This is a genomic window from Ruegeria sp. BE3, from assembly GCF_056538865.1.
Genome location: NZ_JBQFTW010000003.1, coordinates 113007 through 343692, shown reverse-complemented (window position 1 = coordinate 343692; position 230686 = coordinate 113007). Strand labels below are relative to the sequence as shown.

Below are 230686 nucleotides of genomic sequence, written 5' to 3'. Positions count from 1 at the left end.
TGATGCATCGTCAGGCAGCTTGACGACTATGGGCCGTTTGGCATCGGATTCATGTCGCGAGTATGCGTTCTGGCTGGATCGGAACAAGGCCTTACCCTTTGAGGGGTTCGCGCCACATTTGACGGCAGAGTACTTTCGCGATCGCAACGTGATGGAGATTGGCTCGGGGATGGGGGCCAACCTGTTGTCTCTGTCGGCTGTTGGCGCTGGGGCATTCGGGATCGAACCGGTTGCGGCCTATCGCCAGATGGGTGCGATTTTCTCGGAACGCGAAGGTCTGCCCATAGCCACAGTTCATGATGGTCAGGCAGAGCAAATACCGTTCGCCGACGACCACGCAGATTTGGTTCTGTGCGTTTCGACGCATCAATATTTTGATATTCACCCTGCTCTGAGTGAGATCAAGCGTGTCCTGCGGCCAGGAGGTGAATTGATCATCATTGGGGGAACGCTTGGTGTATATTGCCAAGAAAACCTACCGGACCTTCTGCGCGGCATGGGTCAGGCAAAGGCTTATGTTATCACCGTGGTGAATACACTTAATTACATGACTATGGGAAAGCGCCTCCTTGTACCGCGCGGCGAATTCTCGACCTCGCGACCGATTTATCCCAGTCGCCGGGCGATGCAGCGATGGCTGTCGTCAGTCGGATTGAAGGAGGCATCACCATCATGCAGGGTGGAGGGTGAGACCTGTTTTCATTACATTTCGGAGCAATAAATTCAGCAACAGTGATGGTGTAATCTCCACAGTGTTGCAAAAAGAAGATCAGTTTTTACGCAGCCGGTTAATTTCTTGAGGCTGTCATGTGTTAATCCTAAGGTAGAATTGTTTTAGTGAGTAGTCATGGTCATGCAGGTACTTAGCCACAGGGGTTATTGGAAATCACCGGAAGAGAAAAACCTACCGGTTGCTTTCAGGCGTTCATTTGAACTGGGTTTCGGGACAGAGACGGATTTTCGTGATCTTGCCGGGGCTCTGGTGGTGTCTCATGATCCTCCAGTTGATGGTTGTATGCTCGCCTCTGATATGGCCGAAATCTATCGCGATCTGGGGCCCAATTTGACGTTAGCACTAAACATAAAGGCCGACGGTCTGACCGACATGGTGCGCGATTTTCTGGACGCTTATTCCATTCGCGATGCCTTTGTCTTTGACATGTCCGTCCCAGACGCCTTGCGCTGGCTAGACTCGGGTATCCCCGTTTTTACGCGGCATAGCGACGAAGAAATGGACCCCAGTTTTTATGATCGCGCGGAAGGGGTTTGGCTGGATGCGTTCCGCTCGGACTGGTGGGATACAGCTATCATCGCACGCCACTTGGATGCGGGAAAGCGGGTCTGCATCGTGTCGCCTGAACTGCATGGTCGTGATCATCGCCCGGTATGGGAGATGCTGCGCGGCTCGGATGTGCTGGGTCATGAAAATGCCCTGATTTGCACCGATTATCCTGAACAAGCCAGAGAGTTTTTCAATGACGATTGAAGCCGTAGTATTTGACATGGACGGCGTGCTGATTGACGCTAAAGAGTGGCATTTCCACGCTCTGAACCGAGCGCTGGAGCACTTTGGATATGAGATTTCGCGCGCCGACCATCTATCCACTTTTGACGGGCTGCCAACGCGTGTGAAGCTGGAGATGTTGTCGAAAGAGCGCGGTTTGCCGCGTGAATTGCATGGGTTTCTGAACACGTTGAAGCAGAAGTTTACGATCGATCAGGTACATCTGAACTGTAATCCGATCTTCGTGCATGAATATGCCCTCTCCAACCTCAAGGCGCGTGGTTACAAGCTGGGCCTAGCCTCGAATGCGGTGCGCAGTAGTGTCGAGCTGATGATGGATCAGGCTGCGCTGTCCAAGTACCTCGATGTGATGCTCAGCAATGAGGATGTGAAGAAGGCGAAGCCGCATCCCGAGATTTACCTGACCGCCGCCGAGAAGCTGGGTTTGAAGCCTGAGCAGTGCTTGGTGGTCGAAGACAATCCGAACGGGATCAAAGCTGCGGAAGAAGCAGGATGCCCCTTGCTAGTCGTTCAGACCGTATTTGATGTGCAATTGGATCGTATTCTTGATGCCATTGCTCAGGTAGAGGAGCGCGCCGCATGAAAATTGTGATTCCCATGGCAGGCGGAGATGATCTGTTCCGCAAACATGGCTTTCCTTTTGCAAAGCCGATTATCGAGATCGACGGCCGTCCTTTGATTGATCATACGACCGAGCCGTTGACCAGTATCGCCGGGGTCGAGTTTGTATTTATCGTGCGCAAGGAAGATGACCTTCGGTTTCACCTTGGAGATGTCCTGCGTTTGCTGATCCCAGGATGCTCAGTCGTGCGCGCGGATGGCAAGACGGCAGGTGCAGCTTGCACTGCGCTTTTAGCCGTTGCGCATATGGACAATGACGAAGAGCTATTGATTACCAATTCCGATCAGGTTTTGGCCTTTGATGTTGGCTCGGTAATCGACGAATTTCGCGCGCGTGATCTGGACGCAGGAACGGTTGTCTTTGACAGCGTTCACCCACGCTGGTCTTTCGTCAAGACCGACAAAGACGGGCTGGTGATCGAAGCCGCCGAAAAACGCCCGATCAGCCGCGACGCGACTGCAGGGATTTACTATTTCCGAAAGGGTGCGGACTTTGTCGAAGCGGCGAAAACCATGATCCTGAAAGGGGCTGATGTGAATGGCGGGTTTTTTGTTTGTCCGTCCTTCAATGAGATGATCTTGTCGCAGAAACAGATCGGGATTCATCGGATTGATCGTGACCAGTATATTTCATTGGCCACACCGCAGGCGGTTGAAGAATATGAGCAAGAGCTGGTGGCGCGCCGAAAGGCGGTGCGGCAATGAAAACCTTCCGCCTGAATGACATGACTAAAGGTTGGTTTGTCGGAGATTTCGACCCGGCTGTGCTGCGGACTGAAGCCGCGGAGGTCGCTGTGAAAAGCTATGATGCAGGCACTCTCGAACCACGCCACATGCACAAGATTGCACCCGAAGTGACATTGATTGTTTCGGGCCGCGTGCGGATGAATGATCAGGAATATTCGGATGGCGATATCATTCTGATTGAACCAGGTGAAGCCACTGATTTTGAAGCTCTGACCGATACCACGACCGTTGTCGTGAAACTACCCAGCATAGCAGGGGACAAATATCTATGTTGAACATCGTTGTGCCGATGGCGGGTCGTGGCAGCCGGTTTGCGACTGCTGGTTATGATTTGCCCAAACCACTGATCCCGGTTCACGGGTTCCCGATGATCCAAGTGGTGATCAAAAATCTGACACCGAGCACTCCGCATCGTTTTACGTTTTTGATCTTGCGAGACCACGATACCGAGTATGGTCTAGCTGACAAACTGCAAAGCTGGGCACCAGGCTGTGGTATCATCTATGTGGATGAAGTGACCGAGGGCGCGGCGTGCACCGTGTTGCTGGCACGCGAGGTGATTGATAATGATAACCCGCTGATGATTGCCAACTGCGATCAGTACATTGATGCAAGTATTGATGCATATCTGTCTGATATTGGCGATGCTGATGGGTTGATCATGACGATGTGGGCCGATGACGATAAATGGTCCTTCGTGCGCCGGGACGATAGCGGGCGCGTGGTCGAAGTGATCGAAAAGGTTGTCGTCTCAGACGAGGCGACCGTGGGCATCTACAACTTTGCGAAAGGTTCGGATTTCGTTGCGGCGGCGGATCGCATGATAGCGGAGGATATCCGGGTGAATGGCGAGTTTTATGTGGCTCCCGTTTATACCGCCATGGCGGATGCCGGTGCGCAAATCGTATGTCATACGATCGGTAAGGTCGGCGCTGGAATGCACGGGATCGGTGTGCCGGTTGATCTGGATGCGTTCCTCACATCTCCGGTGTCGCAGAAGGCCATCAAGGGGTTGGTTGATGAATAACGACCCACAATCTGATAACAGCCTGTTTTTTAAGGTTTGTCGACGGATTTTGATGTGGACGTTGCGCCAAATGAATCATCGTGGACAGGCCTTTTTGACCTATACAAGTCGCCCGAAATTCAGCGCTCAGATCGCGCCGATGGCCGAGCCTGAAAAAGATCTTGGGCCGATGGCGATTGTTATGCAGGGACCTATTGCCGAAGACGATGATGTCACGCTGGAAACAATGCGCATTTATAGGCGGACAATGCCTCAGGTCCGGCTTTATCTGTCGACATGGGATGACACCCCTGAACGTTTGCTAAACGCGCTGCGGCAGGAAGGGGTCAAGATTGTCCTGTCGGCCAAACCTGATATGCCGGGTTTTTCCAATGTGAACATGCAACTGGTCAGCGCCGGAGCGGGGGTTCGCAAAGCGCATGAGGACGGGGCGGAGTGGATTCTGAAAACGCGCACGGACCAGAGACTGTATCGTCACAACGTGATGGGTTTTTTGGCCAGCATGGCGCTGACTTTTCCTCCCAGCGGGGGCTTTGATCAGAAGCACCGCATAATTGGCGTCGGACATGGCACGCTGAAATACGCACCCTATCATTGGGGCGATCAGACTGTTTTCGGCCATGCTGAGGATATGCTGAAATACTGGACACCGGACTTGGTCAGTGCTCCACCGCCAGACCACTTCCCCGAGGCGGTCTCTGACATGTGGGATGAGATCCCAATTGTAGAGATGTGCAAACACGCGGTTGCGGAAAGCTATATCGCGTCAAGCTTTCTGACGCGGATCGGACGAAAGCTGGACTGGAGCGTCGAGGATAGCTGGGCTGCCTATCGCGATTGTTTCGCGGTCGCCGATTACGGTACAACTGATTTCTTCTGGTCGAAGGTACAGACAGGTACCTTGCGGGAATTTGTTAACCGCTATGATCTGCGCTGGATTCGGAATGAACTGACATTTTCAGACTGGATGATGCTTTACGCCGGGGCTGTGACGTCCGCGGACGCACGGAAATATGAAAAGGCGCTGTCTTTGAAGTTTATGGACGTCATTGAGCTGGAGACGACAACCTGAACTTGATCGCTGAATATTCCTGTTTGTGAAACAATGCTTGGATTTATTCAGATCAAGTAATGGTGCAGGTTCAAATGAGCGGAATTTGGTTCATATTAACTCCGCTTCCAATCATTATAGGACCGCTTGGGTTTGGCCGGGACTAGAATTGTATATGAATAGGCTCAGGGCTCATAACCAATAACTGACGAGAGCCGCGAGCGCGATGGCTGACAGGAAGTCCTTCGGGCATCTGTTGCCACACGCCTCCAGTCTTTGAGCCTACCAAACATGTTCTCCATCCGGTTGCGGCGTTTGTATCGGCGCTTGTCATACTTCACCGCTTTCTTTCGCTGTTTCCGGCGAGGGATACGGGCACGTATCCCTTTGTCTTTCAACGCTTCCCGGAGCCAATTGGCGCCATACCTGCAGTCTCCGAGTAACCATTCGACATCCGGAAGGTAAGCCCAAATGCCTTGCGTGCGCTTCAGGAAGAGGGTGATGTATTCGATTATGTCCTTGCCAGCGACATCCAGTATATCGCGGATTGGAGCGGGATAGCTGACTGGCCGGTGGCTGAGGATGATCGCGACAAGCCATTTGCGAGCGTCTTCGAGGTTTTGGTGAAAGACGAAGCGGCTAATCTGGGTGTTTTGAAACGCAATTCAGCCCCGTCATCCAGATGGGGCCTCAATACCCGATAAATCGAAGGCGCATACGGGCGAGGCTGTCATAACGTCCCACCAGCACGCGCGGGATCGCATAAGGGTTAACCTGCAGAGGATCGCATAGCTCTGATCCGAGCGCTGTTGCCGATGTGAAACCGGCCTGTTTCACCGCGTCTTGCAGCGCTGGGCTGTGGTTGCCGTTTGGATACGCAAAATGGTTGATGGGTTGTTCCGTCCACTTCTGCAACAGCTTCCGGGAGTCTTGTATACTTTGCATGGCTTCATCCAGCGGAATTTGGTCCAACAGGTTGTGGCAGTGACTGTGCGCACCGATGGTCACGTATGGCGATTGCGCCAACTCTCGCAGCTGCTCGCGCGTAAGCGGCGCAAGAGGTGTGACATCGACCTGAGATGGTCCGGCCTGTTGCAGAATTTCAAGGGTCAAAGCTTCGCGCAAGTCCGGGGCGACAGTTTTTAGCGTCTCTAGGATATCCGAGATCACCATCCATCTTGTAGCACCTGTTTCAGGGCCGATCTGCCAAGTTTTTGGCCCGTCGGCTTCGACGCGGATGGTCGTGACCCCTGGGTTTTGCAAGGCGTTCATGATCCGGTCAAACCAGTAGGGTTGTCGGCTTTCGATTTGCGCGGTCGCAATATAGAGCGTGACGGGCAGCGCCTCGGCTTCGACAATTGGCAACAGATGAGTGAACAGCCCCACATCTCCATCATCGAAGGTGATTACCACCCGGGGGCGCGATGCCGGGGCAGCTGGATCAAGCGCTTGATCGAGGCTGACAATATCGAAGTACTGACGCAAGAAAGCGATCTGCTGCTGAAAGTCCCGTGCGCGCGCAACGGTCCACGCATCCATCACCTCGGTATCCAAGCCAAGCGTGTGATAGCACAAAACCAGTGTTGGATTGGTGCGCAGGGCATGTGAACGCATTAATGTATAGGCTGGTCCGGTGCTAAGGACTGACAGTGCCGTTTGTTTCAACACTCCCATCGATCAGACCTGACCCTGATACAAGGCGCGCAGTTTTTCGACCTCGTGGGTAATGCTGTGACGCGCCGTGACCCGATCTAGCGCATCTTGGCCTATTCGCTTTCGGTCTTCCGCCGAAACGGACAGGGTGTTGCACATGGCTTCTACCAGAGAGCCAACATCTCCGGCCGGTACCAGCCATCCGGTCTTTTCTGGCTGAACCAGTTCGGGTATGCCGCCAACATAGGTTGATATGACGGGTCGGGCTTGTGCCATCGCTTCCATGATGACCACGGGAAGCCCTTCGATCAGGCTGGGCTGCACCAGAGTGTGGCAGTTTAGAATCTCGTCCCGAACCTGCTCTGAAGAGATCCAGCCCGTGATCCGCACCGCGTCTCCAAGACCCAGTGCTGCGATTTTATGTTCGATGGGCGCGCGAAGTTCACCATCCCCAGCCAATACCAGCCGCGCCTGAGGATGCAGTTTCAGAACTTTAGCGAAGGCATCAAGCAAAATCAGATGGGCTTTCTCGGGGCTGAGACGGCCAATGCACAACAGGACAGGATCGTCGACCACTTTGATCAAGGCAGGATCGGCAAAGGCGTCAGATTCCAATCCGCAATGAACAACTTTGAGTTTTGACCAGTCTTCGGACGCGACATGGCGCATCAACTGGCTGCGGCTGAAGGCGCTGATCGCAACGGTAAAACGTGCATTTGCGACCTTGCGGTCAAAGGCCAGTTTAGGTGCGTTGTCCGCTTCATCCATGCCGTGGATGGTAAAGCTGTACTCGGGGCCGCCTAATTGGCGGATCAGCAAGGCGACCTCTGCAGGGTTTGTGCCGAAATGTGCATGCAGGTGCGAGACCGGGTTTTCGTCCAGCCAGAGTTTGATCTGGCAGGCATGGGCGAGATAGATCAGGTGATAAGGCCAAGGGCGCATCGCGTTGCGCGACATGGACAGCGCAGATTTCAAAGCACGCCAGAATGGCCGGGGATTGCGTTGGGCATACTTGATTGCGGTCAGCAGCAACCTGCCTGCGCCATTTCCTAACGTATAGCGCGTTTTATGGCGCTCGGTTTCGTCCTGAGGGTCGGCGACTTCGGCATCCCAGCCGCGAAAGGCAAAACGCTCGACCTCAACGCCCTGCTTTTCAAGTTCGTTAATTTCACGCCGAATGAAGGTGTGACTTACTTTTGGATATTGGTTTGTCAGATAGGCCACACGCATTTGAAACACCTTAACACTAACTCTTCAAAGCCGCTGCTCGGGACCGAGGGAATAGGATCGAGTTCAGATCATCATTCTGTGGCGGCATAAGGGCAGAATGCTGAATTTTGAGATATGATCCAGATTTCAACGTATCGAAATATGCTATTTGTATTCGATAATCCCCGCTGGTTTCCCGCGCCATTGCCTGAGTTGGTATTCCAGAACGCCCATGGCCTCGGGGAAATTGCCTAGCACGAGAAAGAACGCATATTCCCACGCGGTTCTGTTTCCAGGGTTCTGGCGCAAGGCGATACGCAATACCTGAAGGGGAAAGAGCCCAAATCCCAGAAGTGCCCAGGGCGATATCAAAGCAGCCGCCAGCAATAATGTCAGGGGGAGCATTACGCCCCAGGCCAGAATGCGTTTGACCGCTCGGACGCTGTGGCGCTCCGGAGGGGCGCCATGCAGTGCGGCGCCTTCGGCAAAGGCATGGCCACTGCGTCGGGCCCGTTTCCACCATTGGCTCAGCCGGGTCATATCTGCATCGTGCAGCGTCATCTCTTCATCCAATCGCCAGACTCGCCATCCTTCGGCCCGCAATCGCACGCAAAGCTCTGGCTCTTCTCCAGCAATCATGGTGTCGCGGTAGCCACCGACCTGGCTCAGGGCCTCTACACGCATCATCGCGTCCCCGCCGCAGGCATCGGATTGGCCCACTGGGGTGTCCCATTCCATATCGCAAAGCCGATTATACACCGTGCCATCAGGAAACCGCTCGCGCCGTCGACCGCAGACCACGGCGGTTTTGGGATTTTCTGACAGAAATTGCGCGGCGGATTGGAACCACCCTGGCTGAACGACACAATCTCCATCGACGAACTGAACGAAATGGATGTTCTTATCAGCGATTAATGTGCGAAACCCGGTGTTACGCGCGCGCGCAGCTGTAAAGGGCTGATCCAGATCGAGCTCAACCACCTCAGCACCAGCTTTTTGTGCGTTTGCGAGGCTGTCATCGGTCGATCCCGAATCAACATAGACGATTTTTCCGATATTTGCGGGAATCGAATCTAGGCAGGACACCAATCTGCTGCCTTCATTTCGCCCGATTACGACGGCACCAATGCCTGAAATCTCATCCATAGCGTCTCCGGACGTAGGGAAAATCAAATAAAATCGGCGTGTTTGTGCCCATATGGCAAAAAATTGCGCTGCAAATTGCTTGTCGTCAACGTTGTGCCGATCCTTAACTTGCACTGTCAAGCAAATTGAAACAGTTCAGGGTTAAGGATTGCGGTTGTACCGCAGTATGATGGGCGAGCAGTAACTATGTGGAATCATTGGGGCATTAGCGCCATGCAGCGGCTTGAGTGCGCGCGTGGAATATTGTGCCTGAATGGTCGTCCAGAAGGCCTGAAAAAGGGCTTCAAACACAGTACGCATGTTGTTCCTAGTATGTGGGCGAAGACCGCGGCAGCTGTCGCCCGACATAGTTTTGCCGCACTTGAGCCTCGCTGAGGCCAGCAAGTGGAAACAATCATCCCGAAACATCGGGATTTGAGCAAACGGGCGTAGCTATGAGTCTGAACGCAGAATATTTCACCCTGAACTCGGGATATACCGGGCTGGCGGATGTCGATTTTGATGCAGAGCCAACGGCGACATCGACGGTCGATGCCTTGGACATCCAGCGGATGCGCGGAGCATTCTGGGAGGGTGGTGCGAAGAACTACTTCGCGGCGCGCTATTTCGGTGATCTCAACGTGATCGAAGCTGGCCGGTACACGTTTTATCTGAAATCCGACAGCAACGCGATGCTCTATATCAACGGTGAGTTGGTTGCTGAAAACGCCGGTGGACGGGGTGGTCGCAACAGTGAGATTACCTTGGATCTGGATGCTGGCGCTCATGACATCGAGATTCGGTACTTCGATGGCCGCGGTCGGTCGACCCTGCAGCTGGAATGGGAAGGCCCTGACAGCGATGGGAAGCGCGAGACCATCACCGGTGATGCACTGTCGAAGGGCGAGAAACCCGTAGACGTGGATCAGACCGATGGCGATGCGGGCGACAATGGTGACACAGATAGTGGCGACCAAGGTGCGGGTGACGACACGGGCGACCAGGATACCGGCACTGATACCGGCGACCAAGACGCAGGCGATGATACGGATACCGATACCGGTGACCAAGGCGCAGGCGACGACACGGGTACCGACACCGGTGACCAAGATGCGGGCGACGACACGGACACTGATGCCGGCGACCAAGACGCAGGTGACGATACGGGCACTGATACCGGCGATCAGGGCGCAGGTGACGATACGGGTACCGACACCGGTGACCAAGGCGCGGGCGACGACGCAGACACCGATAACGGCGACCACGATACTGGCGATGATGGCCACACTGGCGACGGTGATCAAGATACAGATACCGGAACCCAGACGGGGCGTCAGGGGCTGCGGGGCGAATACTTTATTTTGCCCGACTTCATCAGCAACCTGAACGAAGTTGATTTTGATGCAACGCCCGACGGAGAAGGATCCGTCGAAAGCCTGAGTTTCATGGGAGGGCAGGACCCGTTCTGGGAAGGCGGCCCAAACGATTTGTTTGCGGCGCGATATGCAGGCCAACTCAACGTGCAAGAGGCCGGGACGTATACGATCTATCTGACATCGGATGACGGTTCGGTTCTGTATATCGATGGCGAGCCTGTAATCGACAATGATGGATTGCATGGGACGCTTGAGCAGCGCGTGTCGCTGGACCTGTCGGCCGGTGTGCACGACATCGAAATCCGCTATTTCGAAGCCTATGGTGAAGCGACACTCCAACTGGAATGGGTCGGTCCGGACAGCGATGGCCAGCGCGAAGTGATTGGTGGCGAAGCGCTGGGTTACCCTGAAAGCACCAGCGATGACGGAGATTCCGACAGCGGTGACCACGGCGCAGGTGATGATGACGACGCTGACAGTGGTGACCAAGATGCGGGTGATGATGACCACACTGGTGATGGTGACCACAGCACGGGCGATGACGATTCCGATTCTAGCGATGGCACGGGCGCAGGTCGTCAGGGCTTGCTGGGCCACTATTTCCTACTTTCAAAGTCGGTAGATAGCATTCAAGAGATCGATTTTGAGGCGACACCTTATGGAACGGGTGCGGTGGAAAACCTGAGCTTCATGAATGGTCAAGAGCCGTTTTGGGAAGGCGGTCCGGGCGACTTGTTTGCAGTACGTTACTCGGGCAACCTGAATGTGCAGAAGGCGGGGACCTATACGTTCTACCTGAACTCGGATGATGGCTCAGCGCTTTATATCAATGGTGAGCCTGTAATCGACAATGACGGCTTGCATGCAACACGTGAACAGCGCGTGACACTGGAGTTGTCGGCGGGTTCGCATGACATAGAAATCCGTTATTTTGAAGCTTATGGCGATGCGACACTTCAGTTGGAGTGGGCTGGTCCAGATAGCGATGGTCGCCGCGAAGTGATCGGTGGCGACTCGTTGAGCTATTCCGAAAGCACGAGTGATGGTAGTCACACGGGTGGAGATCATGACACGGATGCTGGTGATCACACTGGCGGTGATGACCAAAGTTCAGGCGATGACGGCCACACCGGCGGCGATCATGGTACGGATGATGGCGACCACACTGGCGGTGATGATCAAAGCTCAGGCGATGACGGCCACACCGGCGGAGATCATGGCACTGATGATGGCGATCACACCGGCGGTGATGACCAAAGCTCGGGCGATGACGGCCACACCGGCGGCGATCATGGTACGGATGATGGTGATCACACTGGCGGTGATGACCAAAGCTCGGGCGATGACGGCCACACCGGCGGCGATCATGGTACGGATGATGGCGACCACACTGGTGGCGACGACCAAAGCTCGGGTGATGACAGTCACACCGGCGGTGGCTCGCATGGTGGTCATAGTGACGGATACATTCCACCACCTACAAGCCCTGATGAGGTTGACGACTACGTAGCCGCAGTGATGGCACAGCCCGACGCGCATCCACATGGCGGGGATGAAAGCCGTGCGGTTGAGCACGTGGCGCTCATGGATCTCGTACCGCGTTCAGAGGCTACCCATGTCGCGATTAGCGACGGTGACTGGTTCGACCCGAATACATGGCATGAAGGCCGGATTCCGGATGCGGGTGCTCAGGTACTGATCCCCGAAGGTATCTCGGTCGTTTATGCCGGCGAAAGTGACGAGTCCCTTTTCACCGTACGTGTGGATGGCGAGCTTTCCTTTGCGCATGACGCAGACTCGAAGATCCTGGTGGACACCATGGTTGTTTCCGGGACGGGTCGTCTGGAGATCGGAACCGAAGAAAATCCGATTGCCGACGATGTGGATGTTGAGATCGTGATTGCCAACAATGGTGATATCGATGTCGGCTGGGATCCGATGCTGTTGTCCCGTGGCGTAATCTCGCACGGACAGGTCGAGATTCATGGCGCTGAAAAAACCAGCTTCCTGACGGTTGATGATGCGCCGATGGCTGGCGACACTGAAATCACGCTGAGTGATATTCCCGAAGGCTGGCAGGTTGGCGATAGCATCGTTTTGACGGGTACACACAAGGAAGGCTGGTACTGGGATCAGGCGGCTGGATCGGTAATTCATCACGAAAGCCAAGATGAAGAAGTCGTTATCACTGGCATCAGTGGAAATACGATCACTATTGATCGCCCGTTGGAACACGACCACGATACGCCGCGTGACGATCTTTCCGCTTATGTTGCGAACACTTCGCGCAATATCACGTTCTCCAGTGAGGATGGCGAAGATACTGCTGTTCACCACCGCGGGCATACGATGTTCATGCACTCGGATGATGTGGATGTACGCTATGCCGCCTTTGACGATCTGGGACGGACCGATAAGTCGGAGCCGGCGTTCAGTATCGACTCGATTGGCACTGTACAGCCAGATTCGAACGTTCAGGGCCGCTACTCTTTCCACTTCCATCGGACCGGGATCGAAGATCGGGATGATCCCGCGATTGCGATTGGTAACTCGGTCAGCGGATCTCCGGGTTGGGGATTTGTGCATCACGATAGCAATGCGACCTTCACGGACAATGTGGCTTGGGATATCTTTGGTGCCGCCTTTGTTGCAGAGGATGGTAATGAGACAGGTGTCTGGTCACGCAATATCGCAATCAGGACCGAAGGCGTGTCCTACGGCGAATCCCAGGTAAAGCTGCAAAGCGATGTTGAGCGGCATGACAATGGGCGGACCGGCGAAGGCTTCTTCTTCGCTGGGCGTCTGGTTGAAGCCTCAGATAACGTGGCTGCAAATACCACGCATGGATTTGTCTGGATGACTCGCGGCCAGCTACGTGACCCGCTCGGTGAAAACCTGGATCAACCTGAACTTGCCTATGGCAACGAGTATTTGCGCCTTGACCAAGCACCGATCCAAGGGTTCGAGAACAACGAGGCCTTCGGCACTGAAGTTGGCCTGATCGTGATCAAAAATGGTCCGGATCAGAGTCATGATGTCCGATCGGTTATGGATGGTTTCACGAATTGGGAAACTACTCGTGGCGTCGACTTGTCTTATAGCTCCCACTACACGTTGATCGATTTTGACCTCTTGGCCACTCAACAACCTGGTCAATATCCTGAAATCGGCTTCCAATTGGGCGGAAACGCATTCGATATCGTCTCTAACGGTATGACTATTGACGGCTTTGCAACTGGAGCGAACCTGGATCAACCCTTCCATTTCGGTTCGAATGGCGAAGACTACGACGATGTGTTTATCGATCTGGTCATGGCAAACAACGGGACCAACTTTGTCGGGTACAACGAGGATCGCCATTCGATCCTGAGTTCAGATGATCTGGTTGAAGGCCGGCTTGGCTTTGTTCTGGAAACGGATACCGTAATCTCTGAAGGCGAGAACCTCCATCTCAGCGGTACAAAAACAGATTCGATCGGTAGCCGGGATCGTGACTTCGAGGGTGATCAGCATATTCTATGGTGGCACTGGGATATCGCTCAGTTCATTGCAACCGAGGGGTACTACAAGACTGAATCGGGCGAGAATGTTCTGTTGCTAGAAGACTTCGTATCAGATCGTGCGACCGGTGAGCTTCATAAGATGACCCACGTCATCACGCTCGATATGACGGATCAGCAGATCGCGAATTCCTGGTCCATCAATGATTGGGGCGGCGCGCAGTATAACGGCGTCGTGTCGTTCGACAATGTGAACCCCACTGCACAGGATGACTCGGCGTCAACGAATGCTGGTATGGCGGTTTTGATCGACGTTCTGTCGAATGACTCGCATGCTGGTGGCGATGACCTGCGCGTCGATGGCCTGTCCACGACACCGAACGGCAATGTTTATGTTCAGGATGACGGGCAGTTGCTTTACGTCCCGAACCCGGATTTTGTCGGAGTTGATACATTCGACTATTGGGCCGGCGATGATGATGGGGACTTTACCCGCGCGACCGTTACGGTCGAGGTCTTCGATATGTAATTGAAGAAGAGCCCGGTACATGATTTCGACCGGGCTTTTCAAAACTTGCATCAGACAAAATAATAGCGGGCTCTGGTTTCTCAGGGCCCGCTTTTTTATGGTTCAACGTTTGTATTGAGGTTTTTCTGTTCTCGAGGCAGAGGCTATACGGGGTGAAACTGCAATTCTTGGTCGCAAAACTCGAATGGCGGCGATGGCAAGAAATACAACTATTCCGGTAGCAGAATAGATCACCAAAGCGACCCACACACCAAAGCCCATCGCTAGTGCGGTGATACCCGCCAGCAAAGCAAAGCAAATGGCAATTCCCAGTGCCCCAACCACGTAGTAACCTGCGCTCCGGCCTTTGAAACATGTCTATCTTGAGTAGATGCACCTACCTTGACCACGAACAGAGTCAAGTTAGATGGGACTTCATACGCGCAATGAACCGCCGGTGAGCGGCGAGTCTTTGCCGTTCCTGTCCTTGTTCAGCTCCGCCTACACTTTGTCAAAAGACTGAGGCGATGATCAACGTAAAGTAGAAGTTCAACTTCTCCCTCAGTTCGAGCAAACAACCCCTTGTGATCTATACATCAACGATACGGCACGAGATTGAATTCGGGCTTTGCCTTGGTTTGAACCAGATTATCTATTACCAGCGTTTGAAAGCTGCCGTCGCTTTTGCAACATGACTGGTTTTTTGGGTTCAATATGTTCTGAATTGTTCGATTTATCAGTAACATCGCAACAAGAGTGTTTTGTATTTGTTTATCTCACCGAAGGGAATTTCCGGCCTCGACGCCGCCGCCATCGGATCATTGAGAAAGGGTTGAATAATGAAGGTGGAATTGACGCCGCTGGCCGGGCTTGTGATCCTGACGCCTGATCGCTTTGCCGATGAGCGCGGGTTCTTCAGCGAAAGCTGGAATTCTGCGCGGTTGCGCGAACACGGGATCAATGTGGATTTTGTGCAGGATAATCACTCACTGTCGCGCCAGTCGGGTACGGTGCGCGGCCTTCATTTTCAATCACCTCCTCATGCACAGGACAAGCTGGTTCGGTGCAGCCGGGGAAGGTTGTTCGATGTTGCCGTCGATATCCGAAAGGGAAGCCCGACATATGGTCAGTGGTTCGGTGCCGAGCTGAGTGCAGAAAACGGGCGCCAGATGCTGGTGCCACAGGGATTCCTGCATGGGTTTGCCACATGCGAACCGGATACGGAAATCTGTTACAAGTGCAGTGACTACTATGCGCCTGAGTGCGATGGTACGGTTCGGTTTGATGACCCCGAGATCGGGATCGATTGGAACCTCGGTGGACCTGCGATCTTGTCGGCGAAGGACGAAAGTGCGCAGCGTTTTGCGGAGTTCAAAAGCCCCTTCGCGTGGGAAGGATAAGTTATGAAGTTGTTGGTTACTGGTGGGGCCGGATTCATCGGGTCTGCAGTGGTGCGGTTGGCCATAGCGCGTGGGCACGAGGTGGTGAACATAGACGCTCTGACCTACGCGGCATGTCTGGAGAATGTGGCCAGCGTTGCCGATGACCCCAGGTACAGTTTCGTTCACGCCGATATCCGGGATCGCAGTGCTATGGATAAAGCGCTTGAAACGCACCAGCCTGACGTAATCATGCATCTCGCGGCGGAAAGCCATGTGGACCGATCCATCGATGGCCCCGGAAATTTCATCGATTCCAATATTTCCGGGACTTACACGTTGTTGGAAGCTGCTCGGAAGAACTGGATCGCTCGTGGCAAACCTGAAGGGTTCCGGTTTCACCATATCTCGACGGATGAGGTGTTTGGCAGTCTTGGTCCGCACGGGTTGTTCACGGAAGATACTCCTTATGATCCCCGCAGTCCCTATTCTGCCTCCAAAGCGGCGTCGGACCATCTGGTGCGTGCTTGGCATGAGACATATGGCTTGCCTATCGTGCTGACGAATTGCAGCAACAATTACGGGCCTTATCATTTTCCTGAGAAACTAATCCCGGTGGTGATCCTGAACGCCTTGGCGGGTAAAGCGCTACCAATCTATGGCACTGGCTCGAATGTGCGTGACTGGCTCTATGTCGAAGATCACGCGGATGCGTTGCTGCTGGTGGCCGACAGGGGGCAGAACGGTCGATCCTACAATATTGGCGGCAACAACGAACGCTCTAATCTTGAGCTGGTGCGTGGCCTGTGCGCCATCCTGGATGAGTTGCGTCCAAAACCGCAGGGCAGCTATGCCGAGCAGATTACATTTGTGCCTGACCGGCCCGGTCATGATGCGCGTTATGCAATCGATGCGTCTCGGATCTGCGATGAGTTGGGCTGGAGCCCGTCCGTAACGCTTGAAGAAGGGCTGCGCCGAACGGTCGAGTGGTATCTTGCCAACGAAGAATGGTGGCAGGCGCTGCTGGACCGGCACAATGTCAGCGGCAGGTTGGGGGTCGCGACGTGATTTTGGTCTTTGGCAGCTCTGGTCAGCTGGCGTGCGAACTGGCGCCGTTGTCAGAGGTCGAATGTGTGTCGCGGTCTGATGCCGATCTGACGGATCCCGATGCATGTTCTGGAATCATCGCAAACAGAAATCCCACCGCGGTGATCAACGCGGCCGCATATACAGCCGTGGACCGGGCAGAAGAGGAAGAAGAACTTGCCACCACAATCAACGCCGCCGCGCCAGGGGCGATGGCAGGTGCATGCGCTGTGCTGGGCATTCCTTTTGTCACGATCTCGACGGACTATGTTTTTGACGGCAGCGGGCAAAAACCCTGGAACCCGGCTGATCCAGTCAATCCTCTTGCGGCCTATGGGCGATCTAAGCTGGCCGGTGAGCGGGCGGTCGCTGCAACAAACGCTCAGGCCACAGTTTTACGTACGTCCTGGGTGGTGTCATCGCATGGGAACAACTTCGTCAAGACCATGCTGCGCTTGGGAGAGGCGCGCGACCACTTGGCGGTGGTTGCAGATCAGATCGGTGGTCCAACTCCGGCACGGGATCTGGCACAGGCTTGCCACCAGATCGCATGTCAAATGCGTGCAGATCCTCAAAAGCGTGGCCTTTATCACTACGCAGGATATCCCTCCGTCAGTTGGGCTGATTTTGCGCGCGAGATTTTTGATCAGGCGCAACTCGATTGTGATGTGATTGATATCCCTAGCTCTGATTACCCCACACCGGCGCGCCGCCCCTTGAATTCGCGATTGGACTGTGCGGATACTGAGCGGGTTTTTTTCATCAGCCCTCCAGATTGGCGATACGGGCTGGCCGATATTTTGAGTGACCTGAAGGGATAGTACCAGTGACGGAACGCAAAGGGATCATCTTGGCCGGAGGATCGGGCACGCGCCTTTATCCAATCACCGAAGGTGTGTCGAAGCAGCTTTTGCCAATATATGATAAACCGATGGTCTATTATCCGCTCAGCGTTTTGATGTTGGCGGATATCCGTGAGATCTGCATCATCACGACGCCTCAGGATCAAGAGCAGTTTCAGCGCGCGCTGGGTGACGGCAGCCAATGGGGCATATCGCTCAGCTATGTTGTGCAACCCAGCCCGGACGGGTTGGCACAAGCCTATATTTTGGCAGATACGTTCCTAAGCGGTGCCCCAAGTGCAATGGTGCTGGGTGATAACATCTTCTTTGGTCACGGTTTGCCCGAGTTGTTGCTGAAGGCCGATCAGTCTGCGTCCGGCGCAACGGTGTTCGGGTATCACGTGAATGATCCGCAGCGTTATGGTGTGGTCGATTTCGATGATCAGGACCGCGTGCGTGCGATCATCGAAAAGCCTGAGTCTCCGCCATCGAATTATGCCGTGACGGGGCTTTACTTCCTGGATGGATCAGCGCCCGAACGTGCACGGAAGGTGGTGCCGTCTGGTCGGGGTGAATTGGAGATCACCAGCCTTCTGGAACAATACCTGCTTGAGGATCAACTCGAACTCATCCGCATGGGTCGTGGATATGCCTGGCTTGATACTGGAACACATGGCAGCCTGCTGGACGCAGGAAATTTCGTTCGCACGCTGCAGGAACGGCAGGGGTTGCAGACCGGATGCCCCGAGGAGATTAGCTATCAAAAAGGCTGGATTACGCGCGAACATTTGGCCGAACGGGCCGAAGCGCTCGCGAAAAATGGTTACGGTCAGTATCTTGCCAATCTGATCGCGGGTTGAGCCTGCCCGGCCTTATCCTTGTGGAACGCCGGTTGGGGCATAGTTGGTGACAACATCCCAGACGATTTCCTGCATCAGGAGCGCGACTTCAGGCCCGGGGTCATCCGCGTCGCTTCCGTCAGCCCGTTTCAATTGATGCGGCAGTCCCACAGGTGATTTCTGGTAGAGCACCGCGTAGTGGGTCAAGGCCACCAGATAAGCCCCAAGATCGTTGTAGTGGATGCTATCCTGCGTACCGTCATCGTTTTTGGCAAAAAGGTCCTCGCGGCGCTGGATCGGGCCGACGCCGCCCCGATCTTCGACCTCACGTACGAAACGGGCAAAGACCTGACCGGCCGGGATCACATAGATCGGGTTGGGCATGTCGTCATAGGCCATTGCGCGCTGTAGGATTTCCGTCTCCCAATAGCGGTCAAGGTCCAGATCCAATCGTTCGAGCCAACCTTCCTGATCGTCCAACGGATGCCAGGTCTCGTAAAGATAAACGCGCGTATCGGGATTGGCTTTCCAACCGGCCTGTGCCCAGCGATGCAGATAATCGCCGCTGTCCATGTATTTGATTGCATCGCGAATTTCGACCATCTCGGTCAAAACCAGCGCGTCATAATCACCTGTCGCGACGGCCTCATGCGCATCGCGGTACCGAGGATGGTCGTTTTCGACATCGAACCCGTTGATCACCTCATCAGGTTCCCAATGCGCCTTGAGCGCTGTGCCCCAGCCCAACTGACTGTTATAGCTGTGACCTTCATCAGCAAGCTGTTCGAGCATGAACGGCATGTTGCGAGCAACGAGGCTGTGACCGATGTGGAATACCGCCTGAGGCCCGGGCGAAACATGAACGGGGGTTTGGTAGAGTTCGTTGAATTCTGATTTCTCGATGGGTTTGGGGCTGCCGCATTTGCCAAGGCTGCCGCAGGCGGCAAGCGTCAACAGAAGGCCGGGGGACATAAACCGTTTGAAACTCTTAAACATCACATACCCTAATTTAGAAGTATCGAGCCTGTATTACTTTTCGGATATAGGTTTGCTCGCTGATCCTGACAAAACTATTTTTTTGACATGGGCGCGGTAATAAATGTGCTGCAATTAAATTGAAACGCCCCTGGTGACGCAAAGCGAGAAAGTCGCCAGAGGGGCTCTAATCGTTGGCTAAAACGTGGCATTCGCCAAAGACTACACCCCGAAACGCGAAGGTGTGATCTTGATAACGCTCAATGATATGAGCACTTTGCTTGTAATTGTTCGGGTTCTTGATCATGACCCACCGATTTCTGTGATCAAATCCGAAAAAGTATTCCGTCACCAGGTAGCCCGACGGAATACTTGATCACTGGTTCTTGGGGGGGCGTGTCAGTAGCCCGTTGCCCGTACGACAACACCAACGGTTGCGTAGAGAATACCAATGTCGGTTTTTAGGGTCAGGTCTTCGGCATACGACGTATCGAAGTCGGCACGGCTGGCGAAGGTGCTCGCATTGCGTTCGGATACCTGCCACGAGCCGGTCAAACCCGGGCGTAGCGAGAAATAGGCTTTGCCCGGATACAGAGCACGCTGCTCCGGCATCATCGGGCGCGGACCCACTAAGCTCATCTCACCGATGAGTATGTTCCACAATTGCGGCAGCTCATCGAGGGATGTTTTGCGCAGAATATGACCAAACGACGTGATCCGAGGATCATCCTTGAGCTTCTGAGTCTGTTCCCATTCCAGCCGCGCCAAGGTGTTCTTGGCCAGGTAATCTTCCAGAAGAGCATGTGCATTCGGGACCATGCTGCGCAGCTTCCACATGGTGAAGATACGCCCATTCTTGCCAACACGGCGTTGCCCATAGAACGGGTTGGCGCCATCCGTCGCGACGATTGCTGCAAGCACCAGAACGATGGGCAGCACAATCGGCATTGCGAGCAGCACGATTGCCACATCAAGGACGCGCTTGAACAGGTTTTTGTAAATTCGCGTGGGGTTGGTCGAATTCCGACCCGTCTGTTGAACAACTTTCCGGTGACCACGCTTACCGGGAATACTCGTATCCTGAATAGTCATTTTTTTAACTTTCAAACCAAAGCCGAAATATGGCCTCACCTACCTGACACACACCAAGCCATTCAAAACAACGTGACCCAGCAACACTTACACATATATGAGCATTCGTATCCGGATCAAGCCAGCATGATTGCTCACGATTCATGTTTACACTATCTTAACGAACTCTACAAATGTGCATTGCCACAAAAAAGGTGAATTCTTGTCTTCATAGGTAGTAAGTTTTGTCCGAACTGCCGCATTGTTTCCAGATAGATGGCTTGCCTCGTGTTATGGTTGATCCAAGCATGCTGGAAACCCGTGCTTTATTCCTCTTGGTGGGCCTGAAATCGCCATAAAGCTGATGGGCACAAAGATTCGGTTGCGCGGTATCGCATGTCAAAGTTCTTGGTTCATTCTTATCTCAGACGCGTTTCTTACGGATGTTGAGCGGATATTGCGACGCGGCGTGCTGTGAGGCGATATCTGCTGTGTCAGCAACCTGCTCAGTCTGAAATTGCCTGCTGGTAACGTATCCGGTCAAAGAACCGGCTATCAGCCACGTAATAGGCGTAAGGCCTGAGTTCGGAATAAGATCAACGAGGTTTGCAGCCAACGCAAGGCTCAGACCCGCAGTGGCATAAGGTATCGGCCTTGGAAGTCCTTTTGACATCCAGAAGAACAAGGGGAATGTTAACAATCCGAAGCGAGTTATGTAACCAAGCCAGCCAAAATGCCCGAAAAACGCCACCCATATACCGTCAATTATGACGATGTTTCGACCAGTCTCGGGATCAAATAACGCGTTTCGGTCATAGCCGCCCCATCCGAGAAGCGGTTTTTCTTGTGCGCGATCTAAGAGGAGATTTTCGTTTGCGATGCGAAAATCAAAAGAGGCTGCACGTTCGGGATCAATAGTGTTTGCGAGCTCTGATATATGCTCGATGGGTATCCAACCCAGACTGCGCAGCATTGGGAAAATCAACACAATGACTCCGATAGTGGTTGCCACTCGCATCATGGTGCGGCTGCTTGCCAACAGAACAAACGGTAGCAACACCAGTGTAATCATCAGCGCACCCAAGGATTTCACAAAAAACAACGTAATCAACATCCAGACCAATGCCAGAGACCAGATGAGCGAGTTGGACGCAGTAAGTTTTGAACGCCTCAACATTGCCGCACAGGCAATGGTGGCCACAGAGAAATATATGCCCAAAACCAATCCATGGGTAAGAAAGACAAGTGGGCGAAACCCTCCGGCTCTAATGTGTTGGTCAAAGGCATGTGGGAAGAAGCCGTAGATCCATACATTCAATTGCGGGCTCATACGAACTTCAAAAAGTGATGGCAGTGAGTAGAGCAGCCCGGCAAACGCCAGCAGACCAAGCAGCAACCGATGATCTGTTGCTGATCTAAGATATCTCCAACCCAATACATAAGGTATAACCATCGTCAGTGAGCTTAGGATGATCGAAAACGCATCATAGATGCGTAGTGCAGGTAAGAATATTGGCCCGATTTGCACAGGCGCTTGATTGGTCAGAACGGTGCCGAACGCAGCTAAACACATAACGATTATCAGGGCTAGGACGGTGTTCGTGCCAAACTTAGATGTCGAATGCGCAACATATTTGTCATCGGCAGTGATTGTTGCACCAGAAGAATTGGTTGGCCTGTCTTTCAGAACGACAGACAAAACAAGAGCGGTCAGCGCAGGCAGAAGCGATTTGTCGATCACGGGCAAAAGCGGCAGGTCCAACTCAACCTCGTTCGGCAGGAATAGGTAACCGGCAATGATGGTCAGGATGATGGCTTTGTTTCGTTCCAAATTCAGGAACAAGATCAAAGCCACAACTGGGAACGAGTACAGAACAAAATGTGCGAATAGATTTGGCATTGGAGTTCTGTCTTTCGCGAGCTGATACGCTGCTAGGGCTGTTGGGCGGCTAGTGAGGTGCCGGATTTAGATGCACATCTTCTTGACAATAGTTCGGGAATGCAACGTATCACGGTCATGACCAGCGCCCAAATGGGTTTCACATAAATCACGTTCTTGCGTTTTGCGGTCGCGCGGACGATGGCCGAGGTTAAGCACATCGAAATCGTGCAGAGTGACTTGAACTTGATACCTGATCTCAAGGTCTTCTTTGGCGGTGATCAGGGATTCCGAATTACGGGCGGCCAGTTGAATGGGATGTCCAAGCGCCGCGTAGCTGTGGGCAGTCGCAAGGGCGATATCGGAGCGCGCGCCAAGGATTAGGACCGGAACATTGCTCATAGTTTCAGCCTTTCTGATTGTACCGAGGCAAAGCCTTTGCGCCCATATATCCGGTTCCAATCCATGATCGAGTCCAGCGGGTAAAAGTAGCTGTTCCAGTTCACATAGCTGGTCGCGCTGCCACGTTGACCGTTCCAGTAATAAAGCGCGTTAAACGCCCGGACAGAATACTTGTTCAAACAAAAGCCCGGGAAGTTGAATGGAACCCTCAGTTTTTGGGCGGCAACGGAAGGGAAGGGGTTCGTGCTGTGCTTGCCGGGTAATTCATCCCACGTTGCACGTTTCCCCAGCATAACCAGAGACCGCCCCAAAGCGTCGCCAGTGCTTAGGCAATCGATCCATGCGACCGAATAGGTGGCATCGAGAGATCCCTCGAAAAGATCAATCGCCGCATCGAGGTTCTGCGCGACGTGGGTTGTTTGCCGGATCCAGCCGGTCTCCACGGGTCGCAGCCGCAATGCGACGCGTAGGATCACGCCTGTCAGGCCCATCCCGCCAATCGTCCACTCGAACAGCTCGGAATTCTCGTTGCGGGAACATCGCGTCACCGTACCATCGGCGATCATCACGTCGAGCCAGTCAATACAGTTCCCGAATGATCCATAGATATGGTGGTTCTTACCGTGCACATCGGCAGCCACCATCCCGCCCAAACTTACGAAACGGGTGCCCGGTGTCACCGCCGGAAACCAACCGCGGGGCAAGAAAGCTGCGATGATATCGGACAGCAAGACACCAGCTTCGGCAATCAACTGGCCGCTCTTGGGATCGAATGACAGCATGTGATTGAGCTTGCGCATTTCGATCGTATTGGTGCGGCTTAGCGCGCTGTCGCCATATGCGCGTCCGTTTCCTCTGGCGATGGCGTTTGATGCCATCACGGCCTGTCGCACCTCGTCTTCGTTGCCGGGTTTACTGATATCGCAGTCGACCACCGTGTAGTTTCCCCATCCAGAAAGCTTCATCTGGAAGCTCCGATCGAAAGCGAAGAATCGGTGAAGACAAACCGACGATCCAGATTGAATTTCACAACGTACCCAATCGCCAAACCCAGAACGGCCCCAAGCTCTCGCATGAGGTCGGTTTGCCAGATCAACCAGAATGCCGTTTCCATACCCCAGAAGATTGCGGTGGTGACAATCCCCATCGCGGTATAGGCCGAAAACTTCTTGCTGTGGTCGGACACGCCTGCACCCAGGTCGTAGAAGATCCAACGCTTGTCCAGAACGTACTTCAGCACTGGCCCTACTGCGGTTCCAACCAGAATCGCGGGGATCAACGCGTTATCGCCGATAGTGGCGAAAACGACCCGTTGTGCTCCAAGGTTGGCGAGCGTCGCGAGGACAGCAAAGAAGGAATAACGTAGAATGAGCGTTCGCAAACTCACAATACGGTGCCTCCTAACGCCAGCGCGGCAATCAACAGAAAGCGGATCTGCCTGTCGTTTGACAGCCGCCAGAGAGAAAAAGAGAAAGATCAAAATGCGAGCAGCAACATCGACAATACGGTTCCAATAGCAACCCCGCCTGCGACGATCCGTACGGTATAGAGACCGGCAAGCATACAAACACCAACAATAAGTTTGCGTTTCAGCGTGATGGAATATGCGGTGGTGATCCCGAAATAGATCAGCATCACCCCGAAGAACGCCAGATTGGTCAAGGCGGCCAGAAAAAAACCACCAAACAACAAGCCATCCAAAGCCCATGCGAAACCGGGATTGCACCCGACGCAAAGGGGCGATTGCGCTTTCGGGGATGCGCGCGATCGGCCTTGAGGTCCAGTAGATCATTTACGACATAGACGCTCGAAGCGATCAGACAAAAGGACATAAAGGCGAGCAGGCTGTCGCCGATTATCTCGGGCGCAAAATTATGCGCGGCGATCATCGGCAGAAACACTAGGATACTCTTGAGCCATTGATGCGAGCGTAGCGCTTTGAGATGGGCCCTGCGTGAAACGGTACCGGTTATCAGATGTTCAATGGTGCAGCCTAGACGAGCCACTTTGCCACCTGCCGCATCCGAGGCGTTTACTGTGGCCGCCAGATCGGCGCTGCTGTCGCCAATATAGGCAAAGCCGTTCGCCCCATATTTTTTGTTGAAGAAAGCTGGCCTTGTTGCAGCCCTTCAGACTTACTTCCCCTTCCGAGCCGTAAACCTAATCTAACAGGCCGATAGGGGTCGCAATCTGGTCTGCGATGCGCTAGTCCGAGGCGGTCACCAATGCCACCTTCTTTCCCGCGTCGCGCCAGGATTTGATATAGTCCATGACTTCTCGATCGTAGGGCAAAGCATCGACCTGAACCTGACCTTTGTCTTGCAGAGCCGCTTTCAATGCGGCCTGACCTTTGATCAATGCAAGGGGCCTGCGAACAATGTGCTCGAGTCCTGCGAGAGTGCAGACCAGAAAGTTTCGTGCAGCATATCTGATGCGATCAGGGTTCCATCCAGATCGACAACCCGAACCGGATCGACAGACTAGGTTCCTTCGCTGTTCGAGAGAGCCGCCTGACTTGTCATCTAATCCGCCTCCGTCAAAAAGCGCCAATTGCCGGTGCACATATCTTCGAGATCAAGTTGTGCTTTGAAGCCAAGGATTGCCTTGGCTCGTTCGATTGCGGCGCAGGAGATCGCAGGATCACCATCGCGACGTTCCGTGATTTGATAAGCAATAGGGCGGCCAGACACCTGTTCATAGGTCTTGACGACATCCAACACACTGTAACCCATACCTGTCCCCAGATTGACACAGTGATTGCCAGTTTCACCGAACAATGCGTCAAGCGACAGAACATGACCCCGCGCCAGATCGAGGACGTGTATGTAATCGCGGATTCCTGTGCCGTCAGGGGTCGGGTAATCGCCGCCAAAGATCTTGAGCTCGATCATCTGTCCTAGCGCGACCTGCGCGATGACCGGCACCAGGTTGGTTGGCGGCTGGCTTGGGTCTTCGCCGATCAAGCCCGATGGATGTGCACCTACTGGGTTGAAATAGCGCAGGATGCCAATCCGCAGTTCGGGCGATGCATTGGCAAGGCTTGTTAGAAACTCCTCACCCACACATTTTGTCTGCGCATAGACGCTCTGAGGTGAGGCTGGAGTTTCCTCGGCGATGGGCATCGTTTCCGGGTTGCCGTAAATCGCTGCGCTGGATGAGAACACTATGTGCTTAACGTTATGCGCCTTCATTGCAGACGCAATGTTGTAGAGACCGATGCAATTCGTCTCAAAATAGCCCATCGGGTTGCTTTGACTCTCAGGTACGCTTTTGAGAGCGGCGAAATGTACGACCGCATCGAACCTACCGGCTGCAAATACCTGCGTTACCTCGGCGGCGTTTCGAATATCACAATCAAAAACGCGCGTGGGGTTTTCGGTGATCTTCGCCAGCCTGTCGGGTACGTCCCTGCGCGCATTTGCGAAGTTGTCCAGAATCCAGACGTCATAGCCAGCCTCGTTTAGGGCCACATAAGTGTGCGACCCGATGAAGCCTGCACCACCAGTCAACAGAACACGTTTTTTGTTGGCTTCAGTCATCGTCCACGGGTCCATTCCATAGTGCTGGGTCCCATGCGAACAAAGATTTGTAACGTCAAATAGACCATAAAGCTAATAGGCGCTTCGAATATCAAACGCAGAAGTTCCGCTATGGTCAGTGGTTGTTTGGTGTCATTGCGCATGAGTTCGGGGTATAGGCGGCGGATTTCTTCCACACCTGCATCCTGTCGGCGTCGGACACGGATAAGGTTGCGAAAGCCTTCGACCATGGGCCAGTGATATTTGGCAGGCACTTCGACCCGTTGGTCGGGTGAAAAGCTCAGCCGTACAAACGTATCATCCGAAATTATGTCAGGGAATTGCCCCCAACATTTCCTGCCTTCCGCGTTTACCGAGAAGACGCCGGCCCCAACGGCCCCCCCGCGCACGAATGGCAGACGAACCCAGAAATCTGAATATCGACGCGTGACCCATGTTGTCGGCGGGGCTACCTGCAAAGTGCCCGTCGCGTAGAGCGGTCGCGGCTGATCCAGAACCGCGCGCAACTGTCCCAATAACTCCGGATCGCAGCGCACATCGGCATCCAGATAGATTGTCGAGCAACCTGTCTTGACCATGTCACCCTGATTGAATGCGTTGGGCTTGCCCGGCTCGTCGATTTTGAGCAGCACCAGCCGCCAGTTGCGATCCTCGAAACGTGCTCCATAGTTCGAGACAATCTCGACAGTCCGGTCAGTGCAGGCGTTTGCGGCGACTATGACCTCAACACGCCCAGCGGTTTGATCCTGTTGCAACAGAGCGTTCAGGCAGTCGCCGATATACCCCTCTTCATTATGGGCAGCGATATTGACGCTCAGGATGGCGTCTGGGTCAGTCGTGCTCCAATCCTCGCCGGACAATATGATTTGCTCGGAAGGCATCGCTACTTGTCGCCAAAAGGATCACGATAGACCCCGAGTTTTTGTTTGAGCAGTGCCCACAACACAGGTGGTTCGTGCACGACATACCGATGCCAACGCTGCCGTGGTTCTTTGACTAGACGATAGAGCCATTCGAATCCCCATTCGGTGATCCATGATGGTGGGCGCTGGAAGGTGCCCGCCTCATAGTCAATGGTTCCGCCCAACGGCAAAAACAGCCGTATGTTGGGCATTCGGTCGCGGTATTTCATGATAAACTTTTCCTGACGCCCACCGCCAAGGCCCACCAATAGAACACTCGCGCCGGAGTCGTTGATCCGTTCGATCATTCGATCGATTTCGGCGGGGTCGTTTTCATAATCAAAGGGCGGGGCATCTGTTCCCACAACAAACTGACGCCCTGTCTTGGCGTTTATGCGTTCGGCCGCGATGTCAGCGATCCCTGGCTTGCCGCCGCACAGGAACACGGTCACGTCCGGGTTGTCCTTGTGGTGCATATAGAATTTTGGAAAATAGTCTGACCCCGAGACCCGCTCAGACACCGGGGTTCCAAGAAATTTGGTTGCGAAATACAGAATCTGGCTGTCGCAAGTGATTACGTCGAACTTGTCGAAAATCTCAAGAAACTCGCGATCCTTTTGCAGCTTCATGATCATGTCGACGTGCAAGGTCAGGATCGTGCCTTCGTTGAAGTTCTTGACGAGATCGTCCATGGAAATGTCATGGACGTAGACATTCAGCACGTCGACCCGAGGATAATCGTGGCCAGTGGCCCCTTCGGTCATACCGATCGATGTTCCGTCAGCCATCACTCGACCTCTCCCATGTAATGATCCACCAACTGTTTCGTATGGCGGATGTTACCTGCGCTGGACGCTCCAAAAACCAGCGCTTCAACCCCCGGAAGGCCCGCGATCCACTCAATCGCTTCTTCGGCAGGGATGGCCCCAGACGCATAGACAGACATGGCGATGGCCCGGACCCGGCCTGATTTGAGCGCTTCGAGATAGGCATCATAACCGCCCGACATGCGAAAGCCGATCTTGTTGATGTTCGAACATATGATCGGGCGCTTGATACCTTCAGATTCCAGGGCCTGAAGCAACATCGGCATGTTCATCGTTATATAGGCGGGTTCGGCCCCGTGTTTTTCACGGATGTGATCGTCGAAAATGCGCAAGGCGCGGGTAAATCCCATCCCCAGCAGCAGATCAGTGAAAACGTTTTGAACGAAGATGACCGGGGTTTTTAGCCCGGCAAACATCTTCATCTCCATGTCGATCAGAACCTTTGCCATTCCATCGACTTCTTTTGTGGCCAGCGCTTTACCTCCGGCCAGTGCAGTCGAAAACAATCCGTCATCGGGCATAAACTGCCGCAAAGCGCCGATCATACCATGTTCGGTGACAGCATTTGCGTATTTGTGCGCATATGGCATGCATGGATAAAACGTGAAATCCGAGTATCGGGAGGGATTGGCCCGAACACGATCTGCAATCTCAGAGATCCTGTCGTGAGTGGTGCACATGAAGGTGCGCACGCCCGCATCATATGCGATATCCAGAACGTCCATGATCGCGTCGGTTTTCTGAAACCGCATTGCTTGGGCGCGGGCTTTTTCTTCGGACATGTGGTTGATGCCGAAGAACTGATTGTCGCCGAACAGCAGTTTATCCATGATCACGCTCCCGTCCGACGGAACCAGCCGCGCTTGGCCGGTTCGGCGGCGCGTGGTTTGGGAGGCTCGCCCACGGACGCACCGGTTTCGTTGTTGTGAATGATCATTGCCATAGTTCGGTCGGTTTCGACGCCAGACTGAAAGTCATTCTCGTGGGTTTTAGGAGCACCGTCCCGAATAGCGCTGATGAAAGCATCCAGTTGCGCCGAATATTCTTCACCTCGCAGGTAGAACCAGACCTCATCGGTCAACCCGGTGGTATAGCGAACGGTCCAACCAGCCTCGTACTCGGGTAATGCATCGACCGGTTGGCGCAGGTAAAGCTGGCATTCCTGACGATCCGCATTCACGCGCCCGTTGGTACCTATGACGCTGATTTTGGTCGACATCTTGCGATGACTTTCATCGCACCAGTTTACTGATAGCTGAGCTGTCGGTCCATCTGTCCAGCGCAGCGTACTAAATACCTCATCATCTACATCGGTCGAAAAGACTGAATTCATTGCCGAGCCGCTGACTGTGTCGGGGACACCGAAACACCAGTTCAACAGATTGATTGGATGTGCCGCATAGTCATAAAGGCATCCGCCACCCTCAGATTTTTTGGTGCGCCAGGTTTGACGTTTCGGACGTAACACGACAGGGCCGTAGGCTTCGGCCAACACATGCGTGACCGTTCCAAGGGCGCCACTTTGCAGAATACGATGCAGTTCCCGAAAGGCACCGACATAGCGATAATGATAGCCGACCTGGTTGATCAAGCCCTTTGCGCGTGCCACATCGGACAGCTGTTGCCCTTCTTCCCAGTCCAGGCAGAAGGGTTTTTCGCAGAAGACGTGTAAGCCTTTATCAAGTGCTGCCCGTACCATCGGCCCATGGGCGCGAGAGGGCGTGGCGATTACGACGGCGTCCAGCGCTTCGTCTGACAGCAATCTGTCATAATCCTTGTAGATTTTTGCGGTGGTGTTTTTGCTGAGAACATCCACCATGAATCCGCTGGCGTCACATGCAATGGTTTCTGTGTCAGGATGGGCGTTGACGAGCGCATAATGGGAAAGGCCCATCTTACCCAGGCCAACAACGGCAATTTTCAGATTCCTGTCCATGTATACATGGCCTTTTCAATCGGGAACAAAATACGAAGTACTAGATCGGTGCCAAACGAATAATTTGTGGCTACATTGCGCACCGACTGAACAAACGCCGAGATCGGCGAACATTTTCTATGATCTCCTACCTATAAAACTTAAATCAAACTTACTCTGAACATATCCATGGACCTTAAACAATTTCCCCGTAACTTCTTCAAGGCTGTTGGGTGAAGGGCCGTCCAATATTTGTCCAATCCTGACGTTAACCCTCTATTGTTTCCCCCTTAAATTGGCTCCAGAGGTCGCGTTATCAAAAAAATATTCAGGTCTATTGGACCGATATTAAGTCCCTTGACCGAATTCTGGCTATCTACCGATCCGGTTGTGCGATGGGTAGCGCGCGTTCCGGATCCGAATTGCCATGGGCTTTGGTCGCAAGGATCATCGCGCCGGTCAAAACGCAAAGGGCCCCAAATCCGCTATAGATCAAAAAAGCGGTCCAAATGGGCATGCCGCTAATAAGACCGATAAATCCGGCCAATGCACCGAGCAGAATTCCAGAGAAGATCAGTCCTGCACTCATCGAAGCGTCAACCTCTTTTCGGATATAGCGAGTCAGTCAAGTGACGATTTCTGACACTCAACACAGGAAAAGAGGCAAAATTATGCCTCAAGCAGAACATCGTGGCTTGCCCTGGGGTCAAGTGTTGCCTTTTTGGAAGTAGTAGCGGGGGAAAGTGACCATTTTCTTAATCGAATTGTAGCGTTTGACTCGAATCACGTGCAATGTGGCATTGCCACAGGGGTAAGGTCCGTCCAGCTCGTCAGACACATGGCGTCGAGGGAACGTGTGCGCAGGAATAGTATTAGGGAGAACTTGGCTTATGAGGCCCGTATTTACGCTGCTTTTTTCATTTATCGCCGGTGCATTGGTTGCCGTACCCGCACTCGCGCAAAGCAGCTATCGTATTCAGCCCGGAGATGTCCTCAGTATTAACGTATTGGAAGACTCAAGCCTGAACGATGAAGTGCTTGTTCTTCCTGATGGTCGGATAAACTTGCCCCTTGCCGGTCAGCTTGCAGTTGCCGGACGAAGCGTTGGTCAGGTCGAAGATTCTCTGGCCACCCAGCTTGAGCCAAATTTTGCATCGCGGCCCACTGTGACGGTGTCGATCGCTACCATCGGCGAAGCCGAAGATCCCGATCCGATTCTGGTTTACGCGGTGGGCGAAGCGGGTTCGCCTGGGCGCTACGAAGTGCCACCCGGTACGACACTGTTGCAGTTTTTTGCTGAAATGGGCGGATTCTCACGCTTTGCCGCGACCAAGCGCGTCATGTTGCGGCGTACCGATAAAGCAGGCAACGAACGGGTTTTCCGGTTCAACTACGATGCCATCTTGGACGGTACCGGACAGGGTGCGTCGACACGTCTGGTGGATGGTGATGTGGTCGTCGTACCGCAACGACGCTTGTTTGAATAATACGCGAAAGTTGGGGCAGTGACTAAAGACGAAAGGATCCACCGGTCAGGTGCGGTTGTCATAATTGCAGCGTCCTTGACCGCGAGCGGAGTACAAGGTCAGGAAATTCCGGTTGAGCCAGGTGGCCTGGAGCTGCGTTTTGGCATCGCCGAACGCTTTGAATATGGCCGCAACCTTGCGCTTGATGTACCTGATCCGGGAAACGGCTTCATTGCGTCAACGATACTGTCCTTTGGTCTCTCCAGCGAAACGCGCTCTCAAACGATTGAGCTGGATGCAGTCACCGGCCTGCGCTTGCAGGATCTGCCAGACAGGGAAGACAGTTTCGATATAGGCGATGCGCGTCTGGGTTTTGGATATACTCGCGAGGCTGCAAATGCTGGCTTGGAATTGGAAGCCGACTACTTGCGGTTTGACATCGGATTGCTGCGGTCATTGTCCGATTTCGAGGATGAGGATGGTTTTATTGTATTGCCTTCAGATTTCTCGGATCTGACGGGCGAAGGGACGCGCAGCGAATATTCCTATGGCTTTTCGTTCGATGGCGGGCGGCAGAATCTGGTAGGGTACAGCTTCGGTTTGGCCGGTTCAGGCCTACGATATACGGATGCGACAGATGCTGGGCTTGTGGATAACGACCAGATTGGTGGTGATGTTGGGTTGTCCCTCGCGTTATCGCCGGTCACAACGGTCAGTGTTGATTATGCGATCGAACGGTTTGAAGAAGATGACGATGAAGAGACCGAGCGCGATACCGATGCAGTGTCTTTGGGTCTGCGTCATGAATTTTCAGCTCTCACCCGACTTGAGGCCTCGATCGGATACACGGATATTGACGAACGACAGGTGATTTCTGGCGACTCCAGCGAATCCGGCCTAATCGGTAGCGTTGGAGTGGTACATGATGTTGCCAACGGCTCTGCATCTGCGCTTCTTGATACCAGCCGAACAATTTCCGGCCGTCTCGATCGATTCCTTCTGGGTCGTAGTTTTGCGGTGCCAGACGGGGACTTTGCTGCGACTTTAGGCGCGGCGCGGCGCCCCAGTGGCACGATTGATGCAATTGGTTCGCTCGCCTTTGACAGGGAGTATGGCCCAAACACTCTGCGTGTCCGTTTGAGTCGCGAAATCTTGTCTGATGACGAAGATGAATACTTCGCTGCGACGGTGATCGATGTGGGCTATATCTGGGGTCTGACACCATTTTCGCAGTTTTCGCTGCGTGCCCTCTATGCTGTTTCGGAAGCGACGGATTCATCGACTGGGGTAGAGTTTTCGGCGATCAGTGCGGTTTACAGTCATGATATTGGTCAGGATTGGAGCCTGAATACGGGTATCGACTATCGCGTACGCGATGAAGACGGCCTTGATCGCGCAACCAGCCCGCTGGTTTTCTTCGGTATCGGAAAGAGCTTTGTCTGGCGTCCATGATCTCTTCGTCGATAGATCGAGAGTGATGGAATCGATACACTAGGCTCAGTTGTAAACGACTAATTTATCAATTCTGTATCGTGAACAGTGGGCGCAGAGATGTTGGATTGTATTTTAATCGTGCACTCTGAATGTGAACAATCACACGTTGTGTCGATTTTGTGAAGTTTTTTGGTCACGCTGTTCGTTTTACATGTTATCAAACGTTATGTTGATTTTGGCGTGTGCGTCAAAAACTCTATGCTTCTCTGAAGCTGGTTCTGATGAGCCTAAGTATACTATGGAGTAGGATAACCAGTCGTCCGGATGCCAAAAGATGCCAACATTCAAGCGGATCAGAAACTGGCAGAAGATAGGACGCTAAGGTTCAATGTGCCTGCTTTGGCAGGCAGGGAATTTGACTATCTTCAAACGGTTCTGGCAAATGGGCATCTTGCAGGTGGTGATCAATTCACGGTTGCATGCGAAGCGCGTCTGCGTGAACTGACCGGCTCTCTCGAGGCATTCTTGGTTCACTCCTGTACCGGCGCGCTGGAGATGGCTGCAATTCTGTGCGATCTCGTGCCCGGGGACGAGGTCATTATGCCATCGTTCACTTTTGTATCCACGGCCAATGCAGTGGTGTTGCGTGGGGCAGTTCCGGTATTCGTTGATGTCGACCCTCGGACGCTCAATCTTGATCCCAGTGCCGTTGCTGCTGCTGTCACCAAACGCACCAAAGCAATTTTCGCCGTGCATTACGCGGGTGTGCCAGCAGATATGGTGTCGCTGGCCGAGATTGCGCGTAGCCACGGGTTAATTCTGGTCGAAGATGCGGCGCAAGCGCTGGGGTCGTCTTATTATGGACGTCCTTGTGGCAGCCTTGCTGACTTGGCAACTTTCAGTTTTCACGAAACAAAGAATATCACCTCGGGAGAGGGCGGTGCATTGACCGTCAATCGACCTGATCTTGTCGAGCGGGCTGATATCATTCGCGACAAAGGTACAAATCGCGCCCGGTTCCTCGAAGGCGCTGTCGATAAATATACCTGGGTCGATATCGGATCGTCATACACACCCTCCGAGCTTGTTGCCGCCATGCTATTCGCGCAGCTTGAGCAGGTTGAACGGGTGAGCGCAGATCGACTTACTACTTGCGACCGTTATCGCGCAGGGTTTGCCGATCTCGAGCGCATCGGACGGATTGAATTGCCAACCGTTCCCGAACATTGTCGCGGCAATGGGCATCTGTTCTTCTTGCTGCTCCGGGATGCTCAGGACCAGAAAGCCTTCATTGCTCATATGCGGGGACACGGAATAGAAACACCATTTCATTACGTCCCGCTTCATTCCACACCTGCTGGACGGCTTCATGGGCGCGTTTCGGGTAGCTTGGCGGTGACCGTTTCCGCATCGTCAAGATTGGTACGCCTACCACTGTATTTCGGAATGAATGTCGAAGTTGACCGAGTGATCGATGTGGCACGCCAATATCTGACAAACGGCGTAACTGCTCGGTTCAGTGCTCAGAATATTCGCTGTCTGCCTGAAAAGCTGGGTTGAAGCTCGAGTTCACTAAGCCGCGTGTTTCATCTTGCGCTTGGCTCGTTTACAGAGCCTATTGATTTCAAACATTTATATAGTCTGGAATTTCGATGGTTCAGGTGTCTTGCGTCGCAAATTATGACAGCAGCGAATGAAATTTTGTTATTCTCCAGCTAAAAAGCGCAGCGCGCGCCGGATGGTGGGCTGATTATGACGCAGAAGTATCCGGAAGGTGCACAGTGTTTTGCTAATCACTAGCCGGCTTCGGTTTGCGGGCTGGTTGATCTTTACGAGACGCCTACAGACGATATGGACCGCGTTGTGGTGCAGCCCGAGAGAATGGCTTTACCCTTGGAGTTCACCCGCAAGGGAAAGCAGCATTAGAAACACGTCTGAGGACGGCAGCTGTGGCGTTGGGTTTTTTGTCCAGTTGGCATGTCACGATTGCGGATGCCTGTTCGGCGGTGGGTGTGCCTTTTGTTTGCACCACGGAATATTCGTCAAAAACGGAGCGACAAGTCGCTGCGCCTGAACTGACCGGTGCACCGTTTCGCCATGCCCGGCGTTTATTGTGGCTCCGCGGTGAAGAACGTCGCCGACAGCAGCTGTTACGTCGATTGGCCGGTTTGCAATGCAGCGGGGCGCCGACTTATGACCTTTATGCGCAACACGTCCCATCGGCGGTTTTGTTCTTTGATAATCGTGTTCTGTCCAAAGATGTGATTTCGGTTGACGAGGTGACGGCGCGTTCAGCTGCATTACTCTCGGGCCGCCCAATTCGATTGGCGTTTGGCGGGCGGCTGATCCCGATGAAAGGCGCTGCCGGGCTGCCTGAAGTTGCCGCTGAGCTGCGTCGGCAGAACGTGCCTTTTGAGATGAGTATCGTCGGCAGCGGACCGCAGGAGGCAGAAATCGCCCGTGACATCCAGCGGTTGGGGCTACAGGACAAAGTGTCTCTGTTACCGCCGATGGATTTCCGTCACGGTTGGATTCCGTTCCTGCGTGAAAACGTGGATCTGTTTTTGTGCACCCATGTTCAGGGCGATCCTTCAAGCACTTACCCAGAGGTGATGTCTTGCGGGATTCCCATCGTCGGATACGATAACGAGGCGTTTTCAGGGGTGCTGACGCGCTCTGACGGCGGCTGGTCTGTGCCGGTGGGCAAGCCAGACAAGATGGCTGAGGTCGTTGCCGGTCTGCACGAAAATCGCGAAGACATTCTGAGCAAAGCCTGCAATGCGGCGCGCTTTGCAGCCGAGCATTCGTTTGAAAAGACCTTCCTGCGGCGCGTCGAACATCTGCGCGAGGTTAGTCGCCTTCCGTGACCCCAGGGCAGTGCCTGCCTCAATCAGTCGCCGGCGCCCACACCCACATAACTGTCAAAGCCTGCATTCAGGACCATAGCTGACGAGTAGATGTTGCGCAGATCGACCATTCGGGCGGATTTCATCGTCTCGGCCAATTCGCTCAGGTTGAGGGCGCGGAATTCGTTCCATTCGGTCAGTAGAACCACCGCATCTGCGTCTTTAGCGGCTTCATATGGATCGTCCATCCAGCTGACGCCGGGCAGCAACGCCTCCCCCTCTGACCGGCCCTGAGGGTCGACCACGCGTACACGCGCACCACCGCCGATCAAAGCAGGAACGATGGTCAGCGAAGGTGCATCGCGCATGTCATCAGTATTGGGTTTGAAAGTAACGCCGAGAACTGCAACGGTCTTGCCGTTGAAGCTGTCGTCGCAGACGTCACGGATTTTGTCGACCATCCGCTTTTTCACTTCATCGTTCACACGCATGACAGTTTCGGTAATCTGCATCGGATAAGCGTGATCCTGACCAATCCGAGCCAAAGCGGCGGTGTCTTTCGGGAAGCACGATCCGCCGTAGCCCGGACCGGCGTGCAGAAACTTGTTGCCGATGCGCCCATCCAGACCAATCCCGCGTGCGACCTCTTTGACGTCGCCTCCGGCGCGTTCACAGAGGCCCGCGATCTCATTGATGAAGGTGATCTTGGTCGCGAGAAAGGCGTTGGCTGCGTATTTGATCATCTCGGCACTTTCCAGATCGGTCGTCAGGATCGGGAAGTCACGCAGGTAGAGAGGGCGATAGATCTCAGCCATCACCTCGGCGGCGCGTTCGCTTTCGACGCCGACAACCACCCGGTCCGGACGCATGAAATCATCAATCGCAGCGCCTTCACGCAGGAATTCGGGGTTCGAGGCGACGTCGAACTCGGCTTTCGGGTTGGCTGCGGCAACCACCGAATGCACCTTGCGGTTAGTGCCAACTGGGACGGTCGATTTGGTGACGACGACGGTGTAGTCGGTAATGGCTTGCGCGATTTCTTCCGCCGCAGCCATGACATAGGTCAGGTCCGCGTGCCCGTCACCTCGCCGTGTCGGAGTGCCTACGGCGATGAAAACCGCATCGGCACCATCGACAGCGCTGACCAGATCTGTGGTGAAACTCAAACGTCCGGCAGCCACGTTTTTGGCCATCAACACATCAAGGCCGGGCTCGTAGATCGGCACCTCTCCGGACTGCAGCATCTCGATCTTGCGTTCGGATTTGTCAACGCAGATCACATCATGGCCAAAATCGGAAAAGCACACACCTGAAACCAGACCGACATAGCCGGTGCCAATCATTGCAATACGCATTCTTCAAATCCCTTTCCTTGACGAGCTGCCGCCCGGCACATCCTATCGTGTTCGCGAACCCGACGGATATTCAAAACCGTTCTTTCGTTGAGACCGAATAAGCGCTTAGCGGGGCGGTATTCAAGGTGATATTGCCTTGGCCATCGACGATTGCGCCAACTGTCGCCAAAAATGGCGAAGGATGGCTGATGGGTTTACCGGCGTATGAGGTGGACGAGCGTAAGACCCTAACCAGCCAATAGGGCTGGATTGGATTTCTGATCACTCGGTGACAGCCCGAACTTGCGCGAATACTCGCGGCTGAACTGCGTCGGGCTTTCGTATCCTACTTCATACGCCGCTGAAGCGACCGAAGTGTTTCCCGATTGAAGCAACCGCCGCGCCTCAAGCAGGCGCAGGTCCTTTTGATACTGCAACGGTGTCGTCGAGGTTACGGTTTTGAAATGTTCATGAAAGGCCGACAAGCTCATCCCGGATTCAAGCGCCAGATCAGCGACCGGGATGCTGGTTTTGTAGTTGCGTCGGATCAGAGCGATCGTCTTTGAGATGCGGCTGGCAGGGCTTTCATGCCGCAACAGCTGGCGCAGCATCCCTCCGTGGCGGGCGCGCAGCAAGCGGAAATGTATCTCCTTCAGAACCAGCGGTGCCAGGGCGTGGGCTTCAACCGGGTCGTGTGAAAGGCGGTAAAGGCGTGCGACCGCATCAATCAACGCCTGATCTGAGGCGGCGACATTCAGCGTTTGAACGTCTCCATCTTCGAAGTCTCCGATCTCATCCACCAGGCTACGGACGAGGGCGAGATCCAACTTCAAAGCCAGCGCGGCATAGGGTTCATCGGCGCTGGCCTTGATGACGGCGGCTTCGACGGGTACGGCATGGCTGACGATCAGCGTATCGCCTGCACTGTAACGGATCACACGTCCGCCAATATATGCCTCTTTCGCACCTTGCAGGACCAGGCACATGATCGGTTCGTAGAATCCGGCGGCGCATTCGGTGGTTTCGTGATTGCAGAACGCAAACAACCCTTCAACGCCTGTCTTGCACCCGACGCCCATTGCGCCTTTCGAACGCACTTGTTCGAATACGTCTGCCACCAGACTTTTTGATACCATCGAGAACCCTCCTGTCCTTTGGAAATATAGAGGTTTCACACGGCCTGAAAACAATCTTCCACCGCTTGTCGGAGGAATAGGCAGATCATTCGGAGGATAAGGCAGCGCAATCGCCTCTCAGCACACTACCCTTATGCAAGGCCAAAGGCAGGAGGGTGGCATGTACAATCAGGCGATTGAGAAAGGTGGCCTTGCCGTTGTGACCGGTGCTGCCAGCGGCGTTGGTCTTGCAGCGGCTGAACGTTTTGCGCAATCGGGCCTCAGCGTCTTGCTTGCGGATCTGCCCGGAGAGGCGTTGGAGCAGGCAACATCGCAGCTCGAAGCTATCGCGACAGGTGGCGCGCAAGTGCAAGCGGTTCCAACGGATGTAAGTGATGTGGATGCCGTTCAAAATCTGGCCGATGCTGCTTTTGCATCCGGCGAGGTGGCAGTGTTGATGAACAACGCCGGTATCGCTCGACCCAGTGGCAGTTGGGATCACCCTGATGCCTGGCGCAAGCTGATCGAAGTTAATCTGTTTGGCGTCATCAACGGGGTTCAGGCTTTTCTGCCGAGTATGATCGAAGCTGGACGCCCGGCCGTTGTGATCAACACCGGATCGAAACAGGGCATCACCACACCGCCCGGCAACCCGGCCTATAATGTTTCAAAGGCCGGGGTTAAGGTTTTGACCGAGATGTTGGCGCACGATCTGCGCGAGGTCAACGCACCCATCTCGGCTCATCTCTTTGTACCGGGTTTCACTTATACTGGCATGATCGCGCGGCATATCCCCGAGAAGCCTGCCGCGGCTTGGACCTCGGAGCAAACCATAGATCATCTTATCGCGCGCGTGTCCGAAGGGGATTTCTACATCCTGTGCCCGGACAATGACGTCTCGTCCGAGCGGGACAAGCGCCGGGTGTCCTGGGCTTTGGGCGATATCCTTGAGAACCGTCCTGCCTTGTCACGCTGGCACCCGGATTATGCGGATGCCTTCTCAGAATACGAACAATCAAACTAACCACTTGCCAAAAGGGAGACCTTGAAGCCATGGCAATCGAACTGAAATTGAATGGCCAAACGCATAGCGTCGAGGCCGAACCGGGCACCCCGCTCCTGTGGGTGATCCGGGATGAGTTGAAGCTGACCGGCACCAAATTCGGCTGTGGTGTCGCGTCCTGTGGGGCGTGCACCGTGCATATGAATGGTGAACCGGTCCGGTCTTGCCAGACCTATATCGAAGATGTCGAAGACGCAGAAATCACCACCATCGAGGTGATGGAGCAGGACAAGATTGGTGCTGCCGTGCAGCAGGCGTGGCTTGAGCTGGACGTGGTCCAGTGCGGTTATTGCCAGTCCGGACAGATCATGAATGCAGTGGGTCTGCTGCGCGAGAATGCCAAGCCCACGGCTGAAGAGGTCGATGATTACATGCACGGTAACGCCTGCCGCTGTGCCACCTATCAACGCATCCGCGCCGGTGTTCTGCGCGCATCCGAGATTCTGGAGGCCTGAGTCCATGACAGCTAAACTTTCCCGCCGCGGATTCCTTAAAACAGCCGCTGCAGCCGGTGCAGTTCTGTATGTTGGTGCAAACGCAGATGGTGCCATGGCAGCATCCGGTCAGGCCGACGCGATGCTGAATCCCTTCGTCAAGATCGATAGCAATGGCAATGTCATTGCGATCGTGAAGCATTTTGAAAAAGGGCAGGGGCCCGCCACCGGCCTGACCTCGTTGATTGCCGAGGAACTGGGCGTCACCATGGATCAGATCGACTATGAGTTCGCTCCGTCTGATCCGACCGTCTACAACAACACTCTGTTTGGTCCGTTCCAAGGCACGGGCGGATCCACTGCGATCGCGAACTCCTGGGTGCAATACCGCACTGCCGGTGCGAATGCGCGTGAGATGCTGATCAAAGCCGCAGCCGAGACCTGGGGTGTCGAGCCATCGTCCTTGGATATTCAGGAGGGTTTGATCACCGGGGCAGGCAAATCCGCGCCTTTGGGTGACTTCGTTGCTGCCGCTGCTGCTATCGCACCGTCCGAGACGCCGCGTTTGCGTGATCCGTCCGAATGGAAGATCATCGGCAATGCTGAGACCCGCCGAAAGGACAGTCCGATCAAGGTCAACGGCACCGCGAAATTCGCGATGGACGTGCATTTGGACAACCAGATGGTTGTGATGGTCAAGCGCACACCTCAACGCGGGGGCATTGTCGCCGGTTTTGATGACAACGCGGCCAAAGAGGTCAAAGGCTTTATCATGGCCCAGACCCTGCCCACAAAGCATGGCGTCGCTGTCTATGCAGAAAACACGTGGGCTGCCATGCAGGCACGTGAAGCGCTAGAGGTCGATTGGGATCTATCCGCTGCCGAAAACCGCTCGTCGCAGGAAATCCGCGATGAGATCATGGCCGCGCTGGATGCCGCTCCGACCTACAATGTCAACAAGGCCGATCAGGCTGCGGTCGCAGCTGCTGTGGATGGGGCCACCACTGTAGTGGAGAAGACCTTCTACTTCCCGCTGCTCGCGCATGCCCCGATGGAACCTTTGAATTGCACGATTGAGCAGACCGCTGACGGTGACATCGTGCTGCATGATGGTGCGCAGATGCCGACAGGGCCGCACATGGCCTATCAGCAGATTTTCGAGCTGCCCGCAGAGAAAATTCACATCAACACCATGCTGGCCGGTGGCTCATTCGGGCGCCGCGCGACGCCCGATGCAGATTACCAGGTCGAGGCCGCGCTGGCCTTTGTGCTGACCGACCGGTCACGCCCGGTCAAATTGGTCTGGGACCGCGAAGACGATATCCGGGGCGGCTACTACCGACCGGCCTTTGGGCATAAAGTGCGAGTGGGTCTGGACGAAACCGGCGCCATAGTAGGTTGGTTGCATCAGGTTGCCGGTCAGCCCGTTGTGAAGGGTACTCCGTTTGAGGCCGCTTTGGTGCATGACGGAATTGACCACTCAAGCATCGAGGGTCTTGCGGACAGCCCGTATGCCATCCCCGGTATGGCGGTGGGTCTGTCCGATACGGAAAAAGCAACCTCGGTTCTGTGGTGGCGCTCGGTCGGGCATACTCACACTGGCTATGTCATGGAGGTCATGATGGACATGGCAGCCAAGGCCGTTGGGCAAGACCCGGTCGCATTCCGACTGGCCTATCTGAACGGTGATGACAAGGACCAGGTGCGCAAAGCGGGTGTTCTGAAACTGGCGGCCGAGAAAGGCAATTGGGGCAACCCGGAACCGGGCAATGTTCAGGGTGTTGCTGTGCACAAATCGTTCGGGTCTTACGTGGCCGAGGTGGTCGAGATCTCTGGCAACCTTGAAGACGGTATTCGAATTGAAAAGATCACTGCTGCGGTTGATTGTGGTATCGCGGTCAATCCGGATGTGGTCAGGGCCCAGATCGAAGGCGGTATCGGCTACGGCATCGGTCACGCGATGCGGGATCAAATCACTCTGGATGGTGGCGCAGTCGAGCAGTCCAACTTCCCGGACTACGAGCCCTTGAGGATCTCGGATATCCAGTCGATCGAGACCCATATCGTCCCGTCAGCCGAGGCCCCGACGGGTGTCGGAGAACCCGGAACGCCCCCTGCTGCTCCGGCCCTAGCAAATGCTATCGCTGAACTGGATCTGCGAGTCGCAGAGCTGCCGATGAACGAAAATGGGGTCGCGTTCGTTTAATCAAAGACAGCTGTATCGTGGGGGTCGGCCTGCGGTACAGCTTATCTAGCGGCTTTCATATCTCTTTGTTTGGCCTTCCGAATCCGTTGATTGATCACTGTTTCTTACTGCGCCGGATGGTTATATTCCGTTTGTAGAAGCGCTTTTGTTAACACGTGCCTAACACTTGCGTGAGATTTTGGCGTTGCAGCAAAGTAACCTTTGCGCTGTTGACCGTCTCACTCCAATACTGCACTACCTGTCGTCATTTGCGGAGCTTTCATGCGGATTAGCGTTGGCGTTGCTGTTTCAATGCTGGTTGCCGTGTCCATCGGAGTATCGACGTTCCTCGTCCACTCCCTTTGGTGGAAGACGGCGCGTGATAACAGCCGTATGCTCGCAGCGGAGATCAACAGCCAAATCGCGAATACGGTCCGCATCGAGGTCGGTGTGACCCTCCAATCGGCCGAGGCCGCCTGGGCTGCCGTACGGACGATCTTCGTTCAAAACGTCATCGAGACTCGGCAGGCGGACAAGCGCGAGTTCGTCTTTCTGTCGCAATTGCAGGCGCAGCCCAACATATCGTGGATCTTCTTCGGGTGGCCTGACGGGAATTTCTTCGCATCGCACCGTCTTGGCGACGGCGGGCTTGAGATGATCGAGATCGACAAGAACATCCGGGACCGGATGTTGCGAAAGGATCGCTATATATTCATTCCCGGCGACATCCAGTTCGAAGAGCGGAGCTTTGCCGAGACAACTTATGACCCGCGCAATCATGCCTGGTTCGGAAACTTCATAGGTCTGCAATCGCAAGGCTGGATCGAAGCGCGTGACCTGCCGGGCAGTGAAAAGACCGTTTATGCCTTTGCGGGCCCGATCGACGTCAACCGGAGGCGGCAGGGTGTTCTGGCCGTCGCGATCGAGACAGACCGGCTGTCGCGCTTTCTGGCGACGCTCCATCCCGGGGAGTTTGGGGCGGCCTTCATCCTCGATGCCGATGGCAAGGTGATTGCCATTCCCGACGCAGAAGCGGATGAGACAACCCCGGCGCGTATGGGCGAAGGGGAATTGTACGAAGTCGCCATGATCTCGGGCGAGAAACTGCTGGGCGACCCGGATGAAAACACACCGGGCAGCCAGACAACGCGGGTCGTGATCGATGGCGTGCCCTACGCGGTGGCTCTGACGCCGCTGGGGTTCTATGGCTGGCGCGTGGCAACCGTTATTCCGGAAGCGGCCTTCCTGTCGGGAATCGATAAAACCCTGATCAACCTGATCTATATCCTGATCGGCGTTGTGGTTGTTGCAACCGGGCTGGCAATCTGGCTGGTCCGAAGGGTTGTCGCAAACCCATTAGCACGTATTGCCGAGGACTTGAGTAAGATCGAGCGGTTTGATGTCGAACGTATCTCGCGCAGACCCTCCAGACTGTCCGAGTTGGCAAACCTGTCCGCAGCCACGGCCAGCATGGCGGCGGGTCTGTCGGCTTTCAGAAAATATGTGCCCACTGATCTGGTTCGGATGCTGGTTGCTGAAGGTATCAAGACCGAGCCCGGGGGTGACATCAAACCCATCTCGGTTCTGTTCTGTGACGTTACCGGATTTACCGGCCTGTCCGAGAAACTCGGCCCTCAGATCGTTGAGTTGATGGAGCCCTTTTTCAGCGCAGCCTCGGCAGCGATTGCGCGCCATGATGGCACCATTGACAAGTTCATGGGTGATGCCGTGATGGCGTTCTGGGGCGCACCCCGCAAGGATGCCTGCCATGCCGAAAATGCCTGCTGCGCGGCGCTGGATCTTGTCGCCAAAGTCGAGGCGGCGGGCATCAAGGATGAGGCGGGTAACCCTCTGCGGGTTCGGATTGGATTGAATAGCGGTGAGGCGCTGGTCGGAAACATCGGGTCCGAGCAGCGGCTGAACTACACCGCGATTGGCGATGTGGTGAATGTCGCCAGTCGTTTGGAGGGAGCGAACAAGGAATACGGCACCATGATCCTGATTGGCCCCGAGACCCGGCGCGAGGCTGGCGATACAATCATCGTGCGCGAGCTGGATACGCTGACGGTGTTTGGGCGCAGTGAAGAACTTGTGGTTTATGAGCTGATCGCAATGTCCGATGATTTTGACGGATCATTGGCGTGGATCGAAGCCTATGAACAGGGACTGGAAGATTACCGGGCACGGCGGTTTGAGCAGGCCGTTGAAGCATTTGAAACCGCCGACCGGGCGCGAAACGGAGACCCGGCCTCGGTCGCGATGGGCGCGCGTGCCAAAGCCTTGTTGGATTCCCCCCCCGCACAGGACTGGCGTCCTGTTACCAACACGGAAAAGAACTGAAGCAAACGATGTCGGCAGGATTATCTCAGTACCTGCACCGATCTGAGTCGGTTCTTGGCAAAATCTATGAAGGCGCGGGTCTTTGCGGGGGCTCGTCGCCCCTCGACATGGACCAGATGGACGGGCAGTGGGGACGGTTCGTAGGCATCCAGCACCGATTGCAACGTGCCGGCCTCAAGGTCCGGTCCGATCTGGTAGGATAACACCCGACAGAGGCCCCATCCCTGACGCGCCACCGAAATCGCTGCTGCGACACTGCTCACCATGAGCCGGGGTTTGATGCGCACTGTCTCTTGCAGATCAGCGCCGAACCGCCAATCGGTCACCGGGCTAACGCCGGCAGCAGACACGATCTGGTGTGATTGCAGATCGGATGGGGTTTTCGGGGAGCCGTGCGCCTGGAAATAGGAAGGTGCACCGCAAATGACCCGGCGCACATGACCGACCCGGACGGCGGTTAATCCAGAGGGTGGCAGCTCACCAATCCGTACAGCCAGATCGATGCCCTCTTCGACCAGATCCACCACGCGATCAAGCATCAGGACATCAGCGGTCATACCTGGATGCTGATCAAGAAAATCTGTCAGAATGGGTGCTACATGAATGCGCCCGAATTCATTCGGGCAGGTGATGCGCAGTTGGCCCACCGGGTTTGAAGCGGCACCTCGGGCGGCGTCGTCGGCGGCCTGCAACTGCGCCAGAATGTGCCTTGCGTCTTCCAGATAGGCTTGCCCGACCTCAGTCAGGCGCACGCGGCGGGTTGTGCGGGTGAACAGACGTGCGCCCAGCCGTTCTTCAAGCGCGTTGACCCCGCGGGTGGCCGAGGGCGCACTGAGTCCCAATTTGCGCGCGCCGCCTGCAAAGCTTTCAGCATCGGCAACAGCGATGAACATCTCTAGGGTTTGAATGCGGTCCATTGCTATCAAATTTCAAAATAATGACTTTCCAAAGCAGTATATTCCTTTGATTGGCGACGTAAACTAGCTATTTGGCCACCCGTTCACACCAAAATGGATTGGATCATGAGCACAGAACCCCCACGCCAACCCGTCCCGCCCTTTACCGAGGAAACCGCCAGGCAGAAGGTTCGCTTGGCCGAGGATGGCTGGAATGGTCGTGACCCGGCCAAGGTTGCGCTGGCCTATACGCCGGACACCGTTTGGCGCAACCGCGCAGAATTCCCGAAGGGGCGCGAACAGGTTCAGGAGTTTCTGACCCGCAAGTGGAACAAGGAACTGGATTACCGCCTGATCAAAGAGCTGTGGGCTTATTCGGGTAACAGGATCGCGGTGCGCTATGCCTATGAATACCACGATGACAGCGGCAACTGGTTCCGTGCCTATGGGAACGAGAATTGGGAGTTCGACGCCAATGGTTACATGGCTCATCGCCATGCATCGATCAACGAGCTTCCCATCGCCGAAGAAGACCGCAAATTCCGCTGGCCTCTGGGTCGTCGCCCCGACGATCACCCGGGTCTCAGCGACCTTGGACTTTAACTATAACAGGATACTATGATGACACCTATCAAACTCTACCGTAATCCCAAATCAGGCCATTGCCACCGGGTTGAACTGATGCTGGCGCTGTTGGACCTGCCTTATGAAACCATTGATCTCGACATGGCCAATGGTGCGCATAAAGCGCCGGACTATCTGAAGATCAGCCCGTTTGGCCTGGTGCCTGCGATTGACGATGGCGGCTATACCCTGGCGGATTCCAACGCGATCCTTGTGTATCTGGTTCAAGCATATGCGGCGGACTCGCATTGGATGCCGGCGGATGCAAAAACCGCGGCCGAGGTTCAGCGTTGGCTGTCCGTTGCAGCGGACAATGTCTATTCCGGCCCTTGCGCCGCACGTCTTGTCAAGGTGTTCGGGGCGCCGCTGGATCACGACGCGGCGGTGGCCAAGGCCCATACTCTGTTCAAAGTGATGGAGGCACATTTGGCGGGTCGTGACTGGCTGGCTGCCGATACGATCACCATCGCGGATGTAGCGGGCTACAGCTATATCGCGCATGCCCCCGAAGGCGGTGTGGATCTGGCGCCTTATCCTAACATTCGCAGTTGGCTGGCCCGGATTGAATCGCAGCCCGGTTTCGTCGGCATGGCGACCTCGCCCATCCCTGAACTTGCTTGACGCGCTGAGGCCGGTGCCAAGGCACTGGCCTCTTATTTCCGGAGGACCGGTGAAATGAACCAGAAAGCCGCAGACACTCCCTTTCATGCAGGAGAACGCGCCGCGCAAGAGCGTGCAGGCGTTGGTGATATCTCGAAATGGGCTGGTGGGTTCATCCGGGATTACATGCCCGAACAACATCGGGAATTCTACGCCTCGCTGCCGTTTCTGGTCTTGTCCGGCCAGGATTTGACCGGCTCGACATGGGTTACCCTGATTGATGGGCCCGAGGGTTTCATCCGCTCGCCAGACCCACAAGGTCTGACCTTGGGCACCATAGCCCAAGCGCAAGATCCTCTGTTCAGTGCCTTTGCGGCAGGAACGGATGTGGGACTTATCGGGATCGAACTCTCCGACCGTCGGCGCAATCGGCTCAGCGGTCACCTGCGCCGATCCGATGGCGGCTATGCTATCGATATCCGGCAGACCTTCGGCAATTGCCCGCAATATATCCACGAGCGCGTCTGGCGGCGCGTCGAAAACCAACCGGGCGAAGCCCGGCATTCAGAAATATTGACCCCGGATCAGATCGCCCTGATTGCCAGGTCCGAAACGATGTTTATCGGGTCCGGACATCAGCAAGGGGTGGACAAGCCTTCGCGTGGCTTTGATGCATCGCACCGTGGTGGTGCGCCAGGGTTTGTTCAGGTCAAAGACCCACAGCGCCTGCGGATACCGGATTACGCGGGGAACAATTTCTTCAATACGATTGGCAATCTAATCGCCGATCCGCGGATCGGGCTGGTCTTTGTCGATTTCGAAACCGGCAGCTTGCTGCATATTACCGGTCGCGCAAGTATCGATTGGCACCCGACCGACGCCAATGATGATGACGCATGGCGGATGATCGACGTCACAGTCAAGGCCGTCATCGAGCGCCCGAATGCATTGGCTCTGCGTTGGTCGAAGCAAGATCAGACCCGCCGGTTCACGGTCACACGACGTGTTCCCGAGGCTCAGGGCATCACGTCTTTCCACCTGAGCCCGTCTGACGGCAAACCGGTCTGGCCGTTCGTCGCTGGGCAGCATCTGCCCATATCCGTCGAAATCCCCGGCCAGCCTGAGGCGGTGAAGCGCAGCTATTCATTATCCGGCGATCCGAGTGCCGCGGACAGTTATCGACTGACGATCAAACGAGAGCCCAAAGGCTTGGTTTCGCGTTTCTTGCACGATGATTTGGCCGAGGGGGCCGAGATCATCGCGTCCGAACCTTCTGGTGATTTCATCGCTCCCTCAGGTGATCAGCCATTGGTTTTGGTCAGTGCAGGGGTTGGGATGACGCCAATGATGGCAATGCTACACGGAGATTTTGCCGACGGGCATGATCGACCGTTGTGGTTTGTGCATGGTGCCAGAAATAGTTCTGAACATGCGCTGCGAAAAGAGACCGGGCAACTGGTTGATCAATTGCCGAATGCGCAGGCGCTGATCTTCTATAGTCAGCCAGATGCGACCGACATTCTCGGTAGTGACTATCAGGTTCATGGACGTATCACGCCGCAAACGCTTGTGGATCTGAACGCCGGGCCGGATGCGCTCTATCTGCTGTGCGGACCGGGGCCGTTCCTGTCGGAGATCAAGACCGGGTTGGAGGCGCTGGGCATTCCAGCGCAGAACATCCAGTTCGAAGTATTCGGGCCAACAGGGCAAAGCACGTAACCTTGTCGGCTACGTCCTTTGGCGTTGGGTCAGCTCCAGTTTCTTGCGCAGCGGGCTGCTGTTTTTCACGATAACGGCATCAACTTTCCCTGCCAGACCCTTGATCGTGATCCCCCCGGTCTGACCTAGCATGTTGGGGATGCCTAGGCCGCACAGCTCATGCACGTATATCGAATATACGATAACGGCCTCCGAGGTGCGGGTAATGGTCTCGAATGCATCGGCGACCAGTGAAACGGTCCCAATCGCGGTGACCGGGCTGGGCGCAATCTGGTCCGAGCTTTTGCCCACGCGCCCAATCACGGCGCGCCCGGAATGGATGCCGATGCCGATCTTCAGCGGTGCAGAGAGGTTCCTGGGGAGCTTGCCTTCGGTGCCCTCAACCAATTCCTGACATCGCGCGGCAGCGTAAAGCGCGGATCGTGCAGCTTCGGCTTTATGGGTCTCAAGCCCGAAAACTGCCGTCAGCCCATCATTGGTAAACTTGTCGATATGTCCGTTCTGGGCCTCGATCTGCTCAACCATCAGATCAAGCAACTGGTTGAGCACGAAAACGACGTCATAGGGCAGAGTCTTGTCCACGAATGGGCGGAAGTCTTTGATCTTGAGTTGCAATACACAGACTTCACGCTCGATGCCCCAGCCGAAGGGGTCCGTTTGCAGCGGGGTCGAGACGGCGCGTCGAGGTTGAATGATTGGACGGATACTGACATCGCCAACCACGCGGGCCTGACAAGCCAGCCGCATGTTCGGCTCGGCATTGATCTTGTCCAGCAGCTTGCGCTCGGCTGGACCTACGGGGCTGAGCCCGCCCTGATCGGACATCACAACGACCCTGCAGGTCGAGCAGCGCGCACGTCCGCCGCAGACCGACATATGGGTGATGCGATTGTCCCGACTAACATCCAGCAGGGTTTTGCCGGGGGCCGTATTCACGGTCAGTCCGTTTCCATAGGTGACCTGCACCTGACGGCGGGTACTTTGTACGATGTACAGGATCACAAAGAATATCAGCAAGCAGCTGAGGATAATGGCAACCCAACCCTGTGCGATGGCCTGATACTCTGACACCGCGTCACGCACTGTAGCCACCCGCGCGGCCAAATCGACGGCTTCGGGTCCTTCAGGTGTCAGGCTCAGCCGCAATGCCTCGCGTTTGGCGGCGGTCATCCATCCGGCCACGGCGACGATAGGTACGGCGATGGCGAAGGGCAGAAGGATTAACAGCCCGTCCTTGTACCAAGGTTTCGGTCGCAACCAGAAATGAATACCGATAAGGCCATGAACCCAGACCAGCAGCAAAAGTGCGTTCTGTTTGATGGCGGAGACAGGCCAGAGCAGCGATAGCTCTTGCAGATAGGTCACCGGGACACCTGTCACCAGTTCAGAGCCGCGCGTGACGATGATGTGGCTGACCAGCCAGTATGGGATGGCCAGCCCCAGCGCGATCTGGAACCAGCGCCAGAACGGCATTTTCAGACTGCGGATGCTCAAAATACTCCACGCGCCCAGCAAGATATGAACCGCGAACGCTCCATAGAGCAGGATTGTTCCGGGGAACGAGCTCCAGATCGCGGACATGACGGACAGCATGCTGTCCATCCAGCGCAATGAGACCAGCCCAAGCCCGTGATTGATGAAATGGCCGGTTGCATAGACCAGCAAAATCAGACCGGACCAAAGCCGTACCTGCTGCGACACGCTCCCCCGACCGTTGGCTTTGATATCCCTGCGATTGATCGCCATCTGCCGCGCCCGTCCTCTGATTCAGCGGTTTTCGATCGCCGCTGAAGTAAACACGTGTGGCGACAGATGTATTCTGGTCGAGCGCTCCTCTTGGTTCACGTTCGGGTGTAGTGTGTGCGTGTGTTGCGTCGATCTGAGATCAGGTTGGATCGTCGCCCGGCTGGGGGTCCTTATAGCGATTGAGATCCAGTATTCCCGCCTGAACCGCATCCTGCCGAACCATAGCATCTTGTACCTGATCGCTCAGCGCCCAAAAATCGGGGCTCGTTCGGCGTATGCCGAAGGTTTCAATCAGTTGCATCCAATCGGCGTCGGATTTCACAGCCAGCAGGGTGTCGACAAAACTGTCGATCTGAGCCAGTTCGACGTTGAAAAAGAAGTTCGGATAGCTGCCGATTAATCCCGGCAGGATTGTCAGCCGATCGGATTGCGGATCGCGCCGGTGTGCCTCGTTAAACAGAAACGCCACGTTGTCATGCGCTTTGTCGTGGATCAGCGAGAAAACCTGTGGTGTGTCCGCGCCATCTTCGACTAACAAAATCGAAAGATCGGGCAGGAATTGCACCCAGTTCCCCGACTGATCGGCAAGCGGACGCAGGTGGCGTTCCAGATCCGAGGCGCTTTCCGAAGGCGCGCAGTTCGGGCTATCGCATCTATTGATCGGGTCGGTCAGGGGCCAAAGCCCGGCACCGCGATCAAGCAACGCCAGAAGAAATTCTTGCTTTGGGCTTTCCGTGTCAAAGGTGATCCCCGTCGGAAAACTGCCGTCGACATGGCGGCGGTGCCAATAGGTATGAATCTCACTGAACGCGCCCTTATACCAGCTTCGGTGTATCCGGGGCCGTACAGCTCTTGGCAGGAAAGTCAGGAAAGTGTCCTCGCTCTCCATACGCAGTTCATCCATATAAAGCCGCGTTGTCAGCTGATGCTCGACACGGCCGAAGACATCGTAGCCAGCCACCAGATTGTAGTAGATACGCTCAAAAATCGGATAGTCGATCACCCACGCAGTCTCGGGGATTGAGCCATGAAGTCCGGTCATTGCCGAGGCGTTGTCGAAATGGCGGAATACGGTGATCAGGGCGTTCGGATTGGTGCCGCCGCCGTCCCAGATCGCATCATAACCCAAGCCGGTTCTGTGCGCCTCACTTTGCCCATAGAGTGCGTCGCGGAACTTGAGGTATTGCACCTGATTTTTGTGCGAGACCCCCTGCAACTGATCCAGTGTTCCACCTTCACTGGTTGAGACAGGCAATTCGAGATATCCGGCACCATCCGCAAGATAGCTTGGGTCCGTAACAGACAGGTCTGCATCAGGGTCCAGAAAGCTGACCCAGAAACGATCTTCAATGACATCGACCGCCGTTTCGCCGTGACAGACCGGGCCGCGAATGAAGCTGCGTACAAAAAACAGCGCGTCGTCGAGCAGGAACTGATAGCGACTGCGCGGTGGAATATCGGCAAATGTGGTGAATGGATTCCCGCCCTCGCTTTCGCCGTATCCGGGCAGGCCCGAGGGTGCCCAGTCGGGCTGAAGGAACAAGCTTTGGTATCGCGTCATGCGCGCCGGGCTCAGGGGGTAGACCAGGTGCTCTTTGTGCACGATCGTTTCCGTAATGGGCTGAAGCCGGTAATAGAAGGTCGCAGTACCAGGATCATCGAACGGGCGGCGGGTCGCGATCACGTCAATCTCGTCACCTGTGGGCGTGCGCGAGCGTACGAGCTGGAAAAACCTGCTTGCGCTGTCCCCTTCAAAGTGCAGTCGAGCCAGAAAGAGGTGCTCGTATATATACCGGCTCATCAATTGACTGCGCAGATCGGGACCGTTCAGAAAGCCCTCCCATTCGGTGACTTGCCCTTGAATGTCGTGGGGGATGTTCTCGGGGATCGCGGTCGCTGGTGCGCCGACGCGTATCCATGATGTCAGCAGGGCGTAGTCTTGGTCACTCAACGGGGCGGTTGCATACGGCATTCCAGCCAGCGGGTGGGCCTTGCGGAAATCATCGAACTCGTCTGGTGTCGGACAAACAAGGGGCCGGTCCAACGCGAGGCCGAGCGCATCCGGGACCGGTTCGTTTGGCGACAGGCTGCTGTTGCGCCCGAGATCGAGATACCGTTCAAGCAATCCGGGCGTGACCGGGTGAAACCCGAGCCCGCGCCATTCCGAAGCGGACTGCGCATCTATCCCCAGCCGCGTGGGCTGCGCATCCGAGAGGCGTTCGGTGTGATAAACCGCCTGTTTGCTGCCGCCACGCAACAGACCTTCATCCGAGGTTAGTTTCAGCTGACAAGGCGCGTCATAGCAGCTGTGACAAACCACACAGCGTCGATCCAGAACAGTGCGTACATCGGTCCAATCGTTGGTGGCCTGTGTTTGGGCGCGGGCTTCTGATCCGGGATGAGACCACAACGAAAAAATGGCGACCAACCCCATCAGAATCGTCCATCTCCGCAGCGCTTTAGACATCAGTGCGTTATCCCATAGAATTGGTTCTCAATACCTCCGTAAGATGGCGTGTAGACTGCGCGCCTGTCGAGTCTGTAGATCACAAGCTTTTTGCTTTCGACACCGCGCACCACGCATGCAAAGAGCTAAAATTCAGATCGTCTGGCAAAGGCGGATCATGGGCGTAACTTAGTGAAAGAAGACTGCCTGGTCGGATGGGAGGTCCATGAAATCTTGGGACAAGATTAAGTGCTTGTCGCGGGTGGTGAATCCCGGGCTGCTCGACACTGCTATCGACCCGCATCTTATGATTTACCAATGGGCACGGCGGAACGTGTTGGTGTTCTGGCCCTGGAGGATGAACATGATCGCTTGGGAGCCCAGCCGTCGATACGATCTAGGCGCAGCTTTGGCGGCACCTGAAATCCCGGATCAAATTAAGGCTTAGGTGAAGCTAAAAGCCACTCAGCATTCGACGTTCGTTATGGTGCAAGGTCGCATGGTCGACCTCGCACCTCTGGCGGATGCTGCACTTGTTGGAGGGATCTTGTTTGCCTTTGATCAGTCTGCCCTGACGGCGGCCTGAGTGAAAAGCGCCCGGCGAATTAACCGGGCACCAAATGCAATCAGAGACCCCATTTCTTGCGGTTTTCTTCGAAGAATCCCTGCGCCTCCTTCACCTCGATCCAGTTGTTAACGTAGTTGATCCAAACCTGATCAGCCTGCGGAAGGATCATCGCGATGGGCGACGGAGAGCGGGGACCGGCGTTCTTGACGCGCACGACAGGGAACTTTTGTTCCAGCGTCGACCCTTCGATGTTCGAAGTGATGAACACATCCGCGCGCCCGGCGATCACTTCCTGAAAACCGCGGGCCGGGGCTTCGACCACTTTGATCTCGGCATTCGGGAACCACTCGCGCACCCGTTTCTCGAAGGTGGTACCCAAGGTTGTGGCAACGGTCACACCTGGTTGGTTGATCGACTCGTAGCCATCAAACTTGTCCGCCTTGTCTTTGGTCGTATAGGGGAACAACTCCACCGCGATGTAGCTGTCTGAGAAACCGGCGACCTTCATCCGCGGCGGTGAGATCGAGGCCGAGCCGGTCAGGTGATATTTCCCCGCCACCACACCATTCACCAGTGTTTTCCAGTCGGTGGGTACATATTCGACCTCAACACCCAGATCAGCCGCGAGCTCGTTCATGATGTCGATGTCGTAACCTTTGTAGCTGTTGGTCGCCGGGTCACGCAGTGACATCGGGTTCCAGTCGCCAGTTGTGCCGACCTTCAGAACGCCGGAATCCAGAACCTCGTTCAGAGCTGATTGTGCCTGTGCTGCGCCGGACAATACCAGTCCAAGCGCGGCTGCTGCCGCAGCTTTCAAAAAAGTGTTCATCAATCTCTCCTGTTGGTGGCGTTTCGGCCTTGATGCCGTGTTCTTTGTTGATTTAAGCGCAAAGAGAAAGATAACCTCAAGAAAATATTCAACTAAGACTGAAATAGGGGCAGGCCAGCCAATGCCAGACGCCGCCATCGAACTTGTGAACGTGAACAAATGGTTCGACACCTTTCATGTTCTCAAGGATATCAACCTGACGGTCGGAAGCGGCGAAAAGGTGGTGATCTGCGGACCCTCCGGATCGGGTAAGTCGACCGTTGTCCGTTGTATCAACCAATTGGAAAAGCATCAGAAAGGCACGATCCGGGTTGATGGCGTCGAGCTGACGAATGACCCCAAGTCGGTTGCTGCGATCAGTTCCGAAGTCGGAATGGTCTTTCAGCAATTCAACCTTTTTCCGCACCTGAGCGTGCTGGAGAACTTGACGCTGGGACCGATCAAGGCCCGGGGGTTAAGCCGGAAAGAGGCGGAAGAAAAAGCCCGCCATTACCTTGAGCGGGTGCATATTCCAGATCAGGCAGACAAGCGGCCCATTCAATTGTCGGGCGGCCAGCAGCAGCGTGTCGCCATAGCACGCTCGTTGTGCATGGAACCCCGTGTGCTGCTGTTTGATGAACCGACTTCGGCACTTGACCCCGAGATGATCTCGGAGGTTCTGGATGTGATGGTCGAACTGGCGCAGGAAGGTATGACCATGGTCGTCGTCACCCATGAGATGGGCTTCGCCCGGAAGGTGGCCGACAAGATGATCTTCATGGATGCGGGCGAGATTGTAGAGGAAGGGCACCCCGAGCACTTCTTTACCAATCCGCAATCCGAGCGGTGCCGTAAATTCCTCAGTCAAATTCTGCAGCATTAGGTGGGGCCGATGAGAAAACTATTTCTGATATCGCCGCTGCTGTTGCTGGCAGGCTGCTCATCTTCCCAGACCTGGGGCTGGTATGTCATCAATCCGACAACGGACTCGGGCTGGACGAATGTCAAATTCCTGATTTCCGGGATGGGCTCGACGATCCTGATCTCGTTGATCGCCGCCGTCCTTTCAATCGTGATTGGCCTGTTGGTAGCTTTGCCAGGGTTGTCCGAGAAACGGGGTTGGCGGCTGGTCAACCGGGTCTATGTCGAGTTCATTCGCGCCATTCCCCTGCTGCCGATGTTGTTCTGGGTGTTTTATGGTTTGCCCATCGTGTTCCAGTCGATGGGGATGAACGTGCCCATCGATCCGTTCTGGGGCGCGATTATCACTCTGGCGATCTCTGACAGTGCCTTCACGGCCGAGATTTATCGCGCAGGTATCCAATCCATCGCCCGCGGACAGCGCGAGGCGGCGCAGACCGTCGGGCTGAACTATGTGCAGACCATGCGCTATGTGATCCTGCCGCAGGCGATCCGGCGTATCCTGCCACCGCTGGCGAACCAGTTTATTTACATTGTGAAGATGAGTGCCTTTGCCAGCGTCATCGGAATGCAGGAACTGACCCGACGAGCGAACGAGCTGGTGGTGACGGAATACCGCCCGCTGGAAATCTATACACTGCTGATCTTTGAATACCTGGTCCTGGTTCTGATCATCAGTGCAGGCGTGCGCTGGTTGGAACGCCGCATGGGCGCGGATGAGCGCGGATAAGGAGTAAGTGATGAACTGGAAAGATTTCATGGCCGAGACCGAGGCCAATATAGGGGCTTTCTCGAAAGAGGTACCCGAAACCGTGCGCGGATTCGGCATCATGGGCAAGGCGGCCAAGACCGATGGTGCGCTGAGCGAAAAGACCAAGGAGTTCATGGCGCTTGGCATCGCGATCGCCACTCGCTGCGACAGTTGCATCGGGTTTCATGTTAAATCGCTGGTCCGGCTGGGCGCGACGCGTGACGAGCTGTGCGAGGCGCTGGCGATGGCGACTTATATGGGCGGAGGGCCGTCCTATGCCTACAGCGCCAAGGCGCTAAAGGCCTATGACGTGTTTTCGGAGTAAGCCTAATGCCTCCTGATCTGGCCGGTGCTGAGGGGATTATCCGAGACAGCAGGTACGTCGCTGGCCGGTCTGAGGACTTTGGCCGCGAACTCAGCGCTGTGCGGATATTCGACGATGAGATCGTGATCTATCGCGACGCTGAGGGCATGGCTATTACGCTCAAGGATGCCTGCTCGCACCATAAGCTGCCTTTGTCTCGCGGGACCATTACAGAAGCGGCAGGCTGATCAGGACACGCTGAGCCTGCCATGGGAACCCTGTCCCATAGTCCGCGCCGTTGCATCAAAAACCGTTTTGACGCCGGGGTATGTCTCTGGATCTGGGCGCCACCCGGGATGCATTCTGGATTCAGCCCCCATATCACGATCCCTTCAACGCGGATGGTTGGGTCCAGAATGTTCAGCGAAATCTCACCCAGCGCGTAATGCCCGCGGGTGTGGAAGTGCAGTGGTCGCGGGTTGCCAAAGGTCGAGCCGCTCCACTTATCGAAATTCTGATGCGTGGAGGCAGAATAGGCACGGCTCGGATGAATCCCGGCATGCCAAGAATGCATGGTCAGCGGGTCGAGCTCGAACATCTTACCGATTTTTTGCATAATGCATCTCGGCGCTATGCACATCCATCGGGTGGCCCGGGAAACCCAGCGGGCGGCTGCTTTCGAACTGAACTGCCAAGGGCTCGCGCAGCTCCCACCCATAGAGTTCGTAGAATTTCGAGCTGGTTCCAAGCAAAAATCCGTCCTGCATGACCATGCCCGATACCCCTACGTTTGCACCGGTGCAAAGACGGATATCGAGGACCCTCGAAGTCAATCAGGTCTGTGCTTATTTCAACTACTCAAACCGTTTGTTGAACGGCCTAGGGGCAACAACAGAAAACGATGTGATCGGGTATTACAAAGGCGACGAATGAGGGTTCGCGCGTGTCGGGCCCCGGTTTTATCCGGTTGTTTCCGAATGCTTTTCATCCTGAACGCGTCGGACGAAGTCCATGAACGCGCGGATGACCTTCACCTCGTGGCGCTGGGTCATATAGATCATGCTTTCGCCCATTTGCAGATCGACATCTGCCAGTTCGATCTGGCGCAATCGGTCATCGCGCCCGAACTCCGCGCGTGAGACAAAGCCGATGCCCGCCCCCGAGGCCACCAGTTCGCGGACTGCTTCGCGCCCTTCGGCGACGATGGCGGGTTTCAGGGTGACTTTTCTGCGGCGCGCCTCTTCCTCAAGTTTCTGACGGGTTTTGGAACCTTGTTCGCGAAAGATAAGTGGCAGTTTCTTGAGCTCTTTGAACGACAGTGATGTTTTTGAAAGTGGCAGCACTCCGTGCCCGGCAAAGGCGACGATGTTGGTGGCACCCAGATTGAGCATCGTCATGTCGCTGCCCGGTGAAGGGCTGCCCACAATACCGATTTCGGCATTGTAAGCTCGCAGCTCTTCCAGGATTTCATTCGTATTTCCGGATCGAACCATGATCGTGATGTTGGGGTACATCGCACGAAATGGGCCCAGGTAATCCGTCAGGTGATGGGCCGAGTCAGCGATGATCCGTAATTCGCCGTCGATCGATGCTTTCGATTCCGACAGGTAGTCCTCGATCTGACTTTCGATTTCAAAGTATTGCTTGGTAAAGCGAAACAACTTCTCGCCCTCAGGTGTCAAAGAAACGCGTCTGCGTTCGCGCTGAAACAGCAGCAGATCGTGATCCTGTTCCAGCTTTCGCACTTGCTCTGAGACTGCAGGTTGGGTCAGAAACAACGCTTCGGCCGCAGTCGAGAACCCACCATGGAGCGCAACATTGTGGAAGGCTTTGAGCTGACTGTGGCGCATTGGATCCTCGTGGGTATAGCTATAAGAATTTCTTATGTTTTGCTTGATATTGGAGATTTTACATATGGGAGACTGGCTTGCAAATGGTTGATTTGAGCTGAGTATGGCAGAGATGCGCGGGCCGTTTTGGAACAACAGCGGCCCGGTTTCATCAATCGACGATACAGCGTGAGTGCAGCGCCTGATGTTCAGCCGCAATGGCTACTTGGATTTCAGCGCATCCCGAAGTGCGTCGCCAAAGGCGCTGTTTTGCGTGCTGTGGTCTGGCTTTCCACTCCGAACGCTCTTGGGTTTGCCATGAGGCGCGGGTTTGCGCGGCCCGCGCGCGGCTTTATCTTCGCGCGCCGAGGCACCACCATCCTTGCGCATCGTCAACCCGATGCGTTTGCGGGGTACGTCCACCTCAACCACTCGTACTTTGACGACCTGACCGGTCTTGACCACTTCATGCGGGTCTTTGACGAAACGGTCGGCCAACTGACTAACGTGTACCAATCCGTCCTGATGCACGCCGATATCTACGAATGCGCCGAAGGCAGCGACGTTTGTGACGGTGCCTTCAAGAACCATGCCGGGTTTCAAATCAGTGATTTCCTCGACCCCGTCCGTGAACGAAGCGGTCTTGAAGCTGGGCCGCGGATCCCGGCCCGGTTTTTCCAGCTCGGCAAAGATATCGCGCACGGTCGGCAGGCCGAATGTATCATCAACAAACTGTTCGGCCCGCAGCCCTTTCAGGGCTCCATCATGGCCCATGATCTGTCGAATATCGCGCCCACATGCGGCGACAACGCGGCGGGCGACGTCATAAGCCTCGGGGTGGACGGATGAGGCGTCCAGCGGTTCCGCCCCTTCGCGGATACGCAAGAAGCCTGCGCATTGCTCAAAGGCACGGGGGCCAAGTCGCGCCACCTTCAGCAGGTCTTTGCGCGCGGTGAAGGCCCCGTTGATGTCGCGATGGGTCACGATGGCTTCGGCCAAACCGGGCCCGAGGCCCGAAACGTGCGACAGCAGGGGCGCTGAGGCGGTGTTCAGATCGACGCCCACTGCGTTCACGACGTCTTCGATCACCGACTCCAGCGATTGAGACAGGCGGTGCTGGTCCACATCGTGCTGGTATTGGCCTACACCGATGCTTTTGGGTTCGATCTTCACCAGCTCGGCGAGTGGGTCTTGCAGACGGCGGGCAATCGAGACCGCGCCGCGCAGCGAGACATCGAGATCCGGGAACTCACGTGCCGCCAGTTCCGAGGCCGAATAGACCGAGGCCCCGGCTTCGGACACGACAACTTTGGTGGGTGCCTTGACCGTTTTGGGCAGCAGCGCGAGTGTGTCAGCCACCATCCGCTCGGTCTCGCGGCTGGCGGTGCCGTTGCCGATGGCGATCAGCTCGATCTTGTGGGCGGCAATCAGGTTTAGGATGGCGGCTTGGGCTCCGCGCAGGTCGTTCTTGGGTTGGAACGGATAAAGCGTATCAGTTGCCACGACCTTTCCAGTTTCATCCACAACAGCGGCCTTGACGCCGGTGCGAATGCCCGGGTCCAGACCCAGCGTCGCGCGCGCGCCTGCAGGGGCGGCAAACAGCAAATCCTTAAGATTGCGCGAAAACACCTGAATCGCCTCATCCTGCGCGCGGCTGCGCAGATCGGCCATCAGTTCGACCATCATCGAAAGCGACAGTTTCACGCGCCAGGTCCAGCCGGCAACTTTGCGCAACCATTTGTCACCGGGGCCATCACCGCTTGTATGCAGATGGGCAGCGACCATCGCCTCAGCCCGCGCGGCACCGGCTTCGGGCTCGGGCGCGATATCCAGCGTTACAATCCCCTCTTTCGAGGCGCGCAGCATCGCCAGCGCCCGATGCGAAGGGGTTTTGGCCCAAAGCTCGGTATGATCGAAATAGTCGCTGAACTTCGCGCCTTCCTGTTCTTTCCCTTCGATCACCTTGGCGGTCAACAATGCCTCGCGCTGCATGAAATTGCGCAGCTCTCCCAAAAGTGCAGCATTCTCGGTCAGCCGCTCGGTGATGATGTCGCGTGCTCCGTTCAGGGCGTCCCTGGTGTTCGGGACGGCGTCGCCCAAATACCCTTCGGCCAATGCTTCGGGATCTGCCGAGCGCTCTGCCAGAATGGCATCGGCAAGCGGTTCAAGGCCATTTTCACGGGCGATCATAGCTTTGGTTCGACGTTTGGGCTTGTAAGGCAGGTAGATGTCTTCCAGCTGCGCCTTGGTCTCGGCCTGCGCGATGGATTTGATCAGATCATCGGTCAGCTTTCCTTGATCCTTGATCGAGTTCACAATCGCTTCGCGCCGGGCCTCAAGCTCGCGCAGATAGGTCAGCCGGTCGGACAGGGTACGCAACTGTGTGTCATCCAACCCGCCGGTCGCCTCTTTGCGGTAGCGCGCGACAAAGGGCACCGTTGCCCCCTCATCCAGCAATTTGACCGCGGCCCCTACCTGTTCCGGGCGGGCATTGATCTCGGTGGCGATGGTGCGGGCGATGCGGTCCAAAGGGGCCTCCTGACAGACGGTTGGGGGACCGTCTTAGCCAGAGGGGCAGGCGAGGGGAAGGGGGTTTCAGTCATAAACCCCGCTCTGCACGAAAACTGCACGAGTGCTGCGCGGCGATCTGCACCTAAGGCCACCAGACAAAGGCTGCACCATAACAAAAAGGAGCAGTGATATGGGACAGTTCATCGTGCGCGGAGTTCCCGCGTCGGTTTTGCAGGACAGCTGGTGGTTTGATGCGCCCGAGCAGAAAGGCAACAGGAGCGACGGCAGCTTGGGGCCGGGCAAACGCCACGCGGTCGGAGGATTGGCAGTTCTTGTTGCGCTAGCGGATGTATTGTTTCTGGATTATGCGCCGGGGGTGTCGCTGGCCGTATTCGCGCTGGCTGTGGCGGGCGTCATATGGGTGCTTCTGGGCAGGCGCACCGGGTTGACCGGGCCTGCGGTTTTGTTGGTCCTGAGCGTTCTGCCGGTCGTGGAATATGTGCAGGCCCTATCGGTTGCTTTCCTGTTGGGCGGTTCGACTGTTGCGTTGTGTTGGGCTGTTTTGGGCCAATGGAGTGGCGCGTCTTATCGAAGATTTCTGTCGCAAGTCCCGTTTCTCGCCATCCGCCAGGCAATTGAAGCGATCCGGCATAGTCAGACGGTATCGCGTGCTGACGGAGCGATTTTGAGATTGCTGCGGGCTTGGGGTTTCCCGGTTGGCGGAGCTTTGATCCTGATCTCTCTCATGGTCTCGGCAAATCCGGTATTGTCAGATTGGCTTGATAGGCTGTGGCGCTTCGACCTCCGGTTTGACCGGGTTCTGTTCTGGCTCGGGGCTTCGATGGTGATCTGGCCGTTTCTGGCCGTGGCAATACAGCCCGGCTTGCTGGCCCCGCGTGTTGGACCTCAACGCAGCCGGTCTCTGCCCGGGTTTGGTTTGAATGCCGGGTCCGTGGCCAATGCGCTGATAACATTCAATCTGCTGCTGGCAGTTCAAACGATCATGGATGTGGCGTTTCTTTGGGGAAATGCAGAGCTTCCCGAGGGGATGGGCCACGCAGAATATGCCCATCGCGGCGCTTATCCTCTGCTGGCGACCGCATTGTTGGCTGGGGCCTTCGCATTGGCTGCCCGCCCGTTTCTGGCTGAGCGGCAGGGTCTGACCCGTTGGATGATGCTGTGGTTAGGTCAGAACGTGTTGCTGGTGATCTCGTCCCTCATGCGCTTGTCTCTATATGTCGAGGCTTACGGGCTTACCTATCTGCGGGTACATGCAGCGATCTGGATGGCATTGGTGGCCGCCGGGCTGTGTTTGACTGGATGGCAAATCTTGCGGGGCAAATCGAACCGGTGGCTGCTGGTGCGATCTGCCGGGTTGGGGTTCGGTGTGCTCTATGCCTGCTGTTTCGTGAACTTTGCAGCGCTGATCGCGCGCGAGAACCTGAACCATCCGCAGCGTTACGACGCATATTATGTCTGTCGGCTTGGCCCAATGGCCGCCGCAGAGCTCGCGCGCTCTCCGCGCCCAACAGGCTGTTCCGCATGGACCCCACAGATCACCAATTGGCGGGAATGGGGGTTTCGCGCGGATCGAGTGATCCGTAATCTGACCACCGAAGCGAAGCCGGAGGCATCTGATGAAAATCCTCGTCGTGGATGACGACCCGCGCCTGCGCGAGCTGGTCTCGATTACGCTGGAACGCGCGGGCTATCAGGTTGTCACCGCCCGCGACGGGCAAATGGCGCTGACCCATGCCATGCGCGAAGCCCCCGATCTGGTGGTGCTGGATGTCGGGTTGCCCGAGTTGGATGGCCTTGAGGTCTGTCGCAAGCTACGCGCGCGCTCAGAAGTGCCGATCCTGTTCCTGACGGCTCGCGATGATGAGGTTGATCGGATTCTGGGTCTCGAGCTTGGGGCGGATGACTACGTCACCAAACCCTTTAGTCCGCGCGAATTGGTGGCGCGGATCAAGGCGATCCTGAAACGCAGCACGACCCGAGGTGTGATGGCCATTCTGCGCCATGGTCCGGTCGAACTGGATGCTTCAGGTCATTCCGCCAAGCTCGATGGGGCACCGCTGACCCTGACCGCGACCGAGCTATCGATCCTGCGCCGCCTGATGCAAACGCCCGAGGCAATCGTCTCGCGCCCGCAATTGATTGATGCGATCTACGGTGCGGGCAGCGCGATTGCGGACCGAACGCTGGATAGCCATCTGCGCAACTTGCGCCGCAAACTGGGCGAAAACGGTTGGGCCAGCGCCATCGAAACCGTGCATGGCATCGGCCTACGGATGGGCGCATGGCCGAGCTGAGGCGCAAGTGGCGCCCATCGTTGGGCTTTGTGCTTGGCGGCGCACTGGCGGGAACGCTGGTTCTGTCGTTGCTGGGCCTCATCGCGTTGCGCTATCTTGGCCCCGAGGTCGGCTTTCGCAACGCGGCAGTCTTGTTGGCGGGCCTGATTGGACTGGCCACCGGCGTACTGGGATATCTGTTGGTGCGCTTGTTGCTTCGGCCGATTTCGGCATTAGCCGCCTATTCCGGGGCGGTCGAGCGTGGTCAACGCACGGACCCGCCTCGGCACTATGGCACGCAGGAACTGTCCCGTCTGGCCGGCTCGGTTCTCGGTATGGCTCAAACTCTGCAACGACGTGAAACCTCGATCCGCAGTTTCGCCGACCATGTCACGCATGAGCTGAAAACACCGGTAACCTCGATCCGCGCAGCGGCGGAGTTGCTGGAGGAGGCCAAGGGGCTAGCGGATCAAGACCGTGCGTTGCTGCAACAGATTCTGGGTGCCAGCGATCAGATGCAAACCCAGCTCAGCGCCCTCAACCGTGTCGCTGCCGCACGGGCACCAGAGCATCACGGAACATGTACGCTGGCAGAGCTTGCAGAAGATCTGCGTGCACGTTTCCCGGACCTGCCCCTTCGGTTTGAAAGCGTTGACGAACGTCTGCCGCTGGCCGCATCAGGCCTGCAAGTGGTTTTACAGCAATTGTTGGACAATGCCTGCCGCCACGGGGCGGGTCAGGTGGTGCTCAGCGCGGCGCCGGGACAATTGATCGTACAGGATGATGGTCCGGGGATCTCCGAGGGCAACCGGGACCGGATTTTTGCGCCTTTCTTCACGACGGCTCGCGAACAAGGGGGCACAGGCATGGGTCTGGCAATCGCGGAAAATCTTCTGAGGGCACATGGCGCGCAGATCTCGTTGATACCTTCAGAGAGCGGAGCACGGTTTGAGATCGTGTTCGCGATGTCGTGAACAGAGATTTCGCGGCACGTATCGTACATAGCCCCGCAACCAGTTGTTATAGGTTGGGAATCTAGTGATCACACCTCTGCCGGTGACACAGCCCGCTGATAGAGATGCCATGTGGTGTGGCCGAGGATTGGCAGGGTGAAGATCAGGCCAAGAAATGCCGGAACCAACGACAACAGCATGGTGACCGAGATGATCGCCGCCCAGCTCAGCATGACCACGGGGCTCTCGGTGACGACGCGGATGGAAGTTAACATGGCGGATACGAAATTGGTTTCCCGGTCGAGCAGCATGGGCATGGCAACAACGGTCACCGAGAACAGGACAGCCGACAGAAAGGCACCGACACAGGTGCCGATCGCCAGAAAGGTCCAGCCCTGCGGTGTGAAGAATACGATGTTCAAAAACCCTTCAAAATCCGAGAAGGATGATTTCTGCAGGGTGATCGCCAGCCAAAGGCGGATCTGGTAGGTCCATACCCAGAAAATGAACAGCGTGACAAAGGCCATCCAGCCCATTTCACGCTTGCGTTGATTGGCCATGACAGTGAGGATTTCGGACCAGCCGAAACTCTCACCCTTCTGCAACCGACGGGACATTTCATAAAGCCCGGCGGCAGCGAATGGTGCCACCAGCGGAAAGCCTACCGCTGCAGGAATGATCATCCAGATCTTTCCGAGCCAGACCAGACACCACACAAACAGGATGCCGAAAACCGCATAGAACAGGCCGAAAAAACCACTCATCAAGGGGCGCGCGAGGAAGTCAGAAAAGCCATCCTTCAGCGATGCGGTGATATCATCCACCGTCAGCCTGTTGACTTCAGGCATGGCTTGCTGCTGCGGCGACAGATTGTCGGGTGGCGTGGGACCCGCGGTCTTGGATGTCATGATAGAGTCCTCCCAAAGCATGAAACCGTGCTGGGCTGTTCACGAGTAGGCGCAGCGGTGAAACAGGCATTCCTCCTCTACGTAAAAGTCTGCATCAGGTGAAACGCGAGGGCAAGGGAGGAGTATGGCAGCCAAGCGACGCTATCGCGGGGAGTGCGTGCTCGCTTGGGCGTCTCAACTATACGAAATGGGTTGATACGGTCTGGAGCATGGCGAACAGCGTTTATTCCAGGCCAAACCCCGGTCGATGATGGTTCGCGGGACAAGTTCCCGTAAATCTACAGGCTAGACCTGGTAGCCTATTCTGCCCGATAGCGAGAATTTTGTCGCTTGCAGGCCGCTTTGTCGCAAACTCGCTAGTAGCCAACGCGTCAGCACGCATTATGCCTGCATGACTTGTCAGATCATCCCCAGCTGCTTGGGCCGCCGTGCAACCGGTTGTGACCTTGTGCCGATGTGTTGGTAACCACCCGCAAGGGTGCTTTTGTTGCTTACACTCACAAGAACACGGGATGATACATGACGACTGCGCTGCGCCTGGCCATTGATATTGGCGGCACATTTACCGACACAGTTCTGGTTTCCGGTAACGAGACCATGTTGGCCTCGACCAAGACCCTGACTACTCATCAAAACCCTGCTGAAGGCGCTATGGAGGGCGCACTTCGTGTCATGGCGCAATCTGGCCGGTCTCTGGCTGAGGTGACTGGGTTCATCCATGGAACCACCCTGGCAACCAACGCGCTGATCGAACGGCGCGGGGCCGTTGTGGCGACCATCTGCACCGAAGGTTTTCGCGATATCCTCGATATCGGGTACGAGCGGCGGTATTCCCAATACGATATCAACTTGGAAAAACCGGACCTGCTGGTCCCGCGGGAACGATCCCTGACCATAAGTGAACGGATGTCTGTCGAGGGTGAGGTGCTGATCCCCCTTGATGAAACGCAGGTCGATGGCCTGCTTGCCGAGATTGATGCAAGCGGGGCCGAGGCCATCGCCATCTGTTTGATGCATGCTTATGCCAACCCTGCTCACGAACGGCGATTGCGAGAAATCCTGAGCGAGCATCGCCCCAATCTGACGATTTCGATTTCTTCTGATGTCAGTCCGGAAGCGCGCGAATTTGACAGGCTCTGCACCACCGTGGCCAACGCTTATATTCAGCCGTTGATGGAGAGTTATCTGGCCCGTTTTGTCGACCAGTTCGAGGCCGAAGGGATCACCTGTCCGATCCTGATGATGACTGCAGGTGGTGGCATGTGCACGGTCGAGACGGCTGCCCGGTTTCCCATCCGTTTGGTCGAATCCGGTCCGGCGGGTGGGGCCATTCTGGCCGCGCGCATCGCCGCACGGGCTGGTTTGGACGAGGTTCTGTCCTTTGATGTGGGGGGCACCACGGCGAAGCTCTGCCTGATCGACAACGCACGCCCGCAAACCTCGCGGTCATTCGAAATCGCGCGTGCCGCAAGGTTTATCAAGGGGTCGGGCATGCCCGTGCGCATCCCGGTGATCGAGATGATCGAGATCGGCGCTGGCGGTGGCTCGATCGCGGGTGTGGATCGCTTGGGCCGCCTGACCGTTGGCCCGAAATCGGCCGGGTCTGAACCGGGGCCAGTGGCGTTCATGCGCGGAGGCACCGATCCCACCGTGACCGATAGCGACATCACCCTCGGGTACATTGTGCCAGATACCTTCGCCGAGGGGCATATCCAACTCGATCCCGAAGGGTCCAAGGCTGCACTGACCCGTGTGATTGGTGAAAAGCTGAACCTTGATGCTGTGGGCTCCGCCGACGGAGTCAGCCGTATCGTGGACGAGAGCATGGCCAGCGCCGGGCGGATGCATGCAGTGGAAAGCGGCAAGGACCTTGGACCGCGCACGATGATCGCTTTTGGCGGCAACGGCCCTCTGCATGCCAGTCGGGTGGCACGCTCTGCCGGTGTGTCGCGCATCGTGGTCCCACCTAATCCGGGCGTCGGGTCTGCGGTGGGCTTCCTGTTTGCGCCGGTTTCGTTCGAGATCGTCCGCTCGCGCTATTCACTGCTGGACAGTATGGATATGGACGGCGTGAACCGTCTGTTCGACGTTATGATTGCGGAGGCAAAGGAAGTCGTGGCCCAAGGCGCAGGCGATGCGCCGACCGAGATCCAACGCACCGCCTTCATGCGTTACAACGGGCAGGGGCACGAGATCGAGATCACCCTCCCTGATCGGGCACTGTCGGTCGAGGATATCACCCCTCTGACCGCTGCATTCGAGAAAGAGTATCGCAAACAATTCTCGCGCCCCGTGCCGGGGATGAAGATTGAGATTCTGAACTGGGCGGTGCGCGTCGCCACCCCCGATAGCGCAGTGCCGCCGGTGCCGGGAACGCCTGATAGGTCGGTGTTCGTCGTGACTGAAACACGCCCCATCACTTGTGATGTCGATGGTAAAGCAAAAGACGCGGCTTTTGTGGCTCGTGCTGATCTGAAACCCGGCGATCACGTCTCGGGCCCTGCATTGATCCACGAACCACAAACCACCACGCTCGTATCCGCCGATTTCTCGGCACATATGGATGCCATCGGCAACCTTGTCCTTGTTCAAGACCAGAAAGGAGGCGCATGATGACTGCCGAACTTTCCACCGCCCGCCTGCAAGTGATGTGGAACCGCCTGTTGGCGGTGGTCGAAGAACAGGGTCAGACCCTGATCCGCGCTGCTTTCTCGCCCATCGTACGCGAATGCGGTGACATCTCTGCCGGGATATTTGACGTCAACGGCCGGATGTTGGCTCAGGCCGTGACTGGTACACCGGGCCATATCAATACGATGGCCGAAGCCGTGCTGCATCTGCGCGCGCGCTTTGCATTGCAGGACATGAAACCCGGCGACATCTATATGACCAATGACCCCTGGTTGGCGTCGGGGCATCTGAATGACTTCCTGCTGATGATGCCTGCCTTCAAGGATGGCAAAGTGGTTGGCTTCACCTCCTGCACCTCGCATCTGGTGGATTTGGGCGGTCTTGGTATGGGTCCCGAAGGTTCGGATATATACGATGAAGGGTTGTTGATCCCGCCGTGCAAGCTGGTCGAAGAAGGGACGCCCAATGCGCTGCTGATGGATATCATCCGCGCCAACTCGCGTGAGCCGATCGCCAACGAGGGTGATATCTACGCCCTGATCGCTTGTTGCGAGGCCGGGGTGACTCGTCTGGTTGCGATGATGGACGAGTTCGGGATCGATGATCTGGACACGCTGGGCAACTACATTGTCGGCACGTCGCGTAAGGGCGCGTTGGAGGCCATCGCCGAGGTGCCCGAGGGCGTTTACAAGAACGTACTTCGCATGGATGGTTACGAGAACGAGTTGGAATTGCACGCCACTCTGACCGTCACCAAGGACGGGATGCATGTGGATTTCACCGGCACGTCGGGCTGTTCGAAAAAGGGCATCAACGTGCCGCTGAACTATGCCACGGCTTATACGGTCTTTGCCCTGCGCTGCATCGTCGGGCCGGATATTCCCAACAATGCGGGTTCGTTGGAGCCATTTACTGTCGATGGCCCCAAGGGTTGCATCCTGAATGCGCAGCGCCCGGTGCCGGTGGCGATGCGTCATACGCTGGGGCAGGTGACCCCCGATCTGGTGTTAGGCTGTTTGCATCAGGCACTGCCGGATCAAGTTCCTGCCGAAGGTGCCTCGTGCATGTTCGACCTGCCCATGCGCCACGCGCCCGAAGTCGCGGCAAATGGTGGGCGCGAGTTTGCAATTGAACCTGTGCACAACGGTGGCACTGGCGCGCGGCCCCATGCGGACGGGTTGTCGGCGACTGCTTATCCATCGGGGGTCTTCGGTTCTCAGGTCGAGATCACCGAAAGTGTGGCCCCTGTGATCATGTGGCGGCGGGAGCTGCTGCCTGATTCCGGTGGTGCCGGTCAGTATCGCGGTGGATTGGGCCAGAGGATTGAGATGACTTCGTCCAACAATGCCCCGTTCATTGTGTTCCTTTCTGTCGAACGTCTGAAATTCCCGGCCCTTGGTCGCATGGGCGGACAACCCGGTGCGCCGGGGCGGATCCGGTTCCGCGATGGTAATAGCGACATCCCAGGCAAGGGCGAACTGCGCGTGGAAGGTGATGACTATCTGATCTTCGACACGCCCGGCGGCGGCGGATTCGGCGATCCAGTCAAGAGAGATCCAGAGGCTCTGGCGCTGGATCTTAAACGCGGATTGGTCACGGATGAAGGCGCGAAGGTCTATGGGGGTGCGTCATGATCAGGGCAGTTGATCATGTCCGGCAGATGGCTGCCTACGCCTTGGCTGATCTGGGCGGTCCGGACACCGTTTCTCTGGCCCAGAACGAAAGTGCCTTTCCGGTAAGCCCGGCAGCAATTGCGGCAGGGCAGACGACACTGCAGCAGATGCCGCTCTATCCCGATCCCGACTGGCCCGAGCTTCGCGCTGCGATTGCCGAAACGCATGGTGTGACGGCTGAGCATATCCTGTGCGGGGCCGGGTCGATGGAACTGATCGGCTGCCTTATCCGCGCTTTTGCCGGGCCGGGTGACCGCGTGTTGGGCACGGATTACGGTTACGCCTATGTGGCCTCGGCGACGGCGCAGGTACGGGCGGACTATGTGAAAGCGCACGAGGTGGCTCTGACCGTTTCGGTCGATGACATTCTGGCGACTGTTGTGCCAGAGACGCGGATCGTCTTCGTTTGCAACCCGGGAAATCCAACCGGTACTCTGATCCCGAATGCAGACATTATCCGTCTGCGCGATGCCCTGCCGGAAGATGTTTTGCTGGTGGTCGACCAAGCCTATGCCGAGTTCGCCGATCACTCTCAAGATCCCGCCGAGATATTCGCGTTGGTGGATCGTGGAGATACTGTGGTCATGCGCACCTTCTCCAAGGCTTATGGGCTGGCAGGCGCGCGCGTGGGTTGGGGTCTGTTCCCACCTGCGGTTGCGGATGAAGTGCGCAAGTTGCTGAATCCCAACAATGTCTCGATCCCCTCGCAAGCCATGGCCGCGGCGGCGATGCGCGATCAGGCACATATGCGCGAAACGGTGGCGAAAACTGCTGCCATTCGGGATCGCTTTGCCGATGGGTGCCGGGCGCTGGGGCTGTCTGTTGCACCCAGCCATACCAATTTCGTATTGATCCGATTTGCAGATATTGAAACCGCGCATAGGGCGGACGCTGCCTTGCGGGCCGAGGGGCTGCTGATGCGCGGCATGGGAGGCTATGGTCTGGGTGATTGTCTGCGCGCCACGATATGCGAGCAGGACATCATGGACCGCTGTCTGGCCGTTCTGAAAGAGGTGACGTCATGACTCATGAGACCCGCACACGGGCTAAGATCGGCGTATTGGTGCCCTTCACCAACACCAATCTCGAAGCGGATATGATGCTGATGCGCTGCCCGGATACAACGGTGCATTTCCAGCGCATGGGTGGATATGACGTGGATGAGATTCCCGGCTCGGATCAGATGGCTGGTCTTGGGGCATCGGATATCAGCCATGACCTGAAGATGATCTCAGGCGTGCGACCCGATGTGGTGCTGTATGGTTGTACCTCTGCGACGCTGACCCATGGTCCGTCGTTTGACGAGCAACTGGCACAAGACATCAAGGCCGGATCGGGTGCGCTGTCGTTCACGGCGGCTGGGGCTTTGGTGGGCGCCATCAAGACGCTGGGTGTGACCAAGGTTGGCTTTTCTTCGCCTTATCTTGGCGAGATAAACATGCAAGCGGTGGACTTTCTGGCTCAAAACCAGATCACAACGGTTAAATGCGCCGATATTGGCCGCGAGCTGGGAAACTATGGTCAGGGTGAGCTGACCCCTGACGAGGTGTTCGATCTGGCCTGTCAGGCCGACCACCCCGAGGCCGAGGCCATTGTACTCAGTTGCACCGATATGCGTGCCGTCGAAGCCGTCGACCGGATTGAGGCGACATTGAACAAACCGGTTGTGACCTCGAACCAAGCGATGATGTTTGCGTTGATGCGAGCCTTGGAATTGCCTCGGCAAGGCAATGTGCCGGGGCGGTTGCTCGACCTTCTGTAAGCAAAGGTCGGGCTGATGACCCGGCCTTTTTTGTGCCTACGGTTCGTCCCCGCCAATCTCTTCTTTGCGCCTGGCGATATAGGCGTCCAACTCCTCGCGGATCGCGGGGTCCATCACGGGTTCTACATACTCCCGCAACGCTTGTTGCCAGATTTCGGTTGCCCGGTTCAGTGCAGTTTTCGATCCTGCGGCCTCCCACGCGCCGTGGTTTTGCCAGTCGGACAGCATCGGAGCGTAGAACGCGGTTTCGTAACGCTCCATCGTGTGTTCGGTGCCGAAGAAATGGCCGCCAGTGGGCACGTCTTTGATCGCATCAAATCCAAGTTCGCTTTCATCGAATTTCAGCGGCTTCAGATACTCGATCATGTTCTGCAGGATTTCCACATCCATAACGAGTTTCTCATAGGATGCGGTCAGCCCGCCTTCGAGCCATCCGGCCGCGTGATAGACCAGATTTGCCCCGCCCAGAACGGCGCCCCATGTGGCCATCATCGTCTCATAGGCAGCTTGCAGATCGACCACGTTCGAGGCGTTGGCGTTTGAGGTCCGGTACGGAATGCCATATCGCCGCGTTAGCTGGCCGCTGATCATGTTGGCCTTGGTGTTTTCCGGTGTGCCAAACGCAGGCGCACCCGAGCGCATGTCCACATTCGAGGTAAAGGCCCCGTACATCACCGGCGTGCCGGGATTGACCAGCTGGGTCAGGGTGACGCCAAACAGCGCCTCGGCATTCTGTTGCGCCAGCGCGGCGGGAAGGGTGACCGGGGTCATTGCCCCCATCAAAGTGAACGGTGTGATCGTAACCGGTTGGCCATGCTCGGCCATGGCGATCAAACCGTCACCCATCGCGTCGTCGAACAGGCGCGGAGAGTTGACCGAGATGATCGTAATGAGTCCCGGATCGGTACGCATCTCTTCCAGCGTCATGCCGCGTGCTATCGCCATCATGTTGATGCCGTCAATTGCACGGCCCCGTCCAATCGCCGTGGAGTGAAAGCTGAGGTCGCTATAGCTCAGGTTGGCGTTATAAGTGTCCAGATGCCGGTTATTGGCGGGCATCTCAAGCGGTGCAGTCACCTGATTGCCGATCAGGTGGATGGCGTTGAAGTGATGGGCCAGTCTGATGAAGTTGCAGTAGTCTTCATAGTTGCCCGGTCGCCGGCCGTTGATGCAGTCATGTACATTCGGCGGGCCCGCGACGAGGCCGAAATTGACATGGTTGCCCCCCATCGTGATCCGCTTATCCGGGTTACGACCCGTCAGCGTAAAGGTCCTGGGGACGGATTTCAGCGCCGCGGTAACGATGCTTTCGTCAATGCGGATGGTCTTGGTATCGCGGTCCACCAATGCTCCGGCCCTCTCGAACAGGTCCATCACATTGTCGCCCATGACGCGAATTCCGGCCTCGGACAGGATACGCATTGAGGTCGCGTGCAGCTGATCCAACTGCTCTTCGCTCAGCAGTTCCATTTTGGGGGATGTGTTGATTACATCCTGCCAGGGCAGCTGCTGGATGCTTGCACTGCTGCGATCACTTTTGCCCCGCCGACCACCGCCACGGGCGCTGCGTCTTTCTCGTGCCATGTCAGTATCCTCGTTGCGGGTTGACGATATTTGTCAGCGCTTCGCCCTTGCGATAGCGCCAGAGGTTGTCCGAAAACATCTCAACGGATTTGAGATCCCAGCCCTCGTAAACCGATGAGCAATGCGGGGTAATGATCACGTTGCTGAACCCCCACAGCACATGCACTGCAGGCAGAGGTTCGATGGCGAAGACATCCAGAGCGGCCCCTTTCAAGGTGCCGGTCTCCAACGCGTGTACCAGTGGAGCCTCGTCAATCACGCCCCCGCGTGAGACGTCAATGATCACCGCACCGGGCTTCATCCTGGCGAATGCGCAGGCGTTGACCAGACCCTTAGTGCTGTCCAGTAATGGCACGCAGGCAACGATAAAGTCGGCCCGCGGCCAGAGGTTGGGCAGGGCGTCCATGCCATGCACCTCGTCAACATTCAGAGTATCTTTGGGACGCGCACGCACGCCAATCGTGGACAAACCCATCGCTTTGCACCGGGCTGCGACGGCCATACCGGTTTGACCAAGGCCCAGGATCAACACGGTCTTACCGTCGATCGGTTCGACCTTGCCCGGGATCCAGTCCCGCCGTGCTTGAGCGTCTCGGAACCCGGGAAGATCCAGCGAGAAATGGAGCATCGCCCCCAACGCATATTGCGCCATCATATCCGCTGCGACGCCTGCGGCGTTGGTCAAGGTGAACGTCTCTGTATCCCACGGGTTCATATGATCCGTTCCTGATCCACCCACCGAGACCCATCTTACGCTGGGGGCATCTATCAACGCCTGACGGGGGAAGCCGGGCGTGCCCGCGAAGCGGACAGAATAGACCACCTCGGCTTGCGTATCCGCGATCATTTGGGGCAGAGCCTCGTAGCTGTCGCAGGTGTGGATTTCAAGATCCGGATGCTGTTGGGTGAGCACAGCCTTTGAGGCCTCGGGGTTGTCTGTGTGTAGAATGGTAACGGGGGATTTCACAGCGCGACCTCTTTGTTGAATTCCTGAGCAGCGGTTTCAATCATCTGGGTGAAAAGCGGTGCTTGAGATGTCGGCGAAGACGCAGAACCTGTCCTGCCCCTGATGCTCAGAGCGCCATGTGGTCGCTTCAATACGGCCGACGCGGATCTGGGCGATCTGGCTTTGGGCATAGGCCAGATTGTGGATGCCACCACTGTTGATCAAGGCATCATGGCTGGGTTTCAGATTGAGCGTGGCCGGGATATCTTCGGTCTCTGGGTACGTGTCCGACAGCGTGTATTTCAACAGACTCAAAGGCATTGCATTGGTTCCGCTTACGCCCTGTCAGGCGCGTCGTAGATCAATGCGCCCAGATCCGAGAACTTTGAGGTCGGAGCGGTCAGCCCCAGCACCGCGTCGCGAATGGCGGCAGCCCGGGCCTCGCCCAGCGATGGCGCGGCAAATTCCATGAACTTGCCGATAACCTCGTCTCGATCCATCGGAGCTTCGGGACCGCCGCGGGCATGTACATCGCCCGAGTCCAGATGACGTCCGTCTTTCAGCACGATGCTGACATCGGCGCAGCGGCTTTTGGGAAAACGATCCGAATGGCGCGCCGCCTCGGCTACGGAAATGCGCTCGACAATCGAGGCCACCAGCGGATCCGCGAGACCGGCCCCGGTGATATGTTCGACCCCGATACGCCCGTGGGCGACCATCGTGGCGACCGCAAAGGGTAGGGAATATTGTGCTTTTGAGGTGTCGTCGGGCATGCCCTGGAACAGACAGGCGCTTTCATGGAACGTGTTGACCTGAATGGACGCGATGTCGTGGTGGCTCAGGTCGTGTTCGCGCATCAATGCGCGCGTTGCATCAATGGCAGCATGTGCCCAGCGACAGATCGGATAGGGTTTTACGTACTGACGCTCCATCTGCCAGAACTGACCAAGGTCCTGCCAATGCGGGGCGACATCGTCAGCTTCGATGGTGATTGCAGGCGCTCCGGTGAAACCTTTCTCGGCCAAAATGGCCGAAGATACGCCCACCAGCGCGCCCCAGCCTGAGCCATCATGCAGCATGGTTGGATTGGCGATCTCGCGCATCATCTGGCTGCGGGGGCCGTGATATTCTGCAATGCCCATTGCTTGACGCATCTGATTTGCATCAAGGCCGCGCATCCGTGCGGCAAGCGCAACAACCCCCAAGGCGTTCCACGCTCCCGAAGTATGATAATCGCTTACAGTATCGTGCAGAGCGATGCCCGCACGTCCGGCGATTTCATAGCCGATGGTGACTGCGGCCAGTGCTTCGGGACCCGAGAAATCATCGACCGTCTCGGCAAGCGCCATCAGAGCGGGGACGATCACAACGCCGATATGCCCCTTGGTAGGATTGTACCCGTCATGCCCATCCAGATTGTCTGTCTGGGTGGCCGCGGCATAGGCTGCACCGGCCACGCTGACACGGCGGCCGTCGAAAACCATTCGCGCGCCAAGTGCGTCTTCGCCCGCACCATAGAGTGCCCGAGCCGTATCCCGGGCAATTGTTCCGGCGGCCATGGGACCAGACCCGATTGTGATGCCCAGCGTGTCCAGCAGCATGAGCGCTGCCGCTTGCAGTGTTGTATCGGGGAAATCCTCGACCTTGCTGGCAAGGGTAAAACTTGCAACCTTATCAAAAGTGTCCGTCACGGCTTGCCTGCATGCGTTGAGGTTTGGAATTCGGATGTCTCTGGCCAATTTAGACCTCTTTTCGGTATGCGGCACGAAAACAAACTGCGGGCTATGGCACCGGATTTTTTGTGACTATCGAACAGTCGTGTCGCGAACGAACCAGTTCTGAGGTCGCAAATGGGCGAAATGCTTCGGATTATGCGGCCTAATTGGCCTGATACCTGTCTCGGATGTGCCCGCTATGATGACTCTGCCTCACCTCTCCTTCTTGCGCTCATTCGAGGCTGCCGCGCGGCATTTGAGTTTCACCAGTGCGGCTGAAGAGTTGAACTGTACCCAGTCAGCCGTAAGCAATCATGTGCGTTCGTTGGAAGAGTTCATAAAACGCCCGCTATTCGTGAGGCATCCGCGGTCACTGTCGCTGACGGATGTGGGGAAAGCCTATTTGCCATCGGTGCGTCATGCGCTGCAGGAGATCGATGCAGCGACGCAGTCGATTGTCCAGCGCTCGCACAATCGAACCGTGGTCGTTTCATGCCCGGTCAGTCTGGCAGAGAACTGGCTGCCTGACGTCATTCAAGGGTTCGCAGAGGTCCACCCTGATATCGCTTTGACCGTACATGGCACGATCTGGACTGATGTCGAACCAAATGTCTCGGACTTATCCATCACGCTCAATCATGTTGATGACGTGGCAGACGGATTGACGCGATTGTGGTTGGACAAGTTGACCGTAGTCTGTGCGCCCGGTTTCGAGGTGAGGGGCAGCGCGCTCACCGAGCCGCAGCAATTGCAGGATGCGCGTTTGATCCACATTCTGGGCAGGCCCGCATATTGGGAAAAGATCGCGGCAGAGTTTGGACTTCAGGATCTCAATCAGAAAGAGGGCCCTCGGACCAATGCCTCCAATCTCGCGATGGAACTCGCCGCCAAATCGCTGGGCTGCGTGGCCTTGCCTAAATCACTTGTGCGACCCTACCTGGAGCGTGGGTTGCTGATCGAGCCCCTGGAATTTGATCTGGATAGCCCTTGGGCCTACTACGTCAAGCTCAGGGGAAAATCCGTAACACCCCCAGTTCGCCTGTTTCAGGATTGGCTGGTGAAGGCTGCTTCGGAGACCAATGCCCGACATGGATGATCAGCATATTCCGGCGCCAGAACGAACACGAAATCCAATGGTGCGCTGGCGCGGTTCAGTCGCCGGACCTGCTTTGTTCACTTTGAAGGACAAGCCAAATGTAAAGCCACGTTTGAAAGGTGCATCGGAATTGTCGAAGCTCTTGCACAGAGTTTTCGGATGCATTGGCCTGTATTATTTTGCAAGTCTTAGGTCGCGAACCACACTAAGTTTGGCGAAAGCAACACCACATCCACCACGCACGGGCACAACTACATGAGCCAATTTTCTGAAAGCCTGCAGGAACAGGTCCGTAACCGTTTCGCTCAGATCGATCATTGTCCCGAACAGGGTGAGCGGGTTTTCTTCGAAAACGCCGGAGGGGCGCTGACGTTGAATTCCGTGCTGGATAGTTCTGTTCGTTATGCCGCGATCCCGGACAATCAGGGGCGTGACAACCCGGGGTCTCATGCGCTGGTTGCAACGATCAATGCAGCCAAGGCGGATATGCGGGATTTCATGAACGCGCCCGGCGGGCAGTTTTTTGTAGGCGAAAGCGGAACCGAACTGTTGTTTCGGTTGATCATGAACGCCTGCCTGGGAACTGATTCCGGTATTGTGCTGGGATCGACTCTGGAGCATCCGGCGACGCGGTCGGCTTGTGACCGCTGGGCCCGTATTGCAGGGCAGGAACATGTACTGATACGCCATGATGACGCCACGGGCACCATAACCGCCGAGGCTTATGCCACTGCTGTGACGCCGGATACCAAGGTGGCTACGATTTTACACACCTCGCCCGTAACGGGAATGGGGGTGGATGTGGCTGCTGTATCGCAGGCCATTCGCGCTGTCGCGCCGGACTGCTTCATCATCGTGGATGGTATTCAGCATGCAGCTCATGGTCGGATTGATCTGACTGCCTACGATATCGATGGATACGTGATCTCTCCGTACAAAGTCTTTTCTCGCCATGGATACGGCGTGGCGTGGATTTCTGACCGTCTGACCCAACTCGAGCACAATGCTTTGCTGGATGGTCCCGCAGGCAATTGGGAAATGGGCACGCGCGACACCGGAGCTTATGCCACCATGTCCGACGTCGTGTCCTATTTCGAATGGCTGGGCAGTCAGGTGAGCGATGCCACCGATCGGCGCGGCAAGTTTCTGGCGGCAGGCGATGCCATTCACGCTCAGGAAAAGGCGCTGACCGATGCCATGATCCACGGCACCGGGAACCTTAGTGGTCTGGCCGAGATGGAAAAGGTCACCATTCTGGGGGGTGTCGACAATCCAGCGCGCGAGGGTCTGGTATCGCTGCGCGTTGAAGGTGTGGACTCGGCTGAGGTTGTTAAAAAGCTGAACGAACAAGGGATCCGCACGCATCTGCGCAAGGCGGACCATTACTCCGGCAACATCCTGACGCCGCTGGGCTTTGACGCCTGTGTGCGCGTTTCGATGTGCCACTACAACTCGATCGGTGAAGTCGCCAAGTTCCTAGCTGTCATGAAAGAGATCGCCGCTTGAGCAGCGGTGTGCCAAAGGACAAACACTCATGAAAACTCATGCACAAGCTGTTGTTATCGGTGGCGGGCTGGCCGGCTGCTCGATCCTGTACCATCTGGCCAAGCTCGGCTGGACCGATGTTGTGTTGTTGGAGCGCGACGAACTGACATCCGGTTCGACCTGGCACGCGGCGGCGAATATCCACGGGTTACACGACAACAACAACATTACGCGCATTCAGCACTATACGATGAACTTGTATAAAGAGCTGGAGAAGGAAACCGGTCAAAGCTGCGGCGTGTTCCAGCCCGGATCGCTTTATCTTGCTCAGACCGAAGAACGGGAACACCAGCTGCGTCTTCAGGAGGCCAAGGCGCGTTTCTATGGCCTGAATTTCCATGAGGTCAGCCGTGAAGAGGCGAAGGAACTTCACCCGCTGGCGCAGTTCGATGACATTCGTTGCATCATGTACGAACCAGATGGCGGCAACGTGGACCCGTCAGGCGTGCCTCATGCCTATGCCGCCGGAGCTCGGGCCATGGGTGCGACCATTGAACGGTTTTGCCCGGTGATCGCGACCGAACAACAACCTGATGGTAGCTGGATCGTGCGCACGCCCAAGGGCGACATTCACACTCAATGGGTGGTCAATGCTGCCGGTCTCTGGGGTCGAGAGGTAGCGGCTCTGGCGGGGCTGACGTTGCCGCTGCAACCGACTGAGCACCAGTATTTTGTGACCGAAACCATCGACGAGGTGGCCAATCTGGGCCGTCGTCTGCCCTCAATCGCCGACCGGGATGGCGAGTATTACTTCCGTCAGGAAGGCAACGGGCTGCTGATCGGTGCCTATGAGAAAAACATGAAGTTTTGGGCGGAAGAGGGCACGCCGTTGGACTTCGCTCATGATTTGTTCCCCGATGATCTGGACCGGATCATGGAGAATGTCATTCGCGCCACCGAACGTGTGCCGGTTGCTGCAACGGCAGGGGTCAAACGGGTGATCAACGGGCCCATGATCTGGTCGCCAGATGCCAATATGCTGTGGGGGCCGGTGCCCGAGCTGAAGAATTACTTCCTGTGCGGGGGGCTGATCCCTGGCTTCTCACAATCGGGGGGGCTGGGCCTGCTGGCCGCGCAATGGATGACCGAAGGCGAGCCTCAATACGACATGTTCGCCTGGGATCTCGCCCGCTTTGGTGACTGGGCTGACAAGAAGTTCACCAAGGCACGGGTCGAGGACGCCTATACCCACCGTTTCAAGATCCATTTCCCGAACGAGGAGCGCAGCGCTGGTCGCCCGGCCCGTGTGCGCCCGGCCTATGAAATGCAGAAGGAAATGGGCTGCGTCTTTGGCCTGAACTGCGGCTGGGAACATCCGCTTTGGTTTGCTGATGAACCTGGCACAGAAGAGACTAACGGCTTTACGCGCCAGAATTGGTTTGATCCGGTTGGATGCGAGGTGCGGATGCTACGCGAAAATGTAGGTGTCATCGACATCTCGAACTTCGCAAATTACGTCATCAAGGGGCCGGGCGCCTATGATTGGCTGGACCGTCTCGTGGCCAATCGCGTGCCTACCGAAGTGGGGCGCAGCTGCCTGACGCCGCTGATCTCGGTACGCGGCGGCGTTGCGGGCGACTTTACGATCACCAAACTGGATGATGATGAATACATGATGATCGGTTCTGGTATGGCCGAGCGTTATCATCAACGTTTCTTCAACATGGTGCCGCTGCCCGAAGGCACCACGCTCGAAATCGCGACCGATCGTATCGCGGGCTTCAACATTGCAGGACCCAAATCGCGCGAGGGGCTGGCGCGCCTGACCAATGCCGATCTGTCCAACGAGGCGTTTCGCTTCATGAGGTCCCGGAAAATAGCCGTTGCTGGAGTGGACTGTGTGGCCATCCGGGTCAGCTTTACCGGTGATCTGGGGTGGGAGCTGCATTGCGCGCAAGAGGATCAGGTCGCCCTCTACACCGCCCTTCTCGAAGTGGCAAAAGACTGTGGCGGCGGGCCGGTTGGCGGTCGCGCGCTGGGATCGCTGCGCATTGAAAAAGGTTATGGCTCCTGGGGCAGGGAGTATTCTCAGGAATACTGGCCACAAGAGGTCGGTTTGGCCAGCCTGATCAAGTTGGACAAGGGGTTCCTGCATAAGGAGGCCTATCTGGCGGTCAAAGACAACGCCCCGCGCGAACTCCTGTCACTGTTCGAGCTAGATGTGAGCGAGGATGCGGACGCGACCGGAGGTGAGCCGATCTTCTCGTCAGATGGTAAGCCAGTTGGCCGGGTGACTTCGGGTGCCTATGGCTATTCCGTTGGTAAGTCATTGGCGATCGGTTATGCCGACCCGAATGTCGCGCAACCCGGGGATGAGGTGGTGATCCAGGTTCTGGGTAAACCGCATACTGCACGTATATTGAAGGATGCGCCTTTCGATCCCGAAGGTAAGCGTTTGCGCTCCTAAGCAGTCCCGATGATTGCAGTTTGAGTGTTCGGCCACATGTCTGAACGCTCAAACATGTTGCGATTAACGGCCATACATTCGCTATTGGCCTGATGATTGTCCCTGGCGTTGACGTCAGGTCAGGCTTTCGCCGGTGAGAACCGTTTTCGGTACTCTCCCGGCGACAGCCCTACAATCTTGTGGAACATGCGGCGGAAGGCCGAGATATCCATGTAACCCACCGCCCGTGCAATGGTTTCGATGCTGGCCTGCGACAGCTCCAACCGTTCGCGGGCTTTGGCGACACGCAGCTGCTGAAGGTATTCCGATGGGCTGAGCCCGGTCGCGGATTGAAACCGACGTCCGAAAGTGCGCGGTTCAAGGCGCGCGGTACGGGCCATTTCGGACACGGTAACCGAACTTGCATATCGCATCTGAAGCCAATGTTGCACGCGAAGTATGGCATCGTCCCCATGGGTCAGGTTGGGCGAGAATGAGCTGTAGAAGCTTTGGGCTCGTTCGCCCGGGTCGATCAGGAAGAACCGTGCGACCTGCAGCATCACAGCAGGTCCCATAAAGCGTGCGATCAGACGCAGGCCCAGATCGGTCCAGGCCATCAAGCCTCCGGCGGTGATGATATCGCCATCGTCGATCAGCAGCCGGTCTGCCTGCAGCTGCACTTGAGGGTATTGATTGGCAAAGTCTGTCGCCAGTGCCCAGTGGGTTGTTGCCTGCCGTCCGTCCAACAGGCCGGTGGCTGCCAGCGGGAATGCGCCAGCGCAAATCGAACAGATCAATGTACCCCGGCGATGATGGCGCTGAATCCAGTTAACCAGGGCTTGTTCTTTCGCACCGCTGATGCGCTGGCCCAGAGCAGGAGGCAGGATCAATGCCTCTAACCGGCTGTCATCCCTGTTGAAATTTCGAATGACTTGCGTTTCCACAAGGCGTGGCCGTACGGAATGGTTCTGCTGGAACCGGTTGGCCACGGCAAACAGGTCCTGCAACCCGTGAATCGCGGCGTTTTGAGCCTCGGGATAGGCGGCAAGGCCGATGGTCAGAGCGGGTTGTGTCATTTGTCAGATTTAACGCGTTTTATGTCCAATGCGCCAGTCAACTTACGGCGACCGGTGCCTTAAATCAGCGCTGGATACAGACCGAGAAACGGAGACCAAGATGACTAGATCCGCATTGATCCTGATCGACATTCAGAACGACTATTTTCCGGGCGGCAAATGGGAGCTGCACAAGATCGAAGACAGCGCTGCCAACGCCGCTCGGTTGCTGCAGCAGGCCCGCGATGCCGGGCAGATGGTCGTGCATGTGCATCACGAGTTCCAGATCGACAACCCACCCTTCTTCGCGCCGAACACACCGGGCGCCGAAATCCACAGCTCGGTCACCCCGCAGGAGGGGGAACACAAGGTGCTAAAGCACTACGTCAACGCCTTTCGCGATACCAATCTGCAGGCACTGTTGGCAGAACATGAGGTGAGCGATGTGACCATCGCTGGCGACATGAGCCACATGTGCATCGACGCCGCCGCCCGTAACGCCGCCGATATCGGCCTGAACGTCACGGTGGTCGAGGATGCCTGCTCTTCCCGCGATCTGGAGTTCAATGGCGAAGTGATCCCGGCGGAACAGGTGCACAAGGCGTATATGTCTGCGCTGTCCTTTGCCTATGCCAAAGTTGTGACCACCGCCGACTATCTGGCTGCGGCATAAGCGGCAGTACGTAACGGAGATTACCATGACCACCCTCTACCACGCCCCCCTCACCTGTTCTCTGGCCGCACGTTTTGCTGCGGCCGAGGGCGGGGTCGATCTGGATATTGCCCCCCTCAATCTGGCCACCAAGGAATTGGCAGCCGGCGGATCGCTGTATGATATCAACCCGCTGGGTCAGGTCTCGGTTCTGGAACTGGAAGACGGCACCAGGCTGACTGAAACCTCGACCGTGATTGCCTGGATTCAGGCGCAATCACAGAACACGGATTTCCGCGTCGACCCGACCAGCCCCGAGTATTTCCAGATGCTGCGCTGGCTGGCTTTCTGCGCCACCGAGCTGCACAAAGGCCTGTTCCGTGTCGTGTTCTATCAGGAGGCCACCGACGAGGTAAAAGACCGCGTGCGCGCGCTTGCTCCGCTTCGGTTCGAGGTACTGGAAAACCACCTGAACGGGCGCGCTTATCTGCTGGGTGAGAGATTTTCGGCAGCGGACGCCTATCTGACCTGGTTCTTTGTGCTGTCCGGCTATGCGCAAGTGGATCACACCACTTATCCGAATATCGAGGCCTACCGTCAGCGCGTTCTGTCCCGCCCGGCGATCAAGGCATTGATCGAAAACGATACGCAACTGGATCAGGATCTGAAGCAAAATCTGTTTGCGGCCTGATCCATATCTCATCGTGACCGCGCCTGCGCGCGGTCACTGCGCCACTGATCCGAGCTTACTCTCTGAACGCCCGCACGAAGTAGTCCGCCATCGGCTTGATCAGATAAGACAACGGCGTTCGCGCATCCGTTTCGATGAACGCTTCAACGGGCATTCCAGGGAGCAACACCTGACCGTTCAATCGTTCTGTTTGACCGGTTTCGGGGATAAGCTCTGCGCGATAGAAGCTGAAACCGGTCGCTTCATCCGTAAAAACATCTGCCGATATGTTGATCACCTGTCCTTGCAGCTCCGGCGTTTCGCGTTGATTGAAAGCCGGAAATCGCAACGTCGCATTCTGCCCTTTGTGCACTTGATCAACGTGGATTGCGTCGACCTGTGCAGCCACCAGCAAAGGGGTATCCTGCGGTACGATGTACATCATGGGCTCTCCGGCCTGAATAACGGACTGGTTTGCAAACACGATGCTGCTGTGGATGGCCCCGGTTACTGGAGCGCGAATGTCCATGCGCAACAATTGCTCGCTCAGAACGATCCTCCGTTCCGACAGCTCAGCAATTTCAGCTTTCAACTCACGGATCTCGCTGATCGCTTCTTCACGGCGCATTGCCCGCAACTCAACGATCTGAATCTCGGTCGATGCGATCTGCCCGCGCAGACGAGCGATTGTTGCCTCCAATCGGCCAATTTCACCAGTCAGGCCAGCATCTTCCCGTTCCAGTGCGGATACGCGGCTGGCAGGCGTCAAACCCCTGTCAAACAGGCTTTTTTGGTCTTGCAACTCATTGGCAATCAATACCAGCTGCTTCTTCAGAGCGAACAGCTGAGCTTGCGTTCTTTCAATTTCAGCTTCGATCTGAATTCGCTGTTTGATCAGTTGCTCAATTTGTTGTGCCTGAGTTTCGGCGCGCGCGGCAAACAGGTCCAACTGACCGGATATGAGGCCTCCCGCGATCGCTTCCGTCTGCTGCAAGCTTTGCAATTGCTCCGCCAATTGCGCTGCGTCCGAGCCATCACGCTCAGCCTCCAGCCGGGCTGTCCGCACCAGGGCCTCGAACAACTGACCTTCAACGATCGTATGTTCCGAAGCGAGTATCGTGTCATCCAACCGCACCAGAACGTCGCCCTGTTGCACGCGGTCACCGTCTCGCGCAAGAATCTCGCCTACAACGCCGCCATCGGGATGCTCCACCACCTGCCGGTTGGATTGCACTTCAATCACGCCACTAGAAACGATGGCGCCTGCCAATTGGGTCCGGGTTCCCCACACGCCGAGACTAATCACCAAGATGGCCACTGCCGCAAATCCGACCGAGGCGGGCAGGGTGATATACCACGCTGGCCTTTTCAATTTGTTCATGTTGATCCACCAACCGAGCTGAGTTGCCGCTTGAGCAGGTTTGCGTTCTCGACCACTCCGCCAAGAATTTCGTCTCGGGGCCCGGCCCGGACTACGTGACCCTGCTCCATAACGATCAGTGCGTCGCATTCCGCGATGGCCTGAGGGCGATGCGTCATGATCAGAGCGGATTTACCTGCAGATTTAAGCGCACGCACGGCCCCGTTCAGCGCCTGGGTACCTTCGCCATCAAGCGCCGAATTGGGCTCGTCCAATACTAACAGAACCGGATCGCCATATAGCGCCCGCGCTAAGCCGATGCGCTGTTTCTGCCCCCCTGACAGAAGGCTGTCGTTGCCGTCAAGCATGGTGTCGTAACCGTCTGGCAGCCCCAGTATCATTTCGTGAGCATTGGCCTTTTAAGATGCGGCAACCACCGCATCGGGATCAGGGTCCAGTGACAGGCGCGAGATGTTTTCGGCTACGGTGCCTTGGAAGAGCGTCACTTGCTGCGGCAGATAACCAAGATACTGGCCCAATTCGACAGGGTCATACTGATCCAGCGTTGCACCGCCCAACCGGATCTCACCAGCGGTGGGTGGCAGCAGGCCCAGCAATGCCTTGGCCAATGTCGTCTTGCCCGAACCACTCTTGCCAATCACACCAATGCACACCAATGGCGGTGCCGGGCTCCAGCCGGAAGGATATATTGCGCAATGTCGCCTGTGCCGCTCCGGGAGGGATAAGGTTCAGAGACTTCACGTCCAATCTGGCCTAGGGTTCAGGCAGTTTGGTTCGCTTGGCCAGCGGCGGAGTTGTCTGAAGAAATCGGTCCAGAGAGTGCCAGGCTGTACGCGCCCGTTGAATCATGGACCATTGGCCGATTGATTGCTCCACCGGTGCCAAGGCCCGCCCCAGCAGGATCGAACCTGCGATCATTGCCCCCGGCGACATTTCATTGCGCAACACCAGCAATGCACCAAGGGCCAGCATCGCCGATTGCAGGAACAGACGAAGCGATTTGGTGAGCGATGAAAAGCTACCGCTCCAATCACTTGCCCGGATCGAATCCGTCAACGCAACCGAGCGTTGCCGCAACCAGCGTTCGGTCACGTTATGCTGCATGCCCTGTGCGCAAACGATTTCTGCCGCTTGCCTTGCGTGTTCAGAAAATGATGCTGCGTGCGCCGCTTGGGATTGCGCTGCCAGCAGTTTGCGCCGAGTCATGACTTCGTTCAGCACGGCGATGCCGATCAGCACCAATCCGCCCCCGAGCGCCAACCAACCCAGCCACGGATGGAACAGAAAAATCGCCGCCAGAAATAACGGGGTCCATGGGATATCCATCAACGCCAACAGAATGGGTGAGGCGCAAAGACCCTGTATCGTATCAAGATCTCGCAATGCCGAGGCTGGTGTGCCGCGCATCTTCGGGTTCAGCGCCCTGCGCAATGTCGCGGCAAATACGCGTTCTTCAAGCTGTGTTTGCAGCTGTGCTCCGAACCGCGCTACAATACGGCCGCGTGAAAAATCAAGCATTGCCATTAAGCCGTAGAGAAGTGCGACCAGCAGAAACAACGCCGTCAAGGTTTCGATTGCACGCGAACTCAGCACCCGGTCGTAGACCTGCAGCATGAACAGCGGGCCGGTCAACATCAGCAGATCTACTAAAACACTGAAGAAAAAAGCGATGCCCAAGAATGTCGTGCCGCTGTCGCGCGCTGAACGGAGTTCGCCTTTTCCGGGTGATGCAGAACGGCTTTCGGTCTTCACTTCAACATCCTTTCCACAAGGGCTTGGCGTCGAAAAATAGAGTGAATAAACATGATGCGCCCCCGGTAGACCGGAGGCGCTTGTGCCTTAAGGCTGGGTTCAGCCTATCTGGAACAGGTCCTCGGTCAGCTCTGGAATGCCGTCGATATTACCGATCTGGATGGTTGCATTGTCAAAATACAGCTCGACAAAGGTGCCGTCTGCTCCGGCGAACACATTGTCGTCGCCCTCGCCGAGAACGCCGTCGCCATTGGTGTCGAGATCAGCGAAGGAGGCATCAGACCCCAAACCGGTCAGGTTGATGAGATCATCGGCAGAGAAGTCTCCGATGACAGTCAGATTGTTCACGCCGCCGGTTGGCGCAAAAAAGTCTTCGGTGAACTCGAACACGTCGTTGCCTGCGCCGCCCAGAACGATGTCGACGCCAGTGCCTGCATTGATCGTGTCGTTGCCCGCACCTGCATCAATGAAATCACGACCAGAGCCTGCGTTGATTGTTTCATCCGCGTTCAGGAAGCTGCGGATCGTGTCGTTACCAGCGCCGGTATCGATGGTGCCTTCGCCTGTGAGCAGCGAGGTGACAAAGTCATCGCCATCGGTGCCGGTGATGTTGTTGGAAAAGGGGGAAAAGGTGAAAAGGTTGGCATATTGCTTCCTCTTGGGTAGGTTGAGCTTCAGATAGTCTTGTTTAAGTAGTCCGTGTGGACAGTTCTGCGTCGCTCAAAAAGCCATATGCATCCAATCAACGTTGCTATCGTTTTTTTGATAACCCGTGGATTGAATTGTTCGAGGAGGAAGCAATGAGGAAGTGTGCGATTGCGTCCTTAGGATTTGATGTAAGTTACTAATATATAAATATAAACAATAGGATATGGTGCGATTTTAACTAGCAAGGCACGTTGATGTAGAGGATGCCAACACCCAACGTTCGAGTTCTCATTGCGCGCTAGATGCAAATAGTTAGCATATTGAAAACGTGGGTTTTTGTTGCGCTTGCGCGCAATCGAGGTGGTTGCCCGATAAATCTCAGGCGCACCGAGAAAACAACTATGAGTAGATAATTTTTAGGGACATCTCATCACTGTCTAGCTAGCAAAAGATCGTAGCGATGGAGGTCGGCAATGAAGTCGGCGCGCGAAGAGAGCCCCTCGCACGCCGGGGTCAGGTTGTCAGGGTTGGTGGGCGCCCCTTAGTTGTAACCACCGACCAAGCCGAGGGCATCGAAATCGCGATGCAGGGTATTTGCAGCCAAGGTCAGGGCTTCGCCGTGACGTTCGATCAGTTCTGCCCGGCGGGCGGGGTCGCGCGTCGCTTCGATGGCGCCCCAGATCGCTGCCAGTGTCTCAGTGATATCGCGCAGGCGCATCAGCGTCTCGGCATCATCGGCAGCCGCAGCAATGACTGAGGGGGAAACCTTACCCACGCCCGGCACTGTCTGTGCGCCGCCGCTTGCGTACCCCTCAGGCAGATCGCCCTTGCAGTTGATCACTTTGCGATAGCGGATCGCGGACAGGATCTGATCCACCGCCTGTTTCGCGCCTTCAACACGCGAGGTGTGCTCGGTGTCGGCAGCGGCGTGGGGCAGCAACTCCAGACGATCGGGATAAGCCTCGATCAGCGGACGGTAGGGTACCATCGGGCCGAACAGGCTGCCGTCATCGGCGATGAAAAGATCGGCGTCAATGGCAGCATAGGCCACCTTGCCCGAGGCCATCGCGTCATTCAGAGCATCGGCATCGACAACTTCTCCGCGGTCGTAATTCACCAGAACCGCGCCGTCGTTTAACGCGTTCAGTACTGATGCTCCCACAAGACCCGCGTTGGCAAAAACACCATCTGCGCCCTTGGCGCCAAGACCTGTATGGGGCGAAAGCACATCGGCTCCTGTCGCGGCTTCTTCCGGAGTTGCGGCATAGATGAAGCCCTCGCTTTCAATCCACTTCCGATGAGGTTCACGGGCATAGATTGCGACCGTCATACCGAAGGCCTTACCCAGTTTGGCGACTTCTCGACCGATATTGCCATAGCCGATGACTCCCAGGCGTTTCCCTTCCAGCTTCTCGGTCGGGTAGTCTCGCAGGTGTTTGCCAGTGTCGAAATCGCCTGCAACGACACGCTCATGCATCTCGTCGACTTTGAGGTCCGGCAGAACACGCAGCAAAGCCTTCATCGCAGTCTGCGCGGTGGCGCGGCTGTTGAAGCTGGGGGTATTCATCAGCGGGGCACCACCACCTGCGCCGTCGCCGCCGCCCCAGCAGGCGCAGGCCATATTGCCGGTGCCAGCGCCGATGCGCACGCCGCCTTCGGGGAAGGTTGCATCTTCCGGAAAGAAGGTCGCCGCCGCGATCACCGCGTCATATTGGTTATCACAGCAGGCCGCTGTCAGTTCCTCGTGAGTGGACAGGTCTGGCAGATAGAAGAAATGTTGTCCTGCAGGCAGTTCAGAACCATCCCAGCCACCATAGGTGAATGTCGCGCCTTGTTCTTCCACATAGGCTTTGACAGCTGATGCGTCCGGTTGACCGTCGGAGCCGAATTTCAGGCCGACGAGGTCGGCGATCAGGATGCGATAGGCGCGGCTCGGATCGTCTTTGCGCACGTCCGATCCACCTGCAGCCGAGGCTTCGAAGGTCGTGCCTTGGGCGGCAAGCTCTTCCTCCAGCACGACCACCTTGGCGCGGTGATAGGCGTAAGAGATGTTTTCCAGCAGGCGCACGATATCCTCGGGCTCGCGAATGCCGCCGATCCAGGCGCGGTAGTCGCCCGGCGTGCCGGGGAAGGCGTTTACATAGCGCGCAGCGTCCAGGCCGGGGTCATAATCGCCATTCGGATGTGTCAGACCTTCATAGCCCAGCAGTTGTTTCGAGCGGGCGATGATACGCCCGTGAATGGCCGGATCGGTGATGCCGGGGTCATTCACCGCCAGTAGTGTTACGGCAGCGCCGCGTTTTTGCGCGTCGCTTACACCCGCGACCAGAAGATTCTGCCCGGCCAGCCACGCGTCGATCTTTGCCCGGTTGGCTGCCGAGCGTTGATTCATCACCTCGACCGAGCCGAACATCTTTTCGACGCGCAAAAGGCCATAGGTGGTTTCGGCAAAGGCCAGTGACGAGAAGGTATTGATCACGCCTCCGATCATCTTGTCGGCCGCGGCGTCGTAGAAGGGGCCAAGCCCAACGGTCTTTTCGCCGGTCAGCGGTTTTTTGGCGTCCGTCGGAACCACTAGCTTCAACTGGCGCGCGATGGCCCAGGCCGGGTTCTTTTGGTTGTCTTCGATCAGCTGCATGGCCGCTGGAGTGAAAGAGGCCAGGAAATACCCCGAGATACCGCCGATTGCCTTCTGAAACGGAGTGAAAATGTTGCACTTCGCCATGAAGGCTTCGACCACGTCTTGCGGCCAGGGCATGCCGCCGAGCATCGAGGTGGCGTCGATCATCGCGTGGCGGTTTGCTGGATCACGGTCCAGCCATTCCAGCAGCGACTTCACTTCTTCCGTGGTGTAAGTGGTGGCGCCGGTCGTCTCGTGCCCAACGCCGACAAACAGGGTGATGCCCATCGTCTCCAGTTCATCAGCGGACGGGATAGTGCCTTCCGATCCCGAGAACACGACCTTGTCTTCGTGGCCGTTGGCTGCGAATTGCTGCAATTCCAGGATCTGGGCGCCCCAGCTTTGACGGAAGAATCCGCCCTTGGTCGCTTCCTCGGATTCCGGACGCGGGGTGTCGACGAACAGTTTCTGGCCGTCCAGGTTTGGGTTCATCAGATGCATGATGGCGACGGTGAAACCGCTGTGGCCGCCGCCCAAGCCCACGGCCATCGGATTTTCCTTGGGGAATCCGAAATAGCGGTGAATGTGAAACATCATGTCACGCAGGATCGCGTCCGCCGGATAACCGCGGTGCATCGAACGCCCGATTTCAGCCGTGGTGAACGGGCCGAGGTCGTTACCTTTGTCATCTACCTTGCGATAGGTGCCCTCCAGCCAGCGGTCAAATTCGAAGCGGTTCTTGCGCCCGTCAGCTTCGTCCTGAATTACGTCAGTGATCGGGCCTACGCCAAAGAACGGGTTGATGGTCCGGGGTGGTGGTCCGTTATGTGTCGCTTCGATCGAGAGTTTGCGCTGCGCTTCAAGGTCACTCATAGTCCACCTGCTTGGTTGCGTTAGAATCCGGTCTGAGCGCATCGTAAACTCCGGTTCACTATCGGAAACATCAGTTTGCGAACTTTTCACGCAATCAAGCGTCAAAATCCTGCAAAATAGACAGGGTGCTGTTTGTGGAAGGACGTTGAGCGTAGTGATGGATTTCAACGCTCAGCACCTCGAGTGCTGCGATATCAACAGAAGCTAAGACTGGACTGCTGTCGAAGAATTGAGTTGTAGTTTTCAAATTTATCGATACTTAATCCTCCTAAATCGAGATTATAGGATTATTATCGATAAAATGACAGCCATCGGCATCTCTTGGACCCGCGAGGCCGCTCAAGCCTTATATGACCTACCTTTGATGGATCTGCTCTATCGCGCGCAGACGCAGCATCGCGCGCATTTTGACCCCAACAAAATTCAAACCTCGAAGCTGCTTTCGATCAAAACGGGCGGTTGTGCCGAGGATTGTGCCTATTGCTCGCAATCGGCCCGCAATGGTTCCAAGCTGTCGGCCTCGAAACTGATCGAGGTCGAGCGAGTCCTGAAGCAGGCGCGCAAGGCCCGAGATGGTGGTGCGACCCGTTTTTGCATGGGGGCCGCATGGCGAGAGCCTAAGGACCGGGATATGGATGCGCTTGTCGCCATGGTCGAAGGCGTCCGGGGTCTTGGTATGGAAACCTGCATGACGCTTGGGATGCTGGACGACAACCAGATCGTGCGCCTGCGTGATGCCGGGCTGGATTACTACAACCACAATATCGATACCTCGGAACGCTATTACCCCGAGGTCATCACGACCCGCACATTCTCGGATCGGATCGATACACTGACCCGCGTGCAAGAGGCGGGGATCAAGGTGTGTTCGGGTGGTATCCTCGGGATGGGTGAAGGTGTGCAGGACCGGCTCGATATGTTGGTGACGTTGGCCAATCTGGACCCGGCGCCAGAATCCGTTCCGGTCAACATGCTGATGCCTCAGCAGGATACACCTCTGGCGGACGCTGAGCCGGTCGACCCGATTGATTTCGTCCGCGTCATCGCCTGCGCGCGGATCATGATGCCACAATCCTATGTACGCCTTTCTGCAGGACGTAGCGATATGAGCGATGCGGTTCAGGCCCTGTGTTTTCTGGCCGGAGCGAATTCAATCTTCGTGGGTGAGACCCTTCTGACCGCCGAAAACCCCGAAGAAGACGTCGACGCAATGCTTTTTGCCAAACTTGGCATGCAAGCCGAACGCGTACAGGAGCCGGCTTGCAAGGACGTGGCTGAATGAAGGCATTGGATCGCCTGACCTCGATGCTCGAAGTTCTGGACACACGCCATCGGCGGCGGTCGTTGTCCCTGGCGGGGGGGCTGGATTTTGCATCGAATGATTATCTGGGTCTGGCCGGGTCCCCGATGCTGGAACAGGCGGCGCGCAGTGCGCTGGATCGCGGCGTGCCTGTGGGCGCGGGCGGGTCGCGCCTACTGCGCGGCAACCACGAGGAACATGAAGCGTTGGAGCAGGAAGCGGCTGTTTTCTTCGGCGCTGAGGCCGCTTTGTTTATGGGCGGCGGTTTTCAAGCCAATCAGGCGATTTTTTCCGCGTTACCTGCTGCAGAGGACCTCGTTCTGCATGATGAACTGGTTCACGCGAGTGCGCATGAAGGCATGCGCATGGGTCGTGCCGAAACGCGCGCATTCGCTCATAATGACGTGGATGACGCGCGTCGGATCATTGCTGCATGGCAAGCGAATAGCGGGTTGGGTCAGATCTGGATCGCAGTCGAAAGTGTCTATTCCATGGAAGGCGACACTGCTCCTCTGAAGGCGCTGTCTGACCTTGCGATCACGCACGAGGCAGTGCTGATTGTTGACGAAGCCCATGCCACCGGAGTTTTTGGCCCTCAAGGACGAGGTTTGGCCCACGCGTCAGAAGCCCAGTTGCTGACAGTGCACACCTGCGGCAAAGCTCTGGGAGTTTCGGGCGGGTTGGTTTGTGGTCCACGGGTGATGATTGATGCACTGATTAATCGGGCGCGTCCTTTCATATTCACAACTGCTCCGGCTCCGCTGACCGCAGCGCTTGTGCGGGTGGCGTTGCAGGTTTTGCAACGCGACACTGACCTGATCCAAGCGGCCCGAGCGCGTCTCAATCACGCCCATTCCGAAGCGGAGCGCAATGGTGTGGCTGAGGCTGCTCTTAGCAGTCAGATCATCCCGATCCTGCTAGGGGATGAGGCCCGGACCATGGCCATGGCCGCCGCTTTGCAGGGGCAGGGATTTGACGTCCGGGGCATCCGCCCGCCAACAGTTCCACGCGGCACATCGCGGCTGCGCATATCCATCACCGGCAATGTCAGCCACGCGGATATCAGCGCTCTGTTTGACACAATCGCATATCACCAAAGGATTGCCGCATGAGTGCTTTGATCGTCACCGGCACGGATACCGGCGTCGGCAAGTCCATCTTTGCTGCGGGGTTGGTTGGTGCTCTTGGGGCCCGCTATTGGAAACCCGTGCAATCCGGTCTTGATGACATCACCGATACGGAAACGATCAGATCCTTATCTGATGCTGAGGTTCTGCCCGAGATCTATCGGCTCAGGATGCCCGCCTCACCCCACCTGTCTGCCGAAGATATGGGCGTTGAGATCGCGTTGGATCGTCTGAGCCTGCCCGATATCACCGGGCCGCTCGTGGTCGAAGGCGCGGGCGGTATCATGGTGCCGCTGAACCGTGAGCATTTCTTCCTCGATCTGTTTGCGAGATGGCAGGCCCCCATCATTCTCGTGGCGCGTACAGCGCTTGGAACGATCAATCACACGCTCCTGTCGCTGCGGGCTTTGAGAGAGGCTGGGTGTCCGGTGGTCGGTGTCGCCTTCGTTGGCGATGCAGAGCCGGATGTGGAGCAGACGATAGTCGAGATGGGCAATGTTCGGCATTTGGGTCGGCTTCCGCACCTCGCGGATCTGTCGCAGGAGACCCTTTCCAAGGCCTTTGCCGCAATCGATACCGATACGATCCGGAGTTTTCTGTGACACCGCTGGAGTTTGATGCACGCCATCTGTGGCACCCCTATACCAACATCCTCGATCCGGGACCGATGCATTTTATCACCCAATCCGAAGGGGTATGGCTCACGCGGGATGACGGCGTCCAAATGATTGATGCGATGTCATCGTGGTGGTGTGCTGTGCACGGGCATCGTCACCCGGCCATCACGGCTGCCATGCGGCAGCAACTGGACCGGATGCCCCATGTCATGTTCGGCGGGATAACCCATGAGCCCGCGATCGAACTGGGCCGCAGGCTTGTGGATCTTCTGCCCGACGGGCTTGATCGTATTTTCTACAGTGACAGCGGCTCGGTTGCGGTCGAGGTGGCGCTGAAAATGGCCGTGCAATATCAGATGGCCAACGGCCGGTCGGAACGCTCGGAATTTGCAACCATCCGCGGCGGCTATCACGGGGATACATGGAAAGCGATGAGTGTCTGCGACCCCGTTACCGGCATGCATGGGTTGTTCCGCGGTGCCCTATCGATCCAGCATTTTCTACCGCGACCTCCCATAGGGTTCGATCAGGAGTGGAGTGACGACCCGGACCTGAATGGGTTGGGCGCGCTGGAAGTATTGCTGAAATATAAGGGCGACCGGATTGCCGCGCTGATCCTTGAGCCGGTGGTGCAAGGGGCGGGTGGAATGTACTTCTATCACCCCACTTGGTTGCAGCGCGCTCGCGCTTTGTGTGATGCGCATGGGATCTTGCTGATCCTTGATGAGATCGCCACCGGATTCGGGCGGACGGGCGAGCTGTTTGCGATGCATCACGCGGATATTGTGCCGGATATCCTATGCCTCGGTAAGGCGCTGACCGGGGGTCATATTACGATGGCTGCCACCGTTGCCTCGGAACCGGTTGCGGCTGGCATCGGTGCAAGCGAGGCCGGCGTTATGATGCATGGGCCGACTTATATGGCCAACCCGCTGGCCTGCGCCGCAGCCATTGCAAGCCTTGATCAGCTTTCACAACGCGACTGGCGCACCGAGGTCAAAGATATCGCCAGTCAGTTGGAACACGAACTCGCTCCGGCGCGAAGACTTCCCGGCGTTGCCGATGTCCGGGTTCTGGGAGCCATCGGCGTGATTGAAATGGAAGGCCGCGTCGATCCCGCGATTGCGCATCGTCGGGCGCCGGAAACCGGTGTGTGGCTGCGCCCCTTCACCCGCAACATATATTGCATGCCGCCCTATATCATCTCTTCGAATGAACTGAGCCGTGTAACGGCTGCCATGATTTCGCTGGTCGAGGACATCAGATGAAACGTCAATGGTTGTCGCGCTCAGAGACGGCGTTGCTCACCCTTGTGTTCGGCGGTTGGGCGGTCGGGGCGGCTGCTTTCGATGGATTAAGAGGAGACCATTCTGTCCTGTTGGTTCAGGATTACACGCGGCTGGACGACCCTCTACCGGAACTTGAACAGTTCGATGATGTCAATCTTGTCGCCTTTTCGTTCGGCGTCGCCTCTGCCGCGCATTGGATGTCGAGGGTCGGATATCAGCCCGCGCGACGGGTTGCCGTCGCAGGAACGTTGTTTCCGGCGGATAAGGAGAGGGGGATAGCGCCAGACCTTATCCGCGCGACCGCAGACAATCTCTCGGATGACAGTTTTGCGCGGTTTTGCCGACGGGCTGGCCTGAAAAGTGCAGCGCCAGACATCGATATGGCCGCCGCTCGGGCCGAATTGCACGCCATCATCCGGCGCGGACCTGCGCCGGATACCCGGTTTGATCGTATCTGGATACCGCAGCGCGATCGGGTCATTCCCGCGGCAGCGCAAGAGCGCGCATGGAGCGCGCAGCGCCACGCCATCCGGTCCGTGCCAAGGCCGCATATTCCTTTTGAAACAGGGCAAAGCTGGGCTGGATGGACCGTGTCATGATACAGCTTGCAGAGCGGGTACAACGCAGTTTCAGCCGGAGCTTTGAAAGCTACCATGCCGCATCTGGCCAACAGGCCCATATCGCCGATCTACTGGTTCAAGACCTCTGCCAGAGCGGAGCGCCCCGGTATTTCGCATCGGCGTTGGAGTTGGGTTGTGGAACTGGTCATCTGACTCAGCGGCTATGCGCCAGGTTTGACTTTGAGGCTCTGACCCTCAACGATCTTTCGCCGGAAGCACAGCGGACAGCGGATGCGGCCAATGCCGTGTTCTTGGGTGGTGACGCTGCGAATATCGATTGGCCGGAAAGCCTCGACCTCATCACCTCGACCTCGATGATCCAATGGCTGTATGACCCCGCCAGTTTTCTGCGCAGGGCGGCAACTGCGCTTGCGCCCGGCGGCTGGTTGGCCGTGTCAGGATTTGGCCCCCAGCAATATCGGGAATTGACGCAGATTGGATCAGCGGCGAAGGCCCCCAGTCTTTGCAATGCTCGCGAACTGGCGTCTTTCGTTGAAGATGACCTTGAAGTCGTGAAGACAGGAAACTCCATACGGCAAGCGCGTTTCGCATCTGCGCGTGATGTCCTCGACCATTTGCGCAAGACGGGTGTGAATGGTCGGGCACAAGCCCCTTGGACCCGATCCCGTCTGACGCAATTCATCGACGATTATACGCGCTTTTTCGAAAGCCCTCTTGGCCTGCCTTTGACCTATCATGCGGTTTGGATCATTGCCCGAAAACCGGGGTGATCCTAGGACATCCGGGTCAGATGGCGCTGCATGATCGTGCGTGCACGCTCAGCATCGCGGTCTTTGATTGCTGCCAGGATGGCCGCATGGTCCGGGTTCTCGCCCTGCCGCCAGCGGACAGTTTGGCGCGTATTGAAATGCCATGAATACAAAAGTTGAAGGTTGTTGATCGCGGCAATCATGCGCGGCATTCTGCAGGCAGCTATGACCGCCATATGGAATGCGCGGTTTGCTTCTTCCCAATCTGCAGAAGTTTCTGCAGCGTTGCACTTTGTGTGTGCCTTTTCGATCTCTGCAATTTGTGCGGGCGTCAGATTAGGAACTGAGCGGTACAGAGCGACAGGTTCAAGTGCACATCGCATTGTGTGCAGTTCGTCGATCGCGCTCTGATCCATGGGGGCCACACACATGCCCCGGCGCGGCATGCTGATCGCCAATCCCTGCGAAGCAAGGTTGAGCAAAGCCTCTCGAACCGTGACCTGACTCACCCCGAACTCGCGCGCGATCAGATCCTGTCGCAGCTTTTCTCCGGGCTGAAACTCGCCCCGAACAATCCTGGCCGACAGTTTTTCTGCCAAATCATCCGATTTCTTGATCTGCTGATGCGCCACCGGGCCTCCGTCGATTTCGCGCTTAATTCGGCGCATCGTCAGGCACTTATAATCATGTGTGGGGTTGAACAACAGGCCAACCTCGACCCGTCGGCTCGAGGGTATCCCGGTTGGACACGGATGCCAAAATGATGGGCGTCGATGCGGGCAAAGCAATAGCCCAAAACGACTACGACTCTAAACGCGCAGGGCCTCAGTGTGAACTTCAGTGATGAGCCGAAAAGAAAGGGGCTGGCTGAGGGGGTAAGAGCCAGCCCCATTCTGTGCCGGAGGGCGTAAGTGGTAGTTACGATCCGATGACTCCAAGGTGCCAGAAAAGCCGCGCGCCAGAAATTGGGGAAACCCCGTAGCACCGGAGGATTTCGCGAAACGCTTTGTTTCCGCGATGTAAACAGTAAGTTTCAAAGCAAATAGTGGACACATTTTCGCCACAATGCGATGCTTGCGCAGTGGGCGGTACGTGTTGATTTTAGCATGTTCTGGTTTTCAAGCTGGATTTGAGGGGGTTACTTAGTGCGACGTGCCGCCCCACGAGCTAATCGAAAATGAGTATACCTAATGCGTTGATGGCTGATCTGTGGATTAGCAGCGTTGCCTATCTGGCAAGTCAATGATCTCACTCTGCGCAGCTTCTGCATCAGCCAGATCGTGTGTAACCAACAAGACGGGCAGACTAGCGGCCCGGGCGCGTTGAAAAACCAGATCGCGCATTTTCGCACGTAAGCTGACGTCGAGGCGTGAGAAGGGCTCATCCAGCAGCAGGGCGTCTGGTTCCGCCAAAAGCATGCGCATCAGCGCGACGCGTGCGCGCTGCCCGCCTGATAGCGTTTCCGGATCACGCTCGGAAAACCCTTCAAGTCCGATCTCGGCTAAGGCGCTCTGTATTCTGCCTTGCCGGTCGGACGTACGTCGCGGCAATCCGAACCCGATGTTCTGACCAACGGACAGGTGGGGGAACAAAAGGTGGTTCTGAAACAGGATGCCGACACGCCGTTTTTGCGGTGGCAGAGCATTGAGGGTACGTCCGTTGAGCGTGATACGTCCCTGCAATCTAAATGCAGGTGGAAGTGTGCCGGTAATCGCCGCCAGAACCGTTGATTTACCAACGCCTGAAGGCCCCATCAGGCTGAGCACCTCGCCCGGCGCTATTGAGGCAGACAGATGTGTTAGTGGTCTGCCATCGGCATGCGATATCGATAGCTGGTCAAGAACCAAACCCGTTTCAGCCATGGCACAGACCAATCCTGTTGCGGAACACGATTCTGGGGATAATCAGGGCCAGAAAGAACGGCAGCCATGCGGTTGCAGCCAAGGCGATAGTCCAGACGCCTATTGCGCGGCGATCACCGCCGGAAAACAAGGCCAGAGCTTCGGTGGTAAGCGTGTTGACCCGCCCGCCCGAGGTCAGCAGGGTCGCCATATATTGCCCGACCGACACTGCCATGCCCACAGCAAGCGCTGTCAAAATCGGTGCCAGCAGCATCGGCAAACGGATGCGCCACAGAATGCCGACCGCGCCCAGCCCCATGGCGGCGCCAATGGTGGCATAGCGGTTGTCCAATGCGCGATATGGTCCGGCGAGGGCCAGGAACACATAGGGCAGGACGAACACCAGATGGGCAAGGATCACGGGTGCGACCCCTTGGGCCGCCCCAATCTGGATCATCAGGATTTGCAGGCCGGGCAGAAAAGTTATCTGAGGCAGGATCAGGGGCAGATACAGGATCACCAATCCCGTTTTGTTCATCTCACGCCCTTGACGGGTTTCGGAGTTCAGACAGCCGATCACTAGGCTCAGTGCGATTAACGCAGTAACGAGCGCCAGCCCGAAGGTGACCAGGGTGACCTCTGCCGCCGCCGGTCCATGTCGGGTCCACGACATCAGGCTGAACCCCTGCGGCAGCGCATCCGGGAACCGCCATCGTCCTGCGAATGACCAGATCAACTGACTGAGCAGACCTCCAAAGACCGCCAGCGCGGCCAAACTGGCAACCGTCACGCCCACCGCGCGCAAAATGTAATCGCGCAGACCAGCGTGGCGCTCGCCACTTTCGACGGCCCGATTGATGAGCGTGGCAAAAAGTTTCTCTGCACCGCGCCAGATCAGGATTGCGGTCACCACCATTCCCAGCTGCACCAATGCCGCGGCCGCCGCCGGTGAGCGTAACGCCAGATCGGGGTCGGTCATCCAGCGTAGAATGAATATCGACAGAGGTGGTGGACGGGACGGACCCAGTACCATGGCTACATCAACATTCGACATCGCATAAGCGAGAACCGCATACACCGGCAGGCGAATTTGGGCGTAGAGCGATGGCATTACCGCCATAAACCACCCCCGTACCTTGCCGTAGCCCAACGCCTGTGTGACCTTCATTCGCTCAGCCGATCTGATCTGCGGCAATGCGGCAAGCGACATCAATAGCAAAAAGGGCAGTTCTTTGATCATCAGACCGGTAATCAACGACCAGCCGCCCGGATCTTGAATGATCAGCAGATCGGGTGGACGAGCCCAGCCGGTGATCTCGGGCGAAATCAGGCGGGCGATCCATCCGGATGGCGCGATCAGAAAGGCCAGACCAAGCGCGGCAGCTGCATGGGGAACTGACAGCAGCGGAGACAGAGCACTTTCTACGCGGTTAAAGACCCGCGTGCCATACCAACCCGCGATGAGCAAAAAGCACCCGAGCAATGCTCCGAAGGTCGACAGCACTCCGGTTTTGAACGACAGCCATATGGCTTGCAGTACACCCGGCTCGGCCCAAAGCCGAAGCCATGGGTCGAATGACAGGGCGCTCTCACCACCGGGGCGTAACCCGCCGAAGGCTGGAACGATGGTTCCGACCAAACCGGCGGCGATGGGACCCAACAGCAATCCGATGGTCAGCGTGGGTGCCAGACCCCAACGGGTGACCGGTTTGAGATCAGTTGCCAACGCCGTATCGCTCGGCCCAGTCCGCTTCGATCCGGGTCATCCAGCTGGGATGCGGTTCTGGTAATGCCGGGCCCAGCTCGGCCGGGGACAGGGTCGCAACGCCCAGTTCCAGCGCATCGAAGGCAGCTTGGTCGGCTTTCGGCAAAGCATCCATATCCAGCACGGTGCCATAACCCAACACTTCGGGGTCTTGCGCGCGCAGCTGTGCTTCGGGACTGATCAGAAAGTTGGCGACTACCATGGCACCAGCCTTGGCAGACGCATTATAGGGAACGGCCACGAAGCTGGCATTGCCCAGCGTACCGCCATCCAGCACAAAGGTACGTGCGCTTTCTGGCAATTGCTGATTGGCGATGGCTGCGGTGGCCTCACCCGGAGAGAAGCTGATCGCCATATCCACTTCGCCATCGTTGATCAGCTGCAACTGACTGGGACCAGTCTGCGGGTAGGCTCGGCCAGATCGCCAGAGGTCGGGCGTAACCCGCTCCAACCAGTTCCAGAGCGGGCCGGTTACTTCGGCATAGTTGTCGCCGGCTGCCTGTTGCAGAACCGCCGGATCCTCGACCAATTCGATCAGCATCTGCTTCAGGAAGGTGGTGCCCAGAAAGTCCGGCGGCTGCGGAAAGGTGAAACGGCCGGGGTTTTCGGTCACCCAGTCGCGAATGGCTTCGGCCGATTTGGGTGGATCGGGCAGGACCTCGCTGTCATAGATGAATACGACCTGTGCCATGGCCCACGGGCTTTCGAATCCGTCGGTCGGGACCGTAAAATCGGTGGTTACGGTTTTGCCTTCGACATCCACGAAGCGCCAGTTGGGCAAGGCCTCCGCGAAGGGTCCGAACAACAGATCGGCCTCTTTCATGGCACTGAAGTTGGCCCCGTTGATCCAGATGAGATCAATCGCACCATCAGTATCCTTGCCACTGGATTTCTCGGCGATCACGCGGCTGACGGCATCAGCCGTGTCGGCAAGCTTTACGTGTTCCAACGTAACGCCATGCTCTTGCTTGACCCGAGTGCCGACCCATTCGATGAAGTCATTTGTCGTCGTTGATCCGCCCCAGGCATTCCAATACACGGTCTGACCATCAGCTTCGTTCAGAACGTCGTCCCAGTTCGCCGGGTCGGGCTCGGCCCATGCCGCTCCTGCAAGGGCTGCGCATGCGGCGGCGATGAGATACTTCATGGGTTTTCCTTATCTTCCATGGGGGCAAAAACCTGTCGCGCAAGCAGAATGCGCGAGAGGGCCGTGATAAAGCAAACTGCGCCGAAACCCCACGCCATTGGTGTAAACCAGGCGGGCAGCAGGCAGATTGCAATGAAGAACGCAATTGTTTCGGTCCCCTCCAGCAGGCCTCCGGTGAAGTAGAGCGATTTTGCGCCGTGTTTTTGGGCTTTCAGTCCATGTTTCTCAGCCAAGATGGCATATCCCAGGAACGTCGCGCCGTTGAAATAGAAGCTCACCAACAGCCACGCTCCGGCCAACGCGTTTCCGGCTGGATCGGTCCATATGAATGCCATCGGGATCAAGCCATAGAACATGAAATCGCAGGTGATATCGAGGTATCCCCCGAAGTCAGTCTTTCGCCGGGCGCGGGCAATTGCCCCATCCAGCCCGTCCGCAAGGCGCGACAAGAGGATCAGTGCTATCGCCATCCACAGGTGGTCGACAATGATCGCTACTGTGGCCAGAACTCCGAAGCCCAATCCAATCAAGGTGACCGTGTTGGCTGACACCCCACGCGCGGCAAGTCCCCGCCCAATTGCATTAAGAGGCGGGTCGATCAGTGGTCGGATATGGGCGTCAAGCATGCGTGGTCGTGGGTTTCTGGTCGTTGGCGTAAGCGGCCTGTATTAAATCTTGCAGAATCCAGACAAGCAACTCGGTTAACGACTAGCGAACACTCGCGCGAAAGGAAAATGGGTAGGGGTCTGTTCACGACGTTGTGTGTTCCGCTACCCGCTACGCAAGTCCGGACCGTTCCCCGTCTGTATCTGACAACTATATCGCGATGGAGCAAAGTCCAGCGACGTACCGACAACTAAATTTGATCAGGTTGGTAGAGCCGCCCCAAGCAACGTTGGAGCGCTCAGCCGTAAACGTAACCCGCTCGGCCATTTTAGCAAACCAATGAACGCCTGTTAGGCAGCGCGGAATCCAGCCTCCAGCGCCGACAGGATTGTATCTGCTTCCTGTTCAGACAAAACCAGCGGTGGCGACAGGATCAGGTTGGGCCCGGACACCCGGATCATGGCGCCTGAGTCATACGCGACTTCCTGCACCTTGCTGGCCGTTGCCGCGTCGATCGGTTTTTTGGTTCCCCGGTCGCTTACCATTTCAATGGCTGTCATCAGACCATGCCCGCCGCGTACGTCTCCAATTAAGTCATACTTCTGCTGCAGCGCTTTGCAGCCTTCATACAATTGGGTGCCGCGCGCGGCTGCGTTTTCGGTGACGTTCAGGCGCTTTGTTTCGGCAAGACAGGCCAGCGCGGCCGCGGCACCTACCGGGTGACCGGAATAGGTATATCCGTGGCCGATCTTGGCATTTGGATTGCCTTCGAACACATCGACCAACTTGTCACCAAGCATGACGGCGCCAAACGGGAAGAACCCGTTGGTGATCGCTTTCGCCGTGCACATGATGTCGGGCTGAATGCCCCAAAGGCGCGCGCCAGACCAGGCTCCGGTACGACCATAAGCGGTGATGACCTCATCGGTGATCAGCAGGATGCCGTGACGATCGCAGATCTCCCGCACCATCGGTGCGAAGGACTTGTGCGGAGGGATCACCCCGCCCGCGCCCAGAATAGGCTCCATAATCATCGCGGCGATGGTGCTCGCGCCCTGAAATGCGATCTCATCCTCCAGGGCTGCGGCGCAAAGCTGGGCCAGTTTCTCGGGGTCGCTTTCGTTGAACGGGTTGCGATATGTATAGGGCGCTGGAATATGGTAGCAGCCGGGCAGCAGCGGCTCGTAAGCGGTGCGGAAATTGGCATTGCCGTTTACACTCGCCCCGCCCATATGGGTGCCGTGATACCCTTTCTTCAGGCTTAGGAACTTGATGCGTCCCGGCTCGCCCCGCAGCTTATGATACTGACGCGACAGGCGCAGAGCGGTTTCGACTGAATCTGATCCGCCGGACGTGAAAAACGCCCGTGCCATCCCGTCTGGTGCAAAAAACTCGGACAGTTCATAGGACAGCTCGATCGCGGCATCGTTCGAGGCCCCGCGGAAGGTCGAATAATAGGGCAGTTTCTGCAGCTGCGCCGCAATTGCGTCTTTCACCGTTTGGCAGGAGTAGCCCAGATTGACGTTCCACAGGCCGCCGACCGCGTCGACGACGGTGTGACCGTCTATGTCGGTAATCGAAACCCCCTCGGACCCGGTGATGATCTTGGGCGGCGTGTCGATACTGTCCTGCGGCGAGGTCATCGGATGCCACATCAGGCGGCCGTTATGTTCCTTGAGAAAATTCGAGTCTTTCATCGGGTGGGTTCCAATTCCTGAAGGTCTCGTGAGGGGTCGCGGCCTGTCGACCAGGCCTGCTCGATTTGAATTGGGACGGCGCCGCCCCAATTATGTGTGATAGTCCGGCTGGCGGTGATCAGATGCGTTTGAATCTGATGTTCAAGCTCGGGCGTGAAACGTGTGGCGACGCTTGCAGCGGAAACGGCACCCGCAAATTGCCCTGCCTGATCGAAGAGCGGCGCGGCGAGGCTGTGGACATCCGCCTCAAGGCTGCCCTCGGATTTACCAAAGCCACAGGCGCGAGTTTTCTGAATGGCAGCGTGCAGCGCGTCGGGATCCGTCATGGTGGCAGACGTGAATGCGGCCAAGTCGGCATTGGCCACCTCCAGCAAGTCCTCGGGTCCGAAGGCCAGCGCGCACAGGCCTGAGGCTGTCGCATGCAGTGGAAAGGTTTGGATGTCGATGATGACACGAATGCTGTGGCGGGGCGATTCGTGCGCCATGAGCTTATAGAGCGTTTTGCCTGACAGGACCGAGACATGTGAGGTTTCTCCGGTCGCGTCCGCAAGCGCGCGCAGCGGGGCCTCGACCCCGGCCTTGCGAGGTACGGTCAACTCTCTGGTCTGCGCCAGTTGCAGCAAAGCAGGTCCAAGACGGTATTGTTTGGTGCCGGGATTTTGCTCAATAAATCCAACCTCTTCCAGAGCCTGAAGATATCGATAGGTCGTAGCCTTGTCGCGCCCTGCCAATCTGCAGAGTTGCGACAGCCCGATCTCAGGCCGGTCAGGAGAGAAGTGTTCCAGCAATTGCAGGGTTTTTGAGGCAGAGGACATTTGGGCCTGTTCTTGGTTGCTTCCAAAAAAGTTTGACAGATTGCGATTAACATGGCAACCTTTTTTGAAACAACGGTTCAAAATATGAACCACAATAACCACACCAGGGAGACGTTCATGTCAAAGATTGCAAAAACACTGTCCGCGACGGCGCTGGCCATGGCCGCCGTCACAGGGGCTGCGCTGGCCGAATATCCGGAAAAGCCCGTCGAGTTTGTGGTTCCGTGGCCTCCGGGCGATCTTGAAGATGTCCTGACGCGCATGATCGCCGAGGACTTTCAGGCCGAATACGGTGTGCCTGCGGCGGTTGTGAACAAGCCGGGCGGTGGTGGCGGTCCATTCCCCGGAGCGATCGAAGTCGCGAATGCGCCCGCCGATGGCTACACGGTTGGATCATTCCTGATTGCGATCCCGGTCGTCGGTCCGCAGATCGGCATTCCCGAACTGAACCCCGATCCGTTCGTGCCGCTGGGCAACTTTCTGACCTATCCCTTCGTAATCGCCACATCGGGTGATGCGCCCTATGACGATATGGCGGGTCTGGCGGAATATGCTGGCGGCAACGACGTGGTGCTTGGCCATTTCGGCGCGCCGCTGGTGCCAACGCAGGTAACACTGGGGCTGGCGAAAGAGATGGGCTTTTCTTACGCCTCCGACGCCGCCTTTGATGCGCTGGATTGCAACACGCTGGCCTCGGGCGATGTGGATGTGATCAACACCACGCTGCAACTGATCCTTCCCTGCCTCGACAGTGTTAAAGTGCTGGCTTCGATCGGGTCAGAGCGTATTCCGCTGACACCGGACACTCCGACCGTAGCCGAACTGGCCCCTGATCTGGCTGTATCGCTGTGGAATGGTTTGTTTGTCCACAAGGACACGCCACAGGAGGCACGCGATAAGATCATCGCCGTGGCCGAAAAGACCATGCAGTCTGAACGCGCCCAAAAGCTGGCCGCCGAAACCGGAGCCGCCGTTTACTGGCAGCCAGCCGATGATGTGGTGGGCCAGATCCAGTCCGACATCGAGACCATGGCGCGCATCGAAGGTATGCTGAGCGGTAACTGATCGCACAGCCAGTGGGCCGGGTTGAACGCCCGGCCTGAAGCTTCCCAAACGGACGAGGGCGAGGATGTCCCGGGTCAGAACTCTTCAAGCATTGTTCAAGCGTTATCGCCGTCCCGGTGATATCGTATTTGCATGGCTCGCGCTGGCCGTTTCGGTGTTTCTGCTGACGCAGCTGTGGGATCAAACCGCATGGCGCGGCGGGCAGAAACTGGCTGCGCAACCTCGGTTCTGGCCCGCAGTTTCTCTGATCGGGATGGTCGGTTTCGCGGCTCTGCACCTTCTGGGTTCAGCCTTATCGGAACGGATTGGCGACCGTTGGCGCGAGGTATGGCTATGGTTCTGCGCCTTGGAATATGCGGGATGGTTCGTGGTCTATGCGATGGCCGTACCGATTTTGGGATACCTGCCGACAACCATAGTCTTCTCGATCCTGTTGGTGCTGCGCGTCGGATATCGTAGCACGGCTGCGATTGGAGCCGCCGTTGCCAGCGCGGTTGTCATCGTCGTTTCGTTCAAATCCTTCCTGCAGGTGAAAATCCCCGCGGGCAGGATTTATGAGGCCCTGCCGGATGGGCTGCGTCAGATCATGCTGACCTATTTCTAATCGGAGCCGCGAATGGAAAACCTGCTTGCCGGGGCCGAAATGCTGGCCCGATGGGATGTGATCCTGGCCCTGTTCGTCGGCTCGATCGGCGGCGTGATCATCGGTGCTATCCCCGGTGTTGGCCCTGCGGTGGCCATTGCGATACTGCTGCCCGCGACCTTCTCGCTGGACCCGATTGTGGGCCTGACGATGCTGTTGGGGATCTATGGCTCATCCATGTATGGGGGTGCGATCCCGGCAGTTCTGATCAACACGCCGGGGACGGCCGTCAACGCGCTGACCTCCTACGACGGTTATCCGATGACGCGGGATGGGCAGGCGCATCGTGCCGTTTCGCTGGCCTACAGCGCATCGTTCTGGGGGGGCATCTTTGGTATCCTGTGCCTCATCCTGCTGTCGCCTGTATTGGCCCTTGTTGCACCGATGTTTGGCAGCCGCGAGATCTTTCTGGCTGCGCTGTTGGGTATCATTCTGGTTATCCTGGCCCATCGTGGCCAGATATTTGCCGCCGGAATGCTCGCGATGTTCGGGATATTTCTGCAGACCGTTGGGCTGGATTCGGTTACCTATACTCAGCGCTACACGTTCGGATTCAGCTTCCTCAGTTCGGGCGTCAATCTGATCGTTGTGGTTCTGGGGCTGTTCGCCCTCAGTCAGGCGTTCTTCCTGCTGACCGCCCCGGACAATAGCCCAGACGCCAAACCGATCACCGGTCGCATGACCGCCGGGATCAAAGAGTTGTTGGGTCACAAGCGTGTCGCTACGGTCGCCTCAGGCTTTGGCGTCGTTCTGGGGATGATCCCCGGCACCGGAGAGTTCACCGCCCAATTCATGAGCTACACCTACGCGCAGAAAACCTCAAAAGACCCGGATGCGTTCGGCAAAGGCTCACCCGAAGGTCTGATCGCCTCGGAGGCGGCTAATAACGCCGTTCCGGCAGCGGCGATGATCCCCTTGTTGGCGCTGGGTATTCCGGGTGAGGCGCTGACGGCGATGATGCTGTCGGTCTTCTATGTCCATAACGTGATCCCCGGACCGCAGCTGTTCCAGAACAACATCGATCTGGTCTACGGGCTCTACCTCGCGCTGATCCTGCTCAACGTGATCGTCATGGTGTTTCTGCTGTTTTCGACCAATCTGTTGACCAAGATTATCCGCGTACCAACCCGGTTTCTGGGTGTGATGATCCTGCTATTGTCCTTCGTCGGCGTTTATTCACTGCGCAATTCGCTGAGTGATTGCATGATCGCTGCCGGATTTGGCGTGCTGGGCCTGGTCCTCAAACGGCTCAACCTGCCGATTGTTCCGATCATTCTGGGCATGGTTCTGGGCGGCATTATGGAGGTCAAGTTGCGTTCGGCCCTGCCTCGCCTCAAGACGCCTCTGGATATGATCGACCGGCCGATTTCTTTCATTCTGTTTGTCATCATCGTGCTTGTTCTGGCGATCCACGTGCGGACCCTGGTCAAGGAATACCGCGCGCATTTGCCGGATGAGGACCATGATCTGCATGACAGCCAACAACGGTAGAAAATGATGGACCAATCCTCGATCGACGCCCTGCGCACACAACCGGTTCCGGCGTTCACTCACCTGATCAATGGCGAGCATGTCGCAGCTTCGGGCGGCGCGGTGATGGACGTGATCTCACCGCTCAACGGGCAGGTTCTGACCACTGTCGCGAAGGGTACCCGGCAGGATATGGAGACCGCTATCGCTGCGGCACGAGCATCGTTTGAGGATGGGCGATGGGCCGGTCAGCCCCCAGCAGCACGCAAGAAGGTACTGCTGAAATGGGCGGATCTGATCGAGGCGAACGCGCTGGAGCTTGCTGTGCTGGGGGTGCGTGACAACGGCACTGAGATCGGAATGGCCCTGAAGGCTGAGCCGGGCTCGGCTGCCGGTACGATACGGTATTATGCCGAAGCGCTCGACAAGATTTACGGCGAAGTGGCCCCGACACCGGGCGATATTCTGGGTCTGATCCACAAGGAACCGGTGGGCGTAGTTGGTGCGATCATCCCGTGGAACTTCCCGCTGATGATTGGCGCGTGGAAGCTGGGCCCTGCTTTGGCCATGGGCAATTCAGTTGTTCTGAAACCGGCCGAGACGGCCTCATTGTCGTTGATGCGTATGGTGGAGCTGGCGCATGAGGCCGGTTTGCCGCCGGGTGTGTTGAATGCGGTGACCGGCGAAGGTGCGGTTGTGGGTGAGGCGATGGGCCTGTCGATGGATGTCGATGCGCTTGTCTTCACCGGTTCGGGCGCGACAGGTCGCCGACTGATGGAATATGCCGCGCGGTCCAACATGAAACGGGTCTATTTGGAGCTCGGCGGCAAATCTCCCAACATCGTTTTTGCGGATGCGCCCGATCTGGATCAGGCCGCCAAGGTCGCGGCGGCGGGTATCTTCCGCAATGCCGGTCAGGTTTGTGTGGCGGGCTCGCGTCTTTTGGTTGAGGCCAGCATCCATGATGAATTCGTGGCTGCAGTTTCCAAAGCAGCACAAGCGATGCGCGTCGGGGACCCGTTGTCGTTAGAGACAGCCATTGGGGCGGTGAATTCTGAAACTCAACTGGCGCAGAATCTTGGCTTCGTCGAAACCGCTCGTGCTGAAGGTGGTGAGGTGATCACCGGCGGCGACCGCATTTTGCAGGAGACAGGCGGCTATTTTATGGCCCCCACCGTTGTTGCCGGGGTGAGGCCTGAGGCGACGCTGGCCCAAAAAGAAGTCTTTGGCCCGGTGTTGGGTGTGACATCCTTTAAGTCAGAAGAAGACGCAGTGCGGATGGCGAATTCAACGGTCTACGGGCTTGCGGGTGCGGTCTGGACCGCAAATCTGTCGCGTGCGCACAAGATGGTGCGCTCCGTGCGTACCGGTGTGATGCATGTGAATACCTATGGAGGTGCGGACGGGACCGTGCCGCTGGGTGGCATCGGACAGTCGGGCAATGGGCACGACAAGTCCCTGCACGCCATCGAGAAATACATCAACCTCAAGACAGCGTGGATCAAGCTGTAAACCATTGCGGAAGGAGTGCGCCATGGCGGACAAAACCATTCTCGTAGTCGGCACGTTCGACACCAAGGATGATGAGTTGGGTTTTCTGTCCGGTGTGATCCGCGATCAGGGTGGTCGCGTGCTGACGATGGATGTCTCGGTTCTGGGCGATCCTTCTGAACCGACGGATTACTCCAAGCACGATGTGGCCGAAGAAGGTGGCAGCTCGATCGACGCCGCCATTGCCTCCGGCGATGAAAACCATGCGATGCAAATCATGGCGAACGGCGCGGCGTTGCTGACCGCGCGCTTGTACCAAGAGGGCAAATTTGACGGCGTAATCGTGCTGGGTGGTACGATGGGAACAGATTTGGCGCTGGATGTGTGCGCCGCAGTGCCTTTGGGAGTGCCTAAATATATCGTGTCCACGGTGTCGTTCTCGCCGTTGATCCCGGCAGATCGGCTGGCTGCAGATACGCAGATGATCCTATGGGCCGGGGGACTTTATGGGCTGAACTCGGTCTGCAAGGCGTCGCTCAGCCAGGCGGCCGGTGCGGTTCTGGGCGCTGCGCGAGCCGTGGTGCCGCCGGATCGGCAGAAACCGCTGATCGGGATGACCTCGCTCGGGAAATCCGCGCTGAAATACATGGTGCCGCTGAAACCTGCGCTTGAGGCGCGGGGCTATGAAGTGGCCGTTTTCCACGCAACCGGGATGGGCGGTCGCGCGTTTGAAAGCCTCGCACAACAGGGAGCGTTCGCGTGCGTTTTCGACTTTTGCACGCAAGAGCTGGGCAATCACATCAACGGATCGAATATCTCGGCGGGTGAGGGGCGATTGACCCACGCGGGGCTGAACGGGACGCCGCAAATCGTGGCACCTGGCTGCTATGACCTGGTTGATATCGTGGGCTGGCAACCGATGCCCGAGAAATGGGCGGATCACCCGCATCATGCTCATAACCGGTTGCTGACTTCTGTCGTGTTGGACACAAAAGAACGTCGAGAAGTCGCACGGGCGCATGCACGCCAAATGGCCACGGCAACCGGCCCGGTCGCGCTGATGCTGCCGATGTTGGGACTGGGTGAATGGGACAGGGAAGGGGCAGATCTGCATGACAAGGCAGGTCTCGACAGCTTCTTATCGGAGCTTGCGACCGCAGCCCCGTCCAATGTCGATTTGTATAAGATCGAAGCGCATATAAACGACGTGAGTTTTGCCGAGGAAGCCTTGCGCATATTCGACAACTGGTGCGCGCAAGGGGTGGTGGCCACCCCTTAGGTGAAACGGATATCAACGCCGCCGAAGGGACCGAAATCAGCGTGAATTTCGGAGCCGGAAGGGCATTCGACTGGCCGAATGAAACTGCCAGACAGAATGACCTGACCGGGTTCGATACTCTGCCCATATTGCGCCATGCGCTGCGCCAGCCAGACGACGCTTTCGACCGGATCGTTTAGCACACCTGCGCCAAGACCCGTCTCTTCGATCTCGCTATTGCGGAAGGTCAGCGCTCCGACCCAGCGGAGGTCAAATGCATCAACTGCGTGCCGTTCAGCACCCAAAACGATGCCTGCATTGGCTGCATTGTCGCTAATCGTGTCAAATACAGTGCGCGCTTTACCGGTTTCCGGGTCCACGCGCTGAATTCGAGTATCGAGGATTTCAAGCGATGGGGCCACATAATCCGTTGCCGCTAGAACCTGTTCGCGGGTGACATCTGCTCCACCAATGGCATCCCTCATCACAAAAGCGATCTCAGCTTCGATACGGGGCTGGATGAACCGCCCCTTTGGAATGGTCGCGCCATTCTCAAACAGCATGTCATCGAACAGGATACCGCTGTCAGGAATGTCGATATTCAGCGCATATTGCATCGCTTTCGAGGTCAGCCCGATCTTCCAGCCGATCACCGTGCGACCCTCGGCCAGCTTGGCACGATAGATCGCGTTCTGCACCGCATAGGCATCATCCATCGCCATCTCAGGGTGACGCAGGCTAAGCAATCCGATCTGCTGGCCGTTGCGCTCTGCTGCGAGCAGATCAGCGGCGGCTTCGGCGTGGTCCTGAGGGGTCATACTGTCTCGTCCTCGATGCCGTTGCGCAGCAGGCCGATGCCTTCAACCTCGACCTCGACCACATCTCCGGGCTTCAGGAAGCGCGGGGGGTCGAACCGCGCACCAGCACCCGAAGGGGTACCGGTGACGATGATGTCGCCCGGCTGCAGGGTCATGAAAGTCGAGATGTATTCGATCTCGCGTCGGATGGGGAACATCATGCGCGACAGGCAATCATCCTGACGTACCTCTCCGTTCACACGGGTGATGATGCGCGCGTCGTCCAACTGGGCGGGATCGGTGAAAGGCACCAGCCATGGGCCCATCGCGCCGGACCGGTCCCAGTTCTTGCCTTGGGTGACATTGAACTTGGCATGCCGTACCCAATCCCGGATGGTGCCCTCGTTGCACAGGGTCAGAGCGGCGATGTGATCATAAGCCTGAGCCTGAGGAATGCGGCGGCCACCTTTGCCAATGACGATCGCCACTTCGCCTTCATAGTCCAGTTGGTGGCTTTCCGGCGGGCGGATCAGCGGGCGATCATGGCCGGTGAAGCCACTGGCAAAGCGCGGGAACAGAGACATGTTCTGTGGCTGGGCACTACCATCTTTGTACTCTGCATTCCGATCCGGGAAATTGACGCCAACACACAGGATGCGTCGAGCGTCAGGCAGAACCATGTCATAGGTGAAATCTGTGTGCGTGACCGCAGAGCTTTCGGCAGCGCGCCCGAGATCGCCTAGCCCCCCGGCGCAGACCGCATCGAACAGGGTCGGCCACTCAGGGAAAGCTGCGTTCAGAGCGATGGCTCCGGCATCCGTGATGGCGCCATAGAACTGCTCGTCTTGCGCAGAGAAGCTGGCAAATCGCATTGGTGTCTCCATTTCAGGGCGCAATGATTGGGGTGGCGTTCAGGTCGGGGTCCTGAACCGATGTGCCGACAAACTCGGTTCCATGCTCGAACCAGCTGCGCGGGGCAGGGGCACCCCAAAGTGTTTGCCGCTGTGGGTCTTTGAGGTCCCATTTCAGCGGTTCGTGATCCGGGTCGACGGTTTGGTAATCCGAGCTGTAAATCTCGATCCGATGGCCGTCGGGGTCGAGGATATAGAGGAAAAAGGCGTTAGAGATCCCGTGCCGGCCAGGACCACGTTCGATGCTGTCCACATAGCCGGTGGTCGACATCACATCGAGCAGATCGATGATATGCAGCGGGTTTGCGACCCAGAATGCGACGTGATGCATCCGTGGACCCTTGCCGTTTGTGAAGGCCATGTCATGCACGCCGCCCTTGCGGTGCAACCACGCCGCCCACAGGCGCTTGCTGTCCTCATCTTCGGTATATTCGGTGACGCGAAAGCCCATTTCGCTGTAGAACGCCACACTGTCATCTACATTCGGGCTGAAACAGTTGAAATGATCGATCCGCAGGGGCCGGACGCCATGATAGCGGGCATATTCCTGATGGATCGGAGGCAGGCGGTCCATCTTGTGATAGAACTCCAGCGGAATGCCGATATGATCCGAGGTGAGTAGGGTTCGGCCCTGATGCGGACGTTCGATCCATTGAGTCGGACGACCTTTGGCCTGAAACCATGCTTCGGCTCGGTCCAGATCCGCCTCATCAAAGACCTTGAAACCCATAACCTCGACCGTGCCGGGTTGGTTGGATTTCTGCAAAATAACCGAATGGTGCCCTCGCTCTTCGAGCGCGCGCAGGTAGATGTGGCTGTCGGCCTCTTCGCTGACTTGCAGGCCGAACATATCGACATAAAAGGCCCGAGAGGCCACCAGATCGCTGACATTCAGGCAAACATGGCTCAGGCGGATGGTGTTGAAATCGGGATAGAGATTAGGGGCAGGAACGGGCATCGCGGCCTCCTATTGAACGGGGAAAATGACGTTGGTCTGGCCTGTGCCCGAAGACGGGAAATACTCGGTCACCACCTCGCATTTGCCGGTGTATTGATCCCAGCCCAACGCGCCGTAGAGCATCGCTGTGTCGTGCATCGACCCCTCGCCGCAGCAGAAATTGGCATAATCGCCCAACATCTTCAGGAAGGTTGCGTGATCGCCGCTCTTCCACATCTCAAGGACATGCAGGTCAACTTGACGGTTGAACTCGGAACTGATGGTGAAGGTGCCGTTGTTGGCAGCGTAGTCCTTATTGGCCCAGATTTTATGGCTGAGTGATCCGCTGGCAACCAGAAGAACCTTTTCGTCTGACGCCTCAACTGCTTCCCGAATGGCCTCTCCGATCACGCGGCTTTCGTCATGATCGTGGACAGTGGCCCATGCTGCGACCGAGACTACCTTCATTTCATGTTCGCGGCTCATGAAACGCATCGGGACCAGCGTGCCGTATTCCAGTTCCAGACTGTCGAGGTGATGCGCCAGGGTATATACGCCTTTGTCCGATGCGATCTTTGCAATCGCATCACCCATCTCGGGGTTGCCGTTGTATGCATAAGGCAGGTTCTGGATGAACTGTGGGAATTCGTTCGAGGTGAACAGCCCCTCGAAACGTGCATTTGCATTGATATGGAAGCCGGCATTAATCACCCAATGTGTGTCGCAGATGATCACGGTGGTGGCGCCCAAAGCCTTGGCGCGGCGCGCGATTTCCCGGTGACCATCGATGGCGGCCTGACGTTTGCCTTTGATCGGGCCTTCCTGTTCCGACATCAACAGGGTCGGGACGTGGGTCATCTTGGCGGCAAGAACGATCTCTCCCATCAGCTTGTCCCCAACCGGGTGATCTTGTGCTGACCGGTGGCGAAGCCGATGTGTTTCTGCTCCATATAGAACTCGAACGACCAGTCGCCGCCATCGCGCCCGATGCCGCTGGCTTTGACGCCACCAAACGGGGTCGGCAGGTGCCGCACGTTTTCGGAGTTCACCCAAATCATCCCCGCTTCGAGCCTGTCAGTAAACCGCAGTGCACGGGTCAGGTCGTTGGTCCAGACATAGCCGGTCAGACCATAGGGCGTATCATTGGCGATGTTCAGCGCCTCCTCTTCGGTCGAGAAGGGGATCGAGGTCAGGACAGGGCCAAAGATCTCTTCCCGCGCGATGCGCATCTGGTTGGTTGCATCGGTGAAAAGGGTAGGTCGCACGAAATAGCCTGCATCTCCGACCACCTCACCGCCGGCGGCCACGGTCGCGCCGTCCTGTCTGGCGATATCGAAATATGAGGTGACTTTGTTGAAGTGCTCTTCGGTCACCAGCGGACCGATCTCGGTCGCGGGGTCCAGTGGGTGTCCAACGCGAATGTTATTTACACGTTCGACCAGCTTGGCCTCAAAGTCTGCGCGGATTGTGTCCTGAACCAGAAGACGCGACGAGGATGTGCAGCGCTCGCCATTGATCGAGTAGATCATAAAGATCACCGCATCCAATGCGCGTTCCAGATCGGCGTCTTCAAAGACGATCACGGGGTTCTTGCCGCCAAGCTCCAGATGGTTGCGTTTGAGCGTATCTGCCCCTTGCTTGGTGATCAGGCTACCGGTCCGGCTTTCGCCGACAAAGGCGATGGCACGGATCTTGGGATGTTCGCACAGCGCCTTGCCCGCGTCCTCACCAAATCCGTTGACGGTGTTCAGAACACCTTTGGGCAACCCGGCCTCTTCGGCTATTTCAACCAGTAGACGGGCGGTCAGGGGGCTCGCCTCGGCGGGTTTGTGGACGACCGTACAGCCCGCGGCCAGTGCCGGAGCGATCTTCCAGGTCGACAACATAAATGGTGTGTTCCAGGGTGTGATGACACCCACCGGACCAATTGGAACGCGGGTCGTGACATTCATCAGGGTCGGGGATTTCAGGTGCTGCCCGTCACGCGCCTGAACGACCTGATCGGCGAAATACCGAAAGTTCTCAGCCCCGCGCAGAGCGGCCTTGGACATGAACTTATATGCTTGCCCGGTATCCCAGCACTCGCACAGAGCAATTTCTTCGGCGCGCGCCTCGATGGCGTCGGCGATGTTCAGCAGAATACGCCGCCGCTGGGGTGCGGGCATGTCGCGCCATTCCGGGAAGGCGTCTGCGGCTGCGCAGGCTGCGGCGTCGACATCCTGCGCATTGCCGCGCGCGACATCACAGATCACCGATTTATCTACGGGGGAGGTCGTCTGGAAAACGCCGCCCGATCCGTCCCGATCCTCACCCGCGACGCGGTTCTTGACGCCATCTGCTTGGAACCGGGCCAAAAACTCGTTCAGCTTCTCAATATTCTGGCTCAGTGCTGTCATTCTGCACTCCTCAGGTGATCTCGGGTTGTGCCTGTTTTAGGCGACAGTTCGGGGTCGATATCGCGCATCTCAAGCGACACGGCGATCGAGTGGCCTTTCATGGCCGGGGCCAAAAATTCCGTCACGGCGTCAAACAGAGCCTTGGTCGCCGCTCGCTTTACGTCATCTGCACGACCTGCGCGCAGGCGGACCGAGATGTCGATGAACCCGTGCTGCGGATCGCCATCGGCAATGGCATAGTGATCGACCCGTATGGCCCGCACGCGGATACCGGCCATCGGGAAGGTCTCAATTCCGGTAGCGGTGGCGCGAATACATTCACACAGACCGGTCATATCGACGATCTTTTCAAGATTTCCCGAATAATCGATCTGAAAGTGCGGCACATGTTTTCCTTGTCATGTTAATAATTCACACGATAAATAAATGACATCCCTCGAGTCAAGCTCTTTTATTAACATGATAACAATGTTAAGCAGGGCCATGCGCAAAAAAGCTTACTCCAAGGCACATGAGTTGCCACCCACTACGCGGTCTCTGCCGATTTCCCTGATCCGAGCGCGGGAATCTGTAATGGCCCCGATCCGCGCCATGTTGCAAGATTCCGGGCTGACCGAGCAGCAATGGCGCATCCTCCGCGTGCTGGATGAATGGGGGCCAGTTGATGCCACCGCACTGGCCGGGCGCGCGGGACTGTTAGCGCCAAGTGTTACGCGCATTCTGCAGTCCATGTCCGAGAAAGAGTATATCCTGCGTCAATCCGATCCGGATGATCGAAGACGGCAGATCATCTCACTTCTGCCCAAGGGGCAGGCCATCATTGACGACAATATTGAAGAAGGTGCCCGTATCGCCGCCCAGTTCCGGGAAACCCTTGGCGACGAAGATTACGAACAGCTGCTGGACCTGTTAGAAAGACTGATCCAGGCTTAGAGTTTTTGACATACGATCACAGCTATTCATGCGTCGGACGCCATTTGTCCAAAGCTTCGAGGAATTTCTCATGCTCGCCGTCCAGCATGCCGATATTGGTCGCCGGATATGGAAAGTGACCCGCAGTGACTTCGTTGTGAAATTCGGACAATGCAGCAACGCGCTCCTGATGAATTTGTTTATGCAACCGCCCGACATTGCCAAACGCATGCGCATGTTTTGGAGGGGTCTCCTCTTCGCTGGATTCGCCACAGATATCTGCGACAAATGAGAATACCGCATCTCCGGCGTTCCCCGAGCCCAGAGAGAACGTTACAACCGTTGTCTTGGTGTTAACGGCTGACAGGACTTCTTCTGCAATGCACTCGGCCTCGACAGCAAATACGCCTACGTCCTCCATGCGTTTCAGCGTTTGGAAGATTTTTATGGCTTCGTCGGCCTTTCGACCCCAGCCACGCAACCCGCCGCAGTGATGGCTGAATGTCGGGATCAGACCGATATGGCTTTGCACAGGAATGCCATCGGTGGCCATGCGCTCCATGACGTCGAAAGACCGTAGAGTATAATACATGTCGGCACCATTGCGCATGGTCTCGTAGGCATGCGCAATGATTTCGTCATCTGAGCCAAACTGCGCCCATGACGAACCCGCGCCAGTAAAATGAGTTGGCGCGATACGACGCACGTCTTCCATCTGGTCCGCGCCGACGACGAACAAGTCAATGCCCGCGTCGACACAGGCTTGCAGTTCGTCGTTGTTGGCCGGGTTCGCCATCGACAACGTGCGGCCCGACCCCTTGAGCGCTTTTAGATCGGCGACCGTGAAGTTTCGTTCAGCCGGATTGCGACTGAAATCGTAGATACGTTTCATGCTGTGTATCTCTTATTTCCCGCCAAGCTGTTCGGGCAGGTTGGTGATCTCTCCCTCGCGGATCACGGCAGGGTCATAGGCCGTGCGGCCGAACACTTCACGCACCATGGGTTCGAAAAACTCCAGCGACTCCATGGGGTAATCGGGATCGAAGCTTGATTGATCCCAATGCTCGCAGAAGGCGGCACAGGTGTTGAACAACGGGTGATCGCGATACCGATCACGGGCGTTACGATCCCAGCCATAATGGTGCCCGTAATAGAGCGTCTGGAAGATGCCGTGATGTTCGATAGTCCACGAGACCTCCCACCGAACGAAGGGGCGGATTACCTCGGCAGACATGCGGTCATGGTTCTGCGGGGCCAGACCGTCGCCGATATCATGCAGCAGTGCGCCCACGACCCAATCGATATCAACGCCATCGCGAAGGGCACGGGTTCCTGACTGCAAACCGTGCTGCAGACGTGTGATCGGATAGCCTTCCAGAGTGACCTCACCTGCACGGCGCAATTCTTCCAGCACGCGGTCGGCGGTCAGCGCGAGGAAGGGTTTCTCGAGGCGCTCAAGAAGTTCGTAATCCTCCTTGGTGCCGTCTTTCATCGCTGTGAAGCTGACCGTTTCGTTCATTTGCTGTCTCCAGTTGCATAGAATCCGACTGCCTGATCCGCGCCCGCGGCGAGAGTCGCTGCCTGACCCTCAAGTATCTTTTGATAGAGTGCCAGATCGGCAGGATGAAACAAGCCGCGTGGGCCTGCAATACACCCCCAGCCGCCAGCCGGGGTTTCGCCGCGCACGGGCATCGCCCAATCCCGCCCTGGCGCATGATCTCGCACCGCAGGCGTGACATAGCGGATCGCCAGGCCAATGCGGCGATCATCGCTGCCATTGGCGCCCGACGCGTGAAAGCAGCGTCCGTGATGCAGGGACATCTCGCCGGGTTTCAGCGGTCCGTGTTGGGCCATGCTTTCGTCGATCCCCGCAATGGATTGCCCGCGCGACAGCAGATTGTCCTCGGCAAAAGTGTCCTCATGGTCAGCGATCCCGCCTTTGTGGCTGCCGGGAATGAAGCGCATACAGCCCGCCTTTACGGAAACGTCAGACAACGCGACCCAAGCGGTCACCTCATCATCGGTTTCGCCCATTCCCCAATATGTGATGTCCTGATGCCATGAAACGGTATGAGGGCTGTGTGGTTCTTTGATGAACAGTTCCACAGACCAAGCCAGCAGGTCAGGACCCAGAATTCCTTCAACAATGTCCAGGATGGCAGGTGTTCTGGCAAGTTTGGCCAGCAGGGGGATCACGACATGGCCATTGACGCGGAAAAACTGGTTTAAGTCATATCCGGCTGCACCCACGGCATGTTCTGCCTCAAGCGTTTCGATTTTTTGACGCAGCGCTGAGACTTCATCTTCGGAAAACACGGGTAATCCCGCGACGTAGCCGTTTGCGCGGTAGCTTTCGACATAGTCTGGCATCGAATCTCGCATCGTTTCCTCCCTTGATGCTGGATTGAGCCTAATGGGTGCGTGCCATCTGAGAAGACGTTTCTCTTGCCCCAGAGGTTAAGCTGAACTTATTCTTTGTCATGAGCAAACGGATCCCATCCCTCAATTGGCTGCGTGTTTTCGAGGCCGCTGCGCGCACCGGTAGTTTTGCCCGCGCGGCGGAACGTCTGGCCATGTCGCCACCTGCTGTCAGTCAGCAAATACGGGCGCTGGAGAAGCATCTTGGGCGACCGCTATTTGAACGCAAAGCTGCGGGTGTGGCGCTTACTGAAGCCGGGCGGAGCTTGCTGGTTGTCGTGGGGGAGTCGCTGGGTCGGATGGAGGCCGCCGCCGCCGTGCTGTCCTCGCCTCGATCCAAGCCACTGGTTGTCGGGGTGTCGCTGCTGTTGTCGGCTGGATGGCTTGCGCCGCGGCTGCCGGGATTTCTTGAAGCCCATCCGGGAGTGTCGTTAGAGCTGTATTCTCTGTCGGGCCGCCCTGAAACACCGCCCCGGACCGCAGAAGTCTGGATCGCGTTTGGGCAACCGCCTCCGGGGACTGAGGCTCAGCGGCTTTTTGGGGAAACGTTGATACCGGTTGCGCACCCCGACTTGGCAGCACGTATCCACAACGCGGATGACATCTTGGATCACATGCTGATCGAGGTCGCAGATCATCGCAAAAACTGGGTGCAGGTTCTCGGGGCAGATGTGCTGCCGGAACGGGCGAGGGTAAACTATGTCGACACGACCCTGAATGCCTTGGCTCTGGCCGGGGCAGGGTGTGGAATTGCACTGGCGCGACCTCCGGCCAGCGATGATTTGATTGGGAAGTTTGGGCTGAAACGATGTTTGCCGGGCCATGAAGTTGCAGGGGTCGAGGAGTATCATGTTTTGACGAATGCAGGTGCTCAATTGAGTCCTGATGCCGAGGCTTTCCGGAACTGGGTCGTAAACGAAGCGCGCTCGGAAGCGATCTGAAGCTAAATCGCCTGTGATAGGATTGCCGGTTTGTTCCATTGGCTGGCATTGTCGCGATTGACCACGGGCTATGTCGTGACGGTTTCCCGACGGGTCAATCAACGGGCTGTAACTTGCGGATTTGATGGAAAAGGCAAACTGGTGTAGGCTGTTAAAATTCAGAAATGCCATTTGTTCGGCATATTTAGGCGTGTCGTAACCGGATTAGTTTTGTGAACCAGGTTGATTGTTGAGAATGTCCGATAACTCCGTGCCCCCCGATCTTGTTCAGGACGTCATCGATCAGAACCGGGAAGCGGTGCCTCGCTGGAATGGACGACGATTGCGAGCGCAGCATGGGCGCAGTCATGGTTGCGTCGCCGCCAGCTTTCGCATCAGGGACGATCTGCCGGCCCATCTTTGCCATGGGCTTTTTTCACAACCGGGTACTTATGAAGCTGCCATTCGTTTTTCGAACGGGGCGCATCTGGATGATCGCAAGCCTGATGCCCATGGAATGGCGATCAAGCTGTTCGACGTGCCCGAACCCAAGCTGATTGACGCCAAAGCGCTGGAACATCTGGGAATTGCGCAGATCAGCGACGATTTTGATTTCGTACTGACCGACAAGGACACCTTTCCCAGCTATGAGCCGATAGATTATGAGCGGCTGAACCGCCTTGTTGCGACGGGTCAGGCTTTGAAGCACGCCATGAACAAGCGGCGAGGGTGGAGCCTGCGGCTGATCTGGGAAGGTCTGCGCGCCGCCTTACGTGTGCTGCTGACAAAAGAGGGGAAGCGACATCAGCGTATCGCGGTTGAGTTCGCGTCGAACTATATGCACTCGCCCTTTTCTGCACATTTTTGGTCAACAACGCCTTATCGGCTGGGGCCTGACCTGATTGTACGCTACCTCGCGCGCAGCGTAAGGCCCGAAGCTCCCGAATGTCCGGTGGATAGTCCCGATGGGATCGGGCAGCACTTGCGACAGGATGTGGCATCTGGCGAGAACCGTTTTGAGTTCTGCATCGTCGAACCACCTCGCGAGGGCGATGATTTCGATCTTCTGGACAATCGCATCCGCTGGGCGTGTGACCCGCAACCGGATGCACCGCTGGATCCGCACCATCCGACGGTGACCCCGGTGGCGGATATTACAATTGCCCAACACGCCGCGTTTGACCCGCATGATGGCGACGCCATGAGCTTTTCTCCCTGGCGCGTCACTGCTGAACATGAGCCGCTTGGACCGATCAACACCATCCGCCTCAGAACCTATCTGAGCCTTGCACGCGCGCGTTTCCCCAATCGCTAACCGAACGGAGGTTCAAGGATGCTGGATATTGATACATTGCTTGATCACCTGTTCCAGGTGAACCGCGGGCTTGCGAGCCGTCTTGTGGCGCTGAGGCTTGCACGGGCTGCCCGGGTTCACCGGCCGCGCCCTCTGACATTGGGGGCAGACTACACAACATGGTCTGGTGTCTATTCCCACAAGTGGATTGGCCGCCATTTGCCGCCCGAGGAACCTTCACCGCTCCTGCCGCCCGAAGACGAGGTGGCCGATCTGTTCCGACGGCGCAAGCAGATGGACGGCAGTCCGCTGACGTTACTGTGCCCGCAGGGCTCGACATTGCTGTTCATTTCGGCGGCACAATGGTTCACGGACAGTTTTCTGCGCACATTCGGCCCCAAAGGTCCGGCTGATCAGACGGATTCAAACCATGAGGTTGATCTGTGCCAGATCTATGGCTTGCACGATTACCAGACCGACATGCTGCGCGAACGTGACCCCGAGACGGGCGAGTTGACCCATCGGATGGCCGTCAGAACGGATGAGAATGGTGAAACATGGTCGCCCAAGCTGTTCCGGCGGGCTGCATCCGGCGGGGTGGAATTTGCGCCACCATTCGATGGCAGTCTCGCCACCGGAGGCAGCAATGCCGGGCGGAAGTTGCATTGTGAGCAAAAGCTGCGAGATGCCCTGAAACGTGCGCGTCCCGATCTGGATTGTGACCAGATCAATGAACGCTTGCTCGACTTTCATGCCACCGGGCTCGACAACGGCAATGGCACCATCGGTTATGTGGTGATCAATACGCTGATGTTGCGAGCGCATAACCAGCTAGCTGATATCCTTTGGCTGCAACAGCGCGGGACACCCGGTTGGGACAAAGAGAGGGTGTTTCAAACCACCCGTTGCGCGCTGATCGCCTTGCTGATCAAGGTGGTGATGGAGGATTATATCGGCCACATCGCCAACATGCCTTTCAAGCTGCCGGTTGGTGTAAATCGCCGGGAACATTGGCAGCATTCCAACCAGATCGCGATCGAGTTCAACCTGCTCTACCGGTGGCATTCGATGATCCCTGATCGGTTCCTGATTGACGGCGTTCAGGTTGGAACCGAAGGCTTCCGGTTCAACCCCCGGCTGGTCGAAGAGACGGGGCTTGAGAAGATGATTGAATCCCTCTCACATCAGCCCGCAGCCCGGATGTCGCTGCGCAATACGCCGGATTTCATGTTCGAGAAACCCTCAGAAGACGCCCCTGCACCGGTCGAAGCGACCATCGCGCTGACCCGCAAGGCCCGGCTGCCGTCATTGAACGCATATCGTCATCATTTCCGACGCAAACCCCACACCAGCTTTGCCGAACTTGTTGGGGATCAGCCTTTTGCCGACGAGTTGGTCGCGGATCTCAGCCGCTTATATTGCAATGTCGACCGGGTCGAGCTATTTCCGGGCCTTTTTGCCGAGCAGCATAAGGGCACAGTCATCATGGGTGATCTGATGACCTCGATGGTTGGATATGACGCGATCACGCAACTGATGAACAATCCCATGGTATCCAAGAACCTGTATTCGGAAGAAACCTTCACGGCGCGCGGATTTGACATGGTCAAACGCACGTCGACCTTTGCCGAAATCGCTGCGTTTGTTGGGTTGAACCCCGATGAATGCGTACTGGGACGCAGGGATTAAGCACTGGCATAGGTCGCAAGGTCATCTGTCTGCAATTTTGCGATACGGTCGGCGAGTTCGGTGTTTGCCGGCTGGATACAGGCCAGATCATTCAATGCCCGCAACTCATACAATCGCGCGCCCTGCTTTTCGGCCACAGAAACGGCCTGATGCAGCGCCGTTTCGGCCGCGGCGACAGAGCTTCCTTCTTCCAGCAAAAGCGAGGCCTGGATCCGGCGCAATTCCGCCTCGTAGTTACATTCGCCAGTCGATGCCGCGCAGGCCAGCCCTGCTTCGACGGCGGATAGCCCTTTGTCGATCTGGCCCAATGCCAGATGCCCCCTGGCCAGTTCTGTATTGACCAGAACGCCAGCAGCTTCAGCTCCCGTTTCTCGCATTTTCTGCCAGGCGGCTTCGAGCAGTTGAACGCCATGTTTGGGATTTTCAGAACGGATCGCTGATCCTGCAAGGTGGGCAACGGCAACCGCCTGGTAATAGGGGCCTCCGTTGTTGCGCACCGCTTCATCAAGCAATTTGGCGACATGGGGATAGTCCGGATGATCCAGTTGCATATGGATCTCGGTCATCCAGTGCAGCGCATTGGCCAGCATCAACGGCTGACCAAGTGATCCAGCGGCGTCGACGGCTGATTTCGCCCCGGCAAGCGCGGCGTCGGCCTGCCCTTGAAAGCATTGGACCAGCGCGGTCATGGCCTCAATCTGTATCATCGCGGCCACATCCGGTTCGTTCCCGGCCTCTGCGGCATGCGCCTCGGCATGGGCGGTGGCCTCGTTCAAAGCGTCGGTTGCCGCAGCAAATTTCCCGCGTGGAGACAGGGCCGCACCGCGAATATAGTTGCCGACCATTCTGGTGTGATGATCGTCATACGCATCGACCATCTCGGTGCCCCAGCGTTCTGCGTTGTAGTAATCCCCCTTTACCATCGCAGCGGTGAACAACCCGCGCCCGGCGCGGACCAGCGTCCGGCGGTCGTCCAGTTTCTTGGCCAGTTCAAAGCTGCGCGCGAACGCTTCAATTGCAGGTTCAGAACCATAACCGACCCGAACGCGCTCGGCAGCGGCCAACAGGAATTGCAGGCTCAGTTCGGATTTATCGCGATGCTCGGCGGGTAAGGCGTCCAGCAGGCGCAACCCATTTCGGGCCTGCTGTGCCCCTTCACTGCTGGCATGTCGCCGCAGGTTCTGACGCGCCGCCTCGATCCAAGCTGCCACCGCACGCGGGGCAGAGCCTGCAAGTTCCCAGTGACGTGCGATCAATTCGGGTTGTCGTGCAGCCTCAGGCTGTGCGGTCAGCGCTTCGGCGGCGCGTTGGTGAAGATGGGTGCGGCGGTCCCGGACAAGACTTTGATAAGCAGCCTCTCGTACCAGTTCGTGCCGAAAGCGCCAATACTGGCTGCGACGCGCACCAAGCTTTGGCAATGGTTGCAGCATTCCATCTGCTGCAAGACGAGAGATTGCCTCTTCCGCATCCGACTGACTGAGGTCGCTGATATGCGACAACAATACCGCATCGAAGGCCCCACCGATCACTGCTGCCTCGACCGCTGCGCGGCGCAGTTCACCGGCTGCGTCGACCTGTTGTGCCAGAAGGTCGTGCAGCGTCGTGGGAATATTGCCGGCGACGCGACCCGGTGATGCAGCGATCGCTACGGCGCATTCTTCGATAAACAACGGGACACCGTTGCTGCGGGCCACGATCTGCGCAGTCGTGACGTCGTCCAGCTGTGCATCCGACGCAGCCTTCGCCAGCGCTGCGGCATCTTTTTCGCCAAGTGGTTCAAGGCGCATATGCCTAAGCGATGGGATCCGAGTTTCAAGCGTTTGCGGTAATTCCTCGCGCGAGGCGATCAGCATCAATATCGGAAACCCGATCAGATGTTTGGCGACGTCACGCAGGATCGAAACGGTCGAAGGATCGGCCCATTGCAGATCCTCGACCACAAGCAAAACGGGCCCATCCGTGCTGAGCCGCTGATATACGCGCAGAAAGATATCAGAGAGCTTTCGGCGCAGTTCATCCTCGCTGGTCGCGCCGCAATCACCGGGGCCGGGGGCCAGAACGAAGAACAGCGTCTCAAGCTGGGGACCATCCAGAATATCAGACAGATGCTGGGTAATGCGGTTACGCCGCGTGTCGGTGTCATCGCCATTCTGGATGCCGCACCAGCGCTCGACCTGTGTTGCCAAGGGATGAAAAGGCGTGTTCACCCGGAATGGGCTGCAATGATAAGTCACCCAAGCGCGGGGGCTCATGGCCTTGCGCATATCGCGGATCAGCCTGGATTTCCCAATGCCAGCTTCGCCCATCAGATGGACCACCCCGCCGCGCCCGGCTTTGGCCTCTGACCAGGCGTTTTGCAACTGATCGCATTCAGCGTCACGTCCGAACAAGGCTGTCCGGTCTTTCAGATGGAGCGTTTCCTGCGCCTCACCGATCAGTCGATAGACCGGCACAGGATGATCAAACCCGGCCAGTGTTTGTGTACCCAGGGGCTCAAACTCCAGTTGTCCTGCCCCAAGAGTGCGTGCTGCGCCCGAAACCATCGTCTCTCCGGGTGCGGCCAGAGCCTGCAATCGTGCAGCAAGGTTGAGTGTCGCGCCGAATATGGCGTCTGGCTGAACATTGGACCCAAGTGCGATATCGCCAACCAGAACGACACCGGATGCAATTCCGATACGGCAACTCAGATCCATCGGGCCCGACAGCGTCGCAAGATCAGCGTGAGTACGCAGCGCTGCGCGCAGGGCGCGTTCGGCATTGTTCTCGGATGCGGCAGGCCATCCAAAGGCCACAAGAATACCATCGCCGACGATCTGCAGCACCCTGCCGTTGAATTCTGCTGCCGCCTGTTCGACCAGCTTCTGATACCGCAGTGTGGTTGATAACAGGTCTTCGGGTTCAAGTGTTTGGGCCAGCACAGTAGACCCGACGAGATCCACCAGCATCACCGTCAGATGCCGATGCTCCATCCCGTCAAGATCGGTATCGGAACCGGTTGCCCGCCCGACCATTAGCGGCCTCTGACCATGTCAGCGGCATCGCAATGGCGCGTGATGTGACTGAGTCCGTTTTGACCTGGAACTGGCGACATGCCCCCCATATTTGAGCCTCATAACATTTAACCCCCGCTTCGCGTCCTAGGCCAGAGCCGCGAAGTTATCTGCGAGACTATAGGATAGTGCCCCGTCTGGCTATGTCTGGAGCGCTTCGGCTTCCACTTTGGATATGTGGGGTCATTTCTTGATCGCCGAGACGATGGCTGAGGGCGCAGGAACCAAGATACCGGAATCCTGTCTTACACCTTCGGCGCGCGCCCGTGCGGCCAGATCGGTGCGAATGGCGTCACGTTTGGCCGCAGGCTGCCCGCTGAGCAGCGCGGCCGCACGAACGGCGCCCCGGTCAAAGGCGTCAAACAGAAACTCGGGCTCTGACACCGCCAATTGTGTGGCTAAAACCTCTGAAGATATCTCGGTGAAACCGGCTTCGGTGAGTAGAGATTGCGCTACAGTTTTGTCTGCCAGCAAGTGCGCATCTGGCCCTTCGGGTAATGAAACTTCTGGGTCGCCCAAGCGTCCTACCGCGTCGAACAGCCATCCAAAGGCGCCTTCCGAGCCTTTGCCCTGCCAAATCGAAAACGCCAGCCGACCACCTGGTTTCAAAACCCGTGCGGCCTCGGTCAAGCCGCGTAAAGGATCAGGAAAATGGGGAACGCCAAAGCCTATGGTCACTGCGTCGAAGCTGGCGTCTTCAAATTCCATTGCCATTGCATCCCCATGGATAAACACCGCTTCGGGGGCGGCAGATTTGGCAAGCGCAATCATCGCTTGAGAGAAATCCAATCCGACAACTGATGCCCCACGCTTGAGCAATGTGGCCGCCACCACACCATGACCGGTGCAGAGGTCGAGCACCTGAGTTCCGCTCTCTGCTTTTATTGCATCAGATAGCCGCTCGGCGACGACCCGCGTCGCTTGGGCAAAACCATCCGCATACCCCTTGGCGATGGCTGGGTTGGACCAGCCGTCAATCTCCATCTTTTCGAACGCGCGTGTGTTTGACATGGTCGACCTCTTAAACAGGTCAGAACTCTAGCACATTCTCCTGAGTTCGAGATAACTCGCTTAGGTTCCGCTAAATCAACTAGCGGATTTCACCAGGAAACCTCTAGTCAACTGCTGAGCAACAGCAGATTGCCTCTTAGCACCTCGGTTACTTTTGCGCCGATGCCCGGTGCCTCCGAGGCGCGAGGGCCGGCGATGTTCAAAATTCCTACAGGGTGGGCCAGCAACCATGTTTCGACCTGACGCGTGCAGGGTTCGATCCCATCTCTGAGGTCGACCACAAGATGAGGTTTGCCGACGTCCGAGGCGAAGGCGATGGTCTGTTGCGTGCCCGGGCTGGTTGATCCATCGATGAATACAACCGTGGCATCGCCGGATGCGACGTTCAATCGGGTTCTTTCGATGACGTCTTCGGATCGTGTCTCGGTTAGGCCCTCAAAATCTTCAGATATACGACCACATTCATTTGTTCGACCCTTTGGCACCCAACCGCCATAGGACAAACCGTTTGCTCTGGCAAATTCAAGTGCTGCCATGTCTACACCGGTCTGTCCGCCTGAAACGATTTTCAAAGCCCTGTTCCTGATAGTGACGCTGGGTCAGGGTATGCGCAGATCTGCAGATCCGTAAACTACTGATTTGGGCTCAGAAGCTGAGAGTACGCGCGTCCTGCCAACAGACAGAATGCGCGCCGGGCTTTTTTTATTTGTTCAGGCAGCAGCGATCTGACGGGCTTTTTCGACCATGACCTCTGCCTGCCGGATCGAGGCATAATCAATCAGACGACCGTCCAGCGAAACGGCGCCTTTGCCTGCTGTTTCGGCCTCGGCCATGGCGACAAGGATGCGTTGCGCTTTGGTGACTTCGGCGTCGCTGGGCGACATGACTTCGTTCGCAAGCGCGATCTGGCTGGGGTGGATCGCCCATTTGCCTTCGCAACCCAGCACAGCTGCACGTTTCGCAGCAGCTTTGTAGCCTTCGGGGTCCTGAAAATCACCAAAAGGGCCGTCGATGGGCCGCAACCCGTTAGCGCGGGCTGCCACAACCATGCGGGCCAGAGCATAGTGCCACATGTCACCCCAATGGCTCGCACGGTGCGTGTCTGCGTCGGGATCGGTCAGAACCGCGTAATCGGGGTTCACACCACCAATGATCGTCGTCCGTGCTCGGGTCGAGGCCGCATAGTCCGCAACACCGAAATGCAGGCTTTCGTTGCGTTTTGATGCTGCTGCGATCTCGCTTACATTCTGCATGCCCAGGGCGGACTCGATGATATGCTCAAACCCGATGCGATTCTTGTAGCCCATCGCGTCTTCGATCTGCGTGACCATCATGTCGACCGCATAGACATCTGCCGCGGTGCCGACCTTGGGGATCATGATCAGGTCCAGCCGCTCACCGGCCTGTTCGACCACATCGACCACATCGCGATACATGTAGTGCGTGTCCAACCCGTTGATGCGCACGGACATGGTCTTGCTGCCCCAGTCGATGTCATTCAGCGCCGCAATAATATTCTTGCGGGCCTGCTCTTTTTCGTCCGGTGCAACCGCGTCTTCGAGATCGAGGAAGATCACGTCTACATCCGATTTGGCGGCTTTTTCGAACATGCCAGGCTGGCTGCCGGGCACGGCGAGTTCACTGCGGTTCAGGCGCGCGGGGGCTTGTTCAATGGCATAAAAGCTCATGAGTTTGGTCCTTTGAAGAAGGGTGCGTCAGATCACGCGGTCACGGGGTGGGCGGCCTGCGAAGAAGTCGCCCAGATTGTCGAGCACGCGAAAGCCCATGGCTTCGCGTGCTTCTTTTGTTGCGCTGCCCAGATGCGGCAGCATCACGAGGTTGTCGCATTGCAGCAGGTCGGGGCTGATGCGTGGCTCGCCGTCGAACACATCCAGTGCGGCCCCGCCGATCGTGTCGAACATCAGCGACTGCACCAAGGCATGCTCGTCCACCACCTCGCCGCGCGCGGTGTTGATCAGGAAGGCGTCGGGTTTCATCAGGTCCAGCCTGCGCCCGTTGATCAGATGCCGGTTCGCAGCCCCGCCGGGGCAGTGCAGCGAGACAAAGTCGCAGTGCGGCAGCAGATCATCCACCGTTTCGACTTGGGTCGCATCGAACTGCTTCAGCACGTCGGGTGACACGGCGCTGCGGTTCTGGACCAGAATTTTCATGCCAAACCCGTGATGCGCGCGACGGGCCATTTCCTGACCGATGCGGCCAAAGCCGACGATGCCCAGCGTTTTGCCGCTGACCTTAGTGCCGACCAGATGGGTTGGACGCCAGCCGGTCCAGCCGCCTGCGCGCAGCTCGCGCTCGCCCTCACCAGCGCGACGGGCGGCCTTCAGAAGCAGGGTCATGGCCAGATCGGCGGTGCATTCAGACAGAACATCGGGCGTGTTGGTGACCGTCATACCCAGATCACGGGCCGCCGGTTCACAGATATGACTGTACCCGACGCCGTAATTGGCCAGAATCTTGGTCTGAGCTGCGGCCACGTCCAGCGCCTCGGCGCTGAGCGTGTCGGTGACGGTAGGTAGAACCGCGTCGTATGTCTTTAACGCGTCGCGGAGTTCCGCCGGAGACATCGGAATGTCCCCTGTATTCAGCACGGCGTTGTAGTTTTCGGCCAGTTGCGCCTCGACGGCGGCAGGCCAGCGACGGGTGACAAGGACCGAAGGTTTGACCATCACGCAGCCTTTCCCATGACACGGGCGATGGTCTCGCCAATCACCGCGGGGTTTTCGGCAACTGTCACACCCGCCGCCGACAGGATTTCCACCTTCTCGCTGGCGCTTTCGCCAAAGGCCGAGATGATCGCGCCGGCATGGCCCATGGTCCGGCCCTTGGGCGCGGTCAGACCCGCGACATAGGCCACAACAGGCTTGGTGACGTGGTCACGGATATACTCCGCCGCCTCGGCTTCCTGAGGGCCGCCGATCTCACCGATCATGGCGATGACCTCGGTGTCTTCGTCCTGTTCGAACCGCTCAAGGATGTCTCGGAAAGACGAGCCGTTGATCGGATCGCCGCCGATGCCTACGCTGGTCGAGACGCCAATGCCACGCTCTTTCAACTGCGCCGCAGCCTCATAACCCAGCGTGCCCGAGCGTCCAATGATGCCCACAGTGCCCGGCAGGTAGATATGGCCCGGCATGATACCCAGCAGCGCCTTGCCGGGGCTGATGGTTCCGGCGCAGTTCGGGCCGGTCAACACCATGCGCTTGTCTTTGGGATAGCGATACATGTAGCGCTTGACGCGGATCATGTCTTGCGCCGGGATACCGTCAGTGATGCAGACGCAATAGCGGATACCTGCATCTGCGGCCTCCATGATTGAATCCGCCGCGAAGGGGGGCGGTACGAAGACGAGGCTGGCTTCGGCACCGGTGGCCTCGACCGCCTGTTTGACGGTGTCGAAGACGGGTACGCCTTCGACGGTCTCTCCGCCTTTGCCAGGAACAACGCCGCCAACGACGTTGGTGCCATACTGCACCATGTCCTTGGTGTGCAGGCGCGCCATGCGTCCGGTGATGCCTTGAACGATAACGCGGGTGTCGCGGTCCAGAAGAATGCTCATTACACGGCCCTCATCTTGGTGTTTTGGGTCAGGTCGTTGCGCCACGCACCCACGGCGCGTTCGGCGGCTTCCATAAGGGTGGTTGCGCGGATGATCGGCAGGCCCGATTTGGCGAGGATTTTCTGACCTTCCTCGACATTGGTGCCCGCCAGACGGACGATCACGGGGATATCCAACTCCAGTTCACGCAGCGCCTGCACGACACCCTCGGCAACCCAGTCGCAGCGATTGATGCCAGCGAAGATGTTGACCAGAACCGCCTGAACATTGTCATCGGAAAGAACCAGTCGAAACGCCTTGGCCACCCGTTCAGGCGAGGCTCCACCACCGATGTCCAGAAAGTTTGCAGGCTCACCACCGGCCAGCTTGATGGTGTCCATCGTGGCCATGGCCAGACCGGCGCCGTTCACGATGCAACCGATATTGCCGTCCAGTCCGACATAAGACAGGCCACGATCCGCCGCCCGGCTTTCGCGCGGGTCTTCCTGGCTTTTGTCGCGTAGCTCTGCGACCTGCGGGTGGCGGAACAGGGCGTTGTCGTCAAAGCTCATCTTCGCGTCCAACGCCAGCACCCTGTCATCGCCGGTGATGACCAGCGGGTTGATCTCGACCATGGTCGCGTCCAGCTCGCTGAAAGCGGCATAGCAGCCTTGCAAGGTGCGGACCATGTGCTGGATCAGGCGCGGCTCAAGCCCTAGATTGAACGCGATCTCACGCGCTTGAAACTCCTGCAGGCCAACCGCCGGCTCGACGATCGAACGGACGATGCTGTCGGGGCGTTCGGCAGAAATATCTTCGATCTCCATCCCACCCTCGGACGAGGCGACGATCATCACCCGCTGGCTGGAGCGATCGAGAACGAAGCCCAGATAAATCTCACGGTCGATCGCCACCGCAGTTTCTACATAGACGCGGTAGATGCCCTTGCCTTCGGGACCGGTCTGATGCGTCACCAACTTACGGCCAAACATCTCGTCGCAGGCTTCGTGGATTTCATTTTCCGAATTGCACAGCTTCACGCCCCCGGCCTTGCCACGCCCACCGGCGTGCACCTGAGCCTTCACGATCCATTTATCGCCTCCCAGTTCACGCGCGCGATACGCAGCCTGTTCCGGGCTATAGGCGAGAGCCCCCGAAGGTGTTTCGACGCCGAACTTCGACAGAAGCTCTTTTGCCTGATATTCGTGGATATCCATCTGCATTTCCTCCCGTTTATGCAGCGATAGATGTGCCGTAGCGGCTTTCCAGAAGCGCATCGATGGCTTCGAAATCCACCGAGCCGCCCATCTCGCGGATCGCTTCGGCAAACAGCTTCACGATGCGGCTGATCGCCTGGTGGTTCAGCTGGTTCAGGATGCCGATGCGGACCTGTACCGGAGCGCTGAGCGTCGGCCAGATGCCAAAGCCACGGGCGCGGCAGTTCTGCACCAATTCCATCTCGCGGCCCGCAAGCTCGGCTGGCAGGTTCAATACCACAAGGCTGGGCATGTCCGAGATCACTTTGCAACCCAGTGCCTTGACGGCATCGCGCAGAACGGCCTCATGCGTCTTGTAGGAATGCGCGCGTTTGGCCAGCCCCTCCTGCAAAGTCAGGCGCAGGGATTCATGGAAGGCGGCAACGGCGTAACCCGAATGGGTGCGGTGATAAGTACCTTTTTCTACGTCCTGCCGGTCAACGATGCCCCAGTGGCGGGCCTCGAAAATGGGGTTGTGGACGTAGGTGTAGGCGCCGGTGGTTTTTAGCGCGTCGATGTAAGCGTCGGTGAAGCTAACCGGCGCATAGGTCAACGGTAGGCAGCACAGGCCTTTCTGCGGGCATGAAGCCCAGCCAACGACACCCGGATAATCATCGATGCGGAAGTCCGCGACGCCCAGCGACGACACAGCGTCGATCAGGCCCATCGCTCCGTGGCGTTCACAAGCATCCGAAAAGCCCTGGATGTCGTTCACACGGCCCGAACCGGTTTCCCAATGCGCCATGAAGGCCCATTTCGGTTTGTGCCGGGCCAGAGCCTCTTCGATCATCTCGCCGGTGACGGGCTGGCCGTGGGGAACTTCGATCACGGTGACACTGGCGGCTTGCGGGTCCAGCGGGTTGGCCGCGTGTTCAGCCGGGGTCGCGGCCTTGATGCGCAGGGTCAATGCATCGATGCCCGAGAAAGTGCCGTTCGTGAAGGCCACGACCTTGTCGCCTGGCATGACGGCCGAGAACATGGTGTCGAGGCCGCTCCACCCCGTACCTGCGACGGCAAATGTATAAGCGTTTGATGTGCCCCAGATCTCGCGCAGCATGTGCTTGCATTCGATCATCCCGCGCAGAACATCACCGTGCATGTGATCAGCGATACCGGCACGGGCAAAGGCCTGCAGAACGCGGGCATCGGTGTTTCCCGGTCCGGGACCTGCGGCCAGGGTTTCCGGGATTTCGAGGCTGGGGTAGATTTGAAAAGTCATATGTTCCTCCGCGGCGGCAGGGACAAGTTTCGCCCCGCTGATCGCCTTTCCTTGGAGGAGAACCGAAACTTGCGTCATTGCGCAACGTAACTTACTACTGCTTTGGGATACCTATTTGGATGGGTAAATTACTACCCAAATAGGTAAATATGCTGATGTATACCAACATAGTACCTACCCATATGGATGGGTTCTTGCGAAATTGGACAGGAAATCAATGACCGAGACGTTACAGCGCCCCATCGATGTCATGCTGGCCAACAACAACCCTCTGGTCCTCTCGGCTATGTCCGAAATCTTTGAGCGTGATCCGCGATTCTCGCTCGTGGCGACCTCGGCTACGGCCGAAGGCTTCCTTGGTACGGTCATGCGCATCCCGGTTGCAGTGGGGATAGTATCTTGGGAACTGCCCGCGTTGGGCGCAGCCAAACTGATCGAGGTTTTGCGTGAACAGGCCAACGCCCCGCGGTTTGTGGTCTATGGGGATGAAGCCGGGGATGTGCCGCGTCAGGCCATGCAGGCGGGGGCTGCCGGGTTCGCACCGCGCTCTGGTGACGTCGAAGGCCTGCTTGAAACCTGCGTAGATGTGGCCAAAGGCAAGATGGTTTTTCCGTTCATCGACGTGCGCAAGATGCAACAAAACCCGTTGCAGACGCTGTCGCGCAAGGAACTGGCGATCCTTGAAGCTTTGGCGACCGGCATGTCCAACCGGGAGTTATCGAAAGAGCTGCAAATTTCGACCAATACAGTGAAGTTCCACCTGTCGAACATCTATGAGAAGCTATCGATCAAGAACCGCGCAGGCGATCGCGTTTTATTATTCTTCAAAAGCCGACAATGGTTAATGAGACCTGAAGGTCAGCCATTCTGATAGTAGAAAGAGAGTTTTCGACTCACTCCACCCGGAGGCGGCGGGAAAGGGGCTGCTCTGCGGATTTGCTCTTTTGCGGCGCGGTCGATCTGGGTTGAACCGGAACTGTCGGTTATCTCGACCCAAGCGAGTGAGCCATCCGGGTCGATCTGGAAGAAAACCCGCGCAAATCCGCGCTCGGACACAAAGACTGCAGGGGTCCGGTTCAAATGCACCAGTACCAGCCCTGCATAGTTGGTGGTGTTGGAATTACCCGGCCCGCGCCCGCCCGACTGACGCTGACGATCGCCGCGGGTAAAGGCATCGGTGCCCTGGCGTTGAAAGGTCGTTAGTGGCGACTCGATGAGCTGTTGCGGAAAGCGCAATTCGGCGAATTGGTCCGAGCTGTCGGCCGCGCCTTCGGGCGCTTCGCTGGGTGTGCGATCAGGTAGGCGTGGACGGATTGACTCGGTTACCGCCTGCTCTGAAGCGGCAATATCCGCCTCCTCCTCCGGCTCCAGCGCAGCGATGACCGGGGGGGCGGGCGCTTCGGCTTCTGCCGGCTCTGGTTCCGTGGCCGGTTCGCCTTGCGGGATTTCAGCAACCTCATCAACGGAAGTCGGCTCTGCAGTCTCGGCATCAGCGCGCGCAGGTTCTTCGCTGTCTGAAGGATCAGCCGGTTCGGCGTCCTGCGGTTCGATCACCTCTGGCTGAACCGTTTCAGCCTCGCCGAAATCGGGGGCAAAAACGCGTTGCGGATCGTCGGACGCAACCAGTGCTTCGCTGGTGGGGGTTTCGGCTGCTTCCGGTTCTGGGGTTTCGGCAGGTTCGGGTTCCACTGGATCGCTGGACGCCTCCGCAAGATCTTCGAAGCTGTTGCTCAGGTCCACCACGTCGGAATTGCCTTGTGCGGCAGGTTCACCCGGTTCAACAGATGCAGTCATGCTGAGTCCAAGAATGTGCAAGATCAGCGACACCAGAATGGCCAGCGCGGCAACTATGATCGATCCCCGGATCATTCCAGTGTCCGTTTTGTGACCAGAAACACGGAAGGCGCACCATTGCGGCGCAACAGGCCCGTGACTTCGATCAGGCGCGCACCCGGAGCGTCACGATCCGGAACGATCCGTACCGGCCCTTCATCATGATCGGCCATGAAGGTCTCGGCATCGGTAGGTGTTCCGCGAAAGCTCAGCGTTCCATCCTTGTGCAGAACCAGCGCGTCGGGCGGTTCGCGCCCTTCGAGCTCTGACGTGTCCACAAGGTCGAGGTCAGGGTCCAGTGGTGGTGCGATGGTACCGGTGATCAGAAAGAAGATCAGCATCAGAAAGACGACGTTGATCAGAGCTATGGTTGAATCGCGTTTTCGGCGGGGGGCGGTCTGGCGGATCATCGGCTCACTCCAGCACCAGAACGCTGAGCCCCTCGCGCCCGCGCAGCCGAACCAACAGATCCGTCAGGCGTTGGGCCGTGACATCGGTATCGAGGCTGACGAGCACCTGCCCGGTTTCGATCTCGGTCGCGAGATCGTCCAAGGTTATCGCCGTGCCGTTCAACACAAGACGTTCCGCACCGAGCTGTAGAAAGACCCGCTCAGACGGTTCGCTGGTTTGCGCGGTTCCGCCAGTCGTGCTGCTCAGCTCGATCTCGCCGAATTTTGAGAAGGTCGAGGTCAGCATGAAGAACAGCAAAAGCAGAAAGATCACATCGATGAGTGGCGTCATCGACAGGGTCCGCCGGACAAATGGCGCCCGGTTACGCATGTTCCGGCACGGCTGAAATGGCCTCGGCCTCTTTGGCGAGCTGACCTGGTACCAACACGGTCCGCAGTGCTTTGTCTGCAAAGACCCGCTCGCGCGCGGTGCGGCTTTCGAACCATGACAGAACCATTGAGGTCGGCATCGCAACCGCCAGCCCCACGGCGGTGGTGATCAGCGCCACCCAGATGCCACCCGCAAGCAGCGACGGGTCAATGGAGCTGCCTGCCTGTTGCAGGCTTTGGAACGCTTCGATCATACCCAGAACGGTCCCGAACAGCCCCAGCAAAGGCGCGAGTTGGGCAACGGTGTCAAGAAGGCGAAAACCGCGCTCCAGCCCTGCCAGGGCCAATCCGGCTTCAGCATCCAGACGATCATCGAGACCGGGTAGATCGGGCGCATCCATGGCTGCACCGACCAATGGGGCCAGATAACTGTGGCTTTTCGCCAATCGCGCGCGTGCAGTCTGATGATCCCCGGCATCCCATGCCGTCAGGGCCTGGGACAGCACCCGATGTCGTCCAACTCCGGTCACGGTGAATTGCCACAGTTTGTAAAGCGTGACGGCCAGAGCCAGCACTGACATCACGATCAGAATGGCCACCACTGGCCCGCCCAGAGCCACGATCTGGCGCAATGCTTCAAGCGCGTTCATCCCAAAAGCTCCACATCTATCCGGCTGGTAAGGTTCAGTCCTGTTGCACAGATATCGCTTTCTGAGCCGTCGACAACGCAGCTGTTTGCGCCATTGATCAGAACGCGCCCGATCGAGTCGCAGTTGAGATCGGGCAGGCCGAACTGACGCACGCGCGGACGGTCTGCCGGCAGATCCCGAAAATCGAACAGAGAAAGCGTAACGACACGGCCCGAGCTGTCGAAAATGACGGTCTCAAAAGCTGCCTTCTCGATATCGCTTCCGGTTTCGTTCTGAACCAGAAAGGTCAAGCGGCAGGCGCCGTTCACCTTTTGCACGGTATTGAGCTCCAGCAACAGTTCCGAGGGGTTGTCGTCAGCAGATTGCGCCAGCGCCGAATTTGTTGATGAAATTGCCAGCACAGCTACCAGAGCGAGGCGGTGATACGGCATGAGCGGGCTCCTGATTGTTTAGCGCTGAGGGTTTGTCCCGCGCATCTTTGCAGGGGTTGATCCCTCTTATCCAATCCAACCGAGACGTGAAAGAGCGGGTGGCGCGATTGTGTCCGGCCGACCGGTAACGCGTGATAACTTTCGTATTGACGCATTCATCGATCTCAGGCACTGAATCCGGTGATGGTTCCCAAGGGTGCGCCCGTGGGATGAAAAGGGAATACGGTGCGGTCTACACTGGCCAAACCCGTAACTGCCCCCGCAACTGTAAGCGGCGAGCGAAGCCAAACAGCCACTGGCCCCAGGGGTCGGGAAGGATGGCCAAGCACCGACCCGCGAGTCAGGAGACCTGCCATCAGTTGTTCAACCAAGCCGGGGCGGGGCGTCCTGGAAGGAGGCTTTGATGGCACGTGATACACGTGTTTCTGTAATCAGCACCTTCGCACTGCGTTTGGGCAGAGGCGGGGGGTTATATGCCTGGCGCACCTGATCATTTTGTTCTGATCTGTTCGACCTGTGCGGCCGCGCAATCAGTGGATGGAGTGCATGATACGCTTCAATCGAAGCTGCCCGAGCGCTTTGCGATCCGGGCTGTCGATTGCATGGCAGGATGCGCGCATCCCGTGACCGTAGGTTTCCAAGCGGTCGGCAAGGCGCAGTATCTATTTGGTGACATCCAGACATTGATTGACGTCGAAGCCCTGGCCGAGTTTGCCCGTCAATATCAACAGAGCCCGGATGGCTGGACCAAAGCCAGTGAGCGTCCGCGTGCCCTTTACACCAAAACCTTGTCTCGCATGCCCCCGATCAGTCAGGAGGTGTCGATATGACCGTCCAGCCGTTTTTGGTGGCTTCGGATCTCGAATATTATGCCTTGAATGGGGACATATTGCTGCAAGGCGTATCCTTTGAGCTGTCCGAGGGGTCAATCCTGGCAATCGCGGGCCCCAACGGAGCAGGTAAAACCACACTGCTGAATTTGCTTTGTGGGGCAGAAGGGCTGGCACTAGGGGATGTTTTGCTCAAGGGGCGCAGCCTCAAACAACTCTCGGCAAAAGAGCGTGCTCGAATGATCGCGGTGGTCAGTCAGCAAGAGATGCCCGACGGGCGCTTGTCGCTGCGTGACTATGTGGCACTCGGCCAGATTCCGATCCGCGCGGACCGGTCTGCGGGTGAACACGCGCAAGAACTCAGCCGTATATTGGATATTACGGGCCTTGGCGCGCTAGCTGACAAGAAGATGGCCCAACTGTCGGGTGGTGAGCGTCAGCGCGCGCATATCGCTCGGGCGCTGGCACAGAACCCGACTTTGCTGTTTCTTGACGAGCCGACCAATCATTTGGATCCCGATGCGAAGGGGCGGATGCTGTCTCTGGTCGCTGATCTGGGTATTACTGTCGTCATGATCGTGCATGATTTGGTCATGATCCCTGAATTCGCCACCCACGTTGCTCTGATGAAATCCACGCGCCTGACCGGGTTTGGTTCGGTCGACGAGGTACTGACATCGGAACGTGTGCGCGAAACCTTCGGTGTCGATTACCTGCGCTTTCACCACGAAGGCCGCATGATCCCTGTTCTGGACATCCGAAGAACAACGCTTTCCACATAAACTCAGGAGACTATCAATGAAGCAAATCTGGTCCGTGGCGCTGGTCACTGCCATGGCAAGCGGCGCCGCTGCGCAAGAGGTGACGGTTGACAATTGCGGCGAACCGCTTGTCTTTGATGCCGCGCCAGAACGTCTGGTCGTGCATGATATGAATATGACCGACATGGCCTTTGCGCTGGGTCTGCAGGACAAGATCGTCGGTCTGACCGGCATCACCGGATGGTATAAGACCAGCCCCGAGTTCGACACGCTGCGCGGCGATATCCCTGAACTCGCGCCGAAATACCCGACTGTCGAAAATCTTGTTGCGGTCGAACCTGACCTGTTCTTTGCCGGTTGGTATTACGGTATGAAGCCGGGCGGAGATGTGACCCCCGACACACTGGAGCCATTCGGCATCAGGACTATGATCCTGACCGAAAGCTGCGTCCATCTGAACAAGGATCGCCCCGAAGCCAGCATGAACCTGCTGTTCGACGATGTTTTGCGTCTGGGCAAGGTCATGCATGTCGAGGACAAGGCCGAAGCGCTTGTGTCGGGCTGGAAAGACGAGTTGACAGCAATCGAAGCTCGGACCGCTGATCTGGCCAAACCACGCGTGTTCCTGTTGGACGGCCCTGCTGATGCGCCCTTTACGGCGGGTAAGTTCGCCATTCCTGACGCCATGATCGCAGCGGCTGGAGGAGAAAGCGTTACGCACGACATGGATACAAGCTGGGGCCGTACCTCTTGGGAAGCGGTTGCCGCAGCCAACCCTGAATTTCTGGTGCTACTGGATTATCAGACCGGCAATGGCGCGGCAGATACCTTCAAGTTCCTGCAGGAACACCCTGTGATGTCGCAGACAGATGCCGTCAAGAACGAACGCTGGATCGGCCTGCGCTATGAAGAGCTCACTCCGGGACCGGCGAATATTGCTGCGATCTCGAAAATGGCCAAGGCCATGCATCCGGATCTCAACTGATATGGGCCGATTGGGCCTGATTCTCTTGCTGGGGGCGGTCGTTCTGGCTGCCCTTTTGCTGATCTCGACTATCTATGGAACCACCTCGATTCCGATCACGGACACATTCGAGGCGATCCTTCTGGGCACCGGCCTGACCGGAGGCGAGATGTCTCCGATGCATCGGATCGTCTTCGACCTGCGCCTGCCACGCGCATTGTTTGCAGCGGTGATCGGCGCGGGCCTGGGTATCGTTGGCGTCGTGTTGCAGACCACCACACGCAACGATCTGGCGGATCCATTTCTGTTTGGCCTGTCTTCAGGTGCTGCAGCGGGGGCCGTTTTCGTCATCACTGTAACCGGAGATATTCTGGGCTTCTGGACTTTGCCATTGGCTGCGTTCTGCGGAGGGTTGGTGGCGTCGGGTATCGTGCTCGCGCTGGTGCATGGGCTGCGGACAAGCGCGCCCGAAAAGCTGATACTGGCTGGGCTGGCGGTGTCTTTCCTGTTCTCTGCCATTACAAACTATCTGATCTTCGCGGGCGATAGTCGTGCCGCGCATTCGGTGATTTTCTGGATGCTGGGCGGGTTGGGCCTCGCTCGTTGGGAGACTTTTCCGCTTGTCTGCGCGGGCTTGATACTGATCCTGAGCTACTCACTCTACCGCAGTCGCTGGCTGGATGCTTTGCTGACAGGAGATCTGACCGCAACCACTTTGGGCGTGCCTGTGCAGGGCTTGCGGTTCAGCATGTTCTTCACCGCGGCCCTCGCGACCGCCGTCTTTGTTTCGGTGGCTGGCGTGATCGGCTTTGTCGGCTTGATGGTGCCGCATATCGCCCGAGGAATTGCCGGCCCGCTGCACCGCCATTTACTGCCCACGGCGGCCTTGGTTGGTGCTGCACTTTTGACTGGCTCGGATATCCTCAGCAGGCTGTTACTTGCTCCGCAGGAATTGCCTGTTGGGATCGTGACCACCTCAATCGGGTCCGTATTCGTATTCCTGTTGCTGTTTCGTACAGCGCGAAAGGTGCATTAGGATTGAAGCTGGTTCTGGCTTGTTTCGAGCCAGATCACACGCTTCGACCAGGTCTTGCGCGCGCATGATGTTCCAGACTTGCGCTTCTTTTCCTGCTCACAAACATGGTTTTGCGCCGCTTTCTGAGACGGCGCAAATATGGACAGGCTTAATTGCCCTGATTTCTTTCGGCCAATCGCTCAAGATTGACGACGGTCGATAGCATGAGTCTGTCATGGCTCCAGTCGTCGGTCTGGCGCATTGAAACTGAGCCGAAAGCCAGTATCCCGGCGAATATCAGCGTGCTACCAAATACCAGAGTGTTGGCCGGGCGAAGCAGAAGAGGCGCATCTGACAGCGCCAGTACCCGCTGACGCAACACGCGCTTGGCGCGGCCACCACTGACCAATGCGACGTCCAGAACGTAGGATCGATCACGTGCCACTATGCGACCGCAATAGTTCAACAGGCAATTGGCGTAGTGCGAAGCGTTCAAGCGTCGTCTCGCCACGATGGATTGATCACAACCCAGTTCACGCAGACGTTCAAACTCATATTTCAGCGCTATGTAGGCGGGGTTCCAGAACATGAGCGGACGCAAAAACTCAAGCATCAGTTGCCATTCTACATCGCCAGCGCGGACGTGCTGGAACTCATGCGCGATGGCAAATCGCAGCTCATCCGGCGTATCGAGCAGGTGCGTGGGCAAGACGACGTGCCTCCGGCGCAATCCCCGCACTGCGAAAGGGACCGATATACGGTCAGACAGGCGAATGTCGACTTTCGACGAACGTCGCCAGAGGAAACTGGCGTTTATGGTTCCGCGAATTCGATATGCAGCATGTGCCACGCGCGCTGCGAGAAAAATTGCCCCGGTGGCAATTGCAGCAAACGCAATCAAGGATAAGACAGAACCGCCACTTAGTACGTTATCTGCCCAACGTTCCCGTATGTTGAGCAAGCTCTCGAACTGGGTGGCTGGCAGGGCGATGTCACCCCGCAGATACGCCGCGACCGCGATGTCACCAAGGGCGATAGGACGGTCAGGCAAGGCCAAGCGCAACAATTCGGCCAGGCCGATCGCCAGCAGCGGGCTGAGCACGACGCAGACAAGCAGTATCTTGAACACGCGAAGCTGCGCAAAATACGCGAATTGAAGGGACGTCCGTTTCAAAGCGTAGCGCGACGTCAACCAAATCAACAATGCCAGAACCATCACCAGATTCAGCTCGAGATAGAAGTCGAGTACGGGCTTAACTGCTGTCATTTTGCAGTCTCCTCTCTACCAGTGCCCGAATGTCCTCAAGATCCGTCTCTGTCAGCCCGGCATCGTCGACAAGACGCGCGACCAACGTGGCGGGCGTGTCGTCGAACAATGTACGGGACAGATTCTGTAGCGACCGTGTCTGATACCTGTCTTTTTCCAGAAGCGGCTTATAGATCAGCGTCTTGCCGTCCTTGCGACTCTCGACAAAGCCTTTTTCGTCAAGAATACGCAGGATGGTCGCGCCGGATGTATAAGCCAGATTGCGTTCTGGCGGCAGGCGGTCAAGAACGTCACGGACCGAGCCCTCACCAAGTGCCCAGAGTTCATTCATGAACTCCAGTTCCACTTCGGTCAGCAGATTGGATGTCTTTTTCTTTCGCATCGGTCTCGGTGTCGCCATTTCTTAGTATGCTTGCCAGACAAGCATCCTTTCGCTGTTTCGCAAAGCCTAAACTTTCCAGAAAACGAAAATCCCCCAACCGATGGACAAGAATAGGGGTGTCCAGACAGGTTGGCCGACCAGGCCGAGCCAGGCGAGGAAGATGTAAGCGGAACCGAGTAAGGTGATGAATAGCCGGTCGCCCAGCGTGGTCGTCAGGCCCAGAACCCCGCGCCGTTCGATCCCGTCGCGGTACTTGAACCCCTCTAGTAGGCCGATCAACGCGATGGCCGAGAAGATGCCAACGAACAGAGCCAACGTAGCCGGTGTCCAGGCCATCCAGAAATCGGGCCACAAGGGGTCGGTCCACGAGAAGCCTTTTTCCTCTTGCTGGCCGACACTGCCCCATCCGGCCTGTTGGGCCATAGCCATGGTCGGCAGGAAAGGAAGGGTGAGAAGGAGTTTACGCATATCGAACCTCACACACGTCCCATCGCGAAACCGCGCGCGATGTAGTTGCGGACAAACCAGATGACGATGGCTCCGGGGATGATGGTCAGCGTACCGGCGGCTGCCAACAGGCCCAGCTCATACCCAGCGCTAGAGGCCGTCCGGGTCATCACGGCGGCGATGGGTTTGGCCTCGACCGCCGTGAGGGTTTTGGCCAGCAGCATTTCTACCCACGAGAACATGAAGCAGAAGAAGGCCGCGACGCCGACGCCCGCTTTGATGTTGGGCAGGAAGATCGTCACAAAGAAGCGCGGGAAGGAATAGCCGTCCACATAGGCTGTTTCATCCAGCTCCTTCGGGATGCCGCGCATGAAGCCTTCCAAAATCCACACCGCCAGCGGCACGTTGAACAGCGTATGCGCCAGTGCTACCGCCAGATGGGTGTCGAACAACCCGATGGAGGAATAAAGCTGGAAGAACGGCAAGGCGAACACCGCAGCCGGGGCCATCCGGTTGGTCAGCAGCCAGAAGAACAGTTGTTTGTCGCCCAGAAACCGATAGCGCGAGAACGCATAGGCCGCAGGCAGGGCGACACAGACCGAAAGCACCGTGTTCAGCGTCACATAGAGGATGGAGTTGATGTAACCCCAGTACCACGTTGGATCAGTGAAGATGGTGATGTAATTCTCCAGCGTAAAGGTCTGGGGAAACAGGGAAAAGCCCGACAGGATCTCGTTCGTGGTCTTGAAGGACATCGCCACCAGCCAATAGATCGGCAGCATCAGGAACGCGATATAGAGGATCGGGATAAGGGACCGCTTCTTCATTGCGCGTCATCCTTTGTCATCAGAGTGTAGAAGACCCACGACACAAGCAGCGTGATGGCGAAATAGATCAGGCTCATCGCGGCCGCAGGGCCAAGGTCGAACTGTCCCAGCGCGATCTTCACCAGGTCGATCGACAGCAAGGTCGTTGAGTTGCCGGGGCCACCGCCGGTCAGAACGAAGGGCTCGGTATAGATATTGAAACTGTCCATGAAGCGCAGCAGAACGGCGATGGTCAGAACGGTTTTCATCTTGGGCAACTGGATATAACGGAACACCGACCATGGGCTGGCACCGTCGATCTTGGCGGCCTGATAATAGGCATCCGGGATCGACACGAGACCCGCATAGCACAGCAGCACAACCAGCGAGGTCCAGTGCCAGACATCCATGACGATGACCGTGATCCAGGCGGACAGAGGCTGTTGCGTCATGTCATAGTTGATGCCCATAACGTCATTCAGGAAATATCCCATCAGGCCGATTTTCGGCAGGGTGAAGATGTTCCACATCGAACCGACCACGTTCCATGGGATCAGCATCGGAAGGGCCATCAGCACCAGACAGACCGGCACCCAGAAGCCTTTGCGGGGCATGGATAGGGCCACGATGATGCCAAGTGGAACTTCGATCAGCAAGATGAGGAAAGTAAACAGGAATTGCCGTCCCAATGCGGCCTGAAACCGGTCGGAACGCAGGATTTGTTCGAACCAGCCTAGCCCTTCCCAGAAGAACTGGTTGTTGCCGAAGGTTTCCTGCACCGAGTAGTTGACCACTGTCATCATCGGCACCAGCGCGTTGAACGCGACCAGTGCCAGCACTGGCAGGACAAAGAACCACGCCTTTTGGTTTTCTGTTCTCATTGCGCCCGCTCCTCGGTTGCGATCCAGCCGTCGCGATAGACGCGGGATTGTTCAGGTTTGAATTGCAGGAAGACCTGTGATCCGGGCTCGGGCACGCTGTGTTCGGTCACGGCTTTGAGAGCCGTGTTGCCGACCATCGCGCTGACTACGAAATGACGGCCAATGTCCGAGACTTTGGTCACATGCGCCGGGATGCCGGTATCGCCAAAGCCCACATATTCGGGGCGGATGCCCAGATCGGTGCGGCCTCCGTCGCCATGAGTGGGGCCTTCCAGCATAACCTCATGGCCTTCGAACACCGCTCGGTCACCTCGGGTCTCACAGGGCAGAACGTTCATGCCGGGCGAGCCAATGAAGTGTCCGACGAATGTGTGCTGAGGCCGCTCGAACAGCTCGACTGGGGTGCCGATCTGAACCACTTCGCCCTCCTGCATCACGACCACTTCGTCCGCAAATGTCAGCGCCTCGGTCTGGTCGTGAGTCACGTAGATCATCGTAGCTTTGACGCGCTGGTGCAGCTCTTTCAGCTTCGATCGCAGCTTCCACTTCAGATGCGGGTCGATCACTGTCAGCGGCTCGTCAAACATCACCGCGTTCACATCGTCGCGGACCAGTCCGCGACCCATCGAGATCTTTTGCTTGTTGTCTGGGCTCAGACCCGAGGCACGGGTATTCAGCATATCCGTGACGTCCAGCATCTCGGCGATCTCATCGACCCGTTGTTTTATCCGCGCTGCGTCAACACCTCGATTCTTCAACGGAAAAGCCAGGTTCTCGCCCACAGTCATTGTGTCGTAGATCACCGGGAACTGGAACACCTGTGCGATGTTGCGCTGATCGGGGGGGAGGGCGGTCACATCCTGACCATCGAACAGAATCTGCCCTTCGGACGGGGTCAGAAGCCCCGAGATGATGTTCAGCAACGTCGACTTGCCGCAGCCGGATGGGCCAAGCAACGCATAGGCCCCGCCATCGCGCCACGTTACGTCAACTTCTTTCAGCGCATAATCCTCGGGGCCTTTCGGCGCGGGCATGTAGCTGTGTCGCAGGTTTGAAAGCTTGATCTGTGCCATGTCACGCGACCCTTTGGCCGTCTTGGCCGAAATACCGGCAATGTGCCGGGTTCATATAGAAACTGTGATCTTCGCCAACCTGGTAGGGATGCACGCCAGCGGCCAGGGATACCCAGTCATCCGACCCGTGTCGGAAATGCGCGCTGGAATCTGAACCCGAAAGCTCGGTCACGATCACGCGGCCTGTCAGCTCAACGTCAGCGTCCGAGGTACGGAATGGCGTGACCCGATGCGGGCGCACTGCGACCATGTAGTCTCCATCGGCCATATCAGAGACGGCCCAGCCACCGCCGCCTGCCAGTTGCGCCTGCGCACCGGATACGGTGATGTGCGCCACGTTAATCGGAGGGTCCGAAAACACGCGTGCTGCAGCGATGTTTTCCGGGTTGCGATAGATGTCTGCCGTGGGGCCGAACTGCGTGACGCGGCCATCTTCCATTAGCGCGGTATAGCCGCCCAGCAGCAGCGCTTCTTCCGGTTCCGAGGTCGCATAGACAACCACGGCGCCGCGCCCGGCAAACAGGTCGGGCAGCTGCTCACGCAGTTCCTCGCGCAGCTTGTAATCGAGGTTTGCCAGTGGCTCGTCCAGAAACACCGCGCGGCTTTCTTTCGCGATGGCGCGGGCCAGTGCGGTCCGTTGCTGTTGCCCACCCGACAGCTCATGCGGGCGGCGTTGCAGCATCGGGCGCAGTTGCAGCAGGTCGGCTGCTTCTTCGACGCGGCCTTCGATCTCGGATTGGGCCATGCCTGCCACGCGCAGCGGCGAGGCGATGTTGTCGAAAACAGTCATATGCGGGTAGTTCACGAAGAACTGGTGCACCAGGCTGATCTGCCGTTTCTGAGTGTTCAGCCTTGTGACGTCCTGCCCATCCATGAAGACTTTACCCGAAGCAATCGGGTCCAGCCCGGCCATCATCTTGATCAGAGAGGTCTTGCCCGATCCCGTCGCACCCAGCAGCACATTGAAATGGCCGGTTTGCAGCTTCAGGTTAGTGGGCTTGATATGGATGACGTTACCGACCCGTTTGGTCGCGTCTTGAAGTTCTATCATGTCCGTGAGTTCCGGTCCTTCAGTGCGCGGCACTGGTCTTGGGGTGGGGGTGCCGCAGACGGCACCCCCGGTTGCATCAGTTTACTGAGACTGCCAGCGCGCCACCAGTTCGTCATAGTTGACGGTCTGGCCCTGCGGCTTTTCGTTCTCAAGCTTGGCCTTGGGCGAACCCTCTTTCTCCAGCCAGAAGGCAGGATCCTGGGTTTCGTTCAGGCGCGGGCCACAGCCACCATAGACACCGGCGCTTTCATCTGCAGCCTGCATGCGAGACATGGTGATGTCCATCTCTTCGGCCAGACGGTCCATTGCCTCTTGCGGCGTGAAGGCGCCCGAGTTCACGTCACCGATCTGCTGCCACCAGATCTGGGCCAGCTTCGGATAGTCCGGCACGTTGATGCCGGTCGGCGACCATGCCACGCGGTCAGGCGAGCGATAGAACTCGACCAGACCACCCAGCTTGGGTGCGCGTTCGGTGAACGACTCGTGGTTGACCGAGCTGTCGCGAATGAAGGTCAGACCTACATGGGACTTCTTCACATCAACAGTTTTGGACGTCACGAATTGGGCATAGAGCCAAGCTGCCTGGGCACGATCCGAGGGGGTCGATTTCAGGAACGTCCAAGAGCCCACGTCCTGGTAACCGACCTTCTGGCCTTCTTCCCAGTAGGGGCCGTGCGGGCTGGGTGCCATTCGCCACAGCGGCGTGCCTTCGTCATCCACGGTGTTGTTGCCTTCGGACTTCGGCTTCACCATGTCGGCGGTAAAGGCGGTGTACCAGAAGATCTGCTGGGCCACGTTGCCCTGGCTGAGCGCCGGCAGCGACTGGTAGAAGTCATAAGACGCCGCACCCGGAGGCGCATAGTTCCGCAGCCATTCGTCCCACTTGCGGATCGCATAAACCGCAGCCGGGCCGTTTGCAGCACCGCCGCGCGATACGGACGCACCAACAGGGTTACAGGTGCCCGCTTCCATGCGGATGCCCCATTCGTCGACCGGAACACCGTTCGGTTCACCCTTATCGCCAGCACCGGCCATCGACAGCCAGGCGTCGGTCATGCGCCAGCCCAGATCAGGCGCACGCTTGCCGTAGTCCATGTGGCCATAGATCGCGACGCCATCGACTTCTTTCACATCATTGGTGAAGAACTCGGCGATGTCTTCATAGGCCGACCAGTTGACCGGAACGCCCAGATCATAGCCGTATTTCTCTTTGAACGCGGCTTTGTTGGCTTCGTCATCGAACCAGTCCTTGCGGAACCAGTATAGGTTCGCAAACTGCTGGTCCGGCAGCTGATACAGCTTGCCGTCAGGACCGGTGGTGAACTGGATGCCCATGAAGTCATCCAAATCCAGCGTTGGCGATGTTGTTGCCGCCCAGTCGCCCCCCATCATGTCAGTCAGAGGATAGGCCAGTTGCAGACGCGAATGTGTGCCGATGAGGTCACTGTCGTTGACATAGCCATCATACAGGTTCCGGCCGGTCTGCATCTGAGTCTGAACCGCCTGAACCACTTCGCCTTCGCCGAGGATCTGGTGATTGACCTTGATGCCGGTGATCTCTTCGAACGCTTTGGCGAGGACCTCGGATTCATAGGAATGCGTCGGGATGCCTTCGGACAGGACGTTGATTTCCATGCCCGAATAGGGTTGTGCAGCTTCAATGAACCACTTCATCTCACCCATCTGCTCGTCTTTCGACAGCGTCGATGGCTGGAACTCGTCGTCGATCCAACGTTGTGCTGCGGCTTCGTCGGCCCACACGGGACCGTGCCCCGCAATGACGGCAGCCGCCGCCACTGCGGAAAGTAGATGTCTCCGCATCTGTCTCCTCCCAAGATATTTTGCTTGTCCGGCGCTAACCGGATGCCCACAACCATCAGCGATTTTTTGCTACGGTGTCAAACTAATTTTTTAGTAATTGCATAGAATATTGTTTTTGAATACTAATTTCAGTATGCGCGAATATCCAACTTAAATCCCGGCCAACTGACTTAACGAGAAGGCTGCTGTCGGTATAGTCGAAATCACGTGTCGAATTCTGGGCATTTGCGCCGATGCAGGCTTGCAAGCAAGAGGTTCATGAGGTTTCTTGCGTCGGGCTACGAATAGAAGTTTATGCCCATGAAGCTCGAATTCCATCACATCAACTACGTTTCCGACGATGTTGAACGTTTGCACAAGTTCTATACCGATGTGCTGGGTCTTGAAGACATCCCGATTGAGAATTTTCCGCGGCCGGTGGCAACGGACGATAAGGGATATGACGGTAAAATCCGGTTTGCGACAGATGGTGCAATGCAGATGCATCTGGCCGAGCGCAATCTGGATGTAGCTTTCAAACATGGTGAGACGATCAACCCCGTAGAACGCGGCCACATTGCGTATCGAACCGACGATATCGAAGCCTTCAAAGCGGTGCTTGAGGCTAACAATATTCTCTATTCAGATTATGGGACGGCCTTCGCCAAAGAATGGCACCAGATCTTTTTTCACGACCCAGAAGGTAACATCGTTGAGGTGCATCAAGCCGTTCACACCGGTTAAATCCAGTGTGAAACAAGTGGCTCTACGCTAAATGGCGGGGCTTGAAGATGTCGCCAGAGTGCGTTGAACTTCCGCCCAAACGGCCAGAATATGATCAGCAATCTGATCCGCCGCTTCAAGCTCGGTTGCGTCGGAAATCACCGATAGGCGCATTACCCAATCCCCGCGCCATTGGCTGCCGCCGACGAAGATTTTGCCTTTTTCCAAGATGCCTGCGATGACGGCTTCGGTCGTTTTGCGGCGGGTCTCTGACTCCGCCTCTTCGTTGCCAAAGCTGATGATGATCTGGTTCAGGACGACCTCGTTCAAGATGTGTATACCTTCGACCGGTCGCAAACGGTCTGCAATGCGCTTGGCGGTTTTGCAATGACGCCCGACCATCTCTTGAACCCCTTCGCGGCCAAGCGATTTGAGCACTGCCCAGGTTGGCAGGCCGCGCGCGCGGCGTGACAGTTCAGGGGTCAGGAAACACGGGATGCGCTCATGTTCAGCCTGGGGCGGCAGATAGCTTGCGCTGATCCGCATCGCCTTTTGCAAGGCGTCTTTGTCCCGAACAATTGCATAGCCGCTGTCAAATGGGGTTTGCAGCCATTTATGACCATCGACGCTCCAGGAATTCGCGCGGTCGAGGCCGTCGGTCAACGCGCGATATTCGGGATGCGCGCGCGCCCAGAGGCCGAATGCGCCATCCACATGGATCCATGCGCCTGATCGTTCTGCAATGTCTGCGAACTGGTCGAACGGATCGAACGCGCCGGTGTTGATCTGCCCGGCCTGTGTGACGATGATCGCTGGCCCCGTCTGCGCGCTCATTTGCTGCGCCAGGTCAGCGGCGACCATCCGTCCCTCAGCGTCGGTCTTTATGCGTTTGACACGGTTCCGACCAAGACCGAGATATCCGAGTGCCGACATGACCGATGTATGTGCATCATCACCCAGATACACTGTGATCGGAGGTGCTCCGAACAGCCCATCCTCATCCGGGTCCCAGCCATGGGCGCGCAAAACCGCTCCGCGCGCTGCGGCAAGTGCCGTGAAGTTGCCAACCGTTCCGCCCGTGACAAATCCAACAGCGGCGTCGCGGGGCAGATCGAGAATGTCCAACAGCCACCCAGCTGCGATCTGTTCCACCGCCGCAGTGGTGGGGGAAGAGCGATGGAACGCAGAGTTTTGTCCCCAAGCGCTTACCAGCCAGTCTGCGGCAACGCCCACAGGAGCCGAGCCTCCCAACACCCAACCAAAGAACCTGGGGTGGACCATTTGGGTAAGCCCCTGTTCACCGCGATCCGCGAGATCGTTGATCACGGCTTCGGCGTCTTTGCCATGCTCGGGAAGAGGTTCGTCAAAGATGGCCAGCATCTCGTCAAAGCTCTTCTCGGGCGGGCAAGGGCGCGTTGGCACAGATCGCCGGTAGGCCAGGGCACGGTTGCAAGCCACGCTCAGTGCTAAGAACGGATCAGCCATCTCAGGACATCTGATAGCCGGGAGTGGAGTTCGAGATCGCGATCTCTTCCTCGGTCATCTCTTCGGCTATTCCTTCAAAGAGGGGTGTGCTCAGGTAACGCTCGCCAGTATCGGGCAGCATGCACAGGATGTTCGCGCCCGGATCGGCTTTTTCAGCAATGCCGACGGCGATTGCGAAGGTGGCCCCACCTGAGATGCCCGTCAGAATGCCCTCGTGGCTGGCCAGTTTCCGGGCCCATTCCACGCCTGTTGGGCCGGGGACGGGAATCAATTCGTCGAAGAAGTTGTTGTCGATCGATTCCTGCAAAACGGCCGGTATGAAATCCGGTGTCCAGCCTTGGATCGGGTGCGGCTCAAAAGCCGGGTGGCTGGACAGAGGATCACCATCTTGCCCACGGTCAGTGGCAATACCGCTGCCAATCAGTTGCGCATTGGCAGGCTCAGAGAGGATGATCTTGGTCTCGGGCCGTTCCTTGCGCAGCACCCGGGCGACGCCGGTAACTGTACCGCCAGTCCCGTAGCCGGTCACGAGGTAGTCCAGCGGTTGACCGTTGAAATCGCTCAGAATCTCCTGTGCGGTGGTTGCGGCGTGAATCTCGGCATTGGCCTCCGTCTCGAACTGCCGCGCCAGTAGCCAGCCATGCGCCTCGGCGAGTTCGGCGGCTTTGCGGTACATGCCAAATCCCTTTTCGGCGCGTGGGGTCAGGACCACTTTCGCCCCCAGCATCCGCATCAGGCGACGACGCTCGACCGAGAAACTATCGGCCATAGTCACCACCAGAGGATAACCCTTTTGCGCGCAAACCATGGCAAGCCCGATGCCGGTATTGCCACTTGTGGCCTCGACCACGGTCTGGCCCGGCTTCAGGGCGCCACTGCGTTCGGCAGCCTCGATGATGTTAACGGCCAGACGATCCTTGACCGACCCGGCGGGATTGAATGCTTCGAATTTCACAAACAGATTGACGCCTTCGGGGCCCAGATTGTTGATGCGGATGACGGGAGTGTTCCCGATGGTATCCAGAACGCTGTCAAAAACGCACCCGTTTCCTTGCGTCGTTCTAAGCTTTTGATCGGTCATTGTATTATCCTACATGAAGTGTTGGTTTGGCCGGATCAGGGGCCCCTAATGCCGCAAGACTAGACGCAATGGGTGGCGCGAGTCCTGAGGAGTTTCTGAGGAAACCCTGTAAATCGGCGTGAAATTGGTTCTTTCGGCTCAGATTTGGGGAATACCTTGCCGGGACAACGCGCCTGAAAACCGTGAACGCGTATCCGGGTCGGTAAAGGGGAACGACCGGAAGAAATGATCCTGTGTGATGCGTTGGCGCGAGGCACGCACGCGATCTGCCCATTGGGCAGCCTCGGTTTGGTTGCCCGCCAGTTCGTTTGTAAACGTCGCAATCAGGCTGATCAGATCATGCGCTCCCGGCGCATTTGCAGCCCGTACTGCCCAATCCGCGGCTTCGCTATCGCGACCTTCCATCGCCAGGCTCATCGCGCGTGTTCCCAGCATCGCATAGAGTAGTGGATCAAGCGGGCTGAGCGCGCGGGCGTCGTCCGATAGACGCCGACCGATGCCACTGGCGCCGGATACCGTTTCGGTCCAGGCGCGGGCGTAGATGCCTTGCGCAAAATTCGGGCTGAGCGCGGTGGAGCGGTCCAGCCAGATTTTGGCGCTGTCCAGATCACCCACCAACCAGAGGGCGCGGCCCATGTTGAAATTTGCAAACGGGTCCATCGGGTCCAGGTCGACGGCACGTTCGGCTTCGGCCCGCGCGAGCTTCATCGGTTCGGCGCGACTGTCTGAATAGTGCATGAAGGCTGTTTTGAAATGAGCGAAAGACAACGCCCCGTGCGCCCGAGCAAATTCGGGTTCCAATGCGATCGCCTTTTCGAATAAGGCAATCGCCCGGTCATTTTCATTGGCGTCAAAGCGATAGAGGGATTGCAAGCCCAGATGATAGGTTGCCCAGGCATCGATATTTTCGGGCGATCGGAGGCGTGCCTTTGACGCCTCGCTCAGCGGGATCTGAACCTCGATGGCGAAGACGACATGAGAAATGATCTGCTCGCGCACCTCGTGCACATCATCGAGGCGGGAATTGAAACGGTCGGCCCAAATCACTTCGCCATCTGCGGTACTGGACAGCATGACGCTGATAGCGACCCGAGGGCCCATCACTTCGACACTGCCGGTCAGGCAATATCGGGCCCCGAGACTCTTGCGGATTTCTCCGATCTCACCGGACTTTGAATGGAAGCGAAACGATGACCCGCGCGCGATCACGGCAATCCAGCGCAACCGAGAAATGGATGCGATGAGTTCGTGTGGTATCGCGGCGCTGAGCGTTTTGGCCGTGCCGTCCGCACCGATGTTATCGAAGGGAAGAATGGCGATTGTGGGCCGTGTCGCGGCTTCGATCCATTCGGTGTCCTGCACGTCCAGATCCTGCGGCACTACGGATGCGGGCGTTGCCTCGCAATCAATGATCTGCAGCGGGGCCGTCCACCGCAGCCCTTTGCCATGAACTGTTTTGATAACTGCTTGCCGATCCCCGGTATCTTCGACAGCGCGCCGCGCCGATTTGATGCAAGTGGACAAGGCAGCCTCGGACACGATCCGATTGCCCCACAAGGTGGCAAACAGCTCGTCTTTTGTTACGAGGCGGTCTTGGTTCTTGGCCAAAAGGGCGATGAGCTGGAACGCCAGCGGTTCTACATCGACAACCGATCCGTCGCGCAGAAGTTCCTGACGCAGAAGATCGATTCTGAACTCACCAAACTCACAGATCATTGTGAGACATTACCAAGAAACGACAGATCTGGACATAAGATCTGAAATGAGAGGCGATTAATCGGCGTGTTCGGCCAGTAGTCTTTCGGCAATCGCGGTGGTGTCATCCAGATGTCTCTCAACCGCCGCTGCGGCTTTTTCCGCATCGCCTGAGATAATCGCATCGCAAATCGCCTGCATATGCTCGGGCCCCGGGCGGCTGCGTTCAGTCGAAGAGAGGGTCATCATGCGCAACCGGCTGATGCGGCCGTTGAGGCGTTGCACGATCTCCCACGCGATATAGTCGCCCGCGCCCTGAAATATCTCGGCGTAAAATCCCGCCGTGGCGCGAAATAGCCCACCGGGTGTTTTGTCGGTAAACTGATGCTTGAGCTGGTCGAGCGCACTCCGAAGGCGCATCGCGCGCTCGTCAGTTATGTTTTTGGCGCATTTTCGAGCTGCCGCCGTCTCCAGCATCCGTCGGATCTCGTAGATTTGCTGCGCATCATTCCAGTTCATAAGCGCCACGATTGGTCCGCGCCCGGGCAGGATTTCAACCAGACCTTCGGCTTCGAGATAGCGGATCGTTTCGCGCACAACGGTGCGGCTGACACCAAGCTGATCGCACAATGGTCGTTCGACTAGCCGCTCTCCCGGTTTGAAATGCCCTTCGATGATCGCGTCCCGCATACGTTCCTGCACGATGTCCCGCAGGGTCAAGGGCGGTTGTTCTATTCTGGAAAGCGCGGGTGTGGTCATAGCTGCGGTGATATCAATGAGGGTGTTTCGGCGCAATGGGATTGACTGATGGTATTATGGTATACCATAAATCAAATCGAGAATCGAACCATAGGGTGCAGCCATGCCAGCCGAAATCCGAAAAACGCTTCTTCATGTTGAAAACACTCTGATCGAAGGGGGCAGGGTGGCTGAGCGCCCCTTGAAGATGATCGCAGCCGTCTCGGTTATCCGAAATCCGTGGGCAGGTCGGGGTTTCGTCGAGAATCTGAGGCCTGAGATCAGCGATTGCGCGCCGGGACTGGGCAAGCTGCTGACTGAGATGGTGTTGGACGCCGCCGGAGGGGGCGACAAGGTTGAGGGCTACGGAAAATCCGCCATAGTTGGTGTGAATGGTGAAGTTGAGCATGCCTCGGCGTTGATCCATACGCTTCGGTTCGGGAACCATTATCGCGAGGCGGTAGGCGCTAAATCCTATCTTGCGTTCACCAACACACGCGGTCCGGCCAATGCGCCGCTGCAGATACCGCTGATGGACAAGAACGATGGCGGTCGGCGCAGTCACTATCTGACTATTCAGTTGTCTGTTGCGGACGCGCCGGCACCGGATGAGATCGTGGTGGCGCTTGGTGCCTCGGTCGGTGGGCGTCCGCATCACCGGGTCGGTGATCGCTATCAAGACCTGAAAGAGTTGGGCCATGACGTTGACAACCCTGCAGCTGTCTGAACCCTACGGAACGCTAAGCTATCGTGAAGCGGGGTGCGGAAAACCGGTGGTGTTGATCCACGGGGTCGGGATGCAATCCGCGGCCTGGGGGCCGCAGGTTGATGTGCTGTCGGAAACGCATCGTGTGATTGCTGTGGACATGCCGGGGCATGGAGGATCGTCCCGATTGCCTGAGGGCGCGCAACTGCCTGCCTTCGTCGAATGGCTCTGGGCGGCTCTGGCAGCTTTGAACCTTGGACGCGTAAGTCTCGCCGGTCACTCCATGGGTGCGCTTGTCGCCGCAGGCTACGCAGTTAGCTATCCTGATGCTGTCGAGCGGGTGGCGCTGTTGAACGGTGTATATCTCCGATCCCCCGAGGCGCGTGCAGCGGTGGAAACGCGCGCGGATCAGATTGGCAGCGGGTGTTTCGATCTTGAGACACCTCTGAACCGCTGGTTTGGTAATAGTCCGATAGAACAGGCTGCGCGGAAGGACGTGGAAGGCTGGTTGGTTAAAGTCGATCCAGTTGGTTATGCAACGGCCTACAGCGCATTTGCGCGCGGGGATCGGACCTATGCCGACCGTTTGGGCGACATCGCTTGCCCATTTCTTGCGATCACCGGGGATGGAGACCTGAATTCGACGCTTGAAATGTCTGATAACATGGCCGCAGCCGCCCCCATGGGGCAATCAGTGGTCATCGAAGGACATCGGCATCTGGTCAACCTAACCGCTCCGGAGCAGGTGAATGCGGCCCTGAAAGACTGGCTTAGGTGGGAGGCAAACGATGACAGAGATTGATCCACGCGACCTGCGCAATGCGTTTGGCGCTTTCATGACGGGCGTGACCGTGGTTACGACACACGACCCCGATGGCAGACCGCTGGGGTTCACGGCGAACTCGTTCACCTCGGTCTCGCTTGATCCGCCTTTGGTTCTGGTCTGCCTTGCGAATACATCACGCAACTACCACGCCTTTGCCGGTGCGGGAGGCTTTGCCGTCAACGTGTTGTCCGAGGCGCAAAAAGAGGTTTCAAACACATTCGCCCGACCGGTCGAGGATCGTTTTTCAGCGGTTGATTGGCGGCCCGGACCGCATGGTGCACCGATTTTTGACGGTGTCTCGGCCTGGTTTGACTGTTCGATGTTCAAAACCGTTGAGGCAGGCGATCATCTGATCCTGATGGGCAAGGTCGAAGCCTATGCGAACAATACCCATCCGGGCCTCGGCTATGCGCGGGGCGCTTATGTCACGCCAGCGGCAGAAGCCGAGGCGTTGAACAATCGCGCCAACCTGATGGTCTCGGCCCTGATTGCGCATCAGGGAAGGGTCTTGTTGGTCGAGACCGAAGGCGGTTCGTTCGCTTTGCCCGAAGTCAAAGTCGGCAAAGACGGTGCATCAGCAGCCCTTCGGCGATTGATCGACACCAATGGGGTCGAGGCTGAGGCAGGGTTCATCTATTCCGTTTACGAAGACGAGACGCGCGAAACCCAGCATATCTCATTCTTGTGTCAGGCCAGTGGGGAAGCTGCGGAGCAGGGCGCGTTCCATGACCTCGATGCACAGACGCTTGCTGCTTTGGCCGACCCGGTGGTGCGCACGATGTTGCAGCGTTTTGCAGTTGAAAGCCGAATGGGGAATTTCGGGGTGTATTTTGGTAATCAGGACAGCGGTACCATCCGACCTGTCACATCAGAGGGTTGAGCGATGAAGTTCTCGCTATTTGCTCATATGGAGCGCATTTCTGCGGATGAAGATCAGAAGAAGATCTATGATGAGTTCGTTGAGCTGTGCAGGATCGCCGATCAGGGCGGGATGCATGCAATCTGGACGGGTGAACATCATGGTATGAATTTCACCATCGCGCCAAACCCGTTTCTGAGTTTGGTGGACGTCGCGCGTCACACCAACAATGTGCGGCTGGGGACGGGGACCGTGATCGCACCATTCTGGCACCCGATCCGACTGGCCGGTGAGGCGGCGATGACCGACATCATCACTGATGGACGGCTTGAGGTGGGTATCGCGCGCGGGGCGTATTCCTTTGAATACGAGCGCCTGATGCCGGGTATGGATGCCTGGGAAGCCGGTCAGCGCATGCGCGAGCTTGTGCCTGCTGTGAAGGCGCTTTGGGAGGGCGATTACGAGCATGAAGGAGAGTTCTATCAGTTTCCCAAAACCACCTCGGCACCGCTTCCATTGAGGCCCGAAGGCCCTCCGATCTGGATTGCGGCTCGTGATCCGAACAGCCACGAATTTGCGGTTGCGCAGGGATGCAATGTGCAGGTGACGCCGTTGTGGAAGGGTGATGCTGAAATCTCGGACCTGATGGAAAAGTTCAACGCGGCTTGTGTAAAACATTCAGACCAACCACGCCCGAAAATCATGTTGCTGCAGCACACCTATGTGGCAGACAGCGATGAGGACGCCCAATTAGGAGCTGTCGAGCTGAACCGGTTCTACTGTTATTTCGGGGCGTGGTTCATGAACCAGCGCGAAATCTCTCATGGACTAATCGAGCCGCTTACCGATGAAGAGATTACCGCCCACCCGTTCTATAGCCCCGAGGCCATGGCGCGTGACCTCGTGATCGGTACCCCTGATAAGGTCATCGAACGGCTGAAAGGGTATGAGGCATTGGGCTATGATGAATATGCGTTTTGGATCGACAGCTCGATGTCGTTTGAGCGAAAAAAAGCCTCGCTTGAGCGGTTTATCAATGATGTGATGCCCGCATTTGCCTGATCACCTTAAGGGAAATACATATGCAAAGCTTCCAGCACTATATCGGGGGTCAGTTCGAAGACGCGGCTCGGCATTTCGATAGCATCGACCCGGCGACAGGCAACCCGTGGGCTCGGATGCCCGACGCCACCGTTGACGATGTAAACCGCGCGGTGGATGCGGCTGAGCGAGCATTTGTCTCGGTTGAATGGGCACAAATGACGGCCAGCGCGCGGGGCAAGCTTCTGATGAGCCTCGCCGATCTGATTGCTGAGAACGCGCCGCAACTGGCGGAATTGGAAACGCGCGACACCGGAAAGATCATCCGCGAAACAACCGCGCAGATCGCTTATGTGGCTGAATATTATCGGTATTATGCTGGGCTTGCCGACAAGATCGAAGGTGCACACCTGCCCATCGACAAACCGGATATGGAGGTTTGGCTGCGGCGCGAACCCGTAGGTGTTGTTGCGGCAGTCGTGCCATGGAATTCTCAGCTGTTTCTGTCGGCGGTCAAAATTGGGCCTGCATTGGCTGCAGGTTGTACAGTGGTCCTCAAAGCCAGCGAAGATGGTCCTGCGCCGATGCTGGAATTTGCGCGTATCTTCGATCAGGCCGGATTCCCCAAGGGTGTCCTGAGTGTCATCACGGGCGGCCCCGAAGTGGGCGCCACGCTGACAAGCCATCCCAAAGTGGCGCATGTGGCGTTTACAGGTGGGCCTGAGACGGCCCGTCATATCGTGCGCAATTCAGCAGAGAATCTGGCCTCGACGTCGCTGGAACTGGGCGGCAAATCCCCATTCATCGTATTTGACGATGCCGATCTGGAAAGTGCGGTGAACGCTCAGGTCTCAGGGGTGTTTGCGGCGACCGGGCAAAGCTGCGTTTCAGGATCTCGTCTTGTGGTACAGGCCGGGATCAAGGACGCCTTTCTGGCGCGCCTGAAAGAAAAAGCCAAAGCGATTGTCATCGGCGCACCGGACAAGATGGAGACCGAGGTCGGACCGCTTTGCACCGCGCGTCAACGCGGCAGAGCCGAAGCGTTGATTGCTCAATCAATTGAGCAGGGCGCGAAACTGGTGACCGGGGGGCAGGCTCTGGATCGCGACGGGTATTACTTCGCGCCAACCATTCTGGATTGTGACGCCGCCCCAAACGCGGCCTGCCTGAGCAATGAGTTCTTTGGCCCTGTGCTGTCGGTCATCAGTTTCGAAGATGAGGCTGAGGCCATCGCTATTGCCAATGATACGCAATACGGTCTGGCTTCCGGGCTGTTTACCCGAGACCTCACCCGCGCCCATCGCGTGATCCGGGCCATTCGGGCGGGGATCGTCTGGGTGAACACCTATCGTGCGGTTAGCCCGATCGCGCCGTTTGGGGGCCATGGGCTGTCAGGTCACGGGCGCGAAGGTGGGATCGAAGCCGCGCTGGACTATACAACCGTCAAAGCCGTTTGGCTTCGGACCAGCGATGAGCCGATCCCGGATCCGTTTGTCATGCGCTAGAGCGGGCTACTTGCCCTTCCAGACCGGGTCGCGCTTTTCGGCAAAGGCCTTCGCGCCTTCCAACTGGTCTTCGCTTGCATAAAGCACATCAACCGTGCGCAACTGGCGCTTGGTGATGCGGTTCATGGTGTCTTGGAACTTGGCATCTTCAGCGTCACGCACGATCTCTTTGATCGCCGCATAGACAAGTGGCGGCCCCGAGGCGAGCAGGCGCGCCAGTTCCCAGGCGCGATCCATCAATTGATCGACCGCGATGATCTCATTCACCAGCCCCCAACGATTGGCCTCTTCGGCATCGAACCAGCGGCCAGTCAGCAGCAACTCCATCGCGATGTGATAGGGAATGCGCTTGGGCAGTTTGACACTCGCCGCGTCGGCCACCGTGCCTGAACGGATCTCGGGTAACGCAAAAGTGGCGTGATCAGCGGCCAGGATCATGTCTGCGGATAGAGCAAGTTCCAACCCGCCACCGCAGGCGATGCCATTAACGGCCGCGATGACCGGTTTGTTCAGGTCACGCAGTTCCTGCAGGCCGCCAAAGCCGCCAACACCGTAGTCCCCATCGACAGCATCGCCTTCGGCGGCGGCTTTCAGATCCCATCCCGGGCAGAAGAACTTCTCACCTGCGCCAGTCAGGATGACCACGCGCAACTCAGGATCGTCACGGAATTCAGCAAAGACATCGCCCATGATCCGGCTGGTAACCAGGTCGATCGCATTGGCCTTGGGCCGGTCCAGCGTCACCTCAAGGATCGCCCCTTCGCGGCGGGTTTTGATCGGGTCCATTTCTCAGGCCTTTCTGATAAGGGCGTCCACGGCCACCGCCTTGTCGGGCGTGCAGAGGAGCGGGTTAATCTCAACCTCGCCAAGCGTGTCGGCATTTTGCATGACATAGGCCTGAACGGCCTCAATCGCGGTGATGATCGCATCCATATCAGCCGCCGGTTGGCCGCGATAGCCCGCCAAAAGCGGCGCGATCTTCAGTTTGCCAAGGGCGGTTCGGATTTCATCGGAGGTACAGGGCAGCAGCAGCGATGCGGTATCACGCAGCACTTCGGTCAGGACGCCACCGGCACCCAGAGTCAGCACAAATCCATGCGCCGGATCGCGGACCACCCCGATAAGCAGTTCGGCGACCGTTCCAGCAATCATTTCTTCGATCAGTATCTCGCTCGTACCGATCTCGGCTGCAACCTCAGCGACGTCCTCGGCCTGAACGCCCAGCCGAACGGCGGCATGCTCGGACTTATGTGCAAGACCAACGCCTTTGACCGCGAAAGGTGCATCCATTTCCTGCGCCGCTGCACGTGCCTCGTCTGGCCCACCGATCGTGCGGTTCTGCGGGATGCGCAGACCGCATTGGGCCAGAGCCTTTTTGGATTCACCTTCGGTGAGCGTCCGGTTGGCCTCGGTTGTGCCCGGCAGCCAAACGGGGATTGCCGAGGGTGCTGCGATCTGCCCTGCCGCGCGAATGGCGGAGAGCGCTTCGGCCAGCCCCATGAAAGGCACGACTCCTCCGTCCATGAGCTCTTGCGCGACGTCTTCGGGCAAAAGCTCGGGCAGCGTAGCTGCGATGGCGAACCGAGTGCCGGTTTCAGCGCGCACCCTCAGGGCCGCCCGCGTGGCGCAGATCCAGTCGGTCGTGTCGGTGTTCGGGTAGTCGACAATCGAGACCGTCAGGTCAATGTCATCGTCGGTCATCCCGGCCCAAGCGTTCGCCATCGCCTCTTCGTCACGCCAGATATAGGTATGGTAATCCAGCGGATTGTTCAGCGCGACCATGGGGCCAAGCGCATCGCGCAGATGGGTTTTCTTTTTATCGGACAGACATGGGAAAGTCAGACCTGTACCAACGGCCATGTCGGCGATCAGACTGGCCTCACCGCCAGAACAACTGATCGAGGCGATGTTGCGGCCTGACAGCGGGCCATAGCAATGCAGCAGTTTTAGCGTTTCAAGGAAATCGGGCAGGGCGGACAGGCGCGGGATGCCGAGACGTTCAAGCAGGGCTTGCGCGCCTGCATCGCTGCCTGCCAAAGAAGCCGTGTGCGATACGGTTGCGGCCTGTGCCTGCTCGGACGCACCGACTTTGAGGGCTACCAGCGGAATGCCTTTGCGGTATGCTTTGGCAGCCAGAGCTTCCCACTCACGAATGTCCTTGAAACCTTCGACATGCAGCCCAACTGCAGTGACGCGTGGGTCGTCTAACAGAGCCGAAGCGATCCGGGCCTGACTGGTCTGTGCCATGTTCCCGCAGGCCACCATATAAGCAATTGGCAGCGCACGTTTTTGCATGGTCAGGTTGATCGAGATGTTCGAGCTTTGCGTCAGGATCGCAACGCCCTTATCGACAGGCGTAGCCCCATGCTGGTCCGGCCACAGCAAGGCTCCGTCCAGTGCATTGATGAAGCCATAGCAGTTCGGCCCCAGAATAGGCATGTCACCTGCAGCGGAAATCAGTTGCTGTTGCAGGTCGCCACCGGTTTCATCCTCTGCGGCTGCTTCCGAGAAGCCAGATGCGAAACACACCGCACCGCCGGCCCCCATGCTGGCCAATAGCTGAACCGCCTCAATCGTGGCGTGCCGGTTGATGCCGATGAAAACCGCATCCGGTGCCTCGGGCAGGTCTTCCAGACGGCCATAGACCTTGTGACCCGCAACATCAGCAGCCTTGGGATGCACAGGCCAGATGTGGCCCGCATAGCCCATGCGTTCAGATTGCTGAATGACTTGCTGACACCACGCGCCACCGCCAATCACAGCGATGGATTTGGGCCGCAGCAGCCGGGTGAGATCTTTGCTCATCGTCAGGCGCCCAGTGGACGCAGAAGATCGCGGCTGATGATGTGGCGTTGAATTTCGCTGGTGCCATCCCAGATGCGCTCGACCCGCGCGTCGCGCCAAAAACGCTCGATGGGGAAGTCATCCATCAGGCCCATACCGCCAAATATCTGCAACGTTGTGTCGGTGACACGTGCCAGCATTTCCGAGGCGTAGAGCTTGGCCGACGCGATTTCTCGGTTCGAGGGCAGATTTTCATCCAGACGCCACGCTGCAGAGAGGGTCAGCCAATCGGCGGCATCGATCTCGGTGATCATGTCGGCGATCTGGAAGCCTACACCCTGAAACTTGCCGATCGGCTGGCCGAATTGCTTGCGCTCGGCAGCGTAGTTCAGCGCATAGTCAAAGCAGCGACGCGCGCGCCCGACCGAAAAGGCCGCAACCGTCAGTCGGGTTGCGTAAAGCCATTCGTTCATCACGGCAAAGCCGCCATCCACCTCGCCCAGCACCTGCGCGTCAGGCAGGCGGCAATTGTCGAAATACAGAATGTAGTTCTTGTAACCCTTATGACTGACCGAGTTGTATCCCTCGCGCACCTCGAAGCCGGGTGTGCCGCGATCTACAAGGAACGTAGTGATCCGCTTTTTCGGCCCCTTCGGCGTCTCGTCGACGCCGGTGGCGATGAAGACGATGAAGAAATCCGCGTGTTCCGCGCCCGAGATGAAGTGTTTTGAGCCGTTGACAACCCAGTCCCCGCCGTCGCGCACGGCCTGACATTTCATCCCCCGCACGTCCGATCCCGCATCCGGTTCGGTCATCGCTAGCGCGTCCATCTTTTCGCCGCGCACGGCGGGCAGAAGGTAACGCTCGCGCTGTTCATCGTTACACGCCATCAGGATGTTCTGCGGGCGGCCAAAGAAATGGGTCAGCGCCATCGAGCCGCGACCCAGCTCGCGTTCGACCAGCGTGAAATCGAGATGCGACAAACCCGCGCCGCCAACCTCTTCCGGGAAGTTGCAGGCGTAGAACCCCAGATCGATGCACTTTTGTTTGATCTGTTCGCCCAGCTCGTTCGGGACCTGGCCGGTTCGTTCAACCTCGGCCTCATGCGGGTAGATTTCGTTCTCGACAAAGCTGCGAACAGTCGAGACGATCATTTCCTGTTCTTCGGACAAACCAAACTGCATGGTGCGTGTTCCCTTGATATCTGGTTGCCGATGAAACGAGATTGTCTGACTCGATGACATGCAGTATTCGTCAAATATCATGCGGGAATAGAAAAAGTTGACGCAGAGATATAACATTCTGCTGTTTGACGGGTTTTCGAACCACTGTCTGGCCAGTTTGGTTGAACCGCTGCGCGCGGCAAATACTCTGGCGGGGCAGAAGCTTTATGCGTGGCGATTCTATTCGCCGGATGGCGCATCGGTCCAAAGCTCTAGCGGATTGCGGGTGACGCCGGATGGCGCGCTGGGGATTGAGACCGGCAATACGCTGGTCGTCATGCCTTCTTACGGATATCTCGACCTTGCAATGCCCGAGACGTTGCGGGCTCTGCGGCGAGCGGCGACCCGGCATGTTAACCTGGCGGGTTTGGATACGGGTAGCTGGCTGCTCGCCCGTGCTGGCCTATTGGAAGGTCACCGCGCGACCATTCACTGGGATGAGCTTTCGCGGTTCGAAGAGGCCTTTCCTGAGGTCGATGCCGTGCAGGAACGCTATGTGATCGATCGCAACCGGATCACCTGTTCCGGCGCGATGGCGGCTTATGATTTGGCAACGGCACTGATCCTTGCGGACCACGGCCCGCTTTTATCGATGGAGGTCGCACATCTGTTGATGAACCGCGGTGAACCGGGCGCCGCTGCACTGCCGATGAAGTCCGGAGATAGTTTGGTGAACCGCGTTCTGAACATCATGCAGAAATCACTCGAGACGCCAGTGCAGATCAAGGAGATCGCACGGCAGCTGGGTTGTTCGCAGAAGAAGATCGAAAGCCGGGTACAAGCTGAGCTGGGAACAACGCCGCAGGCGCTCTACCGTCGCCTGCGTCTGAACCTGGCACGTAACCTGGCGACCGAGACGCAGCAATCGGTGGCCGAGATCGCCAGCCGATGCGGATATGAAAACGCGAGCGCTATGACACGGGCGTTTCGGTCTGAATTCGGGCTGACGCCGACGGCCTATCGGAATAGTGGGCAAGGTCAGGCGCGCATTCGCGAGAATTCCGGGTCGTAGGGTGAGGGCGTAATGACCTCTGCCTCGACAATCTCGCCGCACAGGTCGAGTTGCATTCGGCTGCCGGGGGCCGCGAAATCCGGCTCAACGAAGCCATAGGCAAGGTTCAATCCGGTACGGTGACCCCAATCACCTGACGTGATCGTGCCCACGACTTTGCCTGACGAGATCAAAGATGCGCCGCCATGCGCAGGCGCGTGGGTTGCGTCGATCTGCAGATTGACCAGCTTCTTGCGTGCGCCCTCCGCTTGACGTTTCATCAATGCGTCCCGGCCAATGAAGTCACCTTTGTTCAGCCTGATAAATCGGTCCAAACCGGTCTCGAATGGATCAAATTCGGTCAGCAGATCGGCTTTCCAGTGCAAAAAGCCCTTTTCCATCCGCATCGAATCCACCGCTCGCGCTCCGAACAGCTTCAACCCATGCGCGTTCCCGGCCTGCCGCAGGGCGAGGTAGGCCGCATAAAGTGAACCATTGGGGACGTGGATTTCATATGCCAATTCGCCTGAGAAGCTGATGTTCAGCACCGTAGCCGGAGCGATGCCGACAAAACACTCGCGCACGGACAGCCAGGGGAAGCTGTCGCGGGACCAGTCGCCGCGCGCGCAGGCTGACAAGACATCACGTGCTTTGGGGCCCGCGAGCACCAGAATGGTCTGATCATTGGTCAGTGCTTTCAGCTGCACATCCTCTTCGTCAGACAGATGTGCCTGCAACCAGTCCATATCGTGATATTCACTGGCCGCGGCCGAGCCGTACCAAACCCGCGCCGGGCCACGATCACTGGCGGGCAGGTTGGCGATGGTGGCCTCAGCCTTGACCATGCCATGGTGGTTGAGCAGATAGCCTAGCCCCACGCGCCCTTCGCGCTTTGTCACCGCACCGCAGAGCATCCGGTCGAGAAACTTGTGACGATCCGCGCCCGTGATCTCGATACGGTTGAAGCCGTTGACTTCGGTCAGGCCGACATTGGTTTGAATGTTCTGAACCTCGGCTGCAACCAGATCAAAGGCCTCATCGAAATTGAAACTCAGCGAGGGATGAAACTCGGGTGACGGCTTGACGTAATCAACCCGTTCCCACCCATTCACAACAGTGAATTCTGCCCCTTCGGCTGCGAAAACAGGCATCAACGGTGTAGTCTTGGCCGGGCGGCCCGCGGGGCGGTGTTCATAGGGGAAGTGAAAGCGGAATTCGTTCTGGTAGTCCTCGATGGCTTTCAGCGCGGTTAGTTCCACATTCGTGTGACCTGTGAAACGGCGCGGGTCGAGGCACCATGTGTCATAGCAGGCCTCACCATGCACGATCTGCTGCGCCAGCAGCCAGCCATGGCCGCCACCTTCGCCCAACCCTGCGCGCAGACCAATGATGCAGAAGGCGTTGCGTTTGCCGGGGATCGGGCCGACCAGCGGCGCGCCGTCAATCGTGTAAGTGATGGGGCCGTTGACGACGGTGTGAATTCCCACCTCCATCAGCGCGGGCATACGGGCAAAGGCGCCTTCCAGCACATCGGTGACCCGGTCCAGATCATCCGGACACAAGGCGTTGACGAAGTTTGGATCAATCCCGTCCATGCCCCAGGTTTTGCAATCCTGTTCATAGAACCCGACCAGCAATCCGTTCTTTTCCTGACGGCAGTAGTAATCGCTGATCGGACAGCGCAGCAGGGGCATCCGGTGCCCCGCTTCGCGGATAGTCGGGATTTCTTCGGTCAGAAAATACTGATGCTCCATCGATGCGACAGGGTGGTGCACGCCCATCATGGCACCGACCTCGTTCACACGATACCCGCAGGCGTTCACCACGATATCGCAGTCAATGTCACCATGTTCGGTGTGCACGGTCCATGTGTCGTCCTTATGCTGGGTCAGCGCAGTGACCGGCGTGTTCCGATATACCTCGGCCCCGGCTTTGCGTGCGCGGCGGGCCAAGGCCTGACACAACTGCGCCGGGTCTATGTCGCCATCCAGCGGATCCCAGAGCCCGCCCAGCAGGTTCTCGGTTGAGATCAACGGATGACGGCGGGCGCATTCTTCGGCGTCGATCACCTCGAAATGAACATTCATCCCGCGCGCCATGGACGCGAAATGTCGATATCCCTGCATCTGCTCCGGCGTATCGGCCAGCCGGATACCACCGTCGCCGTGATGGTAGTTGATCGGATAATCCGGGTCCTCGGCCAGTTCCTTGTACAGGTTGATCGAATGGGTCTTGAGCCCGACCATGGTCTGATTCATGCCGAAATTGGTCACTTGCGCAGCAGAATGCCAGGTTGTGCCGCTGGTCAGCTCGTTGCGCTCAACCAGTACAACATCGCTCCATCCTTCACGGGTCAGGTGATAGAGCGTTGAGCATCCGGCGATGCCGCCTCCGATGACAACCACCTTGGTACGCGATTTCATGCAAGAACCCTCCGGCTGGTTTTCCGGAATTAGTCCGGCGCATGTGTGGGTTTTCAAGCGATTGGGCGTTTTTACGCAGAATATCGAAGATTGATCTTGAGATAATCGTAGAAAGGTAATTCCCGTTGAATCCGGACAGTCGAGATCCTTTGAATAAAGTCATTACATCATGTTGAAAGGACTGCGATGGAAGCGCGGCAGGGAAAGCGGGCAGGGCGAAAGGGCCGTCTTGCACAACGGGCGGAAAAGCCTGCGCTTGATCCGTGCCCACCGGGACAGCCCGGCGGCAGTTATAAACCCCTGACCGACGCTGAGCTGCAGCGTATTTATTCCACCGCGCTCGATCTGCTCGACAGGTTGGGAATGGGCGAGGTGCCGCCGCGGCTGCACGCAGATCTTTTGGCGATCGGTGCGCGCGACACTGGCGAGGGTAGGGTGACCTTCTCGCCGCAGCTTGTAGAGCAAGCCATCGATCAGGCCGCCAAAACCTTTGTGCTTCACGGGCGGGATGAGACGCGTTCGATCGAGGTGGGCGGCAATCGCGTGCATTTCGGAACCGGTGGGGCGGCGGTTCAGACGCTTGATCCGGACACGGGCCTCTATCGCCCGTCGACCCTGCAGGATTTGCATGATTTCACACGGCTTCAGGATGTGTTGGCCAATGTCAGCTGGTTTACCCGCTGCTGCGTTGCCACTGACGTACCTGAGACCTTCGATCTGGACGTAAACACCGCTTATGCGCTGATAAAGAACACCACCAAGCCTACGGCAACTTCCTTCACATTGGCCGCGCATGTCGCCCCCATCGTCGAGATGTTGGACATCGCCGCAGGTGGCCCGGGCGAATTCTCGAAACGCCCTTTCATGAAGGCGCATATCAGCCCCGTGATCTCGCCGATGCGCTATGGTGAAGATGCGGTAGATGTCGTCTATGCCTGTGTCGAACACAATATCCCAATGTCTTGTATCACCGCCGCGCAGGCGGGGGCCACGGCACCTGCGACTTTGGCTGGGTTTCTGGCCCAATCTCTGGCCGAGACCTTGGCCAGCCTGGTGATGGTTCACGCAATCCAACCCGGATTTCCGATGGTGTTCTCTAACTGGCCTTTGGTGATCGACCTGCGTACCGGCGCGTTTTCGGGTGGGAGTGGTGAAACCGCGGTGCTGAACGCTGCCTCTGCTCAATTGTCGAACTGGTTGGGGCTGCCTTCGGGCGTGGCCTGTTCGATGACAGACGCGAAAGCCATAGATGCGCAATACGGGATGGAGAAGGGGCTGACCTCGATGGCCGCAGCGCTGGCGGGCGGTAATCTGATCTACGAAAGTTCCGGCATGACGGCGTCTCTGTTGGGGGCGAGCTTCGAGGGCTTTGTGCTGGATGACGAAATGCATTCGAACACCTATCGCGCCCTGCGGGGTATCGAGGTGACGGACGACAATCTGGGCTTTGAAGCTATTTGCGAGGCGGTTTTGGGCGAGGGGCACTTTTTGGGTGGGCAGCATACCTTCGCCGCGATGGAACGGGATTATTTTTACCCGTCATTAGCCGACCGGGACGAGCCCCGGACATGGGCCGAAAATGGTGCGCTTGATGCCTGGTCCCGTGCGCGCCTGAAGGCGCAGGAAATCTTGCGGGATCACCGTCCCAACTATCTGACGCCCGAGCAGGACCGCCTGATCCGAGCGCGCTTCAATATCCTTTGAGCAAGGGCGGATTACTCGACCAGATCGAAACGATCAGTGAGCCAAGGGTTATCCGCATGAAGGGGTGCAAGGATGCGATCCCGGATCAGCGCGCGTGTTTTGGTGTCGACCAGCTCAATCACCGAGCGGGAACAATCCGGTGTCGCAACCAGGGCAAGCGTGCGTGAAAAGCTCTTTCCCGGGAAGGGGTGCATTTTCAGCTTTGGCTGAAACCGTTTGGCGCGCGAATACAAGAGTGGTGTCGTGATGGTCCAGCCGGCCCCGGCTGAAACCATGGACATCAGGGTCTGATTATTGCTGCACTCAAACCTGTGGGGCGGGGAAAACCCCATCCGGCGTAGCTGCGATTCAATCTGCCGCGCAATGATGAGTGAATTGGAAAACCGCAGGAACGGCAATTTCGTGCGCCCTTCGACGATATCGGTCAACGACTCGTCATTTACCTTTGGCAGAACGATGACAAACGGATCGCTTAAAAGGGGGCGGTCCTGAAGATCGCGCATTTTTTCGGTGGGTGTGGTTGAGATTCCCACATCCAATTGCCGGTCGCGCAGCATCTCGATGATCGCGTGGCTGGTGTCTGTGTGATACAGAAAATCGCAGGCGGGCATGTTGGCCGATAGGAATACAGCAAGCTCGGGAATGATGTCGCTGTCAAAATCTTCGATTGTGCCAAAGCGCAGATAGCTGGCCTCGGCAATGCTGCCTGCCGAGGCTTCGGCCTTGGCCTTGCGGATCAGATGCAGCGCGTCATCGATATTGCGCAGGAAGACATGGCCCTTTGGCGTCAGCACCATGGGGCGGCGCGCATGATTGAACAACTCGACGCCCAGATGATCCTCGAGATTGCGCAAATGGTGCGAGATTGTGCTGATGGTCAGCCCGGTTTCCTTCGCTGCTGCCTGCAGCGAGCCTTTCTGCGCGCAGATCTGAAACAATTCCAGCCACTTGAGGCTTAGGTCCTTGGGAGCAGTCTGGCGTGGCATCCGAGTCGTCTCGTTGGGGTTTGGTCAAATATGATCAAATTATGAGAGTCTTGCTATCAAAATTTCTCAAATCAGATCGCATGACGACTGCCCCTATGTCGTAACAGGCGTGACGGCTTCGTGTTTGGACAAACGCATCTCAGCGGCGCGCGCATGGCCCTCCATACCCTCCATTCGGCTGATCCGGGCAGTGCGTCGGGCCAGCTCGTGCGAGGCCATAGGCGTGCAACGTTGCCACGTCACCGTCTTGGTAAATTTGTGGACGGACAGGCCTCCGGTATAGCGCGCGGCGCCGCTGGTCGGCAGCACGTGGTTCGGACCCGAAGTTTTATCGCCGAATGATACGGTCGTCTCGGCCCCAAGAAACAACGAGCCATAGGCCGACAGCTGATCCAGCCACCAGTCCAGATCCTCGGCCATGACCTGCAGGTGTTCCGGCGCGTAGTCATCTGCCACTCGGGCCGCCTCCTCTCGCGTGTCACATAGGATCACTTCGGCCCGATCCCGCCATGCCAACCGCGCGGCTAAGGCATTGGATTCAGGCAGGCTGTGGATCAACGCATCCACGCGCGCAATCACCCCGTGTGCCAGCGCCTTGTCGGTGCTGACGAGCCAGACCGGGCTGTCCATGCCATGCTCGGCTTGACTAACCAGATCCCACGCAACAGTTTCGACGGATGCGGTGTGATCCGCGATCACCAGAGAATCCGTAGGCCCGGCGAACATATCGATACCCACCTTGCCGAACAGCATCCGCTTCGCCTCGGCCACATAGGCGTTTCCGGGGCCGACCAGAATGTCCGCAGGTCGCGCTCCGAACAGTCCATGCGCCATGGCGGCAATCCCCTGAACGCCGCCAAGGTTCAGGATCAGGTCGGCCCCGGCGAGGTCCATCGCATAGACGATTGCATCGGGAATACCCGCCTCGGGGCGGGGCGGAGAGACCGCGGTGATATGAGGCACCCCGGCGACCTTGGCCGTTGTGATGGTCATCAGAGCGCTGGCAATATGGCTATATCTTCCACCGGGCACATAGCAGCCCGCGCTCGAGATCGGGATTTGCTTTTGCCCAGCGATCAGGCCCGGCATCACCTCGATCTCGCACTCTTGTACCGTGGTCATTTGTGCCTCGGCAAAGCGACGGATGTTGGCGTGGGCAAAGCGAATATCTTCTTTGACCGTATCGGGTACGCGGTCGCAGGCAGCTTTGCGCGCCGTCTCGGACAGGACGAAATCTCCGGTCCAGCCGTCGAGCTTTTCGGCATAGCGCCGCACCGCCTCTTCACCCTCGCGTTCGATGTTTGACAGCATGATCGACACGATGTCGTGGATATCGGTGTTCTCTGTTTCCGGGCGGGGTTCGGCGGTTTTCAGATAGGAGACGGCCATGAGGGTACCTCAACTGGGCAGGTAATGGGCGTGAATGGCGTTGGCCAGAACGTCGACGGTATCAAGGACGGGCACTTCCGAAGAAAGCGTACGCGTGAGGAGCGAAAACTCGGAACAAGCCACGAGCAGCAATTGGGCACCATGCCCGGTCAGGTCTGCCGTGGCGGCAGAGAGCGTTTCGTGTGTTGCCGGGATCGCCCCGTCTGCCTTGATTTGCCGGATTGCATTCAGCATCTGGTCTTCGTTTTTCGGCCAGAGCGCCGAAAGACCTACCCGCTCCAATGAAGCGTCGAACACTCCGGCTTTACGCATCGCCGGCGAGGCCAGGATGCCGAGGCATCCGCCGTCAGGCAGCGCCTGAGCCGCCTGTTCAATCGACAGATCGACCATGTGCAGAAATGGGATCGAGATCGCCTGTTCGATCTGCCCCGCATAATGATGCGCGGTATTGCAGGGCATGGCCAGTGCCGTCGCGCCCGATCGTTCCAGCCCCCGCGCCATGTTGGCCAGAACCGGGCCGGGATCAGCGCCGGTCCCTTCGATCAGATGGGCGATGCGTGAGGGGACCTGCGGGTTCATGTCGATCAGCAAGGGCAAATGATCCGCATCATCCTGCGCTTGCACCGTGCCCAGCAGGCGTTGTTGCAATAGGATTGTCGCCTCGGGGCCCATGCCGCCCAATATGCCCACGACCCGGCGGGTCATGCGGGAACCTGGTAGAAGACACTCGCCAGCATTTACAGATTGACCCAACGATCCGAGTGATCGAAAGCGAAATCATAACCGAACAGACCAACAGAACCTCCGGTATGGAGGAACACCAGACGCTCGCCTTTGAACGTGCCCTTCCGGGCCAGATCGATCAAACCTGCGGCACCTTTGGCGGAATAGACCGGGTCCAGCAGAATACCTTCAAGCTCCGCAAACATCCGGATCGCCTCAATCCCGCTTTCGGTCGGCAGACCGTAGCCTTCACCCACATAGTCCGTATTGGCCATCACATCTTCGCGGCTCACGACGCCTGAGCAGCCCAGTTTTTCAGCTGTCTTGCAGGCCAGATCATAGACCATATGTTCTTGCTTGGGTTGCGGTGCACGGGTGCCGATGCCCAGCACGGGGATGCCGGTGTTCATGGCGCAAAGCCCGGTTACCAGTCCGGCCTGCGTGCCAGAAGAGCCGGTGGCATGCACCACGCGGTCAATCTGCAAGTCAGCATCATTGGCCTGACTAACCATTTCCAACGCACAATTGACGTACCCCAGTGCACCCGTCGGGTTCGAACCGCCGCCAGGGATCACATAGACCTTGTGCCCCTCGGCGCGATTCTTTTCTGCGGCGCGCTCCATCTCGGCGGGCATATCGTGGCCACCGGGAAATTTCTCGGTCGTGGCACCATGCAGATGATCCAGCAGCACGTTGCCGTTATTGTTGTAATTGGCGTTGTTATAGCTGGTGCGGTCCTCCAGCAGGATATGACATTTCAAACCCAATCGGGCAGCAAAAGCTGCCGTCTGGCGCGCATGGTTGGACTGGGTTGCACCCTGCGTCATCACCATACCCGCGCCCTGTTCCAGAGCCTCACCAAACAGGAATTCAAGCTTGCGGGTCTTGTTGCCCCCGGTCGACATCCCGGTGCAGTCGTCGCGCTTGATCCAGATCTCGACCCCCAATGCGTCGGAAAGACGTTTCATCGGCTCCAGCGGAGTCGGCAGATGGGCAAGAAAAACGCGTGGGAAACGAGAAAGGTGCATCAAGCTGTCCTGATCTGAACCCTGAGCCGGTTGTGGGGTCAACGGGCGAATGGGTCATAGGTTGGATTTCGGGTTCGGCTGCAGCCAGACTATGGGCCGCATGTTCGAAGTTTATCAGAGCTTACAGCGCCCGTCGGTCAAGCATCGCGTTTCCGGTTTCGAAAAACCCGGAAGATAACTTCGATATTCCGCGATTGATTGAGGGTCGTTCATTCAGAAGTCATCGGGAGGGTGCGAAAATCGTTCTTCAGCCACGAGAACTTCACCGTCATTGGCTCGGTTACGTGCTGGCGGATCAGATTATACAAAGTGTTGTGCAGCAATCGTGTTGTGGTTGGTGGATAGACGCTGGTGGTAAACAGCGACACGGTCCGTGCGAAGCTTTTCCCGGGAAAGGGCACGGCGCGCGTGTCCTCGTGGAATCTGCGCGCGCGATAATAACTAGCAGCGGTCGTGACCGCCCAGCCACTGCCTTCGGCGACAAGCCCAATGATGGACTGATTACACTCAAGCTCGAACCGGTTCGGCAGGCTGATCTTGCTGCGGGTCAGCTGGCTTTCGATCAGTTTTCCAATGGTGTGGTCCCGAGAATACCGCAACAATGGCAAGGAGGTCTCTGAATCAAGCAGCTCTTCAACCGGGCCTTTGAACGAGGGTGGCAAAATCACAATGAACGGGTCTCTGAGCAGTGGAAATTCCATCAACCCCTCAGCATGACCTGAGGGGCGCGTGGCCACACCTGCATCCAGTTTCTGGGATTGCAACTTGTCTATGATTTCGTGGCTGGGGCGAGTGAAATGGCGGAAACTGCACCTCGGCAACGAAGCTGACAGATGCCGGAAAAGCTCGGGTGCGACCCGGCTGTCGAAGTCGTCGATCAGACCCAGCCGCAGATCAGTTGCGTGTTGCCAAGTACCCGAGCGCAGTTCAGCCTCGCCACGTTTCAGGGCCATCAACCCCTCCCGAACATGGCGCGAGAACACGGTTCCGGCAGGGGTCAGACCCATGGGGCGACGGCTGTGATCAACCAGTTCGACATCCAGCGCCTTCTCTAAGCTGCGCAGATGGTTCGACACGGTGCTGATCGACAAACCGGTTTCGGCCGAAACCTTCTGGATTGATCCAAGCTTGGAAATAAGTTGAAACACCTCCAGCCATCTGAGACTGAGTGATTTTTGTGGCATCCAAGCGCTCCTGATCTGTGACTGATTAGGCTAAAGCGAAACAAAGTTTCGCTTTTTCCGCAACAAGATTTTTATTTCACGATTCCGCCCGCCTGCGACTATGGTTTTCCCACTGTTTCGCAGGTCGAAGTTTCGCAATAATCGGGCTGACGAAACCAGCAGGGAGAAAGTAGTCAAAATGATCAAGAGAAAACTGCTCACAACCACCTTTGCCGGCATTGCTGCACTAACCGCTTCGCAAGCGGCGGCGCTGGATGAGATTACGGTTGCGTATTTCCTGGAATGGCCGATGCCGTTCCAATATGCCAAGGCAAACGGAACCTATGAAGAAGAGCTTGGTGTAAAGATCAACTGGGTGTCCTTCGACACTGGTACGGCGATGTCCGCAGCGATGGCGTCGGGCGACGTACAGATCGCGGTCAGTCAGGGCGTACCGCCCTTCGTGGTCACCACGTCGGCAGGACAGGATATTCAGATCGTCGATGTCGCGGTCAGCTATTCGGACAACGACAACTGCGTCGTCGCAGAAGCGTTGGAGATCGACAAAGGCAACGCGGGCGAGTTGAACGGCAAGAAAGTTGGCGTTCCGATCGGTACGGCGGCGCATTACGGCTTCCTCTCCCAGATGGGTCATTTCGGCGTGGATGTCGGTTCGATGGAGATCGTTGACATGGCACCCGCAGATGGCGCGGCGGCCTTTGCGCAGGGCAACCTGGACATGGTCTGCGGCTGGGGCGGCGCGCTGCGTCGCATGGTCGAGCATGGCAATATCCTGCTGACCGGCGCTGAAAAAGAAGAGCTTGGCATCCTGGTCTTCGACGTGACCAGCGCCCCGTCAGGCTTTATCGAGGAAGAGCCCGAGCTTCTGTCCAAGTTCCTGAAAGTCACCGCAGACGCCAATGCGAAATGGAATGCAGGTGACAGCAAGGACGAAATGCTGCCGGTGATCGCCAAGGATGCTGGTATGGATCCCGCGGATGCCGAGGCAACCATCGCCACCTTCTCCTTCCCATCGGTTGAGGAGCAGTTGTCCGAGAAATGGCTGGGCGGCGGCGCGCAGGACTTCATGAAGGGTGTGGCCAACGTTTTCGTTTCGGCAGGCAGCATCGAGTCGGCGCTGGATTCGTATGATGGTGCCGTGAATGCAGCACCACTTGCGGCGGCAGGTAACTAAAACTCACAAGTCGCCAATTAAGACCGGCCCCACAGAGGGCCGGTCAACAGATATGCACGCAGGAAGGATACAGGATGCCTGAACTGGACATTGTCGATTTGTCCATGCGTTTCGACCTACCCAACGGCTCATCGGTGCAGGCACTACAGGATGTTTCGCTCAGCCTGAAAGAAGGCGAGCTGATGTCGGTGCTTGGCCCATCGGGCTGCGGCAAGACCACGCTTCTCAATATCGTTGCGGGATTTCTGGCCCCTACATCGGGTAAAATCGAACTGAACGGTCACCTCGTCGAAGGACCGGACGCTGAACGTGGAATGGTTTTCCAGAAAGGCGCCTTGTTCGAATGGATGAACGTGCGCGAGAATGTCGATTTCGGTCCCCGTATGAAAGGGATGCCTAAGGCCGAACGCGACCAGATCTCGGATCATCTGCTCGAAGTCGTGGGTTTGCAGGATTTCAAGGACAAGGCGGTCTACGAATTGTCTGGCGGTATGCAACAGCGCGTGGCGCTGGCGCGGTGTTTGGCCAACGAGCCGGACGTTATCCTGATGGACGAACCTCTGGGCGCTCTGGACGCGCTGACGCGCGAAAAGATGCAGGGCCTTGTTCTGAAACTCTGGAAGGAAACCGGCAAGACGATCATTCTGATCACCCACTCGGTCGAAGAGGCCCTTTTGCTGGGCGAGCGTCTGATCGTGATGGCACCCCGGCCCGGACGAATTCATCGCGAATACAACCTGCCGTTCGCCGAGCGCGGCGTGAACGCGGATCTGCGGGACGTGAAGAAATCCGAAGGGTTCGCAGAAAAACGCGATGAGATTCTCTCGATGATCTGGGAGATGGAAGAAGAAATTATGGGTCGGACGGAGCAGGCATCATGATTGTACTTCTGTTTTACATTGGCCTGTTTGGCGGCGCGTTCTTCATCGTCTACGCGATGCGTCGGGGATTGCAGTCACGTCAGGACTTCACCAGCCTGAAAACGGTAACTTTTGGCGATGAAAGCGCGGTTCGTGCGGATCGGGCGGCGTCAATCATCTCGGTCCTCGTAATCTTTGTGATCTGGGCCGCGTTCACGGGGTCAAAACTGTTCCCGATCCATGTGCCCGGACCCTTTGTGGGCGAAACGCAATTCACCTACACTCTGGAGAATGCGGATGGCACCACGGACGAGGCGACCGTCTTTGTCCGCGTCCCCGCATTTGGTGAAGAGGCCGAAAAGTTCGAGGTCGAGCCTGGAAGCGGCTTTGCCAAGGATGATGCCTTTGCGGCACCTGCGGGCCGGTCTTCCACCATTCTGTTCGACAAAAACGACGACGCCAAACGCGCGGATGGCGCGAAAATCATCGCCATCAATGGCACGCCCATTGGCCCGGATGATGCGGTGGATACAGGTGATGGTACTGTTACTCTGACCGGGAAAGGCGCGATCAGCTTTACGCCCGATCAGGGCCTGCAGATGAACCCGATCTGGCTGCCTGCACCGGAAACCGTCGTTGCGCGTTTCTTTGAAATTGCCAGCGAGGGCTACCAGAACTTCTCGCTGTGGCAGCACCTGGGCTGGTCACTGCTCCGCGTGATCGCAGGCTTTGTAGCAGGTGCACTGGTGGGCATCCCGCTGGGCTATGCAATGGGCCTGTCCGGCTGGTTCCGCGGCTGGTTCGACCCGATCGTCGAATTCATGCGTCCGGTTCCGCCTTTGGCGCTGATCCCGCTGGTTATCATCTGGTTCGGCATCTGGGAAACAGGAAAGATCGTTCTGCTGTTCCTGGCGGCGCTTTGGATCATGACCATCGCTGCGCGGGCAGGGGTTTCCGGGGTGAACATCTCGAAAATCCACGCCGCCTATTCGCTGGGCGCTTCTAAGTGGCAGATCATGCGTTATGTGATCGTACCCAACTCTCTGCCCGAGATATTCACGGGCGCACGGGTCGCGATGGGCGTTTGCTGGGGCACGGTTGTTGCTGCTGAACTGGTGGCAGCCCAGAAAGGCGCCGGGATGATGATCATCGCCGCGTCGAAATTCCAGCTGACCGACATCGTGATCATGGGCATCGTGATGATCGGTATCATCGGCTACGGCATCGATATCCTGATGCGCAAGGCTGAAAACTGGCTGGTGCCGTGGAAAGGCCGCAGCTGATCTGTCGGATCATGGCATAGAAACGGCTCCCGAATATTTCGGGGGTCGTTCAGTAATCGGATACCAGCAGAAAATCCGGAGTCGCGTCTTCCTCAATGGTCGCAAATCGCGGGATCGGATCTTCGAACACATTGTCTGTACGATCGTCGTTGACAGTCGAGACCTCACCAATCAGGCAATCGCCCTGTTCGGCCCAGAACGCATGCCAGATGCCGGGCATCAGGGTGACGCTTTGACCAGGTTTCAGGCGCAATAGCTCTCCAGGCTGAATGATGACCGGGCAACCGTCGCTCGGGACAACAACAGGCGTTTCACGATCGATGCCACCGTCGGGATCTGAGGCGTAGATCTCCATCACGAGATCACCGCCCCCACGGTTGATGATGTCTTCGGCTTTCAGGATGTGGCGGTGCATGGGCGACAGTTGTTTATCGCGCGAAATCAGAAGTTTCTCGGCATAAAGCATGCCGCGCCCTTGGCTCAAGTCGTCTACGTCTCCGTTGCGCAGGGTGAAGAGGAACAGCCCAAGCTCATCGAACCGACCTTGTCCATAGTCGGTGATATCCCAGCCCAGCCCTCGGTTGCGAATGCCTGCAGCCTTGTCGCTGCGCATCTCATCGGGTGACCAATCGGAAAAAGGTGGCAACACCGCCCCGAATGACTGGATAAAGCGTTGTGCATCGGCCTTGATGTTGTTGATATCGGATCGTTTCATGGTCGTATGCCTATCAAAGTTCATGCGCCCAGGGCGGGTTTGCCCCGGCGCGGGAGACAGTTACAGCGGCTACCTGCGCGCCCAGTTCAAGTGCGGCCTTCATGCTGTCTGCCGAAAGGGTCCGTAGCGCCGGTTTGTTCAGGTGGCCGGTTTGCTCAAGCTGAGCGAGAACGCCTGCGTTGAAAGTATCGCCGGCACCAACGGTATCGACGACGTCGACCTTTTGCACCGGGACCGAGACCTCGGAACCGTCGGCAAGATAACCCGTCGCGCCGTCACCGCCTCGGGTGACGATCACAACCGCCGGTCCGGCTTGCAGCAGCAGCGGGATTTTCTCGGCATGAGTTTCCGGGCCTGGGATGATCCAGTCGAGGTCTTCATCCGAAACCTTGACGATATCGGCCAGAGCGATCATCCGGTTCAGACGGGTGCGGTATCGCGTCTGATCTTTGATGAATCCCGGTCGGATGTTTGGGTCCAGCATCACCGCGCGATCCGAGCCGTGACGCTCTAGAAGCGCGGCATAAGCATCAGCGCAGGGTTCACAGGCAAGGCTGATCCCTCCAAAATACAGCGCTGAGACCCCCGTTAGCTGGTCCGGCATGTCGTCGGGACGTAGCATCCGACCGGCTGAGTTTTCGTCAACAAAACTATAGCTCGCGTGGCCGTCCTGCAGCTGCACAAAGGCCAATGTCGTGGGGCGATCCGAGCGAATGATGTGATTGGTCGAGACATGGCTGATCTGCAGTGCGGCAGTCAGTTGCTCGCCGAACATATCCGTCGAGAGGCCGGTCAACAGCCCGGTCTGAACGCCCAACCGTCCCAGTGCAATTGCCGTGTTGAAGATGGCCCCGCCGGAATGCGGTACAAACCCCTGTTCACCCGAAACAGTGGGCGCGGCAATCATGTCGATCAGGGCTTCTCCGCAGCACAGGATCATTCCGCTGTCCTCTTCCCTTGCTCAGCGCGCGAGCGCATTCTGGCAGAAATTGTTAGCGCCAACAATGCCGAACTCATCTTGTTCCGAGACATAAAGGTTCATTCCCTGACGCAGCGTATCGAACCGTCCGCCCGCATTGAAGGCCCTCAGGAAATCTTGACCGAAAAGCCAGCGGTTCTTTTCGGCGACGCCACCCACCAAGAAAACACCGCCTGTTGGAACCAGGGCCATTGCCAGATCACCCATGATCGCGCCGAGATGTTCGGTGAACATACGCGCGGTCTTAACGGCGCAGGGATCATTCCCATCCCGCGCGTCCTGCAAGATATCCTTGGCGGATCGTATTGCTGTTTCAGTCCGGCCGCTCGCCATCCCCACAGCCTGATACAGGATCGGCAAGCCTGTTCCGCTCAGAAACATCTCCGCTTCGATCACCAGACTATCGTCGAAGAAACACTCGGGCGCTATGCGTCGGGCGGCGTCGAAGACCTCAACTTCATCGAGGTGCCGGGGTGACAGACCCATGTGCCCGCCTTCACCCGATGCTGTATGGAAATGACCTTCGGACCAGAGCAGGGCACCGACGCCCAGCCCGGTACCGGGTCCCACAACCAGACGGGTGCCAATCGGGGGGGCGCTTTCGCCTTGCAGCACTTCAACATGATCTTCGGTAATCTTCGCGACTGACCACGCAGCTGCGGTGAAATCATTGATCACGAAGGTATGTTGCGCGCCAGTGGCACGGGCGAGTTCATCTTCGGATAGATCAAGATTGGCATTGGTCAGGCGGATAGAGCCATTCCGTACCGGCCCGGCCCCTGCGGCTACTACGGCACGCGGATCGGTGCCGATCTCGTCCCGCAAGCTGTGCAGCGCATCGCGCAGATCGGTCAGAGTGCCGGTCGGGTATTTTCGCAGGTCGGTCAATTCTCCGTTGGTGACGACCCCCAACCGGGTGTTGGTGCCGCCGATATCCGCGACAAGGTTCCAATGCGCATGCACATGGCTTTCTGGCTTGACCCATGGCGCCGGGTGTGGTTGATCGGACAGAAATGTCAGCAGCTCTGCACTCGACGACTTCAGGAAAACACCCTGTATAGGTACATTCTGCCGAAGCACATCTTGAACCGCTTCCAACCCAAGTTCCAATTTAGATAGTGTGCCGCCGTCCAGCGTGACAAAGAGCGGTACGTCCTTGGAGTAGCCTTGTACCTCAAGGAGCTTTGGCAAGATCTCGAGCGAAAGGCCATACCAGTCGACAGGCTCCGCAATTGTGCCAAGGTCCTGCTGCCAGTTTTCGGGCAGATCGGCACCTAACGGTTTCAGTATAGATGTTGGATAGGACCTGTCGATGACGGCCTCTAGCCCGTGACTCAGCTCCGCACCAACATTCGTCATGCCATAGCCGCGCATCGCTTGGACGGCCATGCCTTGCGCCAGCAGCTGGTGGTGCAGGCTCCGCGCGGTGCCGCGTTTGTCGTTCTGTTGGGCGGGCAGGGGACCACGGGTTGCGATGCTGAACAAAAGCTCACCAATCCGTGCTACGATTATCTCGGCGAAATCGGCAAATCGCGCAGCGATATCCCGGTTGCGCCATCCGCCTTGATCCACCAGAGCAGCTGGCAGAGTTTTATGGTCAAGTATCGCGCAGGGCCGCAATCCCAGTTCCAGTATTTGATCAACTCGTCGCGCAAGGTGATCCACAGCTTCGGGCACCGATTTGCATCCATCCTGAAGGATCTGATCCCAGTGGATGTGCAAACGATAACTATCAAACCCGCCCGCAATCTTGGCAGGCTCGACCGCACCAAACAGGAAATCGTCGGGAAAGTTTGAACGGGTGTATTTCATCGTTGCAACCTGCTGGGCGTGACCTTAGCTCTGCGACCTAGCAGGTTATGTTAGCGTTATCTACCCTTATTATTATGGCTGCACGCGTGTGCGGAACACGACATCACAACCGTTGACCCGGGTATCTCCCCAGACGATCGGGTCTGCGTTGTAATTGATCAGAACCTCGTAAGAGGCTGTCTCGCGCCGTCGCAAGCCGTTTGGCATCGAAACGACGGGCAGGCCCGTTTGTTGCGCCGCCATGGCGATGATCCTGTCCCAAAGATGCTCATCCGGAAAACCACCCAGATACCACAGGCTATCATTTCCCTTCAGTGCCGCGTTGCCATTGTCAAAGCTCAGTAGGTCGGGCGCGTCGCCGGACAGATGTTCGGCCCAGTGGATGATTGCGCCGCCGCCCTCTACCGGGCGTTCGGTGCCGGGGGGCAATGTCTCGATCACATCGACCGAGCAATCCAGCGCCGACAGGCCGGGGCGTCCGTGGTCGGGGATGCGAAACTCGGGCGTGATGGCGCCTGTGCGCGGTCCGAGGATCGCGAGTTTGGCCTTGGACAACGACTTTTGCAGATCCTCGTCCACACTTGCGAGACCCGGTGCCAGGATCAGGTCATAGCCCTCGGGAAGCAGATCGGCCGCAGAGAGAATATCTACCGATAGCCCAGCCCGCCGTAACGCACGATAGGCCGAGAAGACCAAACGGAAATACCCAAAGTCCGCCCCCTGACGCTGCGTCTGCCACGCCCAATCCGACGCATAGTCGAACAGGATAGCGACCTTGGCACGTGCGGGCTTGATCTCTCCAAGCTCGGCCAATTCGTCGGCTGTCTGGCGCGCCTCGGCCATAGCGGGGGCGTCGTCTCCCCAAGGGCTCAGAAGACCTGCATGCATCTGTTCTTGCCCGAACGGGGCCTGGCGCCAGCGGAAATAGCTGACAACTTCAGCACCATGCGCCACAGCCTCCAACGACCAGAGCCGCACCATGCCGGGCAGCGGGGCCGGGTTGTAAGGTGCCCAGTTCACCGGACCGGGCTGTTGCTCCATCACCCACCAACGCCCGTGGCCAACCGCGCGATAGAGGTCGTGGTGAAACGCCTGCATATCCGGATCGCCTTGTTGCAGGAACGCTGCCTTATGTGTGTCATCAGCCTCAAGCCGGTCCGACAGAAAGCCGATCGGATAACTGTCCCAAGTGGCGATGTCGAGGTCTTTGCCGACCTCGAAGTGATCGAATTCCAATACACGCCCCATATAATTATGTAGCAGCGGTGCATCTGTCAGAGGGCGCAGCGCGTCGACCTGAGCTTTGTTGAAGGCCACAACCTGATCCGAGCTGAATCTGCGGAAGGCCAGAACATGCGCCGGGTTGGGTTCTGTCACGGTCAGATTGGGTAGGTCGATCTGGTCAAAACTGCCGTATTCCATCGACCAGAACACATTGCCCCACGCCTCGTTCAGGGCTTGAACGGTTCCGTAGCGGTTCTTTAGCCAGAGCCGGAATGCCTGCAATGCAACCGGGCTGTAGCTGAGCGTTGTGTCGTGACAACCATATTCATTGTCGATCTGCCACGCGGCGACATTAGGGTTGCGCCCATAGCGCTCGCCCATGATCCGCGCAATGCGCACGCTCTCTTCGACATAGCCCAGATGGCTGAAGCAATAATGCCTGCGCGACCCGAACTTGCGTGGGTTACCATTGGCGTCAACGGCCAGCATGTCGGGATGCTTGTCCAGCATCCACCGGGGTGGTGTTGCCGTGGGCGTGCCCATCACCACCTTCAACCCCGCAGCACCAAGCGTCTCGACGGCACGGTCGAGCCAGCCGAATTGCAGATCGCCGGGGATTGGCTCTAACCGGCTCCAGGCGAATTCGCCGATACGGACCCATTTCAGACCTGCATGGATCATACGTTCCGCGTCTTCGGACCACTGCGTTTCAGGCCAGTGTTCCGGGTAATAGCATACGCCAAGTTCGGGTTTCATAAGATGACTCTGTGTTCCATCTGCCCATGCGCGACGTCTGGCGCAAAAAGGGTCATGCCGTTGGTTGGGTTTGAGTTCAATGTATCTGCATCCAGCCCCTGGCGGGCCGTGGTGCAGAACAGGGTCGTCAAATCGTTGCCTCCGAATGCGGGGCAGGAAGTATGGCGGGCGTCAAAATCGACTGCACGCAGAAAATGCGCATCTGCGTCATAAGCGGCCACCCGGCTGGCACCCCATTGGGCGATCCAGATGTTGCCTTGCGCGTCGACGACCGCACCGTCCGGGTTCAATCCTTCTTGGGTGAGGTCGAGGAAGACGGCTGCCTCTCCCTCGGGCCATCCCGTTTGCGCATTCAATTGCCAACGCATGACTTGTTTGGTCGCTGTATCGCAGAAATAAGCACAGGATCGATCAGGCGCAAAGCAGATAGCGTTCGAGATGGTGATATCCCCGACCAAATGCCTCAGCTCTCCCTGCCAATAGCGGTAGATCGATCCGGCACCGGCCTCGGCCTGTTTACCCATGGTGCCGATCCAGAACCCACCAAATGGGTCTGCGCGACCGTCGTTCGAGCGCGTAACTGCGTTGTCCGCCTCGAGCGCTACGATGAGGTCTTTCGCATCAGTCTCCAACCCAAACCGCCAGAGCCCGGTTTCTGAGGCGATCAGCAGAGTGTCGTGATTGATCCACCCTGCGGCCGAGACATGCTCATCAAACTGCCAGATCTGTGCCGCGTCTCCGTCACGCGACATCAAGCGCTTGCCGATGATATCGAACCAGAACAATTGCTGCCGTTCCGGATGCCACAACGGTCCTTCGCCCAATTCGCAAGGGCGGTCGTCATAGATCTGACTCATGCGATGGCCTCGTCATAAGCTGTAACGATCTTGCGGGCTCGTTCAGCGATGTCCGCGACAGGCAAGCCCGGTTTGAACAGCGCGGATCCGATGCCAAACCCGTCTGCGCTGGCCTCGATCCATTCCTTGAAGTTTTCAGGCCCTGCGCCGCCGACGGCAAAAACCTGAGTCCCGGCAGGAAGAATTGCCCGCATCGCGGCAAGCCCTGAGGGTCCGGCCATGGATCCCGGAAACAGCTTCAACCCGCTCGCACCCGCCTTGAGTGCCGAGAATGCTTCGGACGGAGTAAACACGCCCGGCCAGCTTTCGAGACCCAGCTTATGGGTATGCGAGATGACGTCGACGTCACAATTGGGCGAGACAATCAAGCGGCCTCCAACATTGGCCACCGAGTCGACCTCATCCAGGGTCAGAACGGTGCCTGCACCGATCAGAGCATCATCGCCAAATTCGCGTGCCAGAATCCCGATGCTCTCCAATGGGTTGGGCGAGTTTAGTGGAACTTCGATCCGATCAATTCCAGCGTCGATCAGCGCGCGCCCGACAGCGGCGGCCTCGGATGGGGTCAATCCGCGCAGGATGGCAATGACAGGGCGGCTCATGCGGTTTCTTTCGTCAGGGATCGAGCCTGCAACAAACCTGCAAGCGTTGCAGTTGTGGCGTCCACGATCTCAATCATCGCGCCCTGTTGTCCGAGCGCTGCAGCATAGGCATTTGACAGACCTTCCGGTCCGATGATTGCCAGTTGCTGACCCAGCCAAAAGGGCCGCGTCGCGGCAAGCTCAGCCCCAATCAGCATGCCGGATAACCGCGCGTTGGCTACGGACTTGCTTTGACCGTGCAGCAGATCAGCTGCGCGCAAACCAAACAACCGAACGGCCAGTTGTTCCGGCTTGGAAAGCGCATCCGTGACCGCGTCGCTGAAACTTGCGTCGTCCCATCCGTCCTCTACTGAGTGTCGGAGTACCGATTGCCCGCGCAGCAGATCGAACAATTCGCCGGTCATGAATGTTCTGAAACTGATGACTTCTCCGGCGCTGATTTGCACCCATTTGGTATGCGTGCCGGGCAGGCATATGACGCCGTCCCAGTGCGCGCGCGTTGCCAGATAGCCCGCGATCTGGGTTTCTTCGCCGCGCATAACGTCGGCAGGATCTGACTGCTTCAAACCCGGCACGACAAATGCGCGGATACGTGGGTCAGTATCCGGGACCCGGATCGGAGCATTCGGCACAGGGGCCGAGGGGACGGCGACATAGGGCGCTTCGACCCAGCCTTGTCGCGCACCGACCATGCCGCAAGCGATGACATCAACGGTTTCTGCGGGCAACCAGGGCTCAATCAGCGCCATTAGCGCGGCCTGAAAATCACCGCCGGCTGTTTTGGACATGCCATCCTGTGACTGAGAGTGTTCCAGCACAGTGTCACCCTGCATGGCCCAGGCCCTCAGGCGGGATGTTCCCCAATCAACTGCGATCCAGTCCGTGTTCATCTCATCATCCTGTTGTCACCACACCGCCATCAACCACCATGCATTGGCCGGTCATCGCATGGCTGGCCTTTGACGCAAGAAACAGTGTCGGCGCAACCATATCTTCGGGTTTGAGGTGTTCTTTCAGGCATTGCCGCTCCAGATGCGCGGCCAGATCTTCGGGCGTTGCCCACATATCCAGCTGCTTCTGGGTCAGCACCCAGCCCGGAGCCAGCGCATTGACCCGGATGTCCTGCGGCCCCAGTTCGCGCGCCAATGAACGGGTCATGCCAGTGATCCCCGCATTCGAAGTCGTGTAGATCGGATAACCCGAATTGCCCATCAGATAGCTGATCGAGCTGAAATTGACGATTGCCCCGCCTTTGTCCTTCATCTGGCGCGCAGCTTCCTGACAGGCGAAGTAATAGGCCTTGAGGTTGACCTCGATCATCCAGTCCCAGAACTCGGGCGTGGTTTCTTCAAGCCCGTGGCGCTTGTCGTTGGCCGCATTGTTGACCAACACGTCAAGCGGGCCATGCGCCTCAGCCGCTTGTTGCATGGTGGCGTGCAAAAGCTCGGTGTCGGTCATATCGCCCTGCAGGAACAGGGGCGCTCGCCCGTGCTTTTCACGCATTTCATCAACAAAGGTACCGGCGTCAGAGCGGCCGATGAAGGCGACCTGGGCACCTTGTGCCATGAAGCCGTCCGTCAACGCGGCCCCAAGCCCGGAGCCGCCGCCGGTAATGTAAACCGATGCTCCGTTCAGGTCATGGAAAGTGGCGGGTTGGGTCATCAATGGCTCTCTCTGGTCACAAGGCGGGTGTCTTTTCCAACAAGGAAATCAAGGTCGGCACCCTGATCCGCTTGCAGCACGTGGTCGATATAGAGTTTCGCGTAGCCGCGGGTGTAATGCGGATCGTCCGGTTGCCAGGCGGCGCGGCGGGCATCCAGTTCTGCCTCATCGACCAGAAGTTCCATCTCGCCCTTGCTGGCCGACACGCGGATGCGATCACCGGTATTGACCAACGCCAATGTGCCGCCTGCCTGTGCCTCGGGGCTGACATGCAGGATGACGGTGCCATAAGCAGTGCCTGACATGCGCGCATCCGAGATTCGGATCATGTCGCGCACGCCTTCCCTCACCAGCTTGGCGGGGATCGGCATATTGCCAACCTCGGGCATGCCGGGATAGCCCTTGGGCCCGCAGCCCTTGAGCACCAGAATGGTTTCAGCCGTCACTGGCAGGTCGTCGCGGTCAATGTTCGCCTTCAGGTCTTCGATGTTTTCAAAAACGTAAGCTTCTGCTTCGGTTTCCAGCAGCGCGTCAGTGGCTGCCGATGGTTTCACGATGGCCCCGTTGGGCGCAAGATTGCCGCGTAAAACACGCAGCCCAGCAGCGGGTTTGACCGGAACAGCGAAGGGGCGGATCACATCGGTGTTATAGCACTCGGCTCCTTCATAATGGGCCGATATGTCCTTGTTCAGGACGGTTTTGGCAGGGCGTAAGAAGGGTTTGAGTTCGTTCAGCACGGCTGGCATGCCGCCAGCGTAGCAGAAATCTTCCATCAGGTACTTGCCTGAGGGCATGCAGTTCACCAGCAGTGGGATTTCGGTCCCGAGTTCGAAATCCTTGAGCGTCAGATCAACGCCGACGCGTCCTGCAAGCGCCAGTAAATGCACGACAGCGTTGGTTGAACCTCCGACTGCGGCATTGGTCAGAATGGCGTTCTCGAACGCCTCTTTGGTCAGGATGTCCGAAGGTTTGAGGTCTTCGTCCACCATCTCGACAATCCGCTTGCCGGTCAGATGCGCCAGCGCCATACGGCGGGCATCGACGGCGGGCAGGGCCGCATTGGTGGGCAGGCTCATGCCCATTGCCTCGACCAGTGAGGCCATGGTGGAAGCTGTGCCCATGGTCATGCAAACCCCGGCGCTACGCGACATGCCGGACTCGGCGTTCATGAAATCCTGCAGGGTCATCTCTCCTGCACGGACCTCTTCCGAGAACTTCCAGACATCCGTGCCCGAGCCGATATCCTTGCCCTTGAATTTCCCATTCAGCATCGGGCCGGAGCTGACTACGATGGAGGGCAGATCGACCGAGGCTGCACCCATCAGCTGCCCTGGCGTGGTCTTGTCACATCCGCCCAGCAGGACAACACCGTCAATGCCATAGGCGCGGATCGATTCCTCGACATCCATCGCCAGCAGGTTTCGGAACAGCATGGCCGTGGGTTTCATCTGGGTTTCGCCCAGCGACATAACGGGGAATTCGACGGGGAAGCCACCGGCCTCCCACACGCCACGTTTGACACCTTCGGCCAGGTCGCGCAGGCCCGAATTGCAGGGTGTCAGTTCCGACCATGTGTTGCAGATGCCGATAATTGGGCGTCCGTCAAATGCGTGGTCAGGAAAACCCTGATTTTTCATCCAGGACCGATGGATGAACCCGTCTTTGTCGAGCTTCCCGTACCAGTGTTCCGAGCGGCGTTTCTTGGTCATTGATTGCCCCTTCAAGCGGCTTTGGCGGGCTGGCACCAGTCGGGCAGCCAGTCTGAATGAGCAGTCAGAAGATCTGTTACCAGATTGCGAATCTGGCGCAGGTCCAGCTCGGCCGCTGTGTGCGGGTCCATCATCGCAGCGTGATAGATGTGCTCGGGGTTCTGTTCGGCCAGCGCACGGACGGTGAGTTCCTGAACGTTGATCTGGGTCCGCATGAGCGCGATCAGTTGTGGTGGAATGTCAGTGACGACGGAAGGTTGCACGCCATTGCTGTCCACCAGACAAGGGGTTTCGACCGCAGCACCAAGGGGCAGTTGCGGGATTTGGCCGGTGTTGGGCAGGTTGCCATAGGCCGTGTAGGGGGTGTCGGTTACGATAGCGTTCATCAGATCAGCCGCGAATTCGTGGCTGCGGGTGACTTGGATATCGCGGCCATCGGTCAGGGTTTTGGCCTGTTCCTTCCAATTCGCAACCTGCTCAACGCAGCGGGTAGGGTATTCATCCAGCGGGATCGAGAATTGCTCGATCAGATCATGCCGCCCGTCTTTGATGAACCACGGCACATATTCGGCCAGATGTTCCGAGCTTTCGGTGCAGAAATAACCCAGATGATCCATCACCTCATACCGCACCTTGTTTGGGCACCGTGGCATCAGCAGCGGGGGTTTGGGCAGTGCACCCTGCGCATAGCCCTGGCGGAGGGCGGGGTAGAGGTCGCGACCCTGATGTTCGAGGCGCAGGAAGAAGGCGACGTGGTTCACACCTGCGACCTTATAACGGAATTCGTCTTTGGGCAGGTCGAGGTCATGGGCCAATTCCTCGACCGTGTTCTGGACCGAATGGCAGAGCCCGACATGTTTAAGCGTTGGGAATTGCTCGGCCAACGCCCAGGTGTTGATCGCCATCGGATTGACGTATTGCAGCAGCGTCGCGTCGGGACAGAGCTGCATCATATCTCTTGCCACATCCCACAGGACCGGGACCGTACGCAGCCCGCGCATTATGCCTCCGACGCCAAGCGTGTCAGCGATGGTTTGGCGCAGCCCGTACTGTTTGGGGATTTCGAAATCCGTGACGGTGCAAGGTTTGTACCCTCCGATCTGGAAGGCGGTTATGACGAAATCGGCCCCTTCAAGCGCTGCGCGGCGGTCGGTATGGGTCGATACCGTAGCGCCTGTCCCGACTGAGCGGATCATGGCGCGCGCTACTGTTTCGCTCTCGGTCAGACGTTGAGGGTCGATGTCCATCAACGCAAAATGGCTGTCGGCCAATGCCGGGGTCAGCAGGGCATCGCCCACGATGTTCTGCATGAAGATCGTGGACCCCGCTCCGATAAAGGTGATCTTGGTCATCGGGCAAACCTTTGGTTTGGCGTTATTTTACGGCACCGAGGGTCAAACCCGCGATGAAGTGTTTCTGCATCAGGAAGAACATGGCCACCGGCGGCAGCGCCGCGACGATAGAACCGGCACTCATCAATTGATAGGCGGCGCGGAATTGCGCATTGAAGCTGGTGATCCCTGCCGTAACAGGCTGGCTTTCTGCGCCCTGGGTCAGAACAACCGCCCAGAAATAATCGTTCCAGATGAAGGTGAAAATCAGCACGCTGAGCGCTGCAATCGCCGGTTTCATCAGCGGCAGGACGACGTACCAAAAGATACGCCATTCGCTGATGCCCTCGACTCGCGCCGCCTCAATCAGCTCAAAGGGCAGGGCGCGGATAAAGTTGCGCATGAAGAGCGTGCAGAAGCCGGTCTGGAACGCGATGTGAAACAAGACCAGACCGGTTTTGGTGTTGTAAAGACCTAGTTCCAGCGTCAGGTCGCGCACCGGGACCATGAGAATCTGGAAGGGTACAAAATTACCTGCCACGAACATGAAGAAGATCCAGAGATTTGATCTGAATTTGTAGATACCCAAGGCGAACCCGGTCATGCAGCTGAGTGCGACCGCGCCAATCACCGTCGGAACGGTGATAAGAAACGAGTTCATCAGATAGCGCGGCATGTCCGAGTTGAAGAAGACTTGCCCGTAGTTGACTGCACCCTCAAAGCTGGACGGCAGGCCCCAGTAATTCGCGTTGGTGAAGTCTGCTGCCGGTTTGACTGAGAACAGGGCAACCGCCAGCAGGGGGCCGAGCCATAGCAGCAAGGCCAGAGGTAGCATGGCCTGATAGGTAATTTGTGCCGCGCGGGGTTGTTTTTCGATGGGTTTGGGAAACATCTCAGTGCCCCTTCTCTTCACGATACATCGACCACAGGAAATAGGCGATGAAGCAGAGCATGATCAGGAACAGGATCACGGCGATGGCCGCGCCATATCCCATGCGGAAGCCGTATTCGGACAGCGCGACCTCGAACATGTAGTAGGCCAGAACGCGAGACGACCCGAACGGACCGCCCTGAGTCATGATCGAGATTAGGTCGAAGCTGCGCAGCGCGCCGATGATGGTCACGACAAAGGCGATGAAGGTGGCAGGGCGCAGCTGCGGCAGAATGATGTGCCAGAGCATCCGCCAGCCTTTTGCACCGTCCAGACGCCCGGCCTCGATCTGTTCGGGATCCACGGCGTTGAGGCCGGTGAGGTAGAGGATCATGCAGTAGGCTGTCTGCGGCCAGAGGCCGGCAAAGATGATGCCGTAAGTCACGAAGCGCTCGTCGCCCAATACGTTCAACGGTCCCATGCCAAACAAGCCGAGGAATTCGTTCAAAAGCCCGAAGGTCGGGTCATAAAACCAAGTGAACACAAGGCCGACGACGACTTGAGAAATAACGAATGGGAAGAAAAACAGCGATTTATAAAGGCGGATGCCCCAAACTGTCTGATTTAGAAACAGTGCGATGAAAAGACCCGCTGGGATCGCCGCCAGGTACAGGATCAACCAGATCAGGTTGTTCTTGAGCGAAATGTAGAATGCGTCCCGGTCGACCCACTCCCAGTAGAGGTCCTCGTAATTCCGAAAGCCAACGTATTCCGCCGCACCCAGCCCGTCCCATTCGTAGAGAGAAAGGTTGAAGGATTGGAAAACCGGGATGATCACATAGACCATGAAGAACAGCAGGCCGGGGGCCAGAAACAGCCACGGCGCGATGCGTTGTTGGTTTCTGTGGAACCAGCTTTCCTGTTCGGGGACGTCTACTGCAGCTGTCATGAGGACTCTCGGGTCTGGTGGGGTGAAGGCGGGCTGAAGCCCGCCCTACGATTGTGCTTGGCATAGGCCAGGCTTCAGCCCGGCCTACATTCCAAATCAGTTGTCGTAGATGCGCCCGCGTGCACGTTCCAGCTTGGCCAGAATACGGTCAACATTGTCGGGCTTGACCATGAATTCCTGAAAGCCTTCCATCGACACTTTGGCCATTTCAGCAGGCGCGTCGCGATCCCAGAACTGGGCAACGCCGCCGGGGCTGTTCGACGACAGCATCTCGAAACCTTGCAGCAGGAACTTATCGTCATCCACCGAAGACTGCGCGTTTACCGGAAGCTGGCCGAGATTTGCGCCGTTGTTGATTTCGGATTGCTCATCCGCGGAAACCACAAAGCGCAAGAACTCGCGCGCGGCTTCCTTGTTGGAAGCATTGGCCGGGATGTGGAACGTGTCGGTCGGCGCGTCTTCGGCTAGTTCTACATCGGGGTTGATGGCGACGAACTGGTAGAAATCCAACTGATCATCGGACAGACCAGCCTCGCGCAGCGGGGCCACGGCGAAGTTACCCATCAGATAGGCCGTGGCTTCGCCGTTGACCATGAAGGGTAGGGCCTCTTGCCAGCTATATGTCTGGTGGTTGTCGATAAACGCGCCCATATCGATCAGCTGCTTCCAGTTGGCGAAGGTCTGCTTGACCCGATCATCCTCCCAGCTGATTTCGCCATTGGCGAGCTGGTTGTGGAAGTCGTAGCCGTTGGTGCGCATATTCAGATAGTCGAACCAGCCGCCAGCGGTCCACAGGAACTTGGTCCCGATGGTGTAGCAAGCGCGCCCCGAATCGACGATCTTCTGGCAGTTTGCCAGCTCTTCTTCCCAGGTGGTTGGCTCGCTCAGGCCCAGCTCATCGAAGATGTCTTTACGATAGTAAACGCCCCACTGATAGTAGGTGTAGGGTACGCCCCACTGTTTGCCGTCGATGGTCATCGCACCTTTGGTCGAGGCCAGGTTGTCTGCAATCTCAGGCTCGGCCCAGAGATCGGATACATCTTCGAAAAGACCCGCCTCCACATAAGGTTTCATCCGGTTCGCAGCATACCATGTGGCGACATCAGGCGTGTCCGCCGTCAGGAAGTTGCGGATTTGGGTCTTATAGGCTTCGCGGTCGATCACCGTGGTTTCGATTTCCAGACCGGGGTGCTCTGCCGCAAAGCGCTCGATCATCGCTTCCATTGTCGCGCGGGGCGCAGGGTTCGATGTGTCGAGGAAAATGCGCAGCTCGCCCGAGAGCTCGGCAGCGGCCGGAGCCGCGATTGCGACGCTCATGGCCAGCGCAGCCGTGGTGCGCTTGAAGATGGAATGCATGGTTTCCTCCCTTTTGCTTCCATTCTGGTGTTTTTAAGTTCCAAATAATGAAACCGTGTTTTATATATTGAAAACTACACATCGACTCGGCTAGTCTTGTCAAGACCCTCGTGGCCTGGCCGCAGGGAAAGTGGAGGAGAATTGGCACCCGTGGCAGGTGACGGTACAATCGGAAAAGCATGTGATGTGCTGGAGCAGGTGGCGTCGTTCGATCGCCCTGTTCGATTTGCGGAACTGCTGGAAAGCAGCGAGTTTCCCAAGGCAACCCTCTATCGGTTTCTGCAATCACTGACCAATCAGGGGATGTTGTATTACGATCCTGACCGGCAGACCTACTCCCCGGGCATGCGCCTCGTGCGTCTGGCGCATTCGGCTTGGACTCAAAGCTCACTGGCGCCGATCGCGCGGCCGTTCCTGGATGTGCTCAGCCAGGAAACCGGCGAGACGGTGCATCTGGCGCAGCTCGATTCTGGCCAGGTTCTATATGTAGACAAGCGAAACGCGCAGCGACCGGTCGAGATGTATTCAGAGGCCGGAAAAGTCGGCCCGGCTTATTGTACCGGTGTCGGAAAGGCGATGATGGCCTATTTGGATGAGGTCCTGCTGCAGAAAACGATTTCGCAGCAGAGCTTTCATCGGTTCACCGACAAGACGCTGACCTCAGAAGAGGCCTTGCGCGCAAATTTGGAGCTGATCCGCAATAGGGGCTACGCCGTTGACGATGAAGAGCACGAACCCGGCATTATCTGCGTGGCCTGTCCTATTCTGACGCCTGGTGGGCGCGTGTTGGGTGCGCTTTCGATCACCGGATCGACCGGGCGGATGAATTTCGAACAATTGGAATCATGGGTTCCCCGCGTTCGGCGTGTAGCCGAACAAATCGGAACCGAAGCACAAGCGTGGCGGTTCCCCGAGAGCCAGAAGAACAGGATACAAGCGACATGACAGGTGTAACCCTGAAGAACGCGATCAAGCGCTATGGCCAGACTCAGGTCATCCACGGGATCGATTTGCAGATTGAAGATGGTGAATTCTGTGTCTTCGTTGGCCCTTCAGGCTGCGGCAAATCCACATTGCTGCGGATGATAGCCGGGTTGGAGGAGACCTCGGACGGAGAGATTCATATCGGCGCACGCGATGTCACGCATATGGATCCGGCGAAGCGTGGTGTGGCGATGGTATTCCAGACCTATGCGCTCTATCCACATATGACCGTGGCCGAGAATATGGGTTTTGGCCTGCGGATGAACGGTGTGGCGAAGGCCGAAATTGATCAGAAGGTTCAGGAAGCCTCGGGTATTCTCAAGCTCGACCAGTATTTGAAACGCAAGCCCAAGGCTCTGTCGGGTGGTCAGCGTCAACGAGTAGCCATCGGTCGCGCTATTGTGCGTGGCCCCGAGGTATTCCTGTTCGACGAGCCCCTGTCCAACCTCGACGCAGAATTGCGGGTGGAGATGCGGGTTGAGATTGCGCGTCTGCACCAGGAAATCGGTGCGACAATGATCTACGTGACGCACGATCAGGTCGAGGCGATGACCATGGCCGACAAGATCGTCGTGCTGCGGGATGGGCGAATCGAACAGGTCGGAGCTCCGATGGATCTGTACCGCGATCCTGACAACAAATTTGTCGCTGGTTTCATCGGTTCGCCAGCGATGAATTTCCTTGAATGTGATGTGGTCGATGGAACCGTGCGCCATCCGGCCTTGTCTGAATCCATCCCGGTGACGAATGGTGTGCCGTCCGGTGCCACGAAGGTAACATTGGGCATTCGCCCCGAGCATATTCAGGTCGATCGCAACGGAGAGTCCTGCACTGTGGACCTGACCGAAGCGCTTGGCGGTGTGTCGTATTCCTATTTGCTAACCCCAAATGGTGATAAACTGATCGTTGAAGAACGCGAAGATCAGCGCAGCAAGAATGGAGAGCGGATCGGTATCTCGTTCCGCCCGGAACGCGCCATGATGTTCGATCCGGAGACCGGGCAGAGGTTGCGCTGAGCATCCAATCTGTATGCCATGAACTTACGCGGGTCATTAGCTTTCAAAGCTTCTGGCCCGTTGCGTTGTGTGCCGCTGAAAAGAGGCACAAATCTATTTATGGATTTTGTATCCAATATCCGATACTGAAGATTCGTGCGCTCAGCGAATGGAGACCCTGGAATGCCAAACACCGTATTCACCGGCACGATGCCCGCCTTGATGACCCCCTGCACCTCCGCTCGCCAACCGGATTTCGACGCGCTTGTCCGCAAAGGACAAGAGATGATCGCAGCCGGGATGTCAGCCGTGGTCTATTGCGGCTCGATGGGGGATTGGCCCTTGCTGACTGACGCCCAGCGGATGGAAGGGGTTGAGCGTCTGATCGATGCCGGGTTGCCAGTTGTGGTCGGTACCGGGGCGATCAACACGAAATCAGCGGTTGCCCATGCGGCCCATGCGCAGAAGATGGGCGCGGCGGGGCTGATGGTGATCCCGCGGGTGTTGTCGCGGGGCAGCTCGCCTGCAGCGCAGAAAAATCACTTTAAGGCGATCCTCGAAGCCGCACCGGATGTGCCCGCAATCATCTACAACAGCCCGTATTATGGCTTTGCCACACGGGCCGATCTGTTCTTTGCCCTGCGCGCCGAGCATTCCAATCTGGTTGGGTTCAAAGAATTTGGTGGCAAGGATGATCTGCGCTATGCCGCCGAGAATATTACCAGCCAGGATGATCAGGTCACGCTGATGGTCGGCGTCGATACTGAGGTCTACCATGGCTTCGTCAATTGCGGTGCAACTGGCTCGATCACCGGAATCGGCACCGCTCTGCCGCGTGAGGCGCTTTTGCTGGCTGCACTGTCTCAGAAAGCAGCTGCAGGCCATGCCGAGGCGCGCCAACGCGCGCAAGAACTGACCGAGGCGATCCATGTATTGTCGAGCTTCGATGAAGGCCCTGATCTGGTGCTTTACTACAAGCACCTTCTGGTGCTGAACGGAGAAGACGAATACCAACTGCATTTCAACGAAGGCGATGCGCTGACAGACGCGCAGCGTAACTACTGCGAGCAGCAATATGCGCTGTTCCGCGGCTGGTTCGCCGATTGGTCGAGGCAGGGCGGAGTGATTGCCGAATGCATGTGATCGACAGCCATACCGGAGGTGAGCCTACGCGGGTCATTCTGGACGGCGCCCCCGATCTTGGCACCGGGCCTCTCGCCGAGCGAGCGCGTCGGTTGGCGACCGAACATGAAGCCTTCTATCGCTCGATCATGCTTGAACCCCGCGGACAGCCGGCCATGGTCGGCGCTTTGTTGGTTGAGCCGGTGGATACCTCCTGCGTGACCGGCGTGATCTATTTCGATGTGGACGCGGTGCTGGGCATGTGTGGGCACGGCACAATAGGACTGGCCGTTACCTTGGCGCACTTAGGGCGGATTGATGTCGGCACGCACCGTATTGAAACCCCAGCGGGGGTGGTGACGGTTGAGCTTCATGATGCCAACACCGTCACCGTGACCAATATCGCAAGCCGCCGGGTCCGGAAGAACGTGTCGTTGGATGTGCCCGGACATGCGTCGATAGCGGGCGATATCGCTTATGGCGGCAATTGGTTCTTTATCGTCGATCCCAGCCCGATCCCCGTGACGGCTGAAAATATCGGCGCGTTGACCGCGTTGACTATCGCGATCCGTGAAGCCTCGATTGACGCGGGGGAGGGGGGCGAAAATGGTGAGCCTGTGGATCATGTGATCCTGCAGGGACACTCGCCCAGCGGGGCGCATAGTCGAAATTTTGTGCTTTGCCCGGATGACAACTATGACCGCTCACCCTGCGGTACTGGCAGTTCCGCGCGGTTGGCATGTTTGGCTGCGGATAATCTGTTGGCTGCCGGAGAGGAGATCGTGCAGGAAAGTGTCATCGGCAGTTCTTATCGCCTATCTTATCAGCCGGGCCCAAATGGCGGGGTGATCCCACGTATCACCGGGCAAGCCTATGTCATGGCCGAAGCCACATTGATCTTCGACAGACAGGATCCCTTCCGCACAGGCATTGAGGCGTGACCGAATTGGTCATCATAGGGGCCGGTGTCATTGGCATCACCACCGCACTGGAGTTGCAGCGCAGAGGGCATAAAGTCCGCGTGCTGGATCGAAAGGGCGTCGCGTCCGAGACTTCGGCCGGGAATGCCGGGGCCTTCGCCTTCCCCGAAGTGGAACCCTTGGCAACGCCCGGAATTATGCGCAAAGCCCCGAAATGGCTGTTTGATCCGCTTGGCCCATTGTCGATCCCACCCGCCTATGCCCTGCAGATCGCGCCATGGATGTACCGGTTCTGGCGCGCCAGCAGGCGGGACCGATATGAGAGCCTTCTGGACGCTCAGGCCAAGTTGATGGACTTGTCCTCAGCCGCGCTGGGACGATTGATCCCTTCGGTCGACGGCGAAGAGAGGATGCAGCGCGACGGGCAGATGCAGCTTTATGAAAGCGAGGCCGAATTCCGTGCCAGCCTGCCCACGTGGGAGTTGCGCCACCGCCACGGGATAGAGTTCGAGCTGTTGGAAAGCCCATCGGCGATTGCCGAAAAGCAACCGGGCCTCAGCCCCCGCTTCACGCATGCGGGGTTCACGCCCGGCTGGCTCAATACGGTCGACCCCAGAGCCTGGGTCGAGCATCTGGCGCGGGTATTTCGTGAACGGGAAGGAACGATCGAACAGTGCGATATCCGGGCGCTGGAACCGCGCGATGCTGGTGTTGAAATCATCCACGCCGAGGGCAGGATTGCAGCTCCGCATGTGGTCGTCGCAGCCGGGGCGTGGTCACATCACCTTGCGCGAACTCTCGGTGATCATATCCCGCTGGAGACAGAACGCGGATATAATACGACGCTGCCCGAAGGTGCTTTCGATCTTCGGATGCATCTGACCTTTTCGCGTCATGGTTTCGTCGCGAGCCGTATCAATGGTGGTGTTCGCATCGGAGGTGCGGTTGAGCTTGGTGGCCTGAAATTGCCGCCGAATTACAAACGAGCGGACATTCTGTTGCAAAAGGCCGCGCAATTTCTGCCGGGCCTCAAAACCGAAGGCGGCACGCAATGGATGGGTTTCCGGCCATCATTACCTGATAGCATTCCAGTCATCGGGCCGTCGGCCAGGTCCGCGAACGTCTTTTATGCTTTCGGTCACGGTCATCTAGGGCTGACTCAATCGGCTGGAACAGCCGAATTGATCGGCGCACTGATCGATGGCCAGGAACCTCCGATCTCGTTGCATCCATACTCTGCCAACCGTTTCTGAAGGGGATCTCATGCGCAGCACAAAGACCATTCACGTCGTATCGGCCCATGCCGAAGGAGAGGTCGGTGACGTGATTGTCGGAGGTGTCGCACCTCCACCCGGCGACACGATCTGGGATCAGCGCAACTTCATCGCCTCGGACCAGACCTTGCGCCGTTTTGTATTGAATGAACCGCGCGGGGGCGTGTTTCGGCACGTCAATCTGCTGGTCCCGCCCAAGCATCCTGACGCGGATGCTGGGTTCATCATCATGGAGCCCGAAGACACGCCGCCTATGTCGGGCTCAAACTCAATTTGCGTTTCAACCGTGTTGCTCGATAGCGGGATCATCCCGATGCAGGAGCCCGAGACACACATGACGCTCGAAGCACCCGGAGGGTTGGTCCGCGTGCGGGCCAAGTGCCGCAATGGCAAGGCCGAGCGTATTTATGTTCAGAATGTCTCAAGCTTTGCGGACAAGCTAGACGCCCGGATTGAGGTTGAAGGGATTGGTAGCTTGCGCGTCGACACCGCCTTTGGAGGCGACAGTTTTGTCATTGTGGATGCCGTGGATCTTGGCTTTGTATTGACGCCGGATGAAGGTGCAGACTTGGCCCGCACTGGTGCCCGGATCACCGACGCAGCAAATGAGCAATTGGGTTTCAACCATCCCACCAAGGATTGGAATCACATCTCGTTCTGTCAGATTGCTGGTCCCCTGCAAAGAGACGGTGAAATCCTGACTGGTCGCAATACGGTTGCCATCAAACCGGGCAAGCTGGATCGTTCGCCTTGTGGCACGGGGGCCTCGGCGCGGATGGCGGTGCTGTTGGCAAAGGGGCAGATGTCAGCGACCGACCGGTATCATGCACGCTCGGTAATCGACAGCGAGTTCCGCTGCCGTATCGTGGATCAGCACGATCTGAATGGTCGCAATGCGATTACCCCGGAAATATCGGGCCGGGGCTGGATCACCGGCACGCATCAGCACATGCTGGACCCGGATGACCCGTGGCCGGGCGGCTACCGTCTGAGCGACACCTGGGGCGCGTAACATGGGATCCAAACGCGCCATTGCCCGCCAAAGCCTGCCTGATGTGATCGCCAGCGATCTGCGTGAACGTATCCTGAGCGGTGAACTGGCCGAGGGCGAAACCATCCGGCAAGAAGCGCTTGCGGAAGAATATGATGTGTCCCGTATGCCAATACGCGAAGCCCTTAAACAATTGGATGCCGAGGGGCTGGTCGTCTTGACCACAAACCGAGGCGCGACGGTCACCGAGCATTCGCTGGACGAGATAGCCGAGATATTCGACCTGCGGGTTTTGCTTGAAGTTGACCTGTTCCGGCGCGCCATCCCTGCGATGACCACTGTAGAGTTTGCAGAATGCAAGGATATCCTGAAACAGATGGAGGCATCATACGACGCAAACGATGTTGGCCAATGGGGTGCGCTGAACCATCGTTTTCATACAGCTCTTTACGCTGCGGCGGGGCGCGGCTTGACCAATGAACTGCTGCATCGGGTATCGCTGCAATCCGATCGCTACATCCGCATGCATCTGAGCGTGATGCAGCAGCGCGGGCCTGCCCGCAAAGAACATCGGGAGCTGTTGCAGCTGGCGCAGGCCGGTCAGACTGACGCGGCCTGCGCTCTGCTTGCGACGCATATCGGGCGAACCAAAGAAGAACTCATTACACTGATGACAGCCCGTCGCGCCACAGAGTCTCAGCCCTCCTGAGTGAACATCAGGCGTGCTGTGACGGGGACGGTGCGGGTGATGCTGGGCAGTTGCGCCAGTTCCATCAGCTTGTCGACACCAGGGGTAACCCCTGCATCCTCGGCGCTGATAAAGACCATGTCATTGGTCGATACCATGACTGCATCCTCGCCGACGCGCAGGATGAACATGTCGGTGTAGAAATCGACCTCGGTGCCTACCAGCGACAGTTTGGCGTCTACTTCCATCACGGTGGTTTCCCCTACGGCCAATTTCGAGACTGCGTCCATATCGATCTGGGCCGTCAGCGTTGCAGTGGCGGCCTTGCGGAAGACATGCTCGATCATGCGTTCGTTACGAATGTCGATATTGGTCTCAACCGAAGACAAATCGATATCGATCTCGACCTTCCCGTCTTCGCTTACGTGACCCGAGAGATTTGAAAAGGAGTTAACCTCTCCCACATCCTCGATTTTGACTGTGCCATAGGCCAGATGCGAGGCGTCAGAATCCAATGTCCAGTTGGCCGCAAATGCGGGCATTGCAACAATTGCCGACGCAATCGTGAATGTTTTCAGCAGAAGTTTCATTTCTTTCCTCCAGAGTCTATGTCAGTTCAAACCAAGCGGGCCCGGTCCCATGTCCAAGCAAACACACACAGGTCGCGATTTATTCGATGAGTGTTGAAATGAGTTCCGAACAAGCCGTACGCGGCGCGATCCAGACCCACTCCAAACGGGTCTGGCGTTTTGGGCTGGCTCTGTCGGGCGCTTCGGATATTGCAGACGATTTAATGCAGGCGACTGCGTTGCGGGCGTTGGAGAGACACCATCAGGTCACTTCTTATGACCGTCTGGACAGCTGGCTGATGACGATCTGCCGCTCGATCTGGTTGAACGAAATCCGCGCACGTTCGGTTCGAAAGGCGCAGGCGCTGTCCGTGACGCCCGAATCTGAATTAATTGCATCCGGACCCGATTCAGAAACGAATATTTTCGCCGCTCAGGTGTTTACTCAAGTGATGCAACTGCCAGAAGCGCAGCGCGAGACGGTGATACTTGTATTTGTCGAAGGATACAGTTACCGCGAAGCTGCTGCTATGCTGGACGTTCCCATCGGTACGATCATGAGCCGGTTGTCCAATGCCCGGCAGAAACTGAAATCCGTGATGCAGCACGACGGGGCTGACATCGTGCGACGGAGTGGCAAATGAAGTTTTCAGATGAGACGCTTCTGGCCTATCTGGAAGGCAGTCTTGAGGAGTCGGAGGCCCGCGCCATCGAGGACGCAGTGGCCGATGAACCGGCGCTGGAATCGCGCCTGATGGCACTCGATCCGTTCGCTGCTGCGGTTCAGCAGGCCTTTGAGGATGTGCCCGCCAAGACGCCGCAGGTCGATCTGCCCCAACCTGTCGCGACGCAAAGCTCTGCTGGGCCTATGCGCCTTTTGGCAGTTGCGGCTTCGGTTGCAGTCATAGCGGTTTCAGCCACATTCTGGTCCACGCGCCCCGCGGAACTGGGCTGGGCCGCGCAGGCGGCGATTTACCAGTCGCTTTATGTGCCGGAAACCATCGCCTCGCTGAACAATTCGCCCGAGGCGCTGGATGCACAGTTTGCCCGCGCCGAAGCAGAGTTGGGCCGTTCGCTGAACCGGGATGTGCTTGAGGCGTTGCCCGGGCTTGATCTGAGGCGGGCGCAGGTGCTGTCGTTCAAAGGCAAACCGCTGATCCAGATCGTTTTTGCGGACGCACAGGGTCAGCCCTTTGCGTTCTGCATTATCCGACAGGGTGAGGGTGCGCCAGCGAAGGATGTGAACCTGGCTGTGCTCAGCGGGCTGGCAACAGCCACCTGGGCGGGCGATGGCTATGGCTATATGCTTTTGGGCAGCGACCCGCAGACCGATCTGGGTAACGAGCTTAGCATCCTGACCGAGACCTTTACCGGCTGATCAGTTCGAATACCCCTTGTGAACTGCTGTAAATGGTCGAAGAATATCGGCCATGACGCCTAAACCTCTGACATCGGATCTGGATGACGAGGCCACCGAAGAGGGGCCCCGCAGTATATACGACGCCGATCCGCCGGAAGATGAAGATCTGTGGTTTCTTCCTCCGCCTGATGACGAAAACCCTGAAGATCTGCTGACACCGGGGCCGCGGCCCGAGCAGACACTTTTGTTCGATCCCCGAGACTGGCGCGCGGCGCAATCCGAACTTTCCGCCGATCTTGCGGATCTTGCCCTGACCTTCGGTGCGTTGGATGAGCGGTTGAGGGCAGGCCCGTCGGGCTGGGGGCATCGGTTGGCATTGATGGAGGTCTCGGACCTGGGCTGGTGGACCGGTGACCGGATCGGGGTCGATCGCCTGGCGCTTTGGACGGGGTTGCGGATCGGGGCGACGAGTGATGATGTTCAGGCCCTCTATCGCGCAGGCTGGGCTGTGCGCAGGCTGACCTCGGGCGCTGGCCCATCGGACGGCGGATGGGAGACAGGTCTCACCGCATTTCTCGACCGTCAGGCGCAAGGGATTGAAGATACGCCCGAAGCGGTCGCCGATCTGGCCGAGGTGATGCGCAGCGCGGACGGATTGCATCCGGTCACGCTGGCCGCTGTTGGCTTTCATGCATGGAGGGCGTTTTCCCCCGGAATCGGACAGGACACCGAAGCCGCAATCGTCGCGAACCGGCACGCCGCAACGATGGGGCGCGGCGGGGCGTTGTTTATGCCGCTGGCCTTGTCTGGACCAGGCGCTTTACGCGGCTCCGGAACAGTTGAGGAAAAACTGGCGGCCTGGGTGCGTGGGGCGGGGCAGGCCGCACTTGCCGCCTTGCTGCATTTGGACCGGATCAGCGCATGGGAAACGCGCGCGCGCGATGCAACGTCAGACTTGAGTGGGCGCACACCGCCCGTTTTGATCGATGCACTAACGGCCTGGCCAATGGTCTCGGCCCCGCTGGCCGAAGAACTGACCCAATCCTCTCGTGCCGCCGTTCAGCGAAATCTGGACAAATTCACCCGAAGAGGCCTGATCCGAGAGGTTACCGGGCAAGGGCGGTACCGCGTCTGGACAGCAGATTTGTGATCGCCCGGACCATAGGCTCGGGCGATCAGAAGGCTCAGAACCAGCGGCCAATCGCGATAAGTGTCGGTGACAGAGTGGTTGCATCAGATGTTGCAGATATCACTTGATAGGTAACCTCCGTCTCCGACGGCGCATCGAAGCCGAGGAATCGGTTGAGCCCGCCACCATTGCCGCTGATGACGGGTGCCGTACCCGAAGCGAAAGCGATGGGGAAATCCCAGTTTGCCGAGCTGCTGGCAAAAAGGGCACCGGTCGCCGTGGTGCACCCAACCGCGCCCAGTGTCGCTGTACAAATTTGTGTGCCGTCGGCAAACCGCACATAATCGCCGTTCGCGCTGCTGCCACGTTCGATAACGGCCCCGCCGGGGGTGCCGCCAGTTTCCGAGACCACGCCCAATACGTTGCCGGGCCCATAGCCATAATCTGCACGCATCAAGCGCCCCGGCGTGGTGTCGTCAACGCTGCTTTGCACCGCCGCGCCGCTTGCAGTGCCATTGCTGGCATCGATCCGCAATGCCTCGGTCCAGCTTCCGCCGTCGGGTGAAACTTTGATCGAAAACTCGGTGCTGCCGGACAGGCCCATTTCGGCATGGCCGGTCCAGTTCGACTGGAACAGCAACGAGGCCGTATCACCAGCACCCGCCTTGTTGATCTTCAACTGATGCCCGCTTCCCTCGTGGGTCAGCAACGTGGCCGGGCTGCGCACCGCCAGCCGGTTGGTGCTGTCGGACCCTGTGGTGATCCCGACACCAGACAGGTTTTGCGTACTGACGGGCGGGTCAATCCAATCCGATCCGTTCCAGACCTTGATCTGACCCGATCCCTGATCCCAGGCCTGCCAACCAATGCCGGGCGTCACGAAATGCCAAGCATTGTCGATCCACGCGGCCAATTTACCGGCCTGACCGCTCCAGTCGCCGGTTGGAGAAGCCCCCAAGGCGTGGATTTCACCCTGATCCGGTGCGGCCGGCGGAACTGTGGAATTCAACGCCGCAAGGCTAAGTTGCACGACCAGATCCAGCGCCCGCAGCGCTTCGTTATGGGTGACGTGTTTCTGGGCCTGCGCGGGTTGCAGATAGGGCAGGTTCAATCGGGGTGAGTTTTGTGGCACGGGCGTCCTCCTATGGCTGTCGGTCCGACGATGATTGCGCGCCACCCTGCCGTGATCCGCGTGAATCTCGCCTGACCGGGCCGAACGCCCGATTTATCATGTGTTAAAAAGTCCAGCCGCTAATCGCGTGCATATATATCTTCGTATCGAATGATATCGTCTTCACCGAAATAGGTTCCGGTTTGCACTTCGATCAAAACCATCGGCACCTTGCCTGGGTTTACCATCCGATGCACCGCACCCAGCGGTACGTAGACTGACTGGTTCTCGGAAACCAGTTGCACCTTGTCATCAATGGTGACTTCAGCCGTGCCTTCCACGACAATCCAGTGTTCGGACCGATGATGGTGCGACTGCAGACTGAGCGAAGCGCCGGGGTGAACATGGATCCGTTTGACCTGAAACCGGTCGCCGATCACAAGGCTTTCGAACCAGCCCCAGGGACGGTGATCGACAGGCAGGGATTCCGCCTGTTTCGCGCCCTTGGCTTTCAATGCGGCGACGGCCTGTTTGACGTCCTGGGCCCGATCCATACTCGCCACAAGAACTGCGTCGGGCATCGCGACCGTGATCACATTTTCAAGTCCCATCGCAACGACTTCCTGAGCCGGGGCTTCCGAGCGAACCAGCACATTGCGGCAATCGATGGCCGTGACCTCGCCCGAGGTTGCGACACCGTCAGCGTTCGGGTTGCTCAGTTCTTGCACCGCGGACCAGCTACCCACATCTGACCACCCGGCGGCATAGGGAACCACGCTGAGGTTGTGGGCCTTTTCCATCACGGCATAGTCGATCGAGATATCCTGAACCGTGCTCCATGCTTTTGGATCAAGACGCAAGAACCCCAAATCGGACTGAGCTTGCTCAACAGCCGATCGCACCGGTGCCAAAAGGTCTGCGGCGTGTTGTTCGAATGCGTGCAGGATGTCTTTCACGGCGAACAGGAAGATGCCCGAGTTCCAAAGGTAGCTGCCGTCCGAGACCATCGCTTTGGCGCTCTCAAGATCGGGCTTTTCGACAAAGCGATCCAATTGAACCGCCGCCCCAGATGCATCGGGCGAATGGCGTAGCTTGAGATATCCATACCCCGTCTCGGGTCGATCAGGTGTGATTCCGAATGTCACCAGGTCGCCGCGGTCGGCTATGGTGCGCGCGCCTTCGGCCACGGCCGCGTGAAAGGCGGAGGTGTCTGGGATGACGTGATCCGACGAGGCCACCAGCATCACTGCATTCGGGTCAGTTGAAGCAAGGTGCAGCGCGGCGGCCAACACGGCCGGTGCTGTATTGCGCCCCTCAGGCTCGATCAGGATCGGGCCGGGATTGACACCGATCTCGATCAATTGCTCGGGTACCACGAAGCGAAACGCTTCGTTGGTCAGGATCAATGGCTTGGCATAGGGCGCATCATCCGGCCCGCGCAGACGCTCTGCGCATTGTTGCAGCAGGCTGGTTTCCCCAATTAGCGGTACGAACTGCTTGGGATAACTTTTACGTGACAACGGCCAAAGCCGCGTGCCAGAGCCGCCACACAGGATGACCGGATAGATCTTGCTCATGATGGCTGCTCCCTCAGACCGGATCGTTTTATTGGGCGGCCTGGTCCGAGGCGACGATGTCATGCAGATAGCGGCTCAGATCGTCCCGCAGATCTTCGCGATCCAGTGCAAAGGACACGGTTGCCTGCAGGAAACCTGCTTTTGAGCCGCAGTCGAAGCGCCGACCGTCAAACTTGTAACCGAAGACGGGTACGCCGTTGGTGATGTCTTCGGCAATCGCATCGGTCAGCTGGATTTCACCACCGCTGCCCGCTTTCTTCTGGTTCAGGTTATAGAGGACTGACGGACCCAAAATATAGCGACCGATCACAGCCAGGTTCGATGGCGCTTCTTCGGGTTTAGGCTTTTCGACCATGCCCTTGGCGCGGACGACGGTACCGACATTCTCGCCAGTATCCAGAATCCCATAGGAACTTGTCTTCTCGTTTGGAACTTCCATCGCGGCCACCATGTTGCCGCCGGTTTCCTCATAGGCCTCGACCATCTGCTGCAGACACGGCTTGTTAGCTGCGATCACGTCATCAGGCAGCATGACCGCAAAGGGTTCGTCCCCGATCAGGCGGCGCGCGCACCACACCGCGTGGCCCAAACCCAGCGCCTTGTGCTGGCGGATATAGGCAATCGCACCGCTTTCCATGTTGGTTTCATTCAGAACTTCCAGCAGATCGTCTTTGCCTTTGGATTTTAGATCCTGTTCGAGCACCAGATTGTGGTCGAAATAATCCTCAAGCGCAGATTTGCCGCGCGAGGTTACGAAGATGAATTCCTTGATCCCAGCGGCACGGGCTTCGTCGATGGCATACTGAACCAGCGGGCGGTCGACCAAAGTCATGATCTCTTTTGGCACCGATTTGGTCGCCGGCAAAAACCGCGTACCCATTCCTGCAACAGGGAAAATCGCCTTGGTGACCTTGCGTGTCATATTACCTCTCAAATTCGATGCTCGTCCGGCGGGTTCTTCGATTGCCGGCGCCTCCACATAAGTCTTAAATCCGTATCAATCAATCGTACCAGGCATGGACACCGTGGACCGGTTGGAATCTGCCATTAACCTAAGGTCAGAGTCAAAACGAAACCGGATCAGGAGCGAATCCGCGCTCCCAAGCCTATGACGGCATCAGGGGCGCGTAGAGTGTCAGCCTTTGGCCATGATGGCCTCGAGCGGATCATGTTCTGCCACAAAGTGATCCGGTGCCACTTCGCTAAGTTGCGGCACATAATCCACCTCGCCTGCCGATAACCGGCTGGGCAGAAAACGCAGCGCTGCCTTCGGATCCATTGGCGACGGCAATTCTCCCGGAAGTTTAAGCCTTTGGCGGCTGCGCTCGACATCCGGGTCGGGGATCGGCACCGCCGAGATCAGAGACTTTGTATATGGGTGAATAGGCTCGGAACAAATCACCTCTCCATCACCCAGCTCCACGATGCGACCGAGATACAAAACCATGATCCGGTTCGAGATCGCCCGCACCACAGACAGATCGTGGCTGATGAAGATCATCGACAGGCCGAATTCTTGTTGCAATTCGCGCAACAATTCGACGATTTGAGCCTGAATGGACACATCCAAGGCCGAAACGGCCTCGTCACAAATGATCAGTTTTGGCTTGTTGATCATCGCGCGCGCGATTCCCACACGCTGGTTCTGTCCACCGGACAGTTCGTGCGGATAACGATTGATCATGTTTTCATTCAGACCGACCCGTCCCATCATTTCCGCGACCATCTCTTTACGCTCGCGCTCGGTTAGATCGGGGCGATAGGTTTTCAACGGTTCTGCAATCGAGGCCGAGATTGTCATACGTGGATCAAGGCTGGCCAGCGGGTCCTGAAACACGATCTGCAGATCTTTGCGATACTTGTTCAACTCGGCGCGTTTCAGACCAACAATTGGACTGCCCAACCAGCTGACATTGCCTGCACTGGGTTCGATCAATTGCAGAACAGCCCGTGCCAGCGTGGATTTGCCGCAACCGGACTCGCCCACCACGCCCAGGGTTTCACCCTTGCGGATGTCAAAACTGACGCCATCAACCGCTTTCAGCGGCACCTTGCGACCGAACAGCCCGCCCGAGACGTGGATGGGGAAGTGAACCTTGACGTCATCGACCTTGAGCAGCGGTTCTTCAACGGCTGGCAATGCCTTGGGCGCATCGCCTGCATCAATGCGCGGCATGGCCTCAAGCAAGGTACGCGTGTAGTCGTGCTGAGGCGCGCGGAAGATCTCGCGCGTGTCACCTGCTTCGACAAATTCTCCCATGCGCATGACCTGAATCCGATCACACATCCGCGCCACAACGCCCATATCATGTGTGATCAGCGCAATCGCGGTCCCTTCATCCTTTTGCAGACGCACCATCAAGTCCAGGATGTCGGCCTGAACCGTAACATCCAGAGCGGTCGTGGGTTCATCCGCAATCAGAAGTTTGGGATTGCATAGCATCGACATGGCGATCATCACGCGCTGACGCATCCCGCCCGAAAGCTCGTGCGGATACTGGTCCAGACGTCGTGCCGCCTCAGGGATGCGCACCCGGTTCAGCCAGTCCAGGCAACGTTGGCGCGCGGCTGTGCCCTGCAGGCCTTCGTGGATTTGCAAAACCTCACGCATTTGCTGACCTACCCGCAGATGCGGTGTCAGGGCGGTCAACGGATCCTGAAAGATCATGCCCACATCCGCGCCACGGATACGATTCAACTCATTTATAGGTAGGTTCAGGATTTCCTTGCCGTTCAACATGGCGGAACCCGAGGCATGCCCAGCAGGCGGCAACAGCCCCATCGCGGCCATGAAGGTCTGGCTTTTGCCCGATCCACTTTCACCAACGATCCCGAGGCATTCACCGGGGTTGATGTCGAAGCTGATGCCTTTCACAGCCTCGACCACGCCATCTGGTGTGTCGAATTGGACGATCAGGTCCTTGACGGAGAACAAACTCATATCAGCGATCCTTCGGGTCCAGAGCGTCACGCAGGCCATCGCCGATGAAGAACATCGTGATGATAATGGTGACATAGAAAGTCAGCGGGTACATCAGCTGCCACAGGGTGCCATAGCTCATGGTGCCGGCCCCCTCGGCAATCAGACGCCCGAGCGAGGTGTATGGTTCCGAAATGCCAAGGCCGAGGAACGAAATGAAGCTCTCGGTCAGGATCATTTCGGGCACCAGAAGCGAGGCGTATACGATCACAACACCCAGAAGATTGGGCAGGATGTGACGATACATGATCGTGAACTCGCCAACGCCAGCGGCGCGCGCGGCCTCGATGAACTCGCGGTTCTTCAGAGTCAGGGTCTGCCCACGCACAATTCGCGCCATGGTCAGCCAACCGACTGCCCCAAGGGCAATGAACAACATGAAGAATGACCGTCCCGCGACAACCAGCAGCAGAATGATGACCAGCGTTGCCGGGATCGCCAGAAGGATATCGACAAAACGCATCATCACGCTGTCGGTGCGTCCGCCGATATAGCCTGCGGCGATGCCATAGCAAGTGCCAACGATCAGCGCAGTCGCTGCGCCAATCAAACCTACCAGCAGAGACGTCGTGGTTGCCTGAATAACGCGGCTGTAAAGGTCGCGTCCCAAGTCATCAACACCGAAAAAATGGCCGGTCTCTACGGACGGCATGCCCATGCCACGCACGTCCCCCATGACGTTCCAGTCGATCTCTTCATTATCCCAGATCGCAAAATAGGGACCAATGATTGTGAACAACACGATCATCCCAAGAATGAAGACACTCGCCATTGCCGCTTTGTTGCGGACAAAGCGCATGCGTGCGTCTTGCCAGAGCGATCGCCCCTGAATGACCGTGTAATCTGTGATTTCTTCGGCCAGATGGGCGGCTTTTTGTGATTTTCCTTGCATGGCCAGCCCCTTAGTAGCGGATTTTTGGATCGAACCAGGCATAGGCCAGGTCGGTCAGCAGGTTCACGATGACGGTCAACGCGCCATAGAGGATCGTGACACCCAGCAGCACGGCATAGTCGCGGGCGAGAGCTGAGTTCACATAGGCTTGCCCCAGACCACCGGTCGAAAAATAGATGTCGACAAAAACCGAGCCCGTCAGCACATAGACAAAGACCGGGCCCAGATAAGAGACGACCGGCAGCAGCGTGGGCTTCAGCGCATGACGCCAGATCACAGTTCTTGTGGGCAGGCCCTTGGCACGCGCGGTGCGGATAAAGTTTGAGTTCAAAACCTCCAGCATCGACGACCGGGTGATCCGCGCAATCGAACCCATATAGGACGTCGCAAGCGCGATGACGGGCATCACCAGATACTGCCACTGGCCGCCATGCCAGCCCCCACCCGGCAGCCAACCCAGCCACAACGTGAAAGTCAGGATCAGGATCGGGCCCATGATGAAGTTCGGCAGGGCTTGAGCGGCGATGCCCAGCCCAACGGCAAAGTAGTCGATCCAGGTGTTATGCCGGATCGCAGCTGCAATCCCCAGTGTAACGCCCACGGCGGTCGCAAACAGGAACGACAGCGAGCCATAGGTCAGAGAGATCGGAAAACCCTGTGCGATGATGTCGTTGACGTCCCGGTCCTTGAATTTGAAGGACGGACCAAAGTCGAAATGCACAACGATGTTATAGAGGTAGTCCCACAGCTGTTTCCACAGCGGTTGGTCCAGCCCGTACCGCGCTTCGATATTGGCCAGAACCTGCGGCGGCAGAGGCCGTTCCGAGGTAAAGGGCCCACCGGGCGCCACGTGCATCAGGAAAAAACAGGCGACGACCAACAACAGGATCGTCGGAATGGCGACCATCAGCCGCCGGAAACTATAGGCAAGCATTTCATGCCCCCGCGTTTATTGGCTTTGCCCCGGACGATACCGGGGCAAAGCGTGGGTCAAAGACGATTATTCGGCGAGCTTATAAAGGTTCTTCGAATACCAGTTCTGCTCGACATTGTTCACCGGCCAGTTCCCCACATCACTGTCCATCATATAGACACCAGCATAGTGGTAGATCGGTATCACCGGGGTTTCCTGTGCGATGATACGCTCGACCTCGGTATAGAGCGGAGCTGCGTCATCTGCGGTCTTGGCTTCGGCCAGCAACTCGTCCACGCGGGCATTGTTGTATTTGCCGTCGTTGTAACCTGAATCCGACTGCAGCAGGTCGAGGAAGGTCGAAGCCTCGTTATAGTCGCCACACCACGCGCCGCGCGCCAGATCGAAGTTCTGGTTGCCACGTTCTTCCAGGAACACTTTCCATTCCATATTGGCCAGTTCGGCTTGAACGCCGAGCTTCTGCTTCCACATCTGGCTCAGCGCTACTGCAACCTTCTTGTGGTTTTCCGAAGTGTTATAGACCATCTCGAAGCTGAGTGGGTTGTCGGGGCCATAGCCCGCTTCGGCCAACAGCTCCTTGGCCAGTTCGTCGCGCTCAGCTTGCGACATCGAAGCCATTTCAACCGCTGGAACGGTGAAACCTGCGGTTGCTTCCGGCGCAAATGTATAGGCTTGGGGCTGACCACCGGCCATCACTTTTTCGGTGATGATCGCGCGATCAACGGCAAGCGACAGGGCCTGACGCACGTTGGGGTCTTTGAAGGCCTCCGGGCCGCCCTCGGACAGGTTGAAGGTATAGTAATAGTTACACAGGCGCGGGAAGCTGATGGCTTCTTCCGGGTGCTCCTGGCTCAAGCGCGGATATTGACCTGCTGGAATTTCGGTCCGATCCAGTTCACCTGCCAGATAGCGGGTCAGGGCAACGTTTTCATCGTTGATGACCAGCGCCACAACCTTGTCGATGATCGTGTTGTCGTTGTCCCAATACATCTCGTTACGCTCGCGGACCGAGCGTTCCTGCGGCAGATGCTCTGTCAGGACATAGGCACCGTTCGAAACGATGTTCTCGGGGCGCGTCCAGGCATCACCGAACTCTTCAATGACCTTCTGCGGGGCAGGGAATGTGGTCGAGTGGGTGGTCATCTGCGGGAAATAGGGCAGGGGGGCGCTCAGGCGTACTTCCAACGTCTTATCATCGATGGCTTTAACGCCCAGCTCGTCCACCGGCTTTTCGCCTGCGATGATGTCGGCTGCGTTTTCGATCGACATCAGCTCCATGAACCACGCATAAGGCGAGGACAGTTCAGGATCGACGGCACGTTTCCAGGCATAGACGAAATCGCCTGCCGTAACCGGATCGCCGTTTGACCATTTTGCGTTGTCGCGCAAGGTAAAGGTGTAAACGTTCTTGGTGTCGTTGACTTCAAATCCGGTGGCAACACCGGGAACCAGATTGCCTTCTTCGTCTTGATTCATCAGGCCTTCGAACAGATCGCGCACGATCTCAGCGCCCGAAACATCTTCGACGACCTGAGGGTCAACCGAGCTGTGTTCGTCAAGGATACGATAGGTAAAGGTCTGGTCATCGGCCAATGCCTCACCAGTTTCCGGGTGGGTGCCCGCAGCGATTGCGGCACCAGCGATAATGGTTGAGGACAATAGCCCCGCCAACGAGGTTCGGATCAGTGTGTTCATGTGTTTACTCCCATTTATTGATATCAGAAGCCGCACCACTGCCGTGGGGTGACTCTTCTATCTATTCGTTTCCGGCATCTGCGATGGCAGCGCGTTGACCTAAATCGTGATGAGACAAAAAAACCTGGCCTGCGGCGACAGGGGATACCAGAAATCTAACGGCGAAAGGTAACTTTCACTGCGGGAAGCGTGCCGTTTTTTCGACAAAGGTAAAGAGCATTGGGAACAATCGTGAGGTCAAAGATCGAATGAAACCGTAACCGGCGCTGCCTTCGAAAGAATATTCTGAAACATCTTCTCGTCCTGACATTTTCGTGAAGCACGATATATCTGACAAGGTGAATGCGTCCGAAAATAGGCTCTTGAACGGCGAATCACCCGAAGCTTTAAGGCTTCAGTTTGCTCTTCATTTCGGCTTCGGGAAAACAAGTGGGAGGCTGCCGGGTTGCCTCCTGCCAGCGTCCGATCGAACGGCGGGTTTTATAGCCTGGCAACCCGTCGACGCCGCCCACATCGTGCCCCTGCCGGACCAGTGCTTCTTGCATCCGGGCAATGTCAGAACGGTAGAGCCCGCCTACGTTGCCCCATCGACCGCTGAAATCTCCGACGCCATATTGGATGCGATCCCCGACATGCCCCACAAACAGCGCGTAGAGGTCGCTGGTGTTGTAATCCTTCAGGACATAGAAGTTCGGGGTTACGATAAAGGCGGGACCTTTGCGCCCGGCGGGCATCATCAAATAACCTTCAGCCGCCTGTTCATGCATAGGAAATGGTCGCCCCGAGACGCGTGCGACGCCCATCGCAGCCCAGTCTTGAACTGAACGCCCCTGATCCGGCCCCTCAAGCGCACAGGATACATCGCTTGGCACGGTCACTTCGAAGCCCCAATCGCGCCCTGCCACCCAGCCATGCTGTGCCAGATAGTTGCCGATAGAGGCGATGGTGTCCGCCTCAGACCCCCAGATATCAGCACGACCATCTCCGTTCCCATCGGCGGCATAGGTCAGAAAACTGGTTGGCATGAATTGCGGTTGTCCCAGCGCGCCCGCCCAACTGCTTTTCAGCACGGATGCGTGCCCAGCCTCGGCAATCTGCAGGGCGGCGATCAATTCACCGGTGAAATAGTTGGAGCGTGTGCTCATGAAGCCCTTGGTGCCCAGGACCTGAAAGGCGTTGTGGCGGATTGGAACCTGTCCATAGCCGCTCTCACGCCCCCAGATGGCCAGAATAATGCGCGCGGGCACACCCGTTTTTGCTTCGACCCGCGCCAGCGTTTTCGCATGACGCCGCGCCATCTGGCGACCTACGGACGTGGCCCCTCGCACCGAGTTTGCATTGAAATAACGCCCAGGAGAGCCAAATTCTGCCTGACGCTGAGCCTTCGGTGTTTTCTTCGGGCTTCCCGGAGGCACCAGATCCGGCAACTCCCAGTTTAGGGTCACGCCATCAAAAGCCCGCTGAAAGGTGCGTCGTGAAACGCCCTTGGCTTTTGCCTGGGGCCAGATCTCTTGCTGCAACCAACTCTGGAATTGCCTCTCGACCGCCTCGCGATTCTGCGCAAAGACGGGCATTGCAAGCAAGGTCAGACAGATCAAGGCAACGGTCAATCGCATGTCTTCAGGTCTCGCGTGCCCCATCCTCCATGTCAACCGCGCCGTGGGCATCCTCCCGGAAAAGGTCTTGAGAAATAGTCTGACTCTGCCGATAGTTGCCAAGAACCCCGTCATAAGAGGATCAGCAAGCGTGACCATCCCCCGGATCTCCGCTGTGGCAGTACCCGCCTTGCTCGCGCTGCTGGTGTCGGCCCAGATCGCCGGGGCGAGTGATAGTTTCCTGGATCCTCAAGGACCGATAGCAGCAGTGCAGAAGACGCATCTTTTTCGCGCTACGGCCTTGATCCTGATTGCCGTCATTCCTGTGCTGGTGTTGGTGCCTTTGATTGCCTTGCGATATCGCCGTCGCAAGGGCGGGGCAGCAGCTTACACACCGCACTGGGATTTTTCGGCAAAGCTTGAGTTTTTGATGTGGGGTGTGCCGGTCGTGATCGTGGCGATCCTGTCCTTTTATTTGTGGAAGGCCACCCACCGTCTTGATCCCTACGCAGCCCCGTTCGGTCAGGAACCAGCATTGCAGGTTCAAGTGGTCGGATTGGATTGGAAGTGGCTGTTCATCTATCCCGATCTGGGTATCGCAAGCGTGGGAGAGCTGGGCATACCGATCAATCAGCAGGTGGCGATGACCCTGACGACCGACACAGTGATGCAATCTTTCATGATCCCTGCGCTGGCAGGGCAGATTTATGCCATGCCCGGAATGACGACCAAGCTGCATCTGGTCGCGGATACACCAAAGACCATGCAAGGAGAGAACACCCAATATAATGGCCGTGGTTTCACCAAGCAGAAGTTTCTGACGCAGGCCATGCAGCCCAAAGACTTTGAAGCTTGGGTGACAAGCGTTCGGACCAATGGGATCCCCTTGACCGAGGATACCTATCGCACGCTCGCCATGCGCACGGATCGGGATGAGGTGCAAGCGGCTTTGGGGACACCGCTTATGCCCCTCAATGCGCTCTATTTCACGTTGGAAGAGGGTGATCTGTTCGGATCGATCCTGCATCGCTATCACAGCGGTGAACCCCTTCCCCTGAACCAGCAACCCGGCACGACCGCGTTCGGGCAGGAGGCGAAGCAATGACATCTGCCGAGACTGGTTTCCTTGGCCGTCTGAGTTGGGACGCATTGCCCATCATGGGGCTTATCCAGAACCCCAACGCGAACGAGATCGTGGCGAACGCAGCTGCTGGCATCGTTGTCGTCGGAGTTGCTGTGGTGGTGGCGGTGCTGACATGGTTCCGCCTGTGGGGGCCGCTATGGCGTGACTGGCTGACCAGCACGGATCACAAGAAGATCGGTATCATGTATATCGTTTTCGCCATCGTCATGCTGGCGCGCGGCGTGCTGGAGGGTGTGGTGATGCGCGCCCAGCAGGCCGCTGGGCCGGGGGATGGGTTTCTCGAAGCTGAACACTTTGCCGAGCTGTTCAGCACCCATGGAACCATCATGGTTTTCTTTGTCGCTGTGCCCTTCGTCTTTGGCGTTGCAAACTATGTGATCCCGCTGATGATCGGCGCGCGCGATGTTGCCTTTCCGGTGTTGAACCAGATCGGCCTTGGGCTGACCGTTTCTGCGGGCATGATGTTGATGGTTTCACTGGTGGTGGGAGAGTTCTCGACCGGTGGTTGGACGGCTTATCCACCTTATACCGGAGCCGCGTTTAATCCGGGTGTAGGGCCGGATTACTGGATTTGGGCCATTGTCGTCTCGGGCATTGGTACGACGCTGACGGGTATCAACTTCGCGGTCACGATCTATAAACTCCGTGCGCCGGGGATGAAGTTTATGCGGTTGCCGATGTATTGCTGGACGATCATCTGCAGCTCGATCCTGATCATATTTGCCATGCCGCCGCTGGGTGTTGCCGCGCTGCTGCTGGCCGCAGACCGTTATCTAGATTTTCACTTCTTCACCAATGATCTCGGCGGCAACATGATGAACTATGCCAATCTGTTCTGGCTGTTTGGTCACCCCGAGGTTTATCTGCTGGTCCTGCCCGCCTATGGCATCTATTCCGAAGTCTTCGCTACTTTCTCGGCTAAGCGCCTATATGGCTATAACTCGCTGGTCATCGCCACGATGTCGATTGCAATCATGTCCTTCACAGTCTGGCTGCACCATTTCTTCACCATGGGTCAAAGCGCGCTGATCAACGCTGTATTCGGCATTGCCACGATGCTGATTGCCATTCCAACGGGGGTGAAAGTCTACGATTGGATGGCGACGCTCTATCGTGGGCGTATCCGGTTTTCAGTGCCGATGCTTTATGGTCTGGCCTTCTTGATGCTATTCGTGATCGGTGGTCTCAGCGGCGTAATTCTTGCCAACCCGACCGTTGATTATCAGGTTCACAACACGCTGTTCCTGGTGGCACATTTCCACAACGCGTTGTTGCCCGGTGTGCTGTTCGGCTTGCTCGCCGCCTATAACTATTGGTTCCCAAAAGCCTTCGGTTTCCGTCTGAACGAATTCTGGGGCCGCGTTTCGGTCTTTTGCTGGACTGTTGGTTTCCTTCTAACCTTCATGCCGCTTTATTTCGTCGGCCTGATGGGAATGCCGCGCCGGTCATTCAGCTGGGAGGACCCGAGCTTTCACCCTTATATGATTGTCGCCGTGCTTGGTGCGCTGGTGATTACATGCGGCTTGTTCTCGGTGCTGATCCAGCTTTGGGTCAGCATCCGCGACCGCGATCAGTCCCGTGCGCCCGTCGGCGATCCGTGGGACGGGCGCACGCTGGAATGGTCTATCCCATCGCCACCTCCGCCCTATAACTTCGCCATTATCCCGCGAGTGACCGATCGCGATGACTTTGCCGCCGCCAAAGAGCGAGGTCAGGCCTATCCCAAACCGGAGGCCTATGAAGATATCGAAATGCCGCGCAATACCGGCATCGGGTTCATCCTGTGTGTGCTCAGCGGCGTCTGGATGTTCGCACTAGTCTGGTGGATCTGGTGGCTGGCCGCTTTGATGACCATCGCGATGATCCTTGCCTTTATCATCTGGAGCTTCGACACCAGCACCGAAATCATCATCCCCGCCGAAGAGGTACGCAAAGAACACGAGGCCTGGCTGGCGCTGGTCCGCAGCACTCAAGCCGTGGACCGTGACCATGAATGCGCGCCGGAAAACCGAGGCCTTGCGCGCCCGGATATGGAGGCCGTGACATGAGGCGCGCACCCGAGCACAGCTATCCGGGGATCAACCTTGGCGAGGATCATGCCAGCGCGCATAAGGTCACCGAGATCGTAACCTTCGGTTTCTGGGTCTTTTTGATGAGCGATCTGGTCTATTTCGGACTGATGTTCGCAATCTACATCACCATGATCGATGCGCAGGCCGGAGGGCCGGGACCGCATGAGCTGTTCGACCTGAAAAGCATCTTCGCCCAGACGCTGATCCTATTGACCAGCAGCCTGACCGTAGGGCTTGCGATGCTGGCGCTGAAATACAATCTGCCACGGGCGCGCATCGTTCTTTGGTTTGGTGTCACACTCCTACTGGGGCTCTGCTTTCTGGTGCTGGAGATCCGCGATTTCATGAACATGGCTGCGCAAGGCGGTATCCCACAACGCAGCGGCTTTCTGTCAGCCTTCTATGGCCTTGTGCCACTGCATGGGCTGCACGTCGCAGCAGGGTGCGTCTGGTTGATCGTTTTGGGCATCCAGCTGCGCGTGATGGGCATGACCGATCTGGTAATCTCACGTGTGGTGCGGCTGGCGCTGTTTTGGCACTTCCTCGATCTGATCTGGATCGGCATCATAACCATCGTGTATTTCGGAGGGCTGGCCTATGGATAGACGGACCGAACTACACCGGCGCGAACGGCGGCGCTATGTCATCGGCTATGGCGGTTCTCTTTTACTGACGCTTGTCGTGTTTGCCATCGCGTATCGGTACGGCATCGAGACACCCGGAGTATATTTTGCCATCGGCCTGCTTGGTCTGGCCCAACTGGTCGTGCAATTGGTCTATTTCCTGCATATCGACCGTCGTCGCAGTAGCCGCGAGGACATGGACCTAATCCTGTTCTCAACCCTCGTGTTGCTCATCATCATCGGCGGGACAGTTTGGATTCTGGGCAATCTGGCCGTGCGGATGCACATGATGTGATCCGGGAAGGACGGTAGCGAATGAAGCCAATCAAAGTCATCGCCGTTGTTGGCATGCTCGCCGCGATTGCGGTCGGGCTGCTGTTATTCTGGCGACATGAAGAACGATACCCCTCGACACAAGATGCCTATATCGGGGCCAACATTATCTTTGTTGCGGCGCAGGTGACCGGACAAGTCGCGGAGGTCGCAATATCCGACAACCAACCGGTTAAAGCGGGTGATCTGCTGTTCACGATTGATGAGACGCAGTTCAAGGCTTCGGTTGATCAGGCTCAGGCCAATCTGGACAGCGCCATTCAACAGGCCGAATCCTTCTCGAACCAGATCACGGCGGCGCAGGCCGCGGTGGAAAGTGCCGGTTCTTTCTATGAAACGTCAAAAAGCAATCTGGAACGGGCCAGAGCTTTGTTTTCAGACGGCAATCTTGCACAAGCCTCGTTGGATCAAGCCACTTCGGAGTTCGCGCAAGCCTCGGCCCGGTTGACCACAAGCCGCTCCGAACTGGCCGCATTGCAAAGCGGTTTGGCGGCTCGGCAAGACAACGTGCTGTCCTCGCAAGCGGCGCTGGAGATTGCACAGGCCGATCTGGCCTGGACCAAGATCTATGCATCTGCCGATGGCTGGATCGCCAACCTGACTCTTCGCCCCGGGTCATCGGTATCCGCGAATGCACCGCAATTCTCGATCGTCGAATCCTCGGAATGGTGGATCGATGCCAACTTCAAAGAGACCTCTCTGCCCCGTATCCGAGCGGGTCAACCAGCCAAAATCCGGGTCGATATGCTGCCGGGCATTGCTCTGACGGGCAGAGTAGCTTCCATCGGGCGGGGCTCGGGCGATACGTTTTCGCTGCTGCCGTCAGAAAACTCCAGCGGCAACTGGGTCAAGGTCACAAGGCGGTTTCCAGTACGGATCGAGCTTGATCCAACGGACGTACCGCTGCGGGTCGGGGGCAGCAGCAAGGTCACGGTTGATACGACCGGATCAGGGCAATGACCGATCCCGGCCACATCAATCGCGTGATTGTGGTGGCCGTTGTTCTGAGCGCCATTCTTGAGGTGCTCGACAGCACCATCGTCAACGTCGCGCTGCCCCATATTCAAGCCGCGTTCGGCGCAACAACCGATCAGGCGACATGGATACTGACCAGCTATATTGTCTCGGCCGTGGTGGTTATGCCACTGACCGGTTTTGTGGCGCGCAGGGTCGGGCGACGACGATTGATCCTGACGGCTGTCACGGGCTTTGCCACCATGTCGGTAATGTGCGGTCTGTCGTGGAGCCTCGAGACCATTGTCGCATTCCGGTTAGTGCAAGGCATGTTCGGCGCCTTCCTGATCCCCCTTTCACAATCCATTCTGTTTGACGCTTTCCCACGCGAAAAACGAGGGCAGGCAATGGCGGTGTTTGGACTGGGAGTTGTGGTCGCTCCGGTCCTGGGGCCGACTGTCGGGGCCATTCTGACCGAGTATTTCTCATGGCGGATGGTCTTTTTCGTCAACCTTCCCGTTGCGGCGATGGCCTTGCTGTTGCTGGCCGGGGAACTTCCTGACGATAAAACCGAAGAGGTTCATATCGATTGGAAAGGCCTGGCGCTGCTGGCCCTTGGCATCGGTTGCCTGCAATTCGTGCTCGATCAGGGAGAGACCAAGGATTGGCTGTCGTCCAGGATCATTCAGGTTGCGGTTATCGCCTCGGTTCTGGGTGCGTTGGGGTTTATCCTTCACGGGCTTACATCCCGGCAACCTGTCGTCGATCTGCGCCTTTTCGCGGACCGCAATTTCGCGCTGTGCAACCTCGTCATCGCCGGGTTTGCGATTTCATTGTTCGGAGGCATCGCCATTCTGCCAACCTTTGTCCAGAACCTGCTGGACTATCCGGTCATCGCATCGGGGCATCTGTTTATCCCACGCGGAATCGCCGCTGGTGCGTCCATGGTCCTAACCGGAGCCGTTCTGGTCACCCGGTTCGATCCGCGCGTATTGGCAGGCCTCGGGATGCTGCTGACCGCGATCGGGAATTTCATGATGGGTTCGTTAAATCTGAATGCGAGCTTCTGGCAGCTTGCATGGCCGGGGTTCGTCAGCGGCCTCGGCATGGGGTTGGTTTTTGTTCCAATGTCCATTCTGGCATTCGAGAGCATCAGCAAGACGCGGCAGGATGAGGCTTCGGGCCTGTTCAATGTCACGCGGCAGTTGGGGTCATCTGTTGGGATTTCTCTGGTAGGAACCTGGGTCGTGCGAGGCCTGCAAACGAACACAGCGGTTCTGAGCCAGAATGTGACGCCTTACAACCCCGCCGCGCAGGCCTACCTCGAGCCGTTAGGTTTGACACCAGACAGCGCTGAGGGCGCAGCATTGCTGGGACAGGAGATCGCAAAGCAGGCCGAGATGATCTCATACCTGACAGTATTCAATAATTTAGGTCTGCTGGCGCTGGCAACGATTCCGCTGCTGTTCTTCTGTCGTGCGCCGAACCCAGAGGCGCGCAACGCAGCGCCCGTACACTAGCGGGTCAGAAAAAGACCGAGCCAAAGCGCAAACCAGCACAAAACAAGGCTGATGAGGATGTTTCCAGCAGCAAGCGCGATGGTTTTTTCCCGGTGCAGCTGCAGAGATTGATAAGCAAAACTTGAGAAAGTGGTGAACCCGCCACAAAAGCCGAACACCAGTCGTTTTTCCTCTTCACCCATGTCTACCGGGCCTCCCAGATAGCCGATCCAGAGACCAAGCAGCAAACTGCCCACGACATTCACAATCAGCGTGGAGTATGGAAGATCGTGTGTCACACGCAGGGCCAGCCAATGGCGCAGAACGGCGCCCAGCCCCCCGCCCAGGGCAAACATGCTGTGCAGATAGAGCTCGTTCATTCTGCAGCCTCCGAAGGCGATAAACGGCGACCCAAGGCTTCGCCCAGAATGGCGGCGCTCAAGCCAAACAGGATCTCTGCCGCGATCGCTATAATCACCAGTGAGCTACCGGCCTCAGCCATCCGCTCGAGCTCGGCCACGAAGGAAGAGAAGGTGGATAAGCCACCACAAAACCCGACTGCCCCCAAATGCAGCAAATGGGCGTGAATGCGATGGCGTATGGCATAGAGCCAGCCGAGGATGAAACAAGCCACGACATTGATGCCGAAGGTCGCTGTCAAAAACGGGGCACCGGGTATTTCCAGCGCGAAGAGTTCTCGCAACAGCGATCCTGCAGCTCCACCAACGAAAACCGCCGTATACATCAGCGCGCGATGCCTGAAGCGAGAAGGTGGACGTGACACTGCGGCTGATCCTGCTCTGACCCGTTTCCATCCGGCATACAGATTGCTTCAACACGCTTCAAGCAAGGGCGATGAAGCATTCGTTATGAATACGTTGGCTACAAAGGCTTGCACTGAAAGGTCAAATTGTTCCACGGTCTCGGATATGAACAGGCAACAGCCGAACCGCTTTGGCGCGACCCAGGGAGATCAGATATGATTGTTCGCAGGCTTTATTACATCCTCAGCTATGTGTGCCTGCCCTTGACCCTGCTGTGGGGCTTCTTCTGGCCGCCCGCCTACTGGCTGCTGGTGTTCCTTATCCCTTATGCGGTGATTGGCTTCTACGATATGCTGACGACAAAGCACAACGTACTGAACAATTACCCTGTCCTTGGACATTTCCGATACATGCTGGAATTTGTCAGCCCTGAAATCCGCCAATATTTCGTGGAAACCAACGAAAGTGGTCGGCCCTTCAACCGTATCATTCGCAGTCTGGTCTATTCACGCGCCAAGGGGCAGGTCGATACGCAGGCCTTCGGTACGCAATACGATATCCAAACCGTTGGCTATCACCGTGCCAACCATTCACTCGCGCCCAAGCATGTTCCCGAAAGCGAAGAAAGGGTGATGCTCGGCGGCCCGCAATGTGAAAAACCGTACGACGCCTCACGCCTGAACGTCTCCGCGATGAGCTTTGGCGCGCTCAGTGCCAATGCGATCCGCGCGCTGAATGGAGGTGCGAAGGATGGCGGATTTGCCCATAACACGGGCGAGGGCGGGCTCTCTCCGCACCATCTGGCTGAGGGTGGGGATATAATCTGGCAGATCGGTACTGGCTATTTCGGATGCCGGACGCCTGAGGGCGGTTTTAACAAAGATAAGTTTGCCGAAAGGGCCAAGAAGGACGTTGTAAAAGCGATTGAGATCAAGCTCTCGCAAGGAGCAAAGCCCTCTCATGGTGGCGTGTTGCCTGCAGCGAAAGTGGATGAGGAAATAGCAGAGATCCGAGGAGTGCCGGTGCATCAGGACGTGATATCTCCGCCTGTTCATTCGGCCTTCGACGGACCTACCGGGTTGATGCATTTCGTGCAGCAATTGCGTGAGATGTCGGAGGGAAAGCCAATTGGCTTCAAGCTCTGTATAGGCAATCCAACTGAATTCATGGCAATCTGCAAAGCCATGCTGGAGACCGGCATTCTGCCCGATTTCATTACCATAGACGGAGCCGAGGGGGGTACCGGTGCTGCGCCCGTGGAATTTACCAACCGGCTGGGAATGCCGCTGAATGAGGCGCTGATCTTCGTGAACAACTGCCTGCGCGGGATTGGAGCGCGCGACAAGATCCGCGTTATCTGCTCGGGCAAGGTAGCGACCGGGTTCGACATGATCGAAAAATTCGCTCTTGGCGCCGACATGTGCAACGCAGCGCGGGCGATGATGTTTGCCGTAGGCTGCATTCAGGCGCTGCATTGCAACACCAACCGCTGCCCCTCGGGCGTTGCGACGCAAGATCCGATCCGGGGTCGGGCCGTGAATGTGCCACAGAAACGGCAGCGTGTGCACCGATATCACGACGCAACGCTGGAAAGTTTCCGCGAAATTCTGGGGGCAATGGGCAAGGAAAAAGTCTCGGATCTGCGGCCCGCCGATATCCGCCGCCGGACAGCGGATGAGCGGGAACGAACCTACGCAGATCTGTACAGCTTTCTGGAAGATGGCGCACTGCTAGGCGAAGCTATCCCAGAAGAGTTCGCGGCTGATTGGAAAGCGGCCTCAGCCAGTCACTTTTAGACTGGTTTAGCGCGGGATCGAGCGCGGGTTGTTCTGTGCATGAGTATGAATTTTGCGGATGCTCCATTCGACGGAGTCCCGCATGGTCTTGCCCAAGGCAACATCAAAGGCCTCAACCAGGTCCGGTGTCTGGTCGCTGGCAGCCATTACATTTTCCTGAAACGAACTGGAGGCGATGATCTTATCTTCGTACTCATCAATGATCTTGATATTGATGCGTACTTCCACACGCACCGTTTTTGAGTTCTCTGACTCGCTGACAACGATGCCCTGAAACTCACGCAGATCGGGTGCAATGACATAATCCGCGCGCAGCCCGACTGTCGAACGGCCAACAGCCGCGACCTTACCGGAGTTCTCATAGCTTTCGACCATCAGGGCCTGAACAATCAAAGGGGCCCGGTCAACCCAGCGGGCTCTGGGCAAATACTGAACCTGCAACAATGAGGGCTGAACTGCGATCTGGTCGGTGTTCACCGCAGCCGTTGCAGTGGGCTCTTCAACAACGATTTGCTGCTGGATTCTGGGCAGAGATGTCGAGAAGGTGCTTTTCGGAGTTAACAGATACAGGTCATTGGGTTTCGACGCCTGACGCAATGTGTCCAAGCCGGTACATCCAGCCATTGCGGCCAACACCAGAGTCAGGATTAGGGGCCGTATCATTGACGAAACTCCGATGCTTGGGTGCCTAACAAAAAGCGGGCCGGGTCGCGCTCAACCTTGTCGACCAAGCGGTCGAGACTGATGACCAGACGCTGTGATTCCTCAATAAAGCGGACGAACTGTGGCAGTCCTACGCGCAGGAAGTCCGAGACCTGGCGACGGTTGTCCTGCACGATGCCATCGATCGTGCCCAACAGGTCCGAAGCGGATTGCGACGCGCTGAGAATGTCATCCGAAATCTTGTCGATCTTCTCGGTGATGTTCGAAACGGTCGAAGCCACTTGATTGGCCGCCTTGCGCACATCTTCCGCAACCGACGCAATATCTTCGTCCATAACGCGATTGGCTGAGTCAAAGGCACGCTCGGCCGAAGCAAGCGCAGTCTTGGCAGTATCCATGGCGGAATTGATCGAGCCGAGCGTGGTGTTCGCGTTCGCGAAGGTCTCGGTAACCGTACCCAAAGTGATGCTGCCTTCCTCGGAAAGCACAATCAGATGATCTGCCAGTCTTGAACCGCGTTCGATAAAAGGTCGTATTTCCTCGGTCATCACGGTCTGGGCGGTGTGCAGCGTACCATTCGCGGTATCCAGCGCAGTCTTCGCCGATTCCGAAGCCTCTTTGATGCTGTTCAGCGTATCCGTTCCGGTCGTAAGCGTGGTTTCGGCAGTGTCGGCCAGCGTATCCAGACGCTTGGTGAAATCCCCGATCTCTTTCGCAGCGCCGCCCAGATCGCTCGACAGGCTTTCGAAATCCGACAGTGTTTTGTCCAGTCGCCCCGAGGCCGAGGACAGATTGCTCAGGATCTCGGAGACGGCCTGACGGTTCTTCTCATCCACAACCGAGTTCAGGTCCTCAAGCAAGGTCAGGGCTTTTTCCAGAACCTGCGGCGCACCCTCCAGCAGAGACTGGATTGAGCTCCGTTTGCTTTGAATCACGCTGTTCTGCGGCAATCGTTCAGCCGAGGCGGAACCACCGGATAGCTCGACATAGGCGACACCGGTCACGCCCAACGATTGCAACTGCGCAATGGTTTCCTTGGTGACCGGGATATCTGCGTCAACTTCAAGGCGGACACGGACCTTGGAAGGGTCGTTGTCATCCAGCTGCAACGAGATGACCTGACCCACAGGCAGACCATTATAGTTGACGCCACCTGCCGCAGACAGGCCTGCCACATTGTCGAATAACACATCATAATACGCGTATTGCCGAGTGACTTCGAACTTGGCGAGCCACAGGAAGAAGCCGAAAGCCCCCAGTATACCGGCAAGGGTGAACGCACCGATCAGGATATAATTCGCTCGGGTCTCCATCGCCTCTACCTGTCCTACCCTTTCTCTTGCGCCGCGCGGGCACGAGGGCCTGTGAAATATTCCTGGACCCAAGGATGGTCGACCTTGGTCATGTCCTCTATCGGACCTTCAACCAGCACGCGTTTTTCCGCAAGTACCGCGATGCGGTCGCAAATTGCGTAAAGACTGTCCAGATCGTGGGTGACCATAAACACGGTAAGGCCTAACGCTTGCTGCAGCTCTCTGATCAGATCATCATATGCGGCAGCTCCGATAGGGTCCAATCCGGCGGTAGGCTCGTCCAGAAACACGATCTCGGGGTCCAGCGAGAGCGCGCGCGCCAGAGCTGCCCGTTTGCGCATCCCGCCCGACAGTTCCGAAGGGAACTTGCTGCAGCTTAGCTGAGGCAGCCCTACGAGGCTGATCTTCAGCCCCCCAAGCGCCGCCATCAGGCTTTCGCTGATGCTGGTATGTTCGCGCAGCGGCGCCATCACGTTCTGCAACACAGTCAGAGACGAAAACAGCGCTCCGTCCTGAAATGCGACGCCCCAGCTTCTTTCAATCCGTTGACGGTCGGCTTCGGGGCCGTTGAGCACATCGACGCCCAGTACCTCTATGCTGCCCGCCTTGGGTTTGTTCAGTCCGACAATCGTACGCAGCAACACCGACTTTCCGGTGCCTGATCCGCCGACAACGCCCAGAACCTCACCGCGCCAGACATCGAGGTTCAGGTTGTCATGCACCACCTGCTCACCGAACTGGTTGGTCAGATTTCGTACGCGAATGACAGCTTCGCGCTGCGTTTCACTCTGAGGGTTGTCCTGCAGGGCGGTGCCGTCCATGTCAGACCCCCAGCTCGGAAAAGAAGATTGAGAACAGCGCGTCGATGGCGATCACCATGAAGATCGATTGCACGACCGAAGCTGTCGTGCGCTGACCTACGCTTTCGGATGATCCTTTGACCTGCATCGCCTGCCAGCAGGCAATTGTCCCGATCACCAGCGCAAAGAACGGGGCTTTGATCATGCCAATCGCCAATTGCCAGACCCCGGTGTTTTCCTTGAGCCGCGTCAGGAACATGCCGGGGCTGACGCCCAAATCGATCCAGCTCATCAATGCGCCGCCGATCAGACCAGCCATATCGGCCACGAACCCAAGAATGGGCAGCATGATCAGCAACGCAACAACGCGCGGAACGACCAGCACCTCGATCGGATCAAGACCCAGCGTGCGCATCGCGTCGATCTCTTCCTGCACCTTCATTGAGCCTATCGAGGCGGTAAAAGCTGAACCCGACCGGCCTGCCACGATGATTGCAGTCAGCAGGATGCCAAGTTCGCGCAGGATCGAGATCGAGATCAGCTCGACCACGAAAATCTCGGCTCCGAACTGTTTCAATTGGGTCGCGCCCTGAAAGGCTAGGACCACACCGATCAGAAAACCCATCAGCGTCACGATGGGCAGCGCCTTGAAACCGACCTGTTCCATCTGCGAAACCAGCGCCGCACGCCGCAGTCGCCAGGGCATGATCAGCGTGCGCACCAGCCGGTGCAGGGTCAGTCCGAGGAATCCAAGGATCGACAGCGTGTCCCGCCATGCCCCTGCCGTATGTTCACCGATCCGGCCCACCCAATTGACAAAACCTGTCGGAGGCGCCTGATCGCCCAGTTTTTCGGGGATGTTCTGCGACACCGTATCGATCAGCGAAGAATGGGCAGGCGTTAACCCTTCGAAACGGACATTCGCACCATCGGCGCCCAATCGGCGCGACAGGTTTGCCACCAGCCAGGCACCGCCTGTATCCAGCGCCTGCAATTGTGACAGATCCATCACAACATCCTGTCCGCTCGGATGGATCGCCGCGAAATCGGCTTCAACCTTATCCAGCTGTTGCGTGCGCAGATCACCCGAAATCCGCAGGCACACGCCGGATGCGCTGGTGTCAGAGATGATCGCAGGTCGGTTCATAGCGGTATGTGAAGTCAATCCGGGTGCGGCTGCAATGGGTTTGTTCAACCGGACCGGGTTTTAGCACCCATCAATTGCGATGGTGATACAGTAACTTCCAGTCTCTGATCGGCTGAAAACCAGTTGCGCCTGTTACGAAAGCCGGACACTGTCCGCCGCAAATCGTGAAACACCAATCGGAGAATGGCACCGTGGGTCAGACCGGGAATATTCTTTTTATCACCATCGATCAACTGCGCGCGGATTGCCTGAACGGAGCGCTTTCCGAACATGTGAACATGCCCAATCTGCGCGCATTCATGAGCGAGGCAACGGTGTTCAAGCGGCACTTTTCGGTCACGAACCCCTGTGGCCCTTCTCGGGCTTCGATGTTGACGGGACGGTATGCGATGAACCACCGGTCGATCCGGAATGGCACGCCGATGCGCCACGACACGCCGAATATCGCGACCGAGATGCGCAAGGCCGGCTACCGCCCGATGCTCTATGGGTACACCGATACATCGGTCGATCCTCGGGTTCTCCATCCCAATGATCCTGTGGCCAAAAGCTATGAGCACCCGATGGCCGGCTTCGACGAGATTGTCGAAATGCGGCTCGAAGAATCCTATCCGTGGCGATCTCATTTGCTGAAGAAAGGATACAAATTCGAGAACTATTTGGATGTCTATAAGCCCGTATCACCCGATGGCGGTACACCAAAGCTGAACGACCCGGCGCTTTATCGCGCCGACGACAGCGACACAGCGTTTCTGACCGATACGTTCCTGAACAGCATCGCTGCCTACGATAAGACCGATTGGTTCGCGCACCTGACCTACATCCGGCCTCACCCGCCATTGGTCGCGCCTGCACCTTACAATCGCATGTATGATCCGGCGCAACTGCCGCTGCCGGATACGCTGCCTTCGGCTGATGATGAAAAGGCAATTCATCCGTTTTTTGGACCACTGATCGACAAAAGCGATCTTCGAAACGCGGTTCTGGGTTTCGATGAGGTCGAACAAACCGAAGAAAATCTACAGACCCTGCGCGCCATCTATCTTGGGTTGGCGACCGAAGTTGATCATCACATCGGTCGGGTCATTCAATATCTGAAAGACAGCGGCCTTTACGATAAAACCCTTGTGGTGATCACCGCCGATCACGGCGAGATGCTGGGCGACAGGTTCTCATGGGGCAAGATGTCGGTCTATGACGCGGCATATCAGACGCCACTCATGATCCGTGCCCCAGGGGAAGGGGCGGGAAGGGTGGTTGCCGAGCCAACCGAATCCATCGATATATCGCCCACGATTCTGGACTGGGTCGGGCAGGTGGCACCCAATTCGATGGATGGCCGGTCCTTGCTGCCTCTGGTGCGGGGTGAGACACCTGCGGATTGGCGCAGCTACACATTCAGCGAGTTGGATTTCTCGGAGCCCGAAGATCCGTCACTGTGGCAGCACCGGCTGAAAACAGGAAACAGCGACTCTTGTCTGGGTATCTTGCGGGACGAGCGCTTCACGCTGGTCGAATTTGCCGCCGATCTGCCGCCTTTGTTGTTTGATCATCAAGGGCGCGGGGAGCATGAGAATGTCGCGGGCAAACCGGAATTCGCAACTGATCTTGCACGGCTGTGCCGCCAGATGCTGCGTCACCGGATGCGCAACACCGACCACACGCTTTCGCTTGATTCGATCACCGCGGAAGGTCCGAAATCTCAGCGTCGATATCACTAGATTCGTGGAAGGCGGGCCGCTTTTCCGGTCGGCTGCGCCTTCAGATTGATTATTATCCAGGCAGAGCAGTTCTGTATAAAGAAGTGTTTCTGGCCCAATAATTGGGCCTATTGCCCGTTCTGTCTGTAGTTGTAGGGAAAATGACCGAATGCTTGGGTTTTTGACCGAAAAATATTTTTGGTGACAAAAACATTAAAAAACTGTCACATCTTTATGGTCTTTTGCTGAATTGAAGAAAGACCTGAGTTTGCGGGCATGATGACGAAGACCAATGTGAATGACAGCATTGCCAACACGATGGCGCTGGGTGGGATGACACGACTAAACGGTACCGATCTGCTTCGGCAGCAGAGGGCCATTTCTGTCATCTCTCGGCAGTCACACAACGATCCGCACAACAATTCAGCCCAAGTATCACATCCGGTGTCATCCACCTGGTGTGCATCGCCATTTCAAAGACTCAAAACCAAGAGGGTTCCAAGATGAAAAGATTACTCCTATCCGGTGTTGCGGCGGTTGTGCTGCCCGGCGCCGCGTTTGCGGCCTGCCCGGCGATAACCGTGGCAGATTCGCAGGGCATCGCTGCGGGTGAGCATCCACAACAATACGAACTGGCAGAATTCCAATCCGCCGCAAATTGCGAGCTGAGCTTTTCAGAAAACCCGGCGATCGCCGATCTGAATGCCCGCATCAAGGGGAATGGCGATCTGCCAGCAGTGGCAGACCGTCTTCCCAGCGAGCCTTTGATCGTAGTGCCCTACGATGCGATCGGCCAGTATGGTGGTCAGTTCGATGCACTGTCGAATGCGACCGAATCCGGCACTTCGGATTTCCTGTCCGTGCGGCACACCAGCCTGGTGCGCTATGCGGACGATCTGCAGACAATTGTTCCTCACGTCGCCAAATCCTTTGAATGGAATGACGATTTCACTCAGTTGACCGTAACTCTGCGCGAAGGCCACAAGTGGTCGGATGGCGCACCGTTCACGTCGGCGGATGTGGTGTTCTGGTACAACAACCTGATGATGGACCCGAATGTCATCCCCGAAGCCAAAGATTATGCCCTGGCCGGTGGTGAGCCCATTGAAGTGGTCGCGCTGGATGAACAGACCGTTCAATTCAACCTCAAAGCACCCAAAGCTGGCCTGATCGAAACCTTCGCGTCCCAGTATGTACAGCCCTATCAGCCGATGCATTTCCTGGGTCAGTTCCACCCTGAAATCAATGCCGACGCGGATGCAAACGCGCAGGCCCTTGGTTATGAAAACGGCTATGATGCAATCAAAGCCTATTACGGCAACTCTGACTGGACCGACACGCCATCGCCCATGCTGACCGCGGGGGACAAGTTGGCGGGTCTGCCCAAAAACGCGGTCCCGACACTGGAGAGCCACATCCTTGTCGAGGAGACTGCGGAAGGCCGTCACCTGGTCGCGAACCCATATTTCTTCGCCGTCGACACGGCGGGTAATCAATTGCCCTATATCAATGAGCAGGACGAAGTTTACATCAGTGACTCGGAAGTGCGTTTGCTGAAACTTCTGAATGGCGAGGTGGATTACAAGGCGCAATCGGTTGTTCTGCCAAATGCCCCGGTGCTGCTGGAAGGGCAGGAAGCAGGCAATTACCGTATCGACGTGCGGCCGACAATTGCGATGCCGGCGGTTGCCTTCAACCTGACGCATGAAGATGAAGCAGTTCGCGAGGTGTTCAACGACCTCCGCTTCCGTGCCGCGATGTCGAACGCCATCAACCGGGACGAAATCAACGAGACAATCTATTTCGGTCTGGGTACTCCGCAGCAATATGTAGGCTTCTCTCCGGTTCCGGATTTTGTTGATCCGAAATGGGTCAGCTACGAAGCCTCGTTCGACCAGGATCGCGCCAGCGCTCTGCTGGACGAGGTTGGACTGGTGGATGCCGATGGTGACGGCAATCGCGACATGCCCAACGGTGATCCGCTTGTTCTGGACTGGCAGTTCTCATCGCAAGAGGTTTCCGCGGCTTTGGTCGAACTGATCGCGCAGAACTGGAAAGATATCGGGATCAACACCACCATCAAAGAGGTGACGCCGGACGAATATCGGTCGGCCCAGTCGTCGAACGCTTTGGACGTCCTGACGTGGACCGTGGGTTCACCTGTCGGCACAAATCTGGGTGACAATCAGCTGTGGGTGCCGCCGTATTCGGACTATTTCGGCTTGCGCCCTGCGATGGGTTGGGCTGAATGGGTCGACTCGGATGGATCGGCCGGTGTTGAGCCGCCGCAATACGCGAAAGACCTGATTGCAGGTATCAACGCGTTCCAGGCAGCAATTCCCGGCTCTGCAGAGCAAGGTGAGATCGGCAACAGCATGGTTGAATCGATGACAGGAAATCTGACATTCATCGGCATCATCTCGGCCCCATCGCCGGTATATGTCAGCAACAAGCTGAGCAACGTGCCTGAATTCAAAACAGCATCTTATGAATTCTATCGCACCTATCCTTACCGCGCATATCAATGGTCGCTGAGCGAATAATCGCGGATTGATACAATCGGAGGACGGGCGGCAACGCCCGTCTTCACGTCTTTATTGAAGGATACCCATGTTACAGTTCGCCCGATTTGCCGCGACCCGGGCGGTCATGGCACTGATCACGTTGGTGATCGTTTCACTAATCGTGTTCTCATTGATGGAGCTTGTGCCAGGTGACTGTGCCGAGCGCTACCTTGCCTACAAGAACACGCAAGGGCAGGCGATCACGCTGACAGATATTCAGAATGAGCGTATTCGTCTGGGTCTGGATCGCCCCTTTCTGGAACGCTGGGTCAGCTGGCTTTCCGGAGCATTTCGCGGTGACTTTGGCGACAGCTGTATCCTTCGGGTCGATATCGCACAATTGCTGGGCGACAAGTTCTGGGTGTCCCTGTGGATTTGCCTGGGCTCGCTGACGCTTGCCTACGCGATTGCCATCCCGGTCGGCATCATCTCGGCCGCGTCGCGCAATGCCTTTCTGAACAACACGCTGCGCATCGTCAGCTATCTGGGTCTGGCGATGCCAAACTTCTTGCTGGCGCTGATGGTGATGCTTTTTTCGACCATCTATTTCGGTGAAACGCTGACGGGGCTATTTTCACCCGAGTACAAAAACGCGCCCTGGTCCTGGGCGAAATTCGTTGACTTGATGAAGCATGCCTGGCTGCCAGTGTTTATCCTGGGCTGGTCGGCCACCGCCTTTGCGTTGCAAACCGTAAGGGCATTGATGTCTGACGAGATCGGCAAACTTTATGTCACTGCCGCCGCCGCACGCGGTATCTATGGTCGTCGCCTGCTATGGCGATATCCGGCTCGTCATGCACTGGGACCGATTGTGAACTCGCTTGGGTTTGACCTGAACCGTATCTTCAACGAATTGCCGATTGTGGCCCTGATCCTGACATTGACAGAAGCGGGATCGCTGCTGCTGGAGGCGCTGGCCCGATCAAATGACCAGCAGCTTGCAGGAGCGATCATCTTCCTACTGACGGCCTCCATCGTGACGCTGAACTTTGCCACCGACATTCTGCTCGCGGTTCTCGATCCGCGCGTCCGCAAGAGTATTCTGAGGTAAGCCGATGACTGCGATGACAAAACAACAGGCGAAAGAAGCCTATTTCACCGCATCTCAACGACAGCTGATCTGGGCGCGGTTCAAGAAACAACGCTCGGCCATGATTGCCGCCACGGTGCTGATGGTGTTGATTCTGTCTGGGATCTTTGCACCATTTCTGTCGCCTTACGATCCCACTGCCGCAGGGCGTGACAAGGACTATCTAAACGGCGCGCCGCAGATTCCGCAATTCTGCGACAAGAACGGCTGTTCATTGCGCCCGTTTTTGCATGAAGTGACGCGTGAACGCTCCTTGGCGACGAATTTCCGCTGGGTGGAGAAGGTCAACGAAGACGAGCGGCGTTACGTCCAGTTCTTCGTAAAGGGGGACCCTTACAAACTGTTTGGCTTCATCCCCGGTGACATCCACTTGTTTGGCACGGACACCGGCTATGTCCACCTGTTTGGCACCGATGCTGCCGGTAAGGATATTTTCAGCCGAACTCTGCACGCGGTTTGGACATCGCTTCAGGTTGGGACATTGGGGGTTCTGATCTCATTTGTTCTGGCCCTCGCGATCGGAGGGGTCGCCGGGTATTACGGTGGCATGATCGACAGTTTGATCCAGATGATCACGGATGCGGTGCGTACCATCCCCTCGATCCCACTGTTCATGGCCATCGCCGCCTTTATCCCGCCAGAGTGGTCGGCAGAGACGCGATTTTTCGTGATTACAGCCATTCTGGGTCTGGTTGGCTGGCCCACGTTGGCCCGCCGCGTGCGTACGCATCTGTTGACTGAACGCAATCAGGAATACGTCTTGGCCGCGCAACTCAGCGGAGCGTCACCCAGTCACATCATCCGCAAACACTTGCTGCCCAGTTTCACCAGTTATATCATCGTCGATCTGGTGATCACGTTCCCTTATGTGGTGCTCAGCGAAACCGCTCTCAGCTTTATTGGCCTCGGCCTGAAGGACCCGGTCAACAGTCTGGGCGTGATGCTGCAGAATGTGACCAGTGCCGACGTATTGCTGAATTATCAGTGGTATTTCATCCCGGTATTGTTCTTCATCGCGCTAGTGATGGCATTTGTATTTGTAGGCGACGGGTTGCGCGATGCAGCGGACCCCTATTCGGAGTCCAAGAAATGAGCCTGCTCGATGTTGAAAACCTCACCGTTCAATTCAAGACGGATGAGGGTCTGATCACCGCTGTAGACAACGTATCCTTTTCACTCGCTCCCGGCGAGGTGATGGGGCTGGTCGGTGAAAGTGGATCAGGCAAGTCGGTGACAGCCAAATCACTGATGAAGCTGAATGCCAATAACACCGTCTATGCGCCTGAGACCAAGATTAACCTGCATCTGGAGACAGGTCCGGTGGATGTGATGTCCTTGAAGCGCCCGCGTGACATGGAGGTTGTGCGCGGCGGTGCCATCAGCATGATCTTTCAGGAACCGATGGCCAGTTTTGCACCTGCTATGACCATTGGCAGCCAGATGGTCGAGCAATTGTTGATCCACACGGATATGAACAAAAAACAGGCCAAAGAGCTTTCGATCGAGATGCTGGACCGTGTCGGCATATCGGACGCTGCGACGCGGTTCGGACAGTTCGCCTTTGAGCTGTCCGGGGGAATGCGCCAACGTGCGATGATCGCCATGGCGTTGTCGACCAAACCCAAGCTGCTGATTGCAGATGAACCCACGACCGCTTTGGACGTCACCATTCAGGCACAGGTCATCGACCTGATGAAAGATCTGGTTTCTGAATTTGGGATGGGGATCATCTTCATCACTCACGATCTGGGCGTCGTCGCCCAGACCGCCGACAAGGTGGCTGTGATGTATCTGGGCCGCATCATCGAACAGGGTCCGGTGCGCGAGGTGATCCATGCGCCGACCCACCCTTATACGCAGGGCCTGATCGATGCGCTGCCTCAGCTGGACGATCTGGACAAGCCGCTCAAGCCCGTTCCTGGCGATATCCCGTCGCCGCTTGAGCGGCCCGACGGCTGCGTATTCCACACGCGCTGCGGCAAGATCATCGGCGACATCTGCAAAAACCAGGCCCCACATTGGAGCGATGTCGGCCCCGACCACCGCGCCGCCTGCCATCTCTGCACTGAAGGATCCGCCGCATGAGCGATAAACCCCTTATCAGCACTCAGGACCTTTCGGTCGGGTTCCAGATCGGCGGTAAGATTTTCAATAAGAGGATCCTCAAGGCCGTCGACCACATCACGCTCGATATTCCCAAAGGGACGTTCTTTGGCGTCGTTGGGGAATCGGGTTCCGGCAAGACAACGCTGGGACGCGCCCTGCTGAATGCCGTTCCCATCACGGGTGGCCACG

The 230686-nt window shown here is 57.3% G+C and carries 207 protein-coding genes, 4 pseudogenes and 1 riboswitch (2 of these 212 only partly in view); of the genes and pseudogenes, 94 read left to right on the top strand and 117 right to left on the bottom strand.

The genetic code is table 11. The features are described from left to right. The 7 genes from ACR0AZ_RS11250 to ACR0AZ_RS11220 form a co-directional block, all read left to right on the top strand. Positions 1 to 721: the 3' portion of a class I SAM-dependent methyltransferase gene (locus tag ACR0AZ_RS11250; protein ID WP_480667463.1), read on the top strand. 158 nt of this gene lie to the left of the window's left edge; 721 of the gene's 879 nt are visible here — the last part of the coding sequence; the start codon falls outside the window, past its left edge; its stop codon occupies positions 719 to 721. A 294-nt stretch (positions 722 to 1015) separates the two neighbouring features. After that, positions 1016 to 1486 (top strand): PI-PLC domain-containing protein, encoded by a 471-nt coding sequence (locus tag ACR0AZ_RS11245; RefSeq protein WP_480472326.1) that lies wholly within the window; start codon positions 1016 to 1018, stop codon positions 1484 to 1486. Continuing rightward, complete coding sequence (locus tag ACR0AZ_RS11240) at positions 1476 to 2108, top strand: HAD family hydrolase (protein ID WP_480472327.1); 633 nt, start codon at positions 1476 to 1478, stop codon at positions 2106 to 2108. The genes ACR0AZ_RS11245 and ACR0AZ_RS11240 overlap by 11 nt, the downstream gene beginning before the upstream one ends. Then, positions 2105 to 2851 (top strand): glycosyltransferase family 2 protein, encoded by a 747-nt coding sequence (locus ACR0AZ_RS11235; RefSeq protein WP_480472328.1) that lies wholly within the window; start codon positions 2105 to 2107, stop codon positions 2849 to 2851. Before ACR0AZ_RS11240 ends, ACR0AZ_RS11235 begins: the two co-directional genes overlap by 4 nt. Next, the gene (locus ACR0AZ_RS11230) at positions 2848 to 3168 is read left to right on the top strand and encodes a cupin domain-containing protein (RefSeq protein ID WP_480472329.1); all 321 of its coding nucleotides are present in this window, start codon (positions 2848 to 2850) and stop codon (positions 3166 to 3168) included. The genes ACR0AZ_RS11235 and ACR0AZ_RS11230 overlap by 4 nt, the downstream gene beginning before the upstream one ends. Further along, positions 3162 to 3920, top strand: coding sequence for a glycosyltransferase family 2 protein (locus ACR0AZ_RS11225; protein WP_480472330.1), 759 nt, complete (start codon positions 3162 to 3164; stop codon positions 3918 to 3920). Before ACR0AZ_RS11230 ends, ACR0AZ_RS11225 begins: the two co-directional genes overlap by 7 nt. Before the next feature lie 70 nt (positions 3921 to 3990). Next, a complete protein-coding gene (locus ACR0AZ_RS11220; RefSeq protein WP_480472331.1) occupies positions 3991 to 4992 on the top strand; it encodes a WavE lipopolysaccharide synthesis family protein in 1002 nt (333 codons plus the stop codon). Between the two features lie 171 nt (positions 4993 to 5163). On the opposite strand, the pseudogene ACR0AZ_RS11215 reads toward ACR0AZ_RS11220, so the two are convergent. Next, positions 5164 to 5432 (bottom strand): annotated as a pseudogene (locus ACR0AZ_RS11215) (transposase); the annotation flags it as partial. A 15-nt stretch (positions 5433 to 5447) separates the two neighbouring features. Between ACR0AZ_RS11215 and ACR0AZ_RS11210 the strand changes: the two are divergent. Beyond that, the gene (locus tag ACR0AZ_RS11210) at positions 5448 to 5675 is read left to right on the top strand and encodes a hypothetical protein (protein ID WP_480472332.1); all 228 of its coding nucleotides are present in this window, start codon (positions 5448 to 5450) and stop codon (positions 5673 to 5675) included. Here the strand turns inward: ACR0AZ_RS11210 and ACR0AZ_RS11205 are convergent. From ACR0AZ_RS11205 to ACR0AZ_RS11195, 3 genes are all read right to left on the bottom strand, one after another. Then, a complete protein-coding gene (locus tag ACR0AZ_RS11205) occupies positions 5662 to 6585 on the bottom strand; it encodes a polysaccharide deacetylase family protein (RefSeq protein WP_480472333.1) in 924 nt (307 codons plus the stop codon). The two genes, ACR0AZ_RS11210 and ACR0AZ_RS11205, sit on opposite strands and share 14 nt — an antisense overlap. Positions 6586 to 6648: 63 nt before the next feature. Next, positions 6649 to 7854 (bottom strand): glycosyltransferase family 4 protein, encoded by a 1206-nt coding sequence (locus ACR0AZ_RS11200; protein WP_480472334.1) that lies wholly within the window; start codon positions 7852 to 7854, stop codon positions 6649 to 6651. Between the two features lie 144 nt (positions 7855 to 7998). After that, on the bottom strand, positions 7999 to 8979 hold the full coding sequence (locus tag ACR0AZ_RS11195) for a glycosyltransferase family 2 protein (protein ID WP_480472335.1): 981 nt from the start codon (positions 8977 to 8979) through the stop codon (positions 7999 to 8001). Positions 8980 to 9413: 434 nt separating this feature from the next. On the opposite strand from ACR0AZ_RS11195, the gene ACR0AZ_RS11190 reads away from it, so the two are divergent. The 5 genes from ACR0AZ_RS11190 to rfbA all read left to right on the top strand — a co-directional run bounded on the left by ACR0AZ_RS11190 (position 9414) and on the right by rfbA (position 18509). Next, positions 9414 to 14363 (top strand): PA14 domain-containing protein, encoded by a 4950-nt coding sequence (locus ACR0AZ_RS11190; protein ID WP_480667462.1) that lies wholly within the window; start codon positions 9414 to 9416, stop codon positions 14361 to 14363. A gap of 818 nt (positions 14364 to 15181) precedes the next feature. Further along, the gene (rfbC, locus tag ACR0AZ_RS11185) at positions 15182 to 15742 is read left to right on the top strand and encodes a dTDP-4-dehydrorhamnose 3,5-epimerase (protein ID WP_480472338.1); all 561 of its coding nucleotides are present in this window, start codon (positions 15182 to 15184) and stop codon (positions 15740 to 15742) included. 3 nt (positions 15743 to 15745) lie between these two features. Continuing rightward, entirely contained in the window at positions 15746 to 16789 is a 1044-nt protein-coding gene (gene rfbB, locus ACR0AZ_RS11180) for a dTDP-glucose 4,6-dehydratase (RefSeq protein WP_480472340.1), read from the top strand. Further along, the gene (gene rfbD, locus ACR0AZ_RS11175; RefSeq protein ID WP_480472342.1) at positions 16786 to 17628 is read left to right on the top strand and encodes a dTDP-4-dehydrorhamnose reductase; all 843 of its coding nucleotides are present in this window, start codon (positions 16786 to 16788) and stop codon (positions 17626 to 17628) included. The genes rfbB and rfbD overlap by 4 nt, the downstream gene beginning before the upstream one ends. Before the next feature lie 5 nt (positions 17629 to 17633). Next, positions 17634 to 18509 (top strand): glucose-1-phosphate thymidylyltransferase RfbA, encoded by an 876-nt coding sequence (gene rfbA / locus ACR0AZ_RS11170; RefSeq protein ID WP_480472344.1) that lies wholly within the window; start codon positions 17634 to 17636, stop codon positions 18507 to 18509. A gap of 12 nt (positions 18510 to 18521) precedes the next feature. Here rfbA and ACR0AZ_RS11165 read toward each other — a convergent pair whose 3' ends face one another. The 15 genes from ACR0AZ_RS11165 to ACR0AZ_RS11095 all read right to left on the bottom strand — a co-directional run bounded on the left by ACR0AZ_RS11165 (position 18522) and on the right by ACR0AZ_RS11095 (position 30587). Beyond that, positions 18522 to 19484 carry a hypothetical protein gene (locus ACR0AZ_RS11165; protein WP_480667461.1) on the bottom strand — a complete coding sequence of 321 codons (963 nt, stop codon included), beginning with the start codon at positions 19482 to 19484 and terminating at the stop codon, positions 18522 to 18524. A 378-nt stretch (positions 19485 to 19862) separates the two neighbouring features. Beyond that, on the bottom strand, positions 19863 to 20555 hold the full coding sequence (locus ACR0AZ_RS11160) for a sugar transferase (RefSeq protein ID WP_480472348.1): 693 nt from the start codon (positions 20553 to 20555) through the stop codon (positions 19863 to 19865). A gap of 403 nt (positions 20556 to 20958) precedes the next feature. Next, positions 20959 to 22434 carry a hypothetical protein gene (locus tag ACR0AZ_RS11155; protein WP_480667460.1) on the bottom strand — a complete coding sequence of 492 codons (1476 nt, stop codon included), beginning with the start codon at positions 22432 to 22434 and terminating at the stop codon, positions 20959 to 20961. A gap of 66 nt (positions 22435 to 22500) precedes the next feature. Beyond that, on the bottom strand, positions 22501 to 22815 hold the full coding sequence (locus tag ACR0AZ_RS11150; protein ID WP_480667459.1) for a hypothetical protein: 315 nt from the start codon (positions 22813 to 22815) through the stop codon (positions 22501 to 22503). Next, positions 22812 to 23780, bottom strand: coding sequence for an FAD-binding oxidoreductase (locus ACR0AZ_RS11145; RefSeq protein WP_480667458.1), 969 nt, complete (start codon positions 23778 to 23780; stop codon positions 22812 to 22814). Before ACR0AZ_RS11145 ends, ACR0AZ_RS11150 begins: the two co-directional genes overlap by 4 nt. After that, positions 23777 to 24202, bottom strand: coding sequence for a GtrA family protein (locus ACR0AZ_RS11140; RefSeq protein ID WP_480667457.1), 426 nt, complete (start codon positions 24200 to 24202; stop codon positions 23777 to 23779). Before ACR0AZ_RS11140 ends, ACR0AZ_RS11145 begins: the two co-directional genes overlap by 4 nt. 89 nt (positions 24203 to 24291) lie before the next feature. Next, on the bottom strand, positions 24292 to 24504 hold the full coding sequence (locus tag ACR0AZ_RS11135) for a hypothetical protein (RefSeq protein ID WP_480472358.1): 213 nt from the start codon (positions 24502 to 24504) through the stop codon (positions 24292 to 24294). Continuing rightward, complete coding sequence (locus tag ACR0AZ_RS11130; protein ID WP_480667477.1) at positions 24474 to 24647, bottom strand: UbiA family prenyltransferase; 174 nt, start codon at positions 24645 to 24647, stop codon at positions 24474 to 24476. Before ACR0AZ_RS11130 ends, ACR0AZ_RS11135 begins: the two co-directional genes overlap by 31 nt. Positions 24648 to 25020: 373 nt before the next feature. After that, complete coding sequence (locus tag ACR0AZ_RS11125) at positions 25021 to 25173, bottom strand: hypothetical protein (RefSeq protein ID WP_480472362.1); 153 nt, start codon at positions 25171 to 25173, stop codon at positions 25021 to 25023. Between the two features lie 164 nt (positions 25174 to 25337). Beyond that, positions 25338 to 26354, bottom strand: a complete 1017-nt coding sequence (gene galE, locus ACR0AZ_RS11120; RefSeq protein WP_480472364.1) for a UDP-glucose 4-epimerase GalE — start codon at positions 26352 to 26354, stop codon at positions 25338 to 25340. Beyond that, on the bottom strand, positions 26351 to 27235 hold the full coding sequence (locus ACR0AZ_RS11115; protein WP_480667456.1) for a glycosyltransferase family 2 protein: 885 nt from the start codon (positions 27233 to 27235) through the stop codon (positions 26351 to 26353). The genes galE and ACR0AZ_RS11115 overlap by 4 nt, the downstream gene beginning before the upstream one ends. Positions 27236 to 27237: 2 nt before the next feature. After that, a complete protein-coding gene (locus ACR0AZ_RS11110) occupies positions 27238 to 28044 on the bottom strand; it encodes a WecB/TagA/CpsF family glycosyltransferase (RefSeq protein WP_480472368.1) in 807 nt (268 codons plus the stop codon). Next, positions 28044 to 28913, bottom strand: a complete 870-nt coding sequence (locus ACR0AZ_RS11105) for a hypothetical protein (RefSeq protein ID WP_480472370.1) — start codon at positions 28911 to 28913, stop codon at positions 28044 to 28046. The genes ACR0AZ_RS11110 and ACR0AZ_RS11105 overlap by 1 nt, the downstream gene beginning before the upstream one ends. A gap of 2 nt (positions 28914 to 28915) precedes the next feature. After that, positions 28916 to 30019: a Gfo/Idh/MocA family protein gene (locus ACR0AZ_RS11100; protein WP_480472372.1), complete on the bottom strand. Its 1104-nt coding sequence runs from the start codon at positions 30017 to 30019 to the stop codon at positions 28916 to 28918. A gap of 355 nt (positions 30020 to 30374) precedes the next feature. Then, on the bottom strand, positions 30375 to 30587 hold the full coding sequence (locus ACR0AZ_RS11095) for a hypothetical protein (RefSeq protein ID WP_480472374.1): 213 nt from the start codon (positions 30585 to 30587) through the stop codon (positions 30375 to 30377). Positions 30588 to 30888: 301 nt separating this feature from the next. Between ACR0AZ_RS11095 and ACR0AZ_RS11090 the strand changes: the two genes are divergently transcribed. The 4 genes from ACR0AZ_RS11090 (at position 30889) to ACR0AZ_RS11075 (ending at position 35765) form a co-directional block, all read left to right on the top strand. After that, the gene (locus ACR0AZ_RS11090; protein ID WP_480472376.1) at positions 30889 to 31485 is read left to right on the top strand and encodes a polysaccharide biosynthesis/export family protein; all 597 of its coding nucleotides are present in this window, start codon (positions 30889 to 30891) and stop codon (positions 31483 to 31485) included. A 75-nt stretch (positions 31486 to 31560) separates the two neighbouring features. Beyond that, positions 31561 to 32916 (top strand): hypothetical protein, encoded by a 1356-nt coding sequence (locus ACR0AZ_RS11085; protein ID WP_480472378.1) that lies wholly within the window; start codon positions 31561 to 31563, stop codon positions 32914 to 32916. Between the two features lie 306 nt (positions 32917 to 33222). After that, positions 33223 to 34458 (top strand): dTDP-4-amino-4,6-dideoxygalactose transaminase, encoded by a 1236-nt coding sequence (gene rffA, locus ACR0AZ_RS11080; RefSeq protein WP_480472380.1) that lies wholly within the window; start codon positions 33223 to 33225, stop codon positions 34456 to 34458. 389 nt (positions 34459 to 34847) lie between these two features. Beyond that, positions 34848 to 35765 carry a glycosyltransferase gene (locus tag ACR0AZ_RS11075; protein WP_480667455.1) on the top strand — a complete coding sequence of 306 codons (918 nt, stop codon included), beginning with the start codon at positions 34848 to 34850 and terminating at the stop codon, positions 35763 to 35765. 23 nt (positions 35766 to 35788) lie between these two features. On the opposite strand, the gene ACR0AZ_RS11070 is transcribed toward ACR0AZ_RS11075, so the two are convergent. Further along, positions 35789 to 37099, bottom strand: coding sequence for a UDP-glucose dehydrogenase family protein (locus ACR0AZ_RS11070; protein ID WP_480667454.1), 1311 nt, complete (start codon positions 37097 to 37099; stop codon positions 35789 to 35791). A 227-nt stretch (positions 37100 to 37326) separates the two neighbouring features. After that, positions 37327 to 38214, bottom strand: a complete 888-nt coding sequence (locus ACR0AZ_RS11065) for an AraC family transcriptional regulator (RefSeq protein ID WP_480658921.1) — start codon at positions 38212 to 38214, stop codon at positions 37327 to 37329. A 160-nt stretch (positions 38215 to 38374) separates the two neighbouring features. Here ACR0AZ_RS11065 and ACR0AZ_RS11060 point away from each other — a divergent pair, with 160 nt between their 5' ends. The 4 genes from ACR0AZ_RS11060 to ACR0AZ_RS11045 all read left to right on the top strand — a co-directional run bounded on the left by ACR0AZ_RS11060 (position 38375) and on the right by ACR0AZ_RS11045 (position 44215). Beyond that, positions 38375 to 39217: an SDR family NAD(P)-dependent oxidoreductase gene (locus tag ACR0AZ_RS11060; protein ID WP_480667453.1), complete on the top strand. Its 843-nt coding sequence runs from the start codon at positions 38375 to 38377 to the stop codon at positions 39215 to 39217. 29 nt (positions 39218 to 39246) lie between these two features. Continuing rightward, the gene (locus ACR0AZ_RS11055) at positions 39247 to 39711 is read left to right on the top strand and encodes a (2Fe-2S)-binding protein (RefSeq protein ID WP_480658918.1); all 465 of its coding nucleotides are present in this window, start codon (positions 39247 to 39249) and stop codon (positions 39709 to 39711) included. 4 nt (positions 39712 to 39715) lie between these two features. Continuing rightward, positions 39716 to 41896 carry a molybdopterin cofactor-binding domain-containing protein gene (locus ACR0AZ_RS11050; protein ID WP_480667452.1) on the top strand — a complete coding sequence of 727 codons (2181 nt, stop codon included), beginning with the start codon at positions 39716 to 39718 and terminating at the stop codon, positions 41894 to 41896. Between the two features lie 261 nt (positions 41897 to 42157). Next, positions 42158 to 44215, top strand: coding sequence for an adenylate/guanylate cyclase domain-containing protein (locus ACR0AZ_RS11045; RefSeq protein ID WP_480667451.1), 2058 nt, complete (start codon positions 42158 to 42160; stop codon positions 44213 to 44215). A gap of 20 nt (positions 44216 to 44235) precedes the next feature. Here the strand turns inward: ACR0AZ_RS11045 and ACR0AZ_RS11040 are convergent, their stop codons facing one another. Then, positions 44236 to 45132 carry a LysR family transcriptional regulator gene (locus ACR0AZ_RS11040; RefSeq protein WP_480667450.1) on the bottom strand — a complete coding sequence of 299 codons (897 nt, stop codon included), beginning with the start codon at positions 45130 to 45132 and terminating at the stop codon, positions 44236 to 44238. Positions 45133 to 45237: 105 nt separating this feature from the next. On the opposite strand from ACR0AZ_RS11040, the gene ACR0AZ_RS11035 reads away from it, so the two are divergent. Genes ACR0AZ_RS11035 through ACR0AZ_RS11025 form a run of 3 tightly spaced genes read left to right on the top strand, consistent with a single transcriptional unit; the run spans position 45238 to position 48054 of the window. After that, the gene (locus tag ACR0AZ_RS11035) at positions 45238 to 45714 is read left to right on the top strand and encodes a nuclear transport factor 2 family protein (protein ID WP_480667449.1); all 477 of its coding nucleotides are present in this window, start codon (positions 45238 to 45240) and stop codon (positions 45712 to 45714) included. An 18-nt stretch (positions 45715 to 45732) separates the two neighbouring features. Continuing rightward, on the top strand, positions 45733 to 46356 hold the full coding sequence (locus tag ACR0AZ_RS11030) for a glutathione S-transferase family protein (RefSeq protein WP_480667448.1): 624 nt from the start codon (positions 45733 to 45735) through the stop codon (positions 46354 to 46356). A gap of 54 nt (positions 46357 to 46410) precedes the next feature. Next, entirely contained in the window at positions 46411 to 48054 is a 1644-nt protein-coding gene (locus tag ACR0AZ_RS11025; protein ID WP_480667447.1) for an FAD-binding oxidoreductase, read from the top strand. Between the two features lie 9 nt (positions 48055 to 48063). Here ACR0AZ_RS11025 and ACR0AZ_RS11020 read toward each other — a convergent pair whose 3' ends face one another. The 3 genes from ACR0AZ_RS11020 to ACR0AZ_RS11010 all read right to left on the bottom strand — a co-directional run bounded on the left by ACR0AZ_RS11020 (position 48064) and on the right by ACR0AZ_RS11010 (position 53643). After that, positions 48064 to 49800 carry an adenylate/guanylate cyclase domain-containing protein gene (locus ACR0AZ_RS11020; RefSeq protein WP_480667446.1) on the bottom strand — a complete coding sequence of 579 codons (1737 nt, stop codon included), beginning with the start codon at positions 49798 to 49800 and terminating at the stop codon, positions 48064 to 48066. A gap of 139 nt (positions 49801 to 49939) precedes the next feature. After that, positions 49940 to 52267 carry a fatty acid cis/trans isomerase gene (locus ACR0AZ_RS11015; protein ID WP_480667445.1) on the bottom strand — a complete coding sequence of 776 codons (2328 nt, stop codon included), beginning with the start codon at positions 52265 to 52267 and terminating at the stop codon, positions 49940 to 49942. A gap of 605 nt (positions 52268 to 52872) precedes the next feature. Then, a complete protein-coding gene (locus ACR0AZ_RS11010) occupies positions 52873 to 53643 on the bottom strand; it encodes a transporter substrate-binding domain-containing protein (RefSeq protein ID WP_480667444.1) in 771 nt (256 codons plus the stop codon). 121 nt (positions 53644 to 53764) lie between these two features. On the opposite strand from ACR0AZ_RS11010, the gene ACR0AZ_RS11005 reads away from it, so the two are divergent. From ACR0AZ_RS11005 to ACR0AZ_RS10990, 4 genes are read left to right on the top strand one after another with little or no spacing between them, the layout of a single operon-like run. Then, positions 53765 to 54505, top strand: coding sequence for an amino acid ABC transporter ATP-binding protein (locus ACR0AZ_RS11005; RefSeq protein WP_480472411.1), 741 nt, complete (start codon positions 53765 to 53767; stop codon positions 54503 to 54505). A gap of 9 nt (positions 54506 to 54514) precedes the next feature. Beyond that, a complete protein-coding gene (locus tag ACR0AZ_RS11000; protein WP_480472413.1) occupies positions 54515 to 55273 on the top strand; it encodes an amino acid ABC transporter permease in 759 nt (252 codons plus the stop codon). Between the two features lie 10 nt (positions 55274 to 55283). Next, on the top strand, positions 55284 to 55619 hold the full coding sequence (locus ACR0AZ_RS10995; protein ID WP_480472415.1) for a carboxymuconolactone decarboxylase family protein: 336 nt from the start codon (positions 55284 to 55286) through the stop codon (positions 55617 to 55619). Positions 55620 to 55624: 5 nt separating this feature from the next. After that, positions 55625 to 55846, top strand: coding sequence for a Rieske 2Fe-2S domain-containing protein (locus ACR0AZ_RS10990; RefSeq protein ID WP_480472417.1), 222 nt, complete (start codon positions 55625 to 55627; stop codon positions 55844 to 55846). Between the two features lie 351 nt (positions 55847 to 56197). On the opposite strand, the gene ACR0AZ_RS10985 is transcribed toward ACR0AZ_RS10990, so the two are convergent. From ACR0AZ_RS10985 to ACR0AZ_RS10975, 3 genes are all read right to left on the bottom strand, one after another. After that, positions 56198 to 56365 (bottom strand): hypothetical protein, encoded by a 168-nt coding sequence (locus ACR0AZ_RS10985; protein WP_480472419.1) that lies wholly within the window; start codon positions 56363 to 56365, stop codon positions 56198 to 56200. A 192-nt stretch (positions 56366 to 56557) separates the two neighbouring features. Continuing rightward, positions 56558 to 57448, bottom strand: a complete 891-nt coding sequence (locus tag ACR0AZ_RS10980; RefSeq protein WP_480667443.1) for a LysR substrate-binding domain-containing protein — start codon at positions 57446 to 57448, stop codon at positions 56558 to 56560. 201 nt (positions 57449 to 57649) lie between these two features. Next, positions 57650 to 59956, bottom strand: a complete 2307-nt coding sequence (locus tag ACR0AZ_RS10975; protein ID WP_480667442.1) for a Tex family protein — start codon at positions 59954 to 59956, stop codon at positions 57650 to 57652. 172 nt (positions 59957 to 60128) lie between these two features. On the opposite strand from ACR0AZ_RS10975, the gene ACR0AZ_RS10970 reads away from it, so the two are divergent. From ACR0AZ_RS10970 to ACR0AZ_RS10960, 3 genes are read left to right on the top strand one after another with little or no spacing between them, the layout of a single operon-like run. After that, on the top strand, positions 60129 to 61598 hold the full coding sequence (locus tag ACR0AZ_RS10970; RefSeq protein WP_480667441.1) for a DUF4153 domain-containing protein: 1470 nt from the start codon (positions 60129 to 60131) through the stop codon (positions 61596 to 61598). Then, positions 61576 to 62253: a response regulator transcription factor gene (locus tag ACR0AZ_RS10965; protein WP_480472426.1), complete on the top strand. Its 678-nt coding sequence runs from the start codon at positions 61576 to 61578 to the stop codon at positions 62251 to 62253. The genes ACR0AZ_RS10970 and ACR0AZ_RS10965 overlap by 23 nt, the downstream gene beginning before the upstream one ends. Then, positions 62241 to 63206: a sensor histidine kinase gene (locus tag ACR0AZ_RS10960; protein ID WP_480472428.1), complete on the top strand. Its 966-nt coding sequence runs from the start codon at positions 62241 to 62243 to the stop codon at positions 63204 to 63206. The genes ACR0AZ_RS10965 and ACR0AZ_RS10960 overlap by 13 nt, the downstream gene beginning before the upstream one ends. A 68-nt stretch (positions 63207 to 63274) precedes the next feature. On the opposite strand, the gene ACR0AZ_RS10955 is transcribed toward ACR0AZ_RS10960, so the two are convergent. Next, positions 63275 to 64093, bottom strand: a complete 819-nt coding sequence (locus ACR0AZ_RS10955) for a DUF2189 domain-containing protein (protein WP_480472430.1) — start codon at positions 64091 to 64093, stop codon at positions 63275 to 63277. Between the two features lie 519 nt (positions 64094 to 64612). Here ACR0AZ_RS10955 and ACR0AZ_RS10950 point away from each other — a divergent pair. From ACR0AZ_RS10950 to ACR0AZ_RS10935, 4 genes are read left to right on the top strand one after another with little or no spacing between them, the layout of a single operon-like run. Then, on the top strand, positions 64613 to 66706 hold the full coding sequence (locus ACR0AZ_RS10950) for a hydantoinase/oxoprolinase family protein (protein WP_480472432.1): 2094 nt from the start codon (positions 64613 to 64615) through the stop codon (positions 66704 to 66706). Beyond that, the gene (locus tag ACR0AZ_RS10945) at positions 66706 to 68358 is read left to right on the top strand and encodes a hydantoinase B/oxoprolinase family protein (RefSeq protein WP_480667440.1); all 1653 of its coding nucleotides are present in this window, start codon (positions 66706 to 66708) and stop codon (positions 68356 to 68358) included. Before ACR0AZ_RS10950 ends, ACR0AZ_RS10945 begins: the two co-directional genes overlap by 1 nt. Next, positions 68355 to 69422, top strand: a complete 1068-nt coding sequence (locus tag ACR0AZ_RS10940; protein WP_480667439.1) for a pyridoxal phosphate-dependent aminotransferase — start codon at positions 68355 to 68357, stop codon at positions 69420 to 69422. Before ACR0AZ_RS10945 ends, ACR0AZ_RS10940 begins: the two co-directional genes overlap by 4 nt. Further along, the gene (locus tag ACR0AZ_RS10935) at positions 69419 to 70159 is read left to right on the top strand and encodes a maleate cis-trans isomerase family protein (protein ID WP_480667438.1); all 741 of its coding nucleotides are present in this window, start codon (positions 69419 to 69421) and stop codon (positions 70157 to 70159) included. Before ACR0AZ_RS10940 ends, ACR0AZ_RS10935 begins: the two co-directional genes overlap by 4 nt. Before the next feature lie 36 nt (positions 70160 to 70195). Here the strand turns inward: ACR0AZ_RS10935 and ACR0AZ_RS10930 are convergent, their stop codons facing one another. The 4 genes from ACR0AZ_RS10930 to ACR0AZ_RS10915 are packed head-to-tail and all read right to left on the bottom strand — an operon-like array spanning position 70196 to position 74380. Then, positions 70196 to 71743: a trimethylamine methyltransferase family protein gene (locus tag ACR0AZ_RS10930; protein ID WP_480667437.1), complete on the bottom strand. Its 1548-nt coding sequence runs from the start codon at positions 71741 to 71743 to the stop codon at positions 70196 to 70198. A 1-nt stretch (position 71744) separates the two neighbouring features. Next, on the bottom strand, positions 71745 to 72710 hold the full coding sequence (locus tag ACR0AZ_RS10925; protein ID WP_480667436.1) for a D-2-hydroxyacid dehydrogenase: 966 nt from the start codon (positions 72708 to 72710) through the stop codon (positions 71745 to 71747). Positions 72711 to 72746: 36 nt separating this feature from the next. Next, complete coding sequence (locus tag ACR0AZ_RS10920) at positions 72747 to 73010, bottom strand: hypothetical protein (protein ID WP_480658884.1); 264 nt, start codon at positions 73008 to 73010, stop codon at positions 72747 to 72749. 14 nt (positions 73011 to 73024) lie between these two features. After that, complete coding sequence (locus tag ACR0AZ_RS10915) at positions 73025 to 74380, bottom strand: MmgE/PrpD family protein (RefSeq protein WP_480667435.1); 1356 nt, start codon at positions 74378 to 74380, stop codon at positions 73025 to 73027. A 226-nt stretch (positions 74381 to 74606) separates the two neighbouring features. Between ACR0AZ_RS10915 and ACR0AZ_RS10910 the strand changes: the two genes are divergently transcribed. The 3 genes from ACR0AZ_RS10910 to ACR0AZ_RS10900 all read left to right on the top strand — a co-directional run bounded on the left by ACR0AZ_RS10910 (position 74607) and on the right by ACR0AZ_RS10900 (position 79452). Then, a complete protein-coding gene (locus ACR0AZ_RS10910) occupies positions 74607 to 75500 on the top strand; it encodes a LysR substrate-binding domain-containing protein (protein WP_480472448.1) in 894 nt (297 codons plus the stop codon). A 255-nt stretch (positions 75501 to 75755) separates the two neighbouring features. After that, positions 75756 to 77006, top strand: coding sequence for an aminotransferase class V-fold PLP-dependent enzyme (locus tag ACR0AZ_RS10905; RefSeq protein ID WP_480472450.1), 1251 nt, complete (start codon positions 75756 to 75758; stop codon positions 77004 to 77006). Positions 77007 to 77034: 28 nt separating this feature from the next. Further along, the gene (locus tag ACR0AZ_RS10900) at positions 77035 to 79452 is read left to right on the top strand and encodes a GcvT family protein (RefSeq protein WP_480667434.1); all 2418 of its coding nucleotides are present in this window, start codon (positions 77035 to 77037) and stop codon (positions 79450 to 79452) included. A 119-nt stretch (positions 79453 to 79571) separates the two neighbouring features. Here ACR0AZ_RS10900 and ACR0AZ_RS10895 read toward each other — a convergent pair whose 3' ends face one another. Further along, positions 79572 to 80507: a GlxA family transcriptional regulator gene (locus ACR0AZ_RS10895; protein WP_480667433.1), complete on the bottom strand. Its 936-nt coding sequence runs from the start codon at positions 80505 to 80507 to the stop codon at positions 79572 to 79574. 100 nt (positions 80508 to 80607) lie between these two features. Between ACR0AZ_RS10895 and ACR0AZ_RS10890 the strand changes: the two genes are divergently transcribed. Both ACR0AZ_RS10890 and ACR0AZ_RS10885 read left to right on the top strand, forming a co-directional pair. Next, positions 80608 to 81159, top strand: coding sequence for a cysteine hydrolase family protein (locus tag ACR0AZ_RS10890; RefSeq protein WP_480667432.1), 552 nt, complete (start codon positions 80608 to 80610; stop codon positions 81157 to 81159). A 25-nt stretch (positions 81160 to 81184) separates the two neighbouring features. After that, entirely contained in the window at positions 81185 to 81829 is a 645-nt protein-coding gene (locus tag ACR0AZ_RS10885; protein ID WP_480667431.1) for a glutathione binding-like protein, read from the top strand. A gap of 55 nt (positions 81830 to 81884) precedes the next feature. Here ACR0AZ_RS10885 and ACR0AZ_RS10880 read toward each other — a convergent pair whose 3' ends face one another. The 5 genes and pseudogenes from ACR0AZ_RS10880 to ACR0AZ_RS10860 form a co-directional block, all read right to left on the bottom strand. Continuing rightward, positions 81885 to 83189: an HlyD family type I secretion periplasmic adaptor subunit gene (locus ACR0AZ_RS10880; RefSeq protein ID WP_480667430.1), complete on the bottom strand. Its 1305-nt coding sequence runs from the start codon at positions 83187 to 83189 to the stop codon at positions 81885 to 81887. Next, a pseudogene (locus ACR0AZ_RS10875) lies at positions 83186 to 84941 on the bottom strand (type I secretion system permease/ATPase). Before ACR0AZ_RS10875 ends, ACR0AZ_RS10880 begins: the two are co-directional and overlap by 4 nt. A gap of 99 nt (positions 84942 to 85040) precedes the next feature. Further along, positions 85041 to 85289 (bottom strand): hypothetical protein, encoded by a 249-nt coding sequence (locus ACR0AZ_RS10870; protein WP_480667429.1) that lies wholly within the window; start codon positions 85287 to 85289, stop codon positions 85041 to 85043. 51 nt (positions 85290 to 85340) lie between these two features. Next, positions 85341 to 85436: pseudogene (locus tag ACR0AZ_RS10865) on the bottom strand (hypothetical protein); the annotation flags it as partial. A gap of 694 nt (positions 85437 to 86130) precedes the next feature. Next, the gene (locus ACR0AZ_RS10860) at positions 86131 to 89082 is read right to left on the bottom strand and encodes an NAD(P)-dependent oxidoreductase (RefSeq protein WP_480667428.1); all 2952 of its coding nucleotides are present in this window, start codon (positions 89080 to 89082) and stop codon (positions 86131 to 86133) included. A gap of 301 nt (positions 89083 to 89383) precedes the next feature. On the opposite strand from ACR0AZ_RS10860, the gene bioB reads away from it, so the two are divergent. From bioB to ACR0AZ_RS10830, 6 genes are read left to right on the top strand one after another with little or no spacing between them, the layout of a single operon-like run. Further along, entirely contained in the window at positions 89384 to 90364 is a 981-nt protein-coding gene (gene bioB, locus ACR0AZ_RS10855; protein WP_480667427.1) for a biotin synthase BioB, read from the top strand. Further along, positions 90361 to 91494 (top strand): 8-amino-7-oxononanoate synthase, encoded by a 1134-nt coding sequence (locus ACR0AZ_RS10850; RefSeq protein WP_480667426.1) that lies wholly within the window; start codon positions 90361 to 90363, stop codon positions 91492 to 91494. Before bioB ends, ACR0AZ_RS10850 begins: the two co-directional genes overlap by 4 nt. After that, positions 91491 to 92111 (top strand): dethiobiotin synthase, encoded by a 621-nt coding sequence (gene bioD / locus ACR0AZ_RS10845; RefSeq protein WP_480472468.1) that lies wholly within the window; start codon positions 91491 to 91493, stop codon positions 92109 to 92111. Before ACR0AZ_RS10850 ends, bioD begins: the two co-directional genes overlap by 4 nt. Next, the gene (gene bioA, locus ACR0AZ_RS10840) at positions 92108 to 93394 is read left to right on the top strand and encodes an adenosylmethionine--8-amino-7-oxononanoate transaminase (RefSeq protein ID WP_480667425.1); all 1287 of its coding nucleotides are present in this window, start codon (positions 92108 to 92110) and stop codon (positions 93392 to 93394) included. Before bioD ends, bioA begins: the two co-directional genes overlap by 4 nt. Then, positions 93391 to 94014 (top strand): pimeloyl-ACP methyl esterase BioG family protein, encoded by a 624-nt coding sequence (locus ACR0AZ_RS10835; protein WP_480667424.1) that lies wholly within the window; start codon positions 93391 to 93393, stop codon positions 94012 to 94014. Before bioA ends, ACR0AZ_RS10835 begins: the two co-directional genes overlap by 4 nt. Then, positions 94011 to 94766, top strand: a complete 756-nt coding sequence (locus tag ACR0AZ_RS10830) for a methyltransferase domain-containing protein (protein WP_480667423.1) — start codon at positions 94011 to 94013, stop codon at positions 94764 to 94766. Before ACR0AZ_RS10835 ends, ACR0AZ_RS10830 begins: the two co-directional genes overlap by 4 nt. A 2-nt stretch (positions 94767 to 94768) precedes the next feature. On the opposite strand, the gene ACR0AZ_RS10825 is transcribed toward ACR0AZ_RS10830, so the two are convergent. From ACR0AZ_RS10825 to ACR0AZ_RS10795, 7 genes are all read right to left on the bottom strand, one after another. Beyond that, a complete protein-coding gene (locus tag ACR0AZ_RS10825) occupies positions 94769 to 95413 on the bottom strand; it encodes a GntR family transcriptional regulator (RefSeq protein WP_480667422.1) in 645 nt (214 codons plus the stop codon). Positions 95414 to 95959: 546 nt separating this feature from the next. Next, on the bottom strand, positions 95960 to 96607 hold the full coding sequence (locus tag ACR0AZ_RS10820; RefSeq protein WP_480667421.1) for an ATP-binding cassette domain-containing protein: 648 nt from the start codon (positions 96605 to 96607) through the stop codon (positions 95960 to 95962). Continuing rightward, positions 96600 to 98312: an ABC transporter permease gene (locus tag ACR0AZ_RS10815; RefSeq protein ID WP_480667420.1), complete on the bottom strand. Its 1713-nt coding sequence runs from the start codon at positions 98310 to 98312 to the stop codon at positions 96600 to 96602. The genes ACR0AZ_RS10820 and ACR0AZ_RS10815 overlap by 8 nt, the downstream gene beginning before the upstream one ends. Beyond that, a complete protein-coding gene (locus tag ACR0AZ_RS10810) occupies positions 98302 to 99498 on the bottom strand; it encodes an ABC transporter substrate-binding protein (RefSeq protein ID WP_480667419.1) in 1197 nt (398 codons plus the stop codon). Before ACR0AZ_RS10810 ends, ACR0AZ_RS10815 begins: the two co-directional genes overlap by 11 nt. Then, a complete protein-coding gene (locus ACR0AZ_RS10805; RefSeq protein WP_480658856.1) occupies positions 99495 to 100124 on the bottom strand; it encodes a CDP-alcohol phosphatidyltransferase family protein in 630 nt (209 codons plus the stop codon). The genes ACR0AZ_RS10810 and ACR0AZ_RS10805 overlap by 4 nt, the downstream gene beginning before the upstream one ends. A 330-nt stretch (positions 100125 to 100454) precedes the next feature. Further along, on the bottom strand, positions 100455 to 101801 hold the full coding sequence (locus tag ACR0AZ_RS10800) for an aminotransferase class III-fold pyridoxal phosphate-dependent enzyme (RefSeq protein WP_480667418.1): 1347 nt from the start codon (positions 101799 to 101801) through the stop codon (positions 100455 to 100457). Continuing rightward, positions 101798 to 102616 carry an IclR family transcriptional regulator gene (locus ACR0AZ_RS10795; RefSeq protein ID WP_480667417.1) on the bottom strand — a complete coding sequence of 273 codons (819 nt, stop codon included), beginning with the start codon at positions 102614 to 102616 and terminating at the stop codon, positions 101798 to 101800. The genes ACR0AZ_RS10800 and ACR0AZ_RS10795 overlap by 4 nt, the downstream gene beginning before the upstream one ends. A 117-nt stretch (positions 102617 to 102733) precedes the next feature. On the opposite strand from ACR0AZ_RS10795, the gene ACR0AZ_RS10790 reads away from it, so the two are divergent. The 5 genes from ACR0AZ_RS10790 to ACR0AZ_RS10770 all read left to right on the top strand — a co-directional run bounded on the left by ACR0AZ_RS10790 (position 102734) and on the right by ACR0AZ_RS10770 (position 108564). Further along, the gene (locus tag ACR0AZ_RS10790; RefSeq protein WP_480472490.1) at positions 102734 to 103681 is read left to right on the top strand and encodes a tripartite tricarboxylate transporter substrate binding protein; all 948 of its coding nucleotides are present in this window, start codon (positions 102734 to 102736) and stop codon (positions 103679 to 103681) included. A 64-nt stretch (positions 103682 to 103745) separates the two neighbouring features. Continuing rightward, a complete protein-coding gene (locus tag ACR0AZ_RS10785; RefSeq protein ID WP_480667416.1) occupies positions 103746 to 104285 on the top strand; it encodes a tripartite tricarboxylate transporter TctB family protein in 540 nt (179 codons plus the stop codon). A gap of 12 nt (positions 104286 to 104297) precedes the next feature. Next, positions 104298 to 105815: a tripartite tricarboxylate transporter permease gene (locus ACR0AZ_RS10780; protein ID WP_480667415.1), complete on the top strand. Its 1518-nt coding sequence runs from the start codon at positions 104298 to 104300 to the stop codon at positions 105813 to 105815. Positions 105816 to 105821: 6 nt separating this feature from the next. Then, a complete protein-coding gene (locus ACR0AZ_RS10775; protein WP_480667476.1) occupies positions 105822 to 107306 on the top strand; it encodes an aldehyde dehydrogenase in 1485 nt (494 codons plus the stop codon). A gap of 22 nt (positions 107307 to 107328) precedes the next feature. Beyond that, entirely contained in the window at positions 107329 to 108564 is a 1236-nt protein-coding gene (locus ACR0AZ_RS10770) for a Tm-1-like ATP-binding domain-containing protein (protein WP_480667414.1), read from the top strand. Here the strand turns inward: ACR0AZ_RS10770 and hpaH are convergent. Genes hpaH through ACR0AZ_RS10740 form a run of 6 tightly spaced genes read right to left on the bottom strand, consistent with a single transcriptional unit; the run spans position 108561 to position 113970 of the window. Next, the gene (hpaH, locus tag ACR0AZ_RS10765; protein WP_480667413.1) at positions 108561 to 109361 is read right to left on the bottom strand and encodes a 2-oxo-hept-4-ene-1,7-dioate hydratase; all 801 of its coding nucleotides are present in this window, start codon (positions 109359 to 109361) and stop codon (positions 108561 to 108563) included. The genes ACR0AZ_RS10770 and hpaH overlap by 4 nt on opposite strands. After that, positions 109358 to 110212 (bottom strand): fumarylacetoacetate hydrolase family protein, encoded by an 855-nt coding sequence (locus tag ACR0AZ_RS10760; RefSeq protein ID WP_480667412.1) that lies wholly within the window; start codon positions 110210 to 110212, stop codon positions 109358 to 109360. The genes hpaH and ACR0AZ_RS10760 overlap by 4 nt, the downstream gene beginning before the upstream one ends. Before the next feature lie 13 nt (positions 110213 to 110225). Further along, the gene (gene hpaD / locus ACR0AZ_RS10755) at positions 110226 to 111209 is read right to left on the bottom strand and encodes a 3,4-dihydroxyphenylacetate 2,3-dioxygenase (RefSeq protein ID WP_480658847.1); all 984 of its coding nucleotides are present in this window, start codon (positions 111207 to 111209) and stop codon (positions 110226 to 110228) included. Positions 111210 to 111218: 9 nt separating this feature from the next. Beyond that, positions 111219 to 112073 (bottom strand): 3,4-dihydroxyphenylacetate 2,3-dioxygenase, encoded by an 855-nt coding sequence (gene hpaD / locus ACR0AZ_RS10750; protein WP_480667411.1) that lies wholly within the window; start codon positions 112071 to 112073, stop codon positions 111219 to 111221. Then, positions 112073 to 113584, bottom strand: a complete 1512-nt coding sequence (gene hpaE / locus ACR0AZ_RS10745; RefSeq protein ID WP_480667410.1) for a 5-carboxymethyl-2-hydroxymuconate semialdehyde dehydrogenase — start codon at positions 113582 to 113584, stop codon at positions 112073 to 112075. Before hpaE ends, hpaD (ACR0AZ_RS10750) begins: the two co-directional genes overlap by 1 nt. Further along, positions 113581 to 113970 (bottom strand): 5-carboxymethyl-2-hydroxymuconate Delta-isomerase, encoded by a 390-nt coding sequence (locus tag ACR0AZ_RS10740; RefSeq protein ID WP_480472510.1) that lies wholly within the window; start codon positions 113968 to 113970, stop codon positions 113581 to 113583. The genes hpaE and ACR0AZ_RS10740 overlap by 4 nt, the downstream gene beginning before the upstream one ends. Before the next feature lie 97 nt (positions 113971 to 114067). Here ACR0AZ_RS10740 and hpaR point away from each other — a divergent pair, with 97 nt between their 5' ends. Beyond that, a complete protein-coding gene (hpaR, locus tag ACR0AZ_RS10735) occupies positions 114068 to 114517 on the top strand; it encodes a homoprotocatechuate degradation operon regulator HpaR (RefSeq protein WP_480667409.1) in 450 nt (149 codons plus the stop codon). Positions 114518 to 114539: 22 nt separating this feature from the next. Here hpaR and ACR0AZ_RS10730 read toward each other — a convergent pair whose 3' ends face one another. The 3 genes from ACR0AZ_RS10730 to ACR0AZ_RS10720 are packed head-to-tail and all read right to left on the bottom strand — an operon-like array spanning position 114540 to position 116878. Then, complete coding sequence (locus ACR0AZ_RS10730; RefSeq protein ID WP_480472514.1) at positions 114540 to 115388, bottom strand: 3-methyl-2-oxobutanoate hydroxymethyltransferase; 849 nt, start codon at positions 115386 to 115388, stop codon at positions 114540 to 114542. A 12-nt stretch (positions 115389 to 115400) separates the two neighbouring features. Further along, positions 115401 to 116015, bottom strand: a complete 615-nt coding sequence (locus ACR0AZ_RS10725; protein ID WP_480472516.1) for an HD domain-containing protein — start codon at positions 116013 to 116015, stop codon at positions 115401 to 115403. After that, positions 116012 to 116878 (bottom strand): phytanoyl-CoA dioxygenase family protein, encoded by an 867-nt coding sequence (locus ACR0AZ_RS10720; protein WP_480667408.1) that lies wholly within the window; start codon positions 116876 to 116878, stop codon positions 116012 to 116014. Before ACR0AZ_RS10720 ends, ACR0AZ_RS10725 begins: the two co-directional genes overlap by 4 nt. Positions 116879 to 116976: 98 nt before the next feature. Here ACR0AZ_RS10720 and ACR0AZ_RS10715 point away from each other — a divergent pair, with 98 nt between their 5' ends. From ACR0AZ_RS10715 to ACR0AZ_RS10705, 3 genes are all read left to right on the top strand, one after another. Further along, a complete protein-coding gene (locus tag ACR0AZ_RS10715; protein WP_480667407.1) occupies positions 116977 to 117855 on the top strand; it encodes a LysR family transcriptional regulator in 879 nt (292 codons plus the stop codon). A 235-nt stretch (positions 117856 to 118090) separates the two neighbouring features. Beyond that, a complete protein-coding gene (locus tag ACR0AZ_RS10710) occupies positions 118091 to 119149 on the top strand; it encodes a catalase family protein (protein WP_480667406.1) in 1059 nt (352 codons plus the stop codon). Between the two features lie 18 nt (positions 119150 to 119167). Further along, positions 119168 to 120817 (top strand): peroxidase family protein, encoded by a 1650-nt coding sequence (locus ACR0AZ_RS10705; RefSeq protein ID WP_480667405.1) that lies wholly within the window; start codon positions 119168 to 119170, stop codon positions 120815 to 120817. On the opposite strand, the gene ACR0AZ_RS10700 is transcribed toward ACR0AZ_RS10705, so the two are convergent. From ACR0AZ_RS10700 to ACR0AZ_RS10665, 8 genes are all read right to left on the bottom strand, one after another. Further along, positions 120814 to 123828 carry an ATP-binding protein gene (locus ACR0AZ_RS10700; protein ID WP_480667404.1) on the bottom strand — a complete coding sequence of 1005 codons (3015 nt, stop codon included), beginning with the start codon at positions 123826 to 123828 and terminating at the stop codon, positions 120814 to 120816. The genes ACR0AZ_RS10705 and ACR0AZ_RS10700 overlap by 4 nt on opposite strands. Positions 123829 to 124050: 222 nt before the next feature. Next, on the bottom strand, positions 124051 to 124878 hold the full coding sequence (locus ACR0AZ_RS10695; protein WP_480658837.1) for a methyltransferase domain-containing protein: 828 nt from the start codon (positions 124876 to 124878) through the stop codon (positions 124051 to 124053). A gap of 107 nt (positions 124879 to 124985) precedes the next feature. Continuing rightward, positions 124986 to 125450: a putative molybdenum carrier protein gene (locus ACR0AZ_RS10690; RefSeq protein WP_480658835.1), complete on the bottom strand. Its 465-nt coding sequence runs from the start codon at positions 125448 to 125450 to the stop codon at positions 124986 to 124988. Positions 125451 to 125588: 138 nt separating this feature from the next. Beyond that, positions 125589 to 126566 carry an HpcH/HpaI aldolase/citrate lyase family protein gene (locus tag ACR0AZ_RS10685; protein WP_480667403.1) on the bottom strand — a complete coding sequence of 326 codons (978 nt, stop codon included), beginning with the start codon at positions 126564 to 126566 and terminating at the stop codon, positions 125589 to 125591. A gap of 27 nt (positions 126567 to 126593) precedes the next feature. Beyond that, positions 126594 to 127565: a 2-hydroxyacid dehydrogenase gene (locus ACR0AZ_RS10680; RefSeq protein ID WP_480667475.1), complete on the bottom strand. Its 972-nt coding sequence runs from the start codon at positions 127563 to 127565 to the stop codon at positions 126594 to 126596. Continuing rightward, positions 127565 to 128455, bottom strand: coding sequence for a succinate--CoA ligase subunit alpha (gene sucD, locus ACR0AZ_RS10675; protein WP_170424786.1), 891 nt, complete (start codon positions 128453 to 128455; stop codon positions 127565 to 127567). Before sucD ends, ACR0AZ_RS10680 begins: the two co-directional genes overlap by 1 nt. Continuing rightward, entirely contained in the window at positions 128455 to 129651 is a 1197-nt protein-coding gene (locus ACR0AZ_RS10670; protein WP_480472538.1) for a malate--CoA ligase subunit beta, read from the bottom strand. Before ACR0AZ_RS10670 ends, sucD begins: the two co-directional genes overlap by 1 nt. 16 nt (positions 129652 to 129667) lie before the next feature. After that, entirely contained in the window at positions 129668 to 130909 is a 1242-nt protein-coding gene (locus tag ACR0AZ_RS10665) for an aminotransferase class V-fold PLP-dependent enzyme (protein ID WP_480667402.1), read from the bottom strand. Positions 130910 to 131159: 250 nt separating this feature from the next. Here ACR0AZ_RS10665 and ACR0AZ_RS10660 point away from each other — a divergent pair. Beyond that, positions 131160 to 131754 (top strand): annotated as a pseudogene (locus ACR0AZ_RS10660) (response regulator transcription factor). A 13-nt stretch (positions 131755 to 131767) separates the two neighbouring features. Here the strand turns inward: ACR0AZ_RS10660 and ACR0AZ_RS10655 are convergent. Genes ACR0AZ_RS10655 through ACR0AZ_RS10635 form a run of 5 tightly spaced genes read right to left on the bottom strand, consistent with a single transcriptional unit; the run spans position 131768 to position 134602 of the window. Continuing rightward, positions 131768 to 132778 (bottom strand): energy transducer TonB family protein, encoded by a 1011-nt coding sequence (locus ACR0AZ_RS10655; RefSeq protein ID WP_480667401.1) that lies wholly within the window; start codon positions 132776 to 132778, stop codon positions 131768 to 131770. After that, on the bottom strand, positions 132775 to 133152 hold the full coding sequence (locus tag ACR0AZ_RS10650; RefSeq protein ID WP_480658824.1) for an ExbD/TolR family protein: 378 nt from the start codon (positions 133150 to 133152) through the stop codon (positions 132775 to 132777). Before ACR0AZ_RS10650 ends, ACR0AZ_RS10655 begins: the two co-directional genes overlap by 4 nt. A gap of 4 nt (positions 133153 to 133156) precedes the next feature. Next, a complete protein-coding gene (locus tag ACR0AZ_RS10645; RefSeq protein WP_480472548.1) occupies positions 133157 to 133483 on the bottom strand; it encodes an ExbD/TolR family protein in 327 nt (108 codons plus the stop codon). Between the two features lie 31 nt (positions 133484 to 133514). Further along, positions 133515 to 134171 (bottom strand): MotA/TolQ/ExbB proton channel family protein, encoded by a 657-nt coding sequence (locus ACR0AZ_RS10640; protein WP_480472550.1) that lies wholly within the window; start codon positions 134169 to 134171, stop codon positions 133515 to 133517. Beyond that, a complete protein-coding gene (locus ACR0AZ_RS10635; protein WP_480472552.1) occupies positions 134168 to 134602 on the bottom strand; it encodes a hypothetical protein in 435 nt (144 codons plus the stop codon). The genes ACR0AZ_RS10640 and ACR0AZ_RS10635 overlap by 4 nt, the downstream gene beginning before the upstream one ends. Positions 134603 to 134769: 167 nt before the next feature. Beyond that, a riboswitch (cobalamin riboswitch) is annotated at positions 134770 to 134973 on the top strand. A 102-nt stretch (positions 134974 to 135075) separates the two neighbouring features. Between ACR0AZ_RS10635 and ACR0AZ_RS10630 the strand changes: the two genes are divergently transcribed. The 4 genes from ACR0AZ_RS10630 to ACR0AZ_RS10615 are packed head-to-tail and all read left to right on the top strand — an operon-like array spanning position 135076 to position 138193. Then, positions 135076 to 135432: a DUF1636 family protein gene (locus ACR0AZ_RS10630; protein WP_480667400.1), complete on the top strand. Its 357-nt coding sequence runs from the start codon at positions 135076 to 135078 to the stop codon at positions 135430 to 135432. Further along, a complete protein-coding gene (locus ACR0AZ_RS10625; protein WP_480472556.1) occupies positions 135429 to 136214 on the top strand; it encodes an ABC transporter ATP-binding protein in 786 nt (261 codons plus the stop codon). Before ACR0AZ_RS10630 ends, ACR0AZ_RS10625 begins: the two co-directional genes overlap by 4 nt. Before the next feature lie 16 nt (positions 136215 to 136230). Further along, entirely contained in the window at positions 136231 to 137178 is a 948-nt protein-coding gene (locus tag ACR0AZ_RS10620; protein ID WP_480667399.1) for an ABC transporter substrate-binding protein, read from the top strand. A 1-nt stretch (position 137179) separates the two neighbouring features. Beyond that, the gene (locus tag ACR0AZ_RS10615) at positions 137180 to 138193 is read left to right on the top strand and encodes a FecCD family ABC transporter permease (protein ID WP_480472560.1); all 1014 of its coding nucleotides are present in this window, start codon (positions 137180 to 137182) and stop codon (positions 138191 to 138193) included. A gap of 148 nt (positions 138194 to 138341) precedes the next feature. On the opposite strand, the gene ACR0AZ_RS10610 is transcribed toward ACR0AZ_RS10615, so the two are convergent. From ACR0AZ_RS10610 to ACR0AZ_RS10575, 8 genes are all read right to left on the bottom strand, one after another. Beyond that, positions 138342 to 139439 carry a M56 family metallopeptidase gene (locus ACR0AZ_RS10610; protein ID WP_480667398.1) on the bottom strand — a complete coding sequence of 366 codons (1098 nt, stop codon included), beginning with the start codon at positions 139437 to 139439 and terminating at the stop codon, positions 138342 to 138344. Further along, a complete protein-coding gene (locus tag ACR0AZ_RS10605) occupies positions 139426 to 139821 on the bottom strand; it encodes a BlaI/MecI/CopY family transcriptional regulator (RefSeq protein WP_480472564.1) in 396 nt (131 codons plus the stop codon). Before ACR0AZ_RS10605 ends, ACR0AZ_RS10610 begins: the two co-directional genes overlap by 14 nt. A 66-nt stretch (positions 139822 to 139887) precedes the next feature. Continuing rightward, positions 139888 to 140289, bottom strand: a complete 402-nt coding sequence (locus ACR0AZ_RS10600; RefSeq protein ID WP_480472566.1) for a DUF2160 domain-containing protein — start codon at positions 140287 to 140289, stop codon at positions 139888 to 139890. An 8-nt stretch (positions 140290 to 140297) separates the two neighbouring features. After that, a complete protein-coding gene (locus ACR0AZ_RS10595) occupies positions 140298 to 141095 on the bottom strand; it encodes a carbohydrate ABC transporter permease (RefSeq protein ID WP_480472568.1) in 798 nt (265 codons plus the stop codon). Further along, positions 141092 to 141955, bottom strand: coding sequence for a carbohydrate ABC transporter permease (locus tag ACR0AZ_RS10590; RefSeq protein WP_480472570.1), 864 nt, complete (start codon positions 141953 to 141955; stop codon positions 141092 to 141094). Before ACR0AZ_RS10590 ends, ACR0AZ_RS10595 begins: the two co-directional genes overlap by 4 nt. Then, complete coding sequence (locus ACR0AZ_RS10585; protein ID WP_480472572.1) at positions 141952 to 143028, bottom strand: ABC transporter ATP-binding protein; 1077 nt, start codon at positions 143026 to 143028, stop codon at positions 141952 to 141954. Before ACR0AZ_RS10585 ends, ACR0AZ_RS10590 begins: the two co-directional genes overlap by 4 nt. Before the next feature lies 1 nt (position 143029). After that, positions 143030 to 144079: an ABC transporter ATP-binding protein gene (locus tag ACR0AZ_RS10580; protein WP_480472574.1), complete on the bottom strand. Its 1050-nt coding sequence runs from the start codon at positions 144077 to 144079 to the stop codon at positions 143030 to 143032. A gap of 81 nt (positions 144080 to 144160) precedes the next feature. Then, on the bottom strand, positions 144161 to 145900 hold the full coding sequence (locus tag ACR0AZ_RS10575; RefSeq protein ID WP_480472576.1) for an ABC transporter substrate-binding protein: 1740 nt from the start codon (positions 145898 to 145900) through the stop codon (positions 144161 to 144163). A 300-nt stretch (positions 145901 to 146200) separates the two neighbouring features. Between ACR0AZ_RS10575 and ACR0AZ_RS10570 the strand changes: the two genes are divergently transcribed. Continuing rightward, positions 146201 to 146623, top strand: a complete 423-nt coding sequence (locus ACR0AZ_RS10570) for a VOC family protein (protein WP_480472578.1) — start codon at positions 146201 to 146203, stop codon at positions 146621 to 146623. A gap of 27 nt (positions 146624 to 146650) precedes the next feature. Here the strand turns inward: ACR0AZ_RS10570 and ACR0AZ_RS10565 are convergent, their stop codons facing one another. The 4 genes from ACR0AZ_RS10565 to ACR0AZ_RS10550 all read right to left on the bottom strand — a co-directional run bounded on the left by ACR0AZ_RS10565 (position 146651) and on the right by ACR0AZ_RS10550 (position 151622). Then, complete coding sequence (locus ACR0AZ_RS10565; RefSeq protein WP_480472580.1) at positions 146651 to 148087, bottom strand: pyridoxal phosphate-dependent decarboxylase family protein; 1437 nt, start codon at positions 148085 to 148087, stop codon at positions 146651 to 146653. Between the two features lies 1 nt (position 148088). After that, positions 148089 to 149168 (bottom strand): cysteine synthase A, encoded by a 1080-nt coding sequence (cysK, locus tag ACR0AZ_RS10560; protein ID WP_480472582.1) that lies wholly within the window; start codon positions 149166 to 149168, stop codon positions 148089 to 148091. 138 nt (positions 149169 to 149306) lie between these two features. Next, on the bottom strand, positions 149307 to 150884 hold the full coding sequence (locus ACR0AZ_RS10555) for a winged helix-turn-helix domain-containing tetratricopeptide repeat protein (protein ID WP_480472584.1): 1578 nt from the start codon (positions 150882 to 150884) through the stop codon (positions 149307 to 149309). A gap of 57 nt (positions 150885 to 150941) precedes the next feature. Then, positions 150942 to 151622: a GntR family transcriptional regulator gene (locus tag ACR0AZ_RS10550; protein WP_480472586.1), complete on the bottom strand. Its 681-nt coding sequence runs from the start codon at positions 151620 to 151622 to the stop codon at positions 150942 to 150944. Positions 151623 to 151725: 103 nt separating this feature from the next. Here ACR0AZ_RS10550 and ACR0AZ_RS10545 point away from each other — a divergent pair, with 103 nt between their 5' ends. From ACR0AZ_RS10545 to ACR0AZ_RS10525, 5 genes are read left to right on the top strand one after another with little or no spacing between them, the layout of a single operon-like run. Next, entirely contained in the window at positions 151726 to 152328 is a 603-nt protein-coding gene (locus ACR0AZ_RS10545; RefSeq protein WP_480667396.1) for an amino acid synthesis family protein, read from the top strand. Continuing rightward, positions 152300 to 153109 carry an alpha/beta fold hydrolase gene (locus tag ACR0AZ_RS10540; protein WP_480472590.1) on the top strand — a complete coding sequence of 270 codons (810 nt, stop codon included), beginning with the start codon at positions 152300 to 152302 and terminating at the stop codon, positions 153107 to 153109. Before ACR0AZ_RS10545 ends, ACR0AZ_RS10540 begins: the two co-directional genes overlap by 29 nt. Continuing rightward, positions 153096 to 154013: a flavin reductase family protein gene (locus ACR0AZ_RS10535; RefSeq protein ID WP_480472592.1), complete on the top strand. Its 918-nt coding sequence runs from the start codon at positions 153096 to 153098 to the stop codon at positions 154011 to 154013. The genes ACR0AZ_RS10540 and ACR0AZ_RS10535 overlap by 14 nt, the downstream gene beginning before the upstream one ends. 3 nt (positions 154014 to 154016) lie before the next feature. After that, the gene (locus ACR0AZ_RS10530; protein ID WP_480667395.1) at positions 154017 to 155054 is read left to right on the top strand and encodes an LLM class flavin-dependent oxidoreductase; all 1038 of its coding nucleotides are present in this window, start codon (positions 154017 to 154019) and stop codon (positions 155052 to 155054) included. A gap of 20 nt (positions 155055 to 155074) precedes the next feature. Further along, on the top strand, positions 155075 to 156538 hold the full coding sequence (locus ACR0AZ_RS10525) for an aldehyde dehydrogenase (RefSeq protein ID WP_480658797.1): 1464 nt from the start codon (positions 155075 to 155077) through the stop codon (positions 156536 to 156538). 6 nt (positions 156539 to 156544) lie between these two features. Here ACR0AZ_RS10525 and ACR0AZ_RS10520 read toward each other — a convergent pair whose 3' ends face one another. The 3 genes from ACR0AZ_RS10520 to ACR0AZ_RS10510 are packed head-to-tail and all read right to left on the bottom strand — an operon-like array spanning position 156545 to position 160506. Then, the gene (locus tag ACR0AZ_RS10520; RefSeq protein WP_480658796.1) at positions 156545 to 157324 is read right to left on the bottom strand and encodes a carnitinyl-CoA dehydratase; all 780 of its coding nucleotides are present in this window, start codon (positions 157322 to 157324) and stop codon (positions 156545 to 156547) included. Between the two features lie 3 nt (positions 157325 to 157327). Then, entirely contained in the window at positions 157328 to 159343 is a 2016-nt protein-coding gene (locus ACR0AZ_RS10515) for an acetate--CoA ligase family protein (protein WP_480667394.1), read from the bottom strand. Positions 159344 to 159345: 2 nt separating this feature from the next. Then, the gene (locus tag ACR0AZ_RS10510) at positions 159346 to 160506 is read right to left on the bottom strand and encodes an acyl-CoA dehydrogenase family protein (protein ID WP_480667393.1); all 1161 of its coding nucleotides are present in this window, start codon (positions 160504 to 160506) and stop codon (positions 159346 to 159348) included. Positions 160507 to 160603: 97 nt separating this feature from the next. Here ACR0AZ_RS10510 and ACR0AZ_RS10505 point away from each other — a divergent pair, with 97 nt between their 5' ends. Further along, a complete protein-coding gene (locus ACR0AZ_RS10505; RefSeq protein ID WP_480472604.1) occupies positions 160604 to 161557 on the top strand; it encodes a GlxA family transcriptional regulator in 954 nt (317 codons plus the stop codon). Here ACR0AZ_RS10505 and ACR0AZ_RS10500 read toward each other — a convergent pair. Beyond that, the gene (locus ACR0AZ_RS10500; RefSeq protein WP_480472606.1) at positions 161524 to 163959 is read right to left on the bottom strand and encodes a GcvT family protein; all 2436 of its coding nucleotides are present in this window, start codon (positions 163957 to 163959) and stop codon (positions 161524 to 161526) included. The two genes, ACR0AZ_RS10505 and ACR0AZ_RS10500, sit on opposite strands and share 34 nt — an antisense overlap. 186 nt (positions 163960 to 164145) lie before the next feature. On the opposite strand from ACR0AZ_RS10500, the gene ACR0AZ_RS10495 reads away from it, so the two are divergent. Beyond that, positions 164146 to 165663 (top strand): trimethylamine methyltransferase family protein, encoded by a 1518-nt coding sequence (locus ACR0AZ_RS10495; RefSeq protein WP_480667392.1) that lies wholly within the window; start codon positions 164146 to 164148, stop codon positions 165661 to 165663. An 11-nt stretch (positions 165664 to 165674) separates the two neighbouring features. Here ACR0AZ_RS10495 and ACR0AZ_RS10490 read toward each other — a convergent pair whose 3' ends face one another. The 5 genes from ACR0AZ_RS10490 to ACR0AZ_RS10470 form a co-directional block, all read right to left on the bottom strand. Beyond that, positions 165675 to 166649: a LysR family transcriptional regulator gene (locus tag ACR0AZ_RS10490; protein WP_480667391.1), complete on the bottom strand. Its 975-nt coding sequence runs from the start codon at positions 166647 to 166649 to the stop codon at positions 165675 to 165677. A gap of 93 nt (positions 166650 to 166742) precedes the next feature. Beyond that, positions 166743 to 168038 (bottom strand): histidinol dehydrogenase, encoded by a 1296-nt coding sequence (gene hisD / locus ACR0AZ_RS10485; protein WP_480667390.1) that lies wholly within the window; start codon positions 168036 to 168038, stop codon positions 166743 to 166745. Between the two features lie 9 nt (positions 168039 to 168047). Continuing rightward, on the bottom strand, positions 168048 to 168743 hold the full coding sequence (gene cuyB / locus ACR0AZ_RS10480; RefSeq protein WP_480472614.1) for a cysteate racemase: 696 nt from the start codon (positions 168741 to 168743) through the stop codon (positions 168048 to 168050). A gap of 32 nt (positions 168744 to 168775) precedes the next feature. Then, positions 168776 to 169789 (bottom strand): D-cysteate sulfo-lyase, encoded by a 1014-nt coding sequence (gene cuyA / locus ACR0AZ_RS10475; RefSeq protein ID WP_480472616.1) that lies wholly within the window; start codon positions 169787 to 169789, stop codon positions 168776 to 168778. Positions 169790 to 169998: 209 nt separating this feature from the next. Next, positions 169999 to 170937 carry a LysR family transcriptional regulator gene (locus tag ACR0AZ_RS10470; protein ID WP_480667389.1) on the bottom strand — a complete coding sequence of 313 codons (939 nt, stop codon included), beginning with the start codon at positions 170935 to 170937 and terminating at the stop codon, positions 169999 to 170001. A gap of 214 nt (positions 170938 to 171151) precedes the next feature. On the opposite strand from ACR0AZ_RS10470, the gene ACR0AZ_RS10465 reads away from it, so the two are divergent. From ACR0AZ_RS10465 to ACR0AZ_RS10455, 3 genes are all read left to right on the top strand, one after another. Further along, positions 171152 to 172147 (top strand): taurine ABC transporter substrate-binding protein, encoded by a 996-nt coding sequence (locus ACR0AZ_RS10465; RefSeq protein WP_480472620.1) that lies wholly within the window; start codon positions 171152 to 171154, stop codon positions 172145 to 172147. A 74-nt stretch (positions 172148 to 172221) separates the two neighbouring features. Continuing rightward, positions 172222 to 173028, top strand: a complete 807-nt coding sequence (locus tag ACR0AZ_RS10460) for a taurine ABC transporter ATP-binding protein (RefSeq protein ID WP_480472622.1) — start codon at positions 172222 to 172224, stop codon at positions 173026 to 173028. Next, a complete protein-coding gene (locus tag ACR0AZ_RS10455; RefSeq protein WP_480472624.1) occupies positions 173025 to 174290 on the top strand; it encodes an ABC transporter permease in 1266 nt (421 codons plus the stop codon). Before ACR0AZ_RS10460 ends, ACR0AZ_RS10455 begins: the two co-directional genes overlap by 4 nt. A gap of 49 nt (positions 174291 to 174339) precedes the next feature. Here the strand turns inward: ACR0AZ_RS10455 and ACR0AZ_RS10450 are convergent, their stop codons facing one another. The 13 genes from ACR0AZ_RS10450 to ACR0AZ_RS10390 all read right to left on the bottom strand — a co-directional run bounded on the left by ACR0AZ_RS10450 (position 174340) and on the right by ACR0AZ_RS10390 (position 189113). After that, the gene (locus ACR0AZ_RS10450; RefSeq protein WP_480472626.1) at positions 174340 to 175005 is read right to left on the bottom strand and encodes a D-lyxose/D-mannose family sugar isomerase; all 666 of its coding nucleotides are present in this window, start codon (positions 175003 to 175005) and stop codon (positions 174340 to 174342) included. A gap of 13 nt (positions 175006 to 175018) precedes the next feature. Beyond that, positions 175019 to 175945, bottom strand: a complete 927-nt coding sequence (locus ACR0AZ_RS10445) for a carbohydrate kinase family protein (RefSeq protein ID WP_480472628.1) — start codon at positions 175943 to 175945, stop codon at positions 175019 to 175021. 21 nt (positions 175946 to 175966) lie between these two features. After that, the gene (locus ACR0AZ_RS10440) at positions 175967 to 177796 is read right to left on the bottom strand and encodes a family 1 glycosylhydrolase (RefSeq protein WP_480667388.1); all 1830 of its coding nucleotides are present in this window, start codon (positions 177794 to 177796) and stop codon (positions 175967 to 175969) included. Between the two features lie 72 nt (positions 177797 to 177868). Further along, a complete protein-coding gene (locus tag ACR0AZ_RS10435) occupies positions 177869 to 179776 on the bottom strand; it encodes a beta-galactosidase (RefSeq protein WP_480667387.1) in 1908 nt (635 codons plus the stop codon). Next, entirely contained in the window at positions 179773 to 180633 is an 861-nt protein-coding gene (locus tag ACR0AZ_RS10430; protein WP_480667385.1) for an SMP-30/gluconolactonase/LRE family protein, read from the bottom strand. The genes ACR0AZ_RS10435 and ACR0AZ_RS10430 overlap by 4 nt, the downstream gene beginning before the upstream one ends. After that, on the bottom strand, positions 180630 to 181235 hold the full coding sequence (locus tag ACR0AZ_RS10425; RefSeq protein ID WP_480485011.1) for a 2-dehydro-3-deoxy-6-phosphogalactonate aldolase: 606 nt from the start codon (positions 181233 to 181235) through the stop codon (positions 180630 to 180632). Before ACR0AZ_RS10425 ends, ACR0AZ_RS10430 begins: the two co-directional genes overlap by 4 nt. Next, positions 181232 to 182125, bottom strand: a complete 894-nt coding sequence (locus ACR0AZ_RS10420; protein ID WP_480485012.1) for a 2-dehydro-3-deoxygalactonokinase — start codon at positions 182123 to 182125, stop codon at positions 181232 to 181234. Before ACR0AZ_RS10420 ends, ACR0AZ_RS10425 begins: the two co-directional genes overlap by 4 nt. 4 nt (positions 182126 to 182129) lie before the next feature. Continuing rightward, entirely contained in the window at positions 182130 to 182897 is a 768-nt protein-coding gene (locus ACR0AZ_RS10415) for an SDR family NAD(P)-dependent oxidoreductase (RefSeq protein WP_480472640.1), read from the bottom strand. Continuing rightward, on the bottom strand, positions 182897 to 184606 hold the full coding sequence (locus tag ACR0AZ_RS10410; RefSeq protein ID WP_480667383.1) for an IlvD/Edd family dehydratase: 1710 nt from the start codon (positions 184604 to 184606) through the stop codon (positions 182897 to 182899). Before ACR0AZ_RS10410 ends, ACR0AZ_RS10415 begins: the two co-directional genes overlap by 1 nt. A gap of 11 nt (positions 184607 to 184617) precedes the next feature. Then, the gene (gene melA / locus ACR0AZ_RS10405; RefSeq protein WP_480667382.1) at positions 184618 to 185958 is read right to left on the bottom strand and encodes an alpha-galactosidase; all 1341 of its coding nucleotides are present in this window, start codon (positions 185956 to 185958) and stop codon (positions 184618 to 184620) included. 22 nt (positions 185959 to 185980) lie between these two features. After that, positions 185981 to 186829, bottom strand: coding sequence for a carbohydrate ABC transporter permease (locus tag ACR0AZ_RS10400; protein ID WP_480472646.1), 849 nt, complete (start codon positions 186827 to 186829; stop codon positions 185981 to 185983). A gap of 1 nt (position 186830) precedes the next feature. Continuing rightward, positions 186831 to 187757, bottom strand: a complete 927-nt coding sequence (locus tag ACR0AZ_RS10395) for a carbohydrate ABC transporter permease (RefSeq protein WP_480472648.1) — start codon at positions 187755 to 187757, stop codon at positions 186831 to 186833. A gap of 96 nt (positions 187758 to 187853) precedes the next feature. Beyond that, complete coding sequence (locus tag ACR0AZ_RS10390) at positions 187854 to 189113, bottom strand: ABC transporter substrate-binding protein (RefSeq protein WP_480472650.1); 1260 nt, start codon at positions 189111 to 189113, stop codon at positions 187854 to 187856. A gap of 150 nt (positions 189114 to 189263) precedes the next feature. On the opposite strand from ACR0AZ_RS10390, the gene ACR0AZ_RS10385 reads away from it, so the two are divergent. The 7 genes from ACR0AZ_RS10385 (at position 189264) to ACR0AZ_RS10355 (ending at position 196108) form a co-directional block, all read left to right on the top strand. Beyond that, positions 189264 to 190058 carry an IclR family transcriptional regulator gene (locus tag ACR0AZ_RS10385; RefSeq protein WP_480472910.1) on the top strand — a complete coding sequence of 265 codons (795 nt, stop codon included), beginning with the start codon at positions 189264 to 189266 and terminating at the stop codon, positions 190056 to 190058. After that, entirely contained in the window at positions 190055 to 191113 is a 1059-nt protein-coding gene (locus ACR0AZ_RS10380; RefSeq protein ID WP_480658760.1) for an ABC transporter ATP-binding protein, read from the top strand. The genes ACR0AZ_RS10385 and ACR0AZ_RS10380 overlap by 4 nt, the downstream gene beginning before the upstream one ends. 162 nt (positions 191114 to 191275) lie before the next feature. Continuing rightward, positions 191276 to 192235, top strand: a complete 960-nt coding sequence (locus ACR0AZ_RS10375; RefSeq protein WP_480472654.1) for a dihydrodipicolinate synthase family protein — start codon at positions 191276 to 191278, stop codon at positions 192233 to 192235. After that, entirely contained in the window at positions 192226 to 193155 is a 930-nt protein-coding gene (locus ACR0AZ_RS10370; RefSeq protein ID WP_480667381.1) for a 4-hydroxyproline epimerase, read from the top strand. Before ACR0AZ_RS10375 ends, ACR0AZ_RS10370 begins: the two co-directional genes overlap by 10 nt. Then, the gene (locus ACR0AZ_RS10365; protein WP_480667380.1) at positions 193152 to 194387 is read left to right on the top strand and encodes an NAD(P)/FAD-dependent oxidoreductase; all 1236 of its coding nucleotides are present in this window, start codon (positions 193152 to 193154) and stop codon (positions 194385 to 194387) included. Before ACR0AZ_RS10370 ends, ACR0AZ_RS10365 begins: the two co-directional genes overlap by 4 nt. Before the next feature lie 10 nt (positions 194388 to 194397). After that, a complete protein-coding gene (locus ACR0AZ_RS10360; protein ID WP_480667379.1) occupies positions 194398 to 195420 on the top strand; it encodes a trans-3-hydroxy-L-proline dehydratase in 1023 nt (340 codons plus the stop codon). Position 195421: 1 nt separating this feature from the next. Further along, positions 195422 to 196108, top strand: a complete 687-nt coding sequence (locus ACR0AZ_RS10355; RefSeq protein ID WP_480658751.1) for a GntR family transcriptional regulator — start codon at positions 195422 to 195424, stop codon at positions 196106 to 196108. Here ACR0AZ_RS10355 and ACR0AZ_RS10350 read toward each other — a convergent pair. Beyond that, the gene (locus ACR0AZ_RS10350) at positions 196096 to 196677 is read right to left on the bottom strand and encodes a YceI family protein (protein ID WP_480472664.1); all 582 of its coding nucleotides are present in this window, start codon (positions 196675 to 196677) and stop codon (positions 196096 to 196098) included. The genes ACR0AZ_RS10355 and ACR0AZ_RS10350 overlap by 13 nt on opposite strands. 98 nt (positions 196678 to 196775) lie before the next feature. Between ACR0AZ_RS10350 and ACR0AZ_RS10345 the strand changes: the two genes are divergently transcribed. Genes ACR0AZ_RS10345 through ACR0AZ_RS10335 form a run of 3 tightly spaced genes read left to right on the top strand, consistent with a single transcriptional unit; the run spans position 196776 to position 199166 of the window. Beyond that, positions 196776 to 197300 (top strand): RNA polymerase sigma factor, encoded by a 525-nt coding sequence (locus tag ACR0AZ_RS10345; RefSeq protein ID WP_480667378.1) that lies wholly within the window; start codon positions 196776 to 196778, stop codon positions 197298 to 197300. Next, positions 197297 to 198034, top strand: coding sequence for a hypothetical protein (locus ACR0AZ_RS10340; RefSeq protein ID WP_480667377.1), 738 nt, complete (start codon positions 197297 to 197299; stop codon positions 198032 to 198034). The genes ACR0AZ_RS10345 and ACR0AZ_RS10340 overlap by 4 nt, the downstream gene beginning before the upstream one ends. 52 nt (positions 198035 to 198086) lie before the next feature. Then, the gene (locus ACR0AZ_RS10335) at positions 198087 to 199166 is read left to right on the top strand and encodes a helix-turn-helix domain-containing protein (RefSeq protein WP_480472670.1); all 1080 of its coding nucleotides are present in this window, start codon (positions 198087 to 198089) and stop codon (positions 199164 to 199166) included. Positions 199167 to 199200: 34 nt separating this feature from the next. Here ACR0AZ_RS10335 and ACR0AZ_RS10330 read toward each other — a convergent pair whose 3' ends face one another. From ACR0AZ_RS10330 to ACR0AZ_RS10295, 8 genes are all read right to left on the bottom strand, one after another. Beyond that, the gene (locus tag ACR0AZ_RS10330) at positions 199201 to 200277 is read right to left on the bottom strand and encodes a DUF2793 domain-containing protein (protein ID WP_480472672.1); all 1077 of its coding nucleotides are present in this window, start codon (positions 200275 to 200277) and stop codon (positions 199201 to 199203) included. 119 nt (positions 200278 to 200396) lie between these two features. Continuing rightward, positions 200397 to 201833 (bottom strand): mannose-1-phosphate guanylyltransferase/mannose-6-phosphate isomerase, encoded by a 1437-nt coding sequence (locus ACR0AZ_RS10325; protein WP_480472674.1) that lies wholly within the window; start codon positions 201831 to 201833, stop codon positions 200397 to 200399. Positions 201834 to 201861: 28 nt separating this feature from the next. Further along, the gene (gene galU, locus ACR0AZ_RS10320) at positions 201862 to 202755 is read right to left on the bottom strand and encodes a UTP--glucose-1-phosphate uridylyltransferase GalU (protein ID WP_480667376.1); all 894 of its coding nucleotides are present in this window, start codon (positions 202753 to 202755) and stop codon (positions 201862 to 201864) included. A 213-nt stretch (positions 202756 to 202968) separates the two neighbouring features. Continuing rightward, entirely contained in the window at positions 202969 to 204774 is a 1806-nt protein-coding gene (locus tag ACR0AZ_RS10315; protein WP_480667375.1) for an ABC transporter ATP-binding protein, read from the bottom strand. Position 204775: 1 nt separating this feature from the next. Further along, a complete protein-coding gene (locus ACR0AZ_RS10310; protein WP_480667374.1) occupies positions 204776 to 205705 on the bottom strand; it encodes an ABC transporter permease subunit in 930 nt (309 codons plus the stop codon). 10 nt (positions 205706 to 205715) lie between these two features. Further along, a complete protein-coding gene (gene oppB / locus ACR0AZ_RS10305) occupies positions 205716 to 206639 on the bottom strand; it encodes an oligopeptide ABC transporter permease OppB (protein WP_480472682.1) in 924 nt (307 codons plus the stop codon). Positions 206640 to 206705: 66 nt separating this feature from the next. After that, entirely contained in the window at positions 206706 to 208334 is a 1629-nt protein-coding gene (locus ACR0AZ_RS10300; RefSeq protein ID WP_480667373.1) for a peptide ABC transporter substrate-binding protein, read from the bottom strand. A gap of 386 nt (positions 208335 to 208720) precedes the next feature. Then, complete coding sequence (locus ACR0AZ_RS10295) at positions 208721 to 209950, bottom strand: lytic murein transglycosylase (RefSeq protein ID WP_480472686.1); 1230 nt, start codon at positions 209948 to 209950, stop codon at positions 208721 to 208723. A gap of 130 nt (positions 209951 to 210080) precedes the next feature. On the opposite strand from ACR0AZ_RS10295, the gene ACR0AZ_RS10290 reads away from it, so the two are divergent. From ACR0AZ_RS10290 to ACR0AZ_RS10265, 6 genes are read left to right on the top strand one after another with little or no spacing between them, the layout of a single operon-like run. Continuing rightward, a complete protein-coding gene (locus ACR0AZ_RS10290; protein ID WP_480472688.1) occupies positions 210081 to 211034 on the top strand; it encodes a cytochrome ubiquinol oxidase subunit II family protein in 954 nt (317 codons plus the stop codon). Next, a complete protein-coding gene (locus tag ACR0AZ_RS10285) occupies positions 211031 to 213121 on the top strand; it encodes a cbb3-type cytochrome c oxidase subunit I (RefSeq protein WP_480472691.1) in 2091 nt (696 codons plus the stop codon). Before ACR0AZ_RS10290 ends, ACR0AZ_RS10285 begins: the two co-directional genes overlap by 4 nt. After that, positions 213118 to 213750 carry a cytochrome c oxidase subunit 3 gene (locus ACR0AZ_RS10280; RefSeq protein ID WP_480472693.1) on the top strand — a complete coding sequence of 211 codons (633 nt, stop codon included), beginning with the start codon at positions 213118 to 213120 and terminating at the stop codon, positions 213748 to 213750. The genes ACR0AZ_RS10285 and ACR0AZ_RS10280 overlap by 4 nt, the downstream gene beginning before the upstream one ends. Further along, positions 213743 to 214063, top strand: coding sequence for a cytochrome o ubiquinol oxidase subunit IV (locus ACR0AZ_RS10275; protein ID WP_480472695.1), 321 nt, complete (start codon positions 213743 to 213745; stop codon positions 214061 to 214063). Before ACR0AZ_RS10280 ends, ACR0AZ_RS10275 begins: the two co-directional genes overlap by 8 nt. A gap of 20 nt (positions 214064 to 214083) precedes the next feature. After that, positions 214084 to 215061 carry an HlyD family secretion protein gene (locus ACR0AZ_RS10270; RefSeq protein ID WP_480667372.1) on the top strand — a complete coding sequence of 326 codons (978 nt, stop codon included), beginning with the start codon at positions 214084 to 214086 and terminating at the stop codon, positions 215059 to 215061. Beyond that, entirely contained in the window at positions 215058 to 216575 is a 1518-nt protein-coding gene (locus ACR0AZ_RS10265; protein ID WP_480667371.1) for a DHA2 family efflux MFS transporter permease subunit, read from the top strand. The genes ACR0AZ_RS10270 and ACR0AZ_RS10265 overlap by 4 nt, the downstream gene beginning before the upstream one ends. On the opposite strand, the gene crcB is transcribed toward ACR0AZ_RS10265, so the two are convergent. Both crcB and ACR0AZ_RS10255 read right to left on the bottom strand, forming a co-directional pair. Beyond that, the gene (gene crcB / locus ACR0AZ_RS10260) at positions 216572 to 216934 is read right to left on the bottom strand and encodes a fluoride efflux transporter CrcB (RefSeq protein WP_480472701.1); all 363 of its coding nucleotides are present in this window, start codon (positions 216932 to 216934) and stop codon (positions 216572 to 216574) included. The two genes, ACR0AZ_RS10265 and crcB, sit on opposite strands and share 4 nt — an antisense overlap. Then, positions 216931 to 217299: a fluoride efflux transporter FluC gene (locus tag ACR0AZ_RS10255; RefSeq protein ID WP_480472912.1), complete on the bottom strand. Its 369-nt coding sequence runs from the start codon at positions 217297 to 217299 to the stop codon at positions 216931 to 216933. The genes crcB and ACR0AZ_RS10255 overlap by 4 nt, the downstream gene beginning before the upstream one ends. 234 nt (positions 217300 to 217533) lie before the next feature. Between ACR0AZ_RS10255 and ACR0AZ_RS10250 the strand changes: the two genes are divergently transcribed. Further along, positions 217534 to 219114 (top strand): FMN-binding glutamate synthase family protein, encoded by a 1581-nt coding sequence (locus ACR0AZ_RS10250; protein WP_480667370.1) that lies wholly within the window; start codon positions 217534 to 217536, stop codon positions 219112 to 219114. 6 nt (positions 219115 to 219120) lie between these two features. Here ACR0AZ_RS10250 and ACR0AZ_RS10245 read toward each other — a convergent pair whose 3' ends face one another. From ACR0AZ_RS10245 to ACR0AZ_RS10230, 4 genes are read right to left on the bottom strand one after another with little or no spacing between them, the layout of a single operon-like run. After that, positions 219121 to 219777 carry an ABC-type transport auxiliary lipoprotein family protein gene (locus ACR0AZ_RS10245; protein ID WP_480472705.1) on the bottom strand — a complete coding sequence of 219 codons (657 nt, stop codon included), beginning with the start codon at positions 219775 to 219777 and terminating at the stop codon, positions 219121 to 219123. Next, positions 219774 to 221090, bottom strand: coding sequence for an MlaD family protein (locus ACR0AZ_RS10240; protein WP_480667369.1), 1317 nt, complete (start codon positions 221088 to 221090; stop codon positions 219774 to 219776). The genes ACR0AZ_RS10245 and ACR0AZ_RS10240 overlap by 4 nt, the downstream gene beginning before the upstream one ends. Positions 221091 to 221104: 14 nt before the next feature. Beyond that, positions 221105 to 221911, bottom strand: coding sequence for an ABC transporter ATP-binding protein (locus ACR0AZ_RS10235; protein WP_480667368.1), 807 nt, complete (start codon positions 221909 to 221911; stop codon positions 221105 to 221107). Position 221912: 1 nt separating this feature from the next. After that, entirely contained in the window at positions 221913 to 223037 is a 1125-nt protein-coding gene (locus ACR0AZ_RS10230) for an ABC transporter permease (protein ID WP_480658713.1), read from the bottom strand. Positions 223038 to 223201: 164 nt separating this feature from the next. Here ACR0AZ_RS10230 and ACR0AZ_RS10225 point away from each other — a divergent pair, with 164 nt between their 5' ends. The 6 genes from ACR0AZ_RS10225 to ACR0AZ_RS10200 form a co-directional block, all read left to right on the top strand. Beyond that, complete coding sequence (locus ACR0AZ_RS10225) at positions 223202 to 224758, top strand: sulfatase-like hydrolase/transferase (RefSeq protein WP_480667367.1); 1557 nt, start codon at positions 223202 to 223204, stop codon at positions 224756 to 224758. Positions 224759 to 225240: 482 nt separating this feature from the next. Beyond that, positions 225241 to 227280, top strand: coding sequence for an ABC transporter substrate-binding protein (locus tag ACR0AZ_RS10220; protein WP_480667366.1), 2040 nt, complete (start codon positions 225241 to 225243; stop codon positions 227278 to 227280). A gap of 67 nt (positions 227281 to 227347) precedes the next feature. Further along, on the top strand, positions 227348 to 228352 hold the full coding sequence (locus ACR0AZ_RS10215; RefSeq protein WP_480472717.1) for an ABC transporter permease: 1005 nt from the start codon (positions 227348 to 227350) through the stop codon (positions 228350 to 228352). A 4-nt stretch (positions 228353 to 228356) separates the two neighbouring features. Beyond that, positions 228357 to 229484 (top strand): ABC transporter permease, encoded by a 1128-nt coding sequence (locus ACR0AZ_RS10210; RefSeq protein ID WP_480472719.1) that lies wholly within the window; start codon positions 228357 to 228359, stop codon positions 229482 to 229484. Further along, positions 229481 to 230476, top strand: coding sequence for an ABC transporter ATP-binding protein (locus ACR0AZ_RS10205; RefSeq protein WP_480472721.1), 996 nt, complete (start codon positions 229481 to 229483; stop codon positions 230474 to 230476). The genes ACR0AZ_RS10210 and ACR0AZ_RS10205 overlap by 4 nt, the downstream gene beginning before the upstream one ends. Next, positions 230473 to 230686: the beginning of an ABC transporter ATP-binding protein gene (locus ACR0AZ_RS10200; protein WP_480658706.1), read on the top strand. Its footprint extends 782 nt past the window's final position; only the first 214 of its 996 coding nucleotides appear in the window; it begins with the start codon at positions 230473 to 230475; the stop codon falls past the right edge of the window. The genes ACR0AZ_RS10205 and ACR0AZ_RS10200 overlap by 4 nt, the downstream gene beginning before the upstream one ends.

Bases quoted from the DNA above. Each gene is read 5' to 3' on its own strand.
- ACR0AZ_RS11245 (WP_480472326.1), top strand. From the start codon at position 1,016: ATGCTCGCCTCTGATATGGCCGAAATCTATCGCGATCTGGGGCCCAAT.
- ACR0AZ_RS11240 (WP_480472327.1), top strand. From the start codon at position 1,476: ATGACGATTGAAGCCGTAGTATTTGACATGGACGGCGTGCTGATTGAC.
- ACR0AZ_RS11235 (WP_480472328.1), top strand. From the start codon at position 2,105: ATGAAAATTGTGATTCCCATGGCAGGCGGAGATGATCTGTTCCGCAAA.
- ACR0AZ_RS11230 (WP_480472329.1), top strand. From the start codon at position 2,848: ATGAAAACCTTCCGCCTGAATGACATGACTAAAGGTTGGTTTGTCGGA.
- ACR0AZ_RS11225 (WP_480472330.1), top strand. From the start codon at position 3,162: ATGTTGAACATCGTTGTGCCGATGGCGGGTCGTGGCAGCCGGTTTGCG.
- ACR0AZ_RS11220 (WP_480472331.1), top strand. From the start codon at position 3,991: ATGAATCATCGTGGACAGGCCTTTTTGACCTATACAAGTCGCCCGAAA.
- ACR0AZ_RS11205 (WP_480472333.1), bottom strand. From the start codon at position 6,585: ATGCGTTCACATGCCCTGCGCACCAATCCAACACTGGTTTTGTGCTAT.
- ACR0AZ_RS11200 (WP_480472334.1), bottom strand. From the start codon at position 7,854: ATGCGTGTGGCCTATCTGACAAACCAATATCCAAAAGTAAGTCACACC.
- ACR0AZ_RS11195 (WP_480472335.1), bottom strand. From the start codon at position 8,979: ATGGATGAGATTTCAGGCATTGGTGCCGTCGTAATCGGGCGAAATGAA.
- ACR0AZ_RS11190 (WP_480667462.1), top strand. From the start codon at position 9,414: ATGAGTCTGAACGCAGAATATTTCACCCTGAACTCGGGATATACCGGG.
- rfbC (WP_480472338.1), top strand. From the start codon at position 15,182: ATGAAGGTGGAATTGACGCCGCTGGCCGGGCTTGTGATCCTGACGCCT.
- rfbB (WP_480472340.1), top strand. From the start codon at position 15,746: ATGAAGTTGTTGGTTACTGGTGGGGCCGGATTCATCGGGTCTGCAGTG.
- ACR0AZ_RS11165 (WP_480667461.1), bottom strand. From the start codon at position 19,484: ATGTTTAAGAGTTTCAAACGGTTTATGTCCCCCGGCCTTCTGTTGACG.
- ACR0AZ_RS11160 (WP_480472348.1), bottom strand. From the start codon at position 20,555: ATGACTATTCAGGATACGAGTATTCCCGGTAAGCGTGGTCACCGGAAA.
- ACR0AZ_RS11155 (WP_480667460.1), bottom strand. From the start codon at position 22,434: ATGCCAAATCTATTCGCACATTTTGTTCTGTACTCGTTCCCAGTTGTG.
- ACR0AZ_RS11150 (WP_480667459.1), bottom strand. From the start codon at position 22,815: ATGAGCAATGTTCCGGTCCTAATCCTTGGCGCGCGCTCCGATATCGCC.
- ACR0AZ_RS11145 (WP_480667458.1), bottom strand. From the start codon at position 23,780: ATGAAGCTTTCTGGATGGGGAAACTACACGGTGGTCGACTGCGATATC.
- ACR0AZ_RS11130 (WP_480667477.1), bottom strand. From the start codon at position 24,647: ATGTCCTTTTGTCTGATCGCTTCGAGCGTCTATGTCGTAAATGATCTA.
- galE (WP_480472364.1), bottom strand. From the start codon at position 26,354: ATGACTGAAGCCAACAAAAAACGTGTTCTGTTGACTGGTGGTGCAGGC.
- ACR0AZ_RS11115 (WP_480667456.1), bottom strand. From the start codon at position 27,235: ATGCCTTCCGAGCAAATCATATTGTCCGGCGAGGATTGGAGCACGACT.
- ACR0AZ_RS11110 (WP_480472368.1), bottom strand. From the start codon at position 28,044: ATGGCTGACGGAACATCGATCGGTATGACCGAAGGGGCCACTGGCCAC.
- ACR0AZ_RS11105 (WP_480472370.1), bottom strand. From the start codon at position 28,913: ATGGATAAACTGCTGTTCGGCGACAATCAGTTCTTCGGCATCAACCAC.
- ACR0AZ_RS11100 (WP_480472372.1), bottom strand. From the start codon at position 30,019: ATGGACAGGAATCTGAAAATTGCCGTTGTTGGCCTGGGTAAGATGGGC.
- ACR0AZ_RS11095 (WP_480472374.1), bottom strand. From the start codon at position 30,587: ATGAGTGCAGGACTGATCTTCTCTGGAATTCTGCTCGGTGCATTGGCC.
- ACR0AZ_RS11090 (WP_480472376.1), top strand. From the start codon at position 30,889: ATGAGGCCCGTATTTACGCTGCTTTTTTCATTTATCGCCGGTGCATTG.
- rffA (WP_480472380.1), top strand. From the start codon at position 33,223: ATGCCAAAAGATGCCAACATTCAAGCGGATCAGAAACTGGCAGAAGAT.
- ACR0AZ_RS11070 (WP_480667454.1), bottom strand. From the start codon at position 37,099: ATGCGTATTGCAATGATTGGCACCGGCTATGTCGGTCTGGTTTCAGGT.
- ACR0AZ_RS11065 (WP_480658921.1), bottom strand. From the start codon at position 38,214: ATGGTATCAAAAAGTCTGGTGGCAGACGTATTCGAACAAGTGCGTTCG.
- ACR0AZ_RS11060 (WP_480667453.1), top strand. From the start codon at position 38,375: ATGTACAATCAGGCGATTGAGAAAGGTGGCCTTGCCGTTGTGACCGGT.
- ACR0AZ_RS11055 (WP_480658918.1), top strand. From the start codon at position 39,247: ATGGCAATCGAACTGAAATTGAATGGCCAAACGCATAGCGTCGAGGCC.
- ACR0AZ_RS11050 (WP_480667452.1), top strand. From the start codon at position 39,716: ATGACAGCTAAACTTTCCCGCCGCGGATTCCTTAAAACAGCCGCTGCA.
- ACR0AZ_RS11045 (WP_480667451.1), top strand. From the start codon at position 42,158: ATGCGGATTAGCGTTGGCGTTGCTGTTTCAATGCTGGTTGCCGTGTCC.
- ACR0AZ_RS11040 (WP_480667450.1), bottom strand. From the start codon at position 45,132: ATGGACCGCATTCAAACCCTAGAGATGTTCATCGCTGTTGCCGATGCT.
- ACR0AZ_RS11035 (WP_480667449.1), top strand. From the start codon at position 45,238: ATGAGCACAGAACCCCCACGCCAACCCGTCCCGCCCTTTACCGAGGAA.
- ACR0AZ_RS11030 (WP_480667448.1), top strand. From the start codon at position 45,733: ATGACACCTATCAAACTCTACCGTAATCCCAAATCAGGCCATTGCCAC.
- ACR0AZ_RS11025 (WP_480667447.1), top strand. From the start codon at position 46,411: ATGAACCAGAAAGCCGCAGACACTCCCTTTCATGCAGGAGAACGCGCC.
- ACR0AZ_RS11020 (WP_480667446.1), bottom strand. From the start codon at position 49,800: ATGGCGATCAATCGCAGGGATATCAAAGCCAACGGTCGGGGGAGCGTG.
- ACR0AZ_RS11015 (WP_480667445.1), bottom strand. From the start codon at position 52,267: ATGTCTAAAGCGCTGCGGAGATGGACGATTCTGATGGGGTTGGTCGCC.
- ACR0AZ_RS11010 (WP_480667444.1), bottom strand. From the start codon at position 53,643: ATGAACACTTTTTTGAAAGCTGCGGCAGCAGCCGCGCTTGGACTGGTA.
- ACR0AZ_RS11005 (WP_480472411.1), top strand. From the start codon at position 53,765: ATGCCAGACGCCGCCATCGAACTTGTGAACGTGAACAAATGGTTCGAC.
- ACR0AZ_RS11000 (WP_480472413.1), top strand. From the start codon at position 54,515: ATGAGAAAACTATTTCTGATATCGCCGCTGCTGTTGCTGGCAGGCTGC.
- ACR0AZ_RS10995 (WP_480472415.1), top strand. From the start codon at position 55,284: ATGAACTGGAAAGATTTCATGGCCGAGACCGAGGCCAATATAGGGGCT.
- ACR0AZ_RS10990 (WP_480472417.1), top strand. From the start codon at position 55,625: ATGCCTCCTGATCTGGCCGGTGCTGAGGGGATTATCCGAGACAGCAGG.
- ACR0AZ_RS10985 (WP_480472419.1), bottom strand. From the start codon at position 56,365: ATGCAGGACGGATTTTTGCTTGGAACCAGCTCGAAATTCTACGAACTC.
- ACR0AZ_RS10980 (WP_480667443.1), bottom strand. From the start codon at position 57,448: ATGCGCCACAGTCAGCTCAAAGCCTTCCACAATGTTGCGCTCCATGGT.
- ACR0AZ_RS10970 (WP_480667441.1), top strand. From the start codon at position 60,129: ATGGGACAGTTCATCGTGCGCGGAGTTCCCGCGTCGGTTTTGCAGGAC.
- ACR0AZ_RS10965 (WP_480472426.1), top strand. From the start codon at position 61,576: ATGAAAATCCTCGTCGTGGATGACGACCCGCGCCTGCGCGAGCTGGTC.
- ACR0AZ_RS10960 (WP_480472428.1), top strand. From the start codon at position 62,241: ATGGCCGAGCTGAGGCGCAAGTGGCGCCCATCGTTGGGCTTTGTGCTT.
- ACR0AZ_RS10955 (WP_480472430.1), bottom strand. From the start codon at position 64,093: ATGACATCCAAGACCGCGGGTCCCACGCCACCCGACAATCTGTCGCCG.
- ACR0AZ_RS10950 (WP_480472432.1), top strand. From the start codon at position 64,613: ATGACGACTGCGCTGCGCCTGGCCATTGATATTGGCGGCACATTTACC.
- ACR0AZ_RS10945 (WP_480667440.1), top strand. From the start codon at position 66,706: ATGACTGCCGAACTTTCCACCGCCCGCCTGCAAGTGATGTGGAACCGC.
- ACR0AZ_RS10940 (WP_480667439.1), top strand. From the start codon at position 68,355: ATGATCAGGGCAGTTGATCATGTCCGGCAGATGGCTGCCTACGCCTTG.
- ACR0AZ_RS10935 (WP_480667438.1), top strand. From the start codon at position 69,419: ATGACTCATGAGACCCGCACACGGGCTAAGATCGGCGTATTGGTGCCC.
- ACR0AZ_RS10930 (WP_480667437.1), bottom strand. From the start codon at position 71,743: ATGGCACGAGAAAGACGCAGCGCCCGTGGCGGTGGTCGGCGGGGCAAA.
- ACR0AZ_RS10920 (WP_480658884.1), bottom strand. From the start codon at position 73,010: ATGCCTTTGAGTCTGTTGAAATACACGCTGTCGGACACGTACCCAGAG.
- ACR0AZ_RS10910 (WP_480472448.1), top strand. From the start codon at position 74,607: ATGACTCTGCCTCACCTCTCCTTCTTGCGCTCATTCGAGGCTGCCGCG.
- ACR0AZ_RS10905 (WP_480472450.1), top strand. From the start codon at position 75,756: ATGAGCCAATTTTCTGAAAGCCTGCAGGAACAGGTCCGTAACCGTTTC.
- ACR0AZ_RS10900 (WP_480667434.1), top strand. From the start codon at position 77,035: ATGAAAACTCATGCACAAGCTGTTGTTATCGGTGGCGGGCTGGCCGGC.
- ACR0AZ_RS10895 (WP_480667433.1), bottom strand. From the start codon at position 80,507: ATGACACAACCCGCTCTGACCATCGGCCTTGCCGCCTATCCCGAGGCT.
- ACR0AZ_RS10890 (WP_480667432.1), top strand. From the start codon at position 80,608: ATGACTAGATCCGCATTGATCCTGATCGACATTCAGAACGACTATTTT.
- ACR0AZ_RS10885 (WP_480667431.1), top strand. From the start codon at position 81,185: ATGACCACCCTCTACCACGCCCCCCTCACCTGTTCTCTGGCCGCACGT.
- ACR0AZ_RS10880 (WP_480667430.1), bottom strand. From the start codon at position 83,189: ATGAACAAATTGAAAAGGCCAGCGTGGTATATCACCCTGCCCGCCTCG.
- ACR0AZ_RS10860 (WP_480667428.1), bottom strand. From the start codon at position 89,082: ATGAGTGACCTTGAAGCGCAGCGCAAACTCTCGATCGAAGCGACACAT.
- bioB (WP_480667427.1), top strand. From the start codon at position 89,384: ATGACAGCCATCGGCATCTCTTGGACCCGCGAGGCCGCTCAAGCCTTA.
- ACR0AZ_RS10850 (WP_480667426.1), top strand. From the start codon at position 90,361: ATGAAGGCATTGGATCGCCTGACCTCGATGCTCGAAGTTCTGGACACA.
- bioD (WP_480472468.1), top strand. From the start codon at position 91,491: ATGAGTGCTTTGATCGTCACCGGCACGGATACCGGCGTCGGCAAGTCC.
- ACR0AZ_RS10835 (WP_480667424.1), top strand. From the start codon at position 93,391: ATGAAACGTCAATGGTTGTCGCGCTCAGAGACGGCGTTGCTCACCCTT.
- ACR0AZ_RS10830 (WP_480667423.1), top strand. From the start codon at position 94,011: ATGATACAGCTTGCAGAGCGGGTACAACGCAGTTTCAGCCGGAGCTTT.
- ACR0AZ_RS10825 (WP_480667422.1), bottom strand. From the start codon at position 95,413: ATGCGCCGAATTAAGCGCGAAATCGACGGAGGCCCGGTGGCGCATCAG.
- ACR0AZ_RS10820 (WP_480667421.1), bottom strand. From the start codon at position 96,607: ATGGCTGAAACGGGTTTGGTTCTTGACCAGCTATCGATATCGCATGCC.
- ACR0AZ_RS10810 (WP_480667419.1), bottom strand. From the start codon at position 99,498: ATGAAGTATCTCATCGCCGCCGCATGCGCAGCCCTTGCAGGAGCGGCA.
- ACR0AZ_RS10805 (WP_480658856.1), bottom strand. From the start codon at position 100,124: ATGCTTGACGCCCATATCCGACCACTGATCGACCCGCCTCTTAATGCA.
- ACR0AZ_RS10800 (WP_480667418.1), bottom strand. From the start codon at position 101,801: ATGAAAGACTCGAATTTTCTCAAGGAACATAACGGCCGCCTGATGTGG.
- ACR0AZ_RS10795 (WP_480667417.1), bottom strand. From the start codon at position 102,616: ATGTCCTCTGCCTCAAAAACCCTGCAATTGCTGGAACACTTCTCTCCT.
- ACR0AZ_RS10790 (WP_480472490.1), top strand. From the start codon at position 102,734: ATGTCAAAGATTGCAAAAACACTGTCCGCGACGGCGCTGGCCATGGCC.
- ACR0AZ_RS10785 (WP_480667416.1), top strand. From the start codon at position 103,746: ATGTCCCGGGTCAGAACTCTTCAAGCATTGTTCAAGCGTTATCGCCGT.
- ACR0AZ_RS10780 (WP_480667415.1), top strand. From the start codon at position 104,298: ATGGAAAACCTGCTTGCCGGGGCCGAAATGCTGGCCCGATGGGATGTG.
- ACR0AZ_RS10775 (WP_480667476.1), top strand. From the start codon at position 105,822: ATGGACCAATCCTCGATCGACGCCCTGCGCACACAACCGGTTCCGGCG.
- ACR0AZ_RS10770 (WP_480667414.1), top strand. From the start codon at position 107,329: ATGGCGGACAAAACCATTCTCGTAGTCGGCACGTTCGACACCAAGGAT.
- hpaH (WP_480667413.1), bottom strand. From the start codon at position 109,361: ATGACCCCTCAGGACCACGCCGAAGCCGCCGCTGATCTGCTCGCAGCA.
- ACR0AZ_RS10760 (WP_480667412.1), bottom strand. From the start codon at position 110,212: ATGCGATTTGCCAGCTTCTCTGCGCAAGACGAGCAGTTCTATGGCGCC.
- hpaD (WP_480658847.1), bottom strand. From the start codon at position 111,209: ATGCCCGTTCCTGCCCCTAATCTCTATCCCGATTTCAACACCATCCGC.
- hpaD (WP_480667411.1), bottom strand. From the start codon at position 112,073: ATGGGAGAGATCGTTCTTGCCGCCAAGATGACCCACGTCCCGACCCTG.
- hpaE (WP_480667410.1), bottom strand. From the start codon at position 113,584: ATGACAGCACTGAGCCAGAATATTGAGAAGCTGAACGAGTTTTTGGCC.
- hpaR (WP_480667409.1), top strand. From the start codon at position 114,068: ATGCGCAAAAAAGCTTACTCCAAGGCACATGAGTTGCCACCCACTACG.
- ACR0AZ_RS10730 (WP_480472514.1), bottom strand. From the start codon at position 115,388: ATGAAACGTATCTACGATTTCAGTCGCAATCCGGCTGAACGAAACTTC.
- ACR0AZ_RS10725 (WP_480472516.1), bottom strand. From the start codon at position 116,015: ATGAACGAAACGGTCAGCTTCACAGCGATGAAAGACGGCACCAAGGAG.
- ACR0AZ_RS10720 (WP_480667408.1), bottom strand. From the start codon at position 116,878: ATGCGAGATTCGATGCCAGACTATGTCGAAAGCTACCGCGCAAACGGC.
- ACR0AZ_RS10715 (WP_480667407.1), top strand. From the start codon at position 116,977: ATGAGCAAACGGATCCCATCCCTCAATTGGCTGCGTGTTTTCGAGGCC.
- ACR0AZ_RS10710 (WP_480667406.1), top strand. From the start codon at position 118,091: ATGTCCGATAACTCCGTGCCCCCCGATCTTGTTCAGGACGTCATCGAT.
- ACR0AZ_RS10705 (WP_480667405.1), top strand. From the start codon at position 119,168: ATGCTGGATATTGATACATTGCTTGATCACCTGTTCCAGGTGAACCGC.
- ACR0AZ_RS10700 (WP_480667404.1), bottom strand. From the start codon at position 123,828: ATGGTCGGGCGGGCAACCGGTTCCGATACCGATCTTGACGGGATGGAG.
- ACR0AZ_RS10695 (WP_480658837.1), bottom strand. From the start codon at position 124,878: ATGTCAAACACACGCGCGTTCGAAAAGATGGAGATTGACGGCTGGTCC.
- ACR0AZ_RS10685 (WP_480667403.1), bottom strand. From the start codon at position 126,566: ATGAGCTTTTATGCCATTGAACAAGCCCCCGCGCGCCTGAACCGCAGT.
- ACR0AZ_RS10680 (WP_480667475.1), bottom strand. From the start codon at position 127,565: ATGGTCAAACCTTCGGTCCTTGTCACCCGTCGCTGGCCTGCCGCCGTC.
- sucD (WP_170424786.1), bottom strand. From the start codon at position 128,455: ATGAGCATTCTTCTGGACCGCGACACCCGCGTTATCGTTCAAGGCATC.
- ACR0AZ_RS10670 (WP_480472538.1), bottom strand. From the start codon at position 129,651: ATGGATATCCACGAATATCAGGCAAAAGAGCTTCTGTCGAAGTTCGGC.
- ACR0AZ_RS10665 (WP_480667402.1), bottom strand. From the start codon at position 130,909: ATGACTTTTCAAATCTACCCCAGCCTCGAAATCCCGGAAACCCTGGCC.
- ACR0AZ_RS10655 (WP_480667401.1), bottom strand. From the start codon at position 132,778: ATGATCCGGGGATCGATCATAGTTGCCGCGCTGGCCATTCTGGTGTCG.
- ACR0AZ_RS10650 (WP_480658824.1), bottom strand. From the start codon at position 133,152: ATGATCCGCCAGACCGCCCCCCGCCGAAAACGCGATTCAACCATAGCT.
- ACR0AZ_RS10645 (WP_480472548.1), bottom strand. From the start codon at position 133,483: ATGACGCCACTCATCGATGTGATCTTTCTGCTTTTGCTGTTCTTCATG.
- ACR0AZ_RS10640 (WP_480472550.1), bottom strand. From the start codon at position 134,171: ATGAACGCGCTTGAAGCATTGCGCCAGATCGTGGCTCTGGGCGGGCCA.
- ACR0AZ_RS10635 (WP_480472552.1), bottom strand. From the start codon at position 134,602: ATGCCGTATCACCGCCTCGCTCTGGTAGCTGTGCTGGCAATTTCATCA.
- ACR0AZ_RS10630 (WP_480667400.1), top strand. From the start codon at position 135,076: ATGCCTGGCGCACCTGATCATTTTGTTCTGATCTGTTCGACCTGTGCG.
- ACR0AZ_RS10625 (WP_480472556.1), top strand. From the start codon at position 135,429: ATGACCGTCCAGCCGTTTTTGGTGGCTTCGGATCTCGAATATTATGCC.
- ACR0AZ_RS10620 (WP_480667399.1), top strand. From the start codon at position 136,231: ATGAAGCAAATCTGGTCCGTGGCGCTGGTCACTGCCATGGCAAGCGGC.
- ACR0AZ_RS10615 (WP_480472560.1), top strand. From the start codon at position 137,180: ATGGGCCGATTGGGCCTGATTCTCTTGCTGGGGGCGGTCGTTCTGGCT.
- ACR0AZ_RS10610 (WP_480667398.1), bottom strand. From the start codon at position 139,439: ATGACAGCAGTTAAGCCCGTACTCGACTTCTATCTCGAGCTGAATCTG.
- ACR0AZ_RS10605 (WP_480472564.1), bottom strand. From the start codon at position 139,821: ATGCGAAAGAAAAAGACATCCAATCTGCTGACCGAAGTGGAACTGGAG.
- ACR0AZ_RS10600 (WP_480472566.1), bottom strand. From the start codon at position 140,289: ATGCGTAAACTCCTTCTCACCCTTCCTTTCCTGCCGACCATGGCTATG.
- ACR0AZ_RS10595 (WP_480472568.1), bottom strand. From the start codon at position 141,095: ATGAAGAAGCGGTCCCTTATCCCGATCCTCTATATCGCGTTCCTGATG.
- ACR0AZ_RS10590 (WP_480472570.1), bottom strand. From the start codon at position 141,955: ATGAGAACAGAAAACCAAAAGGCGTGGTTCTTTGTCCTGCCAGTGCTG.
- ACR0AZ_RS10585 (WP_480472572.1), bottom strand. From the start codon at position 143,028: ATGGCACAGATCAAGCTTTCAAACCTGCGACACAGCTACATGCCCGCG.
- ACR0AZ_RS10580 (WP_480472574.1), bottom strand. From the start codon at position 144,079: ATGATAGAACTTCAAGACGCGACCAAACGGGTCGGTAACGTCATCCAT.
- ACR0AZ_RS10575 (WP_480472576.1), bottom strand. From the start codon at position 145,900: ATGCGGAGACATCTACTTTCCGCAGTGGCGGCGGCTGCCGTCATTGCG.
- ACR0AZ_RS10570 (WP_480472578.1), top strand. From the start codon at position 146,201: ATGAAGCTCGAATTCCATCACATCAACTACGTTTCCGACGATGTTGAA.
- ACR0AZ_RS10565 (WP_480472580.1), bottom strand. From the start codon at position 148,087: ATGGCTGATCCGTTCTTAGCACTGAGCGTGGCTTGCAACCGTGCCCTG.
- cysK (WP_480472582.1), bottom strand. From the start codon at position 149,168: ATGACCGATCAAAAGCTTAGAACGACGCAAGGAAACGGGTGCGTTTTT.
- ACR0AZ_RS10555 (WP_480472584.1), bottom strand. From the start codon at position 150,884: ATGATCTGTGAGTTTGGTGAGTTCAGAATCGATCTTCTGCGTCAGGAA.
- ACR0AZ_RS10550 (WP_480472586.1), bottom strand. From the start codon at position 151,622: ATGACCACACCCGCGCTTTCCAGAATAGAACAACCGCCCTTGACCCTG.
- ACR0AZ_RS10545 (WP_480667396.1), top strand. From the start codon at position 151,726: ATGCCAGCCGAAATCCGAAAAACGCTTCTTCATGTTGAAAACACTCTG.
- ACR0AZ_RS10540 (WP_480472590.1), top strand. From the start codon at position 152,300: ATGACGTTGACAACCCTGCAGCTGTCTGAACCCTACGGAACGCTAAGC.
- ACR0AZ_RS10535 (WP_480472592.1), top strand. From the start codon at position 153,096: ATGACAGAGATTGATCCACGCGACCTGCGCAATGCGTTTGGCGCTTTC.
- ACR0AZ_RS10530 (WP_480667395.1), top strand. From the start codon at position 154,017: ATGAAGTTCTCGCTATTTGCTCATATGGAGCGCATTTCTGCGGATGAA.
- ACR0AZ_RS10525 (WP_480658797.1), top strand. From the start codon at position 155,075: ATGCAAAGCTTCCAGCACTATATCGGGGGTCAGTTCGAAGACGCGGCT.
- ACR0AZ_RS10520 (WP_480658796.1), bottom strand. From the start codon at position 157,324: ATGGACCCGATCAAAACCCGCCGCGAAGGGGCGATCCTTGAGGTGACG.
- ACR0AZ_RS10515 (WP_480667394.1), bottom strand. From the start codon at position 159,343: ATGAGCAAAGATCTCACCCGGCTGCTGCGGCCCAAATCCATCGCTGTG.
- ACR0AZ_RS10510 (WP_480667393.1), bottom strand. From the start codon at position 160,506: ATGCAGTTTGGTTTGTCCGAAGAACAGGAAATGATCGTCTCGACTGTT.
- ACR0AZ_RS10500 (WP_480472606.1), bottom strand. From the start codon at position 163,959: ATGAAATCGCGTACCAAGGTGGTTGTCATCGGAGGCGGCATCGCCGGA.
- ACR0AZ_RS10495 (WP_480667392.1), top strand. From the start codon at position 164,146: ATGGAAGCGCGGCAGGGAAAGCGGGCAGGGCGAAAGGGCCGTCTTGCA.
- ACR0AZ_RS10490 (WP_480667391.1), bottom strand. From the start codon at position 166,649: ATGCCACGCCAGACTGCTCCCAAGGACCTAAGCCTCAAGTGGCTGGAA.
- hisD (WP_480667390.1), bottom strand. From the start codon at position 168,038: ATGGCCGTCTCCTATCTGAAAACCGCCGAACCCCGCCCGGAAACAGAG.
- cuyB (WP_480472614.1), bottom strand. From the start codon at position 168,743: ATGACCCGCCGGGTCGTGGGCATATTGGGCGGCATGGGCCCCGAGGCG.
- cuyA (WP_480472616.1), bottom strand. From the start codon at position 169,789: ATGCACCTTTCTCGTTTCCCACGCGTTTTTCTTGCCCATCTGCCGACT.
- ACR0AZ_RS10465 (WP_480472620.1), top strand. From the start codon at position 171,152: ATGATCAAGAGAAAACTGCTCACAACCACCTTTGCCGGCATTGCTGCA.
- ACR0AZ_RS10460 (WP_480472622.1), top strand. From the start codon at position 172,222: ATGCCTGAACTGGACATTGTCGATTTGTCCATGCGTTTCGACCTACCC.
- ACR0AZ_RS10455 (WP_480472624.1), top strand. From the start codon at position 173,025: ATGATTGTACTTCTGTTTTACATTGGCCTGTTTGGCGGCGCGTTCTTC.
- ACR0AZ_RS10450 (WP_480472626.1), bottom strand. From the start codon at position 175,005: ATGAAACGATCCGATATCAACAACATCAAGGCCGATGCACAACGCTTT.
- ACR0AZ_RS10445 (WP_480472628.1), bottom strand. From the start codon at position 175,945: ATGATCCTGTGCTGCGGAGAAGCCCTGATCGACATGATTGCCGCGCCC.
- ACR0AZ_RS10440 (WP_480667388.1), bottom strand. From the start codon at position 177,796: ATGAAATACACCCGTTCAAACTTTCCCGACGATTTCCTGTTTGGTGCG.
- ACR0AZ_RS10435 (WP_480667387.1), bottom strand. From the start codon at position 179,776: ATGAAACCCGAACTTGGCGTATGCTATTACCCGGAACACTGGCCTGAA.
- ACR0AZ_RS10430 (WP_480667385.1), bottom strand. From the start codon at position 180,633: ATGAGTCAGATCTATGACGACCGCCCTTGCGAATTGGGCGAAGGACCG.
- ACR0AZ_RS10425 (WP_480485011.1), bottom strand. From the start codon at position 181,235: ATGAGCCGCCCTGTCATTGCCATCCTGCGCGGATTGACCCCATCCGAG.
- ACR0AZ_RS10420 (WP_480485012.1), bottom strand. From the start codon at position 182,125: ATGAACACGGACTGGATCGCAGTTGATTGGGGAACATCCCGCCTGAGG.
- ACR0AZ_RS10415 (WP_480472640.1), bottom strand. From the start codon at position 182,897: ATGACCCAACCCGCCACTTTCCATGACCTGAACGGAGCATCGGTTTAC.
- ACR0AZ_RS10410 (WP_480667383.1), bottom strand. From the start codon at position 184,606: ATGACCAAGAAACGCCGCTCGGAACACTGGTACGGGAAGCTCGACAAA.
- melA (WP_480667382.1), bottom strand. From the start codon at position 185,958: ATGACCAAGATCACCTTTATCGGAGCGGGGTCCACGATCTTCATGCAG.
- ACR0AZ_RS10400 (WP_480472646.1), bottom strand. From the start codon at position 186,829: ATGTTTCCCAAACCCATCGAAAAACAACCCCGCGCGGCACAAATTACC.
- ACR0AZ_RS10395 (WP_480472648.1), bottom strand. From the start codon at position 187,757: ATGACAGCTGCAGTAGACGTCCCCGAACAGGAAAGCTGGTTCCACAGA.
- ACR0AZ_RS10390 (WP_480472650.1), bottom strand. From the start codon at position 189,113: ATGCATTCCATCTTCAAGCGCACCACGGCTGCGCTGGCCATGAGCGTC.
- ACR0AZ_RS10380 (WP_480658760.1), top strand. From the start codon at position 190,055: ATGACAGGTGTAACCCTGAAGAACGCGATCAAGCGCTATGGCCAGACT.
- ACR0AZ_RS10375 (WP_480472654.1), top strand. From the start codon at position 191,276: ATGCCAAACACCGTATTCACCGGCACGATGCCCGCCTTGATGACCCCC.
- ACR0AZ_RS10370 (WP_480667381.1), top strand. From the start codon at position 192,226: ATGCATGTGATCGACAGCCATACCGGAGGTGAGCCTACGCGGGTCATT.
- ACR0AZ_RS10360 (WP_480667379.1), top strand. From the start codon at position 194,398: ATGCGCAGCACAAAGACCATTCACGTCGTATCGGCCCATGCCGAAGGA.
- ACR0AZ_RS10355 (WP_480658751.1), top strand. From the start codon at position 195,422: ATGGGATCCAAACGCGCCATTGCCCGCCAAAGCCTGCCTGATGTGATC.
- ACR0AZ_RS10350 (WP_480472664.1), bottom strand. From the start codon at position 196,677: ATGAAACTTCTGCTGAAAACATTCACGATTGCGTCGGCAATTGTTGCA.
- ACR0AZ_RS10345 (WP_480667378.1), top strand. From the start codon at position 196,776: ATGAGTTCCGAACAAGCCGTACGCGGCGCGATCCAGACCCACTCCAAA.
- ACR0AZ_RS10340 (WP_480667377.1), top strand. From the start codon at position 197,297: ATGAAGTTTTCAGATGAGACGCTTCTGGCCTATCTGGAAGGCAGTCTT.
- ACR0AZ_RS10335 (WP_480472670.1), top strand. From the start codon at position 198,087: ATGACGCCTAAACCTCTGACATCGGATCTGGATGACGAGGCCACCGAA.
- ACR0AZ_RS10325 (WP_480472674.1), bottom strand. From the start codon at position 201,833: ATGAGCAAGATCTATCCGGTCATCCTGTGTGGCGGCTCTGGCACGCGG.
- galU (WP_480667376.1), bottom strand. From the start codon at position 202,755: ATGACACGCAAGGTCACCAAGGCGATTTTCCCTGTTGCAGGAATGGGT.
- ACR0AZ_RS10315 (WP_480667375.1), bottom strand. From the start codon at position 204,774: ATGAGTTTGTTCTCCGTCAAGGACCTGATCGTCCAATTCGACACACCA.
- ACR0AZ_RS10310 (WP_480667374.1), bottom strand. From the start codon at position 205,705: ATGCAAGGAAAATCACAAAAAGCCGCCCATCTGGCCGAAGAAATCACA.
- oppB (WP_480472682.1), bottom strand. From the start codon at position 206,639: ATGCTTGCCTATAGTTTCCGGCGGCTGATGGTCGCCATTCCGACGATC.
- ACR0AZ_RS10300 (WP_480667373.1), bottom strand. From the start codon at position 208,334: ATGAACACACTGATCCGAACCTCGTTGGCGGGGCTATTGTCCTCAACC.
- ACR0AZ_RS10295 (WP_480472686.1), bottom strand. From the start codon at position 209,950: ATGCGATTGACCGTTGCCTTGATCTGTCTGACCTTGCTTGCAATGCCC.
- ACR0AZ_RS10285 (WP_480472691.1), top strand. From the start codon at position 211,031: ATGACATCTGCCGAGACTGGTTTCCTTGGCCGTCTGAGTTGGGACGCA.
- ACR0AZ_RS10280 (WP_480472693.1), top strand. From the start codon at position 213,118: ATGAGGCGCGCACCCGAGCACAGCTATCCGGGGATCAACCTTGGCGAG.
- ACR0AZ_RS10275 (WP_480472695.1), top strand. From the start codon at position 213,743: ATGGATAGACGGACCGAACTACACCGGCGCGAACGGCGGCGCTATGTC.
- ACR0AZ_RS10270 (WP_480667372.1), top strand. From the start codon at position 214,084: ATGAAGCCAATCAAAGTCATCGCCGTTGTTGGCATGCTCGCCGCGATT.
- ACR0AZ_RS10265 (WP_480667371.1), top strand. From the start codon at position 215,058: ATGACCGATCCCGGCCACATCAATCGCGTGATTGTGGTGGCCGTTGTT.
- crcB (WP_480472701.1), bottom strand. From the start codon at position 216,934: ATGAACGAGCTCTATCTGCACAGCATGTTTGCCCTGGGCGGGGGGCTG.
- ACR0AZ_RS10255 (WP_480472912.1), bottom strand. From the start codon at position 217,299: ATGTATACGGCGGTTTTCGTTGGTGGAGCTGCAGGATCGCTGTTGCGA.
- ACR0AZ_RS10250 (WP_480667370.1), top strand. From the start codon at position 217,534: ATGATTGTTCGCAGGCTTTATTACATCCTCAGCTATGTGTGCCTGCCC.
- ACR0AZ_RS10245 (WP_480472705.1), bottom strand. From the start codon at position 219,777: ATGATACGGCCCCTAATCCTGACTCTGGTGTTGGCCGCAATGGCTGGA.
- ACR0AZ_RS10240 (WP_480667369.1), bottom strand. From the start codon at position 221,090: ATGGAGACCCGAGCGAATTATATCCTGATCGGTGCGTTCACCCTTGCC.
- ACR0AZ_RS10235 (WP_480667368.1), bottom strand. From the start codon at position 221,911: ATGGACGGCACCGCCCTGCAGGACAACCCTCAGAGTGAAACGCAGCGC.
- ACR0AZ_RS10230 (WP_480658713.1), bottom strand. From the start codon at position 223,037: ATGAACCGACCTGCGATCATCTCTGACACCAGCGCATCCGGCGTGTGC.
- ACR0AZ_RS10220 (WP_480667366.1), top strand. From the start codon at position 225,241: ATGAAAAGATTACTCCTATCCGGTGTTGCGGCGGTTGTGCTGCCCGGC.
- ACR0AZ_RS10215 (WP_480472717.1), top strand. From the start codon at position 227,348: ATGTTACAGTTCGCCCGATTTGCCGCGACCCGGGCGGTCATGGCACTG.
- ACR0AZ_RS10210 (WP_480472719.1), top strand. From the start codon at position 228,357: ATGACTGCGATGACAAAACAACAGGCGAAAGAAGCCTATTTCACCGCA.
- ACR0AZ_RS10205 (WP_480472721.1), top strand. From the start codon at position 229,481: ATGAGCCTGCTCGATGTTGAAAACCTCACCGTTCAATTCAAGACGGAT.